This is a genomic window from Franconibacter sp. IITDAS19 (assembly GCF_023079515.1).
GTDB classification, from domain to species: Bacteria; Pseudomonadota; Gammaproteobacteria; order Enterobacterales; family Enterobacteriaceae; genus Franconibacter; species Franconibacter pulveris.
On record NZ_JALJCP010000001.1, the window covers coordinates 220430 to 447091 of the forward strand.

Sequence of the window (226662 nt, forward strand, 5' to 3'; positions counted from 1 at the left end):
GCGGCGCCACCTCCTGCTCTTGCGGCAGGGCGGTCAACAGCGTTTCATAGTGGGCGCGTTTTTCGCGCAGCTGCGTCTGCTGCTCCTGCTGCTGCTGCCAGGTTTTCGCTTCCGCCTCGCGTTCGCTGAACCAGCGCGCCTCGTCGCCCGGCTGCGGCGGCGTCAGCGCCAGCTCGCTGAGCTGCCGATGCAGGCTTTCCTGCTGCGCCTGGCAGGCGGATTCTGTCTGCGTGAGCTGCTGCTGCGTTTGCTGGCGCTGGTTTTCCAGCAACTGATGCTGCTGGAGGCGATGAAGCTGCTGTTCATGCTGCGCCTGTTCCTCAAGCCAGGGGGCGATATCGTCCTGCGGCAGAAAGGCTATCTCCAGCGCCGCGCAGAGAGCATGCCACTGTGAGGTGAGTGCTTGCTCCTCTTGTGCAAGGCTTGCCGCTTCGCTTTCCAGTTGCTGCTTCTGCTTTAACAGACTTTCTTGCTGGCCGCGAAGGGTGGCGCCTTCTTTACCCAACTCATCTTTTTCCTGCTCAAGCAACGCCAGCCGCTGTTTATTGAGATCGGGCTTCAGCGCCTGGTAGTGTTCCACGGCCGGGTGTTCCGTCGCGCCGCAGAGCGGGCAGGGACTGCCGGGCTGCAGGCGGTTGCGCTCCTCCACAAGGCTTGCGATGGCGCTCTCCAGCTCGCAGACTTTTTTCGCCTGCGCCACCTCTTCCTGTTTGGCTTTGTAGCGCTGGCGCTTATCGGCAAGCTGTGTTTCCAGCTGTTGTAGCTCCTGCTCAAGCGCGGCCTGCCTTTGCGCCTGGCGGGTTTTGCGCTGGGCCAGCGGGGCGAACTGGGCGTGCAGGACGGAGAGCTTTTCCCGCGTGGCGCGCAGGCGGGTGCTGGCGGCGAGCTGTTCGGCAATCTCATCGGGGGAGAGCGTCAGGCTGACCGGAGCCAGCGCCGCGCGTTTTTGCTCAATCGCCGCGAGACTTTCGCGCAGCGTCTGCGCCTGCTGCTGGTCGCGCTTTTGCTGGCTGAAGGCGGCCCGCCAGCCCGCCAGCTCGCTGCTCCACTGGCGAAAGCGTTCATGTTCAGTAAGCCACGCGGCAAGCTGGCGCAGCCCGTCATCGCAGCGCGCAAGCTCGTCGGCGGCCACCTGGCGGATTTGCTGACGTCGGGTTCGGGCAGTGTGTAAGCGAACGCTTACTTCTTCGTACTGCCGTTGGGTTTCGGCGTGCGCCGCTTCCTGTTCCTGCAAGCGTTGCCAGTAAGGCCGCAGTTTTTCCGCGGGCAGAGCGGCTTCAAGCTTTGCAAGATCCGGCGCGGCGGCCTGTAACGCGCGCGCGGCGTTTTCCACACCGCTGCGGGCCGCCGCCTGCGCCTGCTCAAGCTTCTCGGCGTGCGTGAGCCATTCGTACTGGCGCTGCGTCTGTTGCTGGCGCGACAGCAGCGCATTTTCTTCATCAGTAAGCGCCTGCAAACCTGAGCGCAACTGTTGTTGCTCTTCATCGCTCAGCAATTTCACTCCCTGGGCCTGCGCTTCCCGTTTTTCCAGCTCCGCTTTGGCGAGCTTATGCTGTTCAAACACGCGGGCGGAAACCTGACCATAAATCTCGGTGCCGGTCAGCTCTTCCAGCAGTTCGGCGCGGTCTTTGGCGTCGGCATTCAGAAAGGCGGCGAACTGCCCCTGGGAGAGCATCATCGAGCGGGTGAAACGGTCGTAGTCGAGGCCAGTCAGGGTGGCGATGCGATCGAGCTTGTCTTTTACTTTGTCGGCGAGGATTTTGCCCGAATCGCAGCGCGCCAGCTCCACGCGCGGCGCCTGGAGCTTGCCGTCCGGCTGGTTGCGGGCGCGGTACTGGCTCCAGAAAGCGCGGTAGGCCACCCCTTTCACTTCAAACTCCACCTCCGCCAGACACTCGGCGGTATCGCGGGTCATCAGGTCGTTTTGCGTCTGTGAGATAGTGTTCAGGCGCGGCGTCTGGTGATAAAGCGCAAGGCAAATGGCGTCCAGCAGCGTGGTTTTCCCCGCGCCGGTCGGGCCGGTGATGGCGAACAGGCCGTTGCTGGCGAAGGGTTCGGCGGTAAAGTCGATTTTCCATTCGCCCTTAAGCGAGTTGAGGTTTTTTAACCGCAGGCTGAGTATTTTCACGCCTCTTCCTCCTGATGCAGGCTTTCCAGCGTTTGCGCGAAGAGGGTGCGAAGCCGCCGCGCTTCCTCTTCTTCCAGCTGTTCCTGCTGCAAACGGCGCTCAAAAACCTCCTCAACGCCCAGCTCGCTCAGCGTTTCGGTTTGCAGCGTACCGAGGTTTTTCTCGCGCAGCTCGCGGCTGCGGCGCAGCAGCACCACTTCCACCGGCAGGTCTTCGGTGAGCTGAGTTATCTGGCGCTGCATGTCGTGCAGGAACTGTTCGGTAGCGATTTCAATATCAAGCCACACTTTCGGCCCGGCGGGCGCGTCGCGCCACTGGTTCAGCGCCTGGGCAATCTCCTCAAGCGTGCCTTTTACCACCGCGAGCGGCTGGCTTACCGGCACCGGCAGCGCGGTCACGTCGCGCAGCTTGCCCTGCGTGAACTCCACCAGAAAGACGCTTTTTTCTTTACCCGTTTCATCAAAGCTCAGGGCGATGGGCGAGCCGCTGTAGCGAATATGGTCGCTTGCCGCCACCTTCTGGGCGCGGTGAATGTGGCCGAGCGCGATGTAATCCGCCGCCGGGAAGAGGTGAGCGGGAAAAGCGTCCAGCGTGCCGATGTAGATATCGCGCACCGCGTCGCTTTTGGTTACGCCCACCGTGGTGAGGTGGCCGGTGGCGATGATGGGCAGCGCTTGTTCGCCGCGCAGGGCGCAGGCGGCGTTGTAGCACTGTTCGTAATGCTGCGTGATAGCCTCCAGCAACTGCTGCTGTTTTTCACTGCCGGACTGGCCGCCGCGGCTGCGCAGGATATCGCGCGGGCGCAGAAACGGAATAGGGCAGAGCACCGCGCCGGGCGCGCCGTCGCGACGGTTAAGGATAATCGCCTGGCTTGCCGGATCCTGCTGGGCGCTGGCGATAACGCGGGTGTTCAGGCAGGCGAGCAGCTCGCGGGATTCATTTAACGTCGCCACCGAGTCATGGTTGCCCGCCAGCACAATCAGCTGACACTGCGTAGCCTGCAGCTTCACCACGAAGCGGTTATAAAGCTCGCGCGCGTAGCTTGGCGGCGAGCCGGTGTCGAAAATATCCCCCGCCACGATGATGGCGTCTGCCTGATGTTCCACCGCGGCCTCCAGCAGCCAGTCGAGAAAGGCCTGATGCTCGGCGGCGCGGCTTTTGGTATAAAAATTCTGACCAAGATGCCAGTCGGAAGTGTGGAGGATGCGCATAGATTTCCCTGTGGCGAAAAAGCAAGAGGGTGATTATAAACAAGCAGGCGGGCTGGTGTCCTGAACGGCTTGCCGGACGGGTGTCATAAATGCCGCAGAGGGAGTCATCAGACGGTCATCTTTTCATAAATCTGTCATAAATCTGACGCATAATGGCGCCGCATTGGATAATGTTGACTTTATATTACAGGGCTAATTATGGCGAGACGTATTCTGGTCGTAGAAGATGAAGCACCGATTCGTGAAATGGTCTGTTTTGTGCTCGAGCAAAACGGCTTCCAGCCCGTTGAAGCTGAAGATTATGACAGTGCGGTAAACCAGCTCAACGAACCCTGGCCCGATCTGGTCCTGCTCGACTGGATGCTGCCCGGCGGTTCGGGCATTCAGTTTATTAAGCACCTCAAGCGCGAAGCGATGACCCGCGATATCCCGGTGATGATGCTGACCGCGCGCGGTGAAGAAGAGGACCGCGTACGCGGGCTGGAGACCGGCGCGGACGATTACATTACCAAGCCGTTCTCGCCAAAAGAGCTGGTGGCGCGCATCAAAGCCGTTATGCGCCGCATCTCGCCTATGGCGGTGGAAGAGGTTATCGAGATGCAGGGCCTGAGCCTGGACCCGACCTCTCACCGCGTCATGACCGGCGAAAATCCGCTGGACATGGGGCCGACCGAATTTAAGCTTTTACACTTCTTTATGACGCACCCGGAGCGTGTTTACAGCCGTGAGCAACTGCTGAACCATGTCTGGGGTACCAATGTGTATGTCGAAGATCGTACGGTGGATGTGCATATCCGCCGCCTGCGCAAGGCGCTGGAGCACAGCGGGCATGACAGAATGGTGCAGACGGTGCGCGGTACGGGGTATCGTTTCTCAACCCGTTTTTAACTCATAACCTGGAGTGTGACCGTGCTCGAACGGCTGTCATGGAAAAGGCTGGCTCTGGAGCTGGTGTTGTGTTGTCTCCCGGCGCTGATCCTCGGGGCGTTTTTCGGCTATCTGGCCTGGTTTTTACTGGCGGCGGTGACCGGGCTGCTTATCTGGCATTACTGGAACCTGCTGCGTCTCTCCTGGTGGTTATGGGTCGATCGCAGCATGACGCCGCCGCCGGGAAGAGGAAGCTGGGAGCCGCTGCTGTACGGGCTGCACCAGATGCAGTTGCGCAATAAAAAGCGCCGCCGGGAGCTTGGCAATCTTATCAAGCGCTTTCGCAGCGGCGCCGAATCGCTGCCCGATGCGGTGATCCTGACCACTGAAGAGGGCACTATCTTCTGGTGCAACGGTCTGGCGCAGCAGCTCCTTAACCTGCGCTGGCCGGACGACAACGGCCAGAATATCCTCAACCTGCTGCGCTACCCGGAGTTCACCCGTTACCTGCGCGAAAAAAACTTCACCCGCCCGCTTAATCTGGTGCTGAACAACGGCCGTCATCTTGAGTTTCGCGTTATGCCCTACAGCGAACAGCAGTGGCTGATGGTGGCGCGCGACGTGACGCAGATGCACCAGCTCGAAGGCGCGCGGCGTAACTTCTTCGCTAACGTCAGCCATGAATTGCGTACGCCGTTGACGGTATTGCAGGGCTACCTGGAGATGATGCAGGAGCAGACGCTGGAAGGGCCGCTGCGGGACAAAGCGCTGCATACCATGCGCGAGCAAACGTCCCGTATGGAAGGGCTGGTGAAACAGCTGCTGACGCTGTCGAAAATTGAAGCGTCGCCCGCGCTGCAGTTGAATGAAAAAGTCGACGTGCCGATGATGCTGCGCGTGGTGGAGCGCGAGGCGGCAACCCTCAGCCAGCAGCGCCATACGCTGACTTTTGATGTTGACGCCACGCTTAAGGTGCTGGGCAATGAAGAACAGCTGCGCAGCGCGATGTCGAACCTGGTCTATAACGCCGTGAACCATACGCCGGAAGGCACGCATATTACCGTGCGCTGGCAGCGTGCGCCGCACGGCGCGCTGTTTAGCGTGGAGGATGACGGGCCGGGCATTGCGGCGGAGCATATTCCGCGTCTGACGGAGCGTTTCTACCGCGTGGATAAGGCCCGTTCACGCCAGACCGGCGGCAGCGGCCTTGGGCTTGCGATAGTCAAGCACGCCATCAGCCACCACGACGCGCGGCTTGAAATCGACAGCGCGCCCGGCAAAGGCGCCCGTTTTTCCTTTCTGTTGCCCGAACGGCTGATTGCCAAAGAGAAAGCGCTCGCCGAGTAATGCCCTTCATGGTGTAAACGCTGCTTGCCAAAGGCCAGTCTGACTGGCCTTTTTTTCTTCTATTACGTTTTCTTATGCCGCACTTACTCTGTTGATTATTTTTTGTTCGCACGAAAAGGTGGTGCTATTTTTATATCTTAGCGTTTCCCACTATGTCTGATGGCCTGTGCAGAATAATAGTCTGGTTTTGCGATCCCGTATTGCCTTCAAACGTTATAAGCGTTTAAATTGCGCCCCTGCCGTTGGCAGACCGACTGAATTTGCGTGGTTAATCGAAAAACAATTCTTCGCCAACGCAATCGGGAAGCATATCCCGCTGTCTTTTGTCTGAAATGGCCGCGTTTCGTCATGCGGCGAACGTAATAATTTCAACGATTTCAACACCACATCCACAGGCAGTAAATCTTATGACCCACAAGTTAACAACGCGCGACATTATCGCACTGGGCTTTATGACCTTTGCGTTATTCGTTGGCGCGGGCAATATCATTTTCCCTCCCATGGTGGGGTTGCAGGCGGGTGAACACGTCTGGACCGCCGCGCTGGGCTTTTTGATTACCGCAGTGGGCCTGCCGGTGCTGACCGTGGTGGCGCTCGCCCGCGTAGGCGGCGGCATCGATAGCCTCAGCACCCCGATTGGCCGCGGCGCAGGCATTCTGCTCGCCACCGTCGCCTATCTGGCCGTCGGCCCGCTGTTCGCCACGCCGCGCACCGCCACCGTCTCTTTTGAAGTGGGCATCGCCCCGCTGACTGGCGACGGCGCGCTGCCGCTGTTCATCTACAGCCTTATCTACTTCGCGCTGGTCATCCTGGTGTCCCTCTACCCGGGCAAGCTCCTCGATACCGTCGGCAACTTCCTTGCGCCACTTAAAATTGTGGCGCTGATTGTGCTGGCCGTGGCCGCGATTATCTGGCCGGCGGGCGATATCAGCGTGGCGACCGACGCTTATCAGAAAGCGGCGTTCTCCAACGGCTTTGTGAATGGCTATCTGACCATGGATACGCTGGGCGCGATGGTGTTCGGCATTGTTATCGTCAATGCCGCTCGCTCGCGCGGCGTTAACGAGTCTCGCCTGCTGACGCGTTACACCATCTGGGCGGGCCTGATGGCGGGCATCGGCCTGACGCTGCTCTACCTGGCGCTGTTCCGTCTGGGCTCCGACAGCTCTGCGCTGGTGGAGCAGTCTGCGAACGGCGCGGCTATCCTGCACGCTTATGTTCAGCACACCTTCGGCGGGGCGGGCAGCTTCTTGCTGGCGGCGCTGATTTTCATCGCCTGCATGGTGACGGCGGTGGGTCTGACCTGCGCTTGCGCGGAGTTCTTCGCCCAGTATCTGCCGCTCTCTTACCGCACGTTGGTCTTTATTCTGGGCGGTTTCTCCATGGTGGTCTCGAACCTGGGCCTGAGCCATTTGATTCAGATCTCCATTCCGGTGCTGACAGCTATTTATCCGCCGTGCATCGTGCTGGTGGTGCTGAGCTTCACCCGCCCGTGGTGGCACCGCTCCGCCCGCGTTATCGCCCCGGCGATGCTCATCAGCCTGCTGTTTGGTTTAATTGATGGCGTGAAAGCGTCGGCGTTGAGCGGTATACTCCCCGGCTGGACCGCACACCTGCCGCTGGGCGACCAGAATCTGGCGTGGCTGCTGCCGACCGTCGCGATGGTTATCATCACGGCAGTCTGGGACCGCGCAGCCGGACGGCAGGTTACCTCCGCCGCCCACTAAATCGATGGGTTAATGTTTAACCACGGGGTCCCGCCCCGTGGTTTTTTATTTTGTTAAGTGGTATTGGAACGATGGAAAACAACAAGCTCAAACGCGGGTTGAGCACCAGACATATCCGTTTTATGGCGCTCGGCTCCGCTATCGGCACCGGGCTTTTTTATGGCTCCGCGGACGCCATTAAAATGGCCGGGCCGAGCGTGCTGCTGGCCTATATTATCGGCGGCGTGGCGGCCTATATCATCATGCGCGCGCTTGGCGAAATGTCGGTCCATAACCCGGCGGCCAGCTCCTTCTCTCGCTATGCCCAGGAGAACCTCGGGCCGCTGGCGGGCTATATCACTGGCTGGACCTACTGCTTTGAGATTTTGATTGTCGCCATCGCCGACGTGACCGCCTTCGGCATCTATATGGGTGTCTGGTTCCCCACCGTGCCGCACTGGGTTTGGGTGTTGAGCGTGGTGCTGATTATCTGCGCCATCAACCTGATGAGCGTGAAGGTGTTCGGTGAGATGGAGTTCTGGTTCTCGTTCTTCAAAGTCGCCACCATTATCATCATGATTCTGGCAGGTTTTGGCATCATCATCTGGGGGATCGGCAACGGCGGCCAGCCGACCGGCATTCATAACCTCTGGAGCAACGGCGGCTTCTTCGCCAACGGCTGGATTGGCACCGTAATGGCGCTGCAGATGGTGATGTTCGCTTACGGCGGCATTGAAATTATCGGCATCACCGCCGGCGAAGCGAAAGACCCGGCAACCTCTATTCCGCGAGCCATTAACTCTGTACCGCTGCGTATTCTGGTGTTCTACGTCGGCACGCTGTTTGTGATTATGTCTATCTACCCGTGGAACGAGGTGGGCACCAACGGCAGCCCGTTCGTGCTGACCTTCCAGCATATGGGCATTACCTTCGCGGCGGGCATCCTGAACTTTGTGGTGTTGACCGCTTCGCTTTCCGCTATCAACAGCGACGTATTCGGCGTGGGCCGCATGCTGCACGGCATGGCGGAACAGGGCAGCGCGCCGAAAGCGTTCGCCAAAACCTCCCGCAACGGCATTCCGTGGGTGACGGTGGTGGTGATGTGCCTGGCGATGCTGCTGGCGGTCTACCTCAACTACGTAATGCCGGAGAATGTCTTCCTGGTTATCGCCTCGCTTGCTACCTTCGCCACCGTCTGGGTGTGGATCATGATCCTGCTGTCGCAGGTGGCGTTCCGCCGTCGGCTGTCGAAAGAAGAGGTTAAGGCGCTGAAGTTCAAAGTGCCGGGCGGCGTGGCGACGACTATCGTCGGCCTGGTGTTCCTCGCCTTTATCATCGCGCTGATAGGCTACCACCCCGACACCCGCATTTCGCTCTATGTGGGCTTCGCCTGGATAGCCTTGCTGCTGGTGGGCTGGGCGTTTAAGCGCCGCCGCGCCGCGCGACTGCCAGCCTGATACCGCTCTCCTCCATCCCCGCCGCCTGGCGGGGATGTTGTTTTGGCTCTACGCTTCGAAAGTTGGCTCCGCCTCCCGTCTCCTCCGGCAAAATCACTGCCGGTGAGGAGTGTTTTGCGAAGCGGGTGTGGCATGGTGAGCGCATTTTCTGACACGGGGAGCAGTAGAATGTTGAAAGCCTGGCACCTGCCGGTTGCGCCATTCCTTCAGGAGCGTAAAGCGCGGCTGTATATCACCCTTTGGCTGGCGGGCGACGACCTGCCGGAAAAGGTCATGATGCGTTATGAAAGAGACAACGAAGAGACCGCGGTTGAGATGAAGCGTCAACGCGCTTCTCCTGCGAAAGGGGTGAGCGCCTGGCGCGCCGCCATCGACCTGAGCGAGGGGCAGCCGCGTCGCCGCTACGCTTTTAAGCTGCTCTGGAAAGCGAGGCAGCGCTGGTTTTCTCCGCTGGGCTTTAGCGCTTATCCGCCCGCAAGGCTTGAGATGTTCGCCGTCGACAAGCCTGACGACGGGCCGCACTGGGTGCAGGATCAAATCTTTTACCAAATTTTCCCGGACCGTTTCGCCCGCAGCGAACCGCGCAAGCCAGGTCAGGACAATGTCTATTATTACCACGCGGCAAAACGGGATATTACGCTGCGCGACTGGGATGACCCGGTCACTCAGGAGGAGGGCGGCTCTACCTTTTACGGCGGCGACCTCGACGGCATCAGCGAAAAGCTGCCCTACCTGAAAAAGCTCGGCGTCACCGCGCTTTACCTCAACCCCATCTTCAGCGCGCCGAGCGTGCATAAGTACGATACCCATGACTATCGCCACGTTGACCCGCAGTTTGGCGGCGACGAAGCGCTGCTGCGCCTGCGCAAAAACACCCTTGAAGCAGGCATGAAGCTGATTCTCGACGGCGTCTTCAACCACAGCGGCGAAACGCACCCGTGGTTTGACCGCCATAAAACGCACGCAAAAGGCGCCAGCCACAATCCGCAGTCGCCCTGGCGCGACTGGTACAGCTTCTCGCCGGAGGGCCAGGCGCTCGACTGGCTGGGTTTCTCAAGCCTGCCCAAGCTCGACTTCCGCTCCGCAGGGCTGGTGGACGAAATTTACGAAGGCGAGAACAGCATTGTGAAGCACTGGCTAAGCGAGCCGTGGCGCATGGATGGCTGGCGGCTGGACGTGGCGCATATGATTGGCGAAGAAGGCGGGGCGAAAAACAATCTTATCCATGTGGCGGGCATTTCCCAGGCGGCGAAAGCCGTTAATTCGCAAGCCTATATCGTGGGCGAGCACTTCGGCGATGCCCGCCAGTGGCTGCAAAATGATGCCGAAGACGCGGCGATGAACTACCGGGGCTTCTCTATTCCGGTGTGGAGTTTCCTGGCGTGCGTAGATAACTCAGATGAGCCGCAGCAGCTCGACGCCGCCGACTGCGTCGCCTGGATGAACCAGTACCGCGCCGGGCTTTCTCACCAGCAGCAGTTGCGCATGTTTAATCAGCTCGACAGCCATGATACGCCGCGTTTTAAAACGCGGCTGGGAGAGTATGTCGCGCGTTTGCCGCTTGGCGTGGTGTGGCTGTTCGCCTGGCCGGGGGTGCCGTGCATTTATTATGGCGACGAAATAGGGCTGGATGGCGGCCACGATCCTTTCTGCCGCAAGCCTTTCCCGTGGGATAAAAAGCAGCAGGACGGCGAACTGCTGGCGCTTTATCAGCGTATGGCGACACTGCGCCGCCGCAGCCAGGCCCTGCGCGCCGGAGGCTGCCAGGTGCTTTATGCCGAAGGGGATGTCATTGTCTTTGTCCGCGTTTATCAGCGCGAACGGGTGCTGGTGGCGATAAACCGCGGCGAGGCTTGCGAGGTGGCGCTTTTTGACGAGCCACTGCTGGCGGGTTGTGAATGGCAACGGCTGGAAGGAGCGGGGGAAATAGCCGGGCTGTCTTTACGGCTTGCAGCAAACACGGCGGCGGTGTTGCGCTCCGACTACTAGCCTTAGGGGGAAAGCGGTAAAGGAATACCGCTTTTTGCTCAGATATGGGAAAGTAGCCGCACTTTCGCCGCAGGGTCTGAAATCAATGGATGAGATTTTTGTTTTTGCCGCACTGCTTGGGCTTTTTTGCGTCGTGGTTGTGCCGACGCTTGCCATCATGGCGCTCAACAAAAGCGGGCGTAACGAATTTGAGCTTGCTCGCCTGCGCGCGCGGGTTGAGGAGCTGGAAGCGCGGCTTGCCGCCGTGCCGCCTGCCGCCGCAGGCGAAACCGCGGGCCACGTCTCTGTCACCGTCGAAACGGCGGATGCACCGCAGACTGCGCCGTCGCCTGCTTTGACCTCTGTACCTGAACCCGCACCCGAACCGGCGGCAGCCAGTGAGTCGGCATCCCCGGTCTGGTCGCGGGCGGTTCGCGTTGTACGGCAAGAGGCAACAGAAAACCTGCGTAAAGCCTTCCCGCGCCGCGGCGCGAGCCCGCAGGAAGAGGCTTCCGGCCGGGCGGCGGGCGGCCTTCTCTCCAGTCTGCTGCGCTGGTTTATGCAGGGCAATCCGCTCGCCAAAATTGGCGTTATTTTGCTCTTCCTTGGTCTCTCTTTTTTGCTGCGCTATGGCGTCGAGCGCGACCTGCTGCCGCTGGAGCTGCGCGTGGCGGGCGCGGGCGTCGCCGCGCTGGCGTTGCTGGCGTTCGGCTGGCGGCTGCGTCGCAAAGCGCCGTTGTATGGGTTGATCTTGCAGGGCGGCGCGGTGGGCGCGCTCTATATTACGCTCTTTGGCGCTTTCCGGCTCTGGCAGATGCTGCCGATGCCGCTCGCCTTTGGCCTGATGCTTGTCGTCTGCGCGGCGAGCGTGGCGCTCGCGGTGCTGCAGCGCGCGTTGAGCCTCGCGATGCTGGCAAGCCTTGGCGGCTATCTTGCGCCGCTGCTGCTCTCAAGCGGCGGCGGGAGCCATATCGCGCTCTTCTCTTTCTATCTGCTTTTGTCGCTTGGTATTGCGGCGATAAGCTTCTGGCAGCACTGGCGGGAGCTTAACCTGCTGGGGCTGCTGTTTACCTTCGGGGTCGCCGGTCTGTGGGGAATGCGGGCCTGGCAGCCCGGCGACTGGCTGAGTTGCCAGCTCTTCCTGATAGCCAATATTCTGCTTTTCGGCGTGCTGTGCGTGGCGCTGTCGCTGCGCGCGCAAAAACAGCAAAAGATTATCGACGGCGTGTTGCTGTTCGTTCCGCCGCTGGTGGGCTTTGGCATGCAGTATGCCATTACGCGCCACTGGGCTTATGGCCCCGCCTTTTCGGCGCTCGGCTATGGGCTGGTCTATTTATTGCTCGCAAGAATAGCGCTGCGCCGCTATCCCGACCAGGGCAGAATGCTGGCGCTCGGTGGGCTGGCGCTGGGCGGCGCGTTTGTTACGTTAGCTATCCCGCTCGCGCTTTCAGCGCGCTGGACGGCGATGGCCTGGGCGCTGGAAGGGCTGGGGCTGTTGTGGTTTGGAATGCAGCAGGGGCAGCGTCGCATGAGCTACAGCGGCAGCGCGCTGCTGGTGCTGGCGGCGGCGAGCGGCGTTTACGCCTGGAGCAACGGTCTGGGGGTGTTGAACGCCTCGTTTATCAGCGCCGTGCTGGCGCTCTGCTGGTTGGCGGGCGGCTGGCTGTGGCGAGAGCCGCTGCGCATTCTCAGCCGGACGCTGCTTGGCGGCGGCCTGTTTTTCTGGCTGACGGCGCTGCTGCAACTGGCGCGCTGGCCGTTTAACGCGCCGGGCGCCGGCGTCGCCTGCATGCTGGCGCTGCTGACGCTCTCCGTCTGGCTATGGCGATTCAGCGCGCTTCGGTTCCGCTGGCCCGATCTTTCACTCGCCGTCTGGCTGCTGTGGCCGGGCATGGCGGCGACGCTTGCCTGTCAATTGCTGCTTGATGGCACGCTGTTGCGGGCGGGCTGGCCGAGCCTCGTCTGGTGTCTGGCGCTCCCCTCGGCGTTATGGCTGCTGAGAAAAGACGCCGCCGCGCTCTCCGTCAGGCTTCAACAGGGGCTGCACCTTACGTTTTTCTGGTTAGTGCTGCTGGCGTTCGGCGCGGAGATCTGGCGCTTTACGCAAAGCCTGCCCTGGGGTAGCGAGGAGTGGCGAGCCGGTATCGTACTGGCGTTCAGCGCGCTTATCGTGCTGCTGGTGAATCAGGCGATTCGTCGTCAGTGGTGGCCCTTCGCCCGCTGGCCTGCGCTTTACTGCGGGCCCGGTTTATTACCGCTGGCGCCCGGCCTGCTGCTGTTGCTGATAACCGCCAACCTGATGGATGGCGTGATGACGACGTGGCGTTACCTGCCGCTTATCAACCCGCTTGAGCTCGGCGCCGGGTTCGGGCTGCTGGCGCTGGCGGTATGGTGGCGGCTGCTCTCGCACTGGTGGGCCGCGCGGCTGCGCCAGACGGCCTCATGGACGCCGCTGGTTTTACCGGCGCTGCTTTTCTGGTGGGGGAATGGCGTGGTGTTGCGGACCCTCGCCTGGGCTGACGCCATTCCCTGGCAGATGGAGACGCTCTGGGGATCAAGGCTGGTGCAGACCACTTTCGCCTTGCTGTGGATGCTGCTCGCGCTGCTGCTGATGGTGCGCGCTACCCGGCGTCGCGCGCGCCAGAGCTGGTTTTGCGGAGCCGGGCTGCTGGGCGTGGTCATCGTGAAACTCATGCTGGTGGACAGCGCGGGCGGCGGCGGACTGGCGCGCGCCGTGGCTTTTATTGGCGTGGCGGTGCTGGTGCTCATCGTCGGCTATTTTTCTCCGCTGCCGCCCAAAGCGGCGCAGCCGGTTTCTGCGGATCAAGGAGATGCGCAATGAAAAGGTTATACGCAGGCGTAATTGGCGCGATGGCGGCGTTTTCCGCCGTCTGCTACGGGCAAAACGCGCCGGAAAGCCCGCAGGATTATCTGCGCGGCGTGGAGCTAAGCGCGCAAGGCGGCTCTCCCTGGTACCAAATTCCGCTGCCTGAGGCGGTCTATCAACAAAGCGCCTGGGCGGATCTGCGCGACATCCGGGTCTTTAATCAGCAAGGGGAGAGCCTGCCTTTTGCGCTGGAAACCACCGTCCCGCCTGCACCAGCGCCGCAGACGGCGCCGCTGACGTTGTATAAGCTTGAATCGCAGCCATTACAGCAAAAGGATGAAGAGGGTAACCGCGCCGTGCTGCTGAAAACGCCAGAGGGCGTGGAGATCCGCCTCGCCAGCCAACGCGATGAAACGCTGAGCGGTACCTGGCTTATCCCGCTGGGGGAAGGCGAAGCCGGGAGCTCACTGAAGCAACTGCGCTTTAGCTGGCCGCGCCAGCGCGAGGGCTGGCAGGCGCGCGTCGATATCTACAGCAGCGAAGGGCTGCGCCACTGGCAGCCGGAGATAAGCGATGCGCCGCTGATGGACCTGACCTCCGGCGATAACCGGCTGTTGCTCGATAAGCTGGACTTTGACGCAGGTCTGGCGCTTTCCGGCGCCAGGTACCTGCTGGTGATTGTAAAAAACGCCAGCGCACCGCTCGATTTCACCGCCGTCAGCGGAGAATGGCAGACTGCGCACCTGCAACCGGCGCGTATCGCTTTACCGGCGCAAGGCGAAAAAAACGCGGAGGACACGGCGGTCTATCGCTGGGCGCGGCCGCAGCCGCTGGATGCGTTGACGCTGCGCCCGGCGCAGGAGAATGCCGTCATGCCGGTGGAAATTGAGTACCGCAGCGATGAGAAAGCGCCGTGGCGACCGCTGGCCCGCACCGTGATTTATCGTCTTCCGGATAGTCCTGCCGTGTCTGTGCCCCTTCAGGGCGAACCGATTGCAGCCGTTCGCGTGAAGGCAATCAACCAGCGCCTGGGAGACACGCTTGTAGAGGTGACCGGCGAGCGCGATGAAAAGACCCTTATCTTTAACGCCCAGGGGAACGGCCCGTTCCTGCTTGCCTGGGGCAACGGCGCGGCGACGCCCCAGACGCTGGCATTGCAGGCGCTCATACCTGCAAAGGCAAATAAGGCGGCGAGCCTGGACGCGCTGCCTTACGCTCAGGCCGGTAAGCAGGTTGAACTGGGCGGCGAGGCGCGCCTGACGGCGAAAGACCCGGCTGCGCAGCGCAACCAGCTGCAAACCTGGCTTATCTGGGGCGTGCTGGTGGCGGGCGCCGCCGGGCTGCTGCTGCTCGCCTGGCGGCTGTGGCGGGAGGTCAACGCAGGGAAAGCGGCCTGACTCAGAGCGTTTTCTCCTGCGCCATCGCCATCATGCGCGGGTAGAACTGCCAGAATTTCGCTTCAAGCGCGTCGTAGTGGGCGTCCAGGTCGTGCCAGGAGTCGCCCAGCGCGGCGAGGCGCGGGCGGCGGATAGCCATTCTGTCGAGCACGCCTGCGATGTAATCCATTTCGCTGTAGCGCTCAAGCCAGCGCTCCGACCACAGAAAGTTATTGAGATTCACAAAGCGGGGCGGAGTAGAGGGCAGCGCCGGAACGATTTGCTCGCGCGAGAGCGCGACAAAATCGCCAAGCGGCAGCGCCGGGGAGAGCGTCTCCCAGTGGCGCGAAAGAAAATGGTCCCACATCACGTCAAGCGTGATGGGCGCCACGCGGCGCGTTTGTGGACGAAACCATTCTCGCGCCTCGCGCACTTCCGGCAGGTTATCGGTCATCACGTCAACGCGACGGTGCATCTGGATGCCCGCCGCCACCTCGCCAGACCACTCGTCATGGGGATTGCCGCGGACAAAATCCGCCATCAGGTTGCCAAGCAGCGAGCTTTCAGCAAGGTGGGCAAGGTGGAGGTGTGCAAGGAAATTCATAATTCTCTTTTCCGAAATGGGCCATAAAGCGGCTTACTGGTTGCAGGGAAAGCGCCCCGGCACTAGACTAAGCCGCTTGTTTTTTACGTCTGAGTTTCTTGCCATGCGCGTAGCTGATTTCTCCTTTGAACTGCCTGAATCCCTGATTGCTCATTATCCTCAACCGCAACGCAGCGCCTGCCGTCTGCTCTCGCTGGACGGACCAACGGGGCAGCTCACGCATGGCACTTTCACCGATCTGCTCGATAAGCTCAAGCCTGGCGACCTGCTGGTGTTCAACAACACCCGCGTTATCCCGGCGCGCCTGTATGGCCGTAAAGCCAGCGGCGGCAAAATCGAACTGCTGGTAGAGCGCATGCTGGATGAAACCCGCGTGCTGGCGCACATTCGCGCGTCGAAAGCGCCGAAGCCGGGCGCTGAGCTGCTGCTGGGCGATGATGAAAGCGTACAGGCTACCATGGTGGCGCGCCACGACGCGCTGTTCGAAGTGAAGTTTAACGACGAACGCCCGGTGCTGGATATTCTTAACGCCATCGGCCATATGCCGCTGCCGCCTTACATCGAGCGCCCGGACGAAGAGGCGGACCGCGAGCTTTATCAGACCGTCTACAGCCAGAAGCCTGGCGCGGTCGCGGCGCCGACGGCGGGCCTGCATTTTGATGAGCCTCTGCTTGCCGCGCTGCGTGAAAAAGGCATCGAAATGGCGTTTGTGACGCTGCACGTAGGCGCAGGCACCTTCCAGCCGGTGCGCGTGGACAGCATTGAAGATCACATCATGCACTCTGAATATGCCGAAGTGCCGCAGGATGTGGTGGATGCGGTGCTGGCCGCGAAAGCGCGCGGCAACAACGTGGTGGCCGTGGGCACGACCTCTGTGCGCTCGCTGGAAAGCGCGGCGCAGGCGGCGAAAAACAGCCTTATCGAACCCTTCTTCGGCGACACGCAGATCTTTATTTATCCGGGCTACCAGTGGAAAGTCGTTGATGCGCTGGTCACCAACTTCCACCTGCCGGAATCGACGCTTATCATGCTCGTTTCCGCTTTTGCCGGTTATCAGCACACCATGCGCGCCTATAAAGAGGCGGTAAAAGCGGAATATCGCTTTTTCAGCTACGGCGACGCGATGTTTATCACGCATAATCCGCAGGCCGTAAACGAACGCCCCGGCGAATAACCTTGCGGGAAAGGCCGATGCGCAGCCGTTTGTCGGGCTGGCGGCGATAAATTTATACAGCATACCGCGCCGCAGAATCTCTCTGCGGCGCTTGTTTACTCATCAGACTGTTTCTCTGATGCTGGAGGAAATGTGAAGTACGAACTGCAAACCACTGACGGGCGCGCGCGCCGCGGCCGTCTGATTTTCGATCGCGGCGTGGTGGAAACGCCGGCCTTTATGCCCGTTGGTACCTACGGCACCGTAAAAGGGATGACGCCGGAAGAGGTGGAAGCCACCGGCGCGCAGATTATCCTTGGCAACACTTTCCACCTGTGGCTGCGCCCGGGTCAGGAAATTATGAAGCTGCACGGCGACCTGCACGATTTTATGCAGTGGAAAGGCCCGATCCTGACCGACTCCGGCGGCTTCCAGGTTTTCAGCCTGGGCGATATTCGTAAAATCACCGAAGCGGGCGTTCACTTTCGCAACCCGATCAACGGCGACGCTATCTTCCTTGACCCGGAAAAGTCGATGGAGATCCAGTACGATCTCGGCTCCGACATCGTCATGATCTTCGACGAGTGCACGCCTTACCCGGCGGACTGGGATTACGCTAAACGCTCAATGGAGATGTCGCTGCGCTGGGCAAAACGCAGCCGCGACCGTTTTGACTCGCTCGGCAACAAAAACGCGCTGTTCGGCATTATTCAGGGCAGCGTTTACGAAGATTTACGCGATATCTCCGTTAAGGGTCTGGTGGAAATAGGCTTTGATGGCTACGCTGTCGGCGGCCTGGCGGTCGGCGAACCGAAGGAAGATATGCACCGCATTCTGGAGCATGTCTGCCCGCAGATCCCGGCGGACAAGCCACGATACCTGATGGGCGTGGGCAAACCGGAAGATCTGGTCGAAGGGGTGCGTCGCGGCATCGATATGTTCGACTGCGTTATGCCGACGCGCAACGCCCGCAACGGCCATCTTTTCGTCACCACCGGCGTGGTAAAAATCCGTAACGCGAAGTACAAAAGCGACACGGCGCCGCTTGATGAAGAGTGTGATTGCTATACCTGTCGCAATTATTCACGCGCCTACTTGCATCATCTCGATCGTTGCAACGAAATATTGGGCGCGCGCCTGAATACCATTCATAACCTGCGCTATTACCAGCGCGTAATGGCTGGTTTACGCAAGGCTATTGAAGAGGGTAAATTAGAGCACTTCGTAGCGGACTTCTACCAACGTCAGGGGCGGCCGGTGCCTCCGTTGAACGTTGATTAATTTAATAATGAGGGAATTTTAATGAGCTTTTTTATTTCTGATGCGGTAGCGGCGACTGATGCTCCGTCGCAGGGCAGCCCGATGTCACTGATCCTGATGCTGGTGGTTTTTGGTCTGATCTTCTATTTCATGATCCTGCGCCCGCAGCAGAAGCGCACCAAAGAGCATAAAAAGCTGATGGACTCCATCGCGAAAGGCGATGAAGTGCTGACCAACGGTGGCCTGGTGGGCCGCGTGACCAAAGTGGCTGAAAACGGCTACATTGCTATCGCGCTGAACGACACCACCGAAGTGGTTATCAAACGTGACTTCGTCGCAGCCGTCCTGCCGAAAGGCACCATGAAGGCGCTGTAATCTTTCGTTTTCCCAAAGGGAACTGCCGTGTTAAACCGTTATCCTTTGTGGAAGTACATCATGCTGGTCGTCGTGATTCTCGTCGGCCTGCTTTACGCACTTCCCAACCTGTATGGTGAGGATCCGGCTGTTCAGATCACTGGCGCGCGCGGCGTCGCCGCCAGTGAGCAAACGCTGATCCAGGTCCAGAACACCTTAAAAGAAGAAAAAATTACCGCCAGGTCTGTGGCACTGGAAGAGGGCGCTATTCTCGCCCGTTTTGACTCCACCGACACGCAGCTGCGCGCCCGCGAAGCGCTGATGGGCGTGCTGGGCGACAACTATGTCGTCGCGCTGAACCTCGCCCCTGCAACCCCTCGCTGGCTGACGGCGCTCAACGCTGAACCGATGAAGCTGGGTCTTGACCTGCGCGGCGGCGTTCACTTCCTGATGGAAGTGGATATGGACACCGCTCTCGGCAAGCTTCAGGAGCAGAATATCGATGGCCTGCGCAGTGACCTGCGCGAAAAAGGCATTGCGTATACCAACGTTCGCAAAGCGGATAACTATGGCGTGACCATCGCCTTTCGCGACGCGTCGGCGCGTGATAACGCGGTCACTTACCTGACAGGCCGCCACCGCGATCTGGTTATCTCCAACCAGGGCGACAACAGCCTGCGCGCGGTGATGACCGACGCTCGCCTGAAAGAAGCCCGTGAATATGCGGTGCAGCAGAATATCAACATCCTGCGTAACCGCGTAAACCAGCTCGGCGTTGCTGAACCGCTGGTGCAGCGCCAGGGCGCAGACCGCATCGTGGTTGAGCTGCCAGGTATTCAGGACACCGCGCGCGCTAAAGAGATTCTGGGCGCGACCGCCACGCTTGAGTTCCGTCTGGTAAACACTAACGTTGATCAGGCCGCCGCCGCGTCCGGCCGCGTGCCGGGTGATTCGGAAGTGAAACAGACGCGTGAAGGCCAGCCGGTTGTACTTTATAAGCGCGTTATCCTGACCGGCGACCATATTACCGACTCCACTTCCAGCACTGATGAATATAACCAGCCGCAGGTTAACATTTCGCTGGACAGTGCGGGCGGCAACATCATGTCTAACTTCACCAAGGACAACATCGGCAAGCCGATGGCGACCCTGTTTGTGGAGTACAAGGACAGCGGTAAGAAAGACGCTAATGGCCGCGCGGTGCTGGTGAAGCAGGAAGAGGTTATCAACGTCGCGAATATTCAGTCGCGTCTTGGCAACAGCTTCCGCATCACAGGCATCAATAACCCGAACGAAGCGCGTCAGCTTTCGCTGCTGCTGCGTGCGGGCGCGCTGATTGCGCCGATTCAGATTGTTGAAGAGCGCACCATCGGCCCAACCCTTGGTATGGAAAACATCAAGCAGGGTCTGGAAGCATGCCTCGCCGGTCTTGCTGTCTCCATTATCTTCATGGTCTTCTTCTATAAGAAGTTTGGTCTTATCGCGACTACCGCGCTGATTGCCAACCTGGTGCTGATTGTCGGCATTATGTCGCTGCTGCCGGGGGCGACGCTGACCATGCCGGGTATTGCGGGCATTGTGTTAACCCTTGCGGTGGCGGTGGACGCCAACGTGCTTATCAACGAGCGTATCAAAGAAGAGCTCAAGAACGGGCGTACGGTGCAGCAGGCGATCGATGAAGGTTACCGCGGCGCGTTCAGCTCGATTTTTGATGCGAACGTGACGACGCTCATCAAGGTTATCATCCTGTATGCGGTGGGTACCGGCGCGATTAAAGGCTTCGCCATTACTACCGGCATCGGCGTGGCGACCTCTATGTTTACTGCCATCGTCGGCACCCGTGCCATCGTAAACCTGTTGTACGGCGGCAAACGCATCAACAAGCTGTCTATCTGAGGAGTGCGTTGTGGCACAGGAATATACCGTTGAACAATTGAACCACGGCCGTAAAGTCTATGACTTTATGCGCTGGGACTACTGGGCCTTCGCCATCTCTGGTCTGCTGCTCGTCGCTTCCATCATCATCATGGGCGTGCGCGGCTTTAACTGGGGGCTGGATTTCACCGGCGGTACAGTCATTGAAATTTCGCTGGAAAAACCGGCGGATATGGATTTGATGCGTGAAGCGCTGGAGAAAGCGGGCTTTGAAGAGCCGCTGCTGCAGAACTTCGGCAGCAGCCGCGACATTATGGTGCGCATGCCGCCTGCCCAGGGCGAAACCGGGGGCCAGGAGCTCGGCAGCAAAGTGGTGAGCGTCATTAATGACGCCACCAGCCAGAACGCCGCGGTGAAACGTATCGAGTTTGTCGGCCCGAGCGTCGGTGCCGACCTCGCCCAGGCGGGGGCGATGGCCCTGCTGGTGGCGCTGATCTCCATCCTCGTTTACGTCGGCTTTCGCTTCGAATGGCGTCTGGCGGCGGGCGTGGTTATCGCGCTGGCGCACGACGTGGTGATCACCATGGGCGTGCTGTCGCTCTTCCATATTGAGATTGACCTGACCATCATCGCATCGCTGATGTCGGTCATCGGTTACTCGCTGAACGACAGCATCGTGGTTTCAGACCGTATTCGTGAGAACTTCCGCAAGATCCGCCGCGGAACGCCTTATGAAATCTTTAACGTGTCGTTGACCCAGACGCTGCACAGGACCTTAATCACCTCCGGCACGACGCTTGTGGTGATCCTGATGCTCTACCTCTTCGGCGGCGCGATGCTGCAGGGCTTCTCGCTGACAATGCTTATCGGTGTTTCCATCGGTACCGCGTCGTCTATCTACGTGGCTTCTGCGCTGGCGCTGAAGCTGGGTATGAAACGTGAACACCTGCTGCAGCAGAAGGTCGAGAAAGAGGGGGCGGACCAGCCCTCAATCCTGCCGTAAGGTCAGGAAACTGAAAAAACCGCGAACCTGTTTCGCGGTTTTTTTTCGTCTGCAAAAAGGCTCCTGACAGGATGCTGTCAGGAGCAGGGGGTTACGCTTGCCTTGTCGCTAATCAACAGAGGAACAACGCAATGAATAACCCAATCAACTGGTTTGAAATTCCTGTAGAGGATTTAAACCGCGCTATCGCCTTTTACGAAAAGCTGTTCGATGCTGCTTTCAGATGCGAAACGATAGCCGGTATCGACATGGCTGTTTTTCCGCACGTTAAGCCTGCAACCGGGGGCGCGCTGGTAAAAATGGCGGGGCTTACGCCCGGCGACCAGGGCACGGTGGTTTATCTGCACACGCCTGACCTTCAGGCGGCGCTTGAGAAAGCGCAGGAGGCGGGCGGTCGTTGCTGTATGCCCCCACAGGCGCTGCCGCATAATATCGGCACGATAGCGATGATTATCGACAGCGAAGGCAACCGCGTTGGGTTGCATCAGCCTGCCTGACGGCTGATATACTCGCCAGCCCTGTCTGCATACCGGGCAGGGCTTCAACAAAAGGCGTTCCATGAGCAGACGAGCTGACCGGCTTTTTCAGATAGTGCAGATTTTACGTGGAAAACGACACGTCACCGCGCGGCTGCTGGCCGAGCGGTTAGCGGTTTCAGAGCGCACTATTTATCGCGATATCCAGGACCTTTCGCTTTCCGGCGTGCCGGTACGGGGCGAGGCGGGGAGCGGTTACAGCCTGCTTGCCGGTTTCGACCTGCCGCCGTTAATGCTGACGCCCGGGGAGGTGGAAGCGACGATCGCCGCGCTGAGAATGGTGCAAACCTGGAGCGGAAATGCGATGGCCCAGGCGGCGGAGTCGGCTCATGAAAAGCTGCTTGCCGTGCTCTCACCCGAGCGGCGCCTCATCGCCGAACGAAGCCGCATTCTGGCCCCGGATTTTGACCGTTATCCCCAGGTCCGCCGCTGGTTTGACGTCTGCCATGAAGCTATCAATAGCCTTCAGGTTTTACATATCCGCTATCAGGACGAGCAGGGGAGAGCGACGCAGCGAAATATATATCCGCTCGGTTTGTCTTTCTGGGGCGAGCATTGGGTCATGGTGAGCTGGTGCGAAACCCGTGAGGGTTACCGCTGCTTTCGGCTTGATCGCTGCAGTGACATAAGCCTTGCGGGCAGGACGTTTTCGCCGCGCGCGGATTTATCGCTACAGGACTTTTTACGACGGCAGAAGCGGGAAAAGCGGGAAAAGGAGAGGGAATAGAAAGCCAGCCGCTGGATAACGGCTGGCGTTGGCAAATCAGAAGTTGTAACCGACCACCAGGTAACCACCCCAGCCGGTAGTGCGGGTGTTGTAGCGGGTAAAGGCCAGTTCAGCGTCGTCATTCCACTGACCGCCGTTGTGCCAGTAACGCGCCACTACCGAGTAGTGCCAGTGGTCATAGTTCAGCGCCAGAATATGGCTGGAGGCGATGGAGTCGTTAGTGCGCGACTTCACGCCGTTCAGGGCATAGCCGGATTCATCGCCGAGGTCTGAACCCCAGTCAAAGTTGGTGAAGCCGATATAGCTCAGGTTGCCGCCCCACAGCTGGGTGATCGGCACAAAGTATTTCACTTTGAAACGGTAACCGTCCCACTCGTTCTGGTTTGCCGCCCCGTAGTTCTGCCACTGGTATTTAGCGTAGACGTTCAGAGAGAGGCTCATCGGCAGGCCCGTGTCGATATCGGTACCCAGACCCATATACCAGGTGCTCTGGCGGCCCGACTCGTTGCGACCCATGTCATAGATATAGTTGTTCGCGAAATACCACTCTTTAAACGGACCGAACGCCAGGCTGGTGCCGGTCAGCTTGTCGATAGAAAAACGCGGTTCGATTTCCATAAACAGCGGGGAGCCATGGTTCCAGATACCTTTAGCGTCGGTGTTGCCGCCGAAGAACACCGGAGCGTCCAGGTAACCATAGAAATCAAACCAGTCTTTCTTAGCGAAGGCTTCGTATTCCAGATAGGTATCGTTGCGGATAGTCGGTCCGAAGCGGGTGTGATAGCTCCCTACAACGTTAACGCTCTGGTGCCACCAGTCAGAAACGAACTCGCTGTTGCTGGTATCATCAGCGTTTGCAGCGAAAGAAGCGGAAAGCGCCAGCGCAGCACCGGCAGCCAGAATAATTTTTTTCATAATTATGCCACTGTTTTAAGGAAATCCCGTAAGCGGGAAGAGTAAAACGCACCCGGTAATTCGCGAACAACCGTTACCGTCTGGATGAGGCCCCTATTATAGAAATCCTCGCTCACAAAAATATGTGTTGTTTCACATTCTTCTCATGTGCGTAATCGATTGCGTTCACGTTTGCGTACATTGAACGTCGCGATTCTAGTGGCTTTGGTTTTCCAAGCCAAACAAAACGGCATCAAAGGATGACGGTTGAATGAAATTTGTGCGAAAAAGGCAAGGCGGGGGATAAGCTTTCTGTGCTGTGCTTTGTAACAAAACGCAAGGCCGGTTTCTCTGCCGGCCTGTGAGTGCGTTAATCCTGCAAAAGCGGCTGAATATCGTGGATACGCAAGAAACCCAGCTGTTCCGGCGTAATACCATGGAGCGTCAGCGGAATGGCGATATCGCTCGGCGCAAGCTGGCTCGCCGGGGCGCTGAACTGCTGGTTCTGCACGTTCACTTCCTGGTAATTTTCGGTCGTGCCCTGCAGTTGTCCCCATTCAACGGTGCCGGTAAAAGAGGGCAGCGCCGTGTTTGATTCGCCATGAATATTCAGCGTGGCCTGCGTGCCATTCGCGGTGGCGCTAATGTTGCTTACTGACATGCGCAGCATGCCAAGCTGGCTGTTGAGCCGCGCCGGGGTATTGGCGCCCGGCAGCAAATAAACGCCGCTGGCGGATTTCGCATTAAGTGCGTTTTGCTGGGTGATTTTCACAGTCTCTTTTTTCAGCTGCGTCATTTCGCTGTTTAGCGTGCTCACGCTCTGGTGCATCTGGCGCACCTCGCTTTGCGGGGCGCAGGCGCTTAACACCAGCACGCTGGCGGCGGTTAACAGCTTCAGGTAACGTCTTGTCATAGTAGAAATTCCTTAAAAATAGCCTCTGCTAAGCGTAGAACGGGCTACCCTTGTTGCCATAGCGATTTATTCTCAAAACGTTGCGCCTTTGTAGTCCCGGCAGTTCAGGGTAAACTACGGGAAGTTAACTTTGTCTTTCAGGAAGCGCTATGCATTGCCCATTTTGTCTCGCTGTGGACACCAAAGTCATTGATTCCCGCCTGGTAGGCGAAGGTTCCTCGGTTCGCCGCCGCCGCCAGTGCCTGGTCTGCCACGAGCGCTTCACCACCTTTGAAGTGGCGGAGCTGGTTATGCCGCGCGTGGTAAAAAGCAATGACGTGCGCGAGCCTTTCAATGAAGACAAGCTGCGCAGCGGCATGCAGAAGGCGCTGGAGAAGCGTCCGGTCAGCTCTGATGACGTGGAAATGGCTATCAACCATATCAAATCGCACCTGCGCGCCACCGGCGAGCGCGAAGTGCCCAGCAAAATGATCGGCAACCTGGTGATGGACCAGCTGAAAAAGCTCGATAAGGTGGCTTATATCCGCTTCGCCTCGGTCTACCGCAGCTTCGAAGATATCCGCGAATTTGGCGAAGAGATCGCCCGCTTACAGGATTAACGCATGTCCGATGAAATTTACATGGCGCGCGCGCTTAAGCTTGCGAGCCGCGGACGCTTTACCACGCATCCTAACCCTAACGTCGGTTGTGTCATTGTTAAGGATGGCGACATCGTCGGCGAGGGGTTTCACCTGCGGGCGGGCGAGCCGCATGCGGAAGTGCATGCATTACGGATGGCTGGGGAGAAAGCGCTAGGCGCGACGGCGTACGTCACGCTTGAGCCCTGCAGTCATCATGGGCGCACGCCGCCCTGCTGCGAAGCGCTGATTGCGGCGGGAGTAACCCGTGTCGTCGCGGCGATGCAGGACCCGAATCCGCAGGTCGCGGGGCGCGGCCTTTATCGCTTGCAACAGGCGGGCGTCGAAGTCAGCCACGGGCTGATGATGAGTGAAGCCGAGCGGCTTAATAAAGGTTTTCTTAAACGCATGCGCACCGGCTTTCCTTATATTCAGTTGAAGCTTGGCGCGTCGCTCGACGGCCGCACGGCGATGGCGAACGGCGAAAGCCAGTGGATAACCTCACCGCAAGCGCGCCGCGACGTACAGCGTCTGCGCGCGCAGAGCCACGCCATTCTCTCCACCAGCGCAACGGTGCTGGCGGACGACCCGGCGCTGACGGTGCGCCGGGAAGAGCTCGGCGCGGATACGCAGGCGCTTTATCCTCAGGAGAATCTTCGCCAGCCGCTGCGCGTGATTATCGACAGCCATAACCGCGTTACGCCGCAGCATCGCGTTGTGCAGCAGCCGGGAGAAACCTGGCTTGCGCGCACCCGGGCGGATGACGCGCTATGGCCGCAGAGCGTCGAACAGCTGATTGTGCCGGAGCATAACGGCCGCCTCGACCTGGTGTTGCTGATGATGCAGCTTGGCAAGCGGCAGATTAACAGCGTCTGGGTGGAAGCTGGCGCGCAGCTTGCGGGCGCGCTGCTGCAGGCGGGGCTGGTGGATGAGCTTATCGTCTACCTCGCGCCGACGCTGCTGGGCGATAATGCGCGCGGTCTTTTTCAACTGCCGGGCCTTGAGCGGCTTGCCGATGCGCCGCAGTTTGCATTCAACGAGATACGTCCCGTTGGCCCTGATATCTGTCTGCATTTAACGCCTGCGTGAAACCGGTGCGGTAAAACGTAAGCAGTGCTGCAAAGATTATGATAGAATCCGCCCCCCTGCGGGGGCTACATAACCCTAAGGTAAGAGTATGAACATTATTGAAGCTACCGTTGCTGCCCCGGACGCTCGCGTCGCCATCACCATCGCGCGTTTTAACAACTTCATCAACGACAGCCTGCTTGAAGGCGCTGTCGATGCGCTCAAGCGCATCGGCCAGGTAAAAGATGAAAATATCACCGTGGTTTGGGTGCCAGGCGCATATGAACTGCCGCTCGCGGCGCAGGCGCTGGCAAAAACCGGTAAATACGACGCGGTTATCGCGCTCGGTACGGTGATTCGCGGCGGCACCGCCCACTTTGAATATGTGGCAGGCGGCGCCAGCAATGGCCTGGCTCACGTAGCCCAGGAGAGCGAAATCCCGGTAGCCTTTGGCGTACTCACCACTGAAAGTATTGAACAAGCCATCGAACGCGCTGGCACCAAAGCCGGCAACAAAGGCGCCGAAGCGGCGCTGACCGCGCTTGAAATGATTAATGTCCTGAAAGCTATCCAAGCCTGAATTTTGTAAGGGGAATTCCGTGAAACCTGCTGCTCGTCGCCGCGCCCGTGAGTGTGCCGTCCAGGCGCTCTACTCCTGGCAGTTGTCCCAGAACGACATCGCTGATGTTGAATACCAGTTCCTGGCGGAACAGGACGTAAAAGATGTGGACGTCATGTATTTCCGCGAACTGCTCTCCGGGGTGGCGACCAACAGCGCATATCTCGATGGGCTGATGAAGCCTTACCTGTCCCGTCAGCTCGAAGAGCTGGGCCAGGTCGAGAAAGCGGTGCTGCGTATCGCCCTGTTCGAACTCTCTAAACGTGATGATGTGCCCTACAAAGTCGCCATCAACGAAGCGATCGAACTGGCGAAAACCTTCGGCGCTGAAGACAGCCACAAGTTCGTCAACGGCGTTCTCGATAAAGCCGCCCCGCAGATCCGCCCCCACAAAAAGTAATCTCAGGGCCGGTTTTCCGGCCCTTTCTTCTTTTCCTGCTGAGGCATAACGTATGGCTTGCGGCGAATTTTCATTGATTGCTCGCTACTTTGATCGCGTCAGAACGGCCCGCCTGGATGTGGAAACCGGTATTGGCGACGATTGCGCGCTGCTGAACGTGCCGGAAAAACAGACGCTGGCGATAAGCACCGATACGCTGGTTTCGGGCATCCATTTTTTGCCGGATATCGATCCGCGCGATCTGGGCTATAAAGCGCTGGCGGTGAACTTAAGCGATCTGGCCGCCATGGGCGCGACGCCCGCGTGGCTGACGCTCGCGTTGACCTTGCCGGAAGTGGACGAGGCCTGGCTTGCGGCATTCAGCGATAGCCTGTTTGAGCAATTGAGCTATTACGAAATGCAGCTGATTGGCGGCGACACGACCCGCGGCCCGCTCTCCATGACGCTTGGCATTCACGGCCTGGTGCCGGTGGGTCGCGCGCTTAAGCGCGCCGGCGCGCGTCCGGGCGACTGGATTTATGTGACCGGCACGCCGGGCGACAGCGCCGCCGGGCTGGCGATTTTACAAAAGCAGCTTCAGGTTTCCGATGCGCAATGCGCTGATTACCTGGTGCAGCGTCACCTGCGGCCGACGCCGCGCGTGCTGCAGGGCCAGGCGCTACGCGATCGCGCCAGCGCCGCTATCGATCTCTCTGACGGGCTTATCTCTGATCTCGGTCATATCCTTAAGGCGAGCGATTGCGGCGCCCGCGTAGAACTCAACGATCTGCCGTTATCGGAACAGCTGCGCAGCGTGACGACGCTCGAACAGGCGCAGCGCTGGGCGCTTTCCGGCGGCGAAGATTATGAACTCTGTTTCACCGTACCGGAGCTTAACCGCGGCGCGCTGGATGTGGCGCTCGGTCATCTGGGCGTGCCGTTTACCTGTATCGGCCAGGTCATGCCGCCTTCGGAAGGCATGCAGTTTGTGCGCGACGGCGAGCCGGTAACACTAAACTGGAAAGGCTATGACCACTTCAAAACCGCTTAAGGATGTGGCGAAAAGCCGCCTGAAACTCAGTAATCCCTGGCATCTGCTGGCGACGGGATTCGGCAGTGGGCTAAGTCCCTGGGTGCCCGGCACCATGGGGTCGCTTGCCGCTATCCCGTTCTGGTATCTGATGACCTTTTTACCCTGGCAGCTTTACTCGCTGGTAATAATGCTAGGCATTAGCCTTGGCGTTTATCTGTGTCATCAGACCGCCAGAGATATGGGCGTGCACGATCATGGCGCTATCGTCTGGGATGAATTTATCGGCATGTGGATAACGCTGATGGCGCTGCCCACTGGCGACTGGCAATGGGTCGCCGCGGGGTTTGTTATTTTCCGCATTCTGGATATGTGGAAGCCGTGGCCGATCCGCTGGTTCGATCGTAACGTGCACGGCGGCATGGGGATCATGGTGGATGATATTGTCGCCGGGGTTATCTCCGCCGGGATCCTCTACTACATTGGCCACCATTGGCCGATTGGCATCCTCTGAGTTATTCCCCCTCGCCGTCAGGGGAGGGGGAAGGCTTTTTTAGCGGAAACCCACCACGGCGTGGCGCTGGTAAGGCATTTCCAGCTCGGCGATTTCGCTATCGGTAAGCGTCACATCCACCGCCTGCGCTAATTCTTCAAGCTGTTCTTCACGCGACGCGCCAATAATCGGCGCGGCAATGCCAGGCTTGCTGAGCACCCAGGCAATCGCCACTTGCGCGCGGGTCAGCCCTTTATCTTCTGCGATGCGTCCCAGACGCTCGGCAATCTGCGCGTCGGTCTGGTCATTTTCGTTATAGAGCGTTTTGCCAAATTCGTCCGATACCGAGCGAGCCGTGGCTTCGCCCCAGGGGCGAGTCAGACGGCCGCGGGCCAGCGGGCTCCAGGGAATGACCGCCACATTTTCTCGCAGGCAGAGCGGCAGCATCTCCAGCTCTTCCTCACGGTAAATCAGGTTGTAATGGTTTTGCATAGTGACGAAGCGCGCCCAGCCGTTGCTTTGCTGAAGCTTCAGCGCCTGCTCAAACTGCTCAGGGTGCATGGAAGAGGCGCCGATATAGCGCGCTTTGCCCGCTTTTACCACATCGTTAAGTGCTTCCAGCGTCTCCTCAATCGGCGTGTTGTAGTCCCAGCGGTGAATCTGAAAGAGATCAACATAATCCATGCCGAGCCGCGTGAGGCTGTCATCAATGGAGCGCAGGATCTGCGCGCGGGAAAGCCCTTCCTGTAAGTCCCCCACCTGGTGGTAAACCTTGGTGGCGACGACCACGTCATCGCGGCGGGCGAAATCTTTTAGCGCACGACCGAGGATCTCTTCGCTACTGCCGTCGGAATAGCTGTTTGCGGTGTCGAAAAAGTTGATGCCGCTGTTAATGGCATGCTTGATGATAAGGCGGCTGCTCTCTTCGGGAAGCGTCCAGGCGTGCTTGCCGCGATCGGGTTCGCCAAAGGTCATACAGCCAAGGCACAGCCGGGAAACCCTGAGATCCGTTATTCCTAACATGTTGTATTGCATGGTTCCACTCCTGCCATAGGGTAACAAAGGTTACCTTTAAGCATAGCAGGAGCGGAAAGGGGAGGGCGGAAGGGCTCAGGCGAGCCAGGCGCGGATTTTCGCTTCCATACCGGCGGCATCAAGGCCTATCTCCTGACGAGCCTCATCCTGAGTGCCTTGCGGGATGAACCAGTCCGGCAGGCCGATATTGAGTACCGGCACCGGTTTGCGGTGGGCCATCAACACTTCGTTTACGCCGCTGCCCGCACCGCCCATGATGGCGTTTTCTTCCACGGTGACCAGCGACGCATGGCGAGAAGCCAGTTCCAGAATTAACGCTTCATCCAGTGGCTTCACAAAGCGCATATCCACAAGCGTAGCGTTGAGCGCCTCGGCCACTTTTGCCGCTTCCGGCAGCAGGGTGCCGAAGTTGAGGATGGCGACTTTCTCGCCCTGACGCTTGATAACCCCTTTGCCAATCGGCAGCTTTTGCAGCGGCTCAAGCGCTACGCCGAGGGCGTTGCCGCGTGGGTAACGCACCGCGCTGGGGCCGTCGTTATAGTGGTAGCCGGTGAAAAGCATCTGTCGGCATTCGTTTTCATCGCTCGGGGTCATGATGACCATATCCGGCACGCAGCGCAGGAACGAGAGATCGAACGCGCCCTGGTGAGTTTGTCCGTCGGCGCCGACAATACCGGCGCGATCGATAGCGAACAGCACCGGCAGCTTCTGGATAGCGACATCGTGGATAACCTGGTCATAGGCGCGCTGCAAAAAGGTCGAGTAGATGGCGACAACCGGCTTGTAACCGCCGATGGCGAAGCCCGCCGCCAGCGTTACCGCATGCTGTTCGGCAATCGCCACGTCGAAATACTGGCTCGGGTACTGACGGGAAAACTCCACCATGCCGGAGCCTTCGCGCATCGCAGGCGTAATGGCCAGCAGCTTGTCGTCTTTCGCCGCTGTTTCGCAAAGCCAGTCGCCAAAAATTTTCGAGTAGCTCGGCTGACCGCCGCTGCTTTTCGGCAGCGTGCCGCTTTTCGGGTCGAACTTCGGCACGGCGTGAAACGTGATGGGATCTTTCTCCGCAGGCTCATAGCCACGGCCCTTTTTAGTCATGATATGCAGGAACTGCGGGCCTTTCAGGTCGCGCATGTTCTTGAGGGTATGCACCAGCCCCAGCACGTCATGGCCATCCACCGGGCCGATATAGTTAAAGCCCAGCTCTTCAAACAGCGTGCCGGGAACCACCATGCCTTTAATATGCTCTTCGGTGCGCTTAAGCAGCTCTTTGATCGGCGGCACGCCGGAGAAGACCTTTTTTCCGCCTTCGCGCAGCGTGGAGTAGAGTTTGCCGGAAAGCAGCTGCGCCAGATGGTTATTCAGCGCGCCGACGTTTTCTGAAATCGACATTTCGTTATCGTTGAGGATAACCAGCATGTTAGGGCGAATATCGCCCGCGTGGTTCATCGCTTCAAACGCCATGCCCGCCGTAATGGCGCCATCGCCAATCACGCAGACGGTACGGCGATCTTTACCTTCTTTCTCCGCGGCGATTGCCACGCCAATGCCTGCGCTAATGGAGGTAGAAGAGTGGCCGACGCTTAATACGTCATACTCGCTCTCGCCGCGCCATGGGAAGGGGTGCAGGCCGCCTTTCTGACGGATGGTGCCGATGCGATCGCGACGCCCGGTGAGAATTTTGTGCGGGTAAGCCTGATGGCCGACATCCCAGATAAGCTGGTCGAATGGCGTGTTGTAAACATAATGCAGCGCCACGGTCAGTTCCACTGCGCCAAGCCCGGAGGCGAAATGGCCGCTGGAGCGGCTCACGCTGTCGAGCAAGTAGCGACGCAGCTCGTCGCACAGCTTCGGCAGGCTCTCTTTAGGCAACAGGCGCAACTCCTGCGTGGCGTTCACCAGTGCCAGGGTCGGGTATTTGGCTGTATCAAAACTCATCAGAGACTCGTTGTGGTGTTTATACGTTATTTATCACGTTGAATTATATAATTCGCTAACGCTTCCAGTGTCGCGGTATTCAGCGACTGTGCGGCCAGAGGTTGCAGGGCCGCGAGGGCTTCATTGCAGAGATCGCGCGCTTTGGCCTGGGCTTGCTCAAGACCCAGCAGGGCGGGGTAGGTGCTTTTGCCAAGTTGCTGATCGGCGCCCTGGCGTTTACCAAGGGTCGCAGTATCCCCCACCACATCCAGAATGTCATCCTGTACCTGGAACGCCAGACCGATGCTCTGCGCGTAGCGGTCAAGATAAGGCAGCGCTTCACGTCCGGCGTCGCCTGCACAAAGCGCGCCCATGCGCGCCGCCGCCAGGATCAGCGCCCCGGTTTTGTGGCGATGAATGCGCTCAAGCGCTTCCAGCGATACCTGCTTGCCTTCCGCATCCAGATCCAGCGCCTGGCCGCCGCACATGCCTGCGACGCCGCTTGCGCGGGCCAGTTCAGAGACCATCGCCAGTCGGTCGCGCAGCGCCACGTCGGGCATCGGCGCATCCGTAAGTATAGAGAAAGCGAGCGTTTGCAGCGCGTCACCGGCGAGAATTGCGTTTGCTTCGCCAAATTTAATATGGCAGGTCGGCTGACCGCGGCGCAGGTCGTCATCGTCCATTGCAGGAAGATCGTCGTGCATCAGCGAATAGGCGTGAATGCACTCAACGGCGGCGGCGGGCGCGTCCAGCGCCTGAGGCGATACGTTAAACATCTCGCCAGTGGCGTAAACCAGGAACGGGCGCAGGCGCTTACCGCCTAATAGTGCGCCGTAGTGCATCGCTTCAACCAGTGGACTGTTCTGAAACGGCAGGGGTTCAAGAAAGTGTTGTAGCGCGGCGTTGGCCCGTTCAGCCTGCCGCTTGAGCTGTTGATTAAAATCCATTGAATTACTCAGCGTCCGGAGTGAAAGGCGTCAGCGGCGCCTCTTCGCTGTCAGAGAGCAGGATCTGTACCCGCTGTTCGGCCTGTTGCAGCTTCACCTGCCCCTGGCGCGCCAGCTGCACGCCGCGTTCAAACTCGTTTAACGCCTCTTCCAGCGGCAGATCGCCACTTTCCAGACGGCTGACAATCTGCTCAAGCTCCGCCAGCGCCGTTTCAAAGCTGGCCGGGCGTTCGTTTTTCTTCGGCATAGTGAATGTCTGACTCTTGGGTTAATTATCATCTTCGCAACACTGCATGGTAGCGGAGACGAATTGATTAGCAAATAACGCCTTGTGGGTTGGTTATGTGCGCAGTCGCATCACGATGGTGATATACTTGCGCGCTCACGATGCAAGCGCGATGGTTGCCTTGCGGTACTACTTTCTAAGCCCAAAGGGCTTGCCAACGAATCATAGCCGCCATGAAGTTTATCATTAAATTGTTCCCGGAAATCACCATTAAAAGCCAATCTGTGCGTTTGCGCTTTATTAAAATCCTGACCGGGAACATTCGTAACGTTCTGAAGCCTTACAGCGAGGAGATCGCTGTCGTCCGTCACTGGGACCACATCGAAGTTCGCGCTAAAGATGAAAACCAGCGTCCCGCCGTGCGCGACGCCCTGACCCGTATTCCGGGCATTCACCATATTCTGGAGGTAGAGGATGTTCCCTTTACCGACCTGCACGATATTTTCGAAAAAACGCTCGCCGACTGGCGCGAAAAGCTCCAGAACAAAACCTTCTGCGTACGCGTAAAGCGTCGCGGCAAGCATGAGTTTAGCTCTATTGAAGTAGAACGCTACGTCGGCGGCGGTCTCAATCAGCATATTGAATCGGCGAAAGTGAAGCTGACGCACCCGGACGTCACCGTGCATCTTGAAATCGAAGACGATCGTCTGCTGCTGGTAAAAGGGCGTTACGAAGGGATTGGCGGTTTCCCGATCGGCACGCAGGAAGATGTGATGTCGCTTATCTCCGGCGGCTTCGACTCCAGCGTCTCCAGCTATATGCTGATGCGCCGCGGCTGCCGTGTGCATTATTGCTTCTTTAATCTGGGCGGCGCGGCGCACGAAATCGGCGTGCGTCAGGTCGCGCATTATCTGTGGAACCGCTTCGGCAGCTCGCATCGCGTTCGCTTTGTCGCCATTAACTTCGAGCCAGTGGTCGGCGAAATTCTCGAGAAAGTGGACGACGGCCAGATGGGCGTGGTGCTCAAGCGCATGATGGTCCGCGCCGCGTCGAAAGTCGCCGAACGCTACGGCGTGCAGGCGCTGGTGACCGGTGAAGCGCTGGGGCAGGTTTCCAGCCAGACGCTGACCAACCTGCGCCTTATCGATAATGTCTCCGATACGCTGATTTTGCGTCCGCTTATTTCGCACGACAAAGAGCATATTATTGATATTGCAAGAAAAATCGGCACCGAAGATTTTGCCCGCACCATGCCGGAATATTGCGGCGTGATTTCAAAAAGCCCGACCGTGAAAGCGGTAAAAGCGAAGATTGAAGCGGAAGAGGCAAACTTCGATTTCTCTATCCTCGATAGCGTTGTGGAAAACGCGACTAACGTCGATATTCGTGAAATCGCCGAGCAGACCGAACAGGACGTGGTAGAGGTGGAAACCGTAAACGGTTTTGGCCCTGACGACGCGATTCTGGATATCCGCTCTGTCGACGAACAGGACGACAAGCCGTTGCAAGTCGAAGGGGTAGAGGTCGTTTGCCTGCCGTTCTATAAGCTCAGCACTAAATTCGGCGACCTCGACCAGAGCAAAACGTACTTGCTGTGGTGCGAGCGTGGCGTGATGAGCCGCCTGCAGGCGCTCTATCTGCACGAACAGGGCTTTAAAAACGTGAAAGTGTATCGCCCTTAACGTGTTATGGATTGTCTGTAAACAAAAAGCCTCCCTTGCGGAGGCTTTTTTATTAGTCGTGATAGTTGTAAATGCCGGGCGGCAGCACCAGTTGCGCCGCCACTTCCCGCGCTTTCTCGCGACCCGCCAGCAGATCGATAATCTTCAGCGCGAAATCCATCGCCGTGCCGGGGCCCTGGCTGGTCAGTAGCTTGACGCGCGGGTCCCATACCACGCGTTTATCCATCCACTTCTCTTGTGGAATGCGGTCTTTAAGCCCCGGGAAACCGGTCATGTTGCCGATGGGAAAGAGATCATGCGCAACCAGCACCGTGCCGGCCGCCGCGCAAATGGCGGCGACGAGGCGACCTGAAAGATGGAACTGGCGTACGGTTTCCACCAACAGCGGACTGTCGCGAAAACATTCCGCCCCTTTCAGCCCACCCGGCAGAACAATAACGTCATAATCGCCATCTGCGACTTCCACCAGCGGCGCATCCGCCAGCAGCTTCACGCCGCGTGAACAGGTAATGACCCGATCGCCATCGCTCGCCACGCTGGCGGTCGTAACGCGAATGCCGCCCCGCACCAGCAGGTCGATGGTGGTGACCGCTTCGGTCTCTTCAGTGCCAGGTGCGAGGCAGATCAGTGCCGATGCGCTCATAATGGTTCTCCTTACGCTTGATGTGTTCATACAGGCGGGTGTTGGCAGGCAGCGTTAGCCCGTGCGCCCTGGCGCGGCGCAACACATAGCCGGTGATATAGTCGATTTCGGTATGCCGCTGTTGGCGTACGTCCTGCAGCATGGATGAGATGTTCTGCGCGGTGCTCTCCATGACCTGATCCACATAGAGGAACAGGCTTTCGGCCGAAGTGTGAAGACCTTCACTCACCATAACCTGCGCGACCTCTTCGCAAATTTCCCGGATCTCGTCGTGCCGATGACGCAGTTCGCCGTTCGGGCAGTCGTAGAGCGCGGTCAGCGGGTTGATCACGCAATTTACCGCGAGCTTCTTCCAGCAGGCGGCGCTGATGTCGTTATGCCAGGCCACGTCAGGCAGGGCGTGGTGGAGTTCCGCCGCAAGCTGGCTGTAATCCTGACGGCAGGAGGAGGCCGGGCCGATATGGGTAATGCCGTTCGCAACATGAATGATGAGGTTGCCTTCACGGCGCGCAGCGTGGGTGGTTACCCCCATCAGCAGCGGCTGCGCCAGGTTTTTCAACTCCTCTATCGTGCCCATGCCGTTATGGATGAGCAGCACAGGGCTGCTGGCCGGCAGACGTTCAGCCAGCGCTTTCACCGCGCCGGAGACTTGCCAGGCTTTCAGCGTCACCACCAGCAGATCGCTCTGCGCCAGGAAATCCGGGTTATTGGCCATGAGCGAGGCGTTGAACACCGTGTTGTCGGTTTCACGCAGGTTTACCTGACAAAAAGGCTGCGGTACCCGCAGCCATCCCTGTACGTCGTGGCCTTGCTTTATTAGCGCGGAAAGCCACAGTTGCCCCAGCGCACCGCACCCCAGTACGGTAATTTTCATTGCTCCTCCCCACCTGCAACGGCGCCAGGCGTTTTATATTGCGTCTATTATAGCGTTGTCGACCAGGCTGCGTCTGGCGGCCCGATTACGGGTTGTTTTATGCAACTTTGCGGGTATTATGCATCGCAACAAAAAGAGAGGGAGAAGAAAACATGCCATCTTTTGATATTGTGTCGGAAGTTGATCTGCAGGAAGTGCGTAACGCGGTGGAAAATGCGACCCGTGAACTGGATACGCGCTTCGATTTTCGTAACGTGACCGCAAGCTTTGAGCTCAATGACGCCAGTAAGACGATAAAAGTCACGAGCGAGTCCGATTTCCAGGTAAATCAGCTGCTGGATATTCTGCGTGCGAAGCTGCTTAAACGCGGCATTGAAAACAGTTCGCTGGACGTACCGGAAGAGTTCGTGCACAGCGGTAAAACCTGGAGCGTGGAAGCGAAGCTCAAGCAGGGCATCGAAGCCAGCGTAGCGAAGAAAATCGTTAAGCTAATTAAAGACAGCAAACTGAAGGTGCAAACCCAGATTCAGGGCGAAGAAATTCGCGTAACGGGGAAATCCCGCGACGACCTTCAGTCAGCCATGGCGCTGGTGCGCGGCGGAAACCTGGGGCAGCCGTTCCAGTTCAAAAACTTCCGCGATTAAGCAAAAGGAAAGGGCGGAAATTCCGCCCTTTTTTATGCTCCTTTGACAACCTGTTCGATTTCAAACCGGTTGGTGACTTTACTGTCAATTTTCACGTAAGCGGTGCGCTCCTGCGGCACAATCACCGCCTCGCTCACCCCTTCCTTCTCCAGCAGGCGCCGCTGCAACGCGCTGTCGATTTCAATTCCTTCAGGCAAGGCAATGCGCAGGCTGCTGACATAGGGCGGCTCTTTCATGGTAGAGCTCACCAGCAGCCAGAATGTCGCCAGCAACGCGCCAATCAGAAACACGGTCTGGGAATCAAAAAGACCGTCAATCCAACCGCCCAGCGAGCCGCCAATGGCCACGCCGAGGAACTGGCTGGTGGAATAGATGCCCATAGCGGTGCCCTTATAGCCCGCCGGGGCTTCTTTGCTGATAAGCGAAGGCAGCAGCGCTTCCATCAGGTTGAAGGCGAGAAAGAAAAGCTGAACGCCCGCCACCAGCTCCCAGAAGTGCGGTCCTGAACCCCAGAGCACGATTTCGGCAATCAGCAGAACCGCTATGCAGAACAGAAATACGCGCTTCATGCGGCGTTTCACTTCGGCGTAAATAATGAAAGGCACGACGGAGACAAAGGAAATCAGCATGGTGCAAAGATAGATTTTCCAGTGCTGAGCGGCGGCGAAACCGGCGGCTTCAAGCTGGCCGGGCAGGGCGACGAATGTCGACATCAGCAGAATATGCAGACACATAATGCCGAAGTTCAGCTTCAGCAACTGCGGATTCGCCAGCACTTTAGTAAAGCAGCCTTTGACCATCGCGGAGTCGCGGTTCAGCACGTGCGTGGTGCTGTTTGGCACAACCCACAGAGTAAGGGCGATGCCGCAGCTCGCCAGCAGAGCTATCATCCAGAAGAGCGCCTGCAACCCCAGCGCATGAGTGATAATCGGCCCTAACACCATGGCGATAGCGAAGGTAACGCCGAAGCTCACGCCGATAAATGCCATCGCTTTGGTGCGGTTTTGCTCGCGGGTGAGATCGGAAAGCAGGGCCATGACGGCGGCGGCTATCGCGCCGGAGCCCTGGAGCGCGCGCCCGAGGATAACGCCCCAGATAGAATCAGAAAGCGCGGCCAGCACGCTGCCGGCCACAAAAATCGCCAGACCGCCCACAATCAGCGGCTTGCGGCCGATACGGTCGGAAAGCAGGCCGAAAGGGATCTGGAAGATGGCCTGCGCCAGGCCGTAGATGCCAATCGCGAAGCCAATCAGCGCTTCGCTCGCGCCCTGTAACGCCATTCCGTAAGTAGTAAGAACCGGCAGCACCATAAACATGCCGAGCATGCGCAGCGAGAACACCGTCCCTAAACCCCACGTCGCTCGCAGCTCGACGGGCGTCATTTTGTTATCGTTCATTACCACCTCAGATAAAAAGCAGGCCCTAGTGTAGTGCCACGGCGGGGGAGGGTAAATAATCGCTTATTTAGGAAATATTTCAGAGGTTATCTATTGATGCTGCTAATAAAAAAGGGTGCCGAAGCACCCTTTTAGCAGACTGGCGTCTTACCAGACGTAAGTCAGAAGATTATGTGAGTCAGGCACCATAAAATCGACCGACATCATCACGCTAAGCGAAGTGATGGCGACAATGGAGAAGACGAACAGCTTGCGCGCCCACACCTTGTCGTTTTCGGTTTTATAGCCGCGCAGGGCCATACCGAGCCACCACACGCTCACCGCCGCCGCAACCACCAGATATTTGTAGCCGGCGTAACCGCCAAGCGACAGCATCAGCGTAGCGACAGCAAAAGCGATGATGTAAAGCGTGATATGGTTCTTGGCGACAGAGATGCCTTTCACCACCGGCAGAACCGGAATATTCGCCGCCTGATAATCCTTAAAGCGGAAAATCGCGATGGCGTAAGAGTGAGGCATCTGCCACAGGCTGAAGATAGCCAGCAGGATGAGCGCGCCGCTGTCAAACTCATTTGTCACGGCGCAATAGCCAATCACCGGCGGCGCAGCGCCGGAGAGCGAACCAATCAGCGTGCCATAGACGGAGTGGCGTTTCATATACAGGCTATAAACGCCCACATAGACCACGAACCCCATCACCCCCAGCCAGCAGGCCAGGGGATTGGCGCCAAACCACAGCAGCATAAAGCCAGCAATACCCAGCAACGCGGCGTACACCAGCGAGACCTGCGGAGAGATCAGGCCTTTCACCAGCACCCGATTCTTGGTCCTTTCCATCTTGCGATCGATATCGCGATCGATGTAGTTGTTGAACACACAACCCGACGCCACTACCAGCGACACCCCAACCAGCGTGAAGAGGAAAAGGGGATAATCGATGCTGCCCTTGGAGGCCAGCAGGAACCCCCCGATCACGGAGATCAGGTTGCCGAAAATGATGCCTGGTTTCGTTACTTGCAGGTATTGCTTAAACATACTCGCCGCTCTTAGTGAACCATCATGTTGTAGTTGAGGCTCCACATAATCCAGATTGAGCCTACTACCAGGATGGCGATAATCAGCACGGTAAAGACAAAGGCCACCAGGTTCCAGCGCTCCTCAGAGGAGGTGTTCATGTGCAGGAAGCACACCAGGTGAACCAGAATCTGAACCACTGCCGTGACCAGGACGGTACCCAGAATAGCCGTGTGAGACGCAGAGCCATTCATCACCATCCAGAACGGGATGACCGTCAGGATGATGGAGAGGATAAAGCCGGTCAGATAGGTTTTTACGCTGCCGTGATGGGCGCCTGCGTGATCGGTAGAATGACTCATTACATCGCCCCCATCAGATAGACAACAGAGAATACGCAAATCCACACGACGTCCAGGAAGTGCCAGAACAGGCTCAGGCACATCAGACGGGTGCGGTTCATGCTGTTCAGGCCGCGACGGGAAATCTGGAACATCATCACCGCCATCCAGATAAGACCGGAGGTTACGTGAACGCCGTGGGTGCCTACCAGGGTAAAGAACCCGGACAGGAAGCCGCTGCGGTCAGGGCCGAAGCCTTCGGCGATCAGATGATGGAACTCATAAATTTCCATAGCGACGAAGCCTGCGCCAAACAGGAACGTCAGACCGAGCCAGGCCATAACCTGGCTACGGTTGTCTTTGTTCATGGCGATAACCGCCATGCCGTACGTAATGGAGGAGAACAGCAGCAGGAAAGTTTCAACCAGCACAAACGGCAGCTCGAAAATATCTTTCCCGGTCGGGCCCCCCGCCGTGCCGTTCACAAGAACGGCATAGGTAGCGAACAGCGTTGCAAACAGAATGCAGTCGCTCATCAGGTAGATCCAGAAGCCAAAGACCTTATTGGCTCCCGCATCGTGGTGCCCTACGTCGTGCGCATGGGCTCCAGAGTGTGCAAGTGAATCAGTTGACATTTTTCAGCCCTGCTTTGCTAATTTCATCGAAATGCTGGTTTTCCAGTTTCTCAACGGTAGCGACCGGTACGTAGTAATCCACGTCTTCATCGAAGCTTTTCGCAATCCATGTAACCAGGATACCTACGAAGCCCAGCGCCGCCAGCCACCAGATATGCCAGATCATGGCGAAACCGAAGATGGTGCTGAACAAGCCGATAATCACGCCTGCGCCGCTGTTTTTCGGCATATGAATTTCTTCATAATGCGTCGGTTGCTTATACGCTTCGCCTTTGTTCTTCATTTCCCAGAACGCGTCGCGCTCCTGGATTTCCGGCACTACGGCAAAGTTGTAGAACGGCGGCGGAGAAGAGGTTGCCCACTCCAGCGTACGCGCGCCCCACGGGTCACCGGTCAGATCACGGTTCTGGTCACGATCGCGAACAGAGGTGTAGATCTGCATGATGATGCTGAAGATACCGCAGGCAATCAGCAGCGCACCAATTTCAGCCACAATCATCAGCGGTTCGAACATCGGATCGATGTCCTGGCTCACGCGACGGGTCATACCCATGAAGCCCATAGCGTACAGCGGCATAAAGGTCACGAAGAAGCCGATGATCCAGAACCAGAAGGCGCGTTTGCCCCAAGTTTCGTTCATGGTGTAACCAAAGGCTTTCGGCCACCAGTAAGTCATACCGGCGAAGCAACCAAATACCACACCACCGATAATCACGTTATGGAAGTGGGCAATCAGGAACAGACTGTTGTGCAGAACGAAGTCTGCGCCTGGTACTGCAAGCAGTACGCCGGTCATACCACCGATGGAGAAGGTGATGATGAAGCCGATGGTCCACAGCATGGCGGAGTGGAACTGAATACGACCCTGGTACATGGTAAACAACCAGTTGAAGATCTTCACCCCGGTCGGGATGGCGATAATCATCGTGGTGATACCAAAGAAGGCGTTAACGTTCGCACCGCTGCCCATGGTGAAGAAGTGGTGCAGCCACACGATGAACGACAGCACGGTAATCGCGATGGTCGCCCAAACGAGTGAGGTATAACCAAACAGACGCTTTTTGGAGAAGGTCGCGGTAACTTCAGAGAAGACACCGAATACCGGCAGAACCAGGATGTACACTTCCGGATGGCCCCAGGCCCAGATCAGGTTCACGTACATCATCATGTTGCCGCCCATATCATTGGTGAAGAAATGGGTGCCCAGATAGCGGTCCAGGGTCAGCAACGCGATAGTCACGGTCAGGATCGGGAAGGAGACGATAATCAGCACGTTGGTGCAGAGCGCCGCCCAGGTAAATACCGGCATTTTGAACATCGTCATGCCCGGCGCACGCATGCGCAGGATAGTAACGAAGAAGTTAATACCGGTCAGCGTTGTACCGATACCGGAGAGCTGGAGGCTCCAGATCCAGTAGTCAACGCCCACGCCCGGACTGTACTCAATGCCCGACAGCGGCGGATAAGCAACCCAACCGGTCTGCGCGAACTCGCCCACACCCAGCGATACGTTCACCAGGATAACCCCAACAACGGTGAACCAGAAGCTCAGGTTGTTCAGGAACGGGAAGGCCACGTCGCGAGCGCCGATTTGCAGCGGCACCACGAGGTTCATCAGACCGATAACGAACGGCATCGCTACGAAGAAGATCATAATAACGCCGTGGGCGGTAAAGATCTGGTCGTAGTGGTGCGGTGGCAAGAAGCCTTGCTCGCCGGCGGAAACCAGCAGCTGCTGGGTACGCATCATGATGGCGTCGGCGAAGCCGCGCACCAGCATAACGATTGCCACGAGAATATACATAATCCCGAGGCGCTTGTGGTCCACGGAGGTGAGCCACTCATTCCACAAATAAGACCACTTACCGAAGTAAGTGAGGCCTGCAACTAACGCCAGTCCCCCGACGAGAATCGCAGCCACCGTAACCATGATAATCGGCTCATGGTACGGGATTGCATCCAGTGTAAGTTTTCCGAACATCGTAATATTCCTCGGCCCCTTAATGAGAGGTTTCCGCTTTGCTCATGTCCATGCCTTCCATACCTTCATGGGATGCGTGTTCCCCTTCCGGCTGGGTCATGTCCATGCTCTTCCCGTGTCCCATGAATTTGTTAATAACATCCTTAAACAAACCCGGTTTGACGCTGGAGAAGTATTCAACCTTGTTGTATTCGCTCGGCGCCGCCAGTTTCTCGTAGGTCGCCATGTCATTGATGGCGTTCGGAGACTGCTTCGCTTTCGCTACCCACTGGTTGAAGGTTTCGGTATCCGGCGTGGCGATGGCCTTAAACTTCATGCCGGAGAAGCCGCGACCGCTGTAGTTAGCGGAGATGCCGTTATAGGTGCCGGCTTCGTTGGCGATCAGGTGCAGCTGAGTCTGCATGCCCGCCATCGCATAGATCTGGCTACCAAGGCGCGGAATAAAGAAGGAGTTCATCACCGAGTTAGAGGTGATTTTGAATTCCACCGGGGTGTTTGCCGGGAAGGCAATCTCATTCACCGTAGCGATACCCTGCTCCGGATAAATGAAGAACCATTTCCAGTCCAGTGCGACTACTTCGATGGTAACCGGCTTCACATCGCTTGCCAGCGGACGGCTGGGTTCGAGTGAATGTGTAGTTTTCCACGTCAGTACCGCAAGGAAGATGATGATAAGGATAGGAATGGTCCAGACTACAGCTTCAACTTTGTTCGAGTGCGACCAGTTGGGGCTGTATTTAGCGTCCTTATTGGTTGCCCGATATTTCCAGGCAAAGCCAATCGCCATTACGATGGCCGGAATAACGACAATCAACATCAGCCCGAGGGCTGTCAGTATCAGCGAACGTTGCTCCAGTCCAACCTGTCCTTTTGGATTGAGAAGTGCAGAATCGCAACCACTGAGTAATACAGTGCCTGCGAATAATGACAACAATCCCAAACTTTTATTGTATTTCCTGAGTCTCATTTAACGACCTCAATTCAGGGGGCTCTATTGTCGCTTAAAGTGTGGCGGCATTTTACGGGAAGGTTACATTACTGTAAACATGGTTGAAGTACTGTCAGGCCCGTGTTAGTGGCTTCTGCCGCATAGGTCACAGCTGTTTCAGCGCATTTCAAATTTATACAAGGAATGGGCTGCTGAGAAGGCTTATAACGAAAGAGGCTTTCAAAGGAGGAACGCGCGGGGCAAGGGCATAAACAGGAATTTAAACACACAAATAATTAACAATTAATTATCAATAAAAGGACAATTAAAGAACTTAAAATTAATATTACCTGAGCTGAATCGATAAAGGCAATTTATTCATATTTTTCGATTGATTAATTTTCATCGTTTTTAGTCGCACAAAAAAACAAAAATGTTGGTAAATAAATTGTTGCTTATTTCACCGCTATAATTCCCCTTCGTGATTGCCACGGCAAATAACTTTTTATTATGGCTACCCATTAAGGAGTAAAAATGCCGTCAGGTCTGTTTACGCAGCGCCAGATAGTCAAGCGTTGCGCCCAGCACGACGCCTGCCACTGCCAGCAGCGCGCCGCCTTCCAGCAAAATGGCGCTATGGACGAAAACGATGACATCCAGTGCATCAGCGATAAGACCTGATAACCCTATGCCCAGCAGCAAAGCGCCTGCGCCAAGCAACCAGAGCGAGAAGCGATAAGCCTGCGGGAAAGCGCGGCGTTGCAGGAAGCCTTCGGTTCGCTGGGTATATTCCAGCGTATCGCGACAAATCAGCAGCAGCACAATGCCCGGCACGGCGGCGAAGACGGAAAAGAGGTAAAAGCTCGGCCAGCCGTGGCTTTCCACAAACCAGCCTGCAATCGGCCCGACATAGACCCGGCCTACGGCTGAAAGCGCGGAAAGCAGGGCGAATTGCGTGGCGGAGAAAGATTTGTTGCACAGCGTCATCAGCAGGGCGACGAAAGCGGCGGTGCCCATGCCGCCACAGAGGTTTTCAAAAAATACCGCCGCCGCCATGCTCACCATATGTTTATCCGTTATGGAAAGCAGCCAGTAACCAGCATTAGACGCTCCCTGCAGCACGCCGAAAATCAGCAGTGCGCGAAACAGCGACAGTCGTTGCATTAATATGCCGCCATAGAGCGCGCCGACAATGGTCGCAAACAGCCCCAGCGTTTTATTCACGACGCCCACTTCGCCTGCATCAAACCCCACGCCGCGAATCAAAAATGTGGTGGTGAGGCTCATGGCAAAGGCGTCGCCGAGCTTGTAAAGCACGATCAACAGCAGGATTAACCAGGCGTTATTTCGGCCGAAAAAATCACGCAGCGGCTCCGCCACCGCCTGTTCAAGGCTGCGCGGTACGGGAATAGCGTCGTGCGGCTCTGGTGCAAATAGCGTGGCGATAATGCAGGGAATAAGCAGAGCGGCCATCAGCCAGTAAGTCGCTTGCCAGCCAAGCCAGCGGTCGGCAAGCCATAACGCCAGCCCGCCGGAAACCAGCATGGCGAGGCGGTAGCCGAGTACGCTGATAGCCGCGCCCGCGCCGCGCTCTTGCGCAGGCAAAACGTCCGTTTTCCAGGCATCGAATACAATATCCTGCGAAGCGGAGCAGAAGGCGATAATGACAGCCAGCGCCGCCATCCAGCGCAGGTGAGTGGCCGGTTCGAGGAAACCCATGGCCGCGATAGCAATCAGTAAGAGAACTTGCGTCAACAACAACCAACCGCGACGACGGCCAAACAACGGCGGCGTATAGCGGTCCATCAGCGGCGACCAGAGGAATTTAAAGACATAGGCCTGCCCTACCAGCGAGAAAAAGCCGATAGTCTTCAGATCGATATTCTCGACAGTCATCCATGCCTGAAGGGTGCCGGAGGTCAGCGCAAGCGGCAAACCGGAGGCGAAGCCCAGCATCAGGAGGATGGCGGATTTAGGCTGCTGAAAGATACGAAGCGCGTGACTGGACATGGGCATAATAAAAAGCTGGCCCGGCATGCCGGGCCAGTGAAGGTGAGATTAACGGGCGTTCTGCTTGATGAACTCGTGAACGCTGGTGTCCTGCGCCATATCGGCGATGGTGTCAGTCAGGACAGAGTTGACCGCTTCAGCGATATTCTTATTGGACGCCTGAAGCGCGCCTTCAACGGAGTAGCTTGCGCGGTAGTTTTTGGTCATCTTGTTACCGGTCTTCGCAGTGGCGATGATAGAGATATCCGCTTTGGTAGCGATGTTGTAGCGTACGTTGCCCTGGGAAACATCGGCATACAGCTGATTAACGATTATCTGCAAATCTACAGCGCCGTTCGGCCCAATCATATAACCGCGAGAACTCATCTGTTTCTCCAGCACTTCCTGCAGCAGGAAGCGCAGGTCGCGGGAGGCGGTCAGCGTGACGAGCTGATTGTCACGGGTTACTTTGGCCAGCGCCTGATCGGGACGCTGATCGGCGCCGTTGATGCTGATGGTTACGCCCATCAGGCTCGGATCCTGCTGCGGCAGCGTAATCTTCGGTGAAACGTCAATAGTCGTAGGCGGTGTAGCGCAACCAGCCAGCATAAAAAGGGCAACCAGCGGGAAAAAGAGTTTTTTTAACATATTGTGGCTCTCGGAGTACCTTGGGCTGTCAAGAATAAAATTCTCGCCATCATAACATCGCCATTCGCAAGGGGAAGAGGGAATGGATGTAAATTCATCGCGTTGGCCTTTTTCTGAGCAAGTAAGCTGTTTTTTGGTAAGAAAAAGCCTTTGCTCCTTCCGTTTAGCTTTACCTCGTGAGGCATTCATCGAAATAATGGAATGAAAAGCTAAAATTTTGTTGCCTGTCGGTTATGTAAACGGTAAATGCGGCTAACATTTATAGACATGGCAGGCATCACAGCGTTGTCGAGGAGATCGTTATGATGGTACGCGAGCAAATAGAATCAAAATTAAGGGCAGCGTTTGATCCCGTGTTTCTGGAAGTCGTAGATGAAAGCTATCGTCACAACGTTCCTGCTGGTTCAGAAAGCCACTTTAAAGTGGTGTTAGTGAGCGATCGCTTTACGGGCGAACGTTTTTTAAACCGCCATCGCCTTATTTACGGCACCTTAAGCGAAGAGCTGGCCGGCACTGTACACGCGCTTGCGCTGCATACCTACACTATAAAGGAATGGGAAGGGTTGCAGGATACGGTTTTCGCCTCGCCCCCTTGTCGCGGCGCGGGCAGCATCGCCTGAGCAGAGGAATTTGCAACGACGAGGCTTTTTCCAGTATGTTGCGCCAGAGCTAAACGTGTAAAACGGCCTACGGGCCGTTTTGTTTTGTCTGAATTTTGCACGAATTAACGGCGGTTCAGGCAAAAAAGAGCCGGGAAGTGTGAAAAAAGCCGCAAAGCGGTACATTTGCTTTTCTCGACTACCCCCAGGGATGCCGCTATAATGCGCGTCTTATTTTTCGGAATGTCTTCGGGATGATTCTGGCGACAGGGATTGTGATTCTGATTCAGAAAAGATCCCGGTTCTGCGAAGCGATGACCATCATAAGGGCTTCCAGAGTTGACCGAGCACTGTGATTTTTTGAGGTAACAAGATGCAAGTTTCAGTTGAAACCACTCAGGGCCTTGGGCGCCGTGTAACGATTACTATCCCTGCTGACAGCATCGAAAACGCTGTAAAAAGCGAGCTGGTCAACGTGGCGAAAAAAGTTCGTATCGACGGCTTCCGCAAGGGCAAGGTACCGATGAACGTCGTTGCTCAGCGTTATGGCGCCTCTGTTCGCCAGGATGTGCTGGGCGATCTGATGAGCCGTCACTTCGTTGACGCTATCATTAAAGAAAAAATCAACCCGGCCGGCGCGCCGAACTACGTTCCGGGCGAATACAAGCTGGGCGAAGACTTTACCTATGCCGTTGAGTTCGAAGTTTATCCGGAAGTTGAGCTGAAAGGTCTGGAATCCATCGAGGTTGAGAAGCCGGTGGTCGAAGTCACTGACGCTGACGTGGACACCATGCTGGATACTCTGCGTAAGCAGCAGGCGACCTGGAAAGATAAAGACGGCGCGGCTGACGCTGAAGATCGCGTGACTATCGATTTCACCGGTTCTGTTGACGGCGAAGAGTTTGAAGGCGGCAAAGCTTCTGACTTCGTGCTGGCGATGGGCCAGGGCCGCATGATCCCGGGCTTCGAGGAAGGCATCAAAGGCCGCAAAGCGGGCGAAGAGTTCACCATCGATGTGACCTTCCCGGAAGAGTACCACGCTGAAAACCTGAAAGGTAAAGCCGCGAAATTCGCTATCAACCTGAAGAAAGTGGAAGAGCGTGAACTGCCGGAGCTGACCGCTGATTTCATCAAGCGCTTCGGCGTGGAAGATGGCTCCGTTGATGGTCTGCGCGCTGAAGTGCGTAAGAACATGGAGCGCGAGCTGAAAGGCGCTGTGCGTAACCGCATCAAGTCTCAGGCTATCGACGGTCTGGTAAACGCTAACGCAATCGACGTACCGGCTGCGCTGATCGACGGCGAAATCGACGTGCTGCGTCGCCAGGCTGCACAGCGTTTTGGCGGCAACGAGAAGCAAGCGCTGGAGCTGCCGCGCGAGCTGTTCGAAGAGCAAGCTAAACGTCGCGTTATTGTCGGCCTGCTGCTGGGCGAAGTTATCCGCACCCACGAGCTGAAAGCTGATGAAGCTCGCGTACAGTCTCTGATCGAAGAGATGGCTTCCGCTTACGAAGATCCGAGCGAAGTAGTTGAGTTCTACAGCAAAAACAAAGAGCTGATGGACAACATGCGCAATGTCGCGCTGGAAGAGCAGGCTGTTGAAGCTGTGCTGTCCAAAGCCAAAGTGACTGAAAAAGCGACCTCTTTCAACGAGCTGATGAACCAGCAGGCATAAGCCCGTATTCCTCTCTCAGGAAGCGCTTAATCAGCCCGTCACCCGGTGGTGACGGGCTTTTTTATGCTGCAACCTGGCGTAGAGGTGCCAATTAGCGCCTTTGGGTGTTAGCGTAACAGCAAAAGATTGTTATGCTTGAAACAGGCCAAACTTATCCCCATTAAAGGGTTAGGCAGTGTAAAGACTCTGACTGATAATCCGTCCGTAAAGGTTGAGAGCCGCTAAGGGCATCGTTATCCTGATGCAGGCTCATGTAGGATCAGTACAGCAGGTTACTCAGAATTTTTATCCAGGAGACGGATATGTCATACAGTGGCGAACGAGATCAATTTGCACCCCATATGGCGCTGGTGCCGATGGTGGTTGAACAAACCTCACGCGGTGAGCGTTCTTACGATATCTACTCCCGTCTGCTTAAGGAACGTGTCATTTTTCTGACAGGCCAGGTCGAAGACCAGATGGCTAACCTGATTGTGGCGCAGATGCTGTTTCTGGAAGCGGAAAACCCGGAAAAAGACATCTATCTCTACATCAACTCGCCGGGCGGGGTTATTACCGCCGGGATGTCGATTTACGACACCATGCAATTTATTAAGCCGGACGTCAGCACCATTTGTATGGGCCAGGCGGCTTCTATGGGCGCCTTCCTGCTGACGGCGGGGGCTAAAGGCAAGCGCTTCTGCCTGCCCAACTCGCGCGTGATGATCCACCAGCCGCTCGGCGGCTATCAGGGTCAGGCGACGGATATTGAGATCCACGCCCGCGAAATCCTGAAAGTGAAAGCACGCATGAATGAACTTATGGCGCAACATACGGGTCAATCTCTTGAGCAAATCGAAAGAGACACAGAGCGCGACCGCTTCCTCTCCGCCAACGAAGCGGTGGAGTACGGCCTGGTTGACTCCATTTTGACCCATCGTAACTAATGCCCGCCAAAGGCAGCCGCTATACTATAGTTAGTAAGCGGCTGCCTTAGTCACCCTGGCGGCTGGCGCCTGTATGGGGCATTGCGTGGTCGCGTGCGGCACGAAGAACAGAAAAGAGGTTTTGACTCATGACAGATAAGCGCAAAGACGGTTCAGGCAAACTGTTGTATTGCTCTTTTTGCGGCAAGAGCCAGCATGAAGTGCGTAAGCTGATTGCCGGACCGTCCGTGTATATCTGCGACGAGTGTGTCGATTTATGTAACGACATTATTCGCGAAGAGATTAAAGAAGTGGCTCCGCATCGCGAACGTAGCGCATTGCCTACGCCGCATGAAATTCGCAGCCATCTTGATGATTACGTCATCGGTCAGGAAAAAGCTAAAAAAGTCCTGGCGGTAGCGGTTTATAACCATTACAAGCGCCTGCGTAACGGCGACAGCTCTAATGGTGTTGAACTGGGTAAAAGCAACATTCTGCTGATAGGCCCAACCGGCAGCGGTAAAACCCTGCTTGCCGAGACGTTGGCTCGCCTGCTGGATGTGCCGTTTACCATGGCGGACGCCACTACCCTGACTGAAGCGGGCTATGTGGGCGAAGATGTTGAGAACATCATTCAGAAGCTGCTGCAGAAATGCGATTACGACGTGCAGAAAGCGCAGCGCGGCATCGTTTACATTGATGAGATTGATAAAATCTCCCGTAAATCCGATAACCCGTCCATCACCCGCGATGTTTCTGGCGAAGGCGTGCAGCAGGCGCTGCTGAAGCTGATTGAAGGCACCGTGGCGGCAGTACCGCCGCAGGGCGGACGTAAGCACCCGCAGCAGGAGTTTTTGCAGGTTGATACCTCCAAAATCCTCTTTATCTGCGGCGGCGCGTTTGCAGGTCTTGATAAAGTCATCGCCAACCGTGTCGAAACCGGCTCTGGTATCGGCTTCGGCGCAACGGTGAAAGGCAAATCGCAGAAAGCGACAGAAGGTGAATTGCTTTCGCAGGTGGAGCCAGAAGATCTGATTAAATTCGGCCTGATTCCTGAGTTCATTGGTCGTCTGCCGGTTGTCGCTACGCTGAACGAACTGAGCGAAGAAGCGCTTATCCAGATTCTGAAAGAGCCGAAGAACGCCCTGACCAAGCAGTACCAGGCGCTCTTTAACCTGGAAGGCGTTGAACTGGAGTTTCGCGACGAAGCGCTGGAAGCCATCGCGAAGAAAGCGATGTCGCGCAAAACCGGTGCTCGTGGCCTGCGCTCTATCGTTGAAGGCGCGCTGCTGGATACCATGTACGATCTCCCTTCCATGGAAGAGGTTGAAAAAGTGGTTATCGACGAATCGGTTATCGCGGGCCAGTCTGAGCCGCTGCTGATCTACGGCAAACCGGAAGCGCAAGCCTCCGGCGAATAAATAGCCTCTTTATACAATCCGTTAAACAATAAATGGGGGAAATAATCCCCCATTTATTTTTCCTGCCATCCTGACATTGAATGTCCGGGAAACATCCCCATATACTGATTTACTTGTTGGTGATGCCGTGAAGTGGGTTCACGTGCACCCATCACCTGGCGGAAACTAAACTAAGAGAGAGCTCTATGAATCCTGAGCGTTCTGAACGCATTGAAATCCCCGTATTGCCGTTGCGCGATGTGGTGGTTTATCCGCACATGGTTATTCCTTTATTCGTGGGACGGGAAAAATCCATTCGTTGTCTTGAAGCGGCCATGGACAATGACAAAAAAGTCATGCTCGTCGCGCAGAAAGAAGCTTCAACGGATGAGCCGGGTGTGAACGATCTTTTCACTGTAGGTACAGTGGCTTCGATTCTGCAGATGCTGAAACTGCCTGACGGCACGGTAAAAGTGCTGGTAGAAGGTTTGCAGCGCGCGCGTATTACCACCCTGTCGGATAATGGCGAACACTTTGCGGCTAAAGCTGAATACCTGAACTCGCCGGCTATTGACGAGCGCGAGCAGGAAGTACTGGTTCGCACTGCGATCAGCCAGTTTGAAGGCTACATCAAACTTAACAAAAAGATTCCTCCGGAGGTGCTGACTTCACTGAACAGCATCGACGACCCGGCGCGCCTGGCCGATACTATCGCCGCGCATATGCCGCTGAAGCTCGCCGACAAACAGTCCGTGCTTGAAATGTCCGATATCAACGAGCGCCTTGAATATCTGATGGCGATGATGGAATCGGAAATTGATCTGCTGCAGGTTGAAAAACGTATCCGCAACCGCGTGAAAAAGCAGATGGAGAAAAGCCAGCGGGAGTACTATCTGAATGAGCAAATGAAAGCCATTCAGAAAGAACTTGGCGAAATGGACGACGCGCCGGATGAAAACGAAGCGCTGAAGCGCAAAATCGATGCGGCGAAAATGCCGAAAGAGGCGAAGGAAAAAGCCGAAGCGGAACTGCAGAAGCTGAAGATGATGTCGCCGATGTCTGCGGAAGCGACCGTGGTGCGCGGCTATATCGACTGGATGGTGCAGGTTCCGTGGAACGCGCGCAGCAAGGTTAAAAAAGATCTGCGTCAGGCGCAGGAGATTCTGGATACTGACCACTACGGTCTGGGCCGTGTGAAAGACCGCATCCTTGAATATCTCGCTGTGCAGAGCCGCGTAAACAAAATTAAAGGGCCCATCCTGTGCCTGGTGGGACCGCCGGGGGTAGGTAAAACGTCTCTGGGGCAATCCATTGCGAAGGCCACCGGACGCAAATATGTCCGTATGGCGCTGGGCGGCGTGCGCGATGAAGCGGAAATCCGCGGCCACCGCCGTACTTACATCGGCTCTATGCCCGGTAAGCTTATTCAGAAAATGGCGAAAGTCGGCGTGAAAAACCCGCTCTTCCTGCTGGATGAAATCGACAAGATGTCATCCGACATGCGCGGCGATCCGGCTTCCGCTCTGCTTGAGGTGCTCGATCCAGAACAGAACGTGGCGTTCAACGACCACTATCTCGAAGTGGATTACGATCTCAGCGACGTCATGTTTGTGGCGACCTCTAACTCCATGAATATTCCTGCGCCGCTGCTGGACCGTATGGAAGTGATTCGTCTCTCCGGCTATACCGAGGATGAAAAGCTTAACATCGCGAAGCGCCATCTGCTGCCGAAGCAGGTTGAGCGTAACGCCCTGAAAGCGAACGAACTGACCGTTGAAGACAGCGCGATTATCGGCATTATCCGCTATTACACCCGCGAAGCGGGCGTGCGTAGCCTTGAGCGTGAAATCTCTAAGCTGTGCCGTAAAGCGGTGAAACAGCTGCTGCTCGACCCGGCGCTTAAGCAGATAACCATTACGGGCGACAATCTGAAAGATTACCTGGGCGTTCAGCGCTTCGATTACGGTCGCGCCGACAACGAAAACCGCGTAGGGCAGGTGACAGGTCTTGCCTGGACCGAAGTGGGCGGCGATTTGCTGACCATCGAAACCGCCTGCGTACCGGGTAAAGGCAAGCTTACTTACACCGGATCGCTTGGTGAAGTGATGCAGGAATCTATCCAGGCTGCGCTGACCGTGGTACGTGCGCGCGCGGAAAAACTCGGCATCAACGGGGATTTCTACGAGAAACGCGACATTCACGTTCACGTGCCGGAAGGGGCGACGCCGAAAGATGGTCCAAGCGCAGGCATTGCGATGTGCACCGCTCTGGTTTCTTGCCTGACTGGCAACCCGGTTCGCGCCGACGTAGCGATGACCGGCGAGATAACGCTGCGCGGCCAGGTGCTGCCGATTGGCGGTCTGAAAGAGAAACTGCTGGCGGCGCATCGCGGCGGCATTAAAACCGTGTTGATCCCGTATGACAACAAGCGCGATCTGGAAGAAATTCCGGAGAACGTCATTGCCGATCTGGATATCCATCCGGTGAAACGCATTGAAGAGGTGCTGACGCTGGCGCTGCAGAACGAACCGTTCGGTATGCAGGTAGTCACTGCGAAATAGTGACCTGACGCAAAGAGCACTGATAAAAACAGGGCTGGCGAGTGATTTGTCACTTGCCAGCTTTTTTTTGTATAGCTAATTTAGATTGCTGACCGGGCGTGCCATCAATAACTACTGTTGTAAGGGCGATGCATGCCTGTTATAACTGCTGCGCGGTCGCGCTACGAAGGGATCGGGTGCGATATAAATAATAAAGAGAGGAAGAGAAGAGTGAATAAATCTCAACTGATAGACAAAATTGCCGCAAGCGCTGATATTTCCAAAGCCGCGGCTGGACGTGCGTTAGATGCTTTGATTGTTTCCGTTACTGAATCTCTGCAGGCAGGGGACGAAGTGGCTCTGGTTGGATTTGGGACTTTTGCTGTTCGTGAGCGTGCTGCCCGCACTGGCCGCAACCCGCAAACTGGTAAAGAGATCACCATTGCAGCGGCTAAAGTGCCTGGCTTCCGTGCCGGTAAAGCGCTTAAAGACGCGGTAAATTAAGAAACGCTTGCGGAAGTCCCGTAAGGTTTTTGAAACTAAGGGCGCATCGTCAGATGTGCCTTTTTTATATGCCCGGATTTTTATGAGGCGCGTGGGCTGACAACCGCCCCGTTTTCTTGTCACAATACGCCTCAGGGCGCAGCGGCAGAGCCGTGTTCCGAAGGACGCGATACGTCTCTGTGCAGGGTTTACCAGTTACACTACAGCGGAGTGTTGTTACACCATGATGGACAATTTACGTGCGGCGGCTAATCACGTCGTGCTCAAAATCATATTGGGTTTAATTATCGTCTCGTTCATTCTGACGGGCGTAGGTAATTACCTGATTGGCGGTAACAATAATTATGCCGCAAAAGTTAACGGCCAGGAGATTAACCGGGCGCAGTTTGAAAACGCGGTCATGGGCGAGCGCAACCGCATGCAGCAGCAGCTTGGCGATCAGTTCTCTGCGCTGGCGGCGAACGAAAGCTACATGAAAGGCATGCGCCAGCAAGTGCTCCAGCGCATGATAGACGAGACCCTTCTCGATCAGTACGCCAAAAAGCTGGGCCTTGGCATCAGCGATGAGCAGGTAAAACAAGCTATCTTTAAGCAGCCCGCGTTCCAGAGCAACGGCAAGTTTGATAACACGCGCTATAACGCCATCATCAATCAAATGGGAATGACGGCGGATCAATACGCGCAGGCGCTGCGTAATCAGCTGACCACGCAACAGCTGATTAACGCTATCGTCGGCACCGACTTTATGCTGAACGGCGAAACGGATGAACTGGCTGCGCTGGTTTCTCAACAGCGTCTGGTGCGTGAAGCCACCATTGACGTAAACGCGCTGGCGGCTAAACAGCAGGTTTCCGATGCCGAAATCAATAACTACTACCAGCAGAATAAAGATCGTTTCGTGGCGCCGGAACAGTTTCGCGTAAGCTATATCAAGCTGGACGCGGCTGCGATGCCGGAAACCGCGAGCGATGCGGAAATCCAGACTTATTACGATCAGCATCAGGATGAGTTTACCCAGCCGCAGCGTAATCGGTACAGCGTCATTCAGACGAAAACTGAAGCGGAAGCGAAAGCGGTGCTGGATACGCTGAAGCAGGGCGGTGACTTTGCTGCTCTGGCGAAAGAGAAATCAGCCGACATCATTTCTGCCCGTAACGGCGGCGACATGGGCTGGCTTGAGCCTGCCACTACGCCGGAAGAGTTGAAAAACGCCGGTCTGAAAGAGAAAGGCCAGCTCTCAGGCGTTATCAAGTCTTCGGTAGGTTTCCTGATAGTCCGTCTGGATGACGTTCAGCCGGCGCAGGTGAAGCCGCTTGCCGAAGTGCATGACGCTATTGCCGCAAAAGTGAAGCAGGAAAAAGCGCTGGATGCCTACTTCGCGCTGCAGCAGAAAGTGAGCGAGGCGGCCAGCAATGACAACGAATCGCTGGTGGGCGCCGAGCAAGCTGCGGGCGTTAAGGCCGTGCAAACCGACTGGTTCGGCCACGACAATCTGCCGCAGGAGCTGAACTTCAAACCGGTAGCGGATGCGATTTTCGGTGGCAGCCTGATTGGCGAGAACGGCACGCCGGGTAGCAACTCTGACATCATTACCGTTGAAGGCGACCGTGCGTTTGTGCTGCGCGTTACCGATCACAAAGCGGAAGCGACAAAACCGCTGGCGGACGTGCGTAACGAAGTGGTGGACGCGGTTAAGCATCAGAAAGCTGAACAGCAGGCGAAAATTGACGCTGAGAAACTGCTGAGCGCGCTCAAAAACGGCAAAGGCGACGAGGCGCTGAAAGCCGCTGGCCTGAGCTTTGGCGAAGCGAAAACGCTGAGCCGCACCGGTCAGGATCCGTTGAGCCAAACCGCCTTCACCCTGCCGCTGCCAGCTAAGGGCAAACCCAGCTACGGTATGGGCAACGATATGCAGGGGAACGTGGTTCTGCTGGCGCTGGACGAAGTGCGCAGCGGCACGCTGCCGGAAGAGCAGAAGAAAGCGATGGTGCAGGGGATCACCCAGAATAATGCCCAGGTCGCTTTCGAGGCGCTGATGAGCAACCTGCGTAAAGAAGCCAAAATCAAAATGGGCGACATGGTAACGGAACAGCAGCAATAACGAGACGTTTCGCACATTTTTGCAATACGTTGCAAACAGACAAAGGCCGCTTACGCGGCCTTTTCCATTTTTAAAGATTGCTGTTTGTCGCGTTACGGCTGGCGCAATAAGGTAGCTCTGCTGTCAACAAACAAGGAGAAAACAGCATGAAACGTGGAATCAAAGCACTCTGTCTGGCATTGGCTGTAGCAGGCTGCGGCCTTAGCAGCACCTCACTGGCGGCGCCTTCTGCAGGAAAAGCGCAGGTAACGCAAACCCGACCCGATAGCGCCGATAGCAAAGCGATGACACCTGGCGAAAAAGCATCACAAAGCGAAGAAGGCACCGTCAACATCAATACCGCCACGGTAGATGAGCTGGCGAAGGCGATGAACGGCGTGGGTAAGAAAAAAGCGCAGGCTATCGTCAGCTATCGCGAAGAGCACGGCCCTTTCAAAGCGCTGGAAGAGTTAAAACAGGTGCCTGGCATGGGCGATTCGCTGGTGGAAAGGAACCTGCCTAACCTCACGCTTTAACCGTAACTTGTCCTTGCAGAGTTAAAAACTTTTGCCAGACTAAAGAGGTCATACCAGTGGTGTGACCTCTGTATCGATTAAAACAATGACAAGGGTTAAAGCGCTATGCAGACACAAATCAAAGTACGGGGTTTTCATCTTGATGTTTATCAACATGTTAATAACGCCCGCTATCTGGAGTTTCTTGAAGAGGCGCGCTGGGATGGCCTTGAGCATGAAGAAAGTTTTCAGTGGATGACGGCCAACAACATTGCTTTTGTTGTGGTAAACATCAACATCAATTATCGCCGTCCCGCCGTGCTGGGCGATCTGCTTACCGTAACCAGTGAAATGAAACAGCTTAACGGTAAAAGCGGCGTTCTGAGCCAGGTAATTACGCTCGAGCCAGAAGGGCAGGTGGTCGCCGACGCGTTAATCACTTTTGTCTGCATCGATCTCAAAACGCAAAAAGCGCTGCCGATTGAAGGCGAGCTGCGTGAAAAGCTGGAAAAATTAATAGCCTAATGGCTTAAAAATATTTTCATGACGCCTGATGGCTTTTGGCTCCTCAGCCCGGTAGATAATCTGGTATTGCGAAGGCTGGTGTTCCCCGCGTAAGCGGGGGACCCCCCTTGAAAATGACGCCAGCGCGTTTCGCTTTGGTATTCCCCGCCTGGGCGGGGTAAACCGCAACAGAGCACATTATTAGCTGTCGCCTGTCTGTTTCTTGCTTCATCTTCCATTCCAAAACTAATCACCCCCTGCCGTTCTGCTTATATTTTTTAACCACTTATACTTCAGGTTATGGACTCGTATAACCGGAGGTGCAATGCGGATTCACCATCTTAACTGCGGCTGTATGTGCCCGCTGGGCGGCAAACTTTATGACGGATTCAGCAAGGGCGCGCACGCGCACCTGATTTGCCACTGTCTGCTGGTAGAGACGGACCAGCATGGTCTGGTGCTGGTGGACACCGGCTTCGGGCTTGAAGATATGGCGGAGCCCTCCCATCGCCTGCCGTGGTTTTTCCGGGCAATGAACAATATTCAGTACCGTAAAGAGCTTACGGCTGCGTATCAGCTTGCGGCGCTGGGCTTTACGCCGGGTGATGTCCGCCATATTGTGCTTACGCATCTTGATTTCGACCATGCCGGCGGCCTGAGCGATTTCCCGAACGCTCAGGTGCATCTGATGCAGACTGAAATCAATACCGCCAGCGACCGTCGCGGCTGGCTGGCGCGCGAGCGTTATCGGCCCGGTCAGTGGGGCGCGATTTCAGGCTGGCACGGCTATCAGCCTCGAGGCGAAGCGTGGTTTGGTTTTGAGTCGGTGAGAGAGTTAAAAGGCCTGCCGCCGGAGATTTTGTTAATCCCACTGCGTGGACATACGCAGGGGCACGCCGGGGTGGCGATAGATACGCCAGGGGGCTGGCTATTACACGGCGGCGATGCGTGGTTTTTCCGCGAAGAAATGGCGCCCACTTATCACTGCACGCCGGGGTTGCGCTTTTACCAGACGATGATGCAGGAAGATAAAGACGCCCGGCTGAATAACCAGCGCCGCTTAAGGGCGCTGGCGACCGATGCTAACGCTGGCGTCACGCTGTTTTGCAGCCATGACGCCAAAGAGTTCGAGCGGTTGAAAGCGGGCGAAACGCGATTAGCGTAACCCCGTTTTCTGCTTGAGCGCGGCCATAACGCCCGCTTTGTCACCAAGATAACGGTTAAGGCCGTTGGCGCGCAGGTTGCAGGCGGCGCACTCGCCGCAGCCTTCGCCTTTGATGCCGTTATAACAGGTGAGGGTATCATGGCGTACCAGCTCGAGTTTGCCCCAGTAGTCCGCCAGCGCCCAGGTTTCCGCTTTATCCAGCCACATCAACGGCGTTTCAAAACGCACGTCCCGCGCCATGCCAAGGCTTACGGCATGGTTAAGCGCTTTGACAAATTCATCGCGACAATCCGGGTAACCGGAAAAATCGGTCTCGCAAACGCCGGTTATTACCGCTTCCGCCTGTACCTGGTAGGCGTAAATGGCCGCGAGCGTCAGGAACAGAATGTTGCGGCCTGGCACAAAGGTGCTGGGAATGCCGCTCGCTTGCGGGTCGTAATCCGGCACCGGAATGCTGTCGCGGGTCAGGCTGCTCACCGCCAGTTCATTCAGCAGCGTGACGTCCAGCACTTTGTGCGCCCGTGCGCCCAGCCTGGACGCCAGTTCGCGGGCGATATCAATCTCGGCCCGATGGCGCTGGCCGTAATCAAACGTCACACAATGAACTTCATCATACTGCTGGAGCGCCTGAATCAGGCAGGTGGTGGAGTCTTGTCCTCCGCTGAAGACAACAACGGCACGTTTCATAATCAACCCTGTGGTTCTTAATCGCAAAAACGGTATGGTAGCGCCGTAGCGCCATGCTAACCAGCTTCTTTGCCTTGCTCAGGCGGCGGCAGCCAGGCGCGGGTGAAATCAAACCAGCCGCGCGCGTTAAGCTCAACGCCGTTAATCCCCGGCGGCGCGCTTATCTGGTAGCGATAATTAAAGAGCGGCGTGATGATGCCTGCGGACATCATTTCATAAAACACGGCTTTCAGGGCGGCGTTACGGGTCTCGTCATCGGGATAGCGCTGTACGGAATCGAGTGTGGCGAACAGATGCTGCTGTTGCGCAAGCGTCAGCAAATTCGGCCAGAGCGCGTCGCAGCGCAGCCACTGCTCCAGCGTATATTCCGGCGCTTCGCCGATAAGCCTGTCGCCCATCACCATATCCGCTTTCCCCAGTTCGCCGCAGCCGTCCCAGTTTTTGGCATCGTGAAAATGGAGGGTTAATTCGCAACCCAAAGAGGCCAGCTGTTCACGTAACTGCTGCGCCATAACATGCAACTCGACCGGCAGATGATAAAAGAGCGTCAGCCGGGGCGGCAGTTGCACCGATTGCGGCGGCCATTGCGGCAGTTCCCAGCCCGGCAGCATTTCGCGACTCGGCGTAATCAGCCCTTCGTCCAGCGGCAGCGCGTCAATCATGCCGCTTTGGTGGATAAGGCTGATAAGCCGCCGCGCCTGTGCGATGGAGAGACGTCCGGCCTGGCGTACGCCGAGGTAGCAAAAGCCGAGGCTGATGCTGTTGCTGACTGGACGCAGATGGGCCAGCTCTTCTTCCTGGCCAAGGGCTATCTGCACCGGATGGCGGCAGCTGGTGCCGAGCGCGCGGTCAAAAAGCTGCGGCGTTATCCAGTATTCCACCGCCTTCAGCAACGGATGTTGCAGATGGTAAAACTCGTGGCTTTCCAGCCGCACCAGCTCAGGCGTAAAAGCCGTGAGCCGAAACGGGCCGCAGCCAGTTTGATTATCATCCGGGTGCGCGAGAAAACTGCAGTAGCTGGCGAGCCGCCAGGGAAGCCAGTAATCGGGCCTGAAGAGCGTGAAGCGCAAACACCGGGCGTGGGGCGAGTCGACCGTTTTAACGCTTGAGAAAAGCTGGCGCAGCGCGGGCTGCGTCAGGAGATGGGTAAAGCTTGTAAGCAGCTGCGCCGTTTCGACCGGCTTGCCGTCATGCCAGTGCAGGGTGGAGCGAAGATAAAAACGCCAGGTCAGGCCGTCGGGGGAAACCTCCCAGTGGTGCGCCAGGTCGCCGTGTGGACGAAGGCTTGCCGCCTCAAAGCGCGTCAGCCCGGCAAAAATCTGGCTTGCCAGATGTTGCTCGGCGCGTCCTGGCAAAAAGCCGGGCGTTAGCGGCTCCAGCGGACGGTAATAGGGAATGCGCAGGGTTGGCGTGTCGTTCTGCCACTGGCCGCCCAGAAACGGCGTCAGCAGATGACGCAACTGCTCCGGCGCCAGCTGCGCAAGCGCAAGGGCGTTGTGATGTTCCCCCAGGCGTAACACCTTTTCCATCATCCCCGCACGCACGCTTTGCGGGCTAACCAGAAAGGTTAGCGTGCCTCTTTTTCCCCGTCCTGACTGCGCCTGCCACGTCAGCCAGCCTGCCTCTTCAAGTTGACGCAGCAGAGAGCGGGCGTGGCGCTCGCTGCAAAAGCAGCGCGCCGCCAGTTCCGCCACGGTGGTCTGTTGAGGCGAGCCCGCTGAAGGCTGCCAGAGACGTTGAAACTGGTTTAATCGATTGAGCAGTCGCATACAAAACCCGGAACAGTTTCTGGCAAGTATTCACTATTAGTTCCGTATATACCAGGCGATACTTTTCGGCATGCAATCAGCTTCACACAGGAGATAACCATGGCGAAACTCGCGGCCTTTGATATGGACGGCACGCTGCTGATGCCGGACCATCGGCTGGGCGAAAAGACTATCAGCACGCTGCGCCGCCTGAAGGAGCGGGACATTGCGCTGGCCTTTGCGACCGGCAGGCACGTCATGGAGATGCGACCCCTTCTCGGCCAGTTTTCTCTGGAAGCGTTTTTGATAACCGGCAACGGCACCCGCATTCATACCCTGGAAGGGGAACTGCTGCACAGCCAGGATTTGGCGCCCGGCGTGGCGGAAACGGTGCTGCACAGCCACTGGGATACACAGGCGAGCATTCACGTCTTTAATGATGACGGCTGGCTGACCGACCGCGATATGCCGGAGCTGCTCGTCGCGCACCGCTATAGCGGCTTTCGTTATCAACTGGTGGATCTCAAACGGATCCCGGCGCACCGGGTGACGAAGATCTGCTTCTGCGGCGATCATGACGATCTGTGTCGCCTGCGCGTTCAGCTTAACGAGGCGCTGGGAAACAACGCGCACCTGTGCTTTTCCGCCTCAGATTGTCTGGAAGTGCTGCCGCCGGGATGCAATAAGGGCGCAGCGCTGGCCGTGCTGAGCCAGCATCTGGGTTATACGCTGGCGGAATGCATGGCGTTCGGCGACGCCATGAACGATCGCGAGATGCTCTCGCTGGTCGGGCATGGGCTGATTATGGGCAACGCCATGCCGCAGCTGATAGCGGATTTACCCCACCTGCCGGTGATAGGTCACTGTAGCCGACAGGCGGTTTCACACTATTTAACACATTGGCTGGATACACCACACCTTACTTATTCCCCCGAATGATGAGGATTTCCAGCAAGCCGGGCTAGCCCGGCTTTTTTTCTTCCAGCAGCGAGGCCAGCGCCGCCTGATACGGCGCCAGGTCGCCGATGTTTTTCGCCACCCATTCCGGCTGGTAATAGGTATCGAGATAGCGCTCGCCGCTGTCGCACAGCAGGGTGACAATCGCCCCCTGGCGGCCTTCGTCGCGCATGCGCGCCGCCAGCTGCAACGCGCCCCACATATTGGTGCCGGTGGAGGCGCCCACTTTGCGGCCAAGCTGCGTCTCCAGCCACTGCATGGCGGCGACGCTCGCGGCGTCCGGCACGCGCAACATCTCATCCACGACGTCCGGAATAAAAGAAGGCTCCACGCGCGGGCGGCCGATGCCCTCAATCTTACTTCCCACGCCGCTTCGCAACGTGTTGTCGCGGGTGTGCCAGTAATCCATAAACACCGAGTTTTGCGGGTCTACTACCATCAGCTTCGTGTCGTGTCCCTGGTAGCGCAGGTAACGGCCAAGCGTTGCGGAAGTGCCGCCCGTGCCTGCGCTCATCACAATGTACGCCGGCACCGGATGCGGCTCATGGCGCATCTGGCGAAAAATGCTGTCGGCGATATTGTTGTTGCCTCGCCAGTCGGTGGCGCGCTCGGCGTAGGTAAACTGGTCCATATAATGGCCGCCAAGCTCGCGCGCCAGCGTCTCGGACGCGTCGTAAATTTCGCAGGCGCTTTGCACGAAGTGGCAGCGGCCGCCGTAAAACGCTATCTGCTCAACTTTGCGCTTCGCCGTACAGGCGGGCATGACCGCGATAAAAGGCAACCCCAGCAGCCGGGCGAACCAGGCTTCTGAAACAGCAGTCGACCCCGAGGAGGCTTCAATAATCGGCGTGCCTTCTTTTATCCAGCCGTTGCTTAAGGCGTAGAGAAAAAGAGAGCGGGCGAGGCGGTGCTTCAGGCTGCCGGTCGGGTGAGTGCTTTCATCTTTCAGATAGAGGTAAATGCCCGGAAAGGCGGGCAGCGGCAGGCGCAGCAGGTGCGTATCCGCAGAACGCTGGTTATCAGCGTTGATTTCAGTAATGGCGTGGCGTACCCAGGAGCTGGTCATGCGCGTGATCCGTTTGTCAATTTGTGCTTAGAGTAACGAAGAGCGCGGGGAAAAACGTTGCCATTTAACCTACAGGCGGCTTGAATAAGAGAAAATTATTCTCCTGGTGGCCGCTATGTTAGATAAAATTGACCGCAAGCTCCTTGCGTTGCTACAAAGTGACTGCACCCGCTCTTTGCAGGCGCTCGCTGATGCCGTTAATCTGACAACAACCCCCTGCTGGAAACGGCTCCGGCGTCTGGAAGAAGAAGGTTATGTCACGGGTAAAGTGGCGCTGCTGGACCCGGAAAAGCTCGGCCTCGGCCTGACGGCGTTTATGCTTATCAAAACCCAGCACCATAACCGCGAGTGGTACAGCCACTTTGTCTCGGTGGTAAGCGGCATGCCTGAGGTGCTGGGCTTCTGGCGCATGGCGGGGGAGTACGACTACCTGATGCAGGTTCAGGTAGCGGATATGAAGCGGTATGACGAGTTTTACAAGCGACTGGTGAACCAGGTGCCGGGCTTTTCCGAGGTCACTTCGAGTTTCGCCATGGAGCAGATAAAATACACCACAGCCCTGCCGGTGGAGGCGTAGCCTTTAGCGGCCACCTATACTCCATCCCTGCGCTTATCGTCATTAAAGACAATCAGGACAAACGTTTTGCGATTATTTGCTCAGTTAAGCTGGTACTTCGGCCGGGAGTGGCGACGCTATCTCGGCGCCGTAGCCCTGCTTATCATCATCGCCGTTTTGCAACTCGTGCCGCCAAAACTGGTGGGCGTTATTGTGGACGGCGTCACCCAACGCCACTACACCGCCGGGCAGATTTTACTGTGGATAGGCGTCATGGTGGCGATTGCGATTGTGGTTTATCTGCTGCGCTACGTCTGGCGCGTGCTGCTGTTCGGCGCGTCTTATCAGCTTGCCGTAGAGCTGCGCCGCGATTTTTATCGCCAGCTCAGCCGCCAGCATCCTGAGTTCTACTTACGCCACCGCACCGGCGATTTAATGGCGCGCGCCACCAACGATGTCGACCGCGTGGTCTTTGCCGCGGGCGAAGGGGTATTAACGCTGGTAGATTCGCTGGTGATGGGCTGCGCGGTGCTGATAGTCATGAGCACGCAGATAAGCTGGCAGCTTACGCTGCTGGCATTACTGCCGATGCCGGTGATGGCCATTGTCATTAAGCGCTACGGCGACCAGCTACACCACCGCTTCAAGGCGGCGCAGGCGGCGTTTTCAACGCTTAACGATCGTACTCAGGAGAGCATGACCAGCATCCGCATGATCAAGGCGTTCGGCCTGGAAGACCGTCAGTCGGCGCTGTTCGCCGAAGATGCGCGGGAGACGGGGCAGAAGAACCTGCGGGTGGCGCGCGTGGATGCCCGCTTTGACCCGACCATTTACATCGCCATCGGCATGGCGAACCTGCTGGCTATCGGCGGCGGCAGCTGGATGGTGATGAACGGCACGCTGACGCTCGGCCAGCTCACCAGCTTCACGATGTATCTGGGCCTGATGATCTGGCCGATGCTGGCGCTGGCCTGGATGTTTAACATCGTCGAGCGCGGCAGCGCGGCGTATAGCCGCATTCGCGCCATGCTTGCTGAGGCGCCCGTGGTTCACGACGGCGATGAAAGCGCGCCGCCGGGGCGCGGCGAACTGCGCGTGGCTATCCGCGCCTTCCGTTATCCAGGCGCTACCCAGCCGACGCTGCAAAACCTCAACGTCGCCCTGAAACCGGGGCAGATGTTAGGGCTGTGCGGGCCGACCGGCGCGGGAAAAAGCACCGTGTTAACGCTGATACAGCGTCATTTCGACGTTGATGAAGGGGAGATTCGCTTTCATGACATCCCGCTGCCTCGTCTGAGGCTGGATGACTGGCGCGCCCGGCTGGCCGTCGTGAACCAGACGCCGTTCCTCTTCTCTGACACGGTGGCGAACAATATCGCCCTCGGCAAGCCTGAAGCCACGCAGCAGGAGATTGAACATGTGGCGAAACTCGCCTGCGTGCATGAAGATATTCTGCGCCTGCCGCAGGGGTACGACACCGAAGTGGGCGAGCGCGGCGTGATGCTCTCCGGCGGGCAGAAGCAGCGTATCTCCATTGCCCGCGCTCTGTTGCTGAACGCGGAGATGCTGATTCTGGATGACGCGCTTTCGGCAGTGGACGGGCGCACGGAACACCAGATCCTGCACAACCTGCGCCAGTGGGGAGAAGACCGTACGGTTATCATCAGCGCCCATCGCCTTTCGGCGCTGACCGAAGCGAGCGAAATTCTGGTGCTGCAGCACGGTCATGTAGCCCAGCGGGGTCAGCATGACCAGCTGGCGAGCCAGCCGGGCTGGTATCGCGATATGTACCGCTATCAGCAGCTTGAAGCGGCGCTGGACGACGCGCCGGAAGAGAACCAACAGGAGGCGATAAATGCGTAATTTTGGTCAGCTGTGGCCGACGCTAAAACGCCTGCTGGCGTATGGCAAGCCCTGGCGTAAACCGCTTTCGATGGCGGTGGTTATGCTGTGGGTTGCCGCCGCGGCGGAAGTCAGCGGCCCGGCGCTCATCAGCTACTTTATTGACAATCTCGTCGCACAGCATCGTATGCCGCTTGCGCTGGTCAGCGGGCTGGCGGCGGTTTATCTCCTGCTGCAACTGCTCGCCGCCGGGCTGCACTACTGGCAGTCGCTGCTGTTTAACGAAGCGGCGGTGGGGGTGGTGCAGCAGCTTCGCACCGATGCGATGGACGCCGCGCTGCGCCAGCCGCTCGGCGCCTTCGACACCCAACCGGTGGGGCAGCTTATCTCCCGCGTGACCAACGACACTGAAGTTATCCGCGATCTCTACGTCACCGTTGTCGCAACGGTATTGCGCAGCGCGGCGCTGGTGGGCGCGATGCTGGTGGCCATGTTCAGCCTCGACTGGCGGATGGCGCTGGTGGCTATCACCATTTTCCCGGCGGTGTTGATTGTAATGCTGATTTATCAGCGCTACAGCACCCCCATCGTGCGCCGGGTGCGGGCTTATCTGGCGGATATCAACGACGGCTTTAACGAAGTGATCAACGGCATGAGCGTCATCCAGCAGTTTCGCCAGCAGGCGCGCTTTGGGGAGCGGATGAATGAAGCGAGCCATTCGCACTATCTGGCGCGCATGCAGACGCTGCGCCTGGATGGTTTCCTGCTGCGTCCGCTGTTAAGCCTTTTTTCCGCGCTGGTGCTCTGCGGGTTGCTGATGCTGTTCGGCTTTACGTCAGTCGGCACGATAGAGGTTGGGGTGCTGTATGCCTTTATCAGCTATCTGGGCCGCCTCAACGAACCGCTTATTGAGCTCACCACGCAGCAGTCGATGCTGCAACAGGCGGTGGTGGCGGGCGAACGCGTTTTCGAGCTGATGGACAGGCCGCGCCAGAACTACGGCGATGATAAGAGGCCGCTGCAAAGCGGTTCGATCGACGTCGACAATGTCTCGTTCGCTTATCGCGACGATCGTCTGGTTTTGCAGGATATCGATCTGCATGTTCCGTCGCGTCATTTCGTTGCGCTGGTGGGCCATACCGGCAGCGGTAAAAGCACGCTCGCGAACCTGCTGATGGGATATTACCCGCTGACGCGCGGCGAAATCCGTCTTGACGGGCGGCCGCTCCAGAGCCTGAGCCATGGCGCGCTGCGCAAGGGAGTGGCGATGGTGCAGCAGGACCCGGTGGTGCTGGCGGATTCGTTTTTCGCCAACGTCATTCTTGGGCGCGACATCAGCGAAGAACAGGTCTGGCAGGCGCTGGAGACGGTACAGCTGGCGGAGCTGGCGCGCGGCATGGCGCAGGGTATCCACACCCGCCTTGGCGAACAGGGCAATAATCTCTCTGTCGGTCAGAAACAGCTGCTGGCGATGGCCCGCGTGCTGGTCGAGACGCCGCAAATTTTGATTCTCGATGAAGCGACGGCCAACATCGACTCCGGCACCGAGCAGGCGATTCAACAGGCGCTGGCGGCGATCCGTGAACACACCACGCTTGTGGTCATCGCGCATCGTCTTTCCACCATTGTGGAAGCGGATACGATCATGGTGCTTCACCGCGGCCAGGCCGTTGAACGCGGCACGCATCAGGAACTGCTCGCCGCGAAAGGGCGCTACTGGCAGATGTACCAGCTTCAGCTGGCAGGCGAAGAGCTGGAAGCGAGCGAGCGGGAAGAGTCGCTTATCGCCTGATGCACTAAAACTACGCACCGCACCGGGCGCTCGCTTTGCTGGTGCAAAAATGCAACGCACCCTGCACCAGCATGGTGCGTTTTTGCTTTCCAGGAACAATCTGAATCCCGGTCACACTTTTTTCTTACTCATTTACTCCATGAATGCCCGCTCGCCGGGCGCAAAAACTCCCGCTTTTTCATTCCTGGCACGCCGCTTGCTTTAATAACGTTGTTAGCTGCGGCCATTACCCAATTCGACTGGAGGGGATTTATGAAGCTGGTTACCGTGGTAATCAAACCATTCAAACTGGAAGACGTGCGCGAGGCGCTTTCTTCAATTGGCATTCAGGGGCTGACGGTAACCGAGGTGAAAGGCTTTGGTCGCCAGAAGGGCCACGCCGAGTTATACCGCGGTGCCGAATACAGCGTTAACTTCCTGCCGAAAGTGAAGATTGACGTTGCTATTGCAGACGATCAACTTGATGAAGTGATTGATGTCATTAGTAAAGCTGCCTATACCGGCAAAATTGGCGACGGCAAAATTTTCGTTGCCGAGCTGCAACGCGTGATTCGTATTCGTACCGGCGAAGCCGACGAAGCGGCACTGTAACTGGCCAACCGTGACAGGAATGGAAAAGATGAAACACACAGCACTGAAATCTGGCCTCGGCCTGCTTTCGCTTCTGCCCGGCCTTGCCATGGCCGCTCCGGCGGTGGCGGACAAAGCGGACAACGCTTTTATGATGATCTGCACCGCGCTGGTGCTCTTTATGACCGTACCTGGCCTGGCGCTCTTTTATGGCGGCCTGCTGCGCGGTAAAAACGTGCTTTCCATGCTGACGCAGATCTCCGTCACTTTCGCGCTGGTCTGCATTCTCTGGGTGGTTTATGGCTACTCGCTGGCGTTTGGCTCCGGCGGCAGCTTCTTCGGCAACCTTAACTGGATCCTGCTGAAGGGCATTAACATCACCGATCTCATGGGCAGCTTCTACCAGTACATCCACGTGGCGTTCCAGGGTTCGTTCGCCTGTATTACCGTGGGGCTGATTGTCGGCGCGCTGGCTGAGCGCATTCGCTTCTCCGCCGTGCTTATTTTCGTGGTGGTATGGCTGACGCTCTCCTACGTGCCTATCGCCCACATGGTGTGGGGCGGCGGCCTGCTGGGTTCTCATGGCGCGCTGGATTTCGCAGGCGGCACTGTTGTGCACATTAACGCCGCGGTGGCGGGCCTGGTAGGCGCTTACCTGGTGGGTAAACGCGTGGGCTTTGGCAAAGAAGCGTTCAAACCGCATAACCTGCCGATGGTCTTTATCGGCACGGCGATCCTTTACTTTGGCTGGTTTGGCTTCAACGCTGGCTCCGCCAGTGCGGCGAATGAAATCGCCGGTCTGGCGTTCCTGAACACCGTTGTGGCGACAGCCGCCGCCATTCTCGCCTGGGTCTTCGGTGAATGGGCGCTGCGCGGCAAGCCTTCTCTGCTGGGCGCCTGCTCCGGCGCTATCGCGGGTCTGGTAGGTGTGACTCCGGCTTGCGGCTACATCGGCGTCGGCGGCTCTCTGATTGTGGGCATCGCGGCGGGTCTGGCGGGTCTGTGGGGCGTCACCATGCTGAAACGCTGGCTGCGCGTTGATGACCCGTGCGACGTCTTCGGCGTGCATGGCGTGTGCGGCATCGTGGGCTGCATCCTGACCGGCGTGTTCGCAGCAAGCTCGCTGGGCGGCGTGGGTTACGCAGAAGGCGTGACCATGGGTCACCAGGTGCTGGTGCAGCTGGAAAGTATTGCGGTTACCGTGGTCTGGTCCGGCGTGGTGGCGTTCATCGGCTACAAACTGGCGGATATGACGGTTGGTCTGCGCGTACCGGAAGACCAGGAGCGCGAAGGTCTGGACGTCAACAGCCACGGCGAGAATGCCTACAACGCCTGAGTAGAGCATCTCTCCTGTTGAAACCTCCCGCGTGCGGGAGGTTTTTTATTTTCAGGGGAGAGGAAAAACCAGTGGCGCAGCGTCTTTCCGGTGGCGTTTCGCATATTCAGCCAGCAAACGGCGCGCCTGAACGTCAGGGCGGCCCGCCGTAACGGCTTACTTAACCGCGCTTCCTCATCACCCCTTCCTGCACAGAAGAGGCGACCAGTTTGCCGTCCATGCTCCAGAATTCGCCGCGCACAAAGCCGCGCGCGCTGGAGGCGGAGGTGCTCTCCACGCTGTAGAGCAGCCACTCGTTCATGTCGAACGGACGGTGGAACCACATAGAGTGGTCGATAGTCGCCACCTGCATGCCTGGCTCCAGGAAGCCCACGCCGTGCGGCTGCAGCGCCACTACCAGGAAGTTAAAGTCGGAGGCGTAGCCCAGCAGCGACTGGTGCACGCGGAAATCGTCCGGCATCGCTCCGTTAGCGCGGATCCACACCTGGCGCGTCGGCTCCGCCACGTGTCCTTTCAGCGGGTTATGAAACTCCACCGGGCGAATTTCGAGCGGCTTATCGCTAAGGAACTTCTCTTTCACCTGCGGTGGCAGGAACTTTTCCAGCGCCCGGGCGATATCGGTTTCCGATTTCAGCCCTTCGGGCGACGGCGCGGCGGGCATCGTTTTTTGATGCTCGAAACCCGCTTCCGGCGCCTGGAACGAGGCGGTCATGTAAAAAATAGGTTTGCCGTTTTGGATAGCCGCTACGCGCCGGGCGCTGAAGCTGTTGCCATCGCGCAGCACTTCAACGTCATACACGATCGGCTTCTGACTGTCGCCCGGGCGCAGGAAATAGCTGTGGAAAGAGTGCACCAGACGTTCTGCCGGCACGGTCTCTTTAGCAGCGTAAAGCGCCTGCCCGACGACCTGGCCGCCAAAGACCTGCCGCAGACCTAAATCTTCGCTCTGGCCGCGAAACAGCCCCTCTTCAATTTTTTCCAGATTCAACAATGCCAGTAGGTTGCTCAGCGCCTGACTCATAACGGGTCCTCAACAGCAAAAGAAAGCACAGCGGTGCCGGGAAAGTAACGAGAGTATAACGTAGAACCACAACTGGTCCGAGGGGTGGAATTATCTTAATGGCGGCCCATTACCAGGCGAAAATCAGTGACCTGTGCCACACTTAGCACGACAAGCAAGTTCTGACCACTCACTTCTGGTGAGTTATCGCGCTCACTGGTGCATTGAAAATAAGGAGAACGCAATGAAACTCGTGCACATGTTAAGTGGTTTAGCGGTTGCGGTTGCTCTGGCGGGTTGCGCAAAGGATAAAAGCGCGGACATAGCGGTTCCGGCGCCGAATCCGAACACCGCCGGCGTGGCGACACAGCCGGTTATTAAACAGCCTAACGTCTCCGGTACGGTCTGGGTCCGTCAGAAAGTGGCGCTGCCGCCGGATGCCGTGCTGACCGTAACGCTCGCCGACGCCTCGCAGTCTGACGCGCCTTCCCGTGTTATCGCGCAAAAAGCGGTACGTACCGAAGGCAAGCAGGCGCCATTCAGCTTCGTATTGCCGTTTAACCCGGCCGACGTACAGCCGAATGCCCGCATTCTGCTGAGCGCCGCCATCACCATCGACAACAAAATTGTTCTGGTAACTGACCAGGTTAAACCAGCAGTAACCCAGGGCGGCACTAAAATCGACCTGAACCTGGTGCCGGTGCAGCAGACCGCGATCCCGTTACAGGAAGGCGGCGGTGCGGCGACAACGGTGCCGAGCACGTCGCCAACGCAGGTTAACCCTTCGTCAGCGGTTCCGGCTCCCACGCAGTTCTGAGTTGAACATTAACGCCTCTTCGGAGGCGTTTTTAATAGCGCCAGCGGTAGCGGGCAAGGTCTATCTGTCCGCTGCCGGAGACCTGAACCCCTTCCGACAGCAGCGCCTGCCGCTGACGCTGTAAATCGGGCCCGGTAAGCGAAATCGCGCCGTGGCGATTCACAACCCGATGCCAGGGCAACTGGCTGCCTTCCGGTAATCTTTTCAGCACGCCGCCTACCTGCCGCGCCGCTCGCGGCGAGCCCGCAAGCCTTGCCACTTCGCCATAGGTCGTCACGCATCCTTCAGGAATGGCCGCGACAATCTGATAAACGCGCATCGGGAAACTGTCCGGGTTATCCATCATTCGCACTCCGTGAGATGAGACAGTAAGGATAGTGAGGAGTGGGGGAGGAGGGAAGGGGCTGGCTGCGCGCTTAGCAAAAACATCAAAAGTCTTAACCTGAAAGCGGCGAGCCCAGCGGTTCGCCGCATAGCGCTTTTATTCACCGTAGCGTGAAGGCCAGATCTCTTTGGCCGGTGTTTTTATTTTTGCGGCGATGATCTGTTCGCCTTTCGGCCAGTGTCGGTACAGGGCGTTAGCAAGGGTGGAGGAGGAGAGTCCGTTTTCACGAGAGAGCGCGGCAAGCGAAGAACCTGATTTCTTGATGGCTGCAATGATGTCCGCCCGATGCCAGTCTTGTTTCATGGTCATAGTCCTGAGTAATGAATGGAAGAGGTTGGCTGTGTTGGCGGGCTGCAAATCCCGACCACTGGATTTTGCCAGTGGCGCGAGCATGTTACAGCAGCGTGCTACAGGGGTAAATAAAGGCAATGCGAGGCGGCTCGCAAAGCGGAAGGGAGCAAAAAAGATTGAGATTTTGGCTTGCCGGAAACCCTTCAGCGCAGTCGCCACTGCGCAATAAACCGGCATCCGGCGCGGGCTTGCTTGCAATTGACGGGGGCAGGCGACATAATGCCGCCTGCGCGTTTAACGACGCCCTCAATGGGGGCCCTGTTGGTTCTCCCGCAACGCTACTTTGTTTACCTGGTCAGGTCCGGAAGGAAGCAGCCAAAGCAAAGGACGTGTGTGCCGGGATGTAGCTGGCAGGGCCCCCACCCATTTCTGCTCAACAATTCCTTTTTTTCAGTTTTATCCTGGTGATAAGACGACGCAAGTGGCGTATCAACGCATGCTGGATGCGATCAGCTTTTTGCTGGCGACATGAGGTGCTGTTTCCCACTAACCGTATATGTTTTCATCTGTGAGCATTAAGAAATGGATAATTCTCTCAGGCGCTTGCCACCTTTATTGAGAAGCGCCGTAGGCACGCCAGGTAAAGCAGGCAACTTCCAGCGCGACGTCATCATCGTTCAATACCTGTTCAACCTTATCAAGCCCATCATTCAGTATGACATTCCCGAAGACGGGATGATTTCTCCCACACTAATCAGAACCATCAGTCAATTCCAGTCCATTCATTTGCGGTTCCAGCACCCCGATGGGGTTATTGAGCCTGAAGGGAAGACTTTCCGTGGATTAATTGCCGCGGCGATGAAATATCCTGTTGCGGCCCGACAACCGTCTTTTGCTCCCTCATTTCCAACGCAATCTTCTGCCAATGAAAACAGCATCCGTCAGATGGTGAACGACTACCTGAGAAAAGAGCGTTACAACGTTGTAAATGAAACTCTTGAGCGCAGCAAGCTGATGGCATCCGGCATTGATGGGGCTGTGTCGCTGACGGAGCAGGACTATACCAACGCCTGGGAAAATCTTAACCGCCGGGTTGAATTGAATATCATCAAAGCGTTTTCTATTGTGGAGTCGGGCGGTCGGTCTGGTTTTAATACCTTAAATTTGCCGATTATTGCTTATGAAGGGCATATTTTCCGCAAATACACTAAAAGAAAATACGATCAAACCCACCCTTTTTTGTCCTATAGGTATGTGTCAAAAGCGGGTCCGGAATGGAAAAAAAACAATATCGACCAGACTTCCGCATGGAATACGCTGGCGGCGGCTTACGCGCTGGATGCCGATGCTGCGATAAAAGCGTGTTCATGGGGAATGTTCCAGATAATGGGCTTTAATTACGAATCGTGCGGTTATAAAGATCTCAGCTCATTTTTAAAAGATATGAAGGCAAATGCTGGTAAGCAATTAAATGCCTTTTTACATTTGTGTAAGAAGAACAGCGCATTGCTGTCGGCAATGGTAAATAAGGACTTTTACAATATGGCATATAACTATAACGGCAGCGACTTCGGCGATTATGACGTTAAAATTCGCAGAACGTATGAAAACCTGGAGAAGGGACGGTGATGAAAGCAAAAATGTTGCGCAGGGTTGGCGGTTTTTCACTCTTAATGGCGGTGTTTTCTTCGTATGCCGCGACACTACAGTCTGGCGTATATGAAGGTTTACTGCTGGCCGTCTCACCGACGGGAAAGATAACCGGCTATTACTCCGAATCGGCTGAAGACAGCGTGAAACGTACCTGCACTTTCTTTCTGGCAGGCCCTGTTTCAGCGCAACAGCCAGACGCCATCACTTCCTGGTCTTCATCTGTACTCTCGGGCCATATTACCGCGAATAATACGGGTGTCACATTAGCCATTCCCGATGGGCAAAATCATGCGGGTTGTATGAATGTGCTGATGCCTGAAATTGCGACAGGTCTGGAGCTGGAGACGACGCAGCAGACACACTGGCAAACGCTGATGCAGGTAATCAGCCCACGGACTTATCTAAGCTCCACGCCTGATGCCGCGACCCGACGTAAAGCCTGGATCGTTAAAGGAGACGTGGTGGGGGTAATACAAACCCAGGGCGGCTGGACAGAGGTTGAGTATCCCGGCAACAGCGGAAAAATGACGCACGGCTGGGTGAATAGCAATGATGTTCAGCCGTTAACGCCGCCGGCATCCTGATCGGTTTATTTCTTTACTCAACTCAATATTGCCGGGCGACGCTTTCGCTTCGGCAATCTTTTTACGCGACTCCGTTGTTTTCCCCGCATGAACTTAATACCGAGCTACGATGCTAAAACAGAGACCACGTCAATGTGAAAGCAGATAGCCAATTAATAAGTACGATTAAAGAGAGATGGCCTGAGTGCGCCTTCATCTGGCGGTACAAAGGCCGTGTTCCACATGCTTCTGGTTGATTGAAAAGTAAGAGTTAGCCTTAGCTGGCAGGGCCCCCACCCATTTCTACCTCACTCAATCCTTAGCGCCTGCATCGCTGCCAGCAGCGCTTCCATCTTCGGCGTTAATGTCTTTTTACGCGGCCACACCAGCATCAGCGGCAAGCCTTCCACGACTCGTTCCGGCAACAGCCGCACCAGCTCGCCCGCCGCTTCGGCTTCACGGGTAAGCCAGGTCGCCATCTGCGCCACGCCAAGCCCCGCTTTAACGGCCGACAGCTGCGCTTCGCCATCGCCTACCGCCATGCGCCACGGCGCGGGACGGTCCACCGCCTGGCCGTTCTCCTGCACAATGCGCCAGGCTTTATGGCTGCCGTCCGCCAGTTGATAAACAATCGCCCGATGCGACGGTAAATCTTCCACGCTGCACACCGGCGGATGCCGCTCGAGGTAATCAGGCGCAGCGAAGAAGGCGCGCTTTTCCATGCCGAGCAGCATGGACGAAAGCGTCTGCGGATAGTCGAGCGGGCCGCCGATGCGCACGGCGAGATCGACCCCCTCATCAAACAGATCGAGAAAACGGTCGGAGAAGGCGAGGGTAAGGCGCAGCTCCGGGTTGGCGCTGGCGAAGCGGTTAAGCAGCGGCATCGCCTCTTTGCGGCCAAAAGTCTGCGGCAGGGCGATGTGCAATCTGCCTGCGGGAATGCGCCGCTGCGCCGCCAGCATCGCTTCGGTTTCGCTGAGCTCGCTCAGGATGCGCTGACAGGTGTCGTAATAGGCCTGGCCTGCGTCAGTTAACGCCATGCGGCGGGTGGTGCGGTCAAGCAGCCGCGAGCCCAGGCGGCTTTCAAGGCGCGCCACGCTTTTACTCACGGCGGAGCCGGTAAGGTTCAGCCGCCCGGCGGCGGCGCTAAAACTGCCGCATTCGACGGTCGCGACAAAGCAGCTTATGCCTTTCAGGTTTTCTTCGGTAATCATGATTGATGAATATTTTTCCCGTATGCCGCGATTTTATACCCGGGATAAGACTCACATTCCCGATTAAGCTTTATCTCACTACCTGAAGGAGAGTTCAATGCAGAAAAAAGCGCTTATCGCCGGGATCAGCGGCGTTGTGGGTTCCGCTACGGCGAAACGGTTACTGGAGCAGGGCTGGGACGTTTATGGCCTTTCGCGCGGGCGTACGCCGGTGCCAGAGGGCTGCCACTCCCTGACGGCGGATCTCACTTCTGAATCGTCCGTAAAAGAGGCGGTGAAAGAGATTACGCCGGACGCGCTCTTTTTCAGCGTCTGGGCGCGCCAGGCAAATGAAGAAGATAACATTCGCGTTAACGGCGGCATGGTGCGTAACGTTATCGAGGCGCTGGGTGAAAAGCTCAACGGCAGCCACGTTGCGCTGGTCACCGGCCTGAAGCACTACCTCGGCCCGTTCGATGCCTACGGCAAAGGCGAAGTGCCGCTCACCCCCTTTCGTGAAGAGCAGGGCCGCCAGCTGGTCGCCAACTTCTATTACGCTCAGGAAGATGAGATGTTCGCCGGCGCGCAAAAGTATGGTTACAGCTGGAGCGTGCACCGTCCGCACACCATCATCGGCTACGCCATTGGCAACGCCATGAACATGGGCCAGACGCTGGCGGTTTACGCCTCGCTGTGTAAATTCCACGGCCTGCCGTTTGTCTTCCCGGGCTCAGCGGCGCAGTGGAATGGCGTAACGGACATGAGCAGCGCGAGCCTGGTTGCCGAGCAGCTGGAGTGGGCCGCCACGTCGCCTGCGGCGAAAAACGACGATTTCAACACCGTGAACGGTGATGTGTTCCGCTGGAAATGGATGTGGTCAGAAATCGCCGCTTATTTCGGTATCGAGGCGGCGCCGTTCCCGGAAACGGAACAACCGCTGGAAGCGAACATGGCGCGCCATAACGCTCCGGCATTGTGGCAAGCGGTCGCTCAGGCGCATCAGCTCAGTGAACCGGACGTCAACCGGCTGGCCTCCTGGTGGCATACTGATGCCGACCTGGGTCGCCCGATGGAAGTGTTCACCGACATGAGCAAAAGCCGCAAAGCGGGCTTTCTGGGTTATCACTGCACCCGCGACGACCTGTTCGCGCTCTTTGATCAACTGAAGCGCGATAAGCTTATCCCGGCGTAATCTCGCATACCGCTCTGCCTTTACAGGCGGGGCGGTAATTTCACTAATGTACTCCTTCCTTTATTTTTTATTGTCTGGCTTTATTCCTGTCTTAATAATGTCATTTAACTGTCATATTATTGTCATAATAATATTGTGTTCTTTTGTTATGCGCGCTTAATCGAATCAGGTAAGTCTTAGTGCTGGATATTAATAGCTATTTACGGTATTAAATAACCCCCTGCTTTTCTTCTCAAAGGATTTTCTTATGAGTACAGCGGTGCTTAACGTTAAAATTAGCGCAGAGTTAAAAGACCAGATCCGCCTTCATGCTGAGCAAAACAACGAAACCCTCAGCGCCATCACTGAAAAACTGCTCTCTCAGGCGCTGTTCGCGGCCAATGAATCGCCTGAGCCTGGCCATGAAGATATTGATAACCAGCATACCGAAGAAGAGGATATCTCCCCTCTAAATCACAAAGAGATCAAAGCATTAAGAAAACTGCTGAAGAAGAAAAAATGAAAACGCAAACCACACTTCCTACGGCTTCCACCTATCGCGAAGCCTGTGAACTCCTGCGCTCGGGCTATGTGAAAAAAGTTCGTCTGGGTTGGGATATCGGCAGCGACGAGTTTTTTCGTATTGCCTCAGACTGGTGCGATGCAGGCGCGAAAATAAAACGCGAAGAGGGCGTTTTTGTTATTTCCGTGAAAGGGTTTCCGATCCCGCGTCAGGCGTAATGGTAATGCAATAATAGTGACGCATTATTTTCATAAAAACGTCATAACCCCGACGTGTTGAGATGTCAGGATGCAGCTATAAAATAAAAACATGCCTCACCATCTCGCAATGTGCCATCACGGATGATGCTGTTTGTGACGAGCCTTCGGGCTCGTCATTTGTTTTTCCGCTTCTTATTTTCTTCCATCATTTAGCTGCAACATTGCCGTTTTATCCTGGCTTCGTTCTCAGTCAATAACGTGGCGGGAGTCCGGTATCGTGATGCGTCGCTTATTTTCCCTTGGTGAGATAACGCTTAACGTTGTCATGGGCGTCTGGTGCGCCTGGCTGCTGTTTATTCTTACGGTCTTTTTAAGCCGGGTAACGTTGAACATTCTGCATGCCTGAAAGGAGCCAGGCGGAGATGTCAGCAACAAGCAGAGCGTTTCTCCGGGTGGTTAAGAAGGTCAAGATAGTGTGCGACGTCGTCGCTTTCCCGGGTAGCGCGAAGCTGCAACGCCAGGTTCAGGCTGTCGAGCACCCGCGCATTGCTGACCAGCGGGTCATCGGCCTTCACGCGTCCTTCGCTAACCAGCCAGTCCGTCACGGTTTTCCAGCGCCAGAGGGGCGAGTTCCCCTTTACGCGTTGCACCGGGGAAGGAAAGTTGCGCGAACCGCGGGCGCCATCTTTCAGCAACGCTATCGCCTGGCGGGAGAGGCCCGTCAGTTCGGCAATATCGCTCAGGCCGACCAGTGCAGAATCCACCGACTCAACGCGTGCGTTAATGCCCGCCGATTCGATATCCCTGATGGCGCTCAGCACCGCCTTGCTCAACGTGTCGCATTCCCGATCAAACTCCAGCCAGACCGACGTGCCATAGAAGCAAATAAGCGCATCGTCGCAACCGCTGGCAAAGAGCGCGTCCTCAAGCCCTTCGGTGTCTGATGTGACGCCAGACAGGGTAAGCGTGAAATGGTAAAGTGCCATAGATCCCTCTTTTTTCAGTGTGATAAAAAGGCGGGTCGCCCCGCCTTGTCGCGCTCAATGCTTAACAGGCTCGCAGCGCTCCACCAGCCGGATAATCTGTCTGGCGTGGCGCCGTGGGTCCCGGGGCGTAGACCAGATGCTCATCATGTGATCCCTGTGCTCCGGTATGCCGCACTTGAGTCGTCCGAAGCAATGCGAACTGTTGCCGCCCTGGACGAAATACCCGCCTTTTAACAACGCATAGTCGATGGCTGCCCGTATATCTTTATCAGGGTGTCCCTTCATTAGCCTCCTGCCTATCATGATAGTGTTGTTGACGCCTGTCAACGATTTTGTTGACGGATGTCAACGGCATCCTCTCTCTTCACTATCATGGCAAATGCGGCTGGCTAAAGAATCTGGCTCAGGTTCACACTACGCGGCGCATCGCATTATTTCCGTTTTGCTCCAGCTGCAGCCAGAGCGGCTGCACGCTTTCCAGCGCCTGACGCAGAAGTTCAGTCTCATGCGTGAAAGGCAGCCGCAGATAACGCTCAAAGGCGCCCTCTACGCCAAAGCGTGTGCCCGCGCCAAGGTGAACGCCGGCGTTTTCGGCGCTGGCGGCAAAGCGCGTCGCCAGCGCGCCGGGCAATTCCACCCAGAAAGAGAGGCCGCCCGGCGGCGTAACGGTGCGCCAGCTCGGGTAAAGCTGCGCCAGCATCGCCGCGCAGTCATCCCGGCGTTTACGCAGCCATGCCCGCCGCGCCGGGAGAAAGTCTTCGCTGCGGGTGATAAGTGAAGCGACCGCCAGTTGCTCAAGCACGGGCGAGCCTAAGTCCAGCGTATCGCGCACCTGAATCAGCGAGGCGATGGTTTTCGCGCTGGCGCGGATCCAGCCAAGCCGCAGCCCGCCCCAGAAGCTCTTGCCGGCGGAGCCCAGCGTAATCACCCGCTCATCTTCATCAAAGGCGGCAAGCGGTGGCGGGGGCGGCGCGTCATACCAGAGGTCAACCATCGTCTCGTCCACCACAAGCGTGGTGCGGGTACGGGCGGCGATGTGCGCCACCTGCGCACGGGTTTTCGCATCCATGCACTGTCCGGTCGGGTTATGAAAATCGGGCAACAGGTAAGCCAGACGCGGCGAGGTCTGGGCGATAGTGGCGGCAAGCCCGTCGGTATCCCAGCCCGTTTGCGGCAGTGCGACGGGCACCGGACGGCATGATGCGCCCTGAATGGCGGCGATGGCGAGCGGGTAGGTGGGGTGATCGACCACGACTCTGTCGCCGGGGCCTGTGAGCAGCCGTAACACCAGCGCGAAGCCGCTGACCGCACCGTTTACCACCATGATCTGTTCCGGCGTGGTCGGCAAACCGCGAGCCTGGTAACGTTGCGCAATGGCGGTTCGCAGCGGCGCGATCCCCTGCGGGTCATAACCCGTGCTGGCAAGGTGCGGCGGCAGCGCAATCAACGCCTGCTGGTAGGCATGATGGATTTCTGGCCCGGCGCTGAGGGCGGCGGTAGAGAGATCGAGCAGCGGCGTACCACCGGTGCGGGTAGGGATGCTCTCCCGGCTGGCGGGCAACTGCGTCACGGAACCGGAGCCATGGCGGCTCGTCAAATAACCTTCATCGCGCAACACGCCCAGCGCACTGGCGACGGTGGTGCGGCTCACGTCGAGCGCCGCGGCAAACTCCCGCTCGCCGGGTAAACGGCTGTCCAGCGGCAGGCGGCCGTCGAGAATGAGCAGGCGCAACGCATCCGCCAGCTGGCGGTATACCGGGGCGCGGCTGTTTTCCTGCTGCCAGCGGCCAAGCTGGCGCAACAGAGAGGCGGTGGCGGTACGGCGAAGGCTCATAAGCAGTCCACTTTCTGAAAACTGGACCTTAATAGTAAGGCCGGAAAGCGTAGAGTGATAGCCATTCACGCAAAAGAGGATGAAAAAATGGTGCGTCGATTAATTCAGCTTTACAGCGGCCTGGTGCTGTACGGCGTTTCCACGGCGATGTTCGTGCGGGCCGATCTGGGCGCCGACCCGTGGAACGTCTTTCACCTTGGCGTGGCGCGGATTTTTTCACTCAATATCGGCATGGTGATGATTCTGGTAGGCGCGCTGGTGCTGCTGTTGTGGATACCGCTGCGCCAGCGGCCGGGTCTCGGCACGGTAAGCAACGTGGTGGTGCTGGGGCTGGCGGCAGACGCGGCGCTGGCGGTGATGCCGCCAATGGAATCGCTCGTTGCCCGCGGCGTGCTGCTGGCGGCGGCGGTGGCAGTAAACGCGATCGCCACTGGCATGTATATTGGGGCTGGCTTTGGCGCCGGACCGCGCGACGGCCTGATGACCGGCATTCACGCTCGTACTGGCTGGTCGGTGCGCAGCATCCGCACCGCGATTGAAGTGACGGTGCTGCTGGCGGGATGGGCGATGGGCGGCACGTTTGGCGTCGGCACCGTATTGTATGCGCTCACTATCGGACCGCTTATTCAGCTCTGCCTGCCATGGTTTCGCGCTCCATCACCCATGGTGGCAGGGGCCGTTCAGGCAGGGCACCATTCATAACCTTTGCAAAGATGAATGAATGCGCCCTGCAAGGTATGGGTTATCAAAAACTGTAGCGATAGCCCATATTAAGTTGCTTCTGGTTAAACTTGTTTCCCGTTGCGAGATCGGCTTCCAGATAGAAAACATGCTGATTTTCTATCTGTGTACTGACTCCAAGCCCGTTGCTCCACCAGTTTCCCTTAAAGCTGTGTCGTTCACGCGAGCCGTTTAACCAGAATGAGGTGTCTGCGGAAAATTCGCGCACAAGGCCAGTTTTAAAATAAGCGTTGGTTTTGACAGCTCCGGTATTACGTTCATAACCCAGCAGCATACTCATGCGGCCAAGTGAGGAGGCATAGCTGCCGAGATCCACATCCAGGCCATTGCTTTCGTTAATATGCGCTGCTTGCTGATGACTATAGGTGTACTGCGCCTGGGGTTCGATATAAAACCCCTTCTTCTCCTCCTGAAGATAAATGCGCTGTCCTGCTTCAAGAGAAAAGCTCCAGCCGCTGGAGTTACCGCTGCCGCTTACCGTATTGCTCTGGCTATCCAGTACATTGAAGACATTCTTCAGACGCGACAACTTAGCAATGGCGTCGATATAAAATCCGCGTTGCGAAAGAAAAGTGGTGTAAAGGCCGGCATGGTGCGACTGAACGTTTCCTGTTCCGGATTGATAATCGGGCGTACCGCGGGTCAGCCCCATAAATACGCCAAAATGCATAGGGCTGCTGTCAGAAAGACGTTTATCAAACCCTAACTGAACCCCGTTGTATTTGAGGCTAAAAGCGCGGAGCTTTTCGCCTGCAAAAGAGGCGAATTTCCCGCCATAGCTTTTAATCCATCCGTTGCCGTCTCCCGCCTCCTGCCGTATATCGCCCAGTCGCTGCAGAAGGGTTTGATTTTCAAGATAGTTCATCAGATAGCCAATATTAAGATAGTTGGCTCCGGCGTCTGCGGGATTGGTCGGTTTAGGGGCCGGGGCCGGTTCTGGCTCGGGTTGCGGAGCGGGTTGAGGATCCGGCGCGGGGGCAGGGTCAGGTGTCGGTTCAGGGTCAGGTGTCGGTTCGGGGTCCGGCGTCGGGTCTGGCGGCGTTGCGCCTGCAGCGTATAGCTCCCAGTTTGTGCCGTTTTGACCCACATCATAAAGATAGCCGCCCAGCTCAACCTGAGACGTCGCGGAAAAGTGCGCCTGGCCATCCGGCGTCTCAATCAGCGTCAAGGTTTCCGTGCCGTTTGTTTGCAAAGCGCCCTGGTTTTGTACCGTGATGCGATAGTCGCCAGCGCTGCTGTTTGTCACTATCAGTTTATCGCCAGCATTGTTCAGGCCATTGCCTTCACCAGCAATATTACTGCGCATAAATAAATTGCCGCTACCGCTTAAGTCCGCCACTGTCAATGTTGAGTAACCACTGCTGGCAGGCTGAGTAAAATCAATAACAGCGTTATTAAGCATAACCTTATCGATATTCGAATTGCCTGCCACATGCCAAACACTATTATCCAATGAAATATTAAGCTCACCGTTATCAACGTGATCGCTATAGGCTAATCCGCGCCATTCTGAGCCAGGCTGCATATCGACATTAATCAGCCCACCATAAGAATATATACCGCCAAACAGGGTCATTTTACCGACTGCATTAATCTGGCCTGGGTTATAGCCTGGCGTACTTTTTGTGCCGATTGCCATATCCGCCTGATTGCCCATAATAATTGTTGTATCGCCAGTCAGATTAACCTGGCCAGTCGTCTCAGTATAAATCCCTTTCATGCCTTGCTGGCCGGAAATGGAAAGGTTGTTTGCGTTAATAATACCGTAGTGCATCGCCCAAAGACCGATGCTGGTGGTGTTATTGCCGTTTAATTCTATATCGGTGTAAGCGAGATTCAGTTGTGCGCCGTTCTGCTGGGCGGAGGCGCCATAAGAATCGCCAACGGTAATTTTATTATGGTTGTTTTTTTCTCCCAGATAATTAATTGTGGCCGCGCTGGAAACTAATCCGCCTGCGTTTTTCGTTGAAATAGCGCTGCCCGCGCCGATATGTGTTTGCGAACCCGTATAGCTTTCGACGCCACGCGTGTTATCGCCTGTCGCATTGATAATCAGTGATTGTGCATTAAACTGGCCGCTCATGTTCACCACAGCGCTGGAAAGCGTACTTTCTGTCGTGATAACGGTTTTACCGGTTAAATCGACCTTCGCTGATTTTTGCACTTCTATGGAATGAGACATTTCACCGGCGGTTACTATTGCCAGGTTATTCGCGGTAAACGTCGCCAGCCCGTCATAAGATGAACCATTGAGACCGCTGACTAGCACGCTTGAGCTGTGTGAGCCGCTGGTCGTAATTTTACTCTCGCTGCCAACATTAACCTGACTTCCATGATCTTCTATAATCAGGCTAGGTAAATAGTTGCCCGTGGTTGTTAACGTGAGTGCGTTAGCGTTGAGATCTGAACCGTTGCTGATAAGCAGGCCTCCGCTACCTGCCACCAGATTGTCGGTTTTATTGACTATCACCTGGCTGCCGCTTCCCAGGTCTATATTCATATTTTTGCCAAGAGCGACAATCCCGGCGGCCGATTTTACTCCCTCGACGTCAATATATAACGCGTTTCCTTTAACCTCGCTATAATTCGCTTCCAGCAGCATTCCTTTAGCGGCGCCATTCGCTCCGGTATCCTTCGCGCTTATAATAACGTTATTCGCCAGGTCATATTTCCCTCTGTCATTTGGCGAACTCATCAGGCCGTATAACGCCATATAAGCGTCTCGCTTATCCGCAATAATATGATCGCCATCATGAAGGGTGATATTCGAACCTGACAAGCTGCCCATTTCCTCTGCGTAGGCTGAAGGCAGACAGAAGGTCACGCCAAGGCTGATGATGCCTGCGACGGAAAGGGGAGCGTTACGCAACGGTAAAATGGGGGCGGTTTGCTGTTTATTTAAATCTTCATCTTTGTATAAATCCTTTTTCATTTTTGTTCCTTTTAAATGGGATTCAATAGATATTGCTGAAAACAGGACGTAATTATCATCATGCTCGCCAGGTAAAGCAGATTATACGGAGCGCGCCTGTTTTTTATCTATGTTCACGAAAGCTATCCCGCTTTATATGCAGTTTATTCAGAATAATGCTGTGTAAAAATGGATGATCGGCAGAAGATCGCCGTAAGCGGGAAAGTCATGTGCGCCGTAAATTAATGCAACAGCTATTAAATCGCTTTATTTTAAATTAATAATGAATGAAGTTAATTTGACGCTGTAATCTAAATTACGACTTCTTTTTAATTTTACAATTTAGAAAAGCCGTAATAAAAAGAGTGGCATGATTGCCCGCTAAGTTGCGCTAGAATAGCAAGATTCTTACTTTTACCGGCGATGCCATGAAGCCAAAAGCCATTACGCTCTACGACGTTGCCCGCCATGCGGGCGTCTCCTACCAGACCGTGTCGCGGGTGATAAACCAGGCGGAGCACGTATCAACGCGTACCCGCGAGAAAGTCGAACAGGCGATGGCGCAGCTGCACTACGTGCCTAACCGCGTGGCGCAGCAGCTCGCCGGCAAGCCCACCATGACGCTCGGGCTGGTAACCACGACGCTCGCGCTGCACGCCCCTTCGCAAATCGCCGCCGCCATGAAAATCCGCGCCAGCCAGCGGGGCTTCAGCGTGGTCATCTCTATGCTTGATGAAAACCTTCCCGAAGCCTGCCATGCGGCGGTGGACAATCTGCTGGCGCAGCGGGTGGATGGCGTGCTCATCAACGTGCCGCTGGAAGAGGAGGAGGCGGAGCGGCTGGCGCAGCGCTGCCATCCGCTGCCGACGCTGTTTCTTGATGTCGGGCCGCAGGCCCGGGTCAGCAGCCTGGTTTTTGATGCTTTTGCCGGCGCGCGGCTGGCGGTGGAACATATGCTGGCGCTTGGGCGCAGGCGTATCGCGCTCCTGGCCGGTCCGCAAAACGCGGTGTCGGCGCGCCTGCGTCACGATGGCTGGCTTGCGGCGCTCTCTAGGGCGGATCTGGAACCCTGCGCGGTGGCGCAGGGCGACTGGAGCGCCGCTTCCGGCTACCAGCAGTGCCACGCCTTGCTCGCCTCCCGGCCGGAGGCCATTATCGTCGCCAACGATCAAATGGCGCTGGGCGTGCTTCGCGCCTGCGCCGAGCGCGGCATCAACGTGCCGGAGGCGCTCTCGGTTATCGGTTATGACGACACCGCCGACAGCGCCTGGTACTCGCCGCCGCTCACCACCATTCGGCAGGATTTCCGCGAACTGGGCGAACAGGCGGTGGATGGACTGGTAGCGGGGCTTACGCAACCGCCGGGAGCCGGCCAGCGCGTGCTGCCGGTCTCTCTGGTTGAGCGGCGGACTACCGCGCCGCGCCAGGATGCGCCGGATGCGCAGCGCCTTGCCCAGGCGCTTCGCCAGCTGGCCGCAGAAGTGGCGATGCTGAAAAACGCTTGATGCTTCTGTGATCCTCCTCGACGGATAACGATCTCCTGCTTTACCTGAGCGCAATCCTGGTGCATCGTGACTTTATTGTGAGCGCTTCGCAAAAATAGATGAGGTAACGATGACCGCCCCTGCCCAGACTGTTGCTTTACAGACGCTGCTGGCCCGCCGCGACTGGGAAAATCCGCTGGTAACCAGCCTTAACCGGCTTGATGCCCACCCGCCGTTTCACAGCTGGCGCACCGTGGAAGCGGCGCGTGAAGCGTCTGCCCCGGCGCACAGGCTAAGCCTGAACGGCCAGTGGCGGTTCTCTTTCTTCAGCGCACCGGAACAGGTGCCGGAAAGCTGGTTGTTGACCGATCTGCCGCAAGCAGCGGCGATGCCGGTGCCTTCCAACTGGCAGATGCAGGGTTTCGATACGCCGATTTACACCAACGTCACCTATCCCATTCCCGTCACGCCGCCCTGTGTGCCCAAAGAGAACCCGACCGGTTGTTACTCGCTCACATTCAATGTTGAGGAAAGCTGGCTGACCCAGGGGCAGACGCGCATTGTTTTTGACGGCGTAAACTCTGCGTTTTACCTCTTCTGCAATGGACGCTGGGTAGGGTATTCGCAGGATAGTCGTCTGCCTGCGGAGTTTGACCTGAGCGGTGTGCTGCATGCCGGCGAAAACCGCCTCGCCGTGCTGGTGCTGCGCTGGTGCGACGGAACGTATCTGGAAGACCAGGATATGTGGCGCATGAGCGGCATCTTTCGCGACGTCACGCTACAGCACAAGCCCGCCACCCGCCTTGCGGATTACCAGGCCAGCACCCATTTGAATGAGGACTTTAGCCGCGCGACGCTTGAGGTGCTGGCGCGCGCGGAAGGCCCAGCCGTTGCCGCCTGCCGCGTGGCGCTGTCGCTCTGGCGCGACGGAGCGTGCGTCGCGCAGGGCGACAGCCCCTTCGGCAGCGAAATCATCGACGAGCGCGGCGCTTGGAGCGACCGCGTAACGCTGCGCCTGCCGGTGGAAAAACCGCTGCTGTGGAGCGCCGAAGCGCCGCATCTTTACCGGCTGGTGGTGGCGCTTTATGACGAGCATAACGCGCTGCTGGAAGCCGAGGCGTGCGACATCGGCTTTCGTAAGGTGGAGATCAGCGAAGGGCTGCTGAAACTCAACGGACAGCCGCTGCTTATCCGCGGCGTGAACCGCCACGAGCACCATCCCGAGCGTGGGCAGGTGGTAGACGAAGAAACCATGCGCCGCGATATCGAACTGATGAAGCAGCACAACTTCAACGCCGTGCGCTGCTCCCATTATCCTAACCACCCGCTCTGGTACCGGCTGTGCGATCAGTACGGTTTGTATGTGGTGGATGAAGCGAACATTGAAACGCACGGCATGGAGCCGATGAACCGTCTTTCCGACGATCCGCGCTGGCTGCCCGCCATGAGCGAGCGCGTCACGCGCATGGTGCAGCGCGACCGCAATCATCCCTGCATTATTATCTGGTCGCTCGGCAACGAATCGGGCCACGGGGCGAATCACGACGCGCTCTACCGGTGGATCAAATCCAACGATCCCACACGCCCGGTGCAGTATGAAGGCGGCGGGGCGAACACGGCGGCGACGGACATTATCTGCCCGATGTACGCCCGTGTGGACCAGGACCAGCCTTTCCCGGCGGTGCCGAAGTGGTCGCTGAAAAAGTGGATTGGCCTGCCTGGCGAAACCCGCCCGCTGATCCTCTGCGAGTATGCGCACGCGATGGGCAACAGCTTCGGCGGGTTCGCCCGCTACTGGCAGGCGTTTCGCGAGTTTCCGCGCCTGCAGGGCGGCTTTGTCTGGGACTGGGTCGACCAGGCGCTGTGTAAAACCGATGCCGACGGCAACACCTTTTGGGCTTACGGCGGCGATTTCGGCGATACGCCTAATGACCGCCAGTTCTGCATGAACGGCCTGGTCTTTCCGGACCGCACCCCGCATCCCGCGCTTTATGAAGCGCAGCGCGCCCAGCAATTCTTCCAGTTTCGTCTGGTTTCCCACACGCCGCTGGTGGTGGAAGTGACCAGCGAATACCTTTTCCGCCGCACGGATAACGAACGGCTGCGCTGGCGGCTGGAAGTGGAAGGCGAAACGGCAGGACAGGGGGAGATGACGCTCGAGCTCGCGCCGCAGGGGAAACAGCTGTTTACGCTGACCCTGCCGGAAACCCTGCCGCCCGGCCAGCGCTGGCTGAATGTAGAAGTGGTGCAGCCGCAGGCGACCGCCTGGTCAGCAGCCGGACACCGCTGCGCGTGGGATCAGTGGCGGCTGCCGGCGCCGCTGGTTTTACCGGAGCCGGTAGCGCAGGGCGAAACGCCGCAGCTCAAGGTTACCGAAACCGCGCTGCGCGTGCGGCAAGGCGAGAATACGTGGTGCTTCAACCGCCAGAGCGGCTGGCTGGAGCAATGGTGGCGCGACGGCCTGCCGACGCTGCTGTCGCCGCTTAAGGATAACTTTACCCGCGCGCCGTTGGATAACGACATCGGCGTGAGCGAGGCGACCCGAATTGACCCGAACGCCTGGGTAGAGCGCTGGAAAGCGGCGGGCATGTATGAAATGACGGCGGAATGTCTGCGCTGCGAGGCGGTGACGACCGGGCGCGAGGTGCTTATCCGCACTCTTCACGCCTGGCGACACGCGGGCCAGACGCTGTTTATCAGCGAGAAAAACTGGCGTATTGACGCCAGCGGCGCGCTGCACGGCAGCGTAGACGTGCAGGTAGCCCAGGGTATCCCGGCGCCCGCCCGCATCGGCCTGAGCTGCCAGCTTGCGGAAGTGGCGGAAGAGGTGCAGTGGCTGGGGCTGGGGCCGCATGAAAACTACCCCGACAGACGCCTCGCGGCGCAACAGGGGCGCTGGACGCTGCCGTTAAACTCGCTGCATACGCCCTATATCTTCCCGGGCGAAAACGGCTTGCGCTGTGATACACATGAATTGCGTTACGGTTCGCATCTGCTACAGGGAGTCTTCCACTTTGGTTTGAGCCGCTACAGCGCGCAGCAGCTTAAAGAGACCAGCCATCGCCACCTGCTGCGCGAAGAGGCGGGCGTCTGGCTCAACCTTGACGCGTTCCATATGGGCGTGGGCGGCGACGACTCCTGGAGCCCCAGCGTCGCGCCAGAATTTATTTTCAATGAAGAACGTCTGCATTACAGCTTTAGCTGGCGACAGGCGTGAAACCGGGCGCGCCGCTACACTTATCCTCGCACGATCAACGCGGGCGCTTCGCCGCCCGTTCCTTCGTTACGGAGGTATGAAATGAACTATGTTGATGGTTTTGTCGTGGCGGTGCCTGCGGAAAATAAAGCGGCCTATCAGGCGCTGGCTGAAAAAGCCGCGCCGCTGTTTAAGGAGTTTGGCGCGCTGCGTGTCGTGGAATGCTGGGCCGAAGATGTGCCCGACGGCAGGCTGACCGACTTTCGTCGCGCGGTACAGGCGCAGGATAACGAGGAGGTGGTGTTCAGTTGGATTGAATACCCCTCCAAAGAGGTGCGCGACGCCGCCAATGAAAAAATGATGGCGGACCCGCGCATGAAGGCGCTTGGCGATGAGATGCCTTTTGACGGCAAACGGATGATTTACGGCGGCTTTATGCCGATTCTGGATAACTAGTGCGACGAGCGGCTGATAAGCCCTTTTTGCGCTCAGGCACCTCGCCGTCAGTGCGAAACTAACCGGCCCCGGCGTAAGGCAGCGTGCGGGGCCGCTGCGGCCGCAGCCGCGCGTTGACGACTGCAACGATAAAAACGTTATCGTTTTCCGATATCGCCTCATCGTAAAGACGGCGCCCGACGCAGGCATAACACCCGGACGGTATGCCCGCCCCGCGTCATGATGTTATGCTCCGCTTTCCACTGCGCTAATCAGCGCCGCCGGGCCGGGTTCCAGCCAGTGCCGCGCCTTTTCAGTTGCGGGAACCCACTTTCTTTGTCATGGCGATCCTCGCGTTGCTTATACTTCCAGCGTAGAAGAGAAACCGCCGCCGCGCGCCTGTCGGGAAGGTGTCGTGCGGATGTCGTGCGCGTGTCGTGGCGCTGGCGAACGCCTCGTTTTACGCTTGCCAGGTCTCGTTATCCGGAGGGGTTTATGAATAAGAATAGCGTTCGCGAACGGCGTCTCGCCAGGGCCTGGTCGCAAGAACAACTGGCAGAGCTCGCTTCATTAAACGTGCGCACCATTCAGCGCATCGAAAACGGCGGCCAGGCGAGCCTGGATACCCTGGGCGCCATTGCCGCCGCCTTTGGCGTGAACGTCGCTGAGCTGACCCAGGAGGCCACGCCGCCCGGTCAGGATGACGCGCTGGATAAGCGCGTTAAGGCGGCCCGGGCGCGCCTTGCCCGCGAATCCGCCTTCTGGCGGCAGCTTATTACCTGGTTTGTGGTCTGTAGCGGGCTTACGCTCATTAACCTGTTTACGTCGCCCGGCCATTATTGGTTTATGTGGCCGACGCTTATCTGGGGCGGGCTTATCGCCGTGAGCGGGATAAAGCTTTTTGTGCTGGGGGACTGGCTGGCGCGCCGCCAGCAGCAGCGGCTACAGCAACTGTTACGTAAGTAGCGTGGCGTTTTGCTGATTAAACCAGGCGATATATTCGCCTGGCGGCAGGGCTTTGCTGTAGAGCCAGCCCTGCCCGTACTGCACGCCGTGCAGGCGCAGCCAGTCCGCCTGGCTTTCTGTTTCCACCCCTTCGGCCACCATTTCGAGCCGCAGGCTTTTCGCCATTTCGATGATGTGCGGCGTGACTTGCTTGTATTCCAGCGCGTCGACAAAGGATTTGTCGATTTTCAGAATATCGACGGGTAAATCCTGAAGGTAGCTCAGGCTGGAGTAGCCGGTGCCGAAATCGTCGATATAAACTTTATGCCCCGCTTCGCGCAGCCGCTCGATAACCGGCGAGGTGACTTTCGGGTCGGCGAAGCCGCGCTCGGTTATCTCCAGCGCTATCTGCTGCGGCTCCACCTGCCAGCGCGCCAGCAGCGGCGTGAGCAAATCGAGCAGGTCATCTGAAAATAAATCTTCCGGCGCAAGATTAATGGAAATATGCATGTCGGGATGAACGTGCAGGTAGTCGCCCAGATCGCGAAACACGCTCTGCACCACCTGACGCGTAATGCGCGAGATAAGCCCGGTTTGTTCGGCAAGCGGAATAAAAATATCGGGCGTTAGCATGGAGCCGTCCGGCTGCGGCCAGCGCACCAGCGCTTCGGCACCCACCACCCGACCGTTGGAAAGGTTGACGACAGGCTGATAATAGACCCGCAATTCGGAGGCGTTAATCGCATCCAGCAGCCGGTAGCGCGGCGACTGGATCCGTCGCAGCAGGCGCAGCATGAGCACCACGGCGAAGGCGCTTATCGCCACGCCGAGCGGCAGCCAGACCATCATCTGGTCTCGGCTCTCTTTTTCCAGCGGCAGGCGCGAGGCCCAGACCACCAGCGCAAAGCCGGATTCGGGCTGGCGACGGATGAGATAAACATTGCCCTGATATTCAAGCCTGCTGAGCTTTCCCTGCTGGGCGCGCTGCCAGACGCTCTCATCAAAGCGCACGCTGCTTGCGATGACCCGGTTCTGGTTCAGGCCAATCAGCGCCACCTCAATAGGCCAACTGCCGAAGGGGATAACGTCGATAAACGACATCGGATCCATCACGACAACATGCGATCCGATACCGAGCGCCACCATATAGTGATAAAAATTGAGATCGTTGCTTTGCGTAAACCAGACGGCGTAGCCTTCCGCGTTGATGCGATCGGGGCGCGGCCAGCGCATTTGCTCGCCGCGGCTTTCAAGCGAGGAACAGAGCAACGTGCGGTTGCGCATATACATCACTTCCTGAACGTGACGAAAGCTGAAGGTGAGCCGACGCATCGCCTGAAGGTGTGCAGGGCTGCAGGTTTCGCCCTGAAAACGGTTAATCTCCCACAGCGCGAGTTTTGCCTGCTCTTCCACCTGGCCGGTGCGACGTATCGTGCGGTCGGTATAACTGTTCAGTTCGCTGCGAAAGCGTTTTTCCGCCTGATGATGGGCAAACCAGATGCTGAACAGCACTGGCAGCAGCAGGGCCAGCGTCAGCATGCCGGTAATCAGACTTACTCGATGTTTTGTCTTCACGTCATCCCCAACTTTCCTGTTGATGTTTATACAAAACATCAGGCTCACGTTAGCATAGCGATCCGGGGAAATTTTTGCACAGCGGCGAAGCATGATTTCGCTGCGGGAGAGGGCGAGTGAAGAAAAAAGAGTTCGTGACGCAGGATCTTCTGAGCAAGATTTATCAGCGCGACGAGAACGGGCCGCGCAAGCTGCCGCCCGAACGCCAGCTTGCCGTTGATTATGGCGTTTCGCGCTTTACTATCCGTCAGGCGCTGGAAAAGCTGGTCAGCATTGGCGTGGTGCGCGTGGTGCAGGGTTCCGGCATCTGGATCAACGAGCACGCGCGCAGTAATCCGTTGGTCTACAACTCCATCACCGAAAAACGCTTCGACCAAATCCGCTATCGCATGATAAGCCTGCACAAGAAACTGCCGGACGGCGAGGCGCAGCAGGCATTTGGGCTTGCCGAAGGGGAATATATCTGGCAATTCTGCCGCTTGCGTTTTGTAGACGACGTCGCGGTGCAGATTGAAGTATCCCGACTGCCGGTAAAAGATTTCCCCGATCTCACGCAGCAGGTTATTGAGCGCTCGCTTCAGCAGTATGTGCTGAGCAAAGGCTACCGCATTTCACACCTGTTCACGGCCTACCAGGCGGTGAGCGTAAGCCGCGAGCAGGCGGCGCTGCTGGGCTGCAGGAAGGGAATGCCGGCCATGCGCATCAGCAATCGCGGCATTCTGGAAGGAGGCAGGGTGTATGAGATAAGCGAGATCATCGATATTAATTACAGCTGCACTTATGTGATTCCCTTCAACCGCGACAATCTCGCTTTCCGCCAGGGCGAAGCCTGATGTCAGGGTGTGTGGATAGCGCCGTTGGGCAGGCGGCTTTGCGTCCACTCATGGGGCCGATAAACCACCGGCCAGCAGTTCGCCTTCTCTTCATCAAATCCCACGCCAATGCCTGGCTGCTGCGGCGCATACAGATAGCCGTTTTCAGGCGTTATGGCGCCAGGAAAGAGCGAGCCGGTCTCGTCATTATGCGCAATGTACTCCTGAATAGCGGCGTTATGCAGGTGGATATTCAGGTGCGTGTTCACCGCCACGCCGATGGGCGTCATGTCGCCCGGACCATGCCACGCCACGCGCACGCCGAACGCCTGGCAGAAAACGGCGAGCTTGAGCGCAGGCGTAATGCCGCCAATCTGCGAAACGTGGCAGCGAATAAAATCGATGCGTCGGTTAACTATCAAGTCATGCCATTCCGCCGGGTTATTGAATAACTCGCCCATCGCCAGCGGCACACTGCTGTGCATGCGCACGTGCTCAAGCCAGGCGCTTTGCGCAGGAGGCAGGATATCTTCGAGAAACCACGGCTGGTAAGGCTCCAGCGCTTTGGCGAGCTGCACCGCCTGCTGGGGGAAAAGCCGCTCGTGCACATCGTGCAGAATATGGAAGCGCTGACCATATTTCTCCCGCAGCATTTTAAACATGCCGACCGTACTGGCGATGTACTCATCCTGATCGTAATAAGCGCCGGGAGACGGGGCGCGGGTGAGGTGCATCGCCTGCGCTACGCCGCCGTAAAAGCCGGTCTGGCAGCGAATATGCCGGTAGCCCTGTGCAAGCAGAGCGTCTATTGCTTCACACAGCGCTTCAGGCGTATCGCCGCTGGCGTGCGTATAAGCGGCGATAGCGTCTTTTGATTTGCCGCCGAAGAGCTGATAAAGCGGCATGCCAGCGAGCTGCGCCTTGATGTCCCACAGCGCCATATCCACACCAGCGATGGCGTTGTTGATGACCGGACCGTTGCGCCAGTAAGCGTTGACCATCATTAGCTGCCATAAATCTTCGATATCGTTGGCGTCGCGCCCCATCAGCAGCGGTCTGAGGTACTCATCGACCATGGTCTTGACCGCCAGCGGGCGCTGCTGGAAGGTGGCGCAACCGTGGCCGGTCACGCCTTTGTTTGTGCGCACCCGCACGACTACCAGATTATGGCGGTCAGGGCGGGTAATAAAGCATTCGACATTTTCGATACGAGTTGGCAACACTGTAATTTCTCCCCGGCGGGTCAGAACTATTTTAAAACGCGTTTATTTACTATTGCCGCAAAATAAGGGGCGCGTAAACCGCTTTTTCCAGACTATTTTTATTGGTTTGTTATTTTCGCATTATTTATAAAAATACCGTACCAATTCACAACGGACGGCCCTTCTGGCGCCTTGGCTATCGCAAATTGTGACTATTGTCTGATTTTATTGGTTTGTTTTATGGCTTGTCTTTCCCTACTCTGTAAGCTCAATAACGCCAGAATAATAATGTGATAGCGGGAGATGAAATGGGGACGCATGAGGCCGTAAATAATATTATTCGTCTCGTGGGCGGGGCGGAAAATATTAATAAAGTCTGGCACTGCATGACGCGTTTAAGGTTTGACTTAATCGACGAAAATAAAGTGGAGCAGGCGGAAATTAAAAAAGTGCCCGGCGTGCTGGGGGCGCAGCTGCAAAGCGACCAGTTCCAGGTGATCATCGGGCCGAAAGTGAACAGCTGGTATGAGCAATTGCTGGTGGCGCTGGGTGGCCGTGAGCAAGCGCCTGCGGCAAGCGAAAAGGGACGAAAAAGCCTGGTTTCACTGTTTATGGATACGGTTTCCGGCGTTTTCGGCCCGATTGTTCCCGCTATCGCCGGCGCGGGGATGATAAAAGGGTTGCTGGCCGGGCTGGTTGCCCTGGGCGCCGTTCCGGCAAAGAGCGATACGGTGATCGTTATCGATCTTATCGCGAGCGGCGTCTTCTATTTTTTGCCCTTTTTCCTTGCCGTTTCCGCCGCGAAAATCTTTAAAACCAATGAGTACCTGGCGGCGGCGGTGGCGGCCTGCCTGATGTACCCCTCGCTTATCGAGGCGGCGAAAGCGCTCGCCAGCCATGCGCCGGACGCGGTGAACGCATTCTGGTTTCTGAACGCCATTCCGGTTTCCGTATTCAACTATTCGGCAAGCGTCATCCCCGTCATTTTCTCCGTGCTGGCGTTGAGCTATATCCACCGCTGGGTAGACAGCGTTATGCCAGATACGCTGAAAACGGTCTTTACCCCAACGCTGACGCTGTTTCTTGCCGCGCTGGCGGCGCTGGTGGCGATAGGTCCGCTCGGCATCTGGCTTGGCAAAGCGCTGGCGTGGTTTATTGAAGGGTTGTTTGGCGTCTCTGCAAGCTTCGCCGGGCTGGTTGTCGGGGCGATCCGCCCGGTAGCGATCCTCACCGGCATGCACCACGCTATGACGCCCATCGCGCTGCAAAACTTCAGCGACCGCGGCTACGACATGCTGATGCCGATGATGTTTATGGCCAATATGGCCATTGCTGGTTCTACCTTCGCTATCTGGCGCTTAAGCCGTGGGCGCAACGATAAAAGCGTGGCGTTTTCCGCGGCGGTCTCGGCGCTGCTCGGCATTACTGAACCGGCGCTGTTTGGCGTGCTGACGCGCTATAAAAAAGCGTTTATCGCCGCAACGGCGGCAAGCTCGCTCGCGTCCGCCTTCATCGCTTTTTTCGGCGTGCGGCTTTATGGCTACATTTTGTCGAGTATTTTTAGTCTGCCAGCCTACCTCGGCCCGTACTTTATTTTCGCCCTGCTGGGCGTCGCGCTGTCGCTGGTGTTGTCGTTCATGCTGACCACGCTGCTGCTTAAGCGCGACGAGGTATAAGCTTTCCCGGCGCGAGCATTAGCGGCGATGGGCCAGGCGGCGCACCAACCGGTCGCCGGAGGATTGCACCAGTTGGACCAGGGCGATAAGGATAACCACCGTGCCCGCCATAATCTGGTCGTTAAAGCGCTGATAGCCGTAGCGGATGGCGAGGTCACCAAGCCCGCCGCCGCCGATGACGCCCGCCATCGAAGAGAAGCCAATCAGCATCACCACGGTCAGCGTGATGCCGGCCAGAATAGCGGGCAACGCCTCGGGGAGCAGCGCTTTGGCGATGACGTGCCAGATAGTGCCGCCCATCGACAGTACAGCCTCTATGCGTCCTTTATCCACTTCGTCGAGCGCGTTCTCCACCACCCGGGCGAAAAAGGGAAACGCGCCGAGGGTAATGGGCACGACCGCAGCGGTGCTGCCAAGCGTGGTGCCGATAAGCAGGCGGGTAAAGGGAATAAGCGCCACCAGCAGCACGATGAACGGCAGCGAACGGCCTGTATTTATCGCCGCGCCCAGCACCGCATTCAGGTGGGGCAGCGGCAAGACGCCGTCGCGGCGCGAGATAAACAGCAGCACCCCAACCGGCAAGCCGACCAGCACCGTAAACAGCGCCGCCAGTCCCACCATATAGAGCGTTTCCAGCGTGCCGTTAAGCAGTATCGGCCAGACCTCCTCCCAGCTCATGCGACTTCCCATAACGTCCTCCCGTCAACGCCATGCCGGCGCAAAAAGGCCTGCTGGGCGACGCTGTCGCGCACCAGCGTCTGGCGCAGCCTCGACCAGGGCGCCTGCAGCAGTTCGCTCAGGCTCCCGCTTTCAATCAGTTGCCCCTGTTCCAGCAGCGCGGCGTGGTCGCAAATCGCTTTTACCACTTCCAGTTCGTGGGTTATCAGCACGATAGTCAGCCCAAGCTGGCGATTGATATCGGCGAGCAGCGCCAGCACCGAAGCGGTGGTCTCCGGGTCGAGCGCGCTGGTGGCTTCGTCGCACAGCAGAACGTCGGGACGGGCGGCCAGCGCCCGGGCGATGCCGACCCGCTGCTTCTGCCCGCCGGAGAGCTGTGAGGGAAAGGCGTGGGCTTTGTCGTGAAGCCCGACCAGCGCAAGCAGCTCCGCCACCCGGGCTTCCCGCTGCGCGCGCGGCTGGCCTGCTATCTCCAGCGGCACCGCCACGTTGTCTGCCACCGTACGGGCATGCAGTAAATTAAAATGCTGGAAGATCATGCCGGTGCGCTGGCGATGCTGACGCAGCTCGCGCGACGTGAGCTGCGTGATATCCCGCCCGTTCATCAGGATGCGGCCCGACGTGGGCCGCTCCAGCAGATTGAGACAGCGAATAAGCGTGCTTTTTCCGGCGCCGCTGCGGCCCAGGATGCCGTAAATCGCGCCGTCCGGCACGGTTAAGGAGACCTCGTTCAGCGCCGGTCGGCCTTCTCCGGCGTACACTTTGCTCAGCCGCTCAATAACTATCATGACTGCGGCGCCACCGGGATCACCGAACCGTTGTACTGCTTGCGAATAAATTCCGCCACCTGCGGCGACTGGAGATCTTTCGCCAGTTCTTTAATGCGCGGATCGCTTGCCAGACCGGGGTTGGTCACCAGAATATTGGCGTAGGGGTTATGCTCCGCGCTCTCAAGGCCCAGCGCATCTTTCGCTGGCGTCAGCCCCGCCTCCAGCGCGTAGTTGCCGTTGATGACTGCCAGATCCACATCATCCAGCGAGCGCGGGATCTGCGGCGATTCCACTTCCAGGATCTTCAGCTTTTTCGGATTTTCCGCGATCGATTTCGGCGTGGCGAGATTATTCGCCGGATCGTTGAACCCCGGCTTTAACTTAATCAAGCCCTGGCTTTGCAGCAGGAACAGCGCGCGGCTTAAATTGGTGACGTTATTCGGTACCGCGACAGTGGCGTTTTCCGGCACCGATTTAAGATCTTTATACTTGTGCGAGTAGATGCCAAGCGGCTCTATGTGCACCGTGGCCGCCACGGCGAAGGTTTTGCCGAGCGCTTTTTCCTGGTCTTTCAGGTAAGGCACATGCTGGAAATAGTTTGCGTCTACGTCGCCGTTCGCCAGCAGCTCGTTGGCATTAACGCCGCTTGTGAGTTCGACCACTTTTAAATCGAGCTTCGGGTCGAGTTTCTTAATGAAATTGAGGATTTCCGCGTGCGGTACCGGGTCCGCCGCAACGCGCAGCGGCTCGGCGGCGTAAGCGGAGAGCGCCAGAGAGAGGGACAACGCGGCCCCTGCCAGTTTAAATGCGGCATGTTTCATAGGTCGTTTTCCTTATTGTTAATCAGGCGATAATTTCCGCGCTCTGGCGCAGTACGTCACGGTAATAGCGCTCGGCCACGTCAGGGTGCGAGCGAAGACGGCCTTTCAGGTAGTTCCAGCCCACATCACGCAGCAGCGGGTTAAGCGGATCGCTCTCCGGTCCGTGCGCTTCACGGGCAAGCCGCTCGGGCAGAGCGTAGACCGGTACAGTCGCGTCCAGCTGCGCGCCAAGGAAAAACGCGATGGAAAGGCGTTCCTGGCCTGCGGGCGGCGATTCCACGCGGTGTACCGTGGCGCGCAGGTAACCGTTAGTGGCCAACTCCAGCAGCTCGCCAATATTCACCACAAAAGTGCCTGGCAGCGGCGCGGCGTCAATCCAGCGGCCCGGCGACACCTCCACCTGCAAGCCTTTTTGCTCATCCTGCAGCAGGAAACTCAAGAAGCCGGAGTCTTTATGCGCGCCGACGCCCTGGTTGCTTTGCGAAGGCAGCTTGCCGGGATAGCGGATAAGTTTGATGTGCTCATTGGGCTTATCGCCATAAAGCGGGTCGAAGGCGTTGTGCGCCAGCGCCAGCGCCTCGGCGAAGGCGCGCAGCAGCGTCAGCGCCATCCGGGTCATTTCGCTCTGCCAGCGCAGCAGCACCGGTTTGAGCGAAGGCTGGCTTTCCGGCCACAGGTTCGGCCCCTGCAGGCGACGCCAGCGCGGGTCGCTCTCCGCCAGCAACAGCGCAGGGCGCTCGGCGCCGATATCAAACTGCTCGCGCCAGTCTGGTTTGCCGCGGGTTATCTCAGCGGCGGCGCGGTTATAGCCGCGAAAATGAGGAGAGTGGATCATCGCCACCTGCTGCTTTTGCGCATCCGGCAGGGCGAAGAAGCGGCGCGCTTCCTGCTGCACGCGTTGCGAAAGCGCGGCGTCAATCCCATGGTTGGTGATATAGAAAAAGCCGATGTCGCGGGCCGCCTGGCGCAGTTGCGCTAAGAAGTCCGCTTTATCAGCGGGGCCGGCGTTAAGCCTTGCGAGATCGAGAAGGGGCAGGGCGGTGAGGGAAGCGGTGCTCATAATGTTCTCCGTAAGCATAAACAGGGTCAGTGCGGTTAACAGTGAACGGTTGGGCACAACAGCGGCTCGGCATCATGTCGGTTTTCCTTTCTGGTCTGGTTCGGCAGTGGCTTCTACCCTGCCAGAAGGTTTTTCTGCCGACCAATACCCTTAATTTCTAAGTTATGTACGGGCAGGGTTCGAAGCATTTGCAGCGGTTGCATAAGCGAAAGTATTTCAAAATGTTTCATTAAACCGGAAAGGTTTGTGTCAGATCAGCAAGTTAGTTTCGGCCTGAAACCATTAGCTTTTACGCAGATCTATTTTTCATTCAAGTTTACCCGCCGCCTGCCGTTGTCCACCAAAGGCGCACCGCCAGACAGCCAGCAGGTATCTGATTATGTTAAGAACGACCCAATCCCGTTTTATTGTGGCTCTGTGTCTCTTTTTCGCCGTGTTGACGGGGGTGACCATGTTGGTCATTCATTTTTTCGTCACGCCGCAAATTAAACGCAGTGAAACTCAGCTGATTCGCTATGAGGTCGGCAATGTGGCCGTCAGCATTGTTGAACAGATGAACCGCGTGCAGGCGCAGATGCGCACCGTCACCCAGACCGCTGCGGCGATGCAGAGTGAAGAGATTGACCGCCTGCTGCCCGCGCTTGTCGATCAATATAAAGATGTGAATGTGTTTGGCGGCGGCATCTGGCCGCTGCCGGAGAAACGGGAGGCGGGACGCAATAAGTTCAGCACCTTCTTTGCCCGCAACCCCAGCAGCAATCAGCTGGAGGTGAATACCTACTGGAACTCGGAAGCGGCGCCGAACTATTACGAGCAGGTGTGGTACAAAGCGGGCCTCGCTTCGCCTGCCGGACAGTGCGCCTGGGCTAACGCCTATCAGGATGACGCCAGCCCGCAGCCGCGCACCAACTGCGCGATGGCCATCACCAAAGACGGGGAGCCGTGGGGCGTTGCCACCATCGACGTCACGCTCGGCTTTTTCAACCAGCTGGCGAAGCAGATGGATGAAGCTATCCAGGGACGCGTGCTGATTGTGGAAGCGGATGGCAAAATCGTCGGCAACGCCGATCAGATTGGTAAAACCGCCAGCCTGAAAAACCTCTCAGAGATGGGCGCAAACCCGATGGCGCAGACCGTGAAGGCGATGCTGAACGGTTATCAGGCGGGACAAAGCGGCGAGCAGGAGTATGACAACGAGGGCGAATCGCATACGGTGATGCTGCAGGCGATTAAAGGCAGCCCGTGGATTATCGCCGTTGACCTGCCGACTTCGCTGCTGACGCAGCAAACCAGCACCATCATGGGGCGCCTGAGCATGGTGCAGATCCCGATGGCGCTGCTGCTGCTCGGCGTGCTGGTGCTGTTCATTCGCTCGCTGATGCGCCGTCTGGCGGATTTGAATCACAACATCAGCCGCCTCTCCGCGGGCGGCGCAGATTTGACCCAACGTCTTGAGCCGACCAGCAGCCCGGAGTTCAACGCCATTATCGACAGCTTCAACGGCGTGATTGCTTACCTGCAAACCATGCTGCGTCAGGTCGGCGACAGCGCGCGGGCTATCTCTTCCGCGTCGCAGCAAATCTCTACCGGCAACCAGGATCTCTCGGCGCGAACTGAAGACCAAGCGAGCTCTATTGAAGAAACCGCCGCCTCAATGGAGGAGCTGACCAGCACTGTTCGCCAGAACGCGGACAACGCCGCGCATGCCAACAAGCTGGCGCATGAAGCTTCGCAGGTCGCGGAGCGGGGCGGCGAGGTAGTGAAGCAGGTCGTGACGACCATGAGCAGCATTCAGGCTTCGTCCGGCAAGGTGGTGGATATTATTAGCGTCATCGACTCCATCGCCTTCCAGACCAATATCCTGGCGCTTAACGCGGCGGTGGAAGCGGCGCGCGCAGGCGAGCAGGGCAGGGGCTTCGCGGTAGTGGCGCAGGAAGTACGCAACCTTGCGCAACGCTCGGCGCAATCCGCCCGTGAGATTAAGCAGCTTATTGAAACCTCTGTCAGCAATATCGACGTGGGAACAGAACTGGTGACTGAAGCGGGCGCCACGATGGAAGAGCTGTTGCAGGGCGTGCGCAATGTCACCACGCTGATGGGCGAAATCATGTCCTCCAGCCGTGAGCAAAGCGCGGGCATTGAGCAGGTAAATATCGCCATTAACCAGCTCGACAGCACCACTCAGCAGAACGCCGCGCTGGTGCAGGAAGTCTCAGCGGCTTCCCACTCAATGACCGAACAGACGCAGCAGCTCGATCTGGTGGTTGCTGGCTTCCGTCTCTGACCCCTGGCGCGTCGGTTTACCGGCGCGCTTATCCTTTCTTCTTCGCTTTTTCTCTCTGTCCCTTGCAATTGTCTGCCAACGCCCTTACGATATTGATACGTTATAACATATCAAATGAGGCGGATATGAAAGAGAACATTCATCCCCATTACCGCACCGTGGTGTTTCATGACACCAGCGCGAATGAGTACTTCAAAGTGGGTTCGACCATGAAAACCGATCGCGAGATTGAGCTCGACGGCGTGACTTATCCCTATGTCACCATTGATGTCTCTTCGGCTTCGCACCCTTATTACACCGGTCGCCAGAAAACCTTCGCTAACGAAGGCAGCGCCGCCCGTTTCCGCCAGCGCTATGCGGGCTTTATCAATGTAAAACGGGGCTAAACCATGCAGGTGCTGAATTCATTACGTAACGCGAAGGCGCGCCATCCGGACTGCCACATTGTGAAGCGTAAAGGGAGACTGTATGTGATTTGTAAATCTTACCCGCGCTTTAAGGCGGTGCAGGGCAGAAAAAAACGACGTTAAGCAAAACCCCCGCTTGCAGGCGGGGGTTTTATTTTAACGGGCAGGGACAGGCGCGGACATTGACGCCGGGAGCGGCGCTACGCCTTTATCCAGCGAATAGATATCGTAGAACGAGAGTTCGCCTTTTCGGGCGAGCATTTTATTCAACATCGCTTTTTGCTCTTCGCTGATGCGCGGCGAGTGCTGGATCTCGTCAATCAGGGAAGGCGGCACGAAGCGCGTGTTATACCACTCCCCGTTGTAGCAAACCCGCAAGTCCAGCACGTCGATATCTTCGTAGCGGTAGCGCGGATTCACATCAAAAAAGAAAAAGCCGTTCAGCAGAACGAAAAGCACCACCAGCAGCCAGACGGAGCCCGCGAGCGTTTCGGACTGCAACATCACCGCCAGCGTGGCAAGCCAGCCGACATACATGGCGATGAAAAGCCAGGGGTGGTTGCGAATAAAGCTAATGCTGAAGCGTGGACGATTGTCGCGCTTTTCTTTGCGATTAAGCTCGTCGATAGTGGCGATAAGCAGGCGCTGTATTTCTGTCATGCAAAACCTTTCTGTTGCGTTGCGCAAGGACGGGGTGACGAAACCATTTTACTGGCGCGCAGAGGCGTTAAAAAGTAACAGAAGGCGCCGAAATAGCTATAACAGTTTGGCGCCTGTGCTGGTTAAAGCGTTTTTATTACGCGCGCCGGATTGCCTACGGCGACGCTGTTGTCAGGGATATCGTGCGTTACGACGGCCCCGGAACCAATGACGACATTATGGCCGATAGTGACGCCCGGATTAATAATAGCCCGTCCGCCAATCCAGACGTTATCGCCAATCGTCACCGGTTTGCCATATTCCGCGCCGCTGTTGCGCGCCGCCGGGTCCAGCGGGTGCGTGGCGGTATAAATATGTACGCCTGGCGCGAGCATGCAGTTATTGCCTATACGCACCGGGCAAACATCCAGAATCACGCAATCAAAATTGGCGTAAAAATCGTTGCCGACGAAAATGTTATAGCCATAATCGCAGCGAAATGGCGGCTCAAAATAAGCGTTTTTCCCTGCGCCCAGCAGTTCGTTAAGAAGCTGGTTGCGCAACGCTTTCTCTTCCGGCTCGCTGTGATTAAAGGCGTGCAGGCGTTGTCGCGCGCGCAGGCGGTCCGCTTTAAGCGTCGGGTCTTCCGGGCGATAAAGCTCGCCGGCGATCATTTTGCGTTTTTCTTCACTCATATTTTGTCTACCTGACGGTATCTGCCCAGGGCCGTTATCGGTGTCTGTAAGGTAATACAAAATAGTGAGAAAAAATATGAGGAGCGGAACCGCTGGCGCTATATCAGAAACAGTTACGGAGCCATGTTAATGGAGCGGCAAACCCGGCGCGGTAAATCAGCCAGATGGCTCAACACTAACATGGCGTCGACAGCAACGCGTAACGTCAACCCGAGACGCGGAAAACGCACGACTTATTAAAGGGTGCTCAAAATTAAAGGACTTACAAAAAATTAACGTACAAATTTCCACACTGAAGTAGGGATTTTGTCGTAGAGCTTATTCATGGTCAGCTCTGCGAGACGATGATCGGCAGCGGAATAAAAAACCGCCAGTTCATTGTCAGATAATTCGTATTTGTTTTTTTCAATAACGCGCTCAAGAGTATCGATCGTCTGACAGCGTCGCAGTCGCATTAAATAATCAATTTTAGTGAGTGGTTTGGTAGACATCGTTGCACCTTAACTGCTTGTAATAGTTTTAAAAAGAGAGACTCACCGGATTGGCGCGGCTGGCGTTGACGAAGCAGCGAAACAGGCGATTCCCGGATTTACGCCATTTCTGCAAATCCTGCGCATTAATGCCGTAATTGCTGAACAACATAAAAGTATCATCCAGATATTCATCAATTTGTTCAATCAGCACATTGTCTTCCTCATACTTAATTTTGTAATTAAGTGCGAAGCTGGCGATATGCTCAATCAGTTCATTCAACTGCAGGTTGACCGCTGAGGTCGGGTCGTTAACCCACCCATGATTACTCTCACCCAGATTAGCGAGACAGTCATGATACAGGCTTTCACAGAGGAATTTTAGCTGGGCTATATCATGCCGTTTTGGTGAGTATTCGTCCATACGCAACCCCCTTTTTAGCGAAAATTTTTACCACGTGACGGCTGAGGGGCAGATACTTCACTTATATGAAGGCTTCGGTCTCCATTTTCAATCTGCTTTAACTATAAAACAGGCTTTTGGATTTTTCCTCGCGCTATTACGAAAAATTACAATTAATCGGTTAAGCCTCTCGATCATATAGGCAAAACTGAATATCCACGTTAAGAGCGCGCGCCTTTACGGTTCGGCTATCCAGCTTTTAACTATAAATAACCCGAACCTTCTTTTCTGTGGAATAGTCACTAATACTGACGGCTTATTTATGAGAATAATCTTAGTATTTATTGATGACGAATATTAATAACCCTGATGTTAATGGGCGAGTCAGAAAGAATAAACCGGGAATAACGCGAGGGATAATTAGGCTAAAAAGAAAAGGCCGCTTGCGCGGCCTTTTAGATTAATGATGCTCAACCGGATGGCTGTGCTCAATGTCTTCGTTCTTACGACTGAAGCGGCGGCGCACCACCACAAAGAAGACCGGCACGAAGAAGATAGCCAGTACGGTTGCGGTCACCATGCCGCCCATTACGCCGGTGCCCACGGCGTTCTGCGCGCCGGAGCCTGCGCCGGAGCTGATAACCAGCGGCATTACCCCGAGGATAAACGCCAGTGAGGTCATCAGAATCGGACGCAGACGCATACGCACCGCGTCCAGCGTCGCTTCTATCAGGCCTTTGCCTTCTTTTTCCATCAGATCCTTGGCGAATTCCACAATCAAAATGGCGTTCTTCGCCGACAGACCGATGGTGGTCAACAGGCCCACCTGGAAGTAAACGTCGTTGTTCAGGCCGCGCAGCGAGGCCGCCAGCAGCGCGCCGATAACGCCGAGCGGCACCACCAGCATGACCGAGAACGGAATCGACCAGCTCTCATACAGCGCGGCGAGACACAAGAACACCACGATAAGCGAGATGGCGTACAGGGCAGGGGCCTGGTTGCCGGAGAGGCGTTCCTGATAGGACATGCCGGTCCAGTCATAGCCAATCCCGGTCGGCAGTTTAGACGCCAGCTCTTCCATCATCGCCATCGCCTCACCCGTACTCTTGCCCGCAACCGCCTGACCCTGGATTTCCATCGCAGGCAGACCGTTATAGCGCTCCAGTCGTGGCGAACCATACTCCCAGCGCGTGGTTGAGAAGGCGGAGAAAGGCACCATCTGGCCGTCAGCGCCGCGTACGAACCAGCTGTTGATATCGTTTGGCAGCATGCGGTACTGCGCTTCAGACATCACGTACACTTTCTTCACGCGACCACGGTCGATGAAGTCGTTAACGTAGCTGCCACCCCACGCTGCGCCCAGCGTAGTATTGATATCGCTGATGGAGACGCCCAGCGCCTGCGCTTTCTCCTGGTCAATATCAATCTTGAACTGCGGCGTATCTTCCAGGCCGTTTGGACGGACCTGAGAGAGCAGGTCAGGGTGCTGCGCCGCTTCGCCAAGCAGCTGGTTACGCGCCTGAGTCAGCTTCTCATGCCCCAGGTTCGCCTGGTCGATAAGCTCGAAGTCAAAGCCTGTCGCGGTGCCCAGTTCGACGATAGCCGGCAGGTTAAAGGCGAAGACCATCGCATCTTTAATCTGTGAGAAGCGGCCCATCGCACGACCGGTAATCGCCTCGACTTTGTTTTCCGCGCCAGGACGCTCATCCCAGTTTTTCAGCGAAACGAACGCGATACCGGTGTTCTGGCCGCGACCGGAGAAACCAAAGCCGTTAACGGTAAAGACAGAGTTAACGTTCGCTTTCTCTTTGGTCAGGTAGTAGTCGGTTACCTCGTCGAGCACTTTCTGGGTGCGCTCTTGCGTCGCGCCCGCCGGCAGCTGCGCCATGGTCAGGAAGACGCCCTGGTCTTCATCCGGCAGGAAGGAGCTTGGCAGTCGAACAAACAGGTACGCCATGCCCACCACGATGATCAAATAAAGCAGCAGATAACGACCGGTGCTGCGCAGGATGTTGCCTACGCTGTCGGTGTAATGGTGCGCGCTCTTATCGAACATGCGGTTAAACCAACCGAAGAAGCCTTTTTTGCCTTCGCCGTGGTCGCCTTTCGCCACAGGCTTAAGCAGGGTGGCGCAAAGCGCAGGGGTCAGAATCAACGCCACCAGCACCGACAGCACCATCGCGGAAACGATAGTTATCGAGAACTGACGATAGATAGCGCCGGTCGAACCGCCGAAGAAGGCCATCGGAATAAACACCGCCGAGAGCACCAGGGCGATACCCACCAGCGCGCCCTGGATCTGCCCCATGGATTTGCGCGTCGCCTCTTTAGGCGGCAACCCGTCTTCCACCATGACGCGTTCGACGTTCTCCACCACCACGATGGCGTCATCCACCAGCAGACCGATGGCGAGCACCATACCGAACATGGTAAGGGTGTTTATCGAGTAGCCAAACGCCGCGAGGATGGCGAAGGTGCCCAGCAGTACGACCGGTACGGCGATGGTCGGGATCAGCGTCGCGCGGAAGTTCTGCAGGAACAGGTACATCACCAGGAATACCAGCACGATAGCTTCAACCAGCGTTTTTACTACTTCGTTGATTGAAATTTTCACGAACGGCGTCGTGTCGTACGGGTAAACTACTTTCAGACCGGCCGGGAAGTAAGGTTCAAGCTCGGCGATGGTCGCGCGAACCGCTTCTGCGGTATCGAGCGCGTTCGCGCCGGTAGCAAGCTTAATCCCGAGACCCGCAGCAGGCTGGCCGTTGAACTTCGCGATAACGTCGTAGTTTTCGCCGCCGAGCTCCACTTTCGCCACGTCGCGCAGGCGAACCTGCGAACCATCCTGATTCACCTTCAGCAGGATTTTGCTGAACTCATCAGCAGAGGTCAGGCGGGTTTGCGCGATTATCGAGGCGTTAAGCTGCTGGCCTTTTACCGGCGGCGCGCCGCCAAGCTGGCCTGCCGCCACCTGGGCGTTCTGCGCTTTGATGGCGTTGATAACGTCAACCGGAGTGAGCTGGAAGTTGTTCAGCTTGTTCGGGTCAAGCCAGATACGCATCGCGTACTGCGAGCCGAACAGCTGCACGTCGCCCACGCCGCTGGTACGGCTAATCGGGTCTTTAATGGTGGCGCCCACGTAGTCAGCGATATCTTCCTGCGTCATCGACCCATCGGTGCTTATCATGCCAAGCACCATCAGGAAGCTGCTGGAAGATTTCTCAACGCTTACGCCCTGTTGCTGCACTTCCTGCGGCAACAGCGGCATCGCAAGCTGCAGCTTGTTCTGCACCTGCACCTGGGCGATATCCGCATCGGTGCCGGATTCAAACGTCAGGGTTATCTGGACGGTACCCGAGGAGTCGCTGGTGGAGGACATGTACATCAGGCCATCGATACCGTTCATGTTCTGTTCGATAACCTGCGTTACGGTATCCTGCACCGTTTTTGCGTCAGCGCCCGGGTAAGTGGCGTTAATCGTCACGGCTGGCGGCGCAATGGAAGGATATTGCGCGATGGGCAGGTTCATAATGGACAATGCCCCCGCCAGCATGATGATGATGGCGATCACCCACGCAAAGATGGGGCGATCGATAAAAAACTTAGCCATGTCTTAACGGCTCCTGTTTAAGTTAAGACTTCGGTTGCTCTGACTGACCGCCTGCGTTGGCGGCTTCGCCTGAGCCAGCTTGTTGCTGATTCTGTTGCGGATTCTGCTGTTGTTGCTGGTTTTCCTGGTTTGCTGCCACTTCCTGCGCTTTTACCTGCGCGCCAGGGCGCACTTTTTGCAGGCCAGTGATAATCACGCGGTCGCCCGCTTTCACCCCGTCGGTTACCAGCCACTTATCGCCGATAGCCTGGGCAGTGGTAACCGGACGCACTTCGACTTTATCGCCTGCGCCAACCACCATTACTGTCGCTTCCCCGCGCGGCGTACGGGCTACGCCCTGCTGCGGCACCAGAATGGCGTTCGGGTTAACCCCTTCTTCCAGACGGGCGCGAACAAACATGCCCGGCAGCAGCGTGCGATCGGGGTTCGGGAAAATAGCGCGCAGCGTAATGGAGCCGGTGGTTTGATCCACTGTCACGTCAGAGAACTCGAGGGTGCCTTGTTGCGGGAATTTCTGTCCATCCTGCGTCAGCAGCTCGACTTTCGCCTTACCGTTTTCCTGTTGCAGACTGCCGTTCGCCAGCTCTTGTTTCAGGCGCAGGAAATCGTTGCTCGACTGCGTCACGTCGACATAAATCGGGTCCAGCTGCTGAACAGTCGCCAGCGCCGTAGTCTGGCCGTTCTGCACCAGCGCCCCTTCGGTCACGTTGGATTTACCAATGCGGCCGCTGATAGGGGAGGTGACTTTGGTGTAGGCGAGGTTGATTCGCGCGGTTTCTACGGCCGCTTTGGCTGCGACGACGGCGGCGTTAGCCTGCTGGGCTTCCGCCTGCGCGTTGTCAAAATCCTGCTGGCTGATGTACTTGGTGCCAATCAGGCGCTGGTAACGCTTTAACGTCACCTGAGCGATATTCGCTGCCGCCTGCGCTCGCGCCAGATCCCCTTTAGCGCTCTCATAAGTCGCCTGATAGGTCGCCGGATCAATCTGATAAAGCGAGACACCCGCTTCAATATCACTGCCTTCCGTGAAGTTACGCTTCAGGATAATGCCGCTTACCTGAGGCCGAACTTCCGCTACGCGGTACGCGCTGGTGCGGCCCGGCAGGTCAGTGGTTATTTGTAGAGGTTCGCTTTTCAGCGTTACAACACCGACCTCGGGCGCTTGCGGCGCTTGTTGCTGTTCCTGTTTATCGTCACATCCTGTAAGCGCTAAGCCGCCTGAGAGCATCAGAACGATCGCCAGAGGCGTAAGCCCTCTGTTTTTGTTCATATCAAAACCTCGAGTGTCCGATTCCAAAAATTGATCAATGGATCAAAAGTCTATAAACCCATTGCTGCGTTTATATTATCGTCATGCTATGGTACATACATTCATAAATGTATGTAAATCTGACTCCCCTGTTTTCATCGACCTATGGCACGAAAAACCAAACAGCAGGCGCTGGCGACGCGACAACATATTCTGGATGTGGCTTTAAAGTTGTTTTCGCAACGGGGTGTTTCGGCCACTTCCCTTGCCGATATCGCGCAAGCCGCGGGGGTTACGCGTGGCGCTATTTACTGGCACTTCAAAAATAAGTCTGATTTATTTAGCGAGATCTGGGAATTATCAGAGGCAAGCATTGCCGATCTTGAAATTGAGTATCGGGCAAAATTTCCTGACGATCCACTCTCAGTTTTAAGGGAAATTCTGGTCTATATACTCGAAGCGACAGCCGCCGAGGAGCGGCGTCGTTTGATGATGGAAATTATTTACCATAAATGTGAGTTTGTCGGCGAAATGGCGGTAGCGCAACAGGCGCATCGCAATCTCTGCCTGGCAAGCAATGAACGTATTGAGCAGAGCCTTCAGCTATGCATGCAGGCGGGGTTATTGCCGCAGACTTTACTGGTACGTCGCGCCGCTATTTTGATGCGCAGTTATATTTCCGGGCTGATGGAAAACTGGCTCTTCGCGCCGGAGATGTTTGATTTACAAAGCGAAGCGCGAACCTACGTCGCGATTCTTCTCGAAATGTATCAATTCTGCCCGACGCTGCGCGCCAATTAGCAGGTCGGATTTCTCCTGGAGGGTTGGCGCTTCGCTATTCCAGGGACGGAAGGCATGGTATTCTCTGCGCCACGCAGGCGGCCGCGAAACCCTTTCGCAGCCCGTAATGACACATTCAACGACTATGCAGCTCAACATCCCTTTGCGGAACCTTATTTCCGTTATTTTTTTCGCCTTCGTCCTGGCGTTTGGCACCTTGCTGCCCGCCGCCTCCTTTGCGCAGACGGTCAGCGAGACGCCCACGCGTGCGGAAGTCCAGTCGCAGTTAGACGCGCTCGGCAAGCAAAAAAACCTTTCGCCGCAGGATAAGCTCGTTCAGCAGGATTTGACGCAAACGCTGGAAACGCTCGACAAAATCGAGCGCGTGAAGCAGGAGACCGTCCAGCTTCGCCAGCAGGTAACCCAGGCGCCGGAAAAAATGCGTCAGGCGACGGAGAACCTGAACGCGCTGAACAACCAGGAAAGCGACGACGCCACGCGCCAGATGCTGAACGCGCTTTCGCTGCGCGGGCTGGAAACGCGAGTGACCTCCGTGCTGGACGATTTACAGGCCGCGCAGGCGGATCTCTCCACCTTCAACAGCCAGCTGGTGTCGCTGCAAACCCAGCCGGAGCGGGTTCAGAACGCCATGTACGCCGCTTCCCAGCAGCTTCAGCAGCTTCGCAACCGCCTGAACGGCACCGCGCCGGGCGAAGAGACATTGCGTCCCTCGCAGCAAACGCTGCTGCTGGCCCAGCAGGCGCTGCTTAACGCGCAGATAGATCAGCAGCGTAAAAGCCTTGAAGGCAATACCACGCTTCAGGATTCGCTGCAAAAACAGCGCGACTACACGACCGCGCATATTAACCGCCTTGAGCACCAGCTTCAGCTGTTGCAGGAAGCGGTAAACAGCAAACGTCTGACCATCACGGAGAAGACGGCCCAGGAAGCGGTCACGCCGGAAGACGCCAGCCGCATTCAGAACAACCCGTTGGTTAAGCAGGAGCTGGATGTTAACCATCAGCTGAGCCAGCGGCTTATTACCGCCACCCAGAGCGGCAACGAGCTGGTGCAGCAGAATATCCGGGTGAAAAACTGGCTCGACCGGGCGTTGCAGTCGGAGCGCACGCTTAAAGAGCAGATCTCGGTGCTCAAGGGCAGCCTGCTGCTTTCGCGCATTCTTTACCAGCAACAGCAGACTCTGCCTTCGGCCGATGAGCTGGAGGATATGACCAACCGCATCGCGGATTTGCGTCTTGAACAGTTCGAGGTCAACCAGCAGCGCGACGCGCTGTTCCAGAACGATGCTTTTGTCGCGAAGCTGGAAGAGGGGCATACCGCTGAGGTGAATGACGACGTTCACGACGCGCTGTTGCAGGTTGTGGATATGCGCCGCGAACTGCTCGACCAGCTCAATAAGCAGCTTGGCAACCAGCTGATGATGGCCATCAATCTGCAAATCAACCAGCAACAGTTGATGAGCGTCAGCACGAACCTGCAGGAAATACTGACCCAGCAGATCTTCTGGGTAAACAGTAACCGCCCGATGGACTGGGAGTGGATTAAATCGTTCCCGAAAGGGCTGCATGACCAGATCAAAGGCATGAAGCTGACGTTCAACTGGGAAAAAGCCTGGCCGTCGATGGTGAAAGCGTTCCTCGCCGGGCTGCCGCTGCTGCTTATCGCCGGGCTTATCCGCTGGCGCTTCGGCTGGCTGCGTCAATACCTTGCGAAGCTCGCAGGCGAAGTAGGGCAACTGCGTAACGACAGCCAGCTCCATACGCCGAAAGCCATTCTTATCAACCTCATCCGCGCTTTGCCGGTTTGTCTTATCATTCTTGCGGTAGGGTTGATCCTCTACATGATGCAGTTGAACATCAGCGACCTGCTGTGGGCCTTCAGCAAAGAGCTGGCGCTGTTCTGGCTGGTGTTCGGCCTCTGCTGGCGCGTGCTGGAGAAAGAGGGCATGGCAGTGAGCCATTTCGCGATGCCTTCCACGCTCACCAGCCACTGGCGTCGTCAGATTGTACGCGTGAGCCTTGCGCTGCTGCCGCTGCTCTTCTGGTCGGTCGTGGCGGAACTGTCGCCGCTGCATCTGATGGATGATGTGCTCGGCCAGTTTATGATCTTCCTCAACCTGCTGCTTATCGCCGCGCTGGTGTGGCCAATGTGCCGGGAAAGCTGGCGCGATAAAGAGTCGCATACCATGCGCCTGGTCACCGTAACCGTGCTCTCTATTGTGCCGGTGGCGCTGCTGGTGCTGACCGTTACCGGTTACTTCTACACCACGCTGCGTCTGGCTGGCCGCTGGATTGAGACCGTTTATCTGGTGATTATCTGGAACCTGCTCTATCAGACCGTGCTGCGCGGTCTGAGCGTGGCGGCGCGTCGCATCGCCTACCGCCGCGCGCTTGCGCGTCGGCAGAACATGGTGAAAGAGGGCGCCGAAGGGGCGGAGCCGGTAGAAGAGGCGACGCTGGCGCTGGATCAGGTTAACCAACAGACGCTGCGTATTACCATGCTGGTGATGTTCGCGCTGTTCGGCCTGGTCTTCTGGGCTATCTGGTCTGATTTAATCACCGTGTTCGCCTATCTCGACAGCATCGTGCTGTGGCATTACAACGGCACCGAGGCCGGGGCGGCGGTCACGAAAAATGTCACCATGGGCAGCATCCTGTTCGCGCTGGTGGCCTTCACCGTCGCCTGGGCGCTGATCCGCAACCTGCCGGGTTTACTGGAAGTGCTGGTGCTCTCGCGCCTGAAAATGCGCCAGGGCGCCTCGTACGCCATCACCACTATCCTCAACTATGTGATTATCGCCGCAGGCGCCATGACGGTCTTCGGCTCGCTCGGCGTTTCGTGGGACAAGTTACAGTGGCTGGCGGCGGCGCTGTCGGTTGGTCTGGGCTTTGGTCTACAGGAGATTTTCGGTAACTTCGTCTCCGGTCTGATAATCCTGTTTGAGCGCCCGGTGCGCATTGGCGATACGGTGACCATCGGCACCTTCTCAGGAACGGTCAGCAAAATCCGTATCCGCGCCACGACCATTACCGACTTTGACCGCAAAGAGGTCATTATCCCCAACAAAGCGTTTGTGACCGAGCGCCTGATTAACTGGTCGCTGACCGATACGATCACGCGCGTGGTGATCCGCCTGGGCGTGGCGTATGGATCGGATCTGGATAAAGTGAAAGCCATCCTGCTGCAGGCGGCGATGGAGCACCCGAAAGTGATGCACGACCCGGAACCGGCGGTTTTCTTCACCACTTTCGGGCCAAGCACGCTGGATCACGAATTGCGCCTCTACGTGCGTGAACTGCGCGATCGCAGCTATACGGTGGATGAACTTAACCGCACCATTGACCGGCTGTGTCGTGAAAACGGCATTAACATCGCTTTTAACCAGCTTGAGGTTCACCTGCACAATAAAAAAGGCGAACAGCATACCGAAGTGAAACGCGATTTGGGTAAAGAGGCAGGCGAAGACAAGCGCCTTGCCGGTTAAGCACCACAAGGGCGGCTCAGGCCGCCCTTGTTAGTTAATCGCTCTCGCGAGCTTCCTGCGCTTTACGTAAATAGTCCTGACGCACAATGTCCAGCGCCGCCAGTACGGTTTGCGGCGGGATCTGGTGGTTTTCCAGCAGCATGATTAAGTCGACGGCGAGCTTCACCTCGTCCGGGGCGTGATCGAGCGACATCGCACTCTCCTTATAAAATCTTTCTTTAAAGCATTAGCGCGTCATACGCGAAAGCGCCTGCTCAATTCTCATTAGCGCGGCGCGGCAGCGTGCAAGACGACCGTCCAGCGCCTCCAGCTCGCGCTGCAAACGCTGTTGCCCGCTGAGCGTTGATTCTGTTGCCAGCAGCCGCTCGCGCTCGCTTTTCATCGCCAGCAGCCTGCGCTCATAGTCCTGATGCTGCAACAGCCGTGCGTTCATTCTGCCAGCCGCGAGGTGAGCGCTGTCATAGCGGCGCAGCGGCCAGGTGGCGGCTTCGCGCTGTAAAGCGGCTATCTGTCCGGCAAGATGCGGCGCAAGCCAGGCGACCTGCTCGGTTTTATTTTGCGCGACAAAGGCTTCCAGCTGAGTAAGATGAGCCTTAATTTCCGCCAGATAATCGCCGATGCGGGTGCCGCGGGCGCGGAAAAGCTGACGGTCAAAACGGGGGCTGAGCGTCTGGTGAGGCGCAAGCGGCGCGAGAAGGGCGGCGAGGTCCGCCACATGTGCCTGTAACGATTGCAATAATAGGGCCGTTTTCATTCTCATCTCCGCAAAGCCCTGGGCGAGCTGTGCTACAGTAACGCTCTTCTTGATGTGGGAAGACTTATGCAAAGGACCATTTTACTCATCATCGGCTGGCTGGCGGTAGCCCTGGCCACTCTCGGCGTGGTGCTGCCTTTGCTGCCCACAACGCCTTTTTTACTGCTGGCCGCCTGGTGCTTCGCCCGCTCATCCCCACGTTTTCATGACTGGCTGCTTTATCGTTCGTGGTTTGGCGGCTATCTGCGCTTCTGGCAACAACATCGCGCCATGCCGCCCGGCGCGAAGCCGCGCGCTGTCGCCTTTATCCTCATTACCTTTGCCATTTCGCTTTGGGTAGTGAATATTCTTTGGGTGCGCATGTTGTTGCTGGTTATCCTTTGCGGGCTGCTGATTTTTATGTGGCGCATTCCGGTTGCTGATGAAAAGCAACAAAAGCCCTGAAGCGCAGTTGCAGTTGTTGCAATTGCGGCGCGCAGCCAGTAAATTCGAGCGTTTTCGAGTACAGGCGCGATTGGTTAAAGGCTGAACAACTTCACTTTTTCCCTTCGTTCGCCCTGTGAGTAATACCGTTTTTATCAGGCAACTATCCATGACCGCGACTGCGCAGCAGCTTGAATATCTTAAGAACAGCATTAAAAGCATTCAGGATTACCCAAAACCGGGCATCCTGTTTCGTGACGTAACCAGCCTGCTGGAAGACCCGAAAGCCTACGCCCTGAGCATTGAATTGCTGTTGGAGCGTTATAAAAACGCCGGCATCACCAAAGTGGTGGGCACCGAAGCGCGCGGTTTTCTCTTTGGCGCGCCTGTCGCGCTGGCCCTTGGCGTAGGTTTCGTTCCGGTGCGCAAGCCGCGTAAACTGCCGCGTGAAACCATCGCTGAGAGCTACGAGCTGGAGTACGGCACCGATCAGCTGGAAATTCACGTCGACGCCATTAAGCCGGGCGATAAAGTGCTGGTGGTCGATGACCTGCTGGCGACCGGCGGCACCATCGAAGCGACCGTGAAGCTCATCCGCCGCCTGGGCGGCGACGTGTCCGACGCAGCCTTTATTATCAACCTGTTTGATATCGGCGGCGAAGCGCGTCTCAACAAGCAGGGCATCACCTGCTACAGCCTCGTGCCGTTCCCCGGCCACTGATCGGCGACGCTTTGTTGAGGCAGGATAAGGCCTGCGCCAGGATAACGTCGGCGCATTGCGTTATCCTGCTTCATTAAAGCAAAAGCATAAAACAGGACGTGTATATCAGCCTCGCCCATCGGGTGGGGCTATGTTAGCATTACCCCTTCAGAATTCACCTTTCAGCGTTTCAGAGCCTGCCCATGAGTTATCAGGTCTTAGCCCGTAAATGGCGCCCCCAAACCTTTGCTGACGTCGTCGGCCAGGAGCACGTGTTGACGGCTCTGGCGAACGGGTTGTCGCTGGGCCGCATTCACCACGCTTACCTGTTTTCCGGCACGCGCGGCGTAGGGAAAACTTCCATTGCCCGCCTGCTGGCGAAGGGGCTGAACTGTGAAACCGGCATCACCGCCACGCCCTGCGGCGTGTGTGAAAACTGCCGCGAAATCGAACAGGGCCGCTTTGTCGACTTAATCGAAATCGACGCCGCCTCGCGCACCAAAGTGGAAGATACCCGCGACTTGCTGGATAACGTGCAGTACGCGCCAGCCCGCGGCCGGTTTAAAGTCTATCTTATTGACGAAGTGCATATGCTCTCGCGTCACAGCTTCAACGCGCTGTTGAAAACGCTGGAAGAGCCGCCTTCGCACGTTAAATTCCTGCTCGCCACCACCGACCCGCAAAAGTTGCCGGTGACGATTCTTTCACGCTGCCTGCAATTCCATCTGCGTGCGCTGGATGTAGAGCAGATCCGCAATCAGCTCGACAGGATCCTCACCCAGGAGCAGGTAGCTCACGAGCCGCGCGCCCTGCAACTGCTGGCGCGCGCCGCCGACGGCAGCCTGCGCGACGCGCTGAGTCTGACCGACCAGGCCATCGCCAGCGGCGACGGCGAAGTCTCTACCCAGGCGGTGAGCGCGATGCTCGGCACGCTGGACGACGACCAGGCGCTGTCGCTGATTGAGGCGCTGGTGGCGGCGAACGGCGACCGCGTGATGGCATTGCTTAACGACGCCGCCGCGCGCGGCGTGGAGTGGGAGTCGCTGCTGGTGGAGATGCTCGGCCTGCTGCACCGGGTGGCGATGGCGCAGCTGTCGCCCTCGGCGCTCGGCAATGATGTCGCGGCCCTTGAGCAGCGCTTGCGCGAACTCGCTCGCACTGTGCCGCCTGCCGATGTGCAGCTCTATTACCAGACCCTGCTGATTGGTCGCAAAGAGCTGCCCTGGGCGCCGGACAGACGCATGGGTGTAGAGATGACCATGCTGCGGGCGCTGGCGTTCCACCCGCGCGCGCCGTTGGCGGAACCGCAGCCGGAGGCTGCGCCGCGGCAAATGGTTGACTTGCCGATAGTCAACGCCACGCCGGAACCGAAGCCTGCGCCGCCGCCGCGAGAGGCGGCGACCCCGCTGCCGGACACCACAAGCCAGGTGCTTCAGGCGCGCAGTCAGCTACAGCGCGCGCAGGGAGCGACCAAACTAAAAAAGAGTGAACCGGCAGCGCCAGGCGACGCGCGGCCGGTAAAAACTTCCGCGCTGGAACGTCTGGCGGCCGTGACCGAGCGCGCTCAGGCGCGCCCGGCGGCTGAAGAGGCAAAACCGGCGAAGAAAGAGGCGTACCGCTGGAAAGCGCAAAACCCTACAGAAAAAATTGTCGAGCCGGTCGCGACGCCGAAAGCCCTTAAGCAAGCGCTGGAGCATGAGAAAACACCAGAGCTTGCCGCGAAGCTTGCCGAAGAGGCGATTGAGCGTGACGCCTGGGCGGCGGAAGTGAGCCGCCTGCAGGTGCCGAAGCTGGTTGAGCAGGTGGCGCTCAACGCCTGGAAAGAGCAGGACGGCGCAACCATTACGCTGCATCTGCGCCCGAGCCAGCGTCATCTGAACTCCGCTTCGGCGCAGAAAACGCTGGCCGAGGCGCTGGGCGTGTTATACGGTGCGCCGGTTGAACTGACTATTATTGAAGATGATAATCTCGCGCAGCGCACGCCGCTGGAGTGGCGGCAGGCTATCTATGAAGAGAAGCTGGCGCAGGCGCGGGAATCGATAATCGCGGATGCCAATATCCAGACGCTGCGGCGCTTTTTCGACGCAGATCTGGACGAAGAGAGCATTCGTCCCCTTTGACGGGCGGCGCTGTCGCCTGTTGTAACCCCTGGCCTCGCGTATCGGTCACCGATAGCGACCTGAAGCAAAGAGAGAAGCTTATGTTTGGTGGTAAAGGCGGTCTGGGCAACCTGATGAAACAGGCCCAGCAGATGCAGGAAAAAATGCAGAAGATGCAGGAAGAGATCGCGCAGCTGGAAGTCACTGGTGAATCTGGCGCGGGTCTGGTGAAGGTCACCATCAACGGTGCGCATAACTGCCGTCGCGTGGAGATCGATCCGAGCCTGCTCGAAGATGACAAAGAGATGCTCGAAGATCTGGTCGCTGCCGCTTTCAATGACGCCGCGCGCCGCATTGAAGAGACGCAGAAAGAGAAAATGGCTTCCGTCTCCGCCGGCATGCAGCTGCCGCCGGGCTTCAAGATGCCGTTCTGATGCAAACCAGTCCTCTGCTGACACAGCTGATGGAAGCGCTGCGCTGCCTGCCGGGCGTGGGCCCGAAATCGGCGCAGCGTATGGCGTTCGCGCTCCTGCAGCGCGACCGCAGCGGCGGCATGCGTCTTGCGCAGGCGCTGACCCGCGCGATGTCGGAGATCGGCCACTGCGCCGACTGCCGCACCTTCACCGAGCAGGAGGTCTGCAACATCTGCTCGAACCCGCGTCGTCAGGAAAACGGCCAGATTTGTGTGGTGGAGAGCCCGGCGGATATTCACGCCATCGAGCAGACCGGACAGTTCTCCGGCCGCTACTTTGTGCTGATGGGCCATCTTTCGCCGCTCGACGGCATCGGCCCGGAGGATATCGGTCTTGACCGCCTTGAGCAGCGTCTGGAACACGAGCCGCTCAAAGAGGTGATCCTCGCCACCAACCCCACGGTGGAAGGGGAGGCGACCGCCAACTACATCGCCGAGCTTTGCGCTCAGTACGGCGTAGAAGCCAGCCGTATCGCCCATGGCGTGCCGGTTGGCGGCGAGCTGGAAATGGTCGACGGCACCACGCTTTCGCACTCGCTGGCGGGCCGTCACAAGATTCATTTTTAAACAAACGGGGGAGCGTTGCGTTCCCCCGCTTGAAATCTCCGTTACGCATCCCCATCTCTGCCTCACCATTCGTTGACATGTTGTCTGTATTGTTGAGGTATGACACCCATGAAAGGACAAGAGACCCGTGGCTTTCAGTCAGAGGTAAAGCAGCTTCTGCACCTGATGATCCATTCTCTCTATTCAAACAAAGAGATTTTCCTGCGTGAGCTCATCTCCAACGCCTCGGACGCCGCCGACAAGCTGCGCTTCCGCGCGTTGTCGAACCCGGATCTGTACGAGGGCGACGGTGAACTGCGCGTGCGCGTCTCTTTCGATAAGGACCAGCGCACCCTGACTATCGCCGACAACGGCATCGGCATGACCCGCGACGAGGTGATTGATCACCTGGGTACCATCGCCAAGTCCGGCACCAAAGCGTTCCTGGAGTCGATGGGCTCCGACCAGGCGAAAGACAGCCAGCTTATCGGGCAGTTCGGCGTGGGCTTCTACTCCGCCTTTATCGTGGCGGATAAAGTCACTGTGCGCACCCGCGCGGCGGGCGCAGGGGCCGATGAAGCGGTGTTCTGGGAGTCTCAGGGCGAAGGCGAATACACCGTCGCCGATATCAACAAAGCCGACCGCGGCACCGAAATTACGTTGCACCTGCGCGAAGGGGAAGATGAGTTCCTCAACGACTGGCGCGTGCGCTCGATTATCAGCAAATACTCCGACCATATCGCGCTGCCGGTAGAGATTGAAACCCGCGAGGAGAAAGATGGCGAAACAGTCGTCTCCTGGGAAAAAATCAACAAGGCGCAGGCCCTGTGGACCCGCAGCAAAGGCGAAATCAAGGACGAAGAGTACAACGAGTTTTACAAACACATCGCCCACGATTTCACCGACCCGCTGACCTGGAGCCACAACCGCGTAGAAGGTAAGCAGGAGTACACCAGCCTGCTTTATATCCCGGCTCAGGCGCCATGGGATATGTGGAACCGCGACCATAAACACGGCCTGAAGCTCTACGTGCAGCGCGTCTTTATCATGGACGACGCCGAGCAGTTCATGCCGAACTACCTGCGCTTCGTACGCGGCCTGATTGATTCTAACGATCTGCCGCTGAACGTCTCCCGTGAAATTCTCCAGGACAGCAGCGTCACCCGCAACCTGCGCACCGCGCTCACCAAACGCGTATTGCAGATGCTGGAAAAACTGGCGAAGGACGACGCTGAAAAATACCAGACTTTCTGGAAACAGTTCGGCCTGGTGCTGAAAGAGGGCCCGGCGGAAGATAACGCTAACCAGCAGGCCATTGCGAAACTGCTGCGCTTTGCGTCCACCCATACCGATTCCGCTGCGCAGACCGTGTCGCTTGAAGAGTATGTCTCCCGCATGAAAGAAGGGCAGGAGAAGATTTACTACATCACCGCTGACAGCTACGCGGCGGCGAAGAGCAGCCCGCACCTTGAGTTGCTGCGTAAGAAAGGCATCGAAGTGCTGCTGCTTTCCGACCGCATCGACGAGTGGATGATGAGCTATCTCACCGAGTTTGACGGCAAAGCGTTCCAGTCTGTCGCTAAGGCGGATGAGTCGCTGGATAAGCTGGCGGACGAAGTGGACGAGAAAGCCAAAGAGGCGGAAAAAGCGCTGGAGCCGTTTGTTGAGCGCGTGAAAACGCTGCTGGGCGACCGCGTGAAAGAGGTCCGTCTGACCCATCGTCTGACCGATACGCCGGCCATCGTCACCACGGAAAACGACGAGATGAGCACGCAGATGGCGAAGCTTTTCGCGGCGGCGGGCCAGGCGGTGCCGGAAGTGAAATATCTCTTTGAGCTGAACCCGGATCACCCGCTGGTGAAACGCACCGCCGACACTCAGGATGAAGCGCAGTTTAAAGAGTGGGTAGAGCTGCTGCTCGACCAGGCGCTGTTTGCCGAGCGCGGTACGCTGGAAGATCCCAACCAGTTTATCCGCCGCATGAACCAGCTGCTGGTTTCCTGATAGCGCCTGGGGCGGGTGGCGCTGCGTTTACCCGCCCGATAAGCGTTCATGATTGATAACAGTGAAAGCGGACAAGCGTCAGCCTTGCCCGCTTTTTTTATCGCATGATTGCAAAGCCGCTTTTTTTCTCATCCGCACGGGCGATGAAACCATTCACCACGCCCGCCTTCCTTGTCGTGATACGGCCTTTAATGGTATGGTTTTCGCTTCAAATAACGTTGTAAAAATCCAAACGTATGGAGAATTACGCAATGCGTATTATTCTGCTCGGCGCTCCGGGCGCAGGTAAGGGGACTCAGGCACAATTCATCATGGAGAAATACGGCATTCCGCAAATCTCCACCGGTGACATGCTGCGCGCCGCGGTAAAATCTGGCTCTGAGCTCGGCAAACAGGCAAAAGACATTATGGACGCCGGCAAGCTCGTCACTGACGAACTGGTTATCGCCCTGGTAAAAGAGCGCATTGCTCAGGATGACTGCCGCAACGGCTTCCTGCTGGACGGCTTCCCGCGCACCATTCCGCAGGCAGACGCCATGAAAGACGCGGGCATCAACGTTGATTATGTGCTGGAGTTTGATGTACCGGACGAGCTGATTGTCGAGCGCATCATCGGTCGTCGCGTACACGCCGCTTCCGGGCGCGTTTACCACATCAAATTTAATCCGCCGAAGGTGGAAGGCAAAGACGACGTGACCGGCGAAGAGCTGAGCACCCGTAAAGACGACCAGGAAGACACCGTGCGTAAGCGTCTGGTGGAATACCATGCGATGACCGCGCCGCTTATCGGTTACTACCAGAAAGAAGCGCAGGCGGGTCACACCAAATACGCGAAAGTTGACGGCACCAAAGCGGTCAGCGAAGTACGCGCAGAGCTGGAAAAGATCCTCGGCTAATCGCGCTGCCTCACCCGGCGTCCTGTCGGGTGAGAAAATTTCTCATTTCCCCTTTTGCTGCAATTGGTTCATCTTAAGCGCTTATCAGCTACAATTATCAGCCAGTTAGAATGATTAAGGTGTGGTAATGAGTCTGGAAAAAACAGGCGTACTGCTGGCGAACCTGGGGACCCCTGATGCTCCCACGCCCGCCGCCGTGAAACGCTATCTGCGACAGTTTCTGAGCGACAAACGCGTGGTGGATACGCCGCGTATACTCTGGTGGCCGCTGCTGCGCGGGGTTATCCTGCCGCTGCGCTCGCCGCGCGTGGCGAAACTCTATAATTCCATCTGGATGGAAGGGGGCTCGCCGCTGATGGTCTATAGCCGTCGTCAGGAGCAGGCGCTGGCCGAAGCCCTGCCGGATGTGCCGGTGGCCCTCGGCATGAGCTATGGGCAGCCGTCGCTGGAAAGCGCAGTGAAAAAGCTGCTCGATCAGAACGTCGATCGCATTGTGGTGCTGGCGCTCTATCCGCAATATTCCTGCTCGACGGTGGCGGCGGTATGGGATGAGCTTTCGCGCATTTTTGCCCGCTACCGCAAGCTGCCTTCGCTGAATTTTATTCGCGATTACGCCGATAACAGCGCGTATATCAATGCGCTGGCGGAAACGGCGCGTCGCTCCTTCGCCGTTCACGGCGAGCCGGACCTGCTGCTGCTCTCCTATCACGGCATTCCGCAACGCTACGCCAACGAAGGGGATGACTACCCGCAGCGCTGCCGCGACACGACCCGCGAGCTGGTCTCCGCGCTGGGTCTGCCGCCGGAAAAAGTGATGATGACCTTCCAGTCGCGCTTTGGCCGCGAACCCTGGCTTACGCCGTACACCGACGAAACGCTAAAAATGCTCGGCGAGAAAGGGGTGAAGCATATTCAGGTGATGTGTCCGGGCTTTGCGGCGGATTGTCTGGAGACGCTTGAAGAGATAGCCGTGCAAAACAAAGAGATTTTTATGCACGCCGGCGGCGAGAAGTATGAATATATTCCGGCGCTCAATGACGAGCCTTCTCATATCGCCATGATGGCGGAGTTAATCGGGCGTTATCGCTGATCGCGCCTGGGCGGGGGAGTGTGCTACCATTCCCCGCCTCATTAGCTATCACTATCCCGAACCATGAAATTTCCCGGTAAACGCAAGTCCAAACACTATTTCCCCGTTAACGCTCGCGACCCGCTGCTGCAGCAAATCCAGCCTGAAAGCGAAACCAGCGCCTCCTGGGTGGTGGGTATCGATCAGACGCTGGTGGATATTGAAGCCCGCGTAGATGACGATTTCGTCCATCGTTACGGCCTGAGTCTCGGCCATTCGCTGGTTATCGACGATGAAGTAGCGGAAGCCCTGTATCAGGAACTGGTTCGGGAAAACCTTATCACCCATCAGTTTGCCGGCGGCACTATCGGCAACACCATGCACAACTACTCGGTGCTGGCGGATGACCGCTCGGTGCTGCTGGGCGTGATGTGCAATAACGTGCAGATTGGCAGCTACGCCTACCGTTACCTCTGCAACACCTCCAGCCGTACCGACCTGAACTATCTGCAGGGGGTAGACGGCGCGATTGGCCGCTGCTTTACGCTGATTAGCGAAAACGGCGAGCGCACCTTCGCCATCAGCCCCGGCCACATGAACCAACTGCGTCCTGAAAGCATTCCGGAAGCGGTTATAGCAGGTGCTTCCGCGCTGGTGCTCACCTCTTACCTGGTGCGCTGCAAGCCAGGCGAGCCGATGCCGGACGCCACGATGCAGGCTATCGCTTATGCCAAAAAGCATAACGTGCCGGTGGTGTTAACCCTCGGCACAAAATATGTGATTGCCGATAACCCGCAGTGGTGGCGAGATTTCCTCAAAGAACATGTTTCCATTCTGGCAATGAATGAAGAAGAAGCGGAAGCGTTAACCGGGGAAAGCGACCCGCTGCTCGCCTCCGATAAGGCGCTGGACTGGGTGGACTTGGTGCTGTGCACCGCCGGGCCGGTAGGGCTTTACATGGCGGGCTTCACCGAAAACGAAGCGAAACGCAAAACCCAGCACCCGCTGCTGCCAGGCGCCATTGCCGAATTTAACCAGTATGAATTCAGCCGCGCCATGCGCTTTAAAGACTGTCAGCAACCGCTGCGCATTTTCTCCCACATTGCCCCTTACATGGGCGGGCCAGAGAAAATCATGAACACGAACGGCGCGGGCGACGGCGCGCTGGCGGCGCTGCTGCACGACATTACCGCTAATAACTACCACCGCACTAACGTGCCGAACTCCAGCAAGCATCAGTTTACCTGGCTTACCTATTCATCGCTGGCGCAAGTGTGCAAATACGCGAACCGCGTGAGTTATCAGGTGCTGAACCAGCACTCGCCGCGACTGACCCGCGGTCTGCCGGAGCGCGAAGACAGCCTCGAAGAGGCATACTGGGAGCGGTAATTCGGGGGTTTAAGGTGGGCGGCGCTTCGCTTACCACCTTACAGTGATTGCGGCTTTGGTCTCTTTCGCAGGGCGGGTACGCGAAGCGCGCTCGCCCTGCGCAGACGCTTAACTCACCGCTTTTTCCGGCGCGGTAATCGGCCCGGGCGCCTGCTCCAGCAACGAAAGCATCGTGTTAGCAATCTCCCGCTCGCCCATCACCACCTCGTTTGCGCCGCGCTCGGCGATATAATCCACCTCGTCGTCATAATGCGCCCGGGCGATAATCTCGATATCAGGGCGTTTTGCGCGTGCGGCGGCGACAATTTCGCCCGCCTCATAGCCATTAGGAATCGTCACCAGCAGCCAGCGCGCGCAGTCGAGATGCGCCAGCGACATAATCTCTTCGTTCGCGGCGTTGCCAAGCACGGCCCGGATGCCGCGCTCGCGCAAATCGTCCACCCGGCTGCGGGATGTTTCCACCACCACCAGCGGGATCTCCTGCGCCAGCAACCGTTCGCCCAGCAGGCTGCCCACGCGCCCGTAACCTACCAGCAGTGCGTGGTTGCAAATATCCACCGGGTTCTGCTGCTCTTCTTCGATGGCCTCTTCCAGCGTCTGCTCTTCCAGCGTTTCTGTTTTTTGCAGGAAGCGTTCCAGCAGCGCGAAGAGAATAGGGTTAAGCATGATGGAGAGGATCGCGCCCGCCAGCACCAGGTTTTGCCCGTTCTGCGGCAGCAGGTCGAGCGCCATGCCAAGACCGGCCAGAATAAAAGCGAACTCGCCAATCTGCGCAAGGCTGGTGGCGATGGTCAGCGCCGTGCGCTGTGAGTGACCGAACAGTTTCACCAGCAAAAACGCCGCCAGCGATTTGCCAAAAACGATAATCGCCAGCGTGCCCAGCACCGCCAGCGGCTCGTCAATCAGGATCATCGGGTCAAAGAGCATACCGACGGAGACGAAAAAGAGCACCGCGAACGCGTCGCGCAGCGGCAGCGTGTCGTGCGCCGCGCGATGGCTTAACTCCGATTCATTAAGCACCATGCCGGCAAAGAAGGCGCCGAGGGCGAAGGAGACATCAAACAGCTCCACCGCGCCGAAAGCGATGCCGAGCGCCAGCGCCAGTACGGCGAGGGTGAATAGCTCGCGCGAGCCGGTGGAGGCGCTGCGGGCGAGGATCCAGGGCACCAGTCGACGCCCGACCAGCATCATCAGGGCGATAAACGCCGCTACTTTGCCGATGGTGAAGCCCATATCGACGGCGAGTGAGGCAAAGCCGAGGTTGCCTTTTTCAAGCATTCCGGCCACCGCCGGCAGCAACACCAGCGTCAGCACCATCACTAAATCTTCGACAATCAGCCAGCCGATGGCGATTTGCCCACGCTGGCTGTCGATAAGCTGTCGCTCTTCAAGGGCGCGCAGCAGCACCACGGTGCTGGCGGTGGAAAGACACAGGCCAAACACGATGCCGGTCATCAGCGACCAGTCCATTAACGTTGAAAGCGCCACCCCAAGCAGCGTCGCGACCACAATCTGCGCCACGGCGCCGGGTATGGCGATGGACTTTACCGCCATCAAATCCTTGATAGAAAAATGCAGACCCACGCCGAACATCAGCAGGATAACCCCAAGCTCCGCCAGCTCCGGCGCAAGTTTGGTATCCGCGACAAAGCCTGGCGTGAAAGGGCCGGCCAATACCCCTGCCAGCAAATAGCCCACCAGAGGAGAGATGCGCAGCCGGTTAGCGAGCATGCCGAGTAAAAAGGCGAGCACAAGACCGCCGACAATGGTGGTGATAAGCGGGGTGGCGTGATGCATTCCGTCTCCTTTCGTTAGCAAAAAATCCACGCTTTGGCGAAAAGCCAAAACTCCGTTTTTTAGTTTATGACACTTTTTCTGTCAGTGTTTGTGAATAATCGGTGAATACCTCATAAAACTTTAAACAAAACTGAAAAAAAATGCCGACACGGCATATTCATAGCTTATGGCAAAAAGGCTTTGGATAATCGCTGATAACCGCACGAAGCGTTAACAACTTTACCCGGTTCTGGCGGGGATAAATTTCGCTTATCATGCACAAATATGACCTTAAAGTTTAAAAACCACTGCTAAGCGGAGCTTTTTGCATGATGTGGCTTCTGTTTTTCCCTGACGCTCAGTTCAATGCCTGAGTCTGCCGCGCTCACAGCGGTATCCGCGTCGGTTTTTCTGTGCGTTTTTTTTCACCCGTCGCTCAAAAATCTTCTTCTTCGCCATTGCTGCTAATGGTCGGTTTTTTCTCCCCGCCGCGTCATTAGCCTGAAAACCCTGTTGTCTATGCTTTCATGGCGCTGTAATTTCAGCGTTTACTTTGTGCCAGGGAGAGTTGTTATGAAAAGTACCAACAGGGTTATGGCGGCGGCGCTGATCTTCGCCGGGCTGGCGAGCAGTTCCGCATTCGCCTGGGAGCGAGATAAAACCTACAACATCACCATCCTGCATACGAACGACCATCACGGCCATTTCTGGCGCAACGACTACGGCGAATATGGCCTGGCGGCGCAAAAAACGGTGGTGGATAACGTGCGTAAAGAGGTTGCGGCGAAAGGCGGCAGCGTGCTGGTGCTCTCCGGGGGCGATATCAATACCGGCGTCCCGGAATCTGATTTGCAGGACGCCGAACCCGATTTTCGCGGCATGAACCTGATAGGCTACGATGCGATGGCGGTCGGTAACCATGAATTCGACAATCCGCTAAGCGTCCTGCGCCAGCAGGAAAAGTGGGCGAAGTTTCCTTTCCTTTCCGCCAATATCTACCAGAAGAGCACTAACCAGCGGCTCTTTAAGCCCTGGGCGCTTTTCAACCGCCAGGATATTAAAATCGCCGTCATCGGCCTGACTACCGACGATACGGCGAAAATCGGCAACCCGGAATTCTTCACCGATATTGAGTTTCGCAAGCCTGCCGATGAGGCGAAGCTGGTTATCCAGGAGCTGCAACAGACCGAGAAGCCGGATGTGATCATCGCCGCCACCCATATGGGCCACTACGACAACGGCGAGCATGGCTCTAACGCGCCGGGCGATGTGGAACTGGCCCGCAGCCTGCCTGCGGGGGCGCTGACCATGATAGTGGGCGGCCACTCGCAGGATCCGGTTTGCATGGCTTCGGAAAACAAAAAGCAGGCGGATTATGTGCCGGGCACCCCCTGCGCGCCGGACCAGCAGAACGGCATCTGGATAGTGCAGGCCCATGAGTGGGGGAAATATGTCGGTCGCGCCGATTTTGAGTTTCGCAACGGCGAGATGAAACTGGTGAACTACCAGCTCATCCCCATCAACCTGAAGAAGAAAATCACCTGGGATAACGGCCAGAGCGAGCGCGTGCTTTATGCCCCGCAAATTCCGGAGAACCCGCAGATGCTTTCGCTGCTTTCACCTTTCCAGCACAAGGGACAGGCGCAGCTGGGCGTGAAAATCGGCAGCGTGAATGCTCGTCTGGAAGGGGACCGCAGCAAAGTACGCTTCGTGCAGACCAATATGGGGCACCTTATCCTCAGCGCCCAGCTGGCGCGCACTAACGCGGATTTCGCCGTTATGAGCGGCGGCGGCATACGCGACTCCATCGAAGCGGGGGATATCACCTATAAAGATGTGCTGAAGGTGCAGCCGTTTGGCAACACGCTGGTCTATGTGGATATGACAGGCCAGGAGGTCGCGGATTACCTGAAGGCGGTCGCGCAGATGAAGCCCGATTCCGGCGCCTACCCGCAGTTCGCCAGTGTTAGCTTTACGGCTTCAGGCGGCGCGCTCAGCGATATCAAAATCAAAGGCGAGCCGCTGGACCTGGCGAAAACTTACCGTATGGCGACGCTCAGCTTCAACGCCACCGGCGGCGACGGCTATCCCGCCATCGACAAAAAGCCGGGTTACGTAAACACCGGCTTTGTGGATGCGGAAGTGCTGAAGCAGTTCATTGAACAACGTTCGCCGCTGGATGCGAGCGCGTTTGAACCTCAGGGCGAGGTGAACTGGCAGTAGTCAATCGCGACGGGCGATATCGGCGAACTGCGCGTCCAGCAGCTTCGCCAGATCGTCTGCTGCGAGCTCAATATCCAGCCCGCGTTTCCCGCCAGAGATATAAATGGTGGCGAACTCGCGGGCTGGCGCGTCAATCAGCGTCGGAAGGCGCTTTTTCTGCCCCAGCGGGCTGATGCCGCCCACCAGATAACCGGTGATGCGCTGCGCCACCATCGGGTCCGCCATATCCACTTTTTTCGCCCCTAACGCTTTCGCCACCTTCTTGAGGTCGAGCTGGCCGGAGACAGGCGTTACCGCCACGGCAAGCTGCTTCATATCGCCGTTGAGAGCCACCAGCAGCGTTTTATAGACCTGTTCGGCGTTCAGCCCAAGCTTGCGCACCACCTCGTCGCCAAAGTTGGTTTCGTGCGGATCATGGTCGTAAGCGTGAAGCGTAAACGCCACTTTCTGTTTTTCGAGTAATTTTATGGCGGGAGTCATAACATCCTTCCTTTGTCTTCGTCTGCCCTCAGCCTAACGGTCTGTAGCGGATAAAAATAGTACCAGCTTGCTCAGCGGGTTCAGGACGATTTGAGCAGCCCGGGCAGGTTGCCTTCGCCGTAAAGGTGCAGCGCGCCGACCGCCACCACATAGCGCCCGGGTGGCAGGGCGCTGAGATAATCGCGCCATTGCAGGTTGCGCTGGTGCATCAGCACATCGTAAAGATCGGAGCTGAACGTGGTGGGCAGCGTAACGTCCGTATTTTTAGGCGGCGTTTCCAGCCACCAGCTTATCATTAGCTGCAGCAGCCGGGCGTTGGTGTGCCAGTGGGTCAGCGTATCCTCCAGCAGCGAAAGGCCTTCCTGCGGCAGCTGTCGCAGGAGGTTTATCTGGCTTTGCGCCCCTTCAAGCTCCATCACCGGAACGGAAAATTGCTGCGCCGCCTGCAATAGCTGATAGTCGATGCCGAAATCAGGCCGCAAACCCAGGCGCTGCGCCTGATGCGCCTGCAGCGCCAGCGCCACTTGCCAGGCGGGTTGTTCATCCAGCCGGGAGAGCGAGAGGCCAAATTCGCCGGCAAATTTTTCCAGCTGCGCGAGCGTCTCGCCTTGCAGCCTTTCGCGCAGCGGCTGCGTAACCGCCTCGTTGCCAAAAGGCGAGACATCGCCGCGAATATCCGCTTCCACAATCAGCGCGTCGGCACGCTTGAGCTTTTCCAGCAGGCGGGCCGAGAGCGGCGCCATATCGGGCGTGCCCATATGGATGCTGCCGACCAGATGCAGGTAGCGGCCTCCAGGCAGCGTTACATCCAGCGCGGGCCAGGGATAAGCGGGGCGAAGCGGAGAAAAGAAGGCAATCAGACGGCTTAACAGACCCATAAGCGTTCCCTGACAAAAGAAAACCATGCTAGCGCGCGGCGGGGGAGGGTGCAAATCGCCGTCGTCGCCTGAAAGCGGGAAAATCGCTTCGCAGCCCGGGGAGCGACGTTACGGAGAAGAGAGGGTTACAGAGGGTACTGCCCCTCTCTTGCCAACGCAGAGAGGGGCAGGGCGGGCAAACAGCAGACAAAGCGCCTGTCTGAGGGCAGATAAGCCGCACCGCCCGGCGTCAACGCGCAATCAGGTTAACGGCTTACGCCTTCACCCTGAACCGCAACAGCCGGTTGGCGTTGCTGACCACCGTAATGGACGACAGCGCCATGGCGGCCCCTGCCACCACCGGGTTAAGCAGCGTGCCGGTAAACGGCCAGAGGATCCCGGCGGCGACGGGAATGCCCAGCGAGTTGTAAATAAATGCGCCCAGCAGGTTCTGCTTCATGTTGCGCAGCGTAGCGCGGGAGATAGCCAGCGCGTCGGCCACGCCGAGCAGACTGTGGCGCATCAGCGTAACGGCGGCGGTTTCAATCGCCACATCGCTGCCGCCGCCCATGGCGATGCCGACATCCGCCTGCGCCAGCGCCGGGGCGTCGTTAATGCCGTCACCCACCATGGCCACTTTGCGCCCCTCGCTTTGCAGGCGAATAATCGCTTGCGCCTTGCCGTCGGGCAGGACACCCGCAATCACGTCGTCGATACCCGCTTCTTTCGCGATAGCGTTAGCGGTGACCGGGTTATCGCCTGTGAGCATTACCAGCCGGTAGCCTTCACGATGCAGCCGGGCCAGCGCGTCCACGCTGTCGCCGCGCAGCGGATCGCGAATAGCGAACAGCGCCGCCAGCTTACCGTCGACGGCAAGCAGCACCGGCGTAGCGCCAAAGCCCGCCTGCTGCTCAATTGTCTGCGCTAGCGCAGAGGCATCAACATGCTGTTCTTCCAGCAGCGCGCGGTTGCCGAGCAGCAGCTGACGGCCTTCCGCTTTGCCGCTTACCCCCAGCCCTCGCAGGGTGCGAAAGCTGTTAACGGAAGGCAGCGTCATACCCTGCGCTTTCTCAAGGATGGCATGGGCCAGCGGGTGGCTTGAGCCTTGCTCCAGCGCGGCGGCGAGGCGCAGCGCGTCCGCTTCGCTAAAACCTTCAGCGGTGAACGTCTTCGTCACCTGCGGTTTGCCTTCCGTCAGCGTCCCGGTTTTATCAAACACCAGCGTGTCGACTTCGCTGGCGCGTTGCAGGGCGTCGGCGTCACGCACCAGCACGCCGGATTCCGCCGCGCGCCCCACGCCCGCAATGATAGACATCGGCGTGGCGAGGCCCAGCGCGCAGGGGCAGGCGATAATCAGCACCGTAGTGACAATCACCAGCGTATAAACAATCTGCGGCGCTGGCCCGGCGAAATACCAGATGGCGCCGCTGAGCAGGGCAATCAACACCACCACCGGCACGAACACGGCGGAGATTTTATCCGCCAGCTGGCCTATCTGCGGCTTGCTGCTTTGCGCCTGGCGCACCATGCGGATAATGCGCGAAAGGGTGGTGCGGCTGCCCACGGCGCTGGCGCGAAACAGCACGCTGCCGTCCTGCACGACCGTTCCGGCATGAATGGCATCGCCGCTGCCTTTTTGCTGCGGCACCGGTTCGCCGGTGAGCATGGCTTCGTCGAACCAGCCTTCGCCCTGGGTAATTTCGCCGTCCACCGGCACGCGGTCGCCGGTCGTAAGCCGCAGCGTCATGCCTGACTGCACCTCAGCCAGCGGCACGCTGTTCTCGCCGTTTTCGGTGACGACGCGCGCGGTGGGAGGCGTGAGATCAAGCAGTCGTTCCAGCGCTTTGGATGAGCGCTGGCGGGCGCGCTGTTCCAGCATATGGCCGAGGTTAATCAGGCCGATAATCATGGCGCTCGCCTCGTAATAAAGGTGGCGCGCTTCCATCGGGAAAAATTCCGGCCAGAGGTTGACGCTGATGGAGTAGAGCCAGGCGGCGCCTGTACCGAGCGCCACCAGGGTGTCCATGGTCGCCGCGCCGTTTTTCAGGCTTTTCCATGCGCTGCGGTAGAAATGGCCGCCTGCGAAGATCATCACCGCGAGCGTCAGCAGGCCGATAACCAGCCACAGGCTGCGGTTTGCGTCGGTGACCATCATGTTGTCGCCGAGCATGCCCCAGCCCATCACCGGAATGCCGAGCGCGAGCGCGACGATCGCCTGCCAGCGAAAGCGCTTCATGGCGGCGACCGCCGTCTGCTGCTGGCGCTCGCGGCGCTCCTGGTCATCTTCTATCGCTTCAGCGCCGTAACCCGCTTTTTCTACCGCGCCGACTAACTCAGCGGCGGAGGCGCTGCCCATTACCAGGGCCGTGCGCTCCGCCAGGTTTACCCGCGCCTGCCGGACGCCCGGCACCGCCTGCAGGGCGTTTTGCACACGGCTGACGCAACTGGCGCAGCTCATGCCGTTAATCAGCAACTGCTGGCTGTCGTCGTCAGGCTGCGCCTCTGCCGGAAGCGTGGAGGGGGCCGCTGTCAGTGCTTCCGGCGGGAGCGTTGACTCTGCCAGCGGCTCAGCCTTTGGGCGCGCGAGGGTTGCGTCGTACCCGGCCTGTTTAACGGTGTCGATAAGCGCATCGGCGCTGGCGCTGGTGATGACTTTTGCGCGATCGAGAGTCACTTCGGCCTGCTCAACGTCCGGGCGCTGCTCCAGACTCTCTTTTACGCGTTTCACGCAGTGGCCGCAGGAAAGGCCGTCCAGGGCCAGTTCAATGGTGTTTGACATAGTAACTCTCCTCTGTTGCTCAGAATGAGCTTGACCATAAAAAGGTTTTGCTTAACTGTGATAAAGCGTAAACCTTCCATCAAGGGGAAGGTCAAGGGGGGATAATGAATATTAGCGATGTGGCGAAAAAAACCGGTTTAACCAGCAAAGCGATTCGTTTTTACGAAGAAAAAGGGCTGGTGACGCCGCCGCTGCGTGGCGATAACGGCTATCGCACCTACAGCCAACGGCATCTGGATGAGTTAACGCTGCTGCGCCAGGCCCGCCAGGTGGGGTTTAACCTGGAAGAGTGCCGGGAGCTGGTGCACCTGTTTAATGACCCGGCCCGCCACAGCGCGGATGTTAAAGCCCGCACGCTGCAAAAAGTGGCGGAGATTGAGCGCCATATTGAGGAGCTTCAGTCGATGCGCCTGCATCTGCTGTCGCTGGCAAAGGCCTGTCCCGGCGACGACAGCGCTGACTGTCCAATCATTGATACGCTTTCCGGCTGCTGCCATCGCAGCGCAAAGTAAGCGGTAAAAAAGCGAGTGGTAACGTCGCCACATGCTAGCGCTGCTTTTTTAGTTCATCGCGCTGGTGAAATATATCCTTTGTGCCCATCGGGTCAGCGGAAAACTACGCGGTAAAATAAATCAGCGCGACAGCCTGTTACGTGCAAAAAACGCGAAGAAAGTATGATTGAAAATGACTAATCATGCTTTAGATTAATAATAAATAGTGAGCTTTATTAAACGCCTTTATTCTCCTGTGCAAGTTTTGGTTTAGTTGCGTGGGAACACTACTCATATTCTAAAAAAATAAAAATATCCTGCGGTCTGACGGGCAGTGCGCTCTATGCCGGAGATATTTCATCGCGATGAGTGACTATAAAAAGCGTCTGGAGCAATTATGTCCGTATATTCCTACGAGCATCCCTTAATAGGCAAGGTTACCTATGTTACCGACCATAACCCGCCGTTATACGGTGATACCATTAGTTTTATCAAGGGGTTTGAGCCCTCTTCGCAGCTTGGCTTTGTGCACATTCCGCAGCTTGAAGGCCGGGATAATGCTGACAGCGATCTCTTTTTTCATAAAAAAGCCCATAAACAATTACTGACAGTTTTTACGGAAATAGAAAAGCAGGGGCTGCTGGATATTATTACCCAGTGCAACACAGCATTTAAAATGCGCTTAAGACGACCAACCAGCGGCTATTTTAGTTCGCTGCCTTCTAATCACGCTTTTGGATTGGCGCTGGATATCAATCAGAACGACGGTATGGATGGGATTTCCTGCGCGCCGCTGGCGCCGGTTTTTCAGTATTACGGTTTTACATGGGGAAAAACGTTCAGCATGGCGCCGGATGCCACCCATTTCGAAATTAAAAAATTTCTCTGAAAAAAGGCAGGGAAGTCACAAGATGTTGAGTGCAGCATATTGGGGCAGCGCAGTAACCGGCTGCCCATTTTTTTATGCCGCTGGGGGAGTTTGAGTAAGGCGACGTACGCGCAGGCGGATGCCCTCAACGGCAATGACTTCCACCAGCGCGCCTGCCGGCATATCTTCGTTCGCGATAACCGGCCAGCTGCTGTCGCCCACGCGGACATGACCGTGACCGTTGCTAAGCGGGGCGTCCAGTTGCAGGCGCTGGCCGATAAGCTGCTGGCCGCGCTGGTTGAGCGCGGCATTAGCCCGGGGTTGCGGGCGCCGTGCGAGCCAGCGCCACCAGAGCAGGGCGGCGAGTACGGTCAGCACGGCAAAGCAGAGGCCCTGCCACTCCCAGCTAAACGGCAGCAGCCAGACCAGCAGCCCGGTAACCACCGCCGCCACGCCGCTCCACAGCAGGTAGCCGCTTGCGCCGAGCATTTCAGCGGCGAGCAGCAGGCCGCCGAGGCTTAGCCAGAAAGCGTAAGGATGCTCGAAGAAAAGCGCGATCATGGACGTTTCCGCTCGTTGCCGCTTTCTTTAATCAGCTCGCTAATACCGGCGATAGACCCCATCAGGCTGGAGGCATCCAGCGGCATCAGCACCACTTTGCTGTTGTTAGCCGCGCCAATCTGCTGCAGCGCCTCGGTATATTTCTGCGCCACAAAATAGTTTACCGCCTGAATATCGCCTGCGGCGATAGCTTCGGACACCATCTGCGTGGCGCGCGCTTCCGCTTCCGCGGAGCGTTCACGCGCTTCCGCCTGCAAAAAGGCGGACTGCCTGTCGCCCTCGGCGCGCAGGATCTGCGACTGCTTCTCCCCCTCGGCTTTCAGGATTTCCGCCTGGCGCACCCCTTCCGCTTCCAGAATATAGGCGCGCTTGGTACGCTCAGCCTTCATCTGCGCGTTCATCGAGGCGATAAGCTCTGCGGGCGGCCGCACGTCGCGAATTTCAATACGCGTGACTTTAATGCCCCAGGGGTTTGTCGCTTCATCCACAATGTGCAGCAGGCGCGTGTTAATGCTGTCGCGCTGCGAGAGCATTTCGTCCAGCTCCATCGAGCCGAGCACCGTACGAATGTTGGTCATGGTCAGGTTAATAATGGCAAGCTCAAGGTTGCTCACCTCATAAGCCGCTTTCGGCGCATCGATAACCTGAATGAAGCAGACTGCGTCAATGGTAACGTTGGCGTTGTCTTTTGAAATCACCTCCTGAGAGGGGATATCCAGCACCTGCTCCATCATGTTGATTTTGCGGCCTATGCGATCCATGAAGGGGACAACAAGGCTAAGACCGGGCTGCAGGGTTTTGGTGTAGCGGCCGAAGCGTTCTACCGTCCACTGGTAGCCCTGCGGCACAATTTTGACGCCAGCGGCGACAATCACCAGCGCGACGAAGATAAGAACCGGGATCACGATAAGCATTAAAAAAACCTCCTGTTATTTTGCTGCTTATTGTAGCGCCGGAAGACGACGGGCGCAGCGCCCATCGTCATCCGAATCCAGGTATTGACGAGAGGTATTAATACAGCAGGGAGTAGAGCTGACGGCGATATTTAGAAGCCAACTGGTCGCCGGTGCCGAGCGCGGCCAGGATCTCCTGGAACGTTTTACGCACCTGGCCGTCGCCTGCCGCCAGATCTTTTTTCAAATGGCTGAACAGCAGCTCCAGCGCCTCTTCGTTGCGACCCACCTGGTGAAACTGCAACGCCAGCTGCGCAGCGAGCTGCGCATCCTGCGGGTTTTGCTGCACCTGCTGTTGAAGCTGTTGAATCTCCGGCGTATCCGCCGCCTGACGCAGCAGGTCGATTTGCGCCACCAGACCCTGATAGCGGGTATCCTGATCCTGCAGCGGAATGGTTTTCAGCACCGCTTCGGCCTCATCGGCGCGGCTTAAGGCCAGCTGCGTCTGGGCGAGCAGCAGACCGATTTCGCTATCCTGGTTCGACATCTGCCAGGCTTCTTTCAGCAGCGGCAGCGCGGCGGCGTGGTCGCCTTGCTCAATCAGCTGCATCGCCTGCTGGGCTTTCAGCTCCTCTTCGCGCGGCAGCACTTTTTCCAGCAGCGCGCGGATAGCCTCTTCCGGCTGCGGCCCCTGGAAGCCGTCTACCGGCTGGCCGTTCTGGAAAAGATAAACGGTAGGAATGGCGCGCAGGCCGAACTGCGCGGCGACCATCTGCTCGGCGTCGCAATCCACTTTCGCGAGGATAAACTGACCATTGTACTGCGCGGCCAGCTTCTCCAGCACCGGCGTCAACTGCTGGCAGTGCTGGCTACGATCGGACCAGAAATAGAACAGCACCGGCACGGAGACGGATTGCTCCAGCGTCTGGTGCAGGTTCGCTTCGGTAATGTTGACAATATTCTGTACGGACATGAGTCACTCTCTGTTGTCGATTTCTTTTTTACATGGGGGCGAGCGCGTCGCCTTCAACTTAGCCCTGTAAAATTTTGTCCATCGCGCGGGCGGGCAGCAGGCGCTTAAGCAGGCTGACGGCGTGCGTCACCATCGTGACCGGATAACGAATTTTGGGCCGCGGGCTTTCAAAAGCATGGCGCACCTTTGCCACTACCGCCTCCGGTCCCAGCGTAAAGCGTGCGGCGATGCCCGGGTTTTCCACCGGTTTGTCCGTCTGCGTCTGGTTAACGTTATCCGTGAATCGCGTGCGGATAGGGCCCGGCTCAATCAGGCTCACCTTAATGCCGCTGTGGCGAAGCTCCATGCGAAGGGCGTCGGACCAGGCCTCAAGCGCATATTTACTGGCGGCGTAAGCACCGCGCCCTGGCGTGGAGATAAGTCCCATCACCGAACTGGTATTGACGATGCGCCCTTCCTGGTGCGGCAGCATGGCGGGTAAAAGCAGCATGGTGAGCTGGTGCGCGCCGAAGAAATTTGTGGCGAATTGCTGCTCCATCTGCTCGCGGCTGATAGTGGTGAGCGGCCCGTAAACGCCAAAGCCGCCGTTATTAAAAATGCCGTACAAACGGTTATTGGTAAGGCGGATAACCTCAGCTGCCGCAGCCTCGACGCTCGCGGGCGAATCGAGATCGAGCAGTACGCCGGTAAATCCTTGCGCGTTCATGCGCTCGACATCTTCCGGCTTGCGGCAGGCGGCAAGCACGCGAAAACCCATGCGCTGTAATTCGATGGCGCTGGCCAGGCCAATGCCGCTGGAACATCCTGTAATTAAGAGTGATTTTTGCATAACTTTACCCGCTCCCGGCCCCTCAGGGTCAGGAGTCGTGTTTAACTAAAGGGGCCAGCCGCGTCGCCATCCAGTCTGCGATATAAGGCTGAGCGTCGCGATTGGGATGAATGCCGTCATCCTGCATCCACTGCGGTTTAAGGTAGATCTCCTCCATAAAAAAAGGCAGCAGCGGAGCGGAGTACTCTTTCGCAAGTTCGGGGTAGATGGCGCTGAAGCTTTCGGTATAGCGACGGCCATAGTTGGGCGGCAGGCGAATCTGCATCAGCAGCGGTTCAGCGCCCGCCGCTTTTACCTGCTCGATAATCTGGCGCAGGGTTGCGGCGATGGCGTCCGGTGCAAAACCGCGCAGCCCGTCGTTGCCGCCAAGCTCTATCAATACCCAACGTGGTTTATGCTGTTCAAGCAGGGAAGGCAAACGGGCGAGCCCCTGCTGCGCGGTGTCGCCGCTGATGCTGGCGTTCACCACGCGGGTGTCGCGCTGCTGCCACTTATCGTTAAGCAGCGCAGGCCAGGCGGCGTTGGCCGCCATGCGATAGCCCGCGCTCAGGCTGTCGCCAAGAACCAGCAGCGTGTCCGCCGCCGCGGCGCGAAAACTTACAAAAACAAACAACAGGAAAGCGAGATGCCAGCGGAAAACAGCCTTGAAGTTCATCATCTTTTTAAATCCGTCGGTCAGGGGGAACACGCGCTCTCCATCCTCACCGGAGTTGAGCTGGTTGTCAAACCAGCCGAAACCATCGCCCTGATTGGCGAGTCGGGCTCAGGCAAATCAACGCTGCTCGCAATCCTGGCCGGGCTCGACGACGGCAGCAGCGGGGAGGTGCGCTTGCTCGGCGAACCGCTGCATAACATGGACGAAGAGGCGCGCGCCCGTCTGCGGGCGAAGCATGTCGGCTTTGTATTTCAGTCGTTTATGCTGATCCCAACGCTTAATGCGCTGGAAAACGTCGAGCTGCCCGCGCTGCTGCGGGGCGAAAACGACAAGGCGAGCCGCGAACAGGCGAAGCGGTTGCTTGAGCAGCTCGGCCTTGGCAAGCGGCTCGACCATCTGCCCGCGCAGCTTTCCGGCGGCGAGCAGCAGCGCGTGGCGCTGGCCCGCGCCTTCAACGGCCGCCCGTCGGTGCTCTTCGCCGACGAGCCCACCGGCAACCTCGACCGCCACACCGGCGATCGCATCGCCGATCTGCTTTTTTCCTTAAACCGCGATCACGCCACCACGCTGATTCTGGTCACGCACGATCCGGAGCTGGCGGCGCGCTGCGACAGGCGCCTGCGCCTGCGAGACGGCAAATTATGGGAGGAAGCATGATAGCCCGCTGGTTCTGGCGCGAATGGCGCTCCCCCTCGCTGCTGATAGTCTGGCTGGCGCTCAGCCTCGCGGTGGCCTGCGTGCTGGCGCTCGGCACCATCAGCGACCGCATGGAAAAAGGCTTAAGTCAGCAGAGCCGGGAATTTCTTGCAGGCGACCGGGCGTTGAGAAGCTCGCGCGCGGTGCCGGAGGACTGGCTTCTGGAGGCTAAGCGCGATGGCTTGCAGGCGGACAAACAGCTCTCTTTCACCACCATGACGTTCGGCGCCGAAGCGCCGCAGCTCGCCAGCGTGAAGGCCGTGGACAGCGTTTATCCGCTTTACGGCGCGCTGCAAACCGACCCGCCGAATCTGAAGCCGCAGCCGGGCCGGGTGTTGCTGGCGCCCCGGCTGATGGCGCTGCTCGGGGTGAAAGCAGGCGACAGGATAGACGTGGGCGACGCCACGCTTACCGTTGCGGGAGCGGTTATCCAGGAACCGGACGCGGGCTTTAACCCTTTTCAGATGGCGCCGCGGCTGTTGATGCATTTTGATGACGTGGAAAAAACCGGCGCGGTGCAGCCCGGCAGCCGCCTGATGTGGCGCTATAAATTCGCCGGCACGCCTGCGCAGATTAAGCGTTACGAAGACTTTCTGCTGCCGAAGCTTAAACCCGAACATCGCTGGTACGGCATGGAAGAAGATGACGGAGCGCTGGGTAAATCCGTTGAGCGGTCGCAAAAATTCCTGCTGCTCTCGGCGCTCTTGACGCTGTTGCTGGCGGTGGCCGCCGTGGCGGTGGCGATGGGGCACTACTGCCGCAGCCGTTACGATCTGGTGGCTATTCTCAAGACCCTCGGCGCGGACAGCGCCGCGCTGCGCAAGCTTATCGTCGGGCAGTGGCTGCTGGTGCTCACGCTCTCCGCCGTGGCCGGGGGGCTGGCGGGAAAAGTGTTTGAGGCGGTGCTGATGCATCTGCTCAAACCGGTGTTGCCCGCCGACCTGCCTGCGGCGAGCTTCTGGCCGTGGCTGTGGGCGGTGGGGTCAATGGCGGTGATTTCGCTGCTGGTAGGGCTGCGCCCGTACCGGTTGCTGCTCGCCACCCAGCCGCTGCGGGTATTAAGACGAGATGCGGTGGCCAACGTCTGGCCGCTGAAGGTTTATCTGCCCGTCATTACGCTGGTGGTCGTGGCGCTGCTCGCCTGGCTGATGGGCGGCAATATGCTGCTCTGGTCGGTGCTGGCAGGGGCCGTGGTGCTGGCGCTGCTTTGTGGCCTGGTGGGGTGGGGGCTGCTGCGGGTGCTGAAGGGGCTGACCATCAAGGCGTTGCCGCTGCGCCTTGCGGTTAATCGCCTGCTGCGTCAGCCCTGGCAGACGCTCAGCCAGCTCGCCGCGTTCTCGCTCTCCTTCATGCTGCTGGCTTTGCTGCTGGTGCTCAGGGGCGACCTGCTCGACCGCTGGCAGCAGCAACTGCCGCCGGAAAGCCCGAACTATTTTCTGATTAATATCGCGCCGGAACAGCTTGAGCCAATGAAGGCGTTTCTTGCCGAACGGCAAATTGTTCCCGAATCGTTTTATCCCATCGTGCGGGCGCGGCTGACGCAGATTAACGGTGCCGCCACCGCAGGCAACCAGGATGAGGCGCTCAACCGCGAGCTTAATCTCACCTGGCAGAGCCGGAAGCCGGAACACAACCCCATCACCGCTGGCCGCTGGCCGCCGAAAGCGGGCGAAGTGTCGATGGAGGAGGGGCTGGCGGCGCGCCTTGATATTCATATCGGCGACAGCGTCACCTTCACCGGCGATACGCAGGATTTCACCGCGAAAGTTACCAGCCTGCGTAAAGTGGACTGGGAGAGCCTGCGGCCCAACTTCTATTTTATCTTCCCGCCGGGCGCGCTCGACGGCCAGCCGCAAACCTGGCTTACCAGCTTCCGCTGGGAAAACGGCAACGCCATGCTGGCGCAGCTTAACCGTCAGTTCCCGACGGTGGGCCTGCTGGATATCGGTGCCATTCTGCGCCAGGTCGGCCAGGTGCTGGAGCAGGTGAGCCAGGCGCTGGAAGTGATGGTGGTGCTGGTCACCATCTGCGGCATTCTGCTGCTGCTCGCCCAGGTTCAGGTGGGGATGCGTCAGCGCCATCAGGAACTGGTGGTTTACCGTACGCTGGGCGCAGGCAAAAAGCTGCTGCGCGCCACGCTGTGGTGCGAATTCGCCGTGCTTGGCCTGGTAGCGGGGCTGGTGGCGGCCATCGGCGCGGAAACGGCGCTCGGGATATTGCAAACCCGGGTGTTTGATTTCCCGTGGGAGCCGGACTGGCGGCTGTGGGGCATCCTGCCGCTTTGCGGCGCGCTGCTGCTTTCGCTCTGCGGCGGCTGGCTTGGCGTGCGATTGCTGAAAGGGCGGGCGCTGTTCCGCCAGTTCGCTGGTTAACGTTTGGACATGCCGCGCCGGTTTTTCTGCCGGTTCGGCGTGTTTTAACAGCATCAGATAATAAAAATCTGATATTTAGTAGCACGATTTAGTAAAAAACCGCCAACACGCCCGGATTAATCCTGGTTATTATTCGCTTGCTAAATGTTATACGGCAATTTATCAAGGGAATAGAATGACTATAAAAATGAAAGCGCTGGCGGTATCCGTCGGCGCGGCAGTGGCACTGCTTTCTTGCGCCGCTCAGGCGGAAATCACCGTTCTTAAACAAGACCCGCAGGCGGGCAATCCGCTGAGCCGTCTTAACTTCACCGTTGGCGGCAGTATTCGTCCGCAGTTCCAGAATATGACCGGGGACGACGGTAAAAACAGCTACAAGCGTAACGGCTTTGACGGCGGCACCCGCTTCCGCTTTGCTGCCGATTACTATCTGTTTGATGATATTAGCTGGGTGAGCTACTACGAGCTGGGCGTCAATATTCCGGCGCAGTTTAACTGGGATCACCACTATGCTGACGGCGCTCGCGACACGTCGCGCCGCATGCTCTATACCGGGCTGAAGAGCGATACCTGGGGTTTGCTGACCTTCGGCCAGCAGAACAGCGTTTATTACGATGTGGTCGGCGTGAAAACCGATATCTGGGACTATGACATGATTGGTCAGGCCCCGGGCAACGGCATCAACGGCGATTACGATGGCTCTTACCGTTCGCGCAAGATGCTGAAGTACAGAAAAACCGTAGGCGATGCCGATATTTTTGCCTCCTACCTGTTTGAAGACAGCGAATTTCTGCCGGGCAACGGCCTGCGCTACAAGCGTAAAGGCGGCGGTTCTTTAGGTATTGATTACCATCTGACCGGCGATCTCGCCTGGGGCGCGGCGTGGAACTATACCCGCGCGGATATGCGTAACCCGGACAACCACGACAGCAAAACGTACGATCAGAATATCGTAGGCACCGCGCTGAGCTGGACGCCGGATAACTGGACAATCTCCGCAGGTGGCGGCTGGTATCAGAACTTCATGACCACCAAAAAAGTCGCGGTGAATGACTATTTCGCGGGCGACGCCTGGGGCATTGAATACTTCGCCGGTTATAAGTTCCCGGTGGGGCAGTATGCGGTGAAATCCATTCAGCCTTACTTTATGGGCGACCGTATTGAATACGTTAACGGCCGCAACTACCAGCGCATCGACAATGGCGTAGGCGTCAGCGTCCAGCTGGATTACGGCTTCCGTGTCGATTACGAACACGTCTTTACCTCCAGCACCGACGACCTGGGCGATATGAACCTGGTGCGTCTGCGTTACGACTTCTAAACCGCGCGCCCGGCACGCCTTTATCTGCCGGAGCGACAACGCGTTTAACCCCAACGCCGGGCAGGCATCCGCCCGTCCGGCGTTTTCCCGCTCTCCTGCTATGCAAATTCACAAAATGCATAAGCTTATTGCTCTCTATTCAACGACATATCCGGCTACATCTTGAAATAATTTCAAGGACAGCGCCTTGCGATCTGTGCCATGTTAAGCAACGCCTTTATCCACAGGGCAAGAAAGGATTGCGCCGCATAGCACGGCGCACCACACAGCAACGCAACGTTTTAAATGGAGAAGTTATGGGATTGCGTCACTCGTTTCGCGCCGCAACCGGCGCGCTTTTGCTGGCCTGCGGGCTACAGCTCGCGCATGCCGGCAGCGACCCGCACACTATCGTTTTCGGCGTAGCGCCGGGACCGTATGGCGACATGGTAAAGCAGGCTATCGCCCCTTCGCTTAAAGAGAAAGGCTATAAAGTCGTGGTGCGCGAGTTCAGCGACTATGTGCAGCCGAACATGGCGCTCGCCAACGGCAGCATCGACGCCAATCTCTTCCAGCACTCGCTCTATTTTGAAAAATTCACCGCCGACAAAGGGCTGAAGCTCACGAAGCTGATTACCGTGCCCACGGCAGGGATGGGGCTCTATTCGCGCAAAATCAAAAGCGTCGACGAGCTGAAAAAAGGCGACATCATTACGCTTTCCAACGACCCAACCAACCTGGCGCGCGGCCTGCGCTTTTTGCAGTCGCTCGGGCTTATCACCATCAAAGAGAACATTGACCCGACGAAAGCTTCCGAGCGCGATATCGCCAGCAACCCGAAGGGGCTGGTCTTTAAGCCGCTGGAAGCCGCGCAGCTGCCTCGCACGCTGGATGGCGTAACCGCTTCGCTGGTAAACGGCAACTTCGCTATCGCCGCGGGCCTTAAGCTCTCTACCGCCCTGAAGCAGGAACAGCTGGATGAGAACCTGAAAAATATTATCGCGGTGCGCACGGAAGATGCGGACAAACCTTTCGCGAAAGATATTGTTACGGTCGTGAAATCCCCGGCTTACGCCGCGGTGATCAACGATCCGAAAAACATCTATAACGCGTTTCAGCAGCCGGACTGGATGACGGCGGCGAAAAAACAGTAAGCGCATCGCTTTTGCGCGGGCAGGCTTTGCGGCCTGCCCGCGTTTTGTTTATTGAGGTTCCGCATGATTGAAATTAACAACGTCTGCGTCGATTTCGCCTCGCGGCGCGGGCCTGCCACGCGCGCGGTTGATAATGTAAGCTTACGCATCGCCCCCGGCGAAATCTTTGGCATCGTCGGCACCAGCGGCGCCGGGAAAAGCACGCTGCTGCGCACGCTGAACGCCTTAACGCGTCCGAGCGAAGGCAGCATAACCGTCAATGGCACCGAAATTTCCGCGCTACGCGGCGCGGCGCTGCGCCAGGCGCGCCAGCGTATCGGCATGATCTTTCAGCATTTCAACCTGATGCATACCCGTACCGTGGCCCAAAACGTGGCGTTCAGCCTGAAGGCGGCGGGATGGGAGCGGGCGAAAATCGCCCGGCGCGTGGCGGAAATCCTGGAGCTGGTGGGGCTTAGCGACAAAGCGAACCGCTACCCGGCGCAGCTTTCCGGCGGGCAGAAACAGCGCGTCGGCATCGCCCGCGCTATCGCCAACCACCCGGATGTGTTGCTGTGCGACGAGCCCACTTCCGCGCTCGATCTGGAAACGTCCGCCACGATCCTCGCGCTGCTGAAGCGGATCAACGAGCAGCTTGGCATCACGATTGTGCTGATCACGCACGAGATGAACGTTGTCAAAACGATCTGTGACCGCGTGGCGGTGATGTCCGGCGGCAAAGTGGTGGAAGAGGGCGAGGTGTTTAATATCTTCGCCCATCCGCAGCATCCCTTTACCCAACAGTTAGTCTCTCACACGCTCAACCTGACGCTGCCAGCTAGCCTGCGTCAGCACCTGCAAGGGTCGCTGCTGAAGGTGCTGTTTGTGGGCGACTCCGCCGAGCAGCCGGTGCTCTGCGAAGCGGCGATAAACTTCGGCGTGGCGGTGAATATCCTGCATGGCAAAATCGAGTATATCGGCGAGCAGGCGCTCGGCATTTTAGTGGTGCAGCTCACCGCGAAGGATAACCCGGCAGCGGTAGCGGCGGCGGTGGAGCACATTCGCGCGCGTACGGCGCAGGTGGAGGTGATTAATGGATGATTTACTGGCCGACCTGGGCCTCGCGTTTAACGAAACCTTCCAGATGCTGGGCATCTCCACACTGCTGGCTATCGTCGGCGGGCTGCCGCTTGGTTTTCTTATTTTTGTGACCGACCGGCACCTCTTCTGGCAAAACCGCGTCGTGAATGTCGTGAGTTCCGTGCTGGTGAATATTATTCGTTCGGTGCCGTTCGTTATTTTGCTGGTGCTGCTGCTGCCGCTGACGCAGTTTCTGCTTGGCAACACCATCGGGCCGATAGCCGCTTCGGTGCCGCTTTCTGTCGCCGCCATCGCCTTTTACGCGCGCCTGGTGGACGGGGCGCTGCGCGAGGTGGACCGGGGGATTATCGAAGCGGCCGAAGCGTTTGGCGCAAGCCCGATGCGTATTATCTGCACCGTGCTGCTGCCGGAGGCGAGCGCCGGATTGCTGCGCGGCCTGACCATCACGCTGGTGAGCCTGATAGGCTACTCGGCGATGGCGGGCATCGTTGGCGGCGGCGGGGTGGGGGATTTGGCGATTCGCTACGGCTATTACCGCTATGAGACGCAGGTGATGATCGTCACCGTAGTGGCGCTGATCGTTCTGGTGCAGGTTGTGCAAATGCTGGGCGACTGGCTGGCGAAACGCGCCGACAAGCGAGACCGGCATTGATGCCTGGGGGCAGGAAATCTGCCCCTTGTTTTATCCGCCGTAGCGCTCCGCAAGCCACGCCTTCACCTGCGCATAGTCGCCGCGAAAGACGATATTCGCTGATTTCTTCTCCAGCTGATAGCGGTACATCGGGTCGTAATACTCTTTCAGCAGCGGGATCAGCCAGTCAAAATGGGCCTCGTGACGGCCCGTCTGCTGGTGGCGCGAAAGCGCCTGCGCCTGTATGTCGGCAAGCGCGGCGAAGCGCTGCAACCCCAGCCGACGACGAATGGCATACAGACCCTGATGCAGGTAATCGCCAAATTCGCGCCAGCCCGCCTCTTCGCCATAAGCCTCGCACCAGGCCTGCTGCATAGCGACAAAATACTCCTGCCCGAGCCTTTCAAGGCGGCGTTCAAACGGCTCTTCCACCACGGCGACCGGCGAGCACGCCATTTGCTCGCGAAGCGCGGCGGGGAGATGGTTTGCGCCGATCGTGCGCCCTTCGTCTTCCAGCACCCAGAAAGGCGAGGGCAGCGTTTGCCACACCGCCTCACGCGCCAGCAGGTCGCCTGCAAGGCAGTTTTCAAAACTCGCCTGTGAAAGCTGGGCGGTAAGCGTGCGGCCAAACGACGAGCCGCGATGGCGCGCCAGCGCTTCCAGGTCGACCCCCGTCGCCATCTCGCGCACCAGCAGGGTTTTGCCGCTGCCGGTGCAGCCGCCCACCAGCACCAGCGGACGGCGCGCCAGCGCATCAATGGCGTCGACTGCCGCCTGGCGCAGCGCTTTGTAACCACCAATAACCAGCGGATAGTCCACGCCGCTCTCTTTCAGCCATTGCTGGACGATGTGCGAGCGCAGCCCACCCCGGGCGCAGTAGAGATAACCTTGCGGATGGCGCATGCAGGCGGCTTTCCAGGCCGCCAGGCGCTGCTCGCGCGTTTCGCCCTGCACCAGACGGTGGCCGAGCGCGAGTGCCGCCTGCTGACCCTGCTGCTTATAACAGGTGCCGACGGCGGCGCGCTCTTCGTTATTCATCAACGGCAGGTTAAGGGCCGCCGGCAGCGCCCCCTGGGTGAACTCGACCGGCGCGCGCACGTCGATAAGCGGCGTCGCCTGCGCAAGCAGGGCGCGGTAGTCGCTGGTGTCGGGCCGCGCCGTTAACTTCTGTTCCATTTAACTCCCCTGAACGTCATAACCGCGCCATTCTACGCCCGCAGAACGCCGGGAGGGAGAAACTTTGCACCCGTCCGGTTGAACGGCGCCATAAAGCGCTTAGCTAAATTTCAGTAAATGACATACGCAGACTGACAATAGAACGGCGAAAAAGCGGCGATTTCACCACAAAAAGCGCTGGTTTAACGGTTTTTTAGCCGTCGATATTTCCGGACGACTTTACCGCTTTCCTTCCCGATGTCTAAACAGCACAGAATATTCCGTTTGGTTCTAAACAGGGGGTAAAGGTTCTTTAACGGCGAAAAAAGGTGGTCCTATTATCTGCGCAATACCGTTGTGACTGGATAACTGCAATGACCATAGCCCATACCGTAAGCGAGCTGATTGGCAACACGCCGCTGTTGCGGCTGCAAAAGCTCGACACCGGCCCCTGCGAGCTGCTGCTTAAGCTTGAGAACCAGAACCCCGGCGGCTCTATTAAAGATCGCGTAGCGCTGTCGATGATAAACGAGGCGGAGCGCCAGGGGCGGCTCGCCCCCGGCGGCACCATTATTGAAGCCACCGCGGGCAACACCGGCCTGGGGCTGGCGCTTATCGCCGCGCAAAAAGGGTATCAGCTGATTCTGGTGGTGCCGGACAAAATGAGCCGCGAGAAGATTTATCATCTGCGGGCGTTGGGTGCGCAGGTGCGGCTTACCCGTTCAGACGTGAACAAAGGCCATCCCGCCTATTATCAGGATTATGCGAAGCGCCTGGCGCAGGAGACGCCGGGGGCGTTTTATATCGACCAGTTTAATAACCCCGCCAACCCGCTGGCGCATGAAACCACTACCGCCCCGGAGCTTTATGCCCAGGCGGAAGGGAAAATCGACGCGATTGTGGTGGGCGTCGGTTCCGGCGGTACGCTCGGCGGGTTGCAGGCCTGGTTTCGCCAGCATTCTCCCGAAACGGAATTTATTCTCGCCGACCCGGCGGGCTCGATCCTTGCGGATGAAGTGGAGCAGAGAAGCCACGGCGAGGCGGGCTCCTGGCGCGTGGAGGGGATTGGCGAAGACTTTATACCGCCGCTCGCGCGTCTTGACGGCGTGCGCCGCGCTTACCGCATTTCCGATGCGCAGGCGTTTGATACCGCCCGCCAGCTATTAAAAACCGAAGGTATCCTGGCGGGCTCCTCTACCGGCACGCTGCTCGCTGCCGCGCTGCGCTACTGCCGCGCCCAGACTACGCCGAAGCGGGTGGTCACTTTCGCCTGCGACAGCGGCAATAAATACCTCTCCAAAATGTTTAATGATGACTGGCTGCGCCAGCAGGGACTGCTTCAGCGGCCCTCAACCGGCGATCTGCGCGATTTCATCGCTTTTCGCCATGACGAAGGGGCGACAGTGACCGCCGCGCCTGACGACACGCTGGCGACGGTGCTGGCGCGCATGCGGCTTTACGATATTTCTCAACTGCCGGTGCTGGAAGGCGGCGTCGTGGTCGGCATCGTTGATGAGTGGGATTTGCTTAACGCGGTGCGCGGCGACAGCGCGCGCTTTCTTGAACCGGTCTCCGGCGCCATGAATCCGCGCGTCGAAACGCTCGACAAGGGCGCCAGCGAGCGCGAGCTGTTTGATGTTTTCTCCCGTGGGCTGGTGGCGGTCGTGACCGACGCTGACCGTTTCCTCGGGCTTATTACCCGCACCGACGTGCTGAACGTCTGGCGCAACCGGCTTGAATCATAAGGAGCTTTATCATGGATAATTTCGCCACCCTGAGCGTGCACAGCGGCACTCACGACGACCAGCACGGCGCGGTGATGCCGCCTATTTACGCCACCTCCACGTACGCCCAACCCGCGCCGGGCGAGCATACCGGCTATGAATACTCGCGCAGCGGCAACCCAACCCGCCATGCGCTGGAGCGCGCTATCGCAGAGCTGGAAGGCGGCGCGCAGGGCTACGCTTTCGCCTCTGGTCTTGCGGCCATTTCCACGGTGCTGGAGCTGCTGGATAAAGAGAGCCATATTGTGGCGATTGACGATGTGTACGGCGGCACTTATCGCCTGCTGGAAAATGTGCGCAAGCGCACCGCCGGGCTGACGGTGAGCTGGGTGAAGCCGGATGACCTGGCAGCCCTGGAAGCGGCTATTCGCCCGGAAACGAAAATGGTCTGGGTGGAGACGCCGACCAATCCGCTGCTCAAGCTGGCTGACCTTGCGGCTATCGCGGCCATCGCCCGACGACATGGGGTTATCAGCGTGGCGGATAACACCTTTGCTTCCCCCGCCCTGCAACGCCCGCTGTCGCTGGGCTTCGACATCGTGGTGCATTCCGCCACGAAATACCTGAACGGGCATTCCGACGTGGTCGCCGGGCTGGCGGTGGTGGGCGATAACGCTGAACTGCGCGAAAGGCTCGCTTACCTGCAAAATGCGGTGGGCGGCGTGCTCGACCCGTTCAGCAGCTTCCTGACCCTGCGCGGCATCCGCACGCTGGCGCTGAGGATGGAAAAGCACAGCGCCAACGCGCTGAAAATCGCCCGCTGGCTTGAACAGCAGCCACAGGTGGAAACGGTGTTCTTTCCGTGGCTTGAGACGCACCCGCAGCATCCGCTTGCACAGCAGCAAATGCGTGGGCCGGGCGGCATGATTTCGGTAGTGGTGAAAGGCGATGAAGGCCAGGCGGCGAAGGTCATCAAAAAGCTGCGCCTTTTTACGCTTGCGGAAAGTTTAGGAGGCGTGGAGAGCCTGGTCAGCCAGCCGTTTTTTATGACGCACGCGTCCATTCCTCTTGAGCAACGGCTCGCCAACAACATTACGCCGCAGCTGATCCGCCTTTCAGTGGGCATTGAAGATGCCGATGATTTGATTGCGGATTTAGCGCAGGCGCTGGGAGAATAAGCGGCTTTCGCAAAATGTGGGTAAGCGCAGCGCCTTCAGGCGTCGGGGTTAAAAAAAGCGGGCTTTGCGGCCCGCTTTTATTCAACCCAGCTTCATCTGCGCCCAGGCGATGCCGCTGGCGTATTCCGGCGGCAGCAACGGCACCAGCGCTTCCAGGGTGGCGCAGAGCCGCGCCGTGTCGCTGTCGTTCAGGTTCAGGTGGCCCACTTTACGGCCCGGGCGCACCTCTTTGTCGTACCAGTGCAGGTGAACCAGCGGCAGCTTAAGCCAGTCGTAGTTAAGGTCGGTGCCGATCAGGTTCACCATCACCGAAGGGCTGTTGACCACCGGCTGCGGCAGCGGTAAATCCACCACGGCGCGCAGGTGCAGTTCAAACTGGCTGATGGAGGCGCCGTTCTGCGTCCAGTGGCCGCTGTTGTGAACACGCGGCGCCAGCTCGTTAATCAGCAGGCCGGCAGGCGTCACGAAGCACTCCATCGCCATCACGCCCACATAGTTCAGCTCCTGCATAATGGCGCAAAGCATCGTTTCCGCCTGCGCCTGCTGCTCTACGTTTGCCTGCGGGAAGGCGACGCTGGTGCGCAGAATGCCGTCCTGATGCAGGTTATGGGTCAGCGGATAAAAGACCGTGTCGCCATTGTGGCCGCGGGCGCCAACCAGCGATACTTCGCCCGTAAAGTTAATGCCTTGTTCGACGATGCATTCGCCGTAGCAGTCGTCTGGTAGTTGCCCGGTTTCATCAGCGCGCAAACGCCACTGGCCGCGCCCGTCATAGCCGCCGACGCGGCGCTTAACTATCGCCAGTTCGCCAAGACGGTCAAACACCGCGGGCCATTCGCTTTTCTGCGACAGCAACTGCCAGGGCGCGGTGGCCAGGTTCAGCTTGTCGAAAAGCTGCTTCTGCGTCAGGCGGTCGGCAATAATCGGGAAGACGTCGCGGTTAACAAACGCCGGATGACGCGCCAGCTCGCGGGTAAGGGCGGTTTCCGGCCAGCGCTCAATTTCCGCGGTGATCACGCTCTGGCTGAAAGGCACCGCCTGCGGTTCAGCGTCCAGCCCCACGGGCCAGACCGGAATGCCCAGCGGCTCGCCCGCCTGGCGCAGCATACGGCCAAGCTGACCGTTGCCAAGAACGCAAACCTGTTTCATGCCGCACCCCGCGGATCCGGGTTTTCCAGCACTTCATCCGTCTGCTGCTGGCGCCAGGCGCTGAGGCGGTTTAACAGCGCCGCGTCGTGCTGCGCCAGAATTTGCGCCGCCAGCAAGGCGGCATTGGCCGCGCCCGCTTTACCAATGGCGAGCGTACCCACCGGAATGCCGCGCGGCATTTGCACGATGGAGTAGAGGCTGTCGACGCCGCTCAGGGCCGCGCTCTGCACCGGCACGCCCAGGACCGGCACCAGCGTTTTCGCCGCAATCATGCCAGGCAGATGCGCAGCACCCCCCGCGCCCGCGATAATCACCTGAAAGCCGTTCGCCTGAGCCGCTTCGGCGAAGCTGAACAGCTTGTCCGGCGTGCGGTGGGCGGAAACCACTTCTACATGGTGGGGAACGTCGAGGGCATCAAGAATTTCAGCGGCGAACTGCATGGTGGCCCAGTCACTTTTCGAACCCATGACAATGGCGATACGCGCCGGATGGTTGCCTGAAGACATACGTCTAAAAACTCCTGTGGGGTGTGCGGACAAAACAACGAGTCGTCGTTACGAGGAGTGCGAGAATAGCACGGTTTTACGGCAAGGAAAACGGTTGCGCAGCCGCCGCGGCGGCAAAAATGGCATGCAGAAGTTAAAACGCAAAGGCGATAAGTTCGATGCTTTCGGCGGTGACTTTGATCATGGAGCCTTGCGTATGCCAGGCGCCTAAAACGTAGCGAAAAGCGGGCTCGCCGTTAGCCTTCAGCCCGTGAACGGCGGGGCGGTGCGTGTGGCCGTGTATCAGGTGCTGCACGCGGTGGCGCTCAAGCGTTTCGGCTACCGCTTGCGGGTTCACATCCATGATAGCCATATCTTTAACGCGATTAGCGGATTGACTGCCGGCGCGCATTTTTGCGGCGATGCGTTTACGAATAAACAGCGGCAGGGCGAGAAACAGGGTTTGCAGCCAGGGCTGATGCACTTTGGCGCGAAATGCCTGATAGCCCACATCGTCGGTGCAGAGGGTGTCGCCATGCATAATAAGCACGCGTTTACCGTACAGGTTAAGCACTTTTTCTTCCGGCAGAAGCTGCATGCCGCTTTCCCTGGCGAAGCGCTTGCCCAGCAGGAAATCCCGGTTGCCGTGAATGAAATAACAGGGGACGCCGCTTTCAACCAGTGTGCGAATGGCGGCGGCGATTTGCGCGTGCAGCGGGTTCGGGTCGTCGTCGCCAATCCAGGCTTCAAACAGGTCGCCGAGAATGTAAAGCGCATCGGCCTGCCGCGCTTCACCTGCCAGAAAACGCAGAAAACCGGCGGTTATCGCCGGTTCTTCTGCGCACAGATGAAGATCTGCGATAAAGAGTGTGGCCACGATTACTCGCTGACGGTCACGCGCTCGATTACCACGTCTTCTTTCGGTACGTCCTGGTGCATGCCGCTGCGGCCGGTCGCCACGCCTTTGATTTTGTCGACCACGTCCATGCCTTCCACCACTTCGGCGAATACGCAGTAGCCCCAACCCTGCAGGCTTTCGCCGCTGAAGTTCAGGAAGTCGTTATCCACTACGTTGATGAAGAACTGCGCGGTAGCGGAGTGCGGCGCCTGAGTACGGGCCATCGCCAGCGTACCACGGGTATTTTTCAGACCGTTGTTCGCTTCGTTTTTGATAGCGTCTTTGGTCGCTTTCTGCTTCATGCCCGGCTCAAAACCGCCGCCCTGGATCATAAAGCCGTTAATCACACGGTGGAAAATGGTGTTGTCGTAAAAACCTTCGCGGCAGTAGTCCAGGAAGTTCTTAACAGTTTCCGGCGCCTTATCGTCAAAAGTTTTGATAACGATATCGCCGTGATTGGTGTGAAAAGTAACCATGCTTGCATCCTGTTCTGTGTAGTAGTGCTGAAGCCTGCTGCGCAGGCAACGTCAGGCTGTTGTTATAGCATAACTTGCAGGTAGCGATCACCTTGCAAAGTGTGCTCCTTCCGGTTTGAATTATGAGGTAACATAACGCTTTTCGTCTTTACCACACACTGATACGGAATCTCCTGATGTTAAAAATCTTCAACACAATGAGTCGCCAAAAAGAGGAATTCAAACCTATCCATGCCGGAGAAGTCGGCATGTATGTGTGTGGCATTACCGTTTACGATCTCTGTCATATCGGCCATGGCCGTACGTTTGTCGCTTTCGACGTCGTGGCGCGCTACCTGCGTTTCCTCGGCTATAAGCTGAAGTACGTGCGTAACATTACCGATATCGACGATAAAATCATCAAACGAGCGAATGAAAATGGCGAAAATTTTGTCGCGCTGGTGGACCGCATGGTCGCCGAGATGCACAAAGATTTCGATGCGCTGAATATCCTGCGCCCGGACAGCGAGCCGCGCGCCACGCAGCATATCCATGAAATTATCGAGCTTGTGGAGCAGTTGATCGCCCGCGATCACGCTTATGTGGCGGAAAACGGCGACGTCATGTTCTCCGTGCCGACCGACCCGAACTACGGCGCGCTTTCTCGTCAGGATCTGGAGCAGTTGCAGGCGGGCGCGCGCGTTGAGGTGGCGGACGTGAAGCGCAACCCGATGGACTTCGTGCTGTGGAAGATGTCCAAGCCAGGCGAGCCGAGCTGGCCGTCGCCGTGGGGCGCAGGGCGTCCGGGCTGGCATATTGAGTGCTCCGCCATGAACTGCAAGCAGCTCGGCAGCCATTTCGATATTCACGGCGGCGGTTCAGACCTGATGTTCCCGCACCATGAAAACGAAATCGCGCAGTCCACCTGCGCCCATGACGGCGAGTATGTGAACTACTGGATGCACTCCGGCATGGTGATGGTGGATCGCGAGAAAATGTCGAAATCCCTCGGCAATTTCTTTACCGTGCGCGACGTGCTGAAGTATTACGACGCTGAAACCATCCGCTATTTTCTGATGTCCGGCCACTACCGCAGCCAGCTGAACTACAGCGAAGAGAACTTAAAGCAGGCGCGCGCCTCGCTGGAGCGGCTCTACACCGCGTTGCGCGGCACTGACAGCCGCGTGGACGCTGCAGGCGGCGAGGCCTTTGAAGCGCGCTTTCGTGAAGCGATGGATGACGATTTCAATACCCCGGAAGCCTACTCGGTGCTGTTCGACATGGCGCGCGAAGTGAACCGCCTGAAAACGGAAGACAAGACGGCGGCGAATCATCTTGCGGCGCATTTGCGTAAACTTTCCGCCGTGCTGGGCCTGCTGGAGCAGGATCCGGAGCAGTTCCTGCAAAGCGGCGCGCAGGCGGACGACGCAGAAGTGGCGGAAATTGAAGCGTTGATCCACAAGCGTCTGGAAGCGCGTAAGTCGAAAGACTGGGCGGCGGCGGACGCGGCGCGTGACCGCTTAAACGAGATGGGCATTGTGCTGGAAGACGGGCCGCAGGGCACCACCTGGCGACGTAAATAAGAAAAAGCGGCGAAAGCCGCTTTTTTTATGCTCGGCGTAAAAGGTCATACTGGGTTTACCGGGTGCGTACTCGTTCTGGCAGGCCTCGTCTGTTCGCTTAACGCTTTTTCTGTATGCCATTCTGACGGCTTCTGCGTCTTCATTCAGGCGGAGCCGCGCACCACCAACTGACCCGAGAGCGTAATGCGCTGCGCCGCCAGCTCCGGTTCACGTATCTTACGCACTATCAGCGAGGCTGCCTGACGTCCGGTTTCATCGCTTGCGGAAGAGACATAGGTGAAAGAGGGCGAGGTGAGGTTTACGTGCATCATGTCTTCAAATCCCGCCAGCGACACTTGCTGGGTCAGGAACACATCTTTGCCAACGGTGCGCCCGACCTGCTGGATCCCGTCGATGCAGCCGATAATGGCGTTCGGCGAGTGGCAGAGCAGGGCGGTGATTTTATTGTTCGCTTCCAGCAATTCACGCGTGGCGAGGCTTGCGGCATGGGTTTCATCGGCGCAGGCTGGGGTAAACTCTTCACGCCACGGCATACCGTACTGCTTCAACGCCGCCTGGTAGCCGAGCAGCCGCTGCTGGCGTATCAGGCAATCTTTACCGCCGCCGATATAAGCGATATTGCGATGGCCGCGCTCAATCAGATAGCGGGTAACGAGACTGCCCGCCTGGCGATTATCCCGCATGACCAGGTCGCGCGCGCTTTGCAGCGGCGACTGGGAAATCGCCACCAGCGGCAGCGGGCAATTTTCAATCACTTCAGGCAGGGTGTCGCGGGTGGCGTTCGCCGCCAGATAGATAACGCCCGCCACGCCCTGCCGCGTAAAAGAGAGCAGGCACTGTTCAAGCCGCTGCGGGTTGTCTGAGGGCTGCGTAAGAAAAACCATAAAGCCTTGTGCTTCCAGCGCCTGCACCACGCTTGCCGTCACGCGAGTCGAAAAAGCATCATTAAAGTCATGCACAATCAGGCCAATCAGATTCGAGGTGCTGGCGCGCAGGTTCGCCGCCGCTACGTTGTGCACGTAACCGAGCTCCTCAATGGCGGCCTGCACGCGGGCGATCGTCGCCTCTGAGATTTTGCCTTTCTGGCGCAGCACTAACGAGACAGTAGAAACCGAAACCTCCGCCCGTTTAGCGACATCGATGATGCTGACTTTTTTCATCTGATCCCTTCTGCTTTTTTAATCCGTTAGATACCACAAAGCCCCCCGTAGCGATACGGGAGGCTTGCAAAGGCACGGCGCGTCCTTAACGGCCAAGCATGCCTGACATGGTCTGGGCGATAAATTGCGCCCGGGCGCCGAAGATAACCTGGATACCGCTGTCGCCAACGAACACCACGCCACGTGCGCCAACGCTGTTCAGGCCGTCGCGATCCACACGTTCCGGCTTCGCCACTTCAAGACGCAGGCGGGTGATGCAGGAGCCAACGCTTGAAATATTCTCAGCGCCGCCCAGCAGACCGATGATGTCGTTCGCCAGTTCCGCGTCGGTTTTATCATCCGCGTTTGCCGCCACATCCGCACGCCCTGGCGTTTTCACATCAAAACGGCGGATCACGAAGCGGAAAGTGAAGTAATAAATAATCGCCATCGGGATGCCGACGATGACCGCGTTCAGGTAGTTAGTCTCGTAACCGTTGAACGAAGGCAGGATCCCAAACGAGATATAGTCAATAAGCCCGGCGGAGAAGGATTTCACAATATGCGCGTGCAGCAGGTACATGCACATATAGGAAAGCCCGGCCATGATGGCGTTAAAGACATACAGCACAGGCGCCACAAAGATAAAGGTAAATTCAACCGGCTCTGTGATCCCGGTCAGGAAACAGGTAAGCGCGGCGGAGAAAAGAATGCCGGAGGCGATCTTTTTATTTTTAGTGTTCGCTTCGTGGTACATGGCGAGGCAAGCCGCAGGCAGCGCGAACAGCATCAGCGGGTACTCGCCCTGCAGGAATTTACCTGCGTTCTGGTAACTGTCGCTGCTGAAGCTTTTCACGCCTTCTTCCAGCATTTTGAACCAGATGGTCTGATCGCCATGGATCAACTGGCCCGACTGGGTGGTGTAATCGCCAAAGGAGTACCAGAACGACGGGTACCAGATATGGTGAAGGCCAAGCGGAATAAGCGCACGTTCAACCAGACCAAAAATAAAGGTCGAAGCCGCCTGGTTGTCACCGTTAACCACAATGGAAAGCGCGTCGATGCCCGCCTGAATGTGCTGCCAGATGTAGGGCAGCACCAGCCCGAGCAGGAAGGAGAGCAGGGCGGTGGCGATAGCGACAAAGCGCTTGCCGGAAAAGAAGCCCAGAAACTCCGGCAATTGCAGCGTGTGGAAACGGTTATAACACCACGCGGCGAGAATGCCGCAAATAAGTCCGCCAAACACCCCCATCTGCAAGGTCGGGATGCCAATGACCAACGCATATTTGCCGCCGTTGGCCGCCATTTCCGGCGTAATGCCGAGCATGGTGCCGATGGTGACGTTAACAATTAACACCGAAACCGCCGCCGAAAGCGCAGCGATGCCGGATTCCGCCGCCAGACCTACGGCTGAACCAATGGCGAACAGCACCGGCAGGTTATCGAAAATAACCCCGCCTGCGTTCATCATCAGCGGCAAGTGAAACTTATCACCGAACGCCAGCAGCAGACCTGCCGCTGGCAATAGCGAAATTGGCAGCATCAACGCGCGGCCAATCATAGAAAGCCTGGAAAGCGATTTAACCAACCCTGACATCAGACTCATGCTGATTTCCCCCGACAGACGAAATATACGGGCTTTTTCACCCTGTTTTATCTAAGTAGAACGTTTTACTAGAACGTTCTACTTATGCTGTTACAGGGCACGCAAACTGCGCAACAGAAATTTAACGCCCGGTCAGAAGAAATTCCGATTCTTTGAAGTCGATCAGAAAATGCAGTCTGGAAGAGGGGAAAGGCGAGCGAAGGGCGGCAGAGAAGCGGCAGAGCGCTCTGCGACGCTTATCTGAGAGTCTGGTAAAAACGGATTGGCTGGCGTTTTTATAGTAATGGAAATCAATAAATAAGAATATATTCAGGAAGATATAATTATTAATAATTAATTAATATTTAAAAATAATTAACGTGAATATTGCCCATGAATTCCTATAATTTCCAGGATTGTTTTTACGCTGATTTTTAGTGGATAATCTTGTTTATCTCTTTTTAGTCGGCGAAAGGAATTCCATCGCTACACGGGTCCACAATATTCAATGGAGTAATGCTTTGCATATTATATATAAATTCAAAAAATGCTTTGTGGCGCAAATAATAAACGTGCTGGCCATGACAAGCGTATTGCTCATAAGCGGCTGTCAGTCTGGCGAGCCGCAGGAACCTGACCACGTTGTGCAAAAGGTTGCGCCAGCGCCGTCACAATCCGTCTCGCTGCCAACGCCGCAAATCACGCCTTCTGCAGCAGAAGCGCCGGGCGCTGGCGAAGGTTCAGCGACGATATGTCAGCGTGAACTTGCCGCGCTCGCAAAAATCAATCCCTCAACCTATGCCGCAAAAAAAGCAGCCTTCGAAACACTTTTGAATAATGCTTCAACCTATAGCGCTGTCCGCGGCGATATCAATGGCCAGACAAGAGATACACTCGATGCGTTATATAAATATAAAACGCAAAAATTATGTAACGACATAGAGCAAGCTATCCAGCAAGGCTTAATTAGCCGTGGAGAAAGCGTGAGATGAAACGGTTTAAGTTGAAACCCATTTTTTTTTTGTATTACCTCTGACGATTAGCGCCTCAGTCGCGCCTTATGCTCAGGCCAGCAATAACGAAAAAACACTGAAATCTCTGGATGCCATTACCGCGCAATCGAGCGGTATACCCGATTTATTGCTGATCAAACCGATCCCTTTGCCGGAACCGACAGTACATCCTTCCGGCAAATCCACAAAGAAACCCCGCCCTAAAAAGCCGGCGCAGGCTGCTGCTTCAACCGCGACAAGCGACCAGCAGGCGATAATAGAGAGCCTGCGTGCGGAGCTCGCCAGCGCGAAAGGCACCTGGCAGACGGAGAAAGCCGCTCTGCAACAGGCTGCAGCGGAAAGCGAAAAGCAGGCTGCCGCTTTGCAACAGCAGCTTAGCGCCCTGACTCAGGGGAAGAATAACGATGCGCAGTCTTCGATGCGTCTGCAGCAGGCTTTAGCCGAAAGTCAGCAGCAAAACAAACAATTGCAGCAACAACTCGCTGAGCTTTCCGGCTCACGCGATGCTAAAGCGCAAGAGCATGGGCAGCTTCAAAAAAAACTAGCTGAAAGCCAGCAATTCAGCACTGAGCTGCAAAGACAAATTGCTGAACTGCGCGTTTCGCGTAATGCCCGGGCAGAGGCGCTTGATAAGGCGCGCCGGGATCTGCAGGCAAATGAGAAAGCGTTGCAGGCACTAAAAGCGCAGCTTGCCGCTACCGTTTCCGGGCAGGATGAAAAAGCGGGGCAGATAACCCGTCTCCAGCAGTCCCTGAACGAAAGCCAGAAGAAAAACCAATCGCTGGAAACGCAAATCGCACAGCTGGCTCAGAAGCAGACCGATAAAGAGCAACAGGTTAAGCAGGTTCAAAACCAGCTGACACAAAGCGAAACCCGGGCGCAGATGTTGGAAAAACAGCTGTCGGAACTGGCGGCGGCGAAAAGCGGCAGCGCGCAGGTATTAGCGCAGCTCCAGCAAACCTTAGCCGCCAGCCAGAAAGAGGCGCAGGCGCTGAAAGCGCAGATTACTGCTCTGACTAACGCCCGGAACGCCCGGGCGCAGGAAGGCGACAGGCTGCAACAGGCGCTGACGGCAAGCGAGCAGAAAGCGCAGGCGCTGGCAAAACAAATCGCCACGCTCACCGAAACGCAGAAAATGAAATCTGACGAAAGCGGCAATCTTCAGCAGCAGCTGAAGCAAAGCGAAACCCGGGCGCAGATGTTGGAAAAACAGCTGTCGGAACTGGCGGCGGCGAAAAGCGGCAGCGCACAGGTGTTAGCGCAGCTCCAGCAAACCTTAGCCGCCAGCCAGAAAGAGGCGCAGACGCTGAAAGCGCAGATCACTGCTCTGACTAACGCCCGGGACGCCCGGGCGCAGGAAGGCGACAGGCTGCAACAGGCGCTGACGGCAAGCGAACAGAAAGCGCAGGCGCTGGCAAAACAGGTAGCCACGCTCACCGAAACGCAGAAAATGAAATCTGACGAAAGCGGCAGGCTCCAGCAGCAACTGAAGCAAAGCGAAACCCGGGCGCAGATGTTGGAAAAACAGCTGTCGGAACTGGCGGCGGCGAAAAGCGGCAGCGCGCAGGTATTAGCGCAACTCCAGCAAACCTTAGCCGCCAGCCAGAAAGAGGCGCAGGCGCTGAAAGCGCAAATCACTGCTCTGACTAACGCCCGGGACGCCCGGGCGCAGGAAGGCGACAGGCTGCAACAGGCGCTGACGGCAAGCGAGCAGAAAGCGCAGGCGCTGGCAAAACAGGTAGCCACGCTCACCGAAACGCAAAAAACGAAATCTGACGAAAGCGGCAGTCTTCAGCAGCAGCTGGCCGCCAGCCAGAAAGAGGCGCAGACGCTGAAAGCGCAGATTACTGCTCTCACTAACGCCAGGGACGCCCGGGCGCAGGAAGGCGACAGGCTGCAACAGGCGCTGACGGCAAGCGAACAGAAAGCGCAGGCGCTGGCAAAACAAATCGCCGCGCTCACCGAAACGCAGAAAATGAAATCTGACGAAAGCGGCAATCTTCAGCAGCAGCTGACCGCCAGCCAGCAAGAGGCGCAGACGCTGAAAGCGCAGATGAAAGACCTCGCCTCCTCAAAAGGAACGAACGCGCAGGAGTTAACCAGACTTCAGCAGGCTCTTACTGCCAGCGGCAAGGATATCCTGACGCTTAAACAACAAATTGCAGAGCTAACGGCAGGCCAGGCCGCCAAAGCCCAGGCCTTGACTACCGCACAGCAGTCGCTGGCTGAGAGTCAGAAAGAGACGCAGAAGTTAAAAGGACAAGTTGCTGAACTGACTACTGCGCAAAATGCTAAAGCCGAGGAGAGCAACAAGCTGCAGGCGCGGCTACTCGAAAGCCAGAAGAAGTCGCTGGCGCTGGAAAAAGAGATTGCTGCCCTTACTACCGCGCAATCGGCAGGCACGCAGGCGACCGAAAAATTACAGCAGCAACTGGCGGAGAGCCAGAAAAAAACGGATGAGCTGTATAAACAAGTAACGCAATTGACCGCCGCACAGGATGCCAAAACAAAAGCCTACACCACGCTCGAGCAGAATCTAAATGTAAGCCAGAAAAAAGCGGATGAACTGGAAGCCAAATGGCAGGATGCCAGTAAGCAACTTGAAGAGAAAAACAAACAGCTGGCTGCGCTGGAAAAAGCGAAGCCAGCCGCTACGGTTGCCGCCAAACCGCAAAGCAATGATGAAATACGCGATTATGCTCTTGGCGCCTTCTGGGCGCAGGAAATGATTGGCATGATGAAAAGCAAAGAGGGCTATGGCTACCACATCGGCCGTCAGCAGGTGCTGAGCGGCGCGACGGACATGATCAACGGCCAACTGAAAGTCCCGCAGGATAAGCTTATTAAGGTGCTTCAGGAACTGGACAAAACGTCCGGAGCGAAAGAAGCGAAGGTTAAAAAAGCGGCTAACAGCGAAGGCGATCGGTTCATGACCCAATTCAGTAAACAGCCGGGCGTGAAAAAGGCCTCAATGGGTTATTACTATCTGATCGCCGACAAAGGACGCGGCAAAATTAAAAATAGCGACACGGTCGGCGTAGTTATCCGAGAAAGCCTGACAAATGGCAAAGTCATCAACGACATGTCACAAAAAGGCACGGTTCTGGCGCTACCGCTTAATAACTACCCGCCGCTTTTTAAATCCGCTTTGTCGGTGCTTAACAACCATGGCGAAGTGCGCATCGTGGTGCCGCCCGAGCTCGCGTATGGTGAAGAGGGCAGGTTGCCGGATATTCCGCCTGACTCAACGATGGTTTATGACATTAAAATTGTCGACGTAACCGCCGGCATCGTTCAGCCAACACCCGCGGCGAAATAACCTTAACCCGGCTTCGGCCGGGTTATTTTACCTACCCTTGACGCTTGCCAAAGACGACGCGACTGTCGTATTTGTGCCGTCGGTCACATTTTTTTAAATTTTTCTTTCTACAACAATTCAAGAAGTTAACGGCAAATTCTGTTTGCTGCCTTGCGATGCGCTCGCCGGATGCCAGTCTTAATAAAGTTATTAAACGCATCATCGCAGAACAAACAGGAGGTTATATGGCACGTTTTCAGCAGAAAGTGGTGGTCATTACGGGCGCAGGTTCAGGTATCGGCGCAGGCGCGGCGAAGCGCTTTGCCAGCGAAGGCGCAAGCGTCGTGCTGGTGGGGCGCACCCCGGAAAAACTTGAGAAGGTGGCGGCTACGCTTTCGCAGGGTAAACACCTGGTCGTACCTTGCGACGTCTCGAATGCTGATGAGGTACAAAACCTGGCGCAGCGCGTGATGGAAGAGTATGGCCGCGTGGATGTGCTGGTGAACAATGCTGGCGTGATTGTCCAGGGGCGCATTCATGAAATCAAGCTGGATGACTGGGCGACGCTGATGGGGACCGATCTTAACGGCGTATTCTACTGCACGCATTACTTCATGCCAGAACTGCTTAAAACCAAAGGCAATGTGGTGAATATCTCGTCGGTTTCCGGGCTTGGCGGCGACTGGGGCATGAGCGTCTATAACGCGGCGAAAGGCGCTGTTACCAACTTTACCCGCGCGCTGGCGATGGACTATGGCGCTGAAGGCGTGCGCGTTAACGCTATCTGTCCGGGCTTTACTTTTACCGAACTGACTGAAGAGATGAAGCAGAACGAGCAGCTGCTGCAGAAATTTTACGAGCGGATCCCGCTTAAACGCGCAGGCGAACCGGAAGATATCGCCGACGCTATCGCGTTTATCGCAAGCGATGACGCACGCTATATCACAGGCGTTAATCTGCCGGTGGATGGCGGCCTTACGGCTTCTAACGGCCAGCCGCCGCAGGCGTAACCCCGTATGGACCTACGGCTAAGAAGGCCGTTGCGCGCCCTGTAAAAAACCCGCCATCCGGCGGGTTTTTCTTTAGGCTAAAGTCAGGCGACAACCGTGACGCTTTGTCCTTCGAACGTGACCGTCTGTCCGGCGACAATTTTGCAGCGCTTGCGGGTTTCCACCGTGCCGTCCACTTTCACCAGACCTTCGCTGATAACGATTTTCGCCTGCGCGCCGCTTTCGCTCCAGCCTTCCAGCTTCAGCAAATCGCACAGTTCAACGTGCGGGTGTTTTCCAAGAGAGAACGTCGCCATTTTATGCTCCTTCCACGTCGTGGTACTCAACACACGCCTGTAGCGTATTCTGAATGAGCGTAGCGACGGTCATCGGACCCACGCCGCCCGGGACCGGAGTAATGTAGGAAGCGCGTGCGGCGGCATCTTCGAACACCACGTCGCCAACCACTTTGCCGTTTTCAAGACGGTTGATGCCCACATCGATAACGATAGCGCCCTCTTTAATCCACTCGCCAGGGATAAAGCCGGGTTTGCCTACCGCAACGATCAGCAGGTCCGCATTCTCTACATGGTGGCGCAGGTTTTTGGTAAAGCGATGGGTGACGGTGGTGGTGCAGCCTGCCAGCAGCAGTTCCATGCTCATCGGGCGGCCGACAATGTTGGAAGCGCCGATGACCACGGCATTCAGCCCGTAAGTATCGATGTTGTAGCGTTCCAGCAGCGTAACGATGCCGCGCGGCGTGCAGGGGCGCAGGCGCGGCGCGCGCTGGCACAGACGGCCCACGTTGTAAGGATGAAAACCATCCACATCTTTATCAGGCGCGATGCGCTCCAGCACTTTCACATTGTCAATGCCCGCCGGCAACGGCAGTTGGACCAGAATGCCGTCAATAGCGGCATCGGCGTTCAGTTCATCAATAAGCGTAAGAAGCTCCGCTTCGGTGGTGGTTTCCGGCAGATCGTAAGAGCGGGAGAGAAAACCGACCTCTTCGCACGCCTTGCGTTTGCTGGCGACATAAATCTGCGAAGCGGGGTTCGCGCCTACCAGCACAACGGCGAGACCAGGCGCACGCTTTCCGGCCGCCAGGCGCGCCTGTACTTTTTCCGCAACCTCGTGTCGTACCTGCTGCGCAATCGTTTTACCGTCAATAATCTTTGCTGCCATCAGAGAGAGGATTCCATCTGTAATGATAAAAGAGAGGGGATGTTGATATTTTGTCAGAAGCGGGCCGCGCTGTCAGTCCCGAAAGCGCCTTTATGCTTAAAAGGCAGGCGGGCAGTCGGAAAGCCATTGACTCACAAGGCGCTCACCGTATAATTCCACGCGTTTCACGGCGCTGAAGAATCTTCTTACCGTGGAAGCATCTTCCCGATGCGCCCTTAGCTCAGCTGGATAGAGCAACGGCCTTCTAAGCCGTGGGTCGCAGGTTCGAGTCCTGCAGGGCGCGCCATCTACGCTTATCCGTCACTTTTTTTCGGTTTTTCCAGCAGCGCTTCAAGATAGGGCGGCAGTTCCAGCAGCAAAATGGCGGCGAAGATGGCGACAATATACCCCATCGGCAGCATCTCCTCTTTCAGCGACAAACTGTAATCCGCCTGCGCCGGGCCTGCGGACGCAGGCTGACCATCCCGCAGCGGGAAAACCCGATTAATTTAAGCATCTGAATTAATGGAAAATTCACCCCGCGATTTTTCATCTGCTCTGTTTTTGCCGTACGACTAAGGTAACTGGCGAATCAAAGGTTTTTCGCTCCGCCGACTCTTTTCTTTTGCACGGCAAGTCAGACCATTGCCGCGAGGGGCGGTATACCATTCGCGGTTGCGCTCTGGCTGCTGTTCCGGCTTCTCTCTTTCCAGAACCACCCCAGGCGAGACCGCTTTTATTACTCGTTCAGAGCAGCCGGAAAGGGCTCTGGCTATATGGCGCGCCAAAGCGGCTTCTTGCTCTTCTTGCTCACGTTGTTCTTTGCGTCGCATACGTCGGCGATGACGTGAAGTATCTTTTTCAGGATAGGTAATGATGACAGTCATGGGCTTCTCTGCTTGGACAAAATTGCATTGTGTTTACGCATAATATGCGTATTGCGCATAATATAGCGCGTATTTGATGCTCTGTAAAACGCCTACAAGCAGAAATAAAAAAGCCCGCTGCAAAGCGGGCTTATTCAGGAAGACGAAGCGGTTAGCCGTGGCGGCGGAATTGCTGCGACTGGCTCAGCATAACCCGCCCGGCAACGTTGAACATGTGCATCTCTTCTTCGGTGATAGCCCACTCGCGGTAACGTGGATTGTCAGAAATGACCAGCAATTGGCTCTTAACCTTCTGTAAACGCTTAACAAACATATCGCCATTGAAGTGGAAGACGTAGATGCCGTCACCGTCAAACATGCAGGTGCTTACGTCAACAAAAATTAGATCGCCTGGCTCAAAAGTACCGACCATGCTGTCGCCGCGAACGTTAATAAGCTTGACTGAAGACTCAGGACGGTTGCCGAAGATTATCCTTGCTTGCTCGGGAACGTATTCGATAGACCTTATAACCTCAATCACATCTTTAGAAGGTGTTCCGTTCCCGGCGCTGGCGGAAACATCGAGCACATCAATTCTGTACACATCTTCTCTCCTTTTTTTCACGATTGAGTTAACACTGTATGTATTCACAGTATCACTAGTTTCGTCCGAAGAGAATAGTTCAGCAACAGGGACTTGCAACGCATCTGCAATTTTTTTCAGTAGGTTTTCGCTGTACCCCTGAATGCCGCGCTCAAGACGCGAGAGATTACCTACGTCGCTTTCTACACGCAACGCAAGTTCGTTAAGGGTCATCTTATTCGCTTTGCGAATTTGTCGAATCTTATGGCCTATTTTCATGGCGTCATTAAAACTTTTTTATGCGTATGACGCAATGCGTATTGCGCATATTAATTTTATCGCATATTATGCGTCTAACGCATCAAGCGAGGGCTGCATAACCCGCAATAGATGTGCAACCTGCGCTGAAACGCAATGCTCTTTAACATTATGGCCATCTTCTTCGCCGAAATGCGGGGAAACCTTTTACATGGCGTGCCTGAGGCTACGCCGACATAGCGCCTGACGCATTTTTAGTCTGCATACACTTTGAGTAAGCGGCGTGACAGAAAGCGGCAGGCGTCCGCCTGCTAACAGGCTTTTAAAAGCAATATTTTCGCCGGGGTAAACCGGCCCGGTACGCTTGCAAAGCTTAAGCGCACGAATATAGGCACGGCGTGCATGCTTGCGCAGAGGGCTGCCTAAAACCGGCTAGCTTTACCCGCCCTGTCTGTTTATTGACCAATCAAGGCTCGCTTCGGCGGGCCTTTTTTATTTCTGAACGGAGAAGAGAAGCGCAGAGACTATTTTAGCCCTGTCTGCTCTTCTGTTATCCCACGAAAACGCCTTCTTCATCAGGAGGCAAGAGAACTATCCTATGAGCAAACTGGCTTCTGGCGCTGCCTATGGCGCTTCCGCCGGGGCGGTGGCCAACAGCCTGCTGACCCGACTTAGTCCTGATGAATGGAGCGCGATGGGTGTTATTACCGGGATCGTGGTAGCGCTACTGACCTTCGTCATCAACTGGTATTACAAACGAAAAAAGACTCTGGCGCAGATTGAGGCATTGCAGCGCTGGCATGTCACCCCGGCAGAATTTGAGGAGGAATGATGGCTATTTTCCCACCCTTGCGCAAAAGACTTATCGCCGCAGCGGGCGCGGGCGCATTCGCATTAACTGCTGCCTTTCTTGGCGGTCATGACGGTATTGAAGGACGGCGCTACGAAGCTTACAAGGATATTGCCGGCGTCTGGACGGTGTGCGATGGCCACACCGGTGCAGACATTATCCAGGGTAAAACATACAGCGACCGCGAATGCGACACGCTTTTACGCCAGGATCTGCTGCCCGCCAGGCGTGCCGTAGAGAGCCTTGTGACTGCGCCGCTTAGTGATTATCAGCGAGCAGCACTCTACAGTTTTGTCTTCAACGTAGGTGAAACAGCCTTCGCTCAATCAACGCTTCTGCACAAACTCAACGCAGGTGACCGAAAGGGGGCGTGCGAAGAGCTGCGCCGCTGGGTCTACGCGGGAGGCGTGAAATGGCGAGGGTTACAAAATCGACGCGAAATGGAACGCGTGCTGTGCCTGGCGCAGAGCAGCCATGACCTTTAAAGAAAAGACGCTTAGCGTTCTCATCGCCGCGACGTTTGCCGCCGGGATGTACTACCACGCCCGGTTGCTGGCAGAACAACAGCGCGCCGAACTGGCAGAGCAGCAATTGAAATCAACCGCAGCTTCACTCCAGAAGATACAACACAGTCAGCGCGATGTCGCAAAACTCGATGATGCTTATACGAAGGAGTTAATACATGCGCAAAACACGATTGATGCCTTGCGTCGCGATGTTGCTATCGGCGTTAAGCGGCTGCGCCTCACAGCAACCTGCAAAGGACAACTGCCCCGTACCGATGCCGCCCCCGGCGTGGATGATGCAACCGCCCCCGAACTCACTGCAGACGCTCGACAGGCTTATTTTCGTCTCAGGGAAGAACTGGCGCTAACCCGTTCAGCGCTGACCGGCCTACAGGAATATGTCCAGCAGCAGTGCCTGAAATAACCGCTGACGCCGCAACTCGCCTCGACCCTGGTCGGGGCTTTTTTATACCCGGCGACTGGCGCCGAATTTTCTGATGGAGATAAAGCCTTGAATGACATGTTTACGCTCCTGCATGACTTGCTTATGGCTGAATTTGCCGAACAGGGCATAGCGGTTCAGGTGGTGCAAAGCTATGGCGATATTCCGCCCGCGCGGGAACAGGAATCGCTCATTGTTGTGCAACACCTTGCGACAGAACGTGTGGGCTGGCAGTCACACCAGGCCCGCAGACGTGCGGACAGAGCGGAGTTGATTGAACAGCAAAATCATGCCGAAACATTTCAGATCAGCGTCCGTTTACCCACGTTATGGCCGACGGACAGGCCAGAAGCAATGGATTTACTGACTACTGCGGCCATGTTTTTGCAGGGCCCTCGCATGGTTGAGGCTGCCAAAAAGGCGCAGATGAGCGTCCAGGCGATTAAGACCCTGACGTCCAATTACATTCAGAACGAGCAGAAGCAGTGGGAGAACCTGCCCCGCTTCGAGCTGGTTATCTGCCGCAAACTCACCTTGTCTCATGATGTGGGCACGGTTGAGCAATTCACCCACGGGATTTATCCCGTATAACAAGAGGTTTTTTCATGAGCATTTCAATTAAAAAGTACGTGGATATTACGTCCGGCGTAGGGGCTGGCGCGAGTGCAAAAGAGCGCGAGCTTATCCTGCGCCTCTTTACAAAAGACGCGAAAGTGCCTGCAGGGGTGGTCATTGAGTTCACCGGGCTTAACGATGTGGCAGCCACTTTCGGCGTCGCGACGGAAGAATATCAGCGTGCCGCGCTCTATTTCGGTTTTGTTTCTAAGGTAATGACGAAAGCAAAAAAAATTGCCTTCGCACGTTATGACGATAGCGTCATCGCTTCGGCGCCAGCTATCGTGGGCGGCCGCGCCCTGACCGCTATTGATAGCTGGAAAGCGGTAACCGATGGCGCCGTGCGCGTTCAGGTAGGGCAGTCGGACTACCTGCTAAGCGATCTTAATTTCTCCGCTGTCGCCACGCTGGCGGATGTCGCGGCGCTCGTTCAAACCGCGTTACGCGCCTCGCTGGCTGGCGCGACGGTCACCTTTGACGCCGTGGCGCAAACCTTTAACGCCTCCTTTATCGGTCAGGCTATTCCGTCGGCGGTCAGCGTGGCGGCGGCGGGGACCGGCATCGATATAGCGGATAATCTTGGCTGGACGGTTAGTAAAGGCATGGTGACCTCGCCAGGTTCAAACGCCGCAAGCGTGCTGGATTACCTTATCGAAGCGGATGAAATTAGCGATAACTATGGATCATTTGCCTTCTGCGGTGCGCCGTTAGCTCTGGAGACGGTGCAGCAAATTGCAGCCTGGAATAACAGCCAGAACGTCAAATATCAGTACCTGGTCCCGGTGACGAAAGCCAATATCCCCGGTTGGTACGATGCGCTGAGCAACTATGCCGGCTGTGCGCTAACCCTGGTAAACGACGCCAACAGCGAATATGACGAGTTGATCCCCGGCATTATTCTTGGCGCAACCGATTATTCCCAGCGCAACGCCAGTCAGAACTATATGTTTCAGCAGGTGGCGGGCGTCTCGCCGAAGGTGGACAGCAACAGCGAAGCGAACGGCATCGACAGCGCTACCCGGGTTAACTATTACGGCCGCACCAAAAGTGCGGGCCAGGCTATCGATTTTTACCAGAATGGCTACCTGTGCGGGGCTGCCGCAGCACCATTGCAGATGAACGTTTATGCCAACGAACAGTGGTTTAAAGCGGCCGCAACGTCGGTTTTGATGGGCGGTCTGCTTTCGCTGCCGATCATTCCGGCGACGGACGAGGGCCGTTCGATTGTGCTGAGCCTGCTTCAGGACCCTATCAGTCGCGCCCTGTTTAACGGCACTTTCAAGGCGGAGAAGGATCTGACCACCACGCAAAAAGCGTATGTCACACAGATTACCGGCGATCCGCTGGCATGGCATCAGGTTGAAACGCTCGGCTGGTGGGTGGACGCTAATGTTCAGGAAGAGATGCAACAGAACGGCACCATCAAGTACATCATTGATTATACCCTGGTTTACTCCAAAGCGGACGCTGTGAACAAAATTACCGGCCGCGACATTTTACTCTGATTTTTTACTCATCCTTTCTCAGGCCGCTTAACGCGGCTTTTTTACTGGAGATTTATCATGCAAAACCTTAGCGGCTTCGGCCTTCAGGTTCGCGTTATCGCGAGCAAAACGTACCCGTCCGGTTTTACTGTCACCGAATTTGCCGACGACGCGGATCCGTTCAAATTTACCGAGCTGCAAATCAATGACACGGCGATGGGGATGAACGGCGACCTGGTGAGCTGGACAAAAATGAGCCCAATCGAGTTCTCGCTCTCCGTACTGGCGAAGTCCGACGCTGATAAAAATCTGGCGGTGGTATTCGAGGCGAATCGCGCCGCCCGCGGCAAAAAATCGGCGAAAGATGTCATTACTATCGTTGGCGTTTATCCGGATGGCTCGACGATTACGCTGACGCCTGGCGTAGTGAGTAAGGGAATGCCGGGCAACGGTCTGGCCCAGTCGGGACGCTTTAGTTCTAAAACGTATACCTTCCTGTTTGAAGGCATGAGCCGGGTTGAGGTGTAGTGTGGCTGATCTTTTGAATCCAAAACCGGTAACGGTCGCCGATCGCAACGGCGCAGAGCACCACTATATTATCGGCCAGTTTCCGGCAATTGTCGGACGCGAGGTGGCAGCCAAATATCCTACGTCTATCGCAGCGCTGGCGAAACAGTGGGAAGAAAATCAGTACGGCGAGAATGAAATGATCATGCTTAAAGCAATGTCATTCGTCGATCGCGTGCTGGAAGATGGCAGCACGGTTCGCCTCTCGACTGCCGCGCTTGTCGATAACCACGTGCCGGATGCCGAAGCGCTTATTCGTCTTGAACGCGCGTTGCTGGACCATAACTTCAGCTTCTTCGAAAAGTTCAACCGCTCCATTTCCTCCGGAGGTATCGCGCAGAATATGATCAAGTTGATTACGTCAACGCTGATCAATTCATTGCAACAATCCTCTCGGCAGGGCAAGCAACCCTGACTGAACTCAAAGCCTCCATCACTCTCGAGGAGGCTTTCCAGCTCTGGGAAATTGTTATGACCACTCGGTACAACGAGTGGTGGGCAATGGAGCAGGCGAAAGCCAAATCTTTCCGTTAATTCTCTTAAGGGCGCCGTATTGCTCGCTGGCTGCGCCCTTTTTTTCGTTAACGCGTGCGCTGCATCGCGCAAAACGTTAACGCGACGATTAATCAAACCCGCTCCGGCGGTTTTTTATGGAGCCGATATGGGCACTCTCGATACCTATACATCTCTGCTTCGAGTCGATACCCGCGTAGCCGCGAGCGGGCTGGACGACTTAAATCAATCACTGGAAAAGGTAATCCAGACGCTGAACAAGCTGGAATTGCAATCCAGTAACACCGGCCAATCGCTCACGGATAAACTGAAAGGTTATAAAAATGTCGCTACAGAGGTGCTTGATTTTGTGGTCGGGCACGCTGAAACGATGCGGGAGAGAATCAACACGGCGCAGTCTCTTGGCATCGACATTGGGCAATACGACGCGCTTTCCCGCGCCCTCCAGACTTCCGGCAGCGATGTGAAAAGCTTTAACGAGTCGATGACAGCGTTAAACGGTTCGCTAAAAGAGGCTGCGGAACATGGGGGTTCAGATAAAGCCAGCGCCTTTAAGGCTTTTCGGATAAGCCCGACCGACAGCAAAGGCGAACTAAAAAGCGCTGATCAAATGATGGTGGAGCTGGCGGGCGTCGCTGCAAAAATGGGGAGGTCCCAGGCTAGCGCCGGGCTTAAACAGCTCGGCATTTCTGATGACGCGACTATCGCCGCGCTGATGAAAGGGTCCGAGGAACTGGAGCGGCAGATTACGTTGCAAAAGACCTTTGGCGTAATGAGCCAGCAGGACGTTGAGACGCTAGATCAGTTCGCACGAGCTCAGGGAGAGCTCACCAGCATCCTGAGCCGATTTTCGGATGAACTGGTCCTTGGCGCAGCGCCAGCGATGGCGGCGCTTATCAATACGACTATCGAACTTATTGCCTGGGGTAAAGAACACCAGGGGGCATTGCTAGGCTTTTTCGGCACGCTGGCGGCAGTGGCGATCCCCACGCTGACGAGCATGGCTGCGGCGGCCGCTGCGGCTAGCCTTCCTTTTATTCCGCTTATCGGCGCCGCGATGTTGCTTGGTCTTGCCGTCGACGATCTATGGACTTATTTCAGCGGCGGTGATTCGGTTATCGGCGGTCTGGTTCAACAATTTCCGCTACTCGGCGTGGCGCTTAATGAGGCGAAAGACACCGTAGCGGAAGCATGGGAAGCCCTGAAGCTACTCTTTTCCGACCCAGGCGCTTTTCTGGATCTGCTGGTGGCGGAATTTCAGGCGAGCTGGAACGCGATTGTTGCCAGCGTGCCCGAGGCGGCAGGCCAACTTAGTGAGGCTTTTCTCACCGCCTGGCGTCAGATGGTGGTAGAAGCGGGCGTCATTTTCAGCACTTTATGGACATTCGTGAAAGGCTTGTTTAGCCACCTCGGCGACAGCATTAACAGTCTGATACAAGAGGCTATTAACAGCGCTATCGGACTGCTTCCTGATGTTGTTAAGAACTACTTTGGTCTGGAGATAAAAAACGCTAAACAGCCAGCGACTGAGCCGGGCGAGCCCGGTTCAGGCCTGTTGAACGATCATCCTCTTCTGGCCGCAGGCAACGTTGCCAGCACTGCCAATTACATGATGTGGAGCGCTGCCGCCATGCCAGCGATACCACCGTCTTCTTTCCTGACCGCCAGCGCCAGCAATACCCGTTCTGTGAATGTCGACCGCGTTGAGATCCATACTCAGGCGACAGACTCACAGGGTATTGCTGACAGCTTTGCGGACGGTCTGAAAAACGCCTGGGGCGGGTTAGCTAACCATTATGACGACGGGAGGGGATACTGATGGCTTCACTGACGGATTTAATGAATATGGCCTCTGGCGCACGTTCCACTTACAGCCTGGGCAAATCGTTTTTTACCGCTGACACAGTACGCATAACAGACATGAACGGCGTTCAGGTGTTCAGCCAGTGTCGGGCGATGAGCGTCCAGGTGAGCCGCACTTCAACGCTTGCTGAACACCCGTTGGAAACCGGCAACACCATAGCGGACTTCAAGATCATCAAACCGAACAGCATCACGTTAAAAATGATCATACCAGATGACGCTTACCGTGCGGTTTATAAGGAAATAGAACAGGCCTGGCTCAACAGTACGGCGTTTATCGTACAAACCTGGGCTTCTTCCTTCGCCAATATGGTGCTTACTGACCTGCCACATGACGAAACTCCAGATTCGGTGGGCTGCGTTTCGCTCACGCTGACGCTAAAAGAGGTGGTGTGGTTCACCTCAACGGTCGAGACAATGCCAGCCAGGGAGGTAGCGGTCTCGTCTAAATCAGCCAAAAACGGCGGTACGGCGAAGCCGGACGCCGATACGGTTAAACAAGGGCAGAAGCGCCCGGCCAGCCTTACGCAAGCAAATACGCAAAACGTTAAGGTATTCTTTTAATTAGTTTGGGAGAACCTGATGAACCAAATACCCGTCAGCCCCTTTCCTCGCCAGTCCCTCTCCGTTGTCCTTGAAAATACGCTGTATGAGCTTTCGCTGAAAGAATGCAACGGCATTATGGCCGTTTCCGTTGTGCGCGATGGCGCGACTATTGTCAGCAACCGCCGCGCCGTTGCCGGCGAGCCGGTGATCCCGCATGGGTATCTGGAAGAGGGGAATTTTATCCTGCTGACCGACAAGGAAGCCTTGCCGTATTACACCGACTTCGAAGGCGCCACGCTCTTTGTCTATATCACACGTGATGAACTGACGGCGCTACGGGGAGGCGCCTATGTTTGATGACCGCGAGGTGCGCATTGGCATAGAGGTGAATGGCGAGATGCAGTTTTATCACGGCGCCGCCTGCAACGTAAAAATTACGAAATCGACCGACAGTACCCAGAACAGCTGCGATCTCGCCCTGGATAATTTATTGCCCCACACTGTTGACTATCTCGTTACTGAGTCCTCTCCCTGGATTCCTGACCGTAACCCTAAATTGGTTACGATCATGGCGGGGCGGCAGTCCACTGGCGTGGAGAATATCTTCAACGGCGATATTGTCTCCGCTATCCCTGGTGGCCCACCGGAGCGAAGCCTCACCATCAAGGCGCTGACGCAAAATGGCGCAAAATATAAATGGACATCGCAATCGGCGCCTAAAACTATCCTGCTTTCTGAACTCAGCAAGCGGGTCGCCGAAGCCTGTTCGCTTCGCCTGCGCTTTGAGGCCGCCGAGAAAACCATCGTCAATTACCTCTATAACGGTCCCGTAACGCAGCAAATTAAAAAGCTGGAACAGGTTGGAGATGTAGATTGCTTTATTGATGACGATGAACTGGTTGTCAAAGACTTTGGCAAGGGAATGCGCGGCGAGGTGCGGGTTATTTCAACACAGAGCGGTATGACGGGCATACCGACGTTCGACGAGAAGGGGGTTAAGGTCACCCTGCTGTTTGATCCCACCATCAGACTGGGCCAGCAAATAGCCATTCAGTCAGAAGTGAACAAGGCGGTAAACGGCCAGTACGTTATCTACCAGTGGGAAGCAAACCTTTCAACCCACAGTACGGACTGGCAGCTGACGCTTTCCTGTAATAACGACAACCTCAAATCGATAGCTGAAAAACGCGAGGCGCAAAAGAAAAAAGATGCCAAATCCAACACCAAGCCGTAAGCCTGGTCAGGAGAGCAGCCTGGCCGGTACGATGGATCTGGTGCTGCGCAAGTTCCTGCTGGATGTCGATGACATGCTGCCGGCGCGCATCGTGGCTTACGACAGAGCAAAGAACCGGGCGCAGATCGCTATTCTCTACCAGGTCACCATGACCGACGGATCGTTGAACCCGCTACTGGCGCCTGCCGAAGTGCCGGTGCTGACCATGGGCGGCGGGGGGCTGTGCCTCTCTTTCCCGTTGCGGCCCGGCGATCTGGGTTGGATAAAAGCCAGCGACCGCGATATGTCGCGTTTTTTTCACTCTTACGAGGCGGAGCCGGGTCATACAGCCCGGCTTCACTGTTTTGAGGACGGCGTATTTATCCCTGACGTGATGAAAGATTTTGTTGTCAATGACGCAGAGGCGGCGACGCTTCAGACGCTGGACGGCGCGACTGCGGTCGCTGTTAAGCCTGGCGCCATCGTTTTGACCGTCGGTTCAACGGTGGTTTCGATTACCGAAGCGGGAATAGAGGTCAATAAACCTGTTAAAGCGCCGCAGTTAACAAACGGCGCTATCAACCTTATCGGTCACGTCCATCACAATCCGGAGGGCGGCGACACCGGTCCCGCAAAAAATCCATGAAAACGTTAGCGACCAATGATCTTTCCGACATTTTTCGCGGACCGGACGGCAATATCGCTATGGTCAGCGGGTCTGCCGCGCTGCGTCAGACCTGCGAGCACGTGTCGCGAACTCGCTTAACCGAACTGCCCTATGCGCAGTCGCGCGGCATTCCCTTCTTTGATATTGCGCTTGGCATGGCGCCGGACGCCGGGCTTTACGACCTTTACTTACGCAGGGCGTTGCTGACCGTGCCGGGCGTCACTGGCGTCGGCGCGATCAATGTCAGCGTGGAGGGCGGTGAACTGCATTACACCGCAGAGATAACTACGATTTACGGTACGGAGAACGCAAGTGGCAACTTATAACTACGTTTCACCGTCAGGCCTTATTGTGCCTGACACGTCGCAAATTCTCGCTGATACGGAAAACGAGTGGAAAGCGCTGTTTGGCGACGATCTTGATGTTACGCCCGACACGCCGCAGGGGATGCTCATCGCCAGCGATGTGGCGGTACGGGCGGAAGTGGCGGCGAATAACGCCGTTCTCGCCAACCAGATCAACCCTAACTATGCAGGCGGCATTTTTCTTGATGACATCTGGGCGCTGACTGGCGGCAAGCGTCGTGCGGCGAGCTATACCCTGGTGGATGGCGTACAGCTCACCGGCATACCTGGCGTAGTGATCCCGTCGGGTTCGCGACGTGCCGCGAACGGCAACCTGTTTGAGTTGTTGTCGACCGTGGTACTGGATAACGCAGGCAGAGGGGTTGGGATTTTTCAGGCGCTGGAGCCGGGGGCTATCGCTTGCCCGGCGCACGCGTTGACCACGCCTGTTGTCGGCTACACGCCGCCGGGATGGGAAACGTCGGACAATCCGCAGGCGGGCTTAATTGGCAGCGAAGCGCAGTCAGACTTCTCCGCTCGCAAGGAGCGACGCCAGACCCTTGCGCTGCAGGGACGCTCGGTAGCCGAGGCAGTTTTTTCGAACGTGAAGGCGTTGTCAGGCGTGAACTCATTGTCGTTGCGAGAAAATACCGACAGCGCAACCGCCATTATCGATGGTATTACGCTTGCCGGGCATTCCGTATGGGTTTGCGTTGATGGCGGCAGCGATGAGGCCGTCGCCGCTGCGCTTTATCGCGCTAAAACGGGCGGGGCAGGGTGGAATGGCGCCGTCAGCGTGGCGGTGACTGACAGCTGGTCGGGGCAAAAAAGCATCGTGCAGTTTGACCGGCCTGCAACCCGCCCCGTAATGGCGAAATTTACGGTTTCAGCGAAGACCGTCGGTACGGGTGACCCCGCTTCGCTAATTAAGGACACCATCCTGAACTATGCCAGCGGTCAGCTTACGAACGGCGAAGAGGGGTTTGTGCTGGGGGCGGATGTCTCGCCCTTTGAGCTTTCTGCGGCGGCGAATACCGCCTCGCCGTCGCTTTTCATCAAAAGCGTAGAGGTAGCCCTTAAAGCCGCAACGCCGACATGGTCGAAAGAGGAGATTGCCATCGGTCTGAATGAGAAAGCCACAATTCAAGTTGATGACATTATCGTGGTGACTCTATGAATATTCAGCCATTCGATTTTAGTGTCGATATTCTGAAGGTCGTTAAGTGGGAATATGACCAGGCGCCGAATTTAAAATTCCTGCTTAACATAAAGCAGGAGTGGTATACACGCCATCACGCCCGGTTCTGGGACGAATGGGAGCGGGATGTTTTTAATTTATTTACCGCCAACGATTTTGGCCTGAATGTCTGGGCGATTATTTTAGATCTGCCGCTTTATACCCAGTCCGCTGCCAGTTCGGCGAGCTACCCCGCTTTTGGATTCAGCGGATTTGGCCTGAACTTTGGTCGCAGCAATTTCGCGACCGATGCGGACACGGTAAACCGGCTAACGGTCGAACAAAAGCGTCAACTGCTGCGGATGCGCTGGTGGCAAATCATCTCTGACGGTTCCATGCCTTCGCTCAACCACGCGCTGTACGATGTATTTGGCAGTGAGGTTTACGCTCTGGACGGACATGATATGGCGATTACCGTCGTCTACCAGAAAGTGTTGCCCAACCTGATGATGCGCCTGCTCCAGGATTTCGACTTAATTCCGCGCCCTGCAGGGGTGAAACTCAACCATCTCGTGAAGCCTGGAGAGGCTTTCGGCTTCGCGCCTCATAACCTTAACTTCGATCAACCTCACTCACAATTCAGGAGTTAATCATGACGTCATTAATTAAAGTCCCCTTTGCCAGCTCAGGGGACAAAACAGCTGTGCCTGAAACCGACGCCAGCGGCGGCGTCAATATGACGCAGGGCTACGGCCAGGCTTATTCGCTCGACCCGGCGACCGACCCCTCCGCAAAGCGCATCGAGCGCGACAAAATGAACTGGCTATTCAACTTAATCACCTCAGCGGTTAATGAAATCCAGACCACTGGCGTTGCGCCGTTTATTACCAGCGAGGATAACGGCGGTTCGCCTTTTTTGTATGGGAAAGGCGCTATGGTGTCGCTGGCGGGTGTGGTCTATCAGTCGCTTGAAGCGGCGAATACCACTACGCCGCCAGGCGCTAAATGGGCAGAAATTAAAAATGCCGCTAATGGATTAAATCGCGCCAACCCCTTTGCAGATATTAAGGCCGACGGTGCGGGCGCTATTGCCTCTGCTCTCGCAAATCTTGGTTTGGGTGAAGCGGCAAAGCGAGGCGTTGGTACCGGGGCGAATCAGATTCCGGATATGAATAGCTTCTTATATTCCACCTCAGGCACAGCCGCATTTGTAATCAGACTTCCTGGCGGGATCGTTATCCAGGGGGATAATTTTTCAACCGACTCGAATGGTTTTAGCCAGATAAAAATGGGCGTAGCAATGTCTGATTATCAGGTTATTGTTTGTGAAGGGCAGTCAGGCGGTTGGCTTGCAAGCGGTGGAATTTATTCGTTCTTGACCGCTTATGGCGCTAACAAAATTAATAGTTCTCAGTTTTCTGTGCGATCCGCGTCATGGCGTGTTGCTGATAAAAATTTTATCGCCCAGCCTACTGTGGGCACATGGATAGCTATCGGGAGAGTATGATATGTACACTTATTATTATAGCGCCGCAAACAATGCTTTTATTGCAGAAGGCAGCTCCTTACTTCAGGAAAAATATTATCAGGATGCAATTCAAGTTTCTGATGAAATATTCAATGAATACTTTCAGTTTGAGAGGGAGGGGAAACGGCGGGCAGGAGGCGCAAACGGGTTACCTTTTTGGGAAACTATTCCAGAGCCCACGCCTGAAGAAAAAAAGGATATAATGATAAAAGAAGCAGAGCTTAAAAAATCAGGACTAATGGCGGAGGCAACCTCTGTAATTAGCCCACTTCAGGACGCCCTGGATCTTGATATGGCAACCTCAGCTGAAGTTAATGCTCTGACAGACTGGAAAAAGTACCGTGTTCTTCTTAATCGAGTGGATACGACTCAGGCTCCAGACATTACCTGGCCTGTTTCTCCATCCTGAGAAATAGAGAGGGCTAATATAGCTATTAGTTAAGCTACAGGCTCTTTGGCTCAATTGAAAAGGCTTTTACACAAGAGGAGGTCCGCTCACTCTATCGGTAATATTACCGTTGTCTGAAGGAGGAAATTTATTTCAACGAGAAAAAATACAGCTAAAGACAGTCGGGCAAAATGAATAGTTATAGTTGAGGGTAGAAACCGTCGATGTCTCGACGGTTTCTAATTTTAGATAGTCCAGAAAGCCGGAAGAACAGGCCAGTAATATCCGGCACGGTGGTTGTATCAACCTTATTCACACATACCGATATCTCTGCCATTGCGTTAACACGGACAGTCACCGGGTAGTTTTATCTTCCCGGTCCGGTTCCGCCAGATATTGCCAGCAGGTGACAAACAGCGCGGCAATCAGCGGCCCAATCACAAAGCCGTTAATGCCGTAAACCGTCAGCCCGCCGAGGGTGGCGACCAGAATTAAATAATCAGGCATTTTAATGTCTTTACCTACCAGAATAGGCCGCAGGATATTGTCGACCAGCCCGACCACGACCACAAACCAGGCGACGAGAATAATCGCTTTCCAGAGCGCGCCCACGGCAAAGAGGTAAATGGCGGCGGGTATCCACACCAGCGCGGTGCCAACCGCAGGCACCAGCGAGAAGAAGGCCATTAGCGCCCCCCACAACAGGCTCCCCTGAATGCCCAGAAACCAGAAGGCGAGGCCGCCAAGGAAACCCTGTATCACCGCAACCACCACCGTGCCTTTTACCGTGGCGCGGGCAACGGTGGCGAAGCGGGAAATCAGACGATACTTCACCCGGTTTTCCAGCGGGATTGCGCGCAGGATCAGCGCCACCAGATGCGCGCCATCTTTAAGTAAGAAAAAGAGCAGATAAAGCATCACGCCGAAACCTATCGCCAGACCGAAGGTGTTCTTGCTGATGGCCAGCGCGCTGCCCGCCAGGAACTGGCTGCCCCGCATTACGGCGGCGGAAAGTTTCCGCTGTATCTCGCCTACATCGTCAAGATCATATTCGGCGAGCAGATGTTGGCCCCAGGCGGGGAGATGGCGGATAACATCGGCGAAGACAACAGACATTGAGGTGTTGTCTTCCTGCAGGTTGCGGTAAACCACGTTAAATTCAGTCGCCAGCGAAGAGAAAATAATGGCCAGCGGGGTAAAAACGATAAGGCAGATAAGCAGTAGCGTCAGCAGCGAAGCCAGATTGTTCCGCCCGCCTGTCGCCCGGCGAATCCACTCTTTGGTTTTATAAAAGATAACGGCCAGGATAGCCGCCCACAGCACTGCCGAAGCGTAGGGCCGCAAAATCGTCATAAAGGCCAGCGTGACGACAGCAAGGATGAGCAGAAAGAAAAACTTAGAAAAGCCTCTTGGCAACATGGATATTCCTTTTTAGTCATTTCAATAAAGCGTCAGCGGCGAAAGCGCGTCGTCCCTGAGCGTCAGTGCTATCGCCCTGTTTATTATGGCAGAAGAGGGGAAGTCTGCTTTTGGCGCGGGCGTGTTTCAGCCTGTTGACGCTTTCCAGGGCGGATAACGCTTCGTGTGAACGGCAAGAGAATAATCTTAAAGGAATTTGGAAGTATTACAGAATATTAATAACGCCTTTTATTGCCATTAAGCTGTCTATACTGACTATTACCTAATCGACAGGAGGACATATGGTAAATAAAAACGAAATTCGCGAACACGCCGAAGTTATCGCCAGCTGTGGTAGCCATGTCGGTATTGTCGACCATCTCGAAGGCGAAGATAAAATTAAGCTGGCCAAAAGCGACCCGAAAGCGGGCGGCATTCACCATTACATCCCGCTGAGCTGGGTTGAAAAAATTGAGAATAACAAAATCCTGCTGAACAAAAACAAGGATGAGGTCACCGCTTCCTGGCAGACCGCCTGACGTTTGCCGAAGGGTTCAGGCGTTGCGCCTGAACCCAAACCTCGCGCTTGTGTCAGCTATAACGAAGCCATACTGCCTTGCACACGTTTTTTCGCATTATTAAGCTTATCTTTTCACGTTTAACTGGCGTTCCAGCGCGTCGATTTGTTGACGGTTGCGCTCGCTAAGATCCCTTGCCATCTCATCGCTCATCGTGGCGGCAAGCCGCATCTGCGTCACTTTATCCTGTAATGTTTTAACCAGCGTCATGGTTACGCTGCGGCCATTTTTCTCATGTTTCACCAGATGCACGCTGTCGCGGTTGCCGCACTGCCAGACAAGAAGCGGATGCGTTACCTCGACCGTTAGCTCAATAGTATGGTGATAGAACACCGCGCGTACCGTGGCGCGCTGGTAGCAGCCGCCCATAATGCTTACTTCAATGTCCGCCGCCAGTAACCGCCGGATGGCTTCCTTACTCAGTTCCATCTTATTTCTCCTGTCAGGTTAATCCTGCCTAACCAGCTTAAGATAAATCTCATTCCTTTGCGGATGCTTACAGTGACAAGCGCAACATTCCCGTGCTTATTTAGCAAACGGCGCGCTGGTTTTAGAAATGAAGCTTTAAATAGAGTAAACGGCGGGAATGCGACAGGTTGTGTCACAAGTCAGAAAAAGAGAGGAAGCCGCGCCCGCGGGCGCGATTAATTTACGCCAAGGGCGCGCCACATGGCGTCGAAACCTACGGCGATCAACTCCTTAGCACGTGCCGGTTCACGGGACGCGAAATCGATAGTGGTCTGCGCAAGCGTAAAGAAAAGGGCGTCGCCAAAAGCGCGCCAGGGGGTAGAGAGAAACACAGGGGCGATGGACTGCTCGCACAGGTTGCGCAGCTCCGGATACATCTCGTTGACCGTCTGGCGAGTTGCTTCGGTTATTTTTTCGCTCACCGCGAGCTGACGCATCGCCTGGTTAGCGAGCGGGTTGCGCAGGCCCCATTCAATATAACTTTCCCAGATATAGCGGGTGATGGCCTTCGGCTCCCCGCTGCGGTCAAGGTTGGCGGTCAGCGGCTGGCAAAAGCCGTGTTTAAGATGCAGATAGAGCGCGTTGTAAAGATCGTCTTTCGTCGGGAAGTAGCGGAAAAGCGTGCCTTCCGCCACGCCAGCTTTACGCGCCACGAGCGCGGTGGAGGCGCCAATGCCCGCTTCGGCAATCGCTTCGGCGGCCGCTTCCAGTAACGCCAGCTTTTTATCTTCACTACGGGGACGAGCCACTGCTTCTACCTCTTTTTTCGAAAACGCGAATTGAACCAGACTCTCCGGCCTGTCGCAAGGCGATAAGTCACATTGTAAAAACGTCTTGACGGGTCAGGTTTGCTTTCTATAATGAGTGTTTACTCACTCATTATCAAGGCGCGCTGCGCTGTTGTAGGTAAATAACCCTGTTTTAAAAGGGATTATATCGGCTTGCGCCGGGCTGTGACGCTTTCGGGAAAAGCAGGGCCGCGATGAGAAAACCGCTACGTTTCTGGGTCACTGGAGTCATCATTATGTTAGCTGCAGCAACAGGCGCCCTGGCGCTTTATCTCGCGCCCGGTTTCGGCGCCGCGCCGCAAGGCGAGCGAAAAGCGTTGATTGCGCGCTCGCCGCACTATCGCGACGGCCAGTTTCAGAATCAGGAACCTACCCGTGTGTTTACCGGCGAAGGCAACCAGTGGGCCGCGTGGGGCGAGTTTCTTTTTAAGCGCATCGATAACCTCAAGCCCGCGCGTCCGCTTCCGCTGGTGCACACCGACATCGCCTCGCTCGACAAAAACGAAGCGGTGGCGCTGTGGCTCGGCCACTCCTCCTGGTATATACAACTCGCGGGAAAACGCATTCTCATCGACCCGGTTTTCAGCGGCTACGCTTCGCCGTTCACGCTCTTCAACCGCGCTTTTACCGGTGACTATCCGTGGTCGGCTAATAACATGCCGGAAATCGATCTGCTGGTGATATCGCACGATCACTACGATCACCTGGATTACGCCACCATTCGGGCGCTGCGCCCGAAAATCCGTCAGGTGGTAACGCCGCTCGGCGTGGGCTCGCATCTTGAAGCCTGGGGCGTCTCTCCTTCGCGCATCAGCGAGCTGGACTGGCAACAGTCGGTCAGCATCGCTGATGACCTGACGCTCTACGCGTTGCCTGCGCGTCATTTCTCCGGTCGCGGGCTGAAAGGCAACCAGACGCTGTGGGCAAGCTTTCTGTTTGAAACGCCGCAGCAAAAGCTCTACTACAGCGGCGACAGCGGCTACGGCCCGCACTTTAAAGCCATCGGCGAACGGTTTGGCGGCGTGGATCTGGCAATCATGGAAAACGGTCAGTATGACCGCGACTGGAAGCAGATCCATATGATGCCTGAAGAGACGGCGCAGGCCGCGCAGGATCTCGGCGCTAAGCGCGTACTGCCGGGCCATAACGGACGTTTCGCGATGGCGAAGCACGCCTGGAACGACCCGTTAAAACGGCTGGCGGCCGCAAGCCAGGATAAGCCCTGGCAGCTGCTGACGCCGCGCCCCGGCGAGCCGGTTCGCTTGATGGACACGCAGCAGCGTTTTCGCGCGTGGTGGGAAGACGACGAAACCGTCGAGCCACGTTAACACTCAACCTAAAAACAGAGGGACGCTTGTATGGAACTGCCCGCTCAGGTTATAGAAACCCTCACCGGCTGGATCGACGACAATCTGCATAAGCCGCTGCGCATTGACGATGTCGCACGCCACGCCGGTTATTCTAAATGGCATTTGCAGCGCCTGTTTCACCATCACAAAGGGGAAAGTTTAGGGCGCTATATTCGCGAGAAAAAGCTCAACCTCGCCGCGCGCGATTTGCGTGCCACCGACGAGAGAGTGCTCGATATTTCGCTTAAGTATGGTTTTGAATCACAGCAGACATTTACGCGGCTCTTTACCCGCCATTTTCGTCTGTCGCCGGGCAGCTACCGGCGGCAGGCGAACGGCTGAGTTTGCAAGGTCGGGCGAATTCCCCGACAATGCGCCTTTTAAACTCAGGCTGTAATCCCCCATGACGCATCCGCTTGAATCTCTGATGGTGGCCGGCGGCATTCTGCTGCTGGCCTTTCTCTCTTGTCTGCTGCTGCCTGCGCCCGTGCTGGCGCTGTCGCTCGCGCAGAACATTATCGCCACCTTCCATTTGCAGGATCTTGGTCAGCTTTACACCATTATCTTCTGCGCCTGGTTTCTCTTCCTTGGCGCGCTTGAATATCTGGTTATCCGCTTTGTCTGGCGGCGCTGGTTTTCGATTGAGCGCAGTTAGAGATGTTTCTCCGGCGACGGAAACCGCCCGCTGCGCCGGAGAACCCGTCTGCAATTAAAGCTCCGCCGCCCAGATTTCGCCGTTATGGCGCACCAGCTCTGAAAGCGACATCCCGTCAGACATAAACTCGCGCATGCTGCGCGCGTCGCTGTCGTTATTTCTTACGTAGCGGTGAATGCCTTCCAGTGCGCTCTGGCCGTTCAGCGTTGCGGCGTAGCGCTCAACCTTGTCCAGCATGCGCAGGATATCCTCACCGATGGTGCGCTGTTCACCGGTGCCGACATCCGTCAGCGTGCCCTCCAGCCCATATCGGCAGGCGCTGAAGCGGTTGAAGCGGTAGATTAGGTAGTCTTCCGCCTTCGGTTTAAACGGGCGCTCTTCCAGCAGCCAGTGCGCGATAGCCTGAATAAAACCGGCAATATTGATGGCGCGCGACAGAGAGAGCGGCGTATCCATCACCCGCACTTCAACCGTGCCGAAACCGGGGCTTGGCCGGATATCCCAGTGCAGATCTTTAATCGATTCCACCACGCCGGTGCCTTCCAGCCGGGCGTACATTTTTTCAAACTGCGTCCAGTTCTCCACAAAAGGCGCCGGGCCGTTATCCGGGAAAGCGGAGAAGATATTGAGCCTTGACGAGGCGAAACCCGTGTCTGACCCCTGCATATAAGGCGACGAGGCGGAAAGGGCGACGAAATGCGGTACGAAGCGCGACAGCCCGTGCAGCAAATAAATAGCCTCATCGCCGGTGCGGCAGCCTACGTGGACATGCTGGCCGAACACCGTCGCCTGTTTAATGAGGTAACCGAACAGCTCAAGGGTGCGGGCATAGCGTTCGCTTGAGCACACCTCCTGACGCTGCCATTTCTGAAACGGGTGCGTGCCGCCGCCGCTAATCACCAGATGATGCCGCTGGGCGCAGGTGAGGATCTCGCGCTGCAGCACGGCGAACTGGGCGCTGGCCTGGTTAATGTCCTTGCACACGCCCGTCGCTATCTCCAGCATGCTTTCCGTGATGTCGTGTTTCACTTCCCCGGCGCTGATTTTCCCTTCCAGCTCGCTGATAAGCGTGGAGGAGTCCTGGCTTAAGTTGTAACCCGGCGGGCTGGCTACCTGCAGCTCCAGCTCAATGCCGAGGGTGAAAGGATCGGAGGCGTTAAAAGGTTTCAGAGGCATAGGCGTTTCTCATTTTATAACAGCCAGAACCGCGGCTGCGGGGTAAAGTCTTTCTGCAAGTATAGTCACGTGAAATCATCTGGTTGCGCTTAAGCGGCTCGGATAAAACCGAGTTGTCTGCCTGGCAAAAAGCGCGCAGGCGAGGGGAACTCCTTCAGAAATAACAGCAAAACAGCGAGTGAATGCCGCCTCAGTTTTTGAGCGAAAAGAGGGGGGGAAATGCTCACGCCGCGCTGGCAGCGACGCGTTTAGCTGGCTCATGTGAACGACAATCGCTTTCCTCCCAATGCGTTACCTGATACAACAATTCATTAACAACCACACCCGCAAGGACTCCCCGTGACAGAGCTAAACCATTACCACCAGGTCGTCGGCGCGCCAGTGCCGGAATGGCAGGGCGCACGTCCGCTTTCGCGTGCGGCGCTGGTCGGTCGTTATTGCCGTCTTGAGCCGCTGGATGCGCAGAGCCATTCACAGCAGCTTTTCGAGGCGTACCAGCTTGCGCCCGACGAGCGGGACTGGACATGGCTCGCCTCTTCGCGCCCCGATACGCCGCAGGCGGCCTGGCACTGGGTGCAAGGGAAAGCGGCGGACCCGACGCTGGTACCTTACGCCGTGGTAGAACAAAAGCGCGGTGAAGCGGTAGGGCTGGTGTGCTTTATGCGCATTGATACCAGCAACGGCACGGTGGAAATTGGCCACGTCACCTGGTCGCCGCGCATGAAAAACAGCGTACTTGGCACCGAAGCCGTCTGGCTGCTGTTAAGCGCGGCGTTTGAGCAAGGTTATCGCCGGGTGGAATGGAAGTGTGATTCGCTGAACACCGCATCGCATAATGCGGCGCTGCGGCTCGGCTTTACCTTTGAAGGGCGCCTGCGGCAGATGATGGTGCGCAAAGGCCGCAATCGCGACAGCGAGTGGTTTTCCATTATCGACGGCGAATGGCCGCAGCGAAACGCCGCGCTGAGCCGCTGGCTGGCGCCGGAAAACTTCGATGCGCAGGGACGGCAAAAACAGCCGCTCTCGGCGTTTCACGCGCGCTGAGCGGGGGCGGAATGCTGCTGCGTTCGGTTCATGACGCGTTTCGCTGTCTTAACCTGCTGGCGAGCCTCGGCGCGCCTGCCGGCATTCGCGAAATAGGCCGTCAGCTGGCGCTGGATTCCGCCAAAGTCACGCGGCTAATGCAAACCTTGCTGGCGCTGGAGATGGTGCAGCGCAACGAAAAGCGGAAATATTCGCTCGGCCCAGGCATACACCGCTTTTCCGCCCAGGTTATCCATAACTCCGCCTTTTACAAAGCGGTACTGGAGACGCTGGAAGAGGTAGGCAACCAGCCCGTTTCTATTGTGGTTGGCATACTGAGCGGCAAAGAGGTGGTCTATCTCATCCACACGCGGCAGGGAAAAAGCGTGGCCAGGGCTATCGGCAACTACGATTCTTACCCGGTTGTCGACTCGGTTATCGGTATTAAACTGCTGGCGGCGCGCAGCGATGAAGAAATTATCGATCTTATCGGCATACACGATTTTCAGCTTATCAGGGCGGACATCGATGCGGCGCGGCGTCATCAGGTGCTGGTGAAAGCCTGGCCGGACGGCGAGTATCGCATGGCCTGCATCATTCCCGGCATGCAGGCGGCGATTGCGCTTTCCAATCTGAGCGGAGAAAAGCTCGAGCTGGAGGCGCTTAAAGCGTTTCTGGTTTCGGCGGCGCAAAAAATCAGCGGCGGCTAGCGGACAAGCGAAGCGGCCCGTTGACGGGTGACGCTGGCCGCCTGGCCCGGGCGATAGAGCGCGGAGCCGATGCCTACGCTGTCGTAATGCTGCAAAAAGGCGGCCATATTATTCTCATCAATCCCCCCGACCGCGCAAAACGGCACCGCCTGCGACAGCGGCCCTTTAATCAGTTGAGGCCAGCTGGCGGGCAGCGTCACCGCTGGAAAAATTTTCAGCGCGTCCACCCCCAGCGCGCAGGCGGCGAAAATCTCCGTGCTGGTATAGACGCCCGCGCAGATTTTCAGCCCCTGCGCTCTGCATGTCTCCACCACGTTTTCATCCAGATTCGGCGTTAGCGCGTAATCGGCGCCCGCTTGCGCGCATGCCGCCGCCTGCGCAGGGGTGATAATGGTGCCGCCGCCAAGATTCACCCGCTGGGCGAAATGGCGCTTAATCAGCCGGATGCTTTGCGTCCAGTCGGGCGAATTGGCCGGGATCTCCACATCCACAATATTATGGTCCACCAGCGCCTCGACCTGCGCCACGCAGTCATCCGGCGTTACGCCGCGTAAGATAGCGATAATGCGTCCGTTAAACAGCATCGTTAAACACCTTATTCAGTCCGGCCAGCAGCGCCGCTTCGGCTTCAAGCGTCAGGCAGGGCAGGTCGAGCAGTTTGCACGCCTGCTGATAGTGGCGCAGCAGCGGCGCAGCGCCAATAAAACAGACCGCTTCCCCGCGGGGATGGCCGCTCAGGATTTCATGACCGATGAGCAGGCCAGAAAGCCAGCTGCTCGCGCAGGCGGCGTCAATCTCGCCTAAGATATAGCGGCCCCGGCAGCGGAACAGCTCGCTAACCAGTTCGGCGCTGCCCCGTGCAATGGCGATGGCCGTTTCCACGCCGTCCTGAAAGCGGCCGTCATCCGGGCGCTGTTCGGGCAGCCCGCGTCCCACCACGGAATGATTCAACACCAGGTCATAAAGCTCGCCGGTCATTATCGTGCGCAGGCTGACCACGTTTTGCAGGGCGCGATCGACCGTTATCCATTTGCTGTGGGTGCCGACGGCGGCGAAAACGCGGGCGTCGCATAGCGTCAGCGCCCCCGCCAGCTGCATCTCTTCGCCGCGGCAGATCTCATGCTCCGCCCGGCTGCAAATGCCGGGCCTGACGGTCAACGGGTTGGGCAACACCCCTTCCAGCACAACGCCGCGCGCGGTCAACGCCTTGAAACTCAGCGGCAGCGACTGATAACCCGCGTCGATAATACCGATGTTGCTGCCGATCATGCCGCACAGGATAACCGGCGTGCGGGTGTCGTATTCGTCGCCAAGGCGCGCCAGCTCTTCACGCAAAATCTCTCCCAGCGCTTCGCGCGGCGCGCGGGCCACCCCTTTTGGCGACGCCACGCTGCGCACCACCTCTCCATGCCTTATGCGCATGGCGCGAAAATTGCTGCTGCCCCAGTCAACGGCGATATAGTCGCTCATCGCGCACGCTCCAGAATCGCCAGCGGCAGATGGTCGGTGATGTCGCAAAGCTCCTCGCGCGTGGTCTCATCCAGCGTTTTAGCCGGGTCTCGCACGGTGCGGGTGGCAAAGAGGCCGGAGCGGTAGAGGATCTCTTTATGCACCGCTACGCCGATGCCCGGCTGCACGCCATAACGCAGAAACGGCAGATAACGATAAAAATGCGCGCGCGCCTCCTCGCGGTCGCGCGGCCAGGCCTGCAAAATGGCGTTAATCACCTCCGGAAATTCGCAGGCCGGCATGGTGCCAATAATGCCGCGCGCCAGCTCCTCATAGAGAAAACCGGCGTTCAGGCCGCCAAACAGGCCCACGCGATCGCGCAGCGCCGTTTTAAGCTCGGTTATCTTCAGCGTCGTGGGCGGCTGTTCGACTTTGATATAGCGTATTTGTGGGTGCGTTTCGCACAGGCGGACCAGCGTCGCCACGGGGATATTCACACCGGTCATCAGCGGCGCGTCCTGGATCATGATGTCGATATCGCACTGGCGGCAGATGTCGCTGTAGAAACGGTAAATCTCTTCCGGCCCCGGTTTCACCACGGCAGGCGGGTTTACCATCGCCACATCCGCGCCCCACGACTGGATGCGCTGAATATCTTCAACCGCCGCCTGTGACGATCCGCCGCCAGCCGCCGCGACCAGCGGCAGATGGCCTGTCAGCGCTTTTACCGTGCGGAAGATCGCCGCTTTTTCTTTCCCTGTCAGCGCATAGCCTTCCGACGCGTTGCCGAACAGCGCAAGCCCATCGATGCCCTGCTCAAGCAGAAAGCCCACCAGCCTTTCAATAGAGGCCAGGTCTACCGCGCCCTGGTCGTCGAACGCGGTGGCGAGAATAGGAACGTTACCTTTTAACATACGTCACTCCAGACAGATTCGCGTACGCGTTGTTCATCAATTTCAATACCCAGCCCGGCGCCTTGCGCCAGCGCATAGTGACCCGCTTCGCAGCGCAGCGGCTGGCGCAACAGGCTGTTAGCCACCTCCAGCACAGGCGGTTGATATTCCAGCATAAAGAGATGCGGCAGGGCGGCGGCCACGTGGATGGACGCGGCGATACAGGGGCCAAGCCCGACGCTTAAGTGCGGCGCCACCTGCAGATGCCAGGTCTGCGCAAGGGTCGCGATGCGCATCAGCTCGGTAATGCCGGTGCGGCCCACATCGGGCTGAAGAATGTCGACGGCGCGCTGCTCAATAAAAGGCCGGAACTGGTAACAGGTGCGCTCGGTTTCGCCAAGGGCGATGGGCACGGCGCTTTTACGGCGCAGTTCAGCGTGCCCGGCCACATCCTCCGGCAGCAAAGGCGCTTCAAGGAAGCTGACGTTAAGCGCATTCAGCCCCGCCGAAAGCTGCGCCGCTTCACTGACGCTGTAGTTCCAGTGGGCGTCCACGAAAAGCGTTGCCTGCGGTCCGAGCGCGTCGCGGATAGCCCGCACGTTTTTCAGGTCTTCGCTCACGCCGTAGCCCAGCGCCAGCTTGATGGCGTTAAAGCCTTTCGCCTGCCACTCGCGGGCCAGCTCGCAGCGCTCTTCAAGCGTTGGACGCGGCAGGCCTGAAACATAACAGGGCACCTTTTCGCGAAACTTGCCGCCCAGCAGCTGGTGGACGGGCAGATCCAACAGGCGGCCTTTAAGGTCCCACAGCGCGATATCCACGGCCGCCAGCGCGTCGATGTGATATCCGGCGACATGCCCGCGATCGCGCATCGAGTCGTACATTCTGGCGTTCAGCACTGCGCTGTCGAATGGACTGGCGCCAAGCAGCAGCGGCTTAAACAGATGCGTTATCAGCTGGGCGATAACCTGCGGCACCACCGGGGCGAGCGCCTCCCCCCAGCCAACCTGCCCGTCATCACTGGTGATTTTCACCAGGCAAGTCTCCATCTTGCGGGAATAGACGCAGCGGTATTCCGGGCGGTAGTAATAGTCTGCAGCGTCGTCATCCGGCCTGCCGCCAAGGTAAATCTCCTGCGGCCTGATTTTTAGCGGGAAGCACTGCACGTCAACAATCTTCATTACGCACTCCAGTTGTGGGAATTAATCCAGCGTCTTGCCTGCCGTCTCTTTCGCGAGCAGAACGGCGATAAAAGAGATGAGCGCCGTCGCCATTACATAAAACGCGGGGGAAAGCGGGTTGCCGGTGAAGGTAATCAGGCTTGCCGAAGCGAGCGGTGTGACGCCACCGAACAGCGCCACCGTCATGTTGTAAGAAACAGCGATGCTGCCATAGCGGATAGCGGTGGGAAAAAGCTCGACCATCGCCGCGCCGCAGCCGCCGTTAAACAGCGCGACGAAAATGCCGAGCATGCTCATCGCGCCTACGGATGCGAGTACGGAGCCTTGCGCCATCAGCAGCATCGCAGGCCACGTCAGCAAAATAAAACCGCCGCAGCCCATCAGCATCAGCGGGCGGCGGCCCAGCCTGTCGGAGAGATAACCGGTAATGGGCATCGCTATCGCCACGCTCAGAAGGCCAAGCGTCGTAATGAGATAGGCGTCGGTGCGGCTGTAATTGAGGTAGGTGGAGAGATAGCCGGGCATAAACGATTGCAACACCCAACTGCTTACCGCTTTTACCACCACAAAGCCGACGCAAAACAGCAGCGCCCGGGTAGACGTTTTCAGCGTGGTGCGCAGCGGCGAATGTTCAAGTTTGCCGCTCTTTTGCAGCTTATGAAACGCGGCGGAATCCTCCATATTGCGGCGCATATAGAATCCGCCCAGCCCCAGCGGCGCGGCCAGCAGGAAGGGGATGCGCCAGCCCCAGCCGTTCATGGCGGGCTCGCCAAGCCAGTGGGTCAGCGCCAGCACCAGCCCGGAGCCGCAGACAAAGGCCATAAAGCTGAAATTCTCGCTCCAGCAGGTCAGCGTGGCGCGGCGGTGTGGCTTAGCGCTTTCGGCAAGGTAAGTAATTACCCCCGAACTCTCGCCGCCCGCCGCGAAGCCCTGCACCAGCCGGGTCAGCACTAGTAAGAGCGGAGCGATTATCCCCGCCTGCTGGTAAGTAGGAAGAATACCCATTACGAAGGTGGAGACCGAGGTAATCGTAATGACCGTCACCAGCACTTTGCGCCGCCCCAGCCTGTCGCCCATCGAGCCGAAAAAAAGACCGCCCAGCGGGCGCATTAAAAAGCCGGAGCCGAATACGGCGAACGATTTCAGCAGGGCGACCGTCGGGTCGCTGCTGGCGAAAAAGTTGCTGGCGATGATGGCCGCCAGCGTGCCGTAGAGGCCGAAATCAAACCATTCAATAAAATGGCCGACGCCGGCCGAGGTCATGATTTTAAAGGTGCTTTGCCGTCCTTCCTGCGGGCTGGCCGCCGGGTAGCCTGCAACGTAACGGGTGTCGGTCGTGTTCATGTTTTCTCCTGAGCAACGCATCGCGCGCTGGGGGTTAGCGGGTGAAGTCCCGTACCGCCGGGTTGTTATGCAGTGTTAAGGAGCCGGGGCTGTGACGCTATCGCAGGAGAAGGTTGCGTGAAGAGGGTCATAAAACAGGCCGCTGATTTGCTTCACATAGTGAAGCAATGCCCGCAGATGAAATAAAACTAACGTCACTTTCAGGAAGCGCTAAACCCGCCGGCGCCGCGTCGATGGTAGTCTGTTTTCTGAGCGCTCCCGGTGCGCTTTCTCTTTTTTCATCATCAGGCGCGGATGTGATAAACCGCCGACGGGTAAGTAATTCATCGCTATGTTCAAGACTAAAATACGACTCATCACTCTGCTGATGGCGGTTTCCGTCAGCATGCCTCTGTGGGCAAAACCGCATCACCATGCGAAAAAAGCGGTTTCACATACGCATCATCAGCAGGGAAGCCGTACTTTAAGCGCAAGGACATCTTTTCACTACGACGCTTTCGACGTAAATAGTTCGCTGCTGAACGCCTCTTACGATACGAAAGCGAGCAAACGCCATTTCCATTTACAGGATGGGACGGGGCTTGCGGAAACCGATGCGCTGCATGAGACGCGGGAGAAAATCCTCGCCCGGCTGAAGGCGCAGCTCGGCAAGCCCTACGTCTGGGGCGGGGAGAGTCCGCGTGAAGGTTTTGATTGCAGCGGGCTGGTGTTTTACGCCTATAACGCGCACCTGTCCGCGTCGCTGCCGCGCACGGCCAATGCGATGTATCACGACCGGCGCGGCAACCCGGTGACAGCATCAGAGTTAAAACCGGGCGACCTGGTCTTTTTCCATATCCACCACGGCAAAAAAGCGGATCACGTTGGCGTCTACCTGGGCGACGGGCAGTTTATTCAGGCGCCGCGCACCGGCGAGACGATCCGCATCAGCTCCCTTAACAATCCCTTCTGGCAGGATCACTGGCTCGGCGCGCGACGCGTGATTACTCCGCGCACCGTCGCCTGATTATGACCAGAACAGCGGCACGGCGCTGTGGCGCGAGCGCAAGTCCAGCCATGTACGCAACGCCTGCGGCCAGCGCAGCGACGGCTCGCAGGTAAAGCCTCTTAGCACAGTAAAGAGCTTGATTTCGGTGTAGCTCACCGGATGCTGCGCATCGATGGCGTCGCCAAGCAGCGCTTGCGCGCGCTCGAAAAGCGTAAAAATCGGCTCCACCAGCGCAGGCGTTTCGGCCAGCGCTTCGTCAAAACCGTTAATTTCGCTCTGCTTCGCCGCTTTCCAGGCATCGCGGGCGCTGGCGGCCTGAAACTCCGGCAGCAGCAGTGTCGGCCAGCGTGGATAGCCGATTTTTTGCAGCGGCAGCATCGCGTCGCTTAGCCAGGCGTCCACCTCCGGGCGGTTTTCCGCTTGCAGAATGGGCTCGCCGCAGTGGTTATCGAGCCAGGCGACGATCGCCAGGCTGTCGGCCAGCACCGTGCCTTCGCCATCATCGAAAATCGGCACCACTTTTTCCCCCACCAACCGCGTGGGCGTCTGCTCATCGTCCCAGAGCAGGTAACGCACGTCGATGGGAATATTTTTGATGCCGGTGATAAAGCGCACGCGGGTGCAGAAGGGGCAGTGGTCGTAAGCGTAAAGTTTCATGGCGACTCCTTCTCAGACAGCATAGCGGGGCAGGATAAGCGCGCGTTATCCCGTGAATAAGAGAAAGTATAGCGGTGAGAAGGGCCCCGCCGGATGGCGGAGCCGGAAGGGAAGGTCAGTTGTCGAGGTCCAGCACCACGTCGCGCTTAAGGGTAAAGCGCATCACCAGGTAGTAAACCACGCCGATGGCAAGCCAGCTCAGGCCAAGGATTTTCGCCTGGCTGTCCATCTCGTAAATCACAAAGCCGATAATGAAAAAGCCAATCAGCGGGAAGATAAGATGCAGCAGCAGGTTGCGCGACTTACTGCGCAGCATGTAGTGGTTAATTACCGAGATATGCAGCAGCAAAAAGCCCATCAGCGCGCCGAAGTTCACCAGCCGGCTCAGGTTATCGATATTGCCGTTGAAATAAAGGCCGGATGCAATGGAGATCACCGCCACGATCAGCGTGCTGACGTACGGCGTTTTAAAGCGCGGGTGTACTTTAGCGAGCAGCTTCGGCAGCTGTTTATCGCGCGCCATGGCGAACAGAATGCGCGAGACCGCCGCCTGCGCCACCAGCGCGTTGGCGATGCCCCAGGAGAGCGCCGTCGACCAGATGGTCAGCTGTTTCAGCCAGGCGCCGCCCGCCAGGTTTGCCGTGTCGTAAAACGCCGTATCGAGGCTTGAGAAGTTCATGCCCTGCGCGAGGTCAGCCGCAATCCAGGTTTGCAGTATAAACAGCACGCCCACCAGCATCAGCGCGCCGAGCGAGGCTTTCCCCACCGTATCCACGCCGCCTTTGGTCTCTTCCGAAAGGGTGGAGATGCCGTCAAAGCCGAGGAAGGAGAGCACGGCGATGGAGACCGCGCCCATGACCAGCGGCAGGTTAAAATGGTCGGCGTTGTAGAGCGGGTTTAAGGTCAGGTGCCCTGCGCCCTGGCCGGCGTAAAGGGCTATCAGACCGAGCACGACAAATACCGCCAGCACGATAATTTCCGCCACCAGAATGTATTTATTGGCCTTCGCGGTAAACGAAATGCCGAGCAGGTTAATAACGCTGTTTACCGCAATAAAGCCCACAATCCAAACCCAGGCAGGCACGCCCGGCAAAATGGGCGACAGCGCGGCGGCGCTGACGATATAGAGCAGTGAAGGCACCAGAATGTAATCCAGCAGGATAAGCCAGCCGGCGAAAAAGCCCACCGTCGGATGTATGCCGCGCTGGGCGTAAGCATAGACCGAGCCGGAGACCGGAAACGCCCGCGACATCGACCAGTAGCTCATGGCGGTGAAAAACATCGCCACCATGCCGATGAGATAGGCCAGCGCCACCATGCCCTGCGCGCCGTCCCAGACATAACCAAACACGCCGAACGGCGCGATAGGCACCATAAAAATCATGCCGTAAATCAGCAGGTCCTTGAGCGTCAGCGCCCGGTGCAGCTCCTGCTTATAGCCAAATTGTTCAACGGACATCCATCAACCCTCAATACGCAAATTCAGCTGTGCGGCAACGGCTTTCGGCAGCGCGTAGCGGCACGTTTTCAGCGGGTCCACCACCTGGCAGATTTGCAGGTCCCCCGCGATGCTCAGCAGCGTGATCGCCTGGTCGAGCGTCATGCCGGCATTATCAGCAACAAAGTGCGCCATATTGCGCGTGGCGAGCGAGGCGGCCTCATCCAGCGTTTTGGCGGAGCCGAGCGTATAAAGGGCGTCGGCGTTTTCCAGCATCGGCGTCGGCAACGGGCGATCTTTCACCACGCTCAGGGTTACCGTCACCTCGCCGGGAATTTCCAGGCCGCAGACGGAAACTTCGCCATCGCCCATGGCGGCGTGCAGGTCGCCAAGCGCGAACAGCGCGCCATCGACGTTCACCGGCAGATAAAGCGTGGCCCCTTCGGCAATCACTTTACAGTCCATGTTGCCGCCGTGGCTGTCCGGCGTGCCGCAGGAGATAGGCTCGCCTGCGGGCGCCACGCCAATCACGCCGATCATCGGGTTAAGCGGCACGCGCACGCCGCCCGGCAGCAGCGCTTCGTTGTTTTCAATCGGGACGATAGTGATTTGCGGTTTTTCCAGCTCATCGCCCACTACGCCAAGCTGCGGCGCGGTCACCATCACCGCCTGAGGGTGGGTAAGGGCGATGCGTTTGATATCGACGCGCAGCACGTCGCCTGCTTTGGCGCCTTCGACATAGACCGGGCCGGTCGCCGGGTTAATGCGCTGCCAGTCCAGTTCAGTGAACGCCGCATCGGCGCTCGCTATCTGGTCGGAAAAACAGTCACAGGTCTGGAATGTGACTTCACTGCCGCTTGCGACTGTCGCCACCGGGGCATTGTCGCGCGACATCGCATAGACCACCTCTGTACGGGAAATTACCGTCATGCTTGCTCCTGAAGATAGATGTTGTGTTTATTTCTGCTCCCGTCCGGCTTTCTGGTGGGCCGGTTAAACGGGGAAGAGGAACGGGCGGGGGTTTCGTTGCTGGTGCGATAAAACCTGGGGAAGCAGCGCTAAAGGCTGCATCACGCCGTTATTCTTTGTATCGGCAATACGTGACGGAGGCAATTATTAGCCATTGAAATATTTGCAACATAACGATGCGTTTTGTGCAACGTTTTGCCGCGCGACAGGAACAGGCAAGGCGGCAGGAGAAACGGGCAAGCCCCGCCGGTTCAGCGCAAACAGGCGGGGGCGAAAAAGAGACTAGCGGCGGTAGTCGTGGTGACGATCGCCATGATGATGACGGTGGCCGTCGTGATGATGATGGTGGTAAACGCAGCCGCTTAAGCTGGCGAGCGATAACAGCAGGCTCACAAGGGCGATATTTTTCATTCTTTTCTCCTGATAAACGCCAGATAAACAACAATCTGGCGCGCTTACCTTCGCCTGCGCGGCCGGGTTGCGGTATCAGGAGAATCTGAAGTCACAGGCGCACCCGCGTTATCAGAGCATTCCGCTTGGGATAGGCGGCGCGGCGAACGGCCCGTCGTCCGCCGGAGAAGTTACTGCTTATCCGCTAACACAAAACGAACTTCTATCCGTCGCTGCCGGGCATCTTCTGGCGGTACCCCTGGAATAGGCTGCGAATCACCATAACCCGCAACGATCACTCTTCGCGCGATGGCTGTTTTCAGATCGCCCACAATAAACTTACGCGCTTCCCTGGCGCGGGCGGCTGAAAGGGTAAAGTTATCGTCATAAACGGTGCAGAAGCTATCAAAGTTAGTGACGGGACGAGCAACCGGAAGATTGTCGGTATAACCTTCGATATACACCTGGCCTGCGCTAAATTCGTTTAAAAACTTCACTACCTGCGTTTCGATGGTGGCCAGCGCTTGCCGCGCCGCCGGGGCGATACAGGCGCTCCCCCGATTAAAGACGCCGTCACGCAGCGTAATTTTTTGCGAGCCGCTGTCGAGGGCTACGAGGCCCTCGTTTTGCATGCCGTCCAGCGAGGTTTTTATCTCCTCCAGCATTTTGCCGACCTTAGCGCGCTGGGCGCCAATGCCCTGTTCCATTTCCTGCTTATGCTTAACGTCCGACCAGGTTTTTTGCAGCACAGACATAACCAGCAGCAGCATGACCACCGCCATGACGCCCGACATCAGGTCTGAGACGGAAACCCATTCATTCGGTTTATCTTTCACGATACCACTCCCCAGGCGGCGGGGTTAAGCGTGTCCGGAGCCGAAAGCTTGCGTTCAAGGCTTTGCAACGTCGCTGACAGAGGTTTGAGCGTTTGCGCCAACTGCGCGTTGCCCGACGCCTGGTGGGTGGCAGCCAGTTCGCGCTGGATGGCGTTCAGCGTTGTTAGCGTATCGGTTAATCGGTTATCCAGCGAAGCGAGCGCGCTGGATGCTTCGCTGCCGCTCAGGGCGTCGTTATGGGCTTTTTCAACACTACGAACGAGTTGGCCGATACCAGCGTCAATCTTTTCCAGCGCGGGCTGAAGCGGGCTGCGCTGCTGCATCGTCCTGAGCTCTTCTACCAGCGCAGCGATGGCTTCGGCGCTCTGCACGCCTGCATCCGTAAGCGCTTCATAACGGGTATTCAGGCTGGCGACGCGGCGGCCGTTTTCAGAAACCGCGCGCAGGCCGCTGACAATCTGCTCGCGCAGGTCGTCAACCAGCCGGGTCATGGCGATAACTTTTTCGTTCAGCGTTTCGCTGGTGATAATAAAGTCGCGCTGCGTTTTGCTCTGCAAATCCATCGATTTTTCGATCGATCCGCGCACCTCATTCATGGTCGCGCCCACATTTTGCGAAAGATCGGTCACCGCATGGGAGATACCGTCCGTGGCGTTAGCCATATTGGCGGAAATGGATTCCATATTCTGGCTGAAGCTGTCGCCCATCTGGTCGATGGTGGAACCCAGATCGGTTTTAAGCGTTGCCAGCACGTCGGTCACGCCTGTACGGAAGCCATCGATGGCCGACTGCAAATTCTTCGCCGAGTCGCCCATTCCCTGTGCGGCATTGGCCATCTGTTGCGCGGAGTGTTGAATGGCGGCAAGGTTTTCACCGTTGGCTTCTATAAAGCGCTGCAATGATTCCCGGGTGGCGATAGCTTGCGCCAGCTGTTTATCCTGGCGTTCAGCCTGCGCCTGCATTTGCCCGGCGGCATCCTGGCGAATCCCCTCAAGCGTGTCGCCCATCTGCGTGAGCCGTTCGCCATACGCATGGCTTGCCTGCAGGGCGTCGGCTCCCTGCGCGGTCAGCGTCTTAAGCAGCGGCTCGATGCCAGTCTGAAGCGCGAGCAGGGCGCTTTGCGTAGCGTCACCCTGACGGCTGATGCTGGCGTCAATCGTTTCAAGAGCCAGAATAAAACGCTCTTCTGTGCGCGACTGCTTAAGATGCGCAGCCTGACGCTTCTGCTCGAAGGCGGCTTTCATCTTCTGCGCGCACCAGCGCAGGCGCTTCTCGTCATATTTGCCGATTGCCGCCCAGGTTTTCAGAAACAGAAACGCGATAATGCCCCAGGTGGAGGTTTTAAATTTCGTTCCGAGACCTTCCATCATGCCCATCAGGTTGGTCATGGCGCTGTCCATACCGGCCGAGTTAGCGTCGATAAGAATGTCGGAGGCTTTGTTCAGCGCAATGCCCAGGCCAAGAAAGGTGCCGAGAAGACCAATTATCAGTAAAACGCCCGGCATGATGTCGGCCATTTTTTCCCCGGTGGTGGCGACGGCTGCGCTAATCTCATGAACCGATCCATGCTCAACGTCAAGATCGTCCGCCGTGTTATCCGGCGTGCCGGCGTGCCATTTTTTTTCCCATTGCGTAGCGTTGGCGCGGGTGCAAAGCAAGCCTATGGTGACCAACACCATTATCAGCATGAGGCCGCCAAACCCCAGCTGAATAACCTCCATGCGCGGCAGTAAAAAGGCGAAGAACTCCTGGGGCGTCATGCGGCCACCTCAACCAGTTTTTGCGCGCGCGCGCGGCTCGCCTCTTCGAAAATATTGGCGAAATCGATAATCAGGCTTTGCTCGTCGAAGGTGAGCTGTTCCCAGGTTTTGCCATACTGGGCGCAATCGATAATGATCATCCCGGCGGCGTTGCTGTCTTCCAGCAGGTAGTCGCGGCCCTCAGCGATAAAGTCGCCCGGCTCTTTCTCCAGCAGTTGCAGGAAGCCCTCAGCGGCGAAGACGTAATTACGCATCTCGTTGGTGCGTTTGCGTTTGTTTTCCATTTCGCTCTGCTGAGCCGGAAGGCGGGCCTCAAGGGCGCTTAACATCTGCGCCTCTTCCGGCGACAGATCGCCCAAGCGCTCGCCAATTTTCAGGCGACGCAGCAGCACTTCTTCTTTAGAGAGCGCTTCGCTAAGCGATTTCCACTCGTTTTCCATCGCCTGGAGGTTGTAGCCCCAGGCCATGATCATCTCTTCAAAAACAAACGGCAGCAGTTTCTGGCCGAAACGCGCCATCACGACATCATTCAGACGCTGCGTCGCGCTATCGCTGAGTTGAGGATTGGGCTTAAGCAGTTCGCTGCCCGTTTCAATCAGGAACAGGTCGTCATTGGTAATGACATTGATATCCTGTGCGCGGGTCAGGCGTTGTTCGGTTTCTTTCAGCAGTTTCTGCGCGGCGCGCAGGCGCAGGTAATGGTCAAAATCGTTAATCTGAATGTTTTCCAGCACATCCTGAATACGGGTTGAGAGCTGGGCGTAGTGGGTTATCAGGCTGGCTAAGTCGATGGCAAGGGCCGCCTCACCGCGCATCTGGCTGCGCGCTTCGCGCAGCGCCTCTTCATGCCGGCGGGCCTCTTCCATCTCTTCGGGCGTAAGGAAGATATCTTTCAGCGCCTTCGCTTTTTTAATCGCCCATTCAATGGCTTTACTGATGCGTTTAGCAAGATCGCTCTTATCCCACTCAACCAGCAAACCAAGGGCGCGATCCAGCGCATTCAACGCGCCGCCAATCCAGGGAAACTGCGGCAGCACTTTGGTGGCAAGCTTCGCCGCCGTCTGCACAATCGGACGAATGACGTTGTTGATAATCGGTTTTACTTTATCCCAGACCTTTTTTACGCTGCCGACAAAGGTTTCCGCTTTATCAGCCATCCATGAAACGGTTCTGGCAGCGGTCTCTTTTACGCTATCCCACGCCCGGCTGGCTACGCTAACCGCAGAACTGACGAAACTGCTTAACCTACTCCCCATGCTTGACCAAAAACCCATTTCCACTCTCCTTTATTATTCTTAAACGCCCAGTAGTTTTTTTGCTGTGTTGACATCGTCTGGCAGGCGGCCCGCACGACTGGCGACAGCCTGACGCGAGGCGAGAACCTGTTCGATCGCTGCCTGTAAATGACGTGTTGCGAGGCGTGGTGAAACGCCGTCGCGCTCGGCTTCCAGCAACGCTTTTGGCAGAGCAAGGCGCATGCAGGTGCGTATTTCACGCCCGGCAAGACCTTCAGAAAGCCCGCTTGCGGCTTCAAGCAAGGTGTCGCGCGTGTCGGCCAGGGGAATATCGGCCACCAGAAATTTACTCCAGAGCTGCTGGCGGGCGGGCTGGTCGGGCAGCGTAAATTCAACGTGATAGCCGATACGGCTACGAAACGCTTCATCATAATTGCCCGCGAAATTGGTAGCGAACACGGCGATGCCTTCAAAACGTTCCAGTTCGATAAGCAGGGTAGAGCGCATAGCATTCACTTCGTTATCGACACCTTGCGTAACGGAAGAGAGACGTTTGCCCAGTAAGGTATCGGCCTCATCGAAAAAAAGCAGCGCGCCGGTTTTGCGGGCGCAGGCAAAGGCGGCCTGAATGTTTTTCGCCGTTTCCCCCATAAATTTGCTCTCAAGCTCTGCAATGCCAAGCGAGAGAAAGGGCAGGCCAAGCTGACCTGCCAGCGCTTCGGCGCAAAGGGTTTTGCCCGTTCCCGGCGGCCCGTAAAAGTTGAGAATGGCGGTCATGCCCATCGGATCCACGCTTGCAAAATTCCATTGTTGATAAATGGTGTGGTGAAAACGCAAGCGGGCGAGGCATTCGTCGAGCGAAGTGCGGGTAGCGGCTGATAAAATGACGTCTTTATTTAACGTAAACCGTGGCGTTTGCACGGCGCTTTCAACAGCGAAGCGTTTCTCTGTATCAGCCCGATATAGAGGCGCAAGGGCGTCTCTTTCAGCAGCCGTATCTCTGGTAGGGCGGGTCATCTCAGCCTTATCCCTGAGCGCTGAATGACGTCACACTCCCTTCCTCAGACGGCGTTTCGCCAGACGAAATACGTCCTCTTGCCGGTCTGTTGACGTAATCAGCGCGGTATAAAATGTTTTTTAGGTTAAGGGCTTATCGGCATGCTAAGGCTCGCCTTGAATAAAATAACGTGTTTAATACCCCTTCCCCCTGGAATTGGGGATCTCAGGGTGGATGCTGGAGAAAGCGCGTTAATAGTGGGCTAGCGTCATGAGCGTACTTTGATTCTGAAGCCAGTGAACAATGAACCGTTCGTTTACGCCAAATGGCCCGAGAGGTTGTGTGAGACGCAACTCAAGCCTGCCGTCAGTGACAGAGAGCAACTCTGCGCACTCAAAGCCAAACCGGGTTTTTACCTGCGGGAAAAGCGCCTTAAAAAGACTCTCTTTGGCGGAAAACGCCAGCGTGACGGCGACCGGGTAAGGAAGGGAAGTCTGATGCAGGCGCAGGCGCTCGCCAGCCTGAAGCGCGCCTTCGGCGATATCCGGCGCGCTGCGCTCATCCAGCAGCGTTTCCCGGTCGATGCCGATGCCCTGTGTTGCGCTGTCGCGCTTTACCGCCACCGCTATCGCCACGCCTGCGGTATGGGTAATGCTGCCGCAAAACCCCTGCGGCCAGAGCGGTTCCCGGTGCGCGCCAATGCCAGGCGCAGGGCTGTCGCTTCCGGCGTGGCGCAGCGCCGCCGCCGCCGCTATCCGCCCGGCCAGGTGCTCGGCCTGCCTGCGCGGCGCGAAGCGCGTTATCTGCGCGTGGTGCGCCAGCCAGAACAGGTCGGCGGGGTGCAGCGTCGCCGGGTCGAAATCAACACGAAACAGCGTGTGGCCGGCGAACGTAAACGGGCGGAGCTGGGTTTGCATAACGGTAAAGTGCGCGAGGGGAGAACATGGGCGTAGTGTAACAACACACAACAAAAAGGCGGGAGTCGCCCCCCGCCTTTTATTTTTCACGCCAGGCTATCAGAAATGCGTGTTAACGCTAACAAACCAGGTGCGGCCTGACTCGTTGTACGTTTCCGCGCCTGCGCCGTACATATACGATTTCGTTGTGTCGTTACCGGTGGTCTGCGCGTTGCCTGCGCGCCAGTGGCGTTTGTCGAAGAGGTTATCCACGCCCGCCGTCAGGCTGACATTTTTGGTCGCATCCCAGGTGCCGCTCAGGCCAACGATGCTGTAAGGACTCACTTCGTTGGTTTCGCTGCCGGTCGCGCGCGCGCCTTTGTAGTTATAGATCTTCGGCTGCTGTTTGCCGTACCAGGTGAACGTGGACTGCACGGAGATATCCTGGCGAATCTGCCAGCTCAGCGTCGAGTTCAGCGTATATTCCGGGATAATCGACAGTCGGTCGCCGGTGGTTTTGTTCTTGCTTTGCAGCATGTAGGTGAAGTTGTTGGTCCAGTTCACCGTGTCGCTGACCGGCACGTTGAGGCTGCCTTCCAGGCCTTCCACCACCGCCTTCGGCACGTTTTCCCACTGGTAAACGTCCGTTGTCGCTTTCGACGCTTTGCCGACAGGCGAGTAGCCCGCTTCAATCTTGTCGCGATAGTCGTTACGGAACCAGGTTACCCCTGCCAGCCAGCCGTCGCGTTTGAACTCCAGGCCCACTTCTTTATTGATGCTGGTTTCCGCTTTCAGGTCGTCGTTGCCCATCAGGTAACAGGCGCCGGCGCTGGCGTAGCAGCCCTGGCCGCGGCTGTAGAGAATGTAGTTCGGGTTGGTCTGATACAGGCTCGGCGCTTTGTAGGCGCGGGCGATGCCCATCTTCAGCGTAATATCGTCCGTCAGCCCCTGGGACAGGTTCAGCGACGGGCTCCAGTTATCGCCGACGATAGTGTGATGGTCAAAGCGCAAGCCCGGCGTCAGCATGGTGCTGTCGGTCAGCTCCATATTGTCTTCGGCGAAGAGCGAGAAGATTTCCGCTTTGGAGTAGGGGCTGCGGTTGGTGGCGTTCACGCCGCCAATGGTGCCGCCTTCGGTCAGCGACTGGGTGTTGGACGCCAGGTCCTTCATGCGCTGCTGGTTCCACTCGGTGCCGAGCGTCAGGTTCTGGTTAACGAGCAGATCGAGCGGCAGGTTGACTTCGCTGTGCAGCAGCACGTCGCTCAGATCGATATTGGAGAAATTCTCGTTGGAGAAAATCCCTTCGGTGCCGCCCGCCAGACCTTCGTTTTTGCGCGAGTTGCGGGTGTGTTCGTACTGCGCATAAGTATTGGTGGTGATGCCGTTGTCCCAGCCGCCGTTCCAGGTCAGCGAGTAGTTCTGGCGATAAAGCCGGTTGGTCTCTTTACCGTAATTCTTTTTCACCAGCGCGTTGGTGTTGGTGTTCTGCGTATCACCGGCATACAGGTTGCCCTGACGGCTGTATCCCGCCTCCAGCTCCAGCGAGTTAAGCGGTGCGAAATCCCAGCGCAGCTGGCCGTTAATATCCTTGTTAATCACACCTTCACGCCCGGCAGGCACGGTGTTGGCGTAGCTGCCGGTACGTTCAGACTCATGCCCTTTGTTGATGTCCCAGGCGTCGGCCTGGGTTTTATCCAGGTTGCCGTACAGGCGGAAGCTAAAATCGCCGCCGAGCGGGCCGGTCAGGTTGAAGTTGGTGCGTTTGGTGGCGCCTTCGTCTTTGTGCTCCGGCGCGTCGAGATAGGTATTCCACGAGCCATGCCATTCGTCGCTGCTGCGTTTGGTGATGATATTCACTACGCCGCCCGCCGCGCCGTTGCCGTAGCGCGCCGCCGCCGGGCCGCGGATCACTTCGATGCGCTCAATCATTTCCGGCGGTACCCAGGCGGTGTCGCCGCGGGTATCGCGCTCGCCGCGCCAGCCCAGACGCACCGAGTTGCGGCTGGTCACCGGTTTGCCGTCAATCAGGATCAGGGTGTTTTCCGGTCCCATGCCGCGAATATCAATCTGGCGGTTGTTTCCGCGCTGGCCGCTGGTGGAGTTGCCGGTCAGGTTAACGCCAGGCATGGTGCGGATGAGTTCAGAAACGTCGCGCGCAGGCGGGTTTTTACGGATTTCATCTGCGGTAATGGTGGAAACGCCAGGCGCCTGCAGGTTTTGCTGGGCGGCGGTAACCACAATGGTGTCATCACCGGCGGCGGGAGCTGCTTCGCTATCAACAGCAGCGGTCTGCGCGGCATTTGCCGACAGCGCAACGCCATAGATTCCCATGTTGATTAACATCGCGAGGGAATAGTGGATCTTCTTATTCATTTTATGTCCTGCTTTTCTGCGCTGCCGACCATATGTTCCGTACCCAAAGGGCGTGGCGCAGCGTGGATAATGCCCGGTGCGGCCTGCAATGCGTCACTCATCCTGGAGCGATGAGGCCAAAACATCAGGCGGTTTTCGTCATTTTCTGAATACCTTATGCGCTTCCCACAGCGCGCCCATACGCTATTGCAAATGCAAATAATTATCAATAATATTATCATGAATTTCTTGGCGGTAACGGCTTTTGCCATGATTAACAAGGGGTTAATAAAGTGACGGCGCACACAACGGGAAGTGAAGCCTGGTGGCAGGCGAAACAGGCGCAGGGTATCCCTGACATCGTCTGCGGGGCGAATGGCGAGTGTAAAGTGACCTTCTGGTGGCGAGATCCGGCGGGGAACGAGGAACGCTCGCGCGTACAGCGCGTCTGGCTCTATATCACCGGCCTGACCGATCACCATAAGCCTTCCCGGCCGCAAAGTCTTACGCGCGTGCCCGGCACCGACGCCTGGCGCTGGCAAATCACCCTCAACGCCCGCTGGCGCGGCAGCTACTGCCTGATCCCCTCTGAGCGGACGGATGACTTCGCCCCCGAGGTCTTTGCCGGCGAGGCGCCAGACCGCGCGGCGCTGCGCGCAGGCTGGGGCAAACTCTTGCCAGGCGCTATCGCCGACCCCTTCAACCCGGCCCACTGGCGCGGCGGACGCGGCCACCCGGTCTCGGCGCTGCATCTCCCCGCCGCGCCGCCGCAGCCCGGATGGGATAAGCCGCAGACGCCTCATCACCCGCCGCGCTGCATTCAATGGCGCAGCCATCGCCTTGCTAACAGCCGCCGCATATGGGTTTTCACCACCGGTGAAGCGCAGCCTGAGCAGCGCCCGCTGGCGATTTTGCTCGACGGCCAGTTCTGGGCCGAGAGCCAGCCCATCTTTCCCGCGTTGCAGGCGCTGACTAACGACAAAATACTGCCGCCTGCGGTTTACCTGCTTATTGATGTCATCGACACCGTTCACCGTAGCCATGAGTTGCCCTGCAATGCCGATTTCTGGCTGGCGGTGCAGGAGGAGCTGTTGCCGCAGGTGCAGGCCATCGCGCCCTGGCGCGATGAAGCGGCGACCACGGTGGTGGCGGGGCAGAGCTTTGGCGGCCTCGCCGCGCTTTACGCCGGGCTCAACTGGCCGCAGCGCTTTGGCAACGTGCTGAGCCAGTCCGGCTCCTTCTGGTGGCCGAACCGCGGCGGCGAGCAGGACGGCTGGCTGGTGGAGCAATTGCTCGAAGGCCGGCTCGACGCGCGGCCGCTGCGTATTTTTCTTGAAGCGGGCATTCATGAGCCGCTCATTTATAAGGCCAACCAGCGCCTTTATTCCTTACTACACACCCAGCAACCGCTTTTCTGGCGTCAGGTTGACGGCGGACACGACGCGCTTTGCTGGCGGGGCGGGTTGACGGAAGGGCTGTGCGCGCTCTGGCGTCCGCTTACCGAACCGCAGGCGCGTATTTAAAGACAGGAGTATGTATGGAATTTGCAAATCCCTTCGATGACCTGCAGGGGCGGTTTTACCTGCTCGAAAACAGCGACCGGCAGTTCAGCCTCTGGCCGGAACATTGCCAGCTGCCGCAAGGCTGGCGCGTGGTGTGCGAACCTCAGTCGCAGGAAGAGTGCCAGCGCTGGCTCGCCGCGCGTTGGCAGACCCTTCAGCCAGGCCATTTTGTCCCCGTCGCGAGCGAGTAAACCATGACCGATACAATCCTTTCCCCGGTGACGGAACAGCAACGCGAACTGCCGCTGGCGGCGGCGCAGCCCGGCATCTGGATGGCGGAGCAGCTTTCCGACCAGCGCAACGCCTGGAGCGTGGCGCACTATGTTGAGCTTAATGGCGAACTTGACGCCGCGCTGCTTGCCCGCGCCATCGTCACGGGCATGGCGGAAGCCGACACGCTGCGGATGCGCTTTGAAGAGCGCGACGGCGTGGTCAGCCAGCGCATCGACCCGCACTTTATTTTCCGCTCGCCCGAAATTATCGACCTGCGAAACGACGCCGCGCCGGAGCAAACCGCGCTGGCGCACATGCGCGACGACCTCGACCAGGATCTGCGCGTTGAGAGCGGCAAGCCGCTTTATCATCACGCCCTGCTGCGCTTAGCCGACAGCCGCTGGTTCTGGTATCAGCGCTATCATCATATGGTGGTGGATGGCTTTAGTTTTACCGCCATTACCCGCCGGATCGCCGATATTTATCGCGCCTGGCGCAAAGGCGAAACGCCGTCGCCTTCGCCCTTCACGCCTTTCGCCGAGGTAGTGGAGGAGTATGCCCGTTACCAGCGCTCCGACGCCTTTACCCGAGACGCCGCTTTCTGGGCGCAGCAGCTGAGCGAGCTGCCGCCGCCCGCCACGCTCTCTTCGCACCCGCTCACCGGGCAGAGTGCCACCACGGCGCTTATCCGCCGCACGGTGCGCTTTGACCCGCGCGCATTCAGCCAGCTGATGCGCCAGGCAGGCGCGCTTTCCCCGGCCGATATGGCGCTGGCGCTGGTTACGCTGTGGTTAGGAAGGCTGAGCGGGCGGCGCGATTACAGCGCAGGCTTTATCTTTATGCGCCGCATCGGCTCCGCGGCGCTGACTGCGACCGGCCCGGTGCTGAACGTGCTGCCTTTCGCGGTGCGTGTTGCGCCGCAGCAAACGCTGCCCGCTTTTGCCGAAAGCCTGGCGAAGCAGTTAAAGCGGCTGCGCCGTCATCAGCGTTACGACGCGGAGCAGGTGCTGCGTGACGCCGGGCGCGTCACTCAGGAGGCGCCGCTCTATGGCCCGGTGCTGAACCTGAAGATGTTCGACTACCGGCTGGATTTCGACGGCATTGAGGGCATTACCCATCAGCTTGCCTCCGGTCCGGTGAAAGATATCGAGATTGCGCTTTATGTCGACGAGCAGGGCGCGGTCGCCATGGAACTGCTGGCCAACGCTGAACGCTATGACGAAACGACGCTGGAAGGGCATCTGGCGCGCCTGCCGCTTTTACTTGCGCAGTTTGCCGCCGATGCGCAGCGTCGCTGTATCGACGCGGACTTGCTGCTGCCTGCGGAAACAGAGCAGCTTCGGCAGGTCAACGACACCGCCATGACGCTGCCGGTTGAGACCTTAAGCAGCCTGCTGGCGCGTCAGGCGAGCGCCACGCCGCAGGCGCCAGCGCTGGCGGATGAACACTATCAATTCAGCTACCGCGAAATGCGCGAGCAAGTGCTGACGCTCGCGGCTGAACTGATAGCACAGGGCGTACGTCCCGGCGACGTGGTGGCGGTGGCGCTGCCGCGCTCGGTCTTTCTTTCCCTCGCCTTGCAGGCGATTGTCGAAGCGGGCGCCGCCTGGCTGCCGCTTGATACCGGCTACCCGGACGACCGTCTGCGCATGATGCTGGAAGACGCCGCGCCGCGGTTGCTTATCACCACGCCGCAAGAGCAGCCGCGCTTTAGCGGGTTGCCGGGGCTGAAAAGCGTCTGCTACACCGAACCGCTTGACGTCAACGCACCGCAGGAGCTTCAGCTTTCGCGCCCGGAGCACACGGCTTATGTGATTTTCACCTCCGGCTCCACCGGCAGGCCGAAAGGGGTGATGGTAGGCCAGACGGCTATCGTCAACCGCCTGCTGTGGATGCAGAACCACTATCCGCTTGGTGCGGATGACGTGGTGCTGCAAAAAACGCCGTGCAGCTTCGACGTTTCGGTATGGGAGTTCTTCTGGCCGCTGCTGGTGGGCGCACGCCTCGTGATGGCGCCGCCGCAGGCGCATCGCGATCCCCAGGCGTTGCAGGCGCTGTTCACCCGCTGGCGAGTGACCACCACGCACTTTGTGCCCTCTATGCTCGCCGCGTTTGTCGCCTCGCTGACAACGCCAGAAGCCGTGGCTGCCTGCGCGACGCTGCGCCAGGTTTTCTGCAGCGGAGAGGCGTTGCCTGCCGGGCTTTGTCGCCAGTGGGAGCAACTGACCGCCGCGCCGCTGCATAACCTTTACGGGCCGACGGAAGCGGCGGTGGACGTGAGCTGGTATCCCGCTTTCGGCGACGCGCTGGCGAACGTCACGGGCGCCAGCGTGCCGATCGGCTTCCCGGTCTGGAATACCGGCCTTCGCATTCTGGATGCGGCGATGCGCCCGGTGCCGCCGGGCATTGCCGGCGATCTCTACCTCACCGGCATTCAACTGGCGCAGGGTTACCTTTCGCGACCGGACCTCACCGCCAGCCGCTTTATTGCCGACCCGTTCGCCCCTGGCGCGCGGATGTATCGCACCGGCGACGTGGCGCGGTGGCTGGCGAACGGGGCGGTGGAATACCTGGGCCGCAGCGACGACCAGCTGAAAATTCGCGGTCAACGCATCGAGCTGGGTGAAATCGACAAAATAATGCAGGGTCTGCCGGACGTGGCGCAGGCGGTGACCCACGCCTGCGTGCTGAATGAAAACGCGGCGAACGGCGGCGATGCGCGCCAGCTGGTGGGCTATCTGGTTTCCGCTTCCGGCCTGCCGCTGGATACGGCTGCGCTGCGCGAACGCTTAAGCGAGCTGTTGCCTGCGCATATGGTGCCGGTGTTGCTGATTCAGCTGCCTTCGTTGCCGCTCAGCGCTAACGGCAAGCTTGACCGCAAAGCGCTGCCGCTGCCGAAGGCGCAGGCCAGCGCGACGGGGCGCAGCCCAGCGCCGGGTCTTGAGACGACGGTGGCGAAAGCGTTTTCTGCACTGCTCGGTATCGACATTGACGACGCGCAGGCCGATTTCTTCGCCCTCGGCGGCCATTCGCTGCTCGCCATGCGGCTGGCTGCCGAGCTTAAACGCACGCTGCGTTTGCCGGTAACGGTAGGCCAGGTGATGACCGCATCGACCGTGGAAAAACTGGCGGCGCTGCTCGCAAGCGGCCAGAGCGAGGCGCAGGCGGAGCAGGCCGGGTTTGAGGCCGTGCTGCCGCTTCGCCAGGGGAGCGGCCCGACGCTTTTCTGTTTCCATCCCGCTTCCGGCTTCGCCTGGCAGTTCAGCGTGCTGCAGCGCTGGCTCGACCCGCGTTGGTCCATCACCGGCATCCAGTCGCCGCGACCACAAGGCCCGATGCAGCAGGCGGCGTCGGTCGCTGAGGTCTGCGACGCGCACCTCGCCACGCTGCGCGAACTGCAACCCCGCGGTCCTTATTATCTCTTCGGTTATTCCCTTGGCGGCACGCTGGCGCACGGCATCGCGGCGCGCCTGAAGGCGGCGGGTGAAGAGGTGGCTTTCCTTGGGCTGCTCGACACCTGGCCGCCGGAGTCGCAAAACTGGGCGCAGAAGGGGGCGAATGAGCTCGACCCGGCGGTACTGGCGGAAATAGAGCGCGAGCGTGAAGCGTTTATCGCCGCTCAACAGGGGCAAGGCCCCGCGCGTCTGTTTGAGGCTATCGAAGGCAACTACGCCGACGCGGTGCGCCTGCTGGCGACAGCGGAAAGCGTACGTTTTGACGGTAAAGCGACGCTGTTTGTGGCGCAGCGCACCGTCACGCCGGGCATGGATCCGCGCCAGGTCTGGGCGCCATGGACGCGCGAAACGGCAATTCACCCGGTAGACTGCGCGCACGTGGATATCATCAGCCCGCAGGCGTTTGAGGCGATAGGGCCGGTGTTGAAGGGCATTCTGGGGTAAGACGACGCCGTTCAGCGGGGCGCTGTTTTTTCGCTCGCGCTTGTGGGGAGAGGGGCCGAAGGTCGCTTAAGCGTTCAGGCGGTTTGTAGGGCGGGTAAGCGCAGCGCCACTCGCGGGTTTTCTCCCTCGCCTCTTTGGGGAAAGGGTTGGGGTGAGGGGGAAAAGCGCGAATCCCCCTACGGCCCCGTCACGCCAGCCGTGGATAGCCTTGCGCGATATCGTCGCCGGTAAACTGCGCTATCCAGCCTTCGGGGTTATCGAAAATGCGGATGGCGGTAAAGTGCGGCTCGGAGCCCATATCGAACCAGTGCGGCGTGCCGGCGGGCACCGAGATCAGATCGTTTTTCTCGCACAACACCTGGTAGACGTGGCCGTCGAGATGCAGACAAAACAGCCCCGCGCCTTCCACGAAAAAGCGTACTTCGTCTTCGCCGTGGGTGTGCTCGTTTAAAAATTTCTCGCGCATCACCGCTTTTTGCGGGTTATCGGCGCGCATGCTGATCACATCCCAGCTCTGATACCCTTTCTCCGCCACCAGACGGTCGATGGCGTGCTGATACGCCTTAATCACCGTTTCCGCATCCGGGTTGGCGCCCAGGTCATGGTCTGCCTGCCAGCGTTCGAAACGCACGCCCTGCGCGTTAAGTTTTTCGCGAATGGCCTCGGCGTCGCGGCTGTGGAACAGCGGCTCACCGGCCTCCTTATCGGTAAAAATTGTCAGTGCGCTCATAGAGAAGTTTGCTCCGGGTGAATGTCATCAAAACGGGAAACCTGGCGATGGCGGCTTTCATGGTCAGCCTCGCCGCGAATCAGCTGTATCGTCTGCCAGCCCGCTTCGCGCGCGGCGTCCAGCTCCTGGCGGATATCGGATAGGAACAGCAACTGATCCGGCGGCAACCCAATCTGCTCCGCTATGTTGCGGTAGGACTGCGTTTCCCGCTTCGCGCCAACGTGCGTGTCAAAATAACCGCTGAAAAGCCCAGTAATATCACCTTCGTCGCTGTAGCCAAATAACAGTTTCTGCGCGGCGACGGAACCAGAGGAATAAACATAGAGATCAATCCCTTGTGCTTTCCATTGCCGCAATGCGGGCGGCACGTCCGGGTAAAGGTGGCCGGTAAAATCGCCGTTGACGTAGCCGTCGCGCCAGATGTGTCCCTGCAGCGCTTTCAGGGCGGTGGATTTGCGATCTTCCTCCATAAAGCCGAGCAGCACGGCAGTCAGCGCATCCGGGGTCGCCTGCGGCTGTGAAATTTCCGCCCGTAAATCATCCAGGATTGCGCGCACGGGGTCGCTATCAACGCCCGCCTGAACAAAGCTTGCCAGCCGCTCGCGAGCGTACGGGAACAGCACGTTATGCACGAAACGAATGTCGCTGGTTGTGCCTTCTATATCGGTAACAATGGCGCGGATCATCTTCTCTCCAGCAGCCTGCGCTGCATTTCGCATTCAAATAAAAATTCCAGCCCTTCCAGATGACGCTTCGCTTCTTCCACGCTGCGTCCCCAGCAGGTTAGCCCGTGGCCGCGCAGCAAAAAGCCGTAGCGCAGCGGGTTTTCGCGGCTGTAAGCCTCAATGCGCCCGGCCAGCGCGTCGATATCCTGGTCATTATCAAAAAGGGCGATGGGCAGAGTATCAAGATGGGTCGTCTGGCCGCTGAGCGATTTCTGCATTTCATAGCCGCTCAGGCGCAGTTCGCCGCTTTTTTCTACGCGTGAAAGCACCGTCGCGTTAACGGTATGCACGTGCAGCACGGCGGCGGCGTCAGGAAAAAGGCGGTAAATAAGGGTATGCAGACCGGTTTCGGCGGAGGGCTTGCGCCCGGACGGCGCCTTGTTAGTGGCTATCTCCACTTGCAGGAAATCCGCCGTCGTCAGGCTGCCTTTATCTTTGCCCGACTCGCTGAGCCAGCACCAGCGGGCGTCTTCGCGCACCGACATATTGCCGCCGGTGGCCGGAGCCCAGCCTTTGGCGCCTATCCAGTGGCACGCTTCAACAAGCGCGGCCAGTTGCAGGTGTTGTGTCATAGCTTTCCTTGTGGCGTGGTGGCGGAAGGAATAATGTTATGGTTTAGACGTCTAAGCGTCTTGATTGCCAAAGCTTAACATCGTGTTATAGTGGCGGCAACACAGGGTAAACAGAAACAGGCGCAAAAGGTTAACCAATAATGAGCATTAAGCCTTTGATTCCCGAGAGTAAACTGCCTTCTCTCGGCACCACGATTTTCACCCGGATGAGCGCACTTGCGCAGCAGCATAACGCGATTAACCTTTCCCAGGGGTTCCCCGATTTTGACGGCCCGCGTTACCTGCAGGAGCGGCTCGCTTACCATGTGGCGCAGGGCGCTAACCAGTATGCGCCGATGACCGGCGTGCAACCGCTTCGCGAAGCGATTGCCGACAAGACCGCAGCGCTTTACGGCCACTATCCCGACCCGACAAGCGATATCACCGTAACGGCAGGCGCGACAGAAGCGCTTTATGCCGCCATTACCGCGCTGGTGCGCCCGGGCGATGAGGTTATCTGCTTCGACCCAAGCTACGACAGCTACGCCCCGGCGGTGCAGCTTGCAGGCGGCGTGCTGAAGCGCCAGGCGTTGCAACCGCCGCATTTTCGCGTCGACTGGGCGCATTTCGCTTCGCTGCTGAGCGAGCGTACGCGGTTGGTTATCCTGAACACGCCGCACAACCCTTCCGCTACCGTCTGGCAAAAAGAGGATTTCGCCGCGCTGTGGCAGGCCATCGCGGAGCGTGAAATTTATGTCTTAAGCGATGAAGTGTATGAGCACATCTGCTTTGCGAAAGAAGGGCACGCCAGCGTGCTGGCGCATCCGCAGCTACGCGAGCGCGCCATCGCCGTCTCCTCGTTCGGCAAAACTTTTCATATGACCGGCTGGAAAGTGGGCTATTGCGTGGCGCCTGCGGCGATCAGCGCTGAGCTGCGCAAGGTACACCAGTATTTAACGTTCGCGGTGAATACGCCCGCCCAACTGGCGATTGCCGATATGCTGCGCAGCCAGCCGGCACATTATCGCGAATTGCCGGCGTTCTATCAGGACCGTCGCGACCGCTTTGTCCAGGCGCTGGCGAACAGCCGTTTTGAGATTTTGCCCTGCGAGGGAACCTATTTCCTGCTGGCGGACTACAGCGCTATCTCTGACATGGACGATGTCAGCTTTTGCCAGTGGCTGACAACAGAGGTAGGGGTAGCGGCTATTCCGCTTTCGGTCTTCTGCGCCGATCCGTTCCCGCATAAGCTTATTCGCCTCTGCTTCGCCAAGCAGGAAGCGACGTTGCTCGCTGCGGCGGAAAAACTCGCCGCCATTTAACGCGCTCCCCGGTGCAGGCCGGGGTTACGCGTTTCGCGTTGCGAAATAGCCTTCGATATCGGCGATAAGCTGCGTAACGGCGGGGTTAGCCAGCGCGGCGCGGTTCCAGGCCATGTAATATTCCACTTTCGGCAGCGTAAAGGCGGTCTCCAGGCGCTTAATCGGGAACAGCGATTTGTAACGTTCGTAAGTAGAGCGCGGCAGGATCCCCACCAGTTCGCTTTTGCTTATCATTGCGAGAATCGACATGGCGGAATTGCTGCGAAAAGCTATCCTGCGCTCCGGCAGCGCCTCGTCGGTTTTCACATGGAAATCTTTTTGCCCCTGGCCTGTGCCCTGAAACAGAGTGAATTTCTCCTGCGCCAGCATCACGGCATCGGTTTTTTCCTTCAGGCGCGGATGTTCCATGCCGCACACCAGCACCGTCTCTTCGCTATAACAGGATTTGCAAATAATGGAATGGCTGAGAATAGGCGTCAGTCCAATAATCACATCCGCTTTGCGATAAATAAGCAGGTCTTCCGCCGTCTCATTTTTTAGCGCTGAATCGTAATGAATCAGCTCGTAATCGCTTTGCTGAAAAAACTTTTCCGCAAGCGTCGGGAAAAAATCGATAGCGAGCGACTGGGCGCAATAAATAACGAAACTTTTGCGCAGCGGCGCGCCCTGCATGATGTTGATCGTCTGCTCCAGCTGATTAAGGTTATCCTCAAGATAAATATGCAAATTTGTGCCTACGGTGGTAGGGCTAATGCCTTTGCCGGAGCGGATAAACAGCGGATCGTTGAGCTGATTGCGCAGGCGTTGTAACGACTGGCTGACCGCCGAAGGGGTAAGAAACAGCGCTTCAGCCGCTTTGCTGACGCTGCGATGCAGGTAAATACATTCGAAGATGACCAGCAGATTGAGGTCAAACTTTTTTAAATCCTGAAGATTAGCCATTGCCAGCCTCAGCAATTACAAAAAGCGTTTCGCGCTTCGTTAATTTATTTTAAGAGCATAGCTGAGTTTATAAAAAGTGCGCTGGCAATGCGCCCCGCTTTGTTTTTTATCAATAATACATAGATTTATTTTCCCATCATGGCGGCAAACTTCTCTGCATCCGGCAGGCCTACCACCTGTTGCAGCACATTCTCTTCATTCATGTAATAGATAGCGGGAGTGGCGTTAGCGCCAAGCTCATCCATTAATTTCTGATTCATGTTAACCGCCTTCGCCTGCTCCTCGGGTACGCGCGTCGGCAGCGCCGGAGCCGTTTTACCGCCGGATTGCTCGAACGCCCGCCAGGCTTGCGCCGGATCTTTGGCGCGCAGAATGGCGGCGGCGTAAGCGGGGCTTTCCGGTTTTATCACGCCGACTAAAAGCGTGCGCAGCTCCACTTTGCCAGACTCAACCCAGGGGCGCGCCTGCTGCCAGAACTGGCGGCAATATGGGCAGAAAGGATCGGCGAAAACGTAGATTTTGCGCGGCGCGTCGGCCTTACCGTCGCTTATCCATTTCGCTTTTTCCAGCCGCTGCCACATTTCGCGCCCGGCAGGCACGTAGAGCTCTTGCTCAATGCGTTTTTCGCTCAGGTTGACGCCTTTATCATCGTAGAGGTACCCGGAAATAGCGTGCTTGCCGTCCGGCGTCACGTAAATGGTCACGCCCATCTCCTGGTATTTACCCAGATACCCTGTCATGCCGTTAGGGCCTGGAAAGGTTTTGATAATGGTAACACCTTGTTTTTCTATAGCTTTCACCGGGGCGGGCAGCTCCAGCGCGCTGGCGCAGAAGGGCAGGGTTGAAAGCAGTAGCAGGCGTTTCATAATAAAATCCTTAACGTTAAAGCGGGCGCAGGATATTGATAAGCGATTCCTGTCACAGTCATAGGCAGGAGTTTTCATCGTCCCGATTGCCCTTTGAAAAAGGGAGTGTTTTAATCGCTGGCGCTGCCGGTGCCTTTTGGTAGGCTCGCGTTGCGCTGAATTTCGTTGCGGGGTTTACCGCTAAGAAGGCTGCCCTGCGGGCGGCTTTTTTGTTTTTCGCGTTACGCTTGCGTAAAAGGCAGCACATGGCAGGCGTTGGCCTGGTTTAGTTCACAAATCGGTTAGCGGTGGGTTGTTAGCTATCACTTATTGATTTGATAATGCAAACGCATTGGCACCAATCAATAAACTTCGATAACTTACACACATCGAAAACACGGAGGAAGTATAGATGTCCTTGATTAATACCAAAATCAAACCTTTCAAAAACATGGCGTTCAAAAACGGTGAATTCATCGAAGTTACCGAGAAAGACACTGAAGGCCGCTGGAGCGTATTCTTCTTCTATCCGGCTGACTTTACCTTCGTTTGCCCGACTGAACTGGGCGACGTTGCAGACCACTACGAAGAACTGCAGAAGCTGGGCGTAGACGTTTACTCCGTTTCTACCGACACCCACTTCACCCACAAAGCATGGCACAGCAGCTCCGAAACCATCGCTAAAATCAAATACGCGATGATCGGCGACCCGACTGGCGCCCTGACCCGTAACTTCGAAAACATGCGTGAAGACGAAGGCCTGGCTGACCGTGGCACCTTCATCGTTGACCCGCAGGGTATCATTCAGGCCATTGAAGTTACCGCTGAAGGCATCGGCCGCGACGCGTCTGACCTGCTGCGTAAAATCAAAGCAGCGCAGTACGTTGCCGCTCACCCAGGCGAAGTTTGCCCGGCTAAATGGAAAGAAGGCGAAGCGACTCTGGCTCCTTCCCTCGACCTGGTCGGCAAAATCTAATTTTTCTTCGGCTTTCGCGTCATAGCTGTGTTGGCTTCACGTTCGCGCCCCGGTCACTTACTTTAGTAAGCTCCCGGGGACTTGAGCGCTCGCCGCCTTGCTCTGAAGCGAAAATCCTTTGAAAAATAGATGCTTTATATCGGGTGCAGTTTTGCACCCGATTTTTATCCCGCACACCATGATTCAAGTTGCATTCAGGCAGCCGCAAAAGGCAGCTTGCATGATGATGTTTTAAGCCCAGGAGATTAACAATGCTCGACACAAACATGAAAACCCAGCTCAAAGCCTATCTTGAGCGACTGACAAAGCCTGTTGAGTTGATTGCCACGCTGGATGACAGCGCAAAATCGGCAGAGATCAAGGAACTGTTGGCTGAAATCGCGGAACTGTCAGATAAAGTCTCTTTCAAAGAAGACAACACGCTGGCCGTGCGCAAACCTTCATTCCTGATTACTAACCCAGGTTCTACCCAGGGCCCGCGTTTCGCCGGTTCCCCGCTGGGTCACGAATTTACCTCTCTGGTTCTCGCGCTGCTGTGGACCGGCGGACACCCGTCGAAAGAAGCGAAAGAGATGCTGGAGCAGATAGCCGCGCTGGATGGCGACTTTGAGTTCGAAACCTACTACTCGCTCTCTTGCCACAACTGCCCGGACGTGGTGCAGGCGCTGAACCTGATGTCGGTGCTGAACCCGCGCATCAAGCACACGGCGATTGACGGCGGCGCGTTCCAGAACGAAATCACCGATCGCAACGTGATGGGCGTTCCGGCGGTGTTCCTGAACGGCGTTGAGTTCGGTTCCGGGCGCATGACGCTTGCGGAAATCGTTTCTAAAGTCGATACCGGCGCGGAAAAACGCGCGGCAGAAGCGCTGAACAAACGCGACGCGTTCGACGTGCTGATTGTCGGCTCCGGCCCGGCGGGCGCGGCGGCGGCGGTATACTCCGCTCGTAAAGGCATCCGTACTGGTTTGATGGGCGAGCGTTTCGGCGGCCAGGTGCTGGACACGGTGGATATCGAAAACTATATCTCCGTGCCGAAAACTGAAGGCCAGAAGCTGGCTGGCGCGCTGAAAGCGCACGTAAACGACTATGAAGTCGACGTTATCGACACCCAGAGCGCCACGAAGCTGATTCCGGCGGCGACTGAAGGCGGCCTGCATCAGATTGAAACCGCTTCTGGCGCCGTGCTGAAAGCGCGCAGCATCATCATTGCGACCGGCGCGAAATGGCGCAACATGGGCGTGCCGGGCGAAGAGCAGTATCGCACCCGCGGCGTAACGTACTGCCCGCACTGCGACGGCCCGCTGTTTAAAGGTAAGCGCGTAGCGGTTATCGGCGGCGGCAACTCCGGCGTGGAAGCGGCGATTGACCTCGCAGGCATCGTTGAACACGTTACCCTGCTGGAATTCGCGCCGGAAATGAAAGCCGACCAGGTGCTGCAGGATAAAGTGCGCAGCCTGAAAAACGTCGACATCATTCTGAACGCCATGACCACCGAAGTGAAAGGCGACGGCACCAAACTGACGGGTCTTGAGTACCAGGATCGCGTGAGCGGCTCTATCCATAACCTGGAGCTGGCGGGCATCTTCGTACAGATTGGTCTGCTGCCGAACACCACCTGGCTGGAAGGCGCCGTTGAGCGCAACCGCATGGGCGAAATCATTATCGACGCCAAATGCGAAACCAGCGTGAAAGGCGTGTTCGCGGCGGGCGACTGCACCACCGTACCGTACAAGCAGATAATCATCGCCACCGGCGAAGGGGCGAAAGCCTCGCTCAGCGCCTTTGATTATCTGATCCGCACTAAGACGGCATAATCAAAAAAAGTAAGACAGCCTGCGCTGATAAAGCCGCCCTCCGGGGCGGCTTTTTTATTTTTAACGCAGAGGTTTGATTATTCCATCATGCTTGCGTCGCAGCGCTATCCGCCAGGAGGGCGCAGGCTGCCCACAATGCGGCGAACATGACGTTTCACTGGCCTTACGCAGGCTCAATTAGACATGCATCTCAGCGCTGCGCTGTTCACCAGGATTATTCTTAAACCGCCAATACCCCAGCGTAGGTAACAGTGCAAGCTCGCGGCTACCCCGTCTACCCTTGAATAATTGCCGGGCTCATCGCCTTGCGACACCATTCACTTATCCGCCAGGAGGTCGACATGAAAGCGCTGACGTACCACGGCCCTCATAATGTCAAAGTTGAAAACGTCCCGGATCCCATTATCGAAGCGCAGGATGATGTGATTTTACGCGTCACCGCCACTGCGATTTGCGGCTCCGATTTGCACCTTTATCGCGGCAAAATCCCTCAGGTGAGCCACGGCGATATCTTCGGCCATGAATTTATGGGGGAGGTGGTAGAGACCGGTCGCGACGTGAAAGACCTGCGTAAAGGCGACCGCGTGGTGATCCCTTTTGTTATCGCCTGCGGCGAATGTTTTTTCTGTAAGCTCCACCAATACTCCGCTTGTGAAACCACCAACCCCGGGCGTGGCGCCATCCTTAACAAAAAAGAGATAACGTCGCCCGCCGCACTCTTCGGCTTCAGCGGCCTGTATGGCGGCGTGCCGGGCGGCCAGGCGGAATATGTACGCGTGCCGAAAGGCAACGTCGGCCCGCTCAAAGTGCCGCCGGTGCTTTCGGATGACAAAGTGCTGTTTCTCTCCGACATTCTGCCTACAGCCTGGCAGGCGGTAAAAAATGCGCAGGTTGGAAAAGGCTCCAGCGTTGCTATCTTCGGCGCCGGTCCGGTGGGCTTGCTCTGCGCCGCCTGCGCCCGCCTGCTGGGGGCGGAGCAGATCTTTAGTATCGACCACAATAATTACCGCCTGGCATTCGCCAAAGAACGCTACGGCGCTATTCCTATCAACTTTGACGATAACGACGATCCGGCCGCGTTTATCATCGAAAACACAACGGGCAACCGCGGCGTTGACGCCGTCATTGACGCCGTCGGGTTTGAGGCTAAAGGCAGCCTGACCGAAACCGTGCTGAGCAACCTGAAAATTGAAGGCAGCAGCGGTAAAGCGCTGCGCCAGTGCATCGCGGCGGTGCGCCGCGGCGGGGTAGTCAGCGTGCCGGGCGTGTATGCGGGCTTTATCCACGGCTTTCTGTTTGGCGACGCCTTCGACAAAGGGCTGACGTTCAAAATGGGCCAGACGCACGTTCAGGCATGGCTGCCGGAGCTGCTGCCGTTAGTTGAAAAACGGCTGCTGACGCCCGAAGAAATCGTCACCCACTATTTACCGCTGGAAGATGCGGTGCACGGCTACAAGGTTTTCGAGAAGAAAGAAGAGGAGTGCCGCAAGGTCATTCTTGTGCCGGGCGCCGCCACGCCGGAAGCTGCCCGCGAACGCGCAAGCGCGCTTAGCAATACGCCGCTGGAGCCGCTAAACCCGGTACAGCCGTAACCCGTCGCGCCGCTGCATCGTCAGCGGCGTTTTTTTGCCTGTCCAAAGCAAAAGCGCTGAAGGTTCGCTGAAGGGCGCGCCGCGTCGTAAACGCTCGATAAAAACGGAAAGAGGATGCGGGGCATCCTCTGAACAGGCTTAGCGGTGGTACTCGCCCGCCGCTTCAGGCTGGTAGAGCAGCTCAAGCACTTCAAGATGGGTTTCGCTGCCGTCCGGCAGCGGCCAGCGGATGGCGTCGCCCACGCGCAGCCCCAGCAGCGCCGCGCCCACTGGCGCCATAACGGAGAGCTGTGACGTGCTGTCGGTCACCTGCGCCGGGTAAGCCAGGGTGCGCAGATAGACCTCGCCGCTGGTCAGATCGCGAAATTTGACCTGGCTGTTCATGCTCACCACATCGGCGGGCAGCGCTTGCGGGCGGCAGATCTGCGCGCGGTCAAGTTCCTCGTTTAACGCCTGAGCGACAGGCAAACCGGCGAAGGCGGGCTTCTCAAGCAGCATATCGAGACGCTCGGCGTCGAGTTCGTTAATGATAATGGCAGGTCGGGACATATTTACTCCATGTCGATACTTACGGCCAGGCCGCTAAAAGGTGTCCAAAGAAAAACCCCCACCGCCAAAACGATGAGGGTCTCCTTGAGGGGATGATACTGAGCCGCGCCCGCCGTTTAAAGTGACTCAGCTCACAGAACGCGCCTTAGAGCAGCACGCTGCCAATAGCGGCCAGGACAAAGGCGATGGAGCCGAGCAGGGTTTCCATAACAGTCCAGGTTTTCAGCGTGGTTTTCTCGTCCATCTCCAGGAAGCGGCCCACCAGCCAGAAGCCGGAGTCATTCACGTGCGACAGCACGGTCGCGCCGCCTGCGATGGCGATAACGATAAAGCAAAGGTCGAACTGGCTTAAGCCAGGTGTGGCCTGCACCATCGGCGCGACCAGCGCGGCGGTGGTGGTCAGCGCGACCGTTGCGGAGCCCTGCGCCACGCGAAGCGCGGTAGAGATAACAAACGCCGCGAGAATAACGGGCATGCCGGTATCGGAGAGCACGCCCGCCAGCGCATCGCCAATGCCGCTTGCGCGCAGCACGCCGCCGAACATGCCGCCCGCGCCCGTCACCAGAATAATGCCGCAGATGGGGCCGAGCGCGCCGTCGCAAATTTTCTCCAGATGCTGGCGGCTGTGGTTGCGGCTAAAGACCATCAGCGCAAAGAAAACGGTGATAAGCAGCGCCACCGGGGTTTTCCCGAGCATGCGCAGGAAGTTGACCACCGTATTGTCGGCGCTTACCCAGCCGAGCACTTTGGCGGTGTTCAGGCCGGTATCAAGGAAAATCAGCGCCAGCGGCAGCAGCAGGATAGTGAGCACCATGCCGAAAGAGGGCGGACGGTGGTCTTTATCCATTTCCACGTCGCCCAGGAATGAGGTGGGCAGCTTCACATTAAATTTTTTACCGGCATAGAGACCGAACAGGTAGCCGCCGATGTACCACGTAGGCAGGGCGACGATAAGCCCCAGAATCACCAGCAGGCCGATGTTGGCGCCGAGCAGCTCGCTTGCGGCGACCGGGCCCGGATGTGGCGGCACCAGCGCATGCATAACGGCAAACGCGCCTGCCGCCGGGAAGGCGTATTTCAGCGTTGAGCCGCCGAACTGTTTCGCCACGCTGAAGATAATCGGCAGCATCACGACCAGGCCTGCGTCGAAAAAGATAGGGAAGCCAAACAGCAGCGAGGCGATGCCGAGGGCGAACGGCGCGCGATGTTCGCCAAATTTATTAATCAGCGTATCGGCGAGCACTTTCGCGCCGCCGGAAACTTCCAGCAGGCGGCCAATCATCGCGCCAAGGCCTACCAGCAGCGCCACGCCTGCAAGCGTGCTGCCAAAGCCGGTCAGAATGGTCGGCACGATTTTATCGAACGGCACTTTGGTGACCAGCGCCACCACGATGCTCACCAGCGTCAGGGCCAGAAAAGCATGCACCTTAAAGCGCATGATGAGCACCAGCAGAAGGGCCACTGCGGCGGCGGCGATACCGAGCAGGGTCCCTGCGCCGTAAACAGCAGTTATTTCCGTCATCTTTATTATTTCCTCAGAAGTAGAGTAGAGAGGCGGAGTGCCGGAGCGTTGCCTTCTCTGATACCGGTAACATGATATCGGTAACATGCAAGGTAATGTAAATAACCCTCGACATGTTTATTAACAATTTGCGACAGACTTCAAACTCCGTCTTTTATCCCGTAACCGGTCCGGAAAGGGTAAATAGTAGTCGTAAAACCGCTCTCTGCCTCTCGCCGCGGCACTGCAAACGTCTCATAGTCCATCTCGCCGTTTTTTGCGCAGCTTTTTTTTATGAAATGCGCAGAAATGTCGGCCATATCCAGCTTTTAAGCAGCGAATATTCATGATCTTTGCCGCTTAACGCTTTCATTAACTAGCTTTTTTATAGGTGATTTTCTGTACACCTTTCCGATTACGGCGGCGCAACGCCACCTCTGTCTGACTACAGCTCATAAGAGGAAATGATGAAAAAGCTGACGTTAAGTGTCATAACCGTGGCGCTGGCGGGAACCAGCCATTTCGCTTTTGCCGATACCCTGCGCATGGAATGTCCTGTTTCACCCGGCGGCAAACAATATTGCCAGTACATCAAAGAGCGGTTTGAAAAGCAGACCGGCAACCAGCTTGAATTTATCGAATTCCCGGCCGCTTCGGATGAAAAGCTGGCGTTGCTCCAGCAGCTTTTCGCCGCGAAAGATGAAAAAGCGGTCGACGTGTTTGAATCCGACACTATCTGGGTGGGGCTGCTCGATAAGCAAACGCTCGACCTCACCGACGCGATGGGCAACCAGAAAGATCAGTTCTTCGAAGGGCCGTGGCAAAACGACACGGTTAACGGCCGCCTGAAGGCTATCCCTAACTACATCGACACCGGCGTGCTCTTTTACCGCAAAGATTTGCTGGAGAAATATAACGAGCAGCCGCCCAAAACCTGGGAAGAGATGACGCGCATCGCGACCAAAATTCAGGCCGAAGAGCGCAAGGCGGGCCGCAAGAACTTCTGGGGATACATTTTCCAGGGCAAATCTTACGAGGGGCTGACCTGCAACGCGCTGGAGTGGGTGCAGTCTTACGGCGGCGGTTCTTTTGTCGATGAAAAAGGGAACGTGACCATCAATAACGAGAAGGCGGCCCGGGCGTTTGATATGGCGAAAAGCTGGATCGGCACCATCTCGCCGAAAGGGGTGCTGGGCTACAAAGAGGAGGAGTCGCGCACCGTCTTCCAGAATGGCGACGCGCTCTTTATGCGCAACTGGCCTTACGTCTGGCAGCTCTCGCAGGCGCAAGACAGCCCGCTGAAAGGCAAAGTCGGCGTCGCGCCGCTGCCAGCAGGCGAAGGGGGACAGAGCGCCACGGCGCTGGGCGGCTGGCAGTGGTCGGTTAACGCCAACACCAAAAACCCGCAGGCGGCAATTGAACTGCTGAAAATCCTCACCGATGACGATTCGCAGAAAACGCGACTGAAAATCATCGGCCATGCGCCTACCCGCGTCGCGCTTTATGAAGATAAAGAGGTGCTGGCCATGGCGCCGCAGCTCACCATGTTCCGCGATATTTTCGCCAAAGCCGCGCCGCGCCCGGCGACGGTGACCAAAGCCCAGTATCCGCGCGTTTCCAACGCCATTTTCAACGTGACCTTCAGCGTGCTGAACGGCAAAGAGGATGGCAAGAAGGCGGCGGCGGACCTGGAGCGGCGGCTTAACCGGGTGAAAGGCGCCGGCTGGCGGTAAGGTTTTGCCGCAATAGCCCCTCGCCATGCCCCTCTCTCCAACGGAACGAGGTAACCGGCAGGGAAGCGAGGCCCATTTTTCTGGGCTTTCGCACCAGGGGAGAGGGCCGGGGCGAGGGGCCTGCCCGGACAAGATAGCCGTTGTTTCTCTGACTACGGAGCGCTTATGAAATCCGATAGCCTTACGCAACCTGTTACTGCGCCTGCCCGCAAGCTCACCTGGCATCAGCGCCGCCGTCGCGTGGCGTGGGGGCTTATCCTGCCGGCGCTGCTGTTGCTGGCGCTGGCGGCGGGCTGGCCGCTCTTTCGCACCATCTGGTTTAGCTTTACCAACGCCATGCTGGATAACCCCGGCGAGTATGAAATGGTCGGCCTCGCCAACTATTATGCGATGCGCGACGACATCGCCATTGGCGTGCTGAGTGACCCGCTCTGGTGGCAGGCGGTAGGCAACACCCTGTGGTTTACCTTCACCTCAGTGGCGCTGGAGCTGCTGCTCGGCATGCTGCTGGCGCTGCTGATGAATGAAAAATTCCGCGGCCAGGGGTTGGTGCGCACCGCCATTCTGGTGCCCTGGGCGATCCCTACCATCGTCAGCGCCAAGATGTGGGGCTGGATGTTCCACGATCAGTACGGCGTGGTGAACGACCTGCTTGGCGCCATTGGTCTGCCTTCCCATCTCGCCTGGATTGCCGAACCTTCGCTCTCCATGTGGGCGGTGGTAATCGCCGATGTCTGGAAAACGACGCCGTTTATGGCGCTGATGCTGCTTGCCGCGCTGCAGCTTATTCCGGCGGATCTCTATGAGGCGGCGAAGGTGGATGGCGCGAGCCCGTGGCAGCGCTTTAAGCGCATCACGCTGCCGCTCATTATGCCCGCTCTGGTGGTGGCGCTGATTTTTCGCATCATGGACGCCATGCGCGTCTTCGACCTTATCTATGTGCTGACCTCCAACAGTGAGGCGACGATGTCTATTTCCGGCTATGCCCGTGAGCAGATCGTCTCTTATCAGGATATGGGCGTCGGCTCGGCGGCGTCGGTGCTGGTCTTTATGATGGTGGCGGGCATTGCCGCCTGTTTTATCCGCGTTTCACGGCTTAACGAGAAGGAGAAACGCTGATGAAGACCACCCGCTGGCAGCGCAAGGCGGCGTTTAAGGCGCTGATTTTCTTTGGCGCGCTACTTGCCTGCTTGTTCTGCGTTTTTCCGTTTTACTACGCCATTCTTACCTCGCTGCGCACCGGCCAGGAACTCTTCCTGCCTTCCTATCTGCCTACTGGCTGGCACTGGGATAACTATGTGGTGGCGCTGGTGGATAACGGCATCGCCCGCAGCCTGCTTAACTCGGTGCTGGTGGCGACGGTGACGGTGGGGCTCTGTTTGCTGGTCTCCATTACCGCCTCGTTCGCCCTGGCCCGTGTGCCGTTTCGCGGGCGCAAGGTGCTGCTGTTCACCATCCTTTGCGTATCAATGTTCCCGCAGGTGGCGGTGCTCACCGGCATGTTCGAACTGGTGCGCTTTCTCGGGCTTTATGACTCGCTCGGCGCGCTGGTGCTCTCTTACACCACCTTTTCGCTGCCCTTTACCGTCTGGGTGCTGACCACCTTTATGAAGTCGATTCCGGTGGAGCTTGAAGAGGCGGCCATCGTCGACGGCGCGAAAACCGGCACCATTATTCGCCGCGTTTTCGCGCCGATACTGGCGCCAGCGCTGGTCACTACCGGCCTGCTGGCGTTTATCGGCGCGTGGAACGAATTCATGTTCGCGCTCACGTTTATTATCTCCGGCGACAAGCGCACCGTGCCGGTCGCCATCAGTCTGTTTAGCGGCGCGTCGAGCTTTGAACTGCCGTGGGGCAGCATTATGGCGGCCTCGGTGGTGGTGACGCTGCCTATCATCATCCTGGTGCTGGTGTTCCAGAAACGCATCGTCAGCGGCCTGACCAGCGGCGCGATTAAGGGGTAAACCATGGCGCAATTACGCTTAGAGAAAATACAAAAACGCTACGGCTCCCATGCGGAGGTGATCAAACCGCTCGATTTGCAGATCAACAGCGGCGAGTTCGTGGTGGTGGTGGGGCCGTCAGGCTGCGGAAAGTCAACGCTGCTGCGCCTGGTGGCGGGGCTTGAAGAGATAACCGACGGCGACATGTTTATCGATAACGCGCGGGTCAACGATGATTCGCCTTCCGAGCGCGGCATCGGCATGGTTTTTCAGTCTTACGCGCTCTACCCGCATATGACGGTTTACCAGAATATGGCCTTCGCGCTGGAGATGGCGAAGCTTTCGCAAAAAGAGATAGACGAGCGGGTGCAGGAGAGCGCGCGCATTCTGCAACTGGAGCACCTGCTGGACCGGCGGCCGAAGGATCTCTCTGGCGGCCAGCGCCAGCGCGTGGCGATAGGGCGGGCGATTGTCCGCGAGCCAAGCCTGTTTCTCTTCGACGAGCCGCTCTCTAACCTCGACGCCTCGCTGCGCGTGCAGATGCGCATGGAGATTGCGGCGCTGCACAAGCGCATTAACGCCACTATTCTCTACGTCACTCACGATCAGGTTGAAGCGATGACGCTTGCCGATCGCATCGTGGTGCTCAACCAGGGGCGAATCGAGCAGGTCGGCACGCCGCTTGAGTTGTACGACGCGCCGCAAAACGTCTTCGTCGCCCAGTTTATCGGCTCGCCTAAAATGAATCTTATCCATGGCAAGCTCTTGCGCGGCGGCGAGTTTGACTGCGAGGTGGAGCTTGAGAATCGTCAGCGCATCCGGCTGCCGGTGGATGCGCGCCGGGCGGGCGACGGCGAGGCGGTGCGGCTTGGCATTCGCCCGGAACATCTGGAGATAGTGGATCTCGCCGGGGCCGATGTGGAAGGGGAAGTGTTGTTCGTCGAACATATGGGCAACGAGACGCTGTTGTACGTTAACGGCGGCTACGGCGCAGAACCGCTGGTGATGCGCCATACTGAAAGGCTGGAAGTGCAGCCCGAACAGCACGTAGGGCTAAGGCTTTCACCCGAGCATTGCTATTTATTTGATAGTTCGGGCGTGGCGTTTCCACGGCTGAAGATCCCGCAACAACGGCACTGACTGAAGGGAGCGCGATGAAAGCAATCGACAAGAAATGGTGGCACAACGCGGTGGTCTACCAGATTTACCCGCGCAGTTTTATGGACGCCAATGGCGACGGCGTGGGCGATCTGGCAGGCATCATCAGCAAACTCGACTATCTCCAGCAGCTTGGCATTAACCTTATCTGGCTCTCCCCGGTTTACAAATCGCCGATGGATGACAACGGATATGACATCTCTGATTACGACGATATCGCCGACGAGTTCGGCACCCTGGAGGAGATGGAGCGGCTGATTCAGGAAGCGAAGGCGCGCGATATCCATATTCTGATGGATCTCGTGGTGAACCATACCTCGGACGAACATCCCTGGTTTATTGAAGCGAAAAAGGGCACGGATAACCCTTACCGCGATTTTTACATCTGGCGCAAACCGGCGCCGGACGGCGGGCCGCCCAATGACTTCCGCTCCTATTTTGGCGGCAGCGGTTGGGCGTATGACGAGGCGAGCGGCGAATATTATCTGCATCAATTTTCAGTGCGTCAGCCCGATCTCAACTGGGACAACCCCCGCGTGCATGAAGAGGTGCATGCCATGATGAACCGCTGGCTCGATCGCGGCATCGGCGGTTTTCGCATGGACGTTATCGATCTTATCGGCAAAGAGGTCGATAAGCAGATCATGGCCAACGGCAAAAACCTGCACCTGTTGATCCGCCAGATGAACCGCGCCACGTTCGGCCCGCGCGATTCCATTACCGTCGGGGAAACCTGGAGCGCCACGCCGGAGGATGCGCTGCTCTACAGCGACCCGGAGCGGGAAGAGCTTTCCATGGTCTTTCAGTTCGACCATATCAAGCAAACCTGGGATGAAGTGCACGGCAAATGGCGCAGCCGGCCGTTTGAGCTTTGGCGTTTCAAGCAGAGCATTGACACCTGGCAGACGGCGCTCGCCGACCGCGGCTGGAACTCGCTTTTCTGGAGCAACCACGACCTGCCGCGCGCGGTGTCGAAATTCGGCAATGATGGCGAATACCGCGAAGTGTCCGCCAAAATGCTCGCCACCGCGCTGCACTGTCTGAAAGGGACGCCCTATATCTATCAGGGCGAAGAGATAGGCATGACCAACGTGCGCTTCTCGACTCTTGAAGAGTACCGCGACATCGAAAGCCTGAACCTTTACCGCGAGCGCGTGGCAAGCGGGGTGGCTCACGATGAAATGATGACCGGCATCTACGCCAACGGGCGCGACAACGCCCGCACGCCGATGCAGTGGGACGCCAGCCCCAACGCGGGCTTCACCACCGGCACGCCGTGGCTCGGGGTGAACCCCAACTATGAAACCATCAACGTCGCCCAGGCGCTCAGCGAGCCGGACTCCATTCTCTGGCACTACCAGAAGCTGGTGGCGCTGCGTAAGCAGTATCCGATACTGGTCTATGGCGATTATCAAATGCTCTTTGCCGACCACCCGGAAGTGTTTGCCTGGGTGCGCCGCTACGAGGGCGAACTGCTGTTGGTCATTAACAACTTTTTCGGCAACCACCTCACGCTGCCCATTCCTGAGCAGATGCAGAGCTGGCACGGCGACTGTTTAATCAGCAACTACGCGCCCCGTGATCAGCTGGCCGTGAGCCTGGAGTTACAGCCGTATGAATCTTTTGCGCTGCTTATTCGTAATGGGGAGGCTTAATGGGTGAGGCAATCACGCCGGTGCGCGAGCGCTGGTGGAAAGAAGCGGTGGCTTATCAGGTCTATCCGCGCAGCTTTAAGGACAGCAATGGCGACGGCATCGGCGATTTAAACGGCGTGACCGAAAAGCTGGATTACTTAAAAGATCTTGGCATCGATCTCATCTGGATCTGTCCGATGTATCGCTCGCCGAACGACGATAATGGCTACGACATCAGCGATTATCACGCCATTATGGAAGAGTTCGGCACCATGGCTGATTTCGACCGTCTGCTGGAAGAGACGCACGCGCGCGGCATGCGGCTTATCCTTGACCTGGTGGTGAACCACACCTCCGATGAACACCCGTGGTTTCTTGAATCACGCGCATCGAAAGATAACCCGAAGCGCGACTGGTATATCTGGCGCGACGGCAAAAACGGCGCGGAGCCGAATAACTGGGAATCCATCTTCAGCGGCTCCGCCTGGGAGTATGACGAGACGACCAACCAGTATTTCATGCACCTCTTTAGCCGCAAACAGCCCGATCTCAACTGGGAAAACCGCGAGATGCGCACGGCGGTCTACGAAATGATGCGCTGGTGGCTCGACAAAGGCATCGACGGCTTTCGCATCGACGCCATTTCGCACCTGAAAAAAGAGCCGACGCTTGCCGACGTGCCGAACCCGGAGAACTTGCCCTATGCGCCCTCGATGGTCAGCCATCTGAACTATGACGGCCTGCTCGACTATGTGGACGATATCTGCGGCAACGTTTTTAACCACTATGACATCGTGACCGTGGGTGAAATGAACGGCCTGGACGCGGTGCATGCTGAAGAGTGGGTGGGAGAGAACCGCGGGCGGCTCAATATGGTGTTTCAGTTTGAACATGTGCGCCTGTGGGAGCCGCAGGCGGGGCTGCGGCCAACGCCCGCCGTGCTGAAAAAAATCTTCACCAGCTGGCAGGAGGCGCTGGAGGGCAAAGGCTGGAACGCGCTCTACGTGGAGAACCACGACGTAACGCGCATTACCTCGCGCTGGGGCGATACCGAGCATCACTGGCGCGAAAGCGCTACCTGCATCGCGGCGATGTACTTTCTGATGCAGGGCACCCCTTTTATCTACCAGGGGCAGGAAATCGGCATGACCAATACCCGCTTTGCGAGTCTTGCCGATTTCGACGACGTGTCGGCGAAAAACAAAGCCAAAGACCTTAAGCGGATGGGGATGAGCGATGCGGAAATTATTGCGTTTCTTACCCGCACCGGGCGCGATAACTCGCGCACGCCGATGCAGTGGGACAGCTCGCCGCACGCGGGCTTCAGCACCCACCAGCCCTGGCTTAAGGTAAACCCGAATTTTGAAATGATTAACGTAGAGAACCAGCTGCACGATCCGCAGTCGGTGCTCAACTTCTATCGCCAGATGATCCACCTGCGCAAGCGGGAAAAAGCGCTGGTTTATGGCCGCTACGACCTGCTGTTGGACGATCACGAGCAGATTTACGCTTACAGCCGTCTCTACGGCGACGAGCGCTTCGTGGTGCTGTGCAATATGTCGGGCAAGGCGGCAGTCTGGGATGAAGAGGCGTTAACGCTTGAGGGCGCGCAATGCGTGCTGGCGAACGTCGCCGAGTGGGAAGAGGGCTACCGCCTGCGCGCCTGGGAAGCGCGAGTTTATAAATTCAGCTGATTTTCCGGATATTCAGCGGCAGCCAAAGGTTGCCGCGTTTTTATTTCTTATGGCTGTAAACACCCTCACCATCGCATTAATTAAATAATCACATTCAGTAATTATATTGTTTTTGATTAATCTGCTGTGCAAAGTCATTATTTGCGCTGAGTTTGATCTACCTCTAAAGAATTATTCCCTTCGATTTTCCCTTTCGTGACCGATGTTAATACCGCCAGCGTTATATTTCGCGACACTGCCTGCAATTAATAAGCCCTTGCAGGGACAGCCGCGGCGATGCAGCCCGAGCTTATTAGCTTTATCGCCGGGCCCCCCTTTTCCAGGCGCAGATAAAAACAGGTTTCCGCTATACCATCACAGCGGAAAGGCGAAATGACGGTTTAAGGAGTTACCCATGCGTCTTGTTGTGCTAATCGCGGCGACGTTCGCTGCCGCCGCCTTGTGGACGTTGCCTGCCGAGGCGCGGCTTAGTGACGACCAGGTCAAAGCCCAAATGATTAAGGAATCGATAGCGGATTATTCCGGCAACTGCCCGTGCCCTTATAACAGCATGCGCAACGGCCGCAGCTGTGGCGGGCGCAGCGCCTGGAGCCGACCGGGCGGCGAATCGCCGCTGTGCTATAAAGAGGACATTACGCCAGCAATGGTGAAAGCCTGGCGCGAGGCCAACGAGGGATAAAAACGCAAACGCCAGGGCGGCGTTGCGCCGTGCCGCCCTGCAAACGTCTTCGGCTTAACCTCTTGCCGAAGCGCGTCTTGTCTTAATAGCCCACTTCATCCAGCACAAACTGCTTGCCGCAGTTGCCCGGATGCGGCTGCGGGGCAAAAGAGGCGGGCGAGAGCGGGGCGTTGATGCTCGCCGCGTTAAGGGAAATCTGCATTTCGGTCAGGTAGGCAGGGTTGCCGTTGCAGGTGAGTTTCACCGCTTTCACGCTGCCGTTGCCCCAGGCTCTGGCCAGCGCTTTATCAAAATCCGCCCGGCGAATGGTTTTACCGTAGTTGTCGGCAAGGAAAGCACCGAGCGCGCTCTGCTTAATTTCGCCATTCAGGCGCACCATGGCGCCGAAATAGGCGTCCGGGTCGAAGCCGAAGCAGACGCCGTGCTTGGCGTATTCGTAACGCTCAAGACAGGAGTCGCCTCCGGCGCCGGGCATCACTTCGCTCAGGCGTGCGGCGGATTCCAGCGACAGCCCGGTTTCCGCGGCGGCGCATTTTCTGGCAGGGCTTACCATCGGCATATCCGGGATCGGGCGAGTGGCGCAGCCATAGCGCATCCAGCGTCGTTCATCGACGCCCCGCGCGGCGATAGACTTCGGCAGGCCGGGCCACAGGCCGTGCGCGGTCAGGTAAGTGCGCTTATCGTCCTGCTCTTTTTGCGTGCTGCACTCCTGAGGTTCGTCCCGCTTGCGGTCATGCATGCTCTGGCAAAAGCCGGTTTGCCAGGAGAGCGCCAGCACGTAGCGGTCAAAATCCTGATATTTTTGCGCCACCAGCGGCTTCGCTTCCGCTATCAGCGGTTTCGTTTCCGCCGCCTGGGCGATATGCCATCCTGACAACATCAGCCCGCAAAGGGCTACGTTTCGCATCCTGAACATTCTGTTTCTCAATATTTGAAAGCGTTTAATTATTACTATTTATTTAAACACAAAAAGCGCCCACAGGCGCTTTTCATCACGACAGGTGTTACTGCGCAAGCGCGGCGGAAGGCACCAGCAGCTGGGTGGCGATAATCACCACGAGCAGGCCTACGACAACCGGGACTGACGTGCGCTTCACCACTTCAAAAGGCGAGATTTTTGCCATCCCGGCCACTGCGACCACGACGCCTGAAACCGGTGA

212 protein-coding genes, 1 tRNA gene, 1 other RNA gene, 1 pseudogene and 1 other annotated feature (2 of these 216 only partly in view) are annotated in these 226662 nt (G+C 57.4%); of the genes and pseudogenes, 122 read left to right on the forward strand and 93 right to left on the reverse strand.

Annotated features, from left to right (window positions below):
* Positions 1 to 2128 carry the 5' portion of an exonuclease subunit SbcC gene (gene sbcC, locus MT962_RS01200; RefSeq protein WP_247364217.1) on the reverse strand. 1025 nt of this gene lie to the left of the window's left edge, so 2128 of the gene's 3153 nt are visible here — the first part of the coding sequence; its start codon is at positions 2126 to 2128; the stop codon falls past the left edge of the window.
* Positions 2125 to 3339 carry an exonuclease subunit SbcD gene (gene sbcD / locus MT962_RS01205; protein ID WP_247364218.1) on the reverse strand — a complete coding sequence of 405 codons (1215 nt, stop codon included), beginning with the start codon at positions 3337 to 3339 and terminating at the stop codon, positions 2125 to 2127. The genes sbcC and sbcD overlap by 4 nt, the downstream gene beginning before the upstream one ends.
* Before the next feature lie 198 nt (positions 3340 to 3537).
* Here sbcD and phoB point away from each other — a divergent pair, with 198 nt between their 5' ends.
* From phoB to MT962_RS01240, 7 genes are all read left to right on the forward strand, one after another.
* Positions 3538 to 4227 carry a phosphate response regulator transcription factor PhoB gene (phoB, locus tag MT962_RS01210; protein WP_024553010.1) on the forward strand — a complete coding sequence of 230 codons (690 nt, stop codon included), beginning with the start codon at positions 3538 to 3540 and terminating at the stop codon, positions 4225 to 4227.
* A 21-nt stretch (positions 4228 to 4248) separates the two neighbouring features.
* Complete coding sequence (phoR, locus tag MT962_RS01215) at positions 4249 to 5553, forward strand: phosphate regulon sensor histidine kinase PhoR (protein ID WP_024559370.1); 1305 nt, start codon at positions 4249 to 4251, stop codon at positions 5551 to 5553.
* 407 nt (positions 5554 to 5960) lie between these two features.
* Positions 5961 to 7280 (forward strand): branched-chain amino acid transporter carrier protein BrnQ, encoded by a 1320-nt coding sequence (gene brnQ, locus MT962_RS01220; protein WP_024559371.1) that lies wholly within the window; start codon positions 5961 to 5963, stop codon positions 7278 to 7280.
* Positions 7281 to 7351: 71 nt separating this feature from the next.
* Positions 7352 to 8716 (forward strand): proline-specific permease ProY, encoded by a 1365-nt coding sequence (proY, locus tag MT962_RS01225; RefSeq protein WP_024560701.1) that lies wholly within the window; start codon positions 7352 to 7354, stop codon positions 8714 to 8716.
* A 168-nt stretch (positions 8717 to 8884) separates the two neighbouring features.
* Positions 8885 to 10705 (forward strand): maltodextrin glucosidase, encoded by a 1821-nt coding sequence (gene malZ, locus MT962_RS01230; RefSeq protein WP_247364219.1) that lies wholly within the window; start codon positions 8885 to 8887, stop codon positions 10703 to 10705.
* An 85-nt stretch (positions 10706 to 10790) separates the two neighbouring features.
* Positions 10791 to 13526, forward strand: coding sequence for a DUF2339 domain-containing protein (locus MT962_RS01235; RefSeq protein ID WP_247364220.1), 2736 nt, complete (start codon positions 10791 to 10793; stop codon positions 13524 to 13526).
* Positions 13523 to 14908 carry a DUF3999 family protein gene (locus MT962_RS01240; RefSeq protein WP_247364221.1) on the forward strand — a complete coding sequence of 462 codons (1386 nt, stop codon included), beginning with the start codon at positions 13523 to 13525 and terminating at the stop codon, positions 14906 to 14908. Before MT962_RS01235 ends, MT962_RS01240 begins: the two co-directional genes overlap by 4 nt.
* A 1-nt stretch (position 14909) precedes the next feature.
* On the opposite strand, the gene acpH is transcribed toward MT962_RS01240, so the two are convergent.
* Positions 14910 to 15491, reverse strand: a complete 582-nt coding sequence (acpH, locus tag MT962_RS01245) for an ACP phosphodiesterase (protein ID WP_024557468.1) — start codon at positions 15489 to 15491, stop codon at positions 14910 to 14912.
* Positions 15492 to 15594: 103 nt separating this feature from the next.
* On the opposite strand from acpH, the gene queA reads away from it, so the two are divergent.
* The 7 genes from queA (at position 15595) to MT962_RS01280 (ending at position 22399) form a co-directional block, all read left to right on the forward strand.
* Positions 15595 to 16665, forward strand: coding sequence for a tRNA preQ1(34) S-adenosylmethionine ribosyltransferase-isomerase QueA (gene queA / locus MT962_RS01250; RefSeq protein ID WP_024557467.1), 1071 nt, complete (start codon positions 15595 to 15597; stop codon positions 16663 to 16665).
* Positions 16666 to 16797: 132 nt separating this feature from the next.
* Entirely contained in the window at positions 16798 to 17925 is a 1128-nt protein-coding gene (gene tgt / locus MT962_RS01255) for a tRNA guanosine(34) transglycosylase Tgt (RefSeq protein WP_024553001.1), read from the forward strand.
* A gap of 21 nt (positions 17926 to 17946) precedes the next feature.
* A complete protein-coding gene (yajC, locus tag MT962_RS01260; protein ID WP_247364227.1) occupies positions 17947 to 18279 on the forward strand; it encodes a preprotein translocase subunit YajC in 333 nt (110 codons plus the stop codon).
* Between the two features lie 27 nt (positions 18280 to 18306).
* Entirely contained in the window at positions 18307 to 20154 is a 1848-nt protein-coding gene (gene secD, locus MT962_RS01265) for a protein translocase subunit SecD (RefSeq protein WP_071788474.1), read from the forward strand.
* A 10-nt stretch (positions 20155 to 20164) separates the two neighbouring features.
* Positions 20165 to 21136, forward strand: a complete 972-nt coding sequence (secF, locus tag MT962_RS01270) for a protein translocase subunit SecF (protein WP_024557464.1) — start codon at positions 20165 to 20167, stop codon at positions 21134 to 21136.
* Positions 21137 to 21267: 131 nt separating this feature from the next.
* Positions 21268 to 21633, forward strand: coding sequence for a VOC family protein (locus MT962_RS01275; protein ID WP_247364229.1), 366 nt, complete (start codon positions 21268 to 21270; stop codon positions 21631 to 21633).
* A gap of 61 nt (positions 21634 to 21694) precedes the next feature.
* Complete coding sequence (locus tag MT962_RS01280; protein ID WP_247364231.1) at positions 21695 to 22399, forward strand: YafY family protein; 705 nt, start codon at positions 21695 to 21697, stop codon at positions 22397 to 22399.
* Between the two features lie 36 nt (positions 22400 to 22435).
* Here MT962_RS01280 and MT962_RS01285 read toward each other — a convergent pair whose 3' ends face one another.
* Both MT962_RS01285 and MT962_RS01290 read right to left on the reverse strand, forming a co-directional pair.
* On the reverse strand, positions 22436 to 23314 hold the full coding sequence (locus MT962_RS01285; RefSeq protein WP_247364233.1) for a nucleoside-specific channel-forming protein Tsx: 879 nt from the start codon (positions 23312 to 23314) through the stop codon (positions 22436 to 22438).
* Between the two features lie 349 nt (positions 23315 to 23663).
* Entirely contained in the window at positions 23664 to 24206 is a 543-nt protein-coding gene (locus tag MT962_RS01290; protein WP_024557460.1) for a DUF3251 domain-containing protein, read from the reverse strand.
* A gap of 149 nt (positions 24207 to 24355) precedes the next feature.
* On the opposite strand from MT962_RS01290, the gene nrdR reads away from it, so the two are divergent.
* From nrdR to pgpA, 6 genes are all read left to right on the forward strand, one after another.
* Positions 24356 to 24805 (forward strand): transcriptional regulator NrdR, encoded by a 450-nt coding sequence (gene nrdR, locus MT962_RS01295; RefSeq protein WP_024552995.1) that lies wholly within the window; start codon positions 24356 to 24358, stop codon positions 24803 to 24805.
* A 3-nt stretch (positions 24806 to 24808) separates the two neighbouring features.
* Positions 24809 to 25912 (forward strand): bifunctional diaminohydroxyphosphoribosylaminopyrimidine deaminase/5-amino-6-(5-phosphoribosylamino)uracil reductase RibD, encoded by a 1104-nt coding sequence (gene ribD / locus MT962_RS01300; RefSeq protein ID WP_247364236.1) that lies wholly within the window; start codon positions 24809 to 24811, stop codon positions 25910 to 25912.
* 88 nt (positions 25913 to 26000) lie between these two features.
* On the forward strand, positions 26001 to 26471 hold the full coding sequence (gene ribE / locus MT962_RS01305; protein WP_024557458.1) for a 6,7-dimethyl-8-ribityllumazine synthase: 471 nt from the start codon (positions 26001 to 26003) through the stop codon (positions 26469 to 26471).
* Between the two features lie 19 nt (positions 26472 to 26490).
* Positions 26491 to 26910: a transcription antitermination factor NusB gene (nusB, locus tag MT962_RS01310; RefSeq protein WP_024552992.1), complete on the forward strand. Its 420-nt coding sequence runs from the start codon at positions 26491 to 26493 to the stop codon at positions 26908 to 26910.
* A 52-nt stretch (positions 26911 to 26962) separates the two neighbouring features.
* Positions 26963 to 27940, forward strand: a complete 978-nt coding sequence (thiL, locus tag MT962_RS01315; RefSeq protein ID WP_024557457.1) for a thiamine-phosphate kinase — start codon at positions 26963 to 26965, stop codon at positions 27938 to 27940.
* Positions 27918 to 28433, forward strand: coding sequence for a phosphatidylglycerophosphatase A (pgpA, locus tag MT962_RS01320; protein WP_024557456.1), 516 nt, complete (start codon positions 27918 to 27920; stop codon positions 28431 to 28433). The genes thiL and pgpA overlap by 23 nt, the downstream gene beginning before the upstream one ends.
* A 39-nt stretch (positions 28434 to 28472) precedes the next feature.
* On the opposite strand, the gene MT962_RS01325 is transcribed toward pgpA, so the two are convergent.
* From MT962_RS01325 to xseB, 4 genes are all read right to left on the reverse strand, one after another.
* Positions 28473 to 29447 carry an aldo/keto reductase gene (locus tag MT962_RS01325; protein WP_024559801.1) on the reverse strand — a complete coding sequence of 325 codons (975 nt, stop codon included), beginning with the start codon at positions 29445 to 29447 and terminating at the stop codon, positions 28473 to 28475.
* 75 nt (positions 29448 to 29522) lie between these two features.
* Positions 29523 to 31385 (reverse strand): 1-deoxy-D-xylulose-5-phosphate synthase, encoded by a 1863-nt coding sequence (dxs, locus tag MT962_RS01330; RefSeq protein WP_024559802.1) that lies wholly within the window; start codon positions 31383 to 31385, stop codon positions 29523 to 29525.
* Positions 31386 to 31411: 26 nt separating this feature from the next.
* Entirely contained in the window at positions 31412 to 32311 is a 900-nt protein-coding gene (gene ispA / locus MT962_RS01335; RefSeq protein WP_024557453.1) for a (2E,6E)-farnesyl diphosphate synthase, read from the reverse strand.
* Positions 32312 to 32315: 4 nt separating this feature from the next.
* Positions 32316 to 32558: an exodeoxyribonuclease VII small subunit gene (gene xseB, locus MT962_RS01340; protein ID WP_024552987.1), complete on the reverse strand. Its 243-nt coding sequence runs from the start codon at positions 32556 to 32558 to the stop codon at positions 32316 to 32318.
* A 212-nt stretch (positions 32559 to 32770) separates the two neighbouring features.
* Between xseB and thiI the strand changes: the two genes are divergently transcribed.
* Complete coding sequence (gene thiI, locus MT962_RS01345; protein ID WP_024557452.1) at positions 32771 to 34219, forward strand: tRNA uracil 4-sulfurtransferase ThiI; 1449 nt, start codon at positions 32771 to 32773, stop codon at positions 34217 to 34219.
* A 52-nt stretch (positions 34220 to 34271) separates the two neighbouring features.
* On the opposite strand, the gene yajL is transcribed toward thiI, so the two are convergent.
* Both yajL and panE read right to left on the reverse strand, forming a co-directional pair.
* Positions 34272 to 34862, reverse strand: coding sequence for a protein deglycase YajL (yajL, locus tag MT962_RS01350; RefSeq protein ID WP_048887252.1), 591 nt, complete (start codon positions 34860 to 34862; stop codon positions 34272 to 34274).
* Positions 34822 to 35736 carry a 2-dehydropantoate 2-reductase gene (gene panE, locus MT962_RS01355; protein ID WP_247364238.1) on the reverse strand — a complete coding sequence of 305 codons (915 nt, stop codon included), beginning with the start codon at positions 35734 to 35736 and terminating at the stop codon, positions 34822 to 34824. Before panE ends, yajL begins: the two co-directional genes overlap by 41 nt.
* Before the next feature lie 152 nt (positions 35737 to 35888).
* On the opposite strand from panE, the gene MT962_RS01360 reads away from it, so the two are divergent.
* Entirely contained in the window at positions 35889 to 36380 is a 492-nt protein-coding gene (locus MT962_RS01360) for a YajQ family cyclic di-GMP-binding protein (protein WP_024557449.1), read from the forward strand.
* A 32-nt stretch (positions 36381 to 36412) separates the two neighbouring features.
* Here MT962_RS01360 and MT962_RS01365 read toward each other — a convergent pair whose 3' ends face one another.
* The 8 genes from MT962_RS01365 to MT962_RS01400 all read right to left on the reverse strand — a co-directional run bounded on the left by MT962_RS01365 (position 36413) and on the right by MT962_RS01400 (position 45313).
* On the reverse strand, positions 36413 to 37777 hold the full coding sequence (locus tag MT962_RS01365) for an MFS transporter (protein WP_024557448.1): 1365 nt from the start codon (positions 37775 to 37777) through the stop codon (positions 36413 to 36415).
* A gap of 147 nt (positions 37778 to 37924) precedes the next feature.
* Positions 37925 to 38812 (reverse strand): heme o synthase, encoded by an 888-nt coding sequence (gene cyoE / locus MT962_RS01370; RefSeq protein WP_024552981.1) that lies wholly within the window; start codon positions 38810 to 38812, stop codon positions 37925 to 37927.
* An 11-nt stretch (positions 38813 to 38823) separates the two neighbouring features.
* Positions 38824 to 39153: a cytochrome o ubiquinol oxidase subunit IV gene (locus tag MT962_RS01375; protein ID WP_024557447.1), complete on the reverse strand. Its 330-nt coding sequence runs from the start codon at positions 39151 to 39153 to the stop codon at positions 38824 to 38826.
* The gene (locus MT962_RS01380; RefSeq protein WP_024557446.1) at positions 39153 to 39767 is read right to left on the reverse strand and encodes a cytochrome o ubiquinol oxidase subunit III; all 615 of its coding nucleotides are present in this window, start codon (positions 39765 to 39767) and stop codon (positions 39153 to 39155) included. The genes MT962_RS01375 and MT962_RS01380 overlap by 1 nt, the downstream gene beginning before the upstream one ends.
* Positions 39757 to 41748, reverse strand: a complete 1992-nt coding sequence (cyoB, locus tag MT962_RS01385; RefSeq protein ID WP_024557445.1) for a cytochrome o ubiquinol oxidase subunit I — start codon at positions 41746 to 41748, stop codon at positions 39757 to 39759. Before cyoB ends, MT962_RS01380 begins: the two co-directional genes overlap by 11 nt.
* A gap of 19 nt (positions 41749 to 41767) precedes the next feature.
* Positions 41768 to 42715, reverse strand: coding sequence for a cytochrome o ubiquinol oxidase subunit II (gene cyoA, locus MT962_RS01390; RefSeq protein WP_034882051.1), 948 nt, complete (start codon positions 42713 to 42715; stop codon positions 41768 to 41770).
* A gap of 501 nt (positions 42716 to 43216) precedes the next feature.
* Entirely contained in the window at positions 43217 to 44686 is a 1470-nt protein-coding gene (gene ampG, locus MT962_RS01395; protein WP_024559806.1) for a muropeptide MFS transporter AmpG, read from the reverse strand.
* 48 nt (positions 44687 to 44734) lie between these two features.
* Positions 44735 to 45313, reverse strand: coding sequence for a lipoprotein (locus MT962_RS01400; protein ID WP_024557442.1), 579 nt, complete (start codon positions 45311 to 45313; stop codon positions 44735 to 44737).
* Between the two features lie 302 nt (positions 45314 to 45615).
* Here MT962_RS01400 and bolA point away from each other — a divergent pair, with 302 nt between their 5' ends.
* The 10 genes from bolA (at position 45616) to MT962_RS01450 (ending at position 57197) form a co-directional block, all read left to right on the forward strand.
* Positions 45616 to 45933, forward strand: a complete 318-nt coding sequence (gene bolA, locus MT962_RS01405) for a transcriptional regulator BolA (protein ID WP_024557441.1) — start codon at positions 45616 to 45618, stop codon at positions 45931 to 45933.
* A gap of 352 nt (positions 45934 to 46285) precedes the next feature.
* The gene (tig, locus tag MT962_RS01410) at positions 46286 to 47584 is read left to right on the forward strand and encodes a trigger factor (RefSeq protein WP_024557440.1); all 1299 of its coding nucleotides are present in this window, start codon (positions 46286 to 46288) and stop codon (positions 47582 to 47584) included.
* 302 nt (positions 47585 to 47886) lie between these two features.
* Positions 47887 to 48510: an ATP-dependent Clp endopeptidase proteolytic subunit ClpP gene (gene clpP, locus MT962_RS01415; RefSeq protein ID WP_024554056.1), complete on the forward strand. Its 624-nt coding sequence runs from the start codon at positions 47887 to 47889 to the stop codon at positions 48508 to 48510.
* A gap of 128 nt (positions 48511 to 48638) precedes the next feature.
* The gene (gene clpX, locus MT962_RS01420) at positions 48639 to 49910 is read left to right on the forward strand and encodes an ATP-dependent protease ATP-binding subunit ClpX (protein WP_024557439.1); all 1272 of its coding nucleotides are present in this window, start codon (positions 48639 to 48641) and stop codon (positions 49908 to 49910) included.
* Positions 49911 to 50095: 185 nt separating this feature from the next.
* The gene (gene lon, locus MT962_RS01425; RefSeq protein ID WP_024557438.1) at positions 50096 to 52450 is read left to right on the forward strand and encodes an endopeptidase La; all 2355 of its coding nucleotides are present in this window, start codon (positions 50096 to 50098) and stop codon (positions 52448 to 52450) included.
* Positions 52451 to 52660: 210 nt separating this feature from the next.
* Positions 52661 to 52933 carry a nucleoid-associated protein HU-beta gene (hupB, locus tag MT962_RS01430; protein WP_024554059.1) on the forward strand — a complete coding sequence of 91 codons (273 nt, stop codon included), beginning with the start codon at positions 52661 to 52663 and terminating at the stop codon, positions 52931 to 52933.
* 223 nt (positions 52934 to 53156) lie between these two features.
* Positions 53157 to 55034, forward strand: coding sequence for a peptidylprolyl isomerase (gene ppiD / locus MT962_RS01435; protein ID WP_247364242.1), 1878 nt, complete (start codon positions 53157 to 53159; stop codon positions 55032 to 55034).
* Between the two features lie 146 nt (positions 55035 to 55180).
* Entirely contained in the window at positions 55181 to 55549 is a 369-nt protein-coding gene (locus tag MT962_RS01440; RefSeq protein WP_247364245.1) for a helix-hairpin-helix domain-containing protein, read from the forward strand.
* Positions 55550 to 55654: 105 nt separating this feature from the next.
* Positions 55655 to 56053 carry a YbgC/FadM family acyl-CoA thioesterase gene (locus MT962_RS01445; RefSeq protein WP_024561378.1) on the forward strand — a complete coding sequence of 133 codons (399 nt, stop codon included), beginning with the start codon at positions 55655 to 55657 and terminating at the stop codon, positions 56051 to 56053.
* Between the two features lie 304 nt (positions 56054 to 56357).
* Positions 56358 to 57197 (forward strand): MBL fold metallo-hydrolase, encoded by an 840-nt coding sequence (locus tag MT962_RS01450; protein ID WP_247364248.1) that lies wholly within the window; start codon positions 56358 to 56360, stop codon positions 57195 to 57197.
* Here MT962_RS01450 and queC read toward each other — a convergent pair.
* Positions 57189 to 57884: a 7-cyano-7-deazaguanine synthase QueC gene (gene queC / locus MT962_RS01455; protein WP_188723122.1), complete on the reverse strand. Its 696-nt coding sequence runs from the start codon at positions 57882 to 57884 to the stop codon at positions 57189 to 57191. The genes MT962_RS01450 and queC overlap by 9 nt on opposite strands.
* A 56-nt stretch (positions 57885 to 57940) precedes the next feature.
* Positions 57941 to 59653 carry an SgrR family transcriptional regulator gene (locus MT962_RS01460; protein ID WP_247364249.1) on the reverse strand — a complete coding sequence of 571 codons (1713 nt, stop codon included), beginning with the start codon at positions 59651 to 59653 and terminating at the stop codon, positions 57941 to 57943.
* A 99-nt stretch (positions 59654 to 59752) separates the two neighbouring features.
* Between MT962_RS01460 and cof the strand changes: the two genes are divergently transcribed.
* Entirely contained in the window at positions 59753 to 60571 is an 819-nt protein-coding gene (cof, locus tag MT962_RS01465) for an HMP-PP phosphatase (RefSeq protein WP_247364253.1), read from the forward strand.
* Positions 60572 to 60593: 22 nt separating this feature from the next.
* Here cof and MT962_RS01470 read toward each other — a convergent pair whose 3' ends face one another.
* Complete coding sequence (locus MT962_RS01470; RefSeq protein WP_024557430.1) at positions 60594 to 61655, reverse strand: PLP-dependent cysteine synthase family protein; 1062 nt, start codon at positions 61653 to 61655, stop codon at positions 60594 to 60596.
* 115 nt (positions 61656 to 61770) lie between these two features.
* Here MT962_RS01470 and MT962_RS01475 point away from each other — a divergent pair, with 115 nt between their 5' ends.
* From MT962_RS01475 to amtB, 6 genes are all read left to right on the forward strand, one after another.
* The gene (locus MT962_RS01475; protein ID WP_024557429.1) at positions 61771 to 62232 is read left to right on the forward strand and encodes an Lrp/AsnC family transcriptional regulator; all 462 of its coding nucleotides are present in this window, start codon (positions 61771 to 61773) and stop codon (positions 62230 to 62232) included.
* Between the two features lie 66 nt (positions 62233 to 62298).
* On the forward strand, positions 62299 to 64074 hold the full coding sequence (locus MT962_RS01480) for a SmdA family multidrug ABC transporter permease/ATP-binding protein (protein WP_024561373.1): 1776 nt from the start codon (positions 62299 to 62301) through the stop codon (positions 64072 to 64074).
* Positions 64067 to 65845, forward strand: coding sequence for a SmdB family multidrug efflux ABC transporter permease/ATP-binding protein (locus MT962_RS01485; RefSeq protein WP_247364256.1), 1779 nt, complete (start codon positions 64067 to 64069; stop codon positions 65843 to 65845). The genes MT962_RS01480 and MT962_RS01485 overlap by 8 nt, the downstream gene beginning before the upstream one ends.
* 49 nt (positions 65846 to 65894) lie before the next feature.
* On the forward strand, positions 65895 to 66050 hold the full coding sequence (locus MT962_RS01490) for a hypothetical protein (RefSeq protein WP_247364257.1): 156 nt from the start codon (positions 65895 to 65897) through the stop codon (positions 66048 to 66050).
* A gap of 47 nt (positions 66051 to 66097) precedes the next feature.
* Positions 66098 to 66436, forward strand: a complete 339-nt coding sequence (glnK, locus tag MT962_RS01495) for a P-II family nitrogen regulator (RefSeq protein ID WP_002891893.1) — start codon at positions 66098 to 66100, stop codon at positions 66434 to 66436.
* A 28-nt stretch (positions 66437 to 66464) separates the two neighbouring features.
* Entirely contained in the window at positions 66465 to 67751 is a 1287-nt protein-coding gene (gene amtB / locus MT962_RS01500; protein ID WP_024557426.1) for an ammonium transporter AmtB, read from the forward strand.
* A 160-nt stretch (positions 67752 to 67911) separates the two neighbouring features.
* Here the strand turns inward: amtB and tesB are convergent, their stop codons facing one another.
* A complete protein-coding gene (tesB, locus tag MT962_RS01505; RefSeq protein WP_024561510.1) occupies positions 67912 to 68772 on the reverse strand; it encodes an acyl-CoA thioesterase II in 861 nt (286 codons plus the stop codon).
* Between the two features lie 223 nt (positions 68773 to 68995).
* On the opposite strand from tesB, the gene MT962_RS01510 reads away from it, so the two are divergent.
* Positions 68996 to 69568 carry a YbaY family lipoprotein gene (locus MT962_RS01510; protein WP_024557424.1) on the forward strand — a complete coding sequence of 191 codons (573 nt, stop codon included), beginning with the start codon at positions 68996 to 68998 and terminating at the stop codon, positions 69566 to 69568.
* A 31-nt stretch (positions 69569 to 69599) separates the two neighbouring features.
* Here the strand turns inward: MT962_RS01510 and MT962_RS01515 are convergent, their stop codons facing one another.
* Entirely contained in the window at positions 69600 to 69911 is a 312-nt protein-coding gene (locus MT962_RS01515) for an MGMT family protein (RefSeq protein WP_024561509.1), read from the reverse strand.
* Between the two features lie 138 nt (positions 69912 to 70049).
* Positions 70050 to 70262 carry a helix-turn-helix transcriptional regulator gene (locus MT962_RS01520; protein ID WP_024557422.1) on the reverse strand — a complete coding sequence of 71 codons (213 nt, stop codon included), beginning with the start codon at positions 70260 to 70262 and terminating at the stop codon, positions 70050 to 70052.
* A 301-nt stretch (positions 70263 to 70563) separates the two neighbouring features.
* On the opposite strand from MT962_RS01520, the gene ffs reads away from it, so the two are divergent.
* From ffs to MT962_RS01535, 3 genes are all read left to right on the forward strand, one after another.
* Positions 70564 to 70660: signal recognition particle sRNA small type (ffs, locus tag MT962_RS01525), an RNA gene on the forward strand.
* A 166-nt stretch (positions 70661 to 70826) separates the two neighbouring features.
* Positions 70827 to 71873 (forward strand): N-acetylmuramidase domain-containing protein, encoded by a 1047-nt coding sequence (locus MT962_RS01530; RefSeq protein WP_247364258.1) that lies wholly within the window; start codon positions 70827 to 70829, stop codon positions 71871 to 71873.
* Positions 71873 to 72481, forward strand: coding sequence for a hypothetical protein (locus MT962_RS01535; protein ID WP_235146807.1), 609 nt, complete (start codon positions 71873 to 71875; stop codon positions 72479 to 72481). Before MT962_RS01530 ends, MT962_RS01535 begins: the two co-directional genes overlap by 1 nt.
* A gap of 287 nt (positions 72482 to 72768) precedes the next feature.
* Here MT962_RS01535 and MT962_RS01540 read toward each other — a convergent pair whose 3' ends face one another.
* On the reverse strand, positions 72769 to 73677 hold the full coding sequence (locus tag MT962_RS01540) for a LysR family transcriptional regulator (RefSeq protein ID WP_247365079.1): 909 nt from the start codon (positions 73675 to 73677) through the stop codon (positions 72769 to 72771).
* 94 nt (positions 73678 to 73771) lie between these two features.
* Between MT962_RS01540 and MT962_RS01545 the strand changes: the two genes are divergently transcribed.
* The 4 genes from MT962_RS01545 (at position 73772) to MT962_RS22195 (ending at position 75953) form a co-directional block, all read left to right on the forward strand.
* Positions 73772 to 74845 carry an SDR family oxidoreductase gene (locus tag MT962_RS01545; RefSeq protein ID WP_247364259.1) on the forward strand — a complete coding sequence of 358 codons (1074 nt, stop codon included), beginning with the start codon at positions 73772 to 73774 and terminating at the stop codon, positions 74843 to 74845.
* A gap of 247 nt (positions 74846 to 75092) precedes the next feature.
* Positions 75093 to 75347: a hypothetical protein gene (locus MT962_RS01550; RefSeq protein ID WP_247364260.1), complete on the forward strand. Its 255-nt coding sequence runs from the start codon at positions 75093 to 75095 to the stop codon at positions 75345 to 75347.
* On the forward strand, positions 75344 to 75565 hold the full coding sequence (locus MT962_RS01555) for a hypothetical protein (RefSeq protein WP_024557414.1): 222 nt from the start codon (positions 75344 to 75346) through the stop codon (positions 75563 to 75565). The genes MT962_RS01550 and MT962_RS01555 overlap by 4 nt, the downstream gene beginning before the upstream one ends.
* Before the next feature lie 259 nt (positions 75566 to 75824).
* The gene (locus tag MT962_RS22195; protein WP_281732601.1) at positions 75825 to 75953 is read left to right on the forward strand and encodes a hypothetical protein; all 129 of its coding nucleotides are present in this window, start codon (positions 75825 to 75827) and stop codon (positions 75951 to 75953) included.
* Positions 75954 to 75972: 19 nt separating this feature from the next.
* On the opposite strand, the gene MT962_RS01560 is transcribed toward MT962_RS22195, so the two are convergent.
* The 3 genes from MT962_RS01560 to MT962_RS01570 form a co-directional block, all read right to left on the reverse strand.
* Positions 75973 to 76533 carry a DNA-binding protein gene (locus tag MT962_RS01560; RefSeq protein ID WP_247364261.1) on the reverse strand — a complete coding sequence of 187 codons (561 nt, stop codon included), beginning with the start codon at positions 76531 to 76533 and terminating at the stop codon, positions 75973 to 75975.
* A 54-nt stretch (positions 76534 to 76587) separates the two neighbouring features.
* A complete protein-coding gene (locus MT962_RS01565) occupies positions 76588 to 76818 on the reverse strand; it encodes a hypothetical protein (protein ID WP_029592101.1) in 231 nt (76 codons plus the stop codon).
* Positions 76819 to 76942: 124 nt separating this feature from the next.
* Positions 76943 to 78367, reverse strand: a complete 1425-nt coding sequence (locus MT962_RS01570; protein ID WP_247364262.1) for a PLP-dependent aminotransferase family protein — start codon at positions 78365 to 78367, stop codon at positions 76943 to 76945.
* Between the two features lie 87 nt (positions 78368 to 78454).
* Between MT962_RS01570 and MT962_RS01575 the strand changes: the two genes are divergently transcribed.
* A complete protein-coding gene (locus tag MT962_RS01575) occupies positions 78455 to 79069 on the forward strand; it encodes a hypothetical protein (protein ID WP_247364263.1) in 615 nt (204 codons plus the stop codon).
* A gap of 43 nt (positions 79070 to 79112) precedes the next feature.
* On the opposite strand, the gene MT962_RS01580 is transcribed toward MT962_RS01575, so the two are convergent.
* On the reverse strand, positions 79113 to 82040 hold the full coding sequence (locus MT962_RS01580; protein WP_247364273.1) for an autotransporter outer membrane beta-barrel domain-containing protein: 2928 nt from the start codon (positions 82038 to 82040) through the stop codon (positions 79113 to 79115).
* Between the two features lie 407 nt (positions 82041 to 82447).
* Between MT962_RS01580 and MT962_RS01585 the strand changes: the two genes are divergently transcribed.
* From MT962_RS01585 to MT962_RS01600, 4 genes are all read left to right on the forward strand, one after another.
* Complete coding sequence (locus MT962_RS01585; RefSeq protein WP_247364275.1) at positions 82448 to 83524, forward strand: LacI family DNA-binding transcriptional regulator; 1077 nt, start codon at positions 82448 to 82450, stop codon at positions 83522 to 83524.
* 109 nt (positions 83525 to 83633) lie between these two features.
* Positions 83634 to 86720, forward strand: coding sequence for a beta-galactosidase (locus tag MT962_RS01590; RefSeq protein ID WP_247364277.1), 3087 nt, complete (start codon positions 83634 to 83636; stop codon positions 86718 to 86720).
* A gap of 81 nt (positions 86721 to 86801) precedes the next feature.
* The gene (locus tag MT962_RS01595) at positions 86802 to 87155 is read left to right on the forward strand and encodes a DUF1428 family protein (RefSeq protein WP_024557407.1); all 354 of its coding nucleotides are present in this window, start codon (positions 86802 to 86804) and stop codon (positions 87153 to 87155) included.
* Positions 87156 to 87629: 474 nt separating this feature from the next.
* Entirely contained in the window at positions 87630 to 88100 is a 471-nt protein-coding gene (locus MT962_RS01600; RefSeq protein ID WP_024557406.1) for a 2TM domain-containing protein, read from the forward strand.
* On the opposite strand, the gene MT962_RS01605 is transcribed toward MT962_RS01600, so the two are convergent.
* Positions 88089 to 89654 (reverse strand): EAL domain-containing protein, encoded by a 1566-nt coding sequence (locus MT962_RS01605; RefSeq protein ID WP_024561496.1) that lies wholly within the window; start codon positions 89652 to 89654, stop codon positions 88089 to 88091. The two genes, MT962_RS01600 and MT962_RS01605, sit on opposite strands and share 12 nt — an antisense overlap.
* A 116-nt stretch (positions 89655 to 89770) precedes the next feature.
* Here MT962_RS01605 and MT962_RS01610 point away from each other — a divergent pair, with 116 nt between their 5' ends.
* Positions 89771 to 90487 carry a GntR family transcriptional regulator gene (locus tag MT962_RS01610; protein ID WP_024557404.1) on the forward strand — a complete coding sequence of 239 codons (717 nt, stop codon included), beginning with the start codon at positions 89771 to 89773 and terminating at the stop codon, positions 90485 to 90487.
* 2 nt (positions 90488 to 90489) lie between these two features.
* On the opposite strand, the gene MT962_RS01615 is transcribed toward MT962_RS01610, so the two are convergent.
* The gene (locus tag MT962_RS01615) at positions 90490 to 91689 is read right to left on the reverse strand and encodes an enolase C-terminal domain-like protein (RefSeq protein WP_247364279.1); all 1200 of its coding nucleotides are present in this window, start codon (positions 91687 to 91689) and stop codon (positions 90490 to 90492) included.
* Between the two features lie 287 nt (positions 91690 to 91976).
* Between MT962_RS01615 and MT962_RS01620 the strand changes: the two genes are divergently transcribed.
* The gene (locus tag MT962_RS01620) at positions 91977 to 93344 is read left to right on the forward strand and encodes a PTS transporter subunit EIIC (RefSeq protein WP_024557402.1); all 1368 of its coding nucleotides are present in this window, start codon (positions 91977 to 91979) and stop codon (positions 93342 to 93344) included.
* 18 nt (positions 93345 to 93362) lie between these two features.
* Here the strand turns inward: MT962_RS01620 and MT962_RS01625 are convergent, their stop codons facing one another.
* Genes MT962_RS01625 through MT962_RS01640 form a run of 4 tightly spaced genes read right to left on the reverse strand, consistent with a single transcriptional unit; the run spans position 93363 to position 96673 of the window.
* Positions 93363 to 94034 carry a methionine ABC transporter permease gene (locus tag MT962_RS01625; RefSeq protein WP_048887235.1) on the reverse strand — a complete coding sequence of 224 codons (672 nt, stop codon included), beginning with the start codon at positions 94032 to 94034 and terminating at the stop codon, positions 93363 to 93365.
* Positions 94019 to 94810, reverse strand: coding sequence for an ATP-binding cassette domain-containing protein (locus tag MT962_RS01630; RefSeq protein WP_024561494.1), 792 nt, complete (start codon positions 94808 to 94810; stop codon positions 94019 to 94021). Before MT962_RS01630 ends, MT962_RS01625 begins: the two co-directional genes overlap by 16 nt.
* Complete coding sequence (locus tag MT962_RS01635) at positions 94807 to 95613, reverse strand: MetQ/NlpA family ABC transporter substrate-binding protein (RefSeq protein WP_247364282.1); 807 nt, start codon at positions 95611 to 95613, stop codon at positions 94807 to 94809. The genes MT962_RS01630 and MT962_RS01635 overlap by 4 nt, the downstream gene beginning before the upstream one ends.
* 22 nt (positions 95614 to 95635) lie before the next feature.
* On the reverse strand, positions 95636 to 96673 hold the full coding sequence (locus MT962_RS01640) for an isopenicillin N synthase family oxygenase (RefSeq protein WP_024561493.1): 1038 nt from the start codon (positions 96671 to 96673) through the stop codon (positions 95636 to 95638).
* 379 nt (positions 96674 to 97052) lie between these two features.
* Here MT962_RS01640 and MT962_RS01645 point away from each other — a divergent pair, with 379 nt between their 5' ends.
* The 3 genes from MT962_RS01645 to ykgO all read left to right on the forward strand — a co-directional run bounded on the left by MT962_RS01645 (position 97053) and on the right by ykgO (position 99487).
* On the forward strand, positions 97053 to 98957 hold the full coding sequence (locus tag MT962_RS01645; protein WP_247364286.1) for a methyl-accepting chemotaxis protein: 1905 nt from the start codon (positions 97053 to 97055) through the stop codon (positions 98955 to 98957).
* Positions 98958 to 99082: 125 nt separating this feature from the next.
* Positions 99083 to 99343, forward strand: a complete 261-nt coding sequence (locus MT962_RS01650) for a type B 50S ribosomal protein L31 (protein WP_188723143.1) — start codon at positions 99083 to 99085, stop codon at positions 99341 to 99343.
* Positions 99344 to 99346: 3 nt separating this feature from the next.
* Positions 99347 to 99487, forward strand: coding sequence for a type B 50S ribosomal protein L36 (gene ykgO / locus MT962_RS01655; RefSeq protein WP_247364294.1), 141 nt, complete (start codon positions 99347 to 99349; stop codon positions 99485 to 99487).
* Positions 99488 to 99520: 33 nt separating this feature from the next.
* Here the strand turns inward: ykgO and MT962_RS01660 are convergent, their stop codons facing one another.
* The 6 genes from MT962_RS01660 to acrA all read right to left on the reverse strand — a co-directional run bounded on the left by MT962_RS01660 (position 99521) and on the right by acrA (position 106451).
* On the reverse strand, positions 99521 to 100024 hold the full coding sequence (locus MT962_RS01660) for a YlaC family protein (protein WP_024557396.1): 504 nt from the start codon (positions 100022 to 100024) through the stop codon (positions 99521 to 99523).
* Between the two features lie 122 nt (positions 100025 to 100146).
* A complete protein-coding gene (gene maa, locus MT962_RS01665; RefSeq protein WP_247364296.1) occupies positions 100147 to 100698 on the reverse strand; it encodes a maltose O-acetyltransferase in 552 nt (183 codons plus the stop codon).
* A gap of 272 nt (positions 100699 to 100970) precedes the next feature.
* Positions 100971 to 101189: an HHA domain-containing protein gene (locus MT962_RS01670; protein ID WP_024557394.1), complete on the reverse strand. Its 219-nt coding sequence runs from the start codon at positions 101187 to 101189 to the stop codon at positions 100971 to 100973.
* Positions 101190 to 101217: 28 nt separating this feature from the next.
* The gene (tomB, locus tag MT962_RS01675) at positions 101218 to 101592 is read right to left on the reverse strand and encodes an Hha toxicity modulator TomB (RefSeq protein WP_024557393.1); all 375 of its coding nucleotides are present in this window, start codon (positions 101590 to 101592) and stop codon (positions 101218 to 101220) included.
* 439 nt (positions 101593 to 102031) lie between these two features.
* Positions 102032 to 105181, reverse strand: coding sequence for a multidrug efflux RND transporter permease subunit AcrB (gene acrB / locus MT962_RS01680; RefSeq protein ID WP_247364298.1), 3150 nt, complete (start codon positions 105179 to 105181; stop codon positions 102032 to 102034).
* A gap of 22 nt (positions 105182 to 105203) precedes the next feature.
* Positions 105204 to 106451, reverse strand: coding sequence for a multidrug efflux RND transporter periplasmic adaptor subunit AcrA (gene acrA / locus MT962_RS01685; protein WP_024557391.1), 1248 nt, complete (start codon positions 106449 to 106451; stop codon positions 105204 to 105206).
* A 144-nt stretch (positions 106452 to 106595) separates the two neighbouring features.
* Here acrA and acrR point away from each other — a divergent pair, with 144 nt between their 5' ends.
* Entirely contained in the window at positions 106596 to 107231 is a 636-nt protein-coding gene (gene acrR / locus MT962_RS01690) for a multidrug efflux transporter transcriptional repressor AcrR (RefSeq protein WP_024557390.1), read from the forward strand.
* 124 nt (positions 107232 to 107355) lie between these two features.
* The gene (mscK, locus tag MT962_RS01695) at positions 107356 to 110715 is read left to right on the forward strand and encodes a mechanosensitive channel MscK (protein ID WP_024557389.1); all 3360 of its coding nucleotides are present in this window, start codon (positions 107356 to 107358) and stop codon (positions 110713 to 110715) included.
* A 34-nt stretch (positions 110716 to 110749) separates the two neighbouring features.
* Here mscK and rsmS read toward each other — a convergent pair whose 3' ends face one another.
* Together rsmS and priC are read right to left on the reverse strand one after the other, a co-directional pair.
* A complete protein-coding gene (gene rsmS / locus MT962_RS01700; protein WP_071788473.1) occupies positions 110750 to 110908 on the reverse strand; it encodes a pleiotropic regulatory protein RsmS in 159 nt (52 codons plus the stop codon).
* A gap of 33 nt (positions 110909 to 110941) precedes the next feature.
* Entirely contained in the window at positions 110942 to 111469 is a 528-nt protein-coding gene (gene priC / locus MT962_RS01705; RefSeq protein WP_048887232.1) for a primosomal replication protein PriC, read from the reverse strand.
* A 66-nt stretch (positions 111470 to 111535) separates the two neighbouring features.
* On the opposite strand from priC, the gene MT962_RS01710 reads away from it, so the two are divergent.
* The 9 genes from MT962_RS01710 to MT962_RS01750 all read left to right on the forward strand — a co-directional run bounded on the left by MT962_RS01710 (position 111536) and on the right by MT962_RS01750 (position 121067).
* On the forward strand, positions 111536 to 111913 hold the full coding sequence (locus tag MT962_RS01710) for a DUF454 family protein (protein WP_247364301.1): 378 nt from the start codon (positions 111536 to 111538) through the stop codon (positions 111911 to 111913).
* Positions 111914 to 112061: 148 nt separating this feature from the next.
* Positions 112062 to 112613: an adenine phosphoribosyltransferase gene (apt, locus tag MT962_RS01715; RefSeq protein WP_247364303.1), complete on the forward strand. Its 552-nt coding sequence runs from the start codon at positions 112062 to 112064 to the stop codon at positions 112611 to 112613.
* 182 nt (positions 112614 to 112795) lie between these two features.
* Positions 112796 to 114712 (forward strand): DNA polymerase III subunit gamma/tau, encoded by a 1917-nt coding sequence (dnaX, locus tag MT962_RS01720; RefSeq protein WP_024557385.1) that lies wholly within the window; start codon positions 112796 to 112798, stop codon positions 114710 to 114712.
* Positions 114051 to 114115, forward strand: a sequence feature (DnaX frameshifting element). (Overlaps the previous gene by 65 nt.)
* An 80-nt stretch (positions 114713 to 114792) precedes the next feature.
* On the forward strand, positions 114793 to 115125 hold the full coding sequence (locus tag MT962_RS01725; protein WP_002892173.1) for a YbaB/EbfC family nucleoid-associated protein: 333 nt from the start codon (positions 114793 to 114795) through the stop codon (positions 115123 to 115125).
* On the forward strand, positions 115125 to 115730 hold the full coding sequence (gene recR, locus MT962_RS01730) for a recombination mediator RecR (protein WP_024557384.1): 606 nt from the start codon (positions 115125 to 115127) through the stop codon (positions 115728 to 115730). Before MT962_RS01725 ends, recR begins: the two co-directional genes overlap by 1 nt.
* Positions 115731 to 115838: 108 nt before the next feature.
* On the forward strand, positions 115839 to 117713 hold the full coding sequence (gene htpG / locus MT962_RS01735) for a molecular chaperone HtpG (protein ID WP_024557383.1): 1875 nt from the start codon (positions 115839 to 115841) through the stop codon (positions 117711 to 117713).
* Between the two features lie 251 nt (positions 117714 to 117964).
* On the forward strand, positions 117965 to 118609 hold the full coding sequence (gene adk / locus MT962_RS01740; protein WP_024557382.1) for an adenylate kinase: 645 nt from the start codon (positions 117965 to 117967) through the stop codon (positions 118607 to 118609).
* Positions 118610 to 118736: 127 nt separating this feature from the next.
* Entirely contained in the window at positions 118737 to 119699 is a 963-nt protein-coding gene (gene hemH / locus MT962_RS01745; RefSeq protein ID WP_024557381.1) for a ferrochelatase, read from the forward strand.
* Positions 119700 to 119762: 63 nt separating this feature from the next.
* Positions 119763 to 121067, forward strand: coding sequence for an inosine/guanosine kinase (locus tag MT962_RS01750; RefSeq protein WP_024557380.1), 1305 nt, complete (start codon positions 119763 to 119765; stop codon positions 121065 to 121067).
* A gap of 108 nt (positions 121068 to 121175) precedes the next feature.
* Here the strand turns inward: MT962_RS01750 and ybaL are convergent, their stop codons facing one another.
* Positions 121176 to 122864, reverse strand: a complete 1689-nt coding sequence (gene ybaL, locus MT962_RS01755; protein WP_247364307.1) for a YbaL family putative K(+) efflux transporter — start codon at positions 122862 to 122864, stop codon at positions 121176 to 121178.
* 552 nt (positions 122865 to 123416) lie between these two features.
* Here ybaL and ushA point away from each other — a divergent pair.
* A complete protein-coding gene (gene ushA, locus MT962_RS01760; protein ID WP_247364312.1) occupies positions 123417 to 125066 on the forward strand; it encodes a bifunctional UDP-sugar hydrolase/5'-nucleotidase UshA in 1650 nt (549 codons plus the stop codon).
* On the opposite strand, the gene ybaK is transcribed toward ushA, so the two are convergent.
* The 3 genes from ybaK to copA form a co-directional block, all read right to left on the reverse strand.
* Positions 125067 to 125546, reverse strand: a complete 480-nt coding sequence (gene ybaK, locus MT962_RS01765) for a Cys-tRNA(Pro)/Cys-tRNA(Cys) deacylase YbaK (RefSeq protein ID WP_024560602.1) — start codon at positions 125544 to 125546, stop codon at positions 125067 to 125069.
* Positions 125547 to 125626: 80 nt separating this feature from the next.
* The gene (locus tag MT962_RS01770) at positions 125627 to 126424 is read right to left on the reverse strand and encodes a TraB/GumN family protein (RefSeq protein ID WP_188723148.1); all 798 of its coding nucleotides are present in this window, start codon (positions 126422 to 126424) and stop codon (positions 125627 to 125629) included.
* A gap of 253 nt (positions 126425 to 126677) precedes the next feature.
* A complete protein-coding gene (copA, locus tag MT962_RS01775) occupies positions 126678 to 129182 on the reverse strand; it encodes a copper-exporting P-type ATPase CopA (RefSeq protein ID WP_247364318.1) in 2505 nt (834 codons plus the stop codon).
* Between the two features lie 104 nt (positions 129183 to 129286).
* Here copA and cueR point away from each other — a divergent pair, with 104 nt between their 5' ends.
* Together cueR and MT962_RS01785 are read left to right on the forward strand one after the other, a co-directional pair.
* On the forward strand, positions 129287 to 129694 hold the full coding sequence (cueR, locus tag MT962_RS01780) for a Cu(I)-responsive transcriptional regulator (RefSeq protein WP_024557374.1): 408 nt from the start codon (positions 129287 to 129289) through the stop codon (positions 129692 to 129694).
* Positions 129695 to 130070: 376 nt separating this feature from the next.
* On the forward strand, positions 130071 to 130562 hold the full coding sequence (locus MT962_RS01785) for a M15 family metallopeptidase (protein WP_024560599.1): 492 nt from the start codon (positions 130071 to 130073) through the stop codon (positions 130560 to 130562).
* Between the two features lie 72 nt (positions 130563 to 130634).
* Here MT962_RS01785 and MT962_RS01790 read toward each other — a convergent pair whose 3' ends face one another.
* The 5 genes from MT962_RS01790 to tesA all read right to left on the reverse strand — a co-directional run bounded on the left by MT962_RS01790 (position 130635) and on the right by tesA (position 134455).
* Positions 130635 to 131102 (reverse strand): NfeD family protein, encoded by a 468-nt coding sequence (locus tag MT962_RS01790; RefSeq protein WP_048887226.1) that lies wholly within the window; start codon positions 131100 to 131102, stop codon positions 130635 to 130637.
* The gene (locus MT962_RS01795; protein ID WP_024557371.1) at positions 131099 to 132016 is read right to left on the reverse strand and encodes an SPFH domain-containing protein; all 918 of its coding nucleotides are present in this window, start codon (positions 132014 to 132016) and stop codon (positions 131099 to 131101) included. The genes MT962_RS01790 and MT962_RS01795 overlap by 4 nt, the downstream gene beginning before the upstream one ends.
* Positions 132017 to 132113: 97 nt before the next feature.
* Positions 132114 to 132968, reverse strand: coding sequence for a co-chaperone YbbN (locus MT962_RS01800; protein ID WP_024557370.1), 855 nt, complete (start codon positions 132966 to 132968; stop codon positions 132114 to 132116).
* A gap of 58 nt (positions 132969 to 133026) precedes the next feature.
* Positions 133027 to 133797, reverse strand: coding sequence for an SDR family oxidoreductase (locus MT962_RS01805; protein WP_024557369.1), 771 nt, complete (start codon positions 133795 to 133797; stop codon positions 133027 to 133029).
* A gap of 28 nt (positions 133798 to 133825) precedes the next feature.
* Positions 133826 to 134455, reverse strand: coding sequence for a multifunctional acyl-CoA thioesterase I/protease I/lysophospholipase L1 (tesA, locus tag MT962_RS01810; protein ID WP_024557368.1), 630 nt, complete (start codon positions 134453 to 134455; stop codon positions 133826 to 133828).
* On the opposite strand from tesA, the gene ybbA reads away from it, so the two are divergent.
* From ybbA to MT962_RS01840, 6 genes are all read left to right on the forward strand, one after another.
* Positions 134423 to 135109, forward strand: coding sequence for a putative ABC transporter ATP-binding protein YbbA (ybbA, locus tag MT962_RS01815; protein ID WP_024557471.1), 687 nt, complete (start codon positions 134423 to 134425; stop codon positions 135107 to 135109). The two genes, tesA and ybbA, sit on opposite strands and share 33 nt — an antisense overlap.
* Positions 135106 to 137520 carry a putative ABC transporter permease subunit YbbP gene (gene ybbP / locus MT962_RS01820; protein WP_247364321.1) on the forward strand — a complete coding sequence of 805 codons (2415 nt, stop codon included), beginning with the start codon at positions 135106 to 135108 and terminating at the stop codon, positions 137518 to 137520. Before ybbA ends, ybbP begins: the two co-directional genes overlap by 4 nt.
* Before the next feature lie 175 nt (positions 137521 to 137695).
* Positions 137696 to 138841, forward strand: a complete 1146-nt coding sequence (locus tag MT962_RS01825; protein WP_247364322.1) for a porin — start codon at positions 137696 to 137698, stop codon at positions 138839 to 138841.
* Positions 138842 to 139137: 296 nt separating this feature from the next.
* On the forward strand, positions 139138 to 139974 hold the full coding sequence (locus MT962_RS01830) for a MetQ/NlpA family ABC transporter substrate-binding protein (protein ID WP_024560593.1): 837 nt from the start codon (positions 139138 to 139140) through the stop codon (positions 139972 to 139974).
* Between the two features lie 63 nt (positions 139975 to 140037).
* A complete protein-coding gene (gene sfbB / locus MT962_RS01835) occupies positions 140038 to 141054 on the forward strand; it encodes a virulence-associated ABC transporter ATP-binding protein SfbB (protein ID WP_247364323.1) in 1017 nt (338 codons plus the stop codon).
* Positions 141047 to 141706 carry a methionine ABC transporter permease gene (locus MT962_RS01840; RefSeq protein WP_024557363.1) on the forward strand — a complete coding sequence of 220 codons (660 nt, stop codon included), beginning with the start codon at positions 141047 to 141049 and terminating at the stop codon, positions 141704 to 141706. The genes sfbB and MT962_RS01840 overlap by 8 nt, the downstream gene beginning before the upstream one ends.
* A 30-nt stretch (positions 141707 to 141736) precedes the next feature.
* On the opposite strand, the gene mnmH is transcribed toward MT962_RS01840, so the two are convergent.
* Complete coding sequence (mnmH, locus tag MT962_RS01845; RefSeq protein WP_247364325.1) at positions 141737 to 142861, reverse strand: tRNA 2-selenouridine(34) synthase MnmH; 1125 nt, start codon at positions 142859 to 142861, stop codon at positions 141737 to 141739.
* 353 nt (positions 142862 to 143214) lie between these two features.
* Here mnmH and MT962_RS01850 point away from each other — a divergent pair, with 353 nt between their 5' ends.
* Positions 143215 to 144585 (forward strand): pyridoxal-phosphate dependent enzyme, encoded by a 1371-nt coding sequence (locus MT962_RS01850; RefSeq protein ID WP_247364328.1) that lies wholly within the window; start codon positions 143215 to 143217, stop codon positions 144583 to 144585.
* Positions 144586 to 144596: 11 nt separating this feature from the next.
* Complete coding sequence (locus MT962_RS01855; RefSeq protein ID WP_024557360.1) at positions 144597 to 145742, forward strand: PLP-dependent aspartate aminotransferase family protein; 1146 nt, start codon at positions 144597 to 144599, stop codon at positions 145740 to 145742.
* Between the two features lie 81 nt (positions 145743 to 145823).
* Here MT962_RS01855 and purK read toward each other — a convergent pair whose 3' ends face one another.
* From purK to ppiB, 4 genes are all read right to left on the reverse strand, one after another.
* Positions 145824 to 146891, reverse strand: coding sequence for a 5-(carboxyamino)imidazole ribonucleotide synthase (purK, locus tag MT962_RS01860; protein WP_024557359.1), 1068 nt, complete (start codon positions 146889 to 146891; stop codon positions 145824 to 145826).
* Positions 146888 to 147397, reverse strand: coding sequence for a 5-(carboxyamino)imidazole ribonucleotide mutase (gene purE / locus MT962_RS01865; protein WP_024557358.1), 510 nt, complete (start codon positions 147395 to 147397; stop codon positions 146888 to 146890). Before purE ends, purK begins: the two co-directional genes overlap by 4 nt.
* A gap of 133 nt (positions 147398 to 147530) precedes the next feature.
* Complete coding sequence (lpxH, locus tag MT962_RS01870; RefSeq protein WP_048887218.1) at positions 147531 to 148253, reverse strand: UDP-2,3-diacylglucosamine diphosphatase; 723 nt, start codon at positions 148251 to 148253, stop codon at positions 147531 to 147533.
* Positions 148254 to 148255: 2 nt separating this feature from the next.
* Positions 148256 to 148750 (reverse strand): peptidylprolyl isomerase B, encoded by a 495-nt coding sequence (gene ppiB / locus MT962_RS01875; RefSeq protein WP_024557356.1) that lies wholly within the window; start codon positions 148748 to 148750, stop codon positions 148256 to 148258.
* A gap of 176 nt (positions 148751 to 148926) precedes the next feature.
* Here ppiB and cysS point away from each other — a divergent pair, with 176 nt between their 5' ends.
* Positions 148927 to 150312 (forward strand): cysteine--tRNA ligase, encoded by a 1386-nt coding sequence (cysS, locus tag MT962_RS01880; protein ID WP_247364331.1) that lies wholly within the window; start codon positions 148927 to 148929, stop codon positions 150310 to 150312.
* 143 nt (positions 150313 to 150455) lie between these two features.
* Here cysS and malI read toward each other — a convergent pair whose 3' ends face one another.
* Positions 150456 to 151472 (reverse strand): Mal regulon transcriptional regulator MalI, encoded by a 1017-nt coding sequence (gene malI / locus MT962_RS01885; protein ID WP_247364334.1) that lies wholly within the window; start codon positions 151470 to 151472, stop codon positions 150456 to 150458.
* A gap of 85 nt (positions 151473 to 151557) precedes the next feature.
* Entirely contained in the window at positions 151558 to 153057 is a 1500-nt protein-coding gene (locus MT962_RS01890; protein ID WP_024557353.1) for a PTS transporter subunit EIIC, read from the reverse strand.
* 416 nt (positions 153058 to 153473) lie between these two features.
* Here MT962_RS01890 and MT962_RS01895 point away from each other — a divergent pair, with 416 nt between their 5' ends.
* From MT962_RS01895 to MT962_RS01905, 3 genes are all read left to right on the forward strand, one after another.
* A complete protein-coding gene (locus MT962_RS01895) occupies positions 153474 to 154028 on the forward strand; it encodes a hypothetical protein (RefSeq protein ID WP_247364339.1) in 555 nt (184 codons plus the stop codon).
* Positions 154029 to 154176: 148 nt separating this feature from the next.
* Positions 154177 to 157368, forward strand: coding sequence for an FKBP-type peptidyl-prolyl cis-trans isomerase (locus tag MT962_RS01900; protein ID WP_247364341.1), 3192 nt, complete (start codon positions 154177 to 154179; stop codon positions 157366 to 157368).
* Between the two features lie 224 nt (positions 157369 to 157592).
* Positions 157593 to 158357: an SDR family oxidoreductase gene (locus MT962_RS01905; RefSeq protein WP_024559484.1), complete on the forward strand. Its 765-nt coding sequence runs from the start codon at positions 157593 to 157595 to the stop codon at positions 158355 to 158357.
* Between the two features lie 83 nt (positions 158358 to 158440).
* Here MT962_RS01905 and ybcJ read toward each other — a convergent pair whose 3' ends face one another.
* The gene (ybcJ, locus tag MT962_RS01910; RefSeq protein WP_024559485.1) at positions 158441 to 158653 is read right to left on the reverse strand and encodes a ribosome-associated protein YbcJ; all 213 of its coding nucleotides are present in this window, start codon (positions 158651 to 158653) and stop codon (positions 158441 to 158443) included.
* A gap of 1 nt (position 158654) precedes the next feature.
* Positions 158655 to 159521, reverse strand: coding sequence for a bifunctional methylenetetrahydrofolate dehydrogenase/methenyltetrahydrofolate cyclohydrolase FolD (gene folD, locus MT962_RS01915; RefSeq protein WP_024559486.1), 867 nt, complete (start codon positions 159519 to 159521; stop codon positions 158655 to 158657).
* Between the two features lie 209 nt (positions 159522 to 159730).
* Here folD and MT962_RS01920 point away from each other — a divergent pair.
* Positions 159731 to 159807, forward strand: a tRNA-Arg gene (locus MT962_RS01920).
* Between the two features lie 7 nt (positions 159808 to 159814).
* Here the strand turns inward: MT962_RS01920 and MT962_RS22200 are convergent.
* The 3 genes from MT962_RS22200 to MT962_RS01930 form a co-directional block, all read right to left on the reverse strand.
* On the reverse strand, positions 159815 to 159940 hold the full coding sequence (locus tag MT962_RS22200) for a hypothetical protein (RefSeq protein WP_281732603.1): 126 nt from the start codon (positions 159938 to 159940) through the stop codon (positions 159815 to 159817).
* A 135-nt stretch (positions 159941 to 160075) separates the two neighbouring features.
* The gene (locus tag MT962_RS01925) at positions 160076 to 160387 is read right to left on the reverse strand and encodes a hypothetical protein (RefSeq protein WP_247364344.1); all 312 of its coding nucleotides are present in this window, start codon (positions 160385 to 160387) and stop codon (positions 160076 to 160078) included.
* A gap of 151 nt (positions 160388 to 160538) precedes the next feature.
* A complete protein-coding gene (locus tag MT962_RS01930) occupies positions 160539 to 161228 on the reverse strand; it encodes a helix-turn-helix transcriptional regulator (RefSeq protein ID WP_247364346.1) in 690 nt (229 codons plus the stop codon).
* A 577-nt stretch (positions 161229 to 161805) separates the two neighbouring features.
* Between MT962_RS01930 and MT962_RS01935 the strand changes: the two genes are divergently transcribed.
* The 17 genes from MT962_RS01935 (at position 161806) to MT962_RS02015 (ending at position 173931) form a co-directional block, all read left to right on the forward strand.
* Positions 161806 to 162039: a phage holin gene (locus MT962_RS01935; protein ID WP_247364357.1), complete on the forward strand. Its 234-nt coding sequence runs from the start codon at positions 161806 to 161808 to the stop codon at positions 162037 to 162039.
* Entirely contained in the window at positions 162039 to 162542 is a 504-nt protein-coding gene (locus MT962_RS01940) for a lysozyme (RefSeq protein ID WP_281732624.1), read from the forward strand. The genes MT962_RS01935 and MT962_RS01940 overlap by 1 nt, the downstream gene beginning before the upstream one ends.
* Positions 162532 to 162987 carry a lysis protein gene (locus tag MT962_RS01945; protein WP_247364359.1) on the forward strand — a complete coding sequence of 152 codons (456 nt, stop codon included), beginning with the start codon at positions 162532 to 162534 and terminating at the stop codon, positions 162985 to 162987. The genes MT962_RS01940 and MT962_RS01945 overlap by 11 nt, the downstream gene beginning before the upstream one ends.
* 123 nt (positions 162988 to 163110) lie before the next feature.
* The gene (locus MT962_RS01950; RefSeq protein WP_247364362.1) at positions 163111 to 163596 is read left to right on the forward strand and encodes a hypothetical protein; all 486 of its coding nucleotides are present in this window, start codon (positions 163111 to 163113) and stop codon (positions 163594 to 163596) included.
* A gap of 14 nt (positions 163597 to 163610) precedes the next feature.
* Positions 163611 to 165125: a DUF3383 domain-containing protein gene (locus MT962_RS01955; RefSeq protein WP_247364364.1), complete on the forward strand. Its 1515-nt coding sequence runs from the start codon at positions 163611 to 163613 to the stop codon at positions 165123 to 165125.
* A 57-nt stretch (positions 165126 to 165182) separates the two neighbouring features.
* Positions 165183 to 165632: a hypothetical protein gene (locus MT962_RS01960; RefSeq protein ID WP_247364365.1), complete on the forward strand. Its 450-nt coding sequence runs from the start codon at positions 165183 to 165185 to the stop codon at positions 165630 to 165632.
* Position 165633: 1 nt separating this feature from the next.
* On the forward strand, positions 165634 to 166086 hold the full coding sequence (locus MT962_RS01965) for a hypothetical protein (RefSeq protein ID WP_247364370.1): 453 nt from the start codon (positions 165634 to 165636) through the stop codon (positions 166084 to 166086).
* Positions 166087 to 166332: 246 nt separating this feature from the next.
* Entirely contained in the window at positions 166333 to 168003 is a 1671-nt protein-coding gene (locus MT962_RS01970) for a phage tail tape measure protein (RefSeq protein ID WP_247364380.1), read from the forward strand.
* The gene (locus MT962_RS01975) at positions 168003 to 168611 is read left to right on the forward strand and encodes a phage baseplate protein (protein ID WP_247364382.1); all 609 of its coding nucleotides are present in this window, start codon (positions 168003 to 168005) and stop codon (positions 168609 to 168611) included. Before MT962_RS01970 ends, MT962_RS01975 begins: the two co-directional genes overlap by 1 nt.
* A gap of 18 nt (positions 168612 to 168629) precedes the next feature.
* Positions 168630 to 168950 carry a hypothetical protein gene (locus tag MT962_RS01980; protein WP_247364383.1) on the forward strand — a complete coding sequence of 107 codons (321 nt, stop codon included), beginning with the start codon at positions 168630 to 168632 and terminating at the stop codon, positions 168948 to 168950.
* Positions 168943 to 169827, forward strand: a complete 885-nt coding sequence (locus MT962_RS01985) for a hypothetical protein (RefSeq protein WP_247364386.1) — start codon at positions 168943 to 168945, stop codon at positions 169825 to 169827. Before MT962_RS01980 ends, MT962_RS01985 begins: the two co-directional genes overlap by 8 nt.
* Positions 169802 to 170452, forward strand: a complete 651-nt coding sequence (locus MT962_RS01990) for a Gp138 family membrane-puncturing spike protein (protein WP_247364387.1) — start codon at positions 169802 to 169804, stop codon at positions 170450 to 170452. The genes MT962_RS01985 and MT962_RS01990 overlap by 26 nt, the downstream gene beginning before the upstream one ends.
* Positions 170449 to 170799 carry a hypothetical protein gene (locus MT962_RS01995; protein WP_247364389.1) on the forward strand — a complete coding sequence of 117 codons (351 nt, stop codon included), beginning with the start codon at positions 170449 to 170451 and terminating at the stop codon, positions 170797 to 170799. Before MT962_RS01990 ends, MT962_RS01995 begins: the two co-directional genes overlap by 4 nt.
* The gene (locus MT962_RS02000; protein ID WP_247364390.1) at positions 170786 to 171994 is read left to right on the forward strand and encodes a baseplate J/gp47 family protein; all 1209 of its coding nucleotides are present in this window, start codon (positions 170786 to 170788) and stop codon (positions 171992 to 171994) included. The genes MT962_RS01995 and MT962_RS02000 overlap by 14 nt, the downstream gene beginning before the upstream one ends.
* Positions 171991 to 172644: a DUF2612 domain-containing protein gene (locus MT962_RS02005; protein ID WP_247364391.1), complete on the forward strand. Its 654-nt coding sequence runs from the start codon at positions 171991 to 171993 to the stop codon at positions 172642 to 172644. The genes MT962_RS02000 and MT962_RS02005 overlap by 4 nt, the downstream gene beginning before the upstream one ends.
* Before the next feature lie 2 nt (positions 172645 to 172646).
* Complete coding sequence (locus tag MT962_RS02010; protein ID WP_247364392.1) at positions 172647 to 173501, forward strand: hypothetical protein; 855 nt, start codon at positions 172647 to 172649, stop codon at positions 173499 to 173501.
* A gap of 1 nt (position 173502) precedes the next feature.
* Positions 173503 to 173931 carry a tail fiber assembly protein gene (locus tag MT962_RS02015; RefSeq protein ID WP_247364393.1) on the forward strand — a complete coding sequence of 143 codons (429 nt, stop codon included), beginning with the start codon at positions 173503 to 173505 and terminating at the stop codon, positions 173929 to 173931.
* Between the two features lie 333 nt (positions 173932 to 174264).
* Here MT962_RS02015 and MT962_RS02020 read toward each other — a convergent pair whose 3' ends face one another.
* On the reverse strand, positions 174265 to 175329 hold the full coding sequence (locus MT962_RS02020; protein ID WP_247364394.1) for an AI-2E family transporter: 1065 nt from the start codon (positions 175327 to 175329) through the stop codon (positions 174265 to 174267).
* Positions 175330 to 175610: 281 nt separating this feature from the next.
* Here MT962_RS02020 and MT962_RS02025 point away from each other — a divergent pair, with 281 nt between their 5' ends.
* A complete protein-coding gene (locus tag MT962_RS02025; protein WP_247364396.1) occupies positions 175611 to 175847 on the forward strand; it encodes a DUF2171 domain-containing protein in 237 nt (78 codons plus the stop codon).
* 105 nt (positions 175848 to 175952) lie between these two features.
* Here MT962_RS02025 and MT962_RS02030 read toward each other — a convergent pair whose 3' ends face one another.
* Together MT962_RS02030 and MT962_RS02035 are read right to left on the reverse strand one after the other, a co-directional pair.
* Positions 175953 to 176315: a hypothetical protein gene (locus MT962_RS02030; protein ID WP_024559488.1), complete on the reverse strand. Its 363-nt coding sequence runs from the start codon at positions 176313 to 176315 to the stop codon at positions 175953 to 175955.
* Between the two features lie 215 nt (positions 176316 to 176530).
* The gene (locus MT962_RS02035; protein ID WP_024559489.1) at positions 176531 to 177103 is read right to left on the reverse strand and encodes a TetR/AcrR family transcriptional regulator; all 573 of its coding nucleotides are present in this window, start codon (positions 177101 to 177103) and stop codon (positions 176531 to 176533) included.
* A gap of 275 nt (positions 177104 to 177378) precedes the next feature.
* On the opposite strand from MT962_RS02035, the gene MT962_RS02040 reads away from it, so the two are divergent.
* The 3 genes from MT962_RS02040 to MT962_RS02050 all read left to right on the forward strand — a co-directional run bounded on the left by MT962_RS02040 (position 177379) and on the right by MT962_RS02050 (position 179146).
* On the forward strand, positions 177379 to 178470 hold the full coding sequence (locus MT962_RS02040; RefSeq protein ID WP_247364401.1) for an MBL fold metallo-hydrolase: 1092 nt from the start codon (positions 177379 to 177381) through the stop codon (positions 178468 to 178470).
* A 30-nt stretch (positions 178471 to 178500) separates the two neighbouring features.
* Positions 178501 to 178833 carry a RamA family antibiotic efflux transcriptional regulator gene (locus MT962_RS02045; protein WP_024555500.1) on the forward strand — a complete coding sequence of 111 codons (333 nt, stop codon included), beginning with the start codon at positions 178501 to 178503 and terminating at the stop codon, positions 178831 to 178833.
* 61 nt (positions 178834 to 178894) lie between these two features.
* Positions 178895 to 179146: a DUF1158 domain-containing protein gene (locus tag MT962_RS02050; protein ID WP_024560883.1), complete on the forward strand. Its 252-nt coding sequence runs from the start codon at positions 178895 to 178897 to the stop codon at positions 179144 to 179146.
* A gap of 54 nt (positions 179147 to 179200) precedes the next feature.
* Here the strand turns inward: MT962_RS02050 and MT962_RS02055 are convergent, their stop codons facing one another.
* Positions 179201 to 180322, reverse strand: coding sequence for a YbdK family carboxylate-amine ligase (locus tag MT962_RS02055; protein ID WP_247364402.1), 1122 nt, complete (start codon positions 180320 to 180322; stop codon positions 179201 to 179203).
* Between the two features lie 339 nt (positions 180323 to 180661).
* On the opposite strand from MT962_RS02055, the gene MT962_RS02060 reads away from it, so the two are divergent.
* Both MT962_RS02060 and MT962_RS02065 read left to right on the forward strand, forming a co-directional pair.
* Entirely contained in the window at positions 180662 to 181366 is a 705-nt protein-coding gene (locus MT962_RS02060) for a GNAT family protein (protein ID WP_247364404.1), read from the forward strand.
* Between the two features lie 11 nt (positions 181367 to 181377).
* Positions 181378 to 182055, forward strand: a complete 678-nt coding sequence (locus tag MT962_RS02065) for a helix-turn-helix domain-containing protein (RefSeq protein WP_024555496.1) — start codon at positions 181378 to 181380, stop codon at positions 182053 to 182055.
* Here MT962_RS02065 and MT962_RS02070 read toward each other — a convergent pair.
* Genes MT962_RS02070 through MT962_RS02090 form a run of 5 tightly spaced genes read right to left on the reverse strand, consistent with a single transcriptional unit; the run spans position 182052 to position 186838 of the window.
* Positions 182052 to 182639, reverse strand: coding sequence for a 2-dehydro-3-deoxy-phosphogluconate aldolase (locus MT962_RS02070; RefSeq protein WP_024555495.1), 588 nt, complete (start codon positions 182637 to 182639; stop codon positions 182052 to 182054). The genes MT962_RS02065 and MT962_RS02070 overlap by 4 nt on opposite strands.
* Positions 182629 to 183525, reverse strand: a complete 897-nt coding sequence (locus MT962_RS02075) for a 2-dehydro-3-deoxygalactonokinase (RefSeq protein ID WP_024555494.1) — start codon at positions 183523 to 183525, stop codon at positions 182629 to 182631. The genes MT962_RS02070 and MT962_RS02075 overlap by 11 nt, the downstream gene beginning before the upstream one ends.
* A complete protein-coding gene (locus MT962_RS02080) occupies positions 183522 to 184418 on the reverse strand; it encodes a dihydrodipicolinate synthase family protein (RefSeq protein WP_024555493.1) in 897 nt (298 codons plus the stop codon). The genes MT962_RS02075 and MT962_RS02080 overlap by 4 nt, the downstream gene beginning before the upstream one ends.
* Entirely contained in the window at positions 184412 to 185575 is a 1164-nt protein-coding gene (locus MT962_RS02085) for a mandelate racemase/muconate lactonizing enzyme family protein (RefSeq protein ID WP_024555492.1), read from the reverse strand. The genes MT962_RS02080 and MT962_RS02085 overlap by 7 nt, the downstream gene beginning before the upstream one ends.
* Before the next feature lie 21 nt (positions 185576 to 185596).
* The gene (locus tag MT962_RS02090) at positions 185597 to 186838 is read right to left on the reverse strand and encodes an MFS transporter (RefSeq protein ID WP_247365083.1); all 1242 of its coding nucleotides are present in this window, start codon (positions 186836 to 186838) and stop codon (positions 185597 to 185599) included.
* Between the two features lie 703 nt (positions 186839 to 187541).
* Between MT962_RS02090 and MT962_RS02095 the strand changes: the two are divergent.
* Positions 187542 to 187925 (forward strand): annotated as a pseudogene (locus MT962_RS02095) (C40 family peptidase); the annotation flags it as partial.
* Here the strand turns inward: MT962_RS02095 and grxB are convergent.
* The 10 genes from grxB to MT962_RS02140 all read right to left on the reverse strand — a co-directional run bounded on the left by grxB (position 187926) and on the right by MT962_RS02140 (position 199458).
* Positions 187926 to 188564, reverse strand: coding sequence for a glutaredoxin 2 (gene grxB / locus MT962_RS02100; protein ID WP_024555489.1), 639 nt, complete (start codon positions 188562 to 188564; stop codon positions 187926 to 187928).
* A gap of 115 nt (positions 188565 to 188679) precedes the next feature.
* On the reverse strand, positions 188680 to 190023 hold the full coding sequence (locus MT962_RS02105) for an APC family permease (protein WP_188723174.1): 1344 nt from the start codon (positions 190021 to 190023) through the stop codon (positions 188680 to 188682).
* Between the two features lie 3 nt (positions 190024 to 190026).
* Complete coding sequence (locus tag MT962_RS02110) at positions 190027 to 190932, reverse strand: acetamidase/formamidase family protein (RefSeq protein WP_247364406.1); 906 nt, start codon at positions 190930 to 190932, stop codon at positions 190027 to 190029.
* Between the two features lie 321 nt (positions 190933 to 191253).
* Positions 191254 to 191382, reverse strand: a complete 129-nt coding sequence (locus MT962_RS22205) for a hypothetical protein (protein WP_268743694.1) — start codon at positions 191380 to 191382, stop codon at positions 191254 to 191256.
* 170 nt (positions 191383 to 191552) lie between these two features.
* On the reverse strand, positions 191553 to 192197 hold the full coding sequence (locus MT962_RS02115) for an OmpA family protein (protein WP_024555486.1): 645 nt from the start codon (positions 192195 to 192197) through the stop codon (positions 191553 to 191555).
* Positions 192194 to 193957, reverse strand: a complete 1764-nt coding sequence (locus tag MT962_RS02120; RefSeq protein WP_048887209.1) for a hypothetical protein — start codon at positions 193955 to 193957, stop codon at positions 192194 to 192196. The genes MT962_RS02115 and MT962_RS02120 overlap by 4 nt, the downstream gene beginning before the upstream one ends.
* On the reverse strand, positions 193954 to 195231 hold the full coding sequence (locus tag MT962_RS02125) for a hypothetical protein (RefSeq protein ID WP_125454189.1): 1278 nt from the start codon (positions 195229 to 195231) through the stop codon (positions 193954 to 193956). The genes MT962_RS02120 and MT962_RS02125 overlap by 4 nt, the downstream gene beginning before the upstream one ends.
* 21 nt (positions 195232 to 195252) lie before the next feature.
* Positions 195253 to 196113, reverse strand: coding sequence for an ATP-binding protein (locus MT962_RS02130; RefSeq protein WP_048887335.1), 861 nt, complete (start codon positions 196111 to 196113; stop codon positions 195253 to 195255).
* 327 nt (positions 196114 to 196440) lie between these two features.
* Positions 196441 to 197106 carry an enterobactin synthase subunit EntD gene (gene entD, locus MT962_RS02135; RefSeq protein WP_048887208.1) on the reverse strand — a complete coding sequence of 222 codons (666 nt, stop codon included), beginning with the start codon at positions 197104 to 197106 and terminating at the stop codon, positions 196441 to 196443.
* 99 nt (positions 197107 to 197205) lie between these two features.
* A complete protein-coding gene (locus MT962_RS02140; RefSeq protein WP_247364408.1) occupies positions 197206 to 199458 on the reverse strand; it encodes a TonB-dependent siderophore receptor in 2253 nt (750 codons plus the stop codon).
* A gap of 272 nt (positions 199459 to 199730) precedes the next feature.
* Between MT962_RS02140 and fes the strand changes: the two genes are divergently transcribed.
* Genes fes through MT962_RS02155 form a run of 3 tightly spaced genes read left to right on the forward strand, consistent with a single transcriptional unit; the run spans position 199731 to position 205111 of the window.
* Positions 199731 to 200960 carry an enterochelin esterase gene (gene fes / locus MT962_RS02145; RefSeq protein ID WP_247364412.1) on the forward strand — a complete coding sequence of 410 codons (1230 nt, stop codon included), beginning with the start codon at positions 199731 to 199733 and terminating at the stop codon, positions 200958 to 200960.
* Positions 200961 to 200974: 14 nt separating this feature from the next.
* Complete coding sequence (locus tag MT962_RS02150; RefSeq protein WP_247364416.1) at positions 200975 to 201190, forward strand: MbtH family NRPS accessory protein; 216 nt, start codon at positions 200975 to 200977, stop codon at positions 201188 to 201190.
* A gap of 3 nt (positions 201191 to 201193) precedes the next feature.
* Positions 201194 to 205111 carry an enterobactin synthase subunit F gene (locus MT962_RS02155; protein ID WP_247364417.1) on the forward strand — a complete coding sequence of 1306 codons (3918 nt, stop codon included), beginning with the start codon at positions 201194 to 201196 and terminating at the stop codon, positions 205109 to 205111.
* A gap of 187 nt (positions 205112 to 205298) precedes the next feature.
* Here MT962_RS02155 and MT962_RS02160 read toward each other — a convergent pair whose 3' ends face one another.
* The 3 genes from MT962_RS02160 to MT962_RS02170 are packed head-to-tail and all read right to left on the reverse strand — an operon-like array spanning position 205299 to position 207138.
* Entirely contained in the window at positions 205299 to 205841 is a 543-nt protein-coding gene (locus MT962_RS02160; RefSeq protein WP_247364419.1) for an acireductone dioxygenase, read from the reverse strand.
* Positions 205838 to 206527 carry an acireductone synthase gene (gene mtnC, locus MT962_RS02165; RefSeq protein ID WP_247364421.1) on the reverse strand — a complete coding sequence of 230 codons (690 nt, stop codon included), beginning with the start codon at positions 206525 to 206527 and terminating at the stop codon, positions 205838 to 205840. Before mtnC ends, MT962_RS02160 begins: the two co-directional genes overlap by 4 nt.
* A complete protein-coding gene (locus MT962_RS02170) occupies positions 206524 to 207138 on the reverse strand; it encodes a methylthioribulose 1-phosphate dehydratase (protein ID WP_024560898.1) in 615 nt (204 codons plus the stop codon). The genes mtnC and MT962_RS02170 overlap by 4 nt, the downstream gene beginning before the upstream one ends.
* Before the next feature lie 140 nt (positions 207139 to 207278).
* On the opposite strand from MT962_RS02170, the gene MT962_RS02175 reads away from it, so the two are divergent.
* Positions 207279 to 208439 carry a pyridoxal phosphate-dependent aminotransferase gene (locus MT962_RS02175; protein WP_048887203.1) on the forward strand — a complete coding sequence of 387 codons (1161 nt, stop codon included), beginning with the start codon at positions 207279 to 207281 and terminating at the stop codon, positions 208437 to 208439.
* Between the two features lie 24 nt (positions 208440 to 208463).
* Here the strand turns inward: MT962_RS02175 and MT962_RS02180 are convergent, their stop codons facing one another.
* Complete coding sequence (locus MT962_RS02180; RefSeq protein WP_188723183.1) at positions 208464 to 209381, reverse strand: LysR family transcriptional regulator; 918 nt, start codon at positions 209379 to 209381, stop codon at positions 208464 to 208466.
* Between the two features lie 125 nt (positions 209382 to 209506).
* Positions 209507 to 210250 (reverse strand): thiol:disulfide interchange protein DsbG, encoded by a 744-nt coding sequence (dsbG, locus tag MT962_RS02185; protein WP_188723720.1) that lies wholly within the window; start codon positions 210248 to 210250, stop codon positions 209507 to 209509.
* A gap of 388 nt (positions 210251 to 210638) precedes the next feature.
* On the opposite strand from dsbG, the gene ahpC reads away from it, so the two are divergent.
* The 3 genes from ahpC to MT962_RS02200 all read left to right on the forward strand — a co-directional run bounded on the left by ahpC (position 210639) and on the right by MT962_RS02200 (position 214611).
* Complete coding sequence (gene ahpC / locus MT962_RS02190) at positions 210639 to 211202, forward strand: alkyl hydroperoxide reductase subunit C (protein ID WP_024555472.1); 564 nt, start codon at positions 210639 to 210641, stop codon at positions 211200 to 211202.
* Between the two features lie 251 nt (positions 211203 to 211453).
* A complete protein-coding gene (gene ahpF / locus MT962_RS02195; protein WP_024555471.1) occupies positions 211454 to 213019 on the forward strand; it encodes an alkyl hydroperoxide reductase subunit F in 1566 nt (521 codons plus the stop codon).
* Positions 213020 to 213360: 341 nt separating this feature from the next.
* The gene (locus MT962_RS02200; RefSeq protein ID WP_024555470.1) at positions 213361 to 214611 is read left to right on the forward strand and encodes a zinc-dependent alcohol dehydrogenase; all 1251 of its coding nucleotides are present in this window, start codon (positions 213361 to 213363) and stop codon (positions 214609 to 214611) included.
* Positions 214612 to 214749: 138 nt separating this feature from the next.
* On the opposite strand, the gene rnk is transcribed toward MT962_RS02200, so the two are convergent.
* Complete coding sequence (gene rnk / locus MT962_RS02205; RefSeq protein ID WP_024555469.1) at positions 214750 to 215160, reverse strand: nucleoside diphosphate kinase regulator; 411 nt, start codon at positions 215158 to 215160, stop codon at positions 214750 to 214752.
* Between the two features lie 145 nt (positions 215161 to 215305).
* Positions 215306 to 216682: a GntP family permease gene (locus MT962_RS02210; RefSeq protein ID WP_024561426.1), complete on the reverse strand. Its 1377-nt coding sequence runs from the start codon at positions 216680 to 216682 to the stop codon at positions 215306 to 215308.
* Positions 216683 to 217128: 446 nt separating this feature from the next.
* Between MT962_RS02210 and MT962_RS02215 the strand changes: the two genes are divergently transcribed.
* The 7 genes from MT962_RS02215 (at position 217129) to MT962_RS02245 (ending at position 225502) form a co-directional block, all read left to right on the forward strand.
* Positions 217129 to 218394, forward strand: a complete 1266-nt coding sequence (locus MT962_RS02215) for an ABC transporter substrate-binding protein (RefSeq protein WP_024555467.1) — start codon at positions 217129 to 217131, stop codon at positions 218392 to 218394.
* 165 nt (positions 218395 to 218559) lie between these two features.
* On the forward strand, positions 218560 to 219513 hold the full coding sequence (locus MT962_RS02220) for a sugar ABC transporter permease (protein WP_247364423.1): 954 nt from the start codon (positions 218560 to 218562) through the stop codon (positions 219511 to 219513).
* A complete protein-coding gene (locus tag MT962_RS02225) occupies positions 219513 to 220358 on the forward strand; it encodes a carbohydrate ABC transporter permease (RefSeq protein WP_024561429.1) in 846 nt (281 codons plus the stop codon). The genes MT962_RS02220 and MT962_RS02225 overlap by 1 nt, the downstream gene beginning before the upstream one ends.
* Positions 220359 to 220361: 3 nt before the next feature.
* Positions 220362 to 221477 (forward strand): sn-glycerol-3-phosphate ABC transporter ATP-binding protein UgpC, encoded by a 1116-nt coding sequence (ugpC, locus tag MT962_RS02230; RefSeq protein WP_024555464.1) that lies wholly within the window; start codon positions 220362 to 220364, stop codon positions 221475 to 221477.
* A gap of 14 nt (positions 221478 to 221491) precedes the next feature.
* On the forward strand, positions 221492 to 223150 hold the full coding sequence (locus MT962_RS02235) for an alpha-glucosidase (protein ID WP_247364425.1): 1659 nt from the start codon (positions 221492 to 221494) through the stop codon (positions 223148 to 223150).
* Positions 223150 to 224823, forward strand: coding sequence for an alpha-glucosidase (locus tag MT962_RS02240; protein ID WP_024555462.1), 1674 nt, complete (start codon positions 223150 to 223152; stop codon positions 224821 to 224823). Before MT962_RS02235 ends, MT962_RS02240 begins: the two co-directional genes overlap by 1 nt.
* A gap of 394 nt (positions 224824 to 225217) precedes the next feature.
* Positions 225218 to 225502, forward strand: coding sequence for a hypothetical protein (locus MT962_RS02245; RefSeq protein ID WP_024555461.1), 285 nt, complete (start codon positions 225218 to 225220; stop codon positions 225500 to 225502).
* Between the two features lie 82 nt (positions 225503 to 225584).
* On the opposite strand, the gene rna is transcribed toward MT962_RS02245, so the two are convergent.
* A complete protein-coding gene (rna, locus tag MT962_RS02250; RefSeq protein WP_247364427.1) occupies positions 225585 to 226418 on the reverse strand; it encodes a ribonuclease I in 834 nt (277 codons plus the stop codon).
* Positions 226419 to 226506: 88 nt separating this feature from the next.
* On the reverse strand, positions 226507 to 226662 hold the 3' end of the coding sequence (gene dcuC, locus MT962_RS02255) for an anaerobic C4-dicarboxylate transporter DcuC (protein WP_247364428.1). Its footprint extends 1221 nt past the window's final position; only the last 156 of its 1377 coding nucleotides appear in the window; its start codon lies off the right edge, out of view; the stop codon is at positions 226507 to 226509.

Excerpts from the sequence above, each read along its gene's own strand:
- MT962_RS01590 (WP_247364277.1), top strand. The coding sequence starts at position 83,634 with ATGACCGCCCCTGCCCAGACTGTTGCTTTACAGACGCTGCTGGCCCGC.
- MT962_RS01975 (WP_247364382.1), top strand. The coding sequence starts at position 168,003 with ATGGCTTCACTGACGGATTTAATGAATATGGCCTCTGGCGCACGTTCC.
- ybaL (WP_247364307.1), bottom strand. The coding sequence starts at position 122,864 with ATGCATCACGCCACCCCGCTTATCACCACCATTGTCGGCGGTCTTGTG.
- MT962_RS01290 (WP_024557460.1), bottom strand. The coding sequence starts at position 24,206 with ATGACAAGACGTTACCTGAAGCTGTTAACCGCCGCCAGCGTGCTGGTG.
- priC (WP_048887232.1), bottom strand. The coding sequence starts at position 111,469 with ATGAAAACGGCCCTATTATTGCAATCGTTACAGGCACATGTGGCGGAC.
- brnQ (WP_024559371.1), top strand. The coding sequence starts at position 5,961 with ATGACCCACAAGTTAACAACGCGCGACATTATCGCACTGGGCTTTATG.
- MT962_RS01440 (WP_247364245.1), top strand. The coding sequence starts at position 55,181 with ATGAAACGTGGAATCAAAGCACTCTGTCTGGCATTGGCTGTAGCAGGC.
- MT962_RS01240 (WP_247364221.1), top strand. The coding sequence starts at position 13,523 with ATGAAAAGGTTATACGCAGGCGTAATTGGCGCGATGGCGGCGTTTTCC.
- MT962_RS02080 (WP_024555493.1), bottom strand. The coding sequence starts at position 184,418 with ATGTTAAAAGGTAACGTTCCTATTCTCGCCACCGCGTTCGACGACCAG.
- MT962_RS02050 (WP_024560883.1), top strand. The coding sequence starts at position 178,895 with ATGACGCATCCGCTTGAATCTCTGATGGTGGCCGGCGGCATTCTGCTG.
- MT962_RS02215 (WP_024555467.1), top strand. The coding sequence starts at position 217,129 with ATGAAAAAGCTGACGTTAAGTGTCATAACCGTGGCGCTGGCGGGAACC.
- MT962_RS02225 (WP_024561429.1), top strand. The coding sequence starts at position 219,513 with ATGAAGACCACCCGCTGGCAGCGCAAGGCGGCGTTTAAGGCGCTGATT.
- MT962_RS01930 (WP_247364346.1), bottom strand. The coding sequence starts at position 161,228 with ATGAAAATAGGCCATAAGATTCGACAAATTCGCAAAGCGAATAAGATG.
- MT962_RS01725 (WP_002892173.1), top strand. The coding sequence starts at position 114,793 with ATGTTTGGTGGTAAAGGCGGTCTGGGCAACCTGATGAAACAGGCCCAG.
- MT962_RS02210 (WP_024561426.1), bottom strand. The coding sequence starts at position 216,682 with ATGACGGAAATAACTGCTGTTTACGGCGCAGGGACCCTGCTCGGTATC.
- lon (WP_024557438.1), top strand. The coding sequence starts at position 50,096 with ATGAATCCTGAGCGTTCTGAACGCATTGAAATCCCCGTATTGCCGTTG.
- MT962_RS01585 (WP_247364275.1), top strand. The coding sequence starts at position 82,448 with ATGAAGCCAAAAGCCATTACGCTCTACGACGTTGCCCGCCATGCGGGC.
- clpP (WP_024554056.1), top strand. The coding sequence starts at position 47,887 with ATGTCATACAGTGGCGAACGAGATCAATTTGCACCCCATATGGCGCTG.
- MT962_RS01995 (WP_247364389.1), top strand. The coding sequence starts at position 170,449 with ATGAAAACGTTAGCGACCAATGATCTTTCCGACATTTTTCGCGGACCG.
- MT962_RS01940 (WP_281732624.1), top strand. The coding sequence starts at position 162,039 with ATGGCTATTTTCCCACCCTTGCGCAAAAGACTTATCGCCGCAGCGGGC.
- cysS (WP_247364331.1), top strand. The coding sequence starts at position 148,927 with ATGTTAAAAATCTTCAACACAATGAGTCGCCAAAAAGAGGAATTCAAA.
- ugpC (WP_024555464.1), top strand. The coding sequence starts at position 220,362 with ATGGCGCAATTACGCTTAGAGAAAATACAAAAACGCTACGGCTCCCAT.
- ppiB (WP_024557356.1), bottom strand. The coding sequence starts at position 148,750 with ATGGTTACTTTTCACACCAATCACGGCGATATCGTTATCAAAACTTTT.
- MT962_RS02120 (WP_048887209.1), bottom strand. The coding sequence starts at position 193,957 with ATGACGCCCCAGGAGTTCTTCGCCTTTTTACTGCCGCGCATGGAGGTT.
- MT962_RS01770 (WP_188723148.1), bottom strand. The coding sequence starts at position 126,424 with ATGGGTCTGTTAAGCCGTCTGATTGCCTTCTTTTCTCCGCTTCGCCCC.
- mnmH (WP_247364325.1), bottom strand. The coding sequence starts at position 142,861 with ATGGAACAGAAGTTAACGGCGCGGCCCGACACCAGCGACTACCGCGCC.
- MT962_RS02220 (WP_247364423.1), top strand. The coding sequence starts at position 218,560 with ATGAAATCCGATAGCCTTACGCAACCTGTTACTGCGCCTGCCCGCAAG.
- purK (WP_024557359.1), bottom strand. The coding sequence starts at position 146,891 with ATGAAACAGGTTTGCGTTCTTGGCAACGGTCAGCTTGGCCGTATGCTG.
- MT962_RS01580 (WP_247364273.1), bottom strand. The coding sequence starts at position 82,040 with ATGAAAAAGGATTTATACAAAGATGAAGATTTAAATAAACAGCAAACC.
- MT962_RS02020 (WP_247364394.1), bottom strand. The coding sequence starts at position 175,329 with ATGTTGCCAAGAGGCTTTTCTAAGTTTTTCTTTCTGCTCATCCTTGCT.
- tesA (WP_024557368.1), bottom strand. The coding sequence starts at position 134,455 with ATGATGAACTTCAAGGCTGTTTTCCGCTGGCATCTCGCTTTCCTGTTG.
- tesB (WP_024561510.1), bottom strand. The coding sequence starts at position 68,772 with ATGAGTCAGGCGCTGAGCAACCTACTGGCATTGTTGAATCTGGAAAAA.
- xseB (WP_024552987.1), bottom strand. The coding sequence starts at position 32,558 with ATGCCGAAGAAAAACGAACGCCCGGCCAGCTTTGAAACGGCGCTGGCG.
- phoB (WP_024553010.1), top strand. The coding sequence starts at position 3,538 with ATGGCGAGACGTATTCTGGTCGTAGAAGATGAAGCACCGATTCGTGAA.
- cof (WP_247364253.1), top strand. The coding sequence starts at position 59,753 with ATGGCGAAACTCGCGGCCTTTGATATGGACGGCACGCTGCTGATGCCG.
- MT962_RS02140 (WP_247364408.1), bottom strand. The coding sequence starts at position 199,458 with ATGAATAAGAAGATCCACTATTCCCTCGCGATGTTAATCAACATGGGA.
- MT962_RS01600 (WP_024557406.1), top strand. The coding sequence starts at position 87,630 with ATGAATAAGAATAGCGTTCGCGAACGGCGTCTCGCCAGGGCCTGGTCG.
- MT962_RS01530 (WP_247364258.1), top strand. The coding sequence starts at position 70,827 with ATGGATAATTCTCTCAGGCGCTTGCCACCTTTATTGAGAAGCGCCGTA.
- MT962_RS01515 (WP_024561509.1), bottom strand. The coding sequence starts at position 69,911 with ATGGATAACCCGGACAGTTTCCCGATGCGCGTTTATCAGATTGTCGCG.
- MT962_RS02125 (WP_125454189.1), bottom strand. The coding sequence starts at position 195,231 with ATGGGTTTTTGGTCAAGCATGGGGAGTAGGTTAAGCAGTTTCGTCAGT.
- entD (WP_048887208.1), bottom strand. The coding sequence starts at position 197,106 with ATGCAAACCCAGCTCCGCCCGTTTACGTTCGCCGGCCACACGCTGTTT.
- MT962_RS02055 (WP_247364402.1), bottom strand. The coding sequence starts at position 180,322 with ATGCCTCTGAAACCTTTTAACGCCTCCGATCCTTTCACCCTCGGCATT.
- MT962_RS01275 (WP_247364229.1), top strand. The coding sequence starts at position 21,268 with ATGAATAACCCAATCAACTGGTTTGAAATTCCTGTAGAGGATTTAAAC.
- purE (WP_024557358.1), bottom strand. The coding sequence starts at position 147,397 with ATGTCTTCAGGCAACCATCCGGCGCGTATCGCCATTGTCATGGGTTCG.
- malI (WP_247364334.1), bottom strand. The coding sequence starts at position 151,472 with ATGAAAAAAGTCAGCATCATCGATGTCGCTAAACGGGCGGAGGTTTCG.
- copA (WP_247364318.1), bottom strand. The coding sequence starts at position 129,182 with ATGTCAAACACCATTGAACTGGCCCTGGACGGCCTTTCCTGCGGCCAC.
- MT962_RS01360 (WP_024557449.1), top strand. The coding sequence starts at position 35,889 with ATGCCATCTTTTGATATTGTGTCGGAAGTTGATCTGCAGGAAGTGCGT.
- MT962_RS01990 (WP_247364387.1), top strand. The coding sequence starts at position 169,802 with ATGCCAAATCCAACACCAAGCCGTAAGCCTGGTCAGGAGAGCAGCCTG.
- htpG (WP_024557383.1), top strand. The coding sequence starts at position 115,839 with ATGAAAGGACAAGAGACCCGTGGCTTTCAGTCAGAGGTAAAGCAGCTT.
- MT962_RS01625 (WP_048887235.1), bottom strand. The coding sequence starts at position 94,034 with ATGGGAAGTCGCATGAGCTGGGAGGAGGTCTGGCCGATACTGCTTAAC.
- MT962_RS01970 (WP_247364380.1), top strand. The coding sequence starts at position 166,333 with ATGGGCACTCTCGATACCTATACATCTCTGCTTCGAGTCGATACCCGC.
- ampG (WP_024559806.1), bottom strand. The coding sequence starts at position 44,686 with ATGTCCAGTCACGCGCTTCGTATCTTTCAGCAGCCTAAATCCGCCATC.
- MT962_RS01555 (WP_024557414.1), top strand. The coding sequence starts at position 75,344 with ATGAAAACGCAAACCACACTTCCTACGGCTTCCACCTATCGCGAAGCC.
- MT962_RS01645 (WP_247364286.1), top strand. The coding sequence starts at position 97,053 with ATGTTAAGAACGACCCAATCCCGTTTTATTGTGGCTCTGTGTCTCTTT.
- folD (WP_024559486.1), bottom strand. The coding sequence starts at position 159,521 with ATGGCAGCAAAGATTATTGACGGTAAAACGATTGCGCAGCAGGTACGA.
- rna (WP_247364427.1), bottom strand. The coding sequence starts at position 226,418 with ATGTTCAGGATGCGAAACGTAGCCCTTTGCGGGCTGATGTTGTCAGGA.
- mscK (WP_024557389.1), top strand. The coding sequence starts at position 107,356 with ATGCAGCTCAACATCCCTTTGCGGAACCTTATTTCCGTTATTTTTTTC.
- MT962_RS01960 (WP_247364365.1), top strand. The coding sequence starts at position 165,183 with ATGCAAAACCTTAGCGGCTTCGGCCTTCAGGTTCGCGTTATCGCGAGC.
- MT962_RS01635 (WP_247364282.1), bottom strand. The coding sequence starts at position 95,613 with ATGAAACATGCCGCATTTAAACTGGCAGGGGCCGCGTTGTCCCTCTCT.
- MT962_RS02245 (WP_024555461.1), top strand. The coding sequence starts at position 225,218 with ATGCGTCTTGTTGTGCTAATCGCGGCGACGTTCGCTGCCGCCGCCTTG.
- MT962_RS01285 (WP_247364233.1), bottom strand. The coding sequence starts at position 23,314 with ATGAAAAAAATTATTCTGGCTGCCGGTGCTGCGCTGGCGCTTTCCGCT.
- MT962_RS01470 (WP_024557430.1), bottom strand. The coding sequence starts at position 61,655 with ATGACCAGCTCCTGGGTACGCCACGCCATTACTGAAATCAACGCTGAT.
- MT962_RS02160 (WP_247364419.1), bottom strand. The coding sequence starts at position 205,841 with ATGAGCGCACTGACAATTTTTACCGATAAGGAGGCCGGTGAGCCGCTG.
- MT962_RS01795 (WP_024557371.1), bottom strand. The coding sequence starts at position 132,016 with ATGCTTATCGTGATCCCGGTTCTTATCTTCGTCGCGCTGGTGATTGTC.
- MT962_RS01790 (WP_048887226.1), bottom strand. The coding sequence starts at position 131,102 with ATGATCGCGCTTTTCTTCGAGCATCCTTACGCTTTCTGGCTAAGCCTC.
- MT962_RS02070 (WP_024555495.1), bottom strand. The coding sequence starts at position 182,639 with ATGCTGTTTAACGGACGCATTATCGCTATCTTACGCGGCGTAACGCCG.
- MT962_RS01980 (WP_247364383.1), top strand. The coding sequence starts at position 168,630 with ATGAACCAAATACCCGTCAGCCCCTTTCCTCGCCAGTCCCTCTCCGTT.
- MT962_RS01520 (WP_024557422.1), bottom strand. The coding sequence starts at position 70,262 with ATGACCATGAAACAAGACTGGCATCGGGCGGACATCATTGCAGCCATC.
- acrA (WP_024557391.1), bottom strand. The coding sequence starts at position 106,451 with ATGAACAAAAACAGAGGGCTTACGCCTCTGGCGATCGTTCTGATGCTC.
- MT962_RS02170 (WP_024560898.1), bottom strand. The coding sequence starts at position 207,138 with ATGACACAACACCTGCAACTGGCCGCGCTTGTTGAAGCGTGCCACTGG.
- ybaK (WP_024560602.1), bottom strand. The coding sequence starts at position 125,546 with ATGACTCCCGCCATAAAATTACTCGAAAAACAGAAAGTGGCGTTTACG.
- MT962_RS02235 (WP_247364425.1), top strand. The coding sequence starts at position 221,492 with ATGAAAGCAATCGACAAGAAATGGTGGCACAACGCGGTGGTCTACCAG.
- MT962_RS01375 (WP_024557447.1), bottom strand. The coding sequence starts at position 39,153 with ATGAGTCATTCTACCGATCACGCAGGCGCCCATCACGGCAGCGTAAAA.
- MT962_RS01985 (WP_247364386.1), top strand. The coding sequence starts at position 168,943 with ATGTTTGATGACCGCGAGGTGCGCATTGGCATAGAGGTGAATGGCGAG.
- ykgO (WP_247364294.1), top strand. The coding sequence starts at position 99,347 with ATGCAGGTGCTGAATTCATTACGTAACGCGAAGGCGCGCCATCCGGAC.
- MT962_RS01935 (WP_247364357.1), top strand. The coding sequence starts at position 161,806 with ATGAGCAAACTGGCTTCTGGCGCTGCCTATGGCGCTTCCGCCGGGGCG.
- MT962_RS01380 (WP_024557446.1), bottom strand. The coding sequence starts at position 39,767 with ATGTCAACTGATTCACTTGCACACTCTGGAGCCCATGCGCACGACGTA.
- maa (WP_247364296.1), bottom strand. The coding sequence starts at position 100,698 with ATGAGTGAAGAAAAACGCAAAATGATCGCCGGCGAGCTTTATCGCCCG.
- cyoE (WP_024552981.1), bottom strand. The coding sequence starts at position 38,812 with ATGTTTAAGCAATACCTGCAAGTAACGAAACCAGGCATCATTTTCGGC.
- tig (WP_024557440.1), top strand. The coding sequence starts at position 46,286 with ATGCAAGTTTCAGTTGAAACCACTCAGGGCCTTGGGCGCCGTGTAACG.
- ybbA (WP_024557471.1), top strand. The coding sequence starts at position 134,423 with ATGCCAGCGGAAAACAGCCTTGAAGTTCATCATCTTTTTAAATCCGTC.
- MT962_RS01535 (WP_235146807.1), top strand. The coding sequence starts at position 71,873 with ATGAAAGCAAAAATGTTGCGCAGGGTTGGCGGTTTTTCACTCTTAATG.
- MT962_RS02175 (WP_048887203.1), top strand. The coding sequence starts at position 207,279 with ATGAGCATTAAGCCTTTGATTCCCGAGAGTAAACTGCCTTCTCTCGGC.
- MT962_RS01670 (WP_024557394.1), bottom strand. The coding sequence starts at position 101,189 with ATGTCTACCAAACCACTCACTAAAATTGATTATTTAATGCGACTGCGA.
- MT962_RS02240 (WP_024555462.1), top strand. The coding sequence starts at position 223,150 with ATGGGTGAGGCAATCACGCCGGTGCGCGAGCGCTGGTGGAAAGAAGCG.
- MT962_RS02045 (WP_024555500.1), top strand. The coding sequence starts at position 178,501 with ATGGAACTGCCCGCTCAGGTTATAGAAACCCTCACCGGCTGGATCGAC.
- acrB (WP_247364298.1), bottom strand. The coding sequence starts at position 105,181 with ATGGCTAAGTTTTTTATCGATCGCCCCATCTTTGCGTGGGTGATCGCC.
- MT962_RS02040 (WP_247364401.1), top strand. The coding sequence starts at position 177,379 with ATGTTAGCTGCAGCAACAGGCGCCCTGGCGCTTTATCTCGCGCCCGGT.
- acpH (WP_024557468.1), bottom strand. The coding sequence starts at position 15,491 with ATGAATTTCCTTGCACACCTCCACCTTGCCCACCTTGCTGAAAGCTCG.
- MT962_RS01570 (WP_247364262.1), bottom strand. The coding sequence starts at position 78,367 with ATGAGCCTTCGCCGTACCGCCACCGCCTCTCTGTTGCGCCAGCTTGGC.
- MT962_RS02090 (WP_247365083.1), bottom strand. The coding sequence starts at position 186,838 with ATGACCTCGGCCGGCGTCGGCCATTTTATTGAATGGTTTGATTTCGGC.
- ybcJ (WP_024559485.1), bottom strand. The coding sequence starts at position 158,653 with ATGGCGACGTTCTCTCTTGGAAAACACCCGCACGTTGAACTGTGCGAT.
- ribE (WP_024557458.1), top strand. The coding sequence starts at position 26,001 with ATGAACATTATTGAAGCTACCGTTGCTGCCCCGGACGCTCGCGTCGCC.
- MT962_RS01950 (WP_247364362.1), top strand. The coding sequence starts at position 163,111 with ATGGCTGAATTTGCCGAACAGGGCATAGCGGTTCAGGTGGTGCAAAGC.
- MT962_RS01400 (WP_024557442.1), bottom strand. The coding sequence starts at position 45,313 with ATGTTAAAAAAACTCTTTTTCCCGCTGGTTGCCCTTTTTATGCTGGCT.
- pgpA (WP_024557456.1), top strand. The coding sequence starts at position 27,918 with ATGACCACTTCAAAACCGCTTAAGGATGTGGCGAAAAGCCGCCTGAAA.
- yajC (WP_247364227.1), top strand. The coding sequence starts at position 17,947 with ATGAGCTTTTTTATTTCTGATGCGGTAGCGGCGACTGATGCTCCGTCG.
- MT962_RS01565 (WP_029592101.1), bottom strand. The coding sequence starts at position 76,818 with ATGAAGGGACACCCTGATAAAGATATACGGGCAGCCATCGACTATGCG.
- sfbB (WP_247364323.1), top strand. The coding sequence starts at position 140,038 with ATGATTGAAATTAACAACGTCTGCGTCGATTTCGCCTCGCGGCGCGGG.
- cyoA (WP_034882051.1), bottom strand. The coding sequence starts at position 42,715 with ATGAGACTCAGGAAATACAATAAAAGTTTGGGATTGTTGTCATTATTC.
- MT962_RS01510 (WP_024557424.1), top strand. The coding sequence starts at position 68,996 with ATGAAACTCGTGCACATGTTAAGTGGTTTAGCGGTTGCGGTTGCTCTG.
- hemH (WP_024557381.1), top strand. The coding sequence starts at position 118,737 with ATGAGTCTGGAAAAAACAGGCGTACTGCTGGCGAACCTGGGGACCCCT.
- MT962_RS02015 (WP_247364393.1), top strand. The coding sequence starts at position 173,503 with ATGTACACTTATTATTATAGCGCCGCAAACAATGCTTTTATTGCAGAA.
- MT962_RS01475 (WP_024557429.1), top strand. The coding sequence starts at position 61,771 with ATGTTAGATAAAATTGACCGCAAGCTCCTTGCGTTGCTACAAAGTGAC.
- MT962_RS02085 (WP_024555492.1), bottom strand. The coding sequence starts at position 185,575 with ATGAAGATTGTTGACGTGCAGTGCTTCCCGCTAAAAATCAGGCCGCAG.
- panE (WP_247364238.1), bottom strand. The coding sequence starts at position 35,736 with ATGAAAATTACCGTACTGGGGTGCGGTGCGCTGGGGCAACTGTGGCTT.
- MT962_RS02010 (WP_247364392.1), top strand. The coding sequence starts at position 172,647 with ATGACGTCATTAATTAAAGTCCCCTTTGCCAGCTCAGGGGACAAAACA.
- MT962_RS01650 (WP_188723143.1), top strand. The coding sequence starts at position 99,083 with ATGAAAGAGAACATTCATCCCCATTACCGCACCGTGGTGTTTCATGAC.
- acrR (WP_024557390.1), top strand. The coding sequence starts at position 106,596 with ATGGCACGAAAAACCAAACAGCAGGCGCTGGCGACGCGACAACATATT.
- MT962_RS01840 (WP_024557363.1), top strand. The coding sequence starts at position 141,047 with ATGGATGATTTACTGGCCGACCTGGGCCTCGCGTTTAACGAAACCTTC.
- MT962_RS02025 (WP_247364396.1), top strand. The coding sequence starts at position 175,611 with ATGGTAAATAAAAACGAAATTCGCGAACACGCCGAAGTTATCGCCAGC.
- glnK (WP_002891893.1), top strand. The coding sequence starts at position 66,098 with ATGAAGCTGGTTACCGTGGTAATCAAACCATTCAAACTGGAAGACGTG.
- MT962_RS01945 (WP_247364359.1), top strand. The coding sequence starts at position 162,532 with ATGACCTTTAAAGAAAAGACGCTTAGCGTTCTCATCGCCGCGACGTTT.
- ybbP (WP_247364321.1), top strand. The coding sequence starts at position 135,106 with ATGATAGCCCGCTGGTTCTGGCGCGAATGGCGCTCCCCCTCGCTGCTG.
- dxs (WP_024559802.1), bottom strand. The coding sequence starts at position 31,385 with ATGAGTTTTGATACAGCCAAATACCCGACCCTGGCACTGGTGAACGCC.
- MT962_RS01800 (WP_024557370.1), bottom strand. The coding sequence starts at position 132,968 with ATGTCCGTACAGAATATTGTCAACATTACCGAAGCGAACCTGCACCAG.
- proY (WP_024560701.1), top strand. The coding sequence starts at position 7,352 with ATGGAAAACAACAAGCTCAAACGCGGGTTGAGCACCAGACATATCCGT.
- MT962_RS01575 (WP_247364263.1), top strand. The coding sequence starts at position 78,455 with ATGGTGCGTCGATTAATTCAGCTTTACAGCGGCCTGGTGCTGTACGGC.
- grxB (WP_024555489.1), bottom strand. The coding sequence starts at position 188,564 with ATGAAACTTTACGCTTACGACCACTGCCCCTTCTGCACCCGCGTGCGC.
- dnaX (WP_024557385.1), top strand. The coding sequence starts at position 112,796 with ATGAGTTATCAGGTCTTAGCCCGTAAATGGCGCCCCCAAACCTTTGCT.
- nrdR (WP_024552995.1), top strand. The coding sequence starts at position 24,356 with ATGCATTGCCCATTTTGTCTCGCTGTGGACACCAAAGTCATTGATTCC.
- MT962_RS01280 (WP_247364231.1), top strand. The coding sequence starts at position 21,695 with ATGAGCAGACGAGCTGACCGGCTTTTTCAGATAGTGCAGATTTTACGT.
- rsmS (WP_071788473.1), bottom strand. The coding sequence starts at position 110,908 with ATGTCGCTCGATCACGCCCCGGACGAGGTGAAGCTCGCCGTCGACTTA.
- ahpC (WP_024555472.1), top strand. The coding sequence starts at position 210,639 with ATGTCCTTGATTAATACCAAAATCAAACCTTTCAAAAACATGGCGTTC.
- queC (WP_188723122.1), bottom strand. The coding sequence starts at position 57,884 with ATGAAACGTGCCGTTGTTGTCTTCAGCGGAGGACAAGACTCCACCACC.
- thiL (WP_024557457.1), top strand. The coding sequence starts at position 26,963 with ATGGCTTGCGGCGAATTTTCATTGATTGCTCGCTACTTTGATCGCGTC.
- amtB (WP_024557426.1), top strand. The coding sequence starts at position 66,465 with ATGAAACACACAGCACTGAAATCTGGCCTCGGCCTGCTTTCGCTTCTG.
- clpX (WP_024557439.1), top strand. The coding sequence starts at position 48,639 with ATGACAGATAAGCGCAAAGACGGTTCAGGCAAACTGTTGTATTGCTCT.
- cyoB (WP_024557445.1), bottom strand. The coding sequence starts at position 41,748 with ATGTTCGGAAAACTTACACTGGATGCAATCCCGTACCATGAGCCGATT.
- MT962_RS02155 (WP_247364417.1), top strand. The coding sequence starts at position 201,194 with ATGACCGATACAATCCTTTCCCCGGTGACGGAACAGCAACGCGAACTG.
- MT962_RS01630 (WP_024561494.1), bottom strand. The coding sequence starts at position 94,810 with ATGATAGTTATTGAGCGGCTGAGCAAAGTGTACGCCGGAGAAGGCCGA.
- bolA (WP_024557441.1), top strand. The coding sequence starts at position 45,616 with ATGATGGTACGCGAGCAAATAGAATCAAAATTAAGGGCAGCGTTTGAT.
- MT962_RS01890 (WP_024557353.1), bottom strand. The coding sequence starts at position 153,057 with ATGAGTCTGATGTCAGGGTTGGTTAAATCGCTTTCCAGGCTTTCTATG.
- MT962_RS01955 (WP_247364364.1), top strand. The coding sequence starts at position 163,611 with ATGAGCATTTCAATTAAAAAGTACGTGGATATTACGTCCGGCGTAGGG.
- adk (WP_024557382.1), top strand. The coding sequence starts at position 117,965 with ATGCGTATTATTCTGCTCGGCGCTCCGGGCGCAGGTAAGGGGACTCAG.
- MT962_RS02105 (WP_188723174.1), bottom strand. The coding sequence starts at position 190,023 with ATGTCCGTTGAACAATTTGGCTATAAGCAGGAGCTGCACCGGGCGCTG.
- MT962_RS01445 (WP_024561378.1), top strand. The coding sequence starts at position 55,655 with ATGCAGACACAAATCAAAGTACGGGGTTTTCATCTTGATGTTTATCAA.
- MT962_RS01550 (WP_247364260.1), top strand. The coding sequence starts at position 75,093 with ATGAGTACAGCGGTGCTTAACGTTAAAATTAGCGCAGAGTTAAAAGAC.
- MT962_RS01560 (WP_247364261.1), bottom strand. The coding sequence starts at position 76,533 with ATGGCACTTTACCATTTCACGCTTACCCTGTCTGGCGTCACATCAGAC.
- MT962_RS22205 (WP_268743694.1), bottom strand. The coding sequence starts at position 191,382 with ATGAAAAATATCGCCCTTGTGAGCCTGCTGTTATCGCTCGCCAGCTTA.
- MT962_RS01805 (WP_024557369.1), bottom strand. The coding sequence starts at position 133,797 with ATGCAAAAATCACTCTTAATTACAGGATGTTCCAGCGGCATTGGCCTG.
- MT962_RS02065 (WP_024555496.1), top strand. The coding sequence starts at position 181,378 with ATGCTGCTGCGTTCGGTTCATGACGCGTTTCGCTGTCTTAACCTGCTG.
- MT962_RS02030 (WP_024559488.1), bottom strand. The coding sequence starts at position 176,315 with ATGGAACTGAGTAAGGAAGCCATCCGGCGGTTACTGGCGGCGGACATT.
- MT962_RS01325 (WP_024559801.1), bottom strand. The coding sequence starts at position 29,447 with ATGCAATACAACATGTTAGGAATAACGGATCTCAGGGTTTCCCGGCTG.
- MT962_RS02110 (WP_247364406.1), bottom strand. The coding sequence starts at position 190,932 with ATGACGGTAATTTCCCGTACAGAGGTGGTCTATGCGATGTCGCGCGAC.
- MT962_RS01490 (WP_247364257.1), top strand. The coding sequence starts at position 65,895 with ATGCAACGCACCCTGCACCAGCATGGTGCGTTTTTGCTTTCCAGGAAC.
- recR (WP_024557384.1), top strand. The coding sequence starts at position 115,125 with ATGCAAACCAGTCCTCTGCTGACACAGCTGATGGAAGCGCTGCGCTGC.
- tomB (WP_024557393.1), bottom strand. The coding sequence starts at position 101,592 with ATGGACGAATACTCACCAAAACGGCATGATATAGCCCAGCTAAAATTC.
- MT962_RS02180 (WP_188723183.1), bottom strand. The coding sequence starts at position 209,381 with ATGGCTAATCTTCAGGATTTAAAAAAGTTTGACCTCAATCTGCTGGTC.
- MT962_RS02005 (WP_247364391.1), top strand. The coding sequence starts at position 171,991 with ATGAATATTCAGCCATTCGATTTTAGTGTCGATATTCTGAAGGTCGTT.
- mtnC (WP_247364421.1), bottom strand. The coding sequence starts at position 206,527 with ATGATCCGCGCCATTGTTACCGATATAGAAGGCACAACCAGCGACATT.
- MT962_RS01660 (WP_024557396.1), bottom strand. The coding sequence starts at position 100,024 with ATGACAGAAATACAGCGCCTGCTTATCGCCACTATCGACGAGCTTAAT.
- MT962_RS01925 (WP_247364344.1), bottom strand. The coding sequence starts at position 160,387 with ATGACTGTCATCATTACCTATCCTGAAAAAGATACTTCACGTCATCGC.
- MT962_RS02150 (WP_247364416.1), top strand. The coding sequence starts at position 200,975 with ATGGAATTTGCAAATCCCTTCGATGACCTGCAGGGGCGGTTTTACCTG.
- MT962_RS01785 (WP_024560599.1), top strand. The coding sequence starts at position 130,071 with ATGTCCGTATATTCCTACGAGCATCCCTTAATAGGCAAGGTTACCTAT.
- MT962_RS01595 (WP_024557407.1), top strand. The coding sequence starts at position 86,802 with ATGAACTATGTTGATGGTTTTGTCGTGGCGGTGCCTGCGGAAAATAAA.
- MT962_RS01365 (WP_024557448.1), bottom strand. The coding sequence starts at position 37,777 with ATGAACGATAACAAAATGACGCCCGTCGAGCTGCGAGCGACGTGGGGT.
- MT962_RS01620 (WP_024557402.1), top strand. The coding sequence starts at position 91,977 with ATGGGGACGCATGAGGCCGTAAATAATATTATTCGTCTCGTGGGCGGG.
- MT962_RS01850 (WP_247364328.1), top strand. The coding sequence starts at position 143,215 with ATGACCATAGCCCATACCGTAAGCGAGCTGATTGGCAACACGCCGCTG.
- MT962_RS01710 (WP_247364301.1), top strand. The coding sequence starts at position 111,536 with ATGCAAAGGACCATTTTACTCATCATCGGCTGGCTGGCGGTAGCCCTG.
- cueR (WP_024557374.1), top strand. The coding sequence starts at position 129,287 with ATGAATATTAGCGATGTGGCGAAAAAAACCGGTTTAACCAGCAAAGCG.
- ahpF (WP_024555471.1), top strand. The coding sequence starts at position 211,454 with ATGCTCGACACAAACATGAAAACCCAGCTCAAAGCCTATCTTGAGCGA.
- MT962_RS01905 (WP_024559484.1), top strand. The coding sequence starts at position 157,593 with ATGGCACGTTTTCAGCAGAAAGTGGTGGTCATTACGGGCGCAGGTTCA.
- ispA (WP_024557453.1), bottom strand. The coding sequence starts at position 32,311 with ATGGATTTTAATCAACAGCTCAAGCGGCAGGCTGAACGGGCCAACGCC.
- queA (WP_024557467.1), top strand. The coding sequence starts at position 15,595 with ATGCGCGTAGCTGATTTCTCCTTTGAACTGCCTGAATCCCTGATTGCT.
- MT962_RS01825 (WP_247364322.1), top strand. The coding sequence starts at position 137,696 with ATGACTATAAAAATGAAAGCGCTGGCGGTATCCGTCGGCGCGGCAGTG.
- MT962_RS01855 (WP_024557360.1), top strand. The coding sequence starts at position 144,597 with ATGGATAATTTCGCCACCCTGAGCGTGCACAGCGGCACTCACGACGAC.
- MT962_RS01830 (WP_024560593.1), top strand. The coding sequence starts at position 139,138 with ATGGGATTGCGTCACTCGTTTCGCGCCGCAACCGGCGCGCTTTTGCTG.
- thiI (WP_024557452.1), top strand. The coding sequence starts at position 32,771 with ATGAAGTTTATCATTAAATTGTTCCCGGAAATCACCATTAAAAGCCAA.
- apt (WP_247364303.1), top strand. The coding sequence starts at position 112,062 with ATGACCGCGACTGCGCAGCAGCTTGAATATCTTAAGAACAGCATTAAA.
- MT962_RS01235 (WP_247364220.1), top strand. The coding sequence starts at position 10,791 with ATGGATGAGATTTTTGTTTTTGCCGCACTGCTTGGGCTTTTTTGCGTC.
- MT962_RS01640 (WP_024561493.1), bottom strand. The coding sequence starts at position 96,673 with ATGAGCACCGCTTCCCTCACCGCCCTGCCCCTTCTCGATCTCGCAAGG.
- MT962_RS01485 (WP_247364256.1), top strand. The coding sequence starts at position 64,067 with ATGCGTAATTTTGGTCAGCTGTGGCCGACGCTAAAACGCCTGCTGGCG.
- malZ (WP_247364219.1), top strand. The coding sequence starts at position 8,885 with ATGTTGAAAGCCTGGCACCTGCCGGTTGCGCCATTCCTTCAGGAGCGT.
- yajL (WP_048887252.1), bottom strand. The coding sequence starts at position 34,862 with ATGAGCGCATCGGCACTGATCTGCCTCGCACCTGGCACTGAAGAGACC.
- MT962_RS02075 (WP_024555494.1), bottom strand. The coding sequence starts at position 183,525 with ATGAGCGACTATATCGCCGTTGACTGGGGCAGCAGCAATTTTCGCGCC.
- MT962_RS01460 (WP_247364249.1), bottom strand. The coding sequence starts at position 59,653 with ATGCGACTGCTCAATCGATTAAACCAGTTTCAACGTCTCTGGCAGCCT.
- ribD (WP_247364236.1), top strand. The coding sequence starts at position 24,809 with ATGTCCGATGAAATTTACATGGCGCGCGCGCTTAAGCTTGCGAGCCGC.
- MT962_RS01750 (WP_024557380.1), top strand. The coding sequence starts at position 119,763 with ATGAAATTTCCCGGTAAACGCAAGTCCAAACACTATTTCCCCGTTAAC.
- MT962_RS02200 (WP_024555470.1), top strand. The coding sequence starts at position 213,361 with ATGAAAGCGCTGACGTACCACGGCCCTCATAATGTCAAAGTTGAAAAC.
- ppiD (WP_247364242.1), top strand. The coding sequence starts at position 53,157 with ATGATGGACAATTTACGTGCGGCGGCTAATCACGTCGTGCTCAAAATC.
- ushA (WP_247364312.1), top strand. The coding sequence starts at position 123,417 with ATGAAAAGTACCAACAGGGTTATGGCGGCGGCGCTGATCTTCGCCGGG.
- sbcD (WP_247364218.1), bottom strand. The coding sequence starts at position 3,339 with ATGCGCATCCTCCACACTTCCGACTGGCATCTTGGTCAGAATTTTTAT.
- rnk (WP_024555469.1), bottom strand. The coding sequence starts at position 215,160 with ATGTCCCGACCTGCCATTATCATTAACGAACTCGACGCCGAGCGTCTC.
- MT962_RS01450 (WP_247364248.1), top strand. The coding sequence starts at position 56,358 with ATGCGGATTCACCATCTTAACTGCGGCTGTATGTGCCCGCTGGGCGGC.
- MT962_RS01545 (WP_247364259.1), top strand. The coding sequence starts at position 73,772 with ATGCAGAAAAAAGCGCTTATCGCCGGGATCAGCGGCGTTGTGGGTTCC.